Genomic DNA, 186,423 nt, shown 5'->3' with positions numbered 1-186,423 from the left:
TCTTTACTACATGGTGCCCAGATTGCGTACGTATGGACAACTTTATCGGAGATGTAATGGAAGAGTTCAATAAATTTGAATGGTATTCTATTAATAAAGATGAGTTTCCAAGTATCGCTGAAGAATATCAAGTAATGGGTATTCCAAGTTTACTTGTATACCAAAATGGTGAGAAGTTAGGCCACTTACATAGTGCTAACGCAAAAACTGAAGAGCAAGTTACTGAGTTTTTAGAAGCATACTAAAATAAAAGCCCTCTGGAAAATATTTTTCAGAGGGCTTTCATCTATTTTCATACTTATCTTTTGACGTTTTTCATCGTTTAATGAATTACACCTTGTCATTATAAGAATAATACATAGTAAGAAAAGTATTCGTTTCTTCATCCATCTACCCTCCTATCTCTTTAGTAAATAAACTCCAATTCGGTTTACACCCTGACTTTGTACTTTTCAACATATTTTTCCTTCACGAAACTTTGTTATCCCCTTCTTAAAAAGCTATAAAACGTCAACAATGTTTGTATAGACCCACACGACTTTCGTTTGATACTCTATTTATAGAAAGAATTCCTTTAAAGAAAGGTGAGTGATTACAATGGATACTCTTTCTCATAAAGAAGCTGATAAAGGTGCTATTGTCAGCATTATGGCCTACATATTTTTATCCTCTATGAAAATCATCATCAGTTATATTACCCTCTCTAGTGCATTACGTGCTGACGGTTTAAATAACTTAACGGATATCGGTGCTTCTTTAGCAATATTAATTGGTCTAAAAATATCTCGTAAACCTCGTGACCCAGATCATCCGTATGGGCATTCGCGGGCCGAACAAATCGCATCACTTGTTGCGTCCTTCATTATGGCAACAGTCGGATTAGAAGTTGTTATTAGTGCCATTCAATCTTTCTTAAATCCGAAACAAGCAGCACCTAATGTACTCGCTGCATGGGTTGCTCTATTTTCTGCTGTCGTTATGTACTGCGTGTATTTGTATACGAAAAAAATTGCAGCACGAACAAAAAGTAAATCATTAGAAGCCGCTGCAAAGGATAATTTATCAGATGCACTCGTAAGTATTGGTACTGTAGTAGGTATTGTCGGTTCTCAGTTCCAAATGCCTATTTTAGACCCTATTGCCGCTTTAATTGTTGGTCTTATTATTTGTAAAACTGCATGGGAGATTTTCGTAGAATCTTCTCATATGCTAACAGATGGAATTGATCCTGATAAAATGGAGGAATACGCTGATGCTATTGAACATATTGGCGGTGTGGAAAACATTGTAGATATTCGAGCACGTATGTACGGGAATCAAACGTACGTTGATATTACAATTGAGGTAGATGCTCGTATGGATGTTGGAGAAAGTCACTGTATTACTGACAATATCGAGGCTATGCTTCGCAAAAAGTTCGGAATTTACCATGCACACATTCATGTTGAGCCAATGAAAAAAGAACCTATTATGACATAGGTTCTTTTTTTATGAACGTTTTATGAAATATAACACATAAAACGAGCCAGCTACCGCCAGCTGCCCATCCTGCTAATACGTCAGATGGATAGTGCACGCCAAGATATATTCGGCTAACTGAAATAGATAATACAACAAAGCTTGCTATAAGAATAATTAATAATTTTTTATGCAATGAAATACGATCTTCAGTAATTGTGACGTATGCAATAAATCCTAAAAAAGCAGTAGCATTCATCGTATGACCGCTCGGAAAACTATATCCAGTTGCAGTAACAAGCTGCGTGACATCAGGTCTTGCTCGTTCGTACCATAGTTTAAGCATACTGTTTAAATAACGAGATCCGTAGTAATTAATTGTTAGAAGTAACGCACTAAGCAACTTTTTTCTAACGAGAAAATACATTACAAGAATAATGAGTAATGGAAAATATATTCTTTTGGAACCGATAAAAGACACCCAAGTAAAATAGGTCGTCAAATAATCGTTTCGAAAGCTTTGAATAAAATGTGCGACTATATTGTCAAAATTCTCAATACAAGCGGTATGATACGAAAGTGATAATACGACAAAACAAATGAGTAACGTAAAACTTAGCAAATATAAATGTCGATATCGTTTCACATACATAACCTCACTATGCAAAAAAATGGAGCGGTTGTTTTAGTTTTCCTCTCCATTTCTTTTTTATGCATAGTTTATTAAAAAATATAATTATTAATTTTTTGCTTCATTTCAGGGATATCTTCTCTTGTTACGGTAAAACGAATCACCTTCTCATCAAGATCAAGCGCCTCAGCGAATAATCCAGCTAAACCACGGGATTTTCTATCTACTTCCATAATAATTTCTAGTCGGTCGTATGCACGTGGCAAGATTAATAATTCTAATTCATCTAATTTCCCATAATGCTCTCCAGAAACCGGAATAAACTCAAATTCTTGTGCGAATGGAACTTGCTTACGTAATCGATGCGGTAATTCTTCACATTCTATATGACGTGCTTTAAACCCTAATTCATTTACACTATTTAAAACACTACTTAATAATGCATTGGGTAACACTTGAACGTAGTCGCGGTCACTTGGGTCTATACTACGTTTAATATCAAGACCTGTATGAATCCAAACCGTTTTCATACCAAGTGTAAGTGGTGCTTCAATTGGCATTGGAAAAGAAAATGGAATTTCAACTTTTTCATTCGGTTCTACAGAAAAAGGTTCTGTTAAGCGTACTCGCTCTAAATCATATGTTGCTGTTACTTTTTTATCATCCACTTCTCGTACATACGACGTCGATAATGTTAAGTAAATGCTTTCAATTTGTTGGCTAACTGAACCTCCAGTTATATGAACCTTTCCAACTATTTCTTCCCCAACAATATACTCATCTTTTTCAAGAACAGTATCTACCTTTGCACTTCCAATACCAACGCTTGCTAAAAACTTTTGAAACATGGAGTCTCCATCCTCTCTAAAGCAGAAGCTACATCTTGTTTTAAATCTTGTACATTCTCATAGTACGGCGTTTTTATTTGTAACATTCGCATAAGCATTTCGCGATTATAATTTTCCAAAGTTAATTCTTCGTACCATGGTTTTTCCTTTTTTTCATTAGATTCATATCCTGCATATAATAAAAATAATGAGAAATGACCGAGCGCATAAAAGTCACTACGAAAGTGAACTTCTCGCATCAAAGCTTGTTCACCTTCGTAAGTTGTAGCTCGCTCATCATCCTCACCTTTCCATTTAGCCAATCCAAAATCAATAATACTAATTTGATTTTCTTTCATTAGTATGTTTGGAATGCGTAAATCTCGATGAATAATGCCTTCACTATGAAACACCGATACAATTTCTAATATTTTATATAAAATCTCAAAAACTTCACGTTCTGTATATACATACCCATCTATGAAAATATAATCTTCAAAATTTTTACCAGGCATGTACTCCATTACAAAGAAGCTCTTTTTCTCCCATATGAAATGATCATATAGACTAGGAATTGCATGATGATTCAATGTTTGTAAAATCATTTTCTCTTGTTCAAATGATTTTCTACCAGACTCATATCTTTGTTTACTTTGTCTTAATTGTTTTAAGACTTTATATCTATTTATTTGTAAATCATTAACGACATATGTAACCCCATAACTGCCCATTCCAATTACTGATTCAATTTTATAACGTTCTGCAACAATTGTATTTTTTCGCAGTGGTCTATCAAATAAAGCTAGTACACGATGCCATTTCATCAGCTACTTGAAAAGAAGCTACGGCTTTTACGTTTTCTTTTATAATGTTGATGTCCATAACCAGATGAACGTCGTTTATAATCGCTACTTGAATACGAGCGCCCTCTACGACGATAATCACTACTTGAATACGAACGATATTTTTTCTTTCCTAATAAAGAATCAATAATTTTTTTGAACATTCCTTCACCTCTTGAGTAAAATTTCCTTTTCATTATACCAATAATTATTGACTATATTTGTGACAGGTTTGTAAAGAGTAAAAAACGACGAGTTATGCCCGTCGTTACTTTCATTCATCCTCTTCATCAAAAACTTCATCAATCATACATTTCTCTAATAAATACTCAAATGTAATATCTGCGAGATCTTCAATTTCTTCTCGTTTTGGGACGTACCCTCTTTCAATTAGTTGCTCATAAAAAAACTCCGCAATCTCTTCCGTATCAATCACGACTTCAATTTCCTTCATGAGCATCACTCCTTTATTTCTGTTTTATGAAAAAATCTCAAAATTATGTATATGAGATTAGAAAAATAGATTTTATTTTTTTATAGGTCATAAGCTTTGGACGAGATGCATACGATTGTAGTACAAGCTATTCAAAGGGGGAAACAATAATGGAAAATCAATATGAAGTAGGACAAACAAAAGAAGAGTTCATGCATGAAGATCAATGGGCAGACTCTCTTATAAAGTGGCTTTTTATTTTTTTAATAGTTGTAGGCATACCTTATACTGCATATGTTGTTGTTCAATTTATTCTCTCTTTCTAGTTAACTATTTTTTCTCTGTCAATTTAACTAAATAATTATGAACAACATCCATTACAATTTTATATTCTTCATCTTTAAATGTATCGAACAATAATTGATAATCGTTATAAATATCAAGTAACCCATCAATGATTTCTTGACGATTCGTCTTAACACTCACTTTTTTCGAGTTGTTAATTGACTTTAACTTACCTAAATCTAATTTATTCATACCTGCTTTATCTTGTTTCAGTTTCTTCAAAATTGCATTTGCCGTTTGAGCATTCGCAAGTAACGTTAAATCTGACTCATCCGCTTCTAACCATTCACCATCCGTAATCCGTGACAATTCATAAATTGTATCTTCCCATGCGTCATTCTTATATCTCCATACTTCTGTACGAAAACCAACAATACGGAAAACATCTTTATCATATCCAGTTACTTGCACAAGATCACCAAACGTGAAATTATAATTTAATTCAATCCACTCCGTATCGCCCTTTTTCATATCTTGCTCTGTAACGTGCTGCAATGTTTGCTCTACGTAAAATCCATCGTGATTATTGACTTCGTATACATAAACTCCATCTAAAACCTTCATATTTGTGATTTTCCCAACGGTTCCATATAGCGTAATCACGACTATGTCCCCTACGTTGTATTTAGGTTGTTTTTTTCTTGCCATCTCTATCTCTCCTTTTTTTGACGTCGTGATTTTGATATCAGTATATGCAACCTACATAAAAACGCTTATCACAGAAGCTTATATTCATAAATTTTTTCAATAAAAATTATAATCTTATAAAATTTACGTTACACTCAAAAGAAAGCTAGTAACTAGACTAGCTTTAAATCAACAAATTTCATAATAAAAAACATACAGAATACTTCACTTTAAACAAAGTAATGTATTCTGTATGTTTTCAAATAGTTTTTATCTATCTTGTATGTATAAATCCCAGGCTTCATCAAATATAGACATACTTTCTAGCATTCCGCTCAACTCTAAGTATGAACTAATTTCATCATAGTCTTCAGATTGCTTCGGAAAACTTAAATCATCATACATCGCCTCTGCTAAATCTGAAATTTCATTTCTAAATAAAGCTGCACGATGCTTCATCATATAATGGTAAAATGTCTTTTTCAAAAATATTCCCTACCTTTCTAACTTGGGTACATTATACAAGGCAAAAAAGAAAAAAACCAGCATAAAAGCTGGTTAAAAGTCGAAATAATTTCTTTTTAATAGACGCGGTCTTCCCATTAATTCTTCATACGTTAGTTGTTTTGGTAAATCTTTCGTGTAAATTAAAAATAATTGATCTTCAATTTCTTTTACTGTATGGTCTGATTGATAGTCCATCCCGCACGAGGAACAAGAAATACATGGTGTCTTTTGGATTTCAATGGCTTTCGTACCATCTGGTAATTCCCAATATACAGTATTCAAGCTTTCTTTCGCTTCTGTACTGTCACACCACATACAATTCATACTGCATCACCCTCAGTTTTTTTGTCGTTTTCTTCTAATTTAGCCATTTGTGCTTGATATTTTTTATCTTTTAATTGATCACGTTTATCACGTTTATCTTTTAAAGATGCATGAGTATCATTATCTTCATAGTCTTTACGACGGTTCATACGCTGTAAGTCGTCTGGAACGAGGTTAAATTTCTTATCGCTCATAAGACCTGCGATACCAACATCTGAACGTTTTTCTTCGTAGTTCGGATAAATCTCTTTAAAGTATCCTTCCGCTCTTCCTGGAATATAGCTCTCTGGCTCTGGATACGTCGTAATAACACCTTCAAAGTTACGAAGTACAACTTTATCTGCACTTTGTGAGATTAAATAGTTTGGTTGAAGTGCAATTTTACCGCCTCCACCTGGCGCATCAACAACGAATGTCGGAACAGCATAACCAGATGTGTGTCCACGTAAACCTTCAATAATTTCAAGACCTTTAGATACTGGTGCACGGAAGTGACCGATACCTTCAGATAAATCACATTGATAAATGTAATATGGACGTACACGGATTTTTACTAAGTCATGCATAAGTTTTTTCATAATTGGAACGCTGTCGTTAATACCAGCTAAAATTACTGCTTGGTTTCCGACTGGAACACCAGCATTCGCTAACATTTCACATGCCTTTTTCGATTCTTCAGTAATTTCAATAGATGTATTGAAATGTGTATTTAACCATACTGGATGGTATTTTTTAATAATGTTACATAAATTTTCTGTAATACGTTGTGGGAATACTACTGGTGCTCTCGTTCCGATACGAATAATCTCAACATGCGGAATCTCTCGTAAATTTTTTAATACATATTCTAAAATTTTATCGTTAATTAGAAGTCCATCACCACCGGAGATTAATACATCTCGTACTTGTGGTGTTTCACTAATATAAGCAATCGCATCATCTAATTGTTTCTTCGGTACACCCATTCCAATTTGTCCACTAAAACGACGGCGTGTACAGTAACGACAATACATAGAACATTGATTTGTTACTAAGAATAGTACACGGTCCGGATAACGATGTGTTAGCCCTGGAACTGGTGAATCTTCATCTTCGTGAAGCGGATCTTCTAAATCATATTTTGTTTTATATAACTCTTCCGAAATCGGTACTGATTGCATCCGAATCGGACAGCGTGGATCATCAGGATTCATTAGCCAAGCATAGTACGGTGTAATGTTTAACGGGATCGTTTTCGTTGAAATTTTAACGCCCTCTTCTTCTTCAGGTGTTAAATTAATTACTTTTCTTAAGTCATCTAACGTTTTGATCGTATTCGTTAATTGCCAAACCCAATCATTCCATTGCTCTTCAGTAACATCTTTCCATAATTCGATATCCTTCCAGTGACGATTTGGTTTGTATACATCATGTAACATTGCTATTCCCCCTTTTTATACGCTCATCCTTTATATAAGCAATAGTTATGCCAACTTTACATTGTTGATAAGTAAATGTGCGGAGAATCCTATTACATAAGCGAAAAAATATTTTTAAGCGTTGTATGAAATCAATACTTAACATCATATTCATTACTTTTTATATATGTAAACGCTCTTTTATTCGTGCAAACACACAAAAACCGCCGATTATTCGGCGGTTTTGTCGTACTTGCTCAGTTTATATTGAAGCGTTTGACGAGGGATACCTAACATTTTTGCGGCTTGTAATATATTCCCTTCCGTTTCAATCAACGCTTGATCTATTAATTCTTTTTCTGTTTGATGAAGTGCTTCTCTAAGTGGCATTATACCCTTCTTCTTCGAAAAATTCTCTTTCCGAAATGTACGTGGTAAACAATTGGCTGTTAATGTATTCCCTTCTGCAATAATAACAGCATGTTCAATCGTATGTTTTAACTCTCGGACATTTCCAGGCCACTGATAAGCTTGCAGTCTATCTTTCGCTTCCTCATCAATTTGAAGTACACCTTTTTTATAACTTTTATTATATTCTTTCAAAAAATAAGATGCTAATAATAGTACATCCTCAGTTCTTTCACGAAGCGGTGGGATATATAATGAAAATACGTTTAAGCGATAATATAAATCAGTGCGAATTTTATTCTCTCGTAAACATATTTCTGGAGGCTGGTTCATTGCGGTAATAACACGAACATCTACTTTTCTCGTCTTATTATCACCAATTCTTCTAATGACTCCATCTTCTAACACTCGTAACATTTTTGCCTGCAAATCAAGAGGCATTGAATTCAGTTCATCTAAAAATAATGTACCACCATCAACAAGTTCAAATAGCCCAGCTCTTTCAATCGCTCCTGTATAGCTTCCTTTTGTCGTTCCAAACAATAAACTTTCTAATAGCGACTCTGGTAAAGCTGCACAGTTTTGTGCAATAAATGGCTTGTTTTTTCTTTTAGAAGCTTCATGAATTGCTTGTACGAACAGTTCTTTTCCTGTTCCTGTTTCACCATATATTAAAACATTTGCGTCTGTTGGTGCTACTTTTTGTGCTAACTCTTTCGTCTGTTTAAACCGCGTATCATTTGTCACTATCGTCTCAAATGCAGCATGCTTTTTAATCACTTTTTTTCTAGATGATCGCTTTATTTTCGACTGTAAGTCAACAATTGTGTCAGTAAGTTTTTGAATTGTAGAGTAATCCTTTGCAATTTCAACAGCCCCAGCAATATTCCCATCTATAAAAATAGGTAACGTCGTATTTACTGTACAAACATCTTCACCATTTAAATTTTGATAATGCTGTGCTTGATGTACGATAGGTTTTTTTGTATCTAGTACTTTCATCAATGTACTCGTTTCCCTTGATAAAGACGGGAACGCTTCTAACAGATGTTTCCCTAACACTTTTTCAATCTTCGATCCATCGTGTTTTGCAGCTACAGAATTGTAAAATATTGTAATTCCATTCTCATCTACAGCGTGTATAGCCTCATCAATACTGCCCAAAATCGCTTCAATGACTTCTTGTGTCGAAACTGCTAGCAATGTCATCCCCCCTCTTGCCGAAAATCCAGCAATTACATGCCGAATTTTAGGCACACCTATGTGCGATTGTAAGCATGACGATTCCGTTCTATAATTTTGACCAATTTTATTTTTTCATTAGATAACTCGAAACTCTAATTAGTACAGCTTTTCGAACACCCAGCTCCACCTAACTGTTTTGCTTTACAGCCGAATTTTGAGGCGGAAGTTTTACTGCTTTCGAATAGCTAGATAGATCTTTCACCCAAATATTCATATCTTCCAACTTATCGAAAATGTAGCAATTATTCGCCAGTCTTCCTGTATACGTATAACCTAATTGATGAAATGCAGCATTCATTCCGAAAGAAAGCGATCGAGCAATTGTATAGGAGCAGAAAATAGATCTTTCTCGAAGCTCTTCCTCTAATTTAATTAGTAAACTTTTCATAAATCCATGTTTACGATATTCAGGTAAAGTAGCACAATTCGTTAATTCTGCATTCCCTTCTTTTATATTCATTTCTGCAGATGCTGTACTAATAATTTTCCCCTCATATTCATATACGTAGTAAATTGTATCGTCTTCTTTCATCGTCTGTAATACATAACTCGCTTCATTTAAAGGTGTCGGATACACTTCAAATACTTTTCCGAATACAGTTGCTAATTCTTCTGCATCTTCTTCAGTCGCTTTTCTCAGCAAAAATTTCTCTGGAACTACTTTTTCTTTTATTTCTTTTCCTTTTACACCGCTTAATATAGTATCTTCCTCAGTCCAATGCATACTATTTCGTCTTTCATCATTATTATATTTCACAAAAAAGTATGCATCGTGTCCTTGAAAATAATGAGGTATCGTTGCTTCCAACAAAAAACCGAAAGAGAGCCATGTTGAAACATGCTCTCCCTTTCCTTTAATAATACATTTAGTGAAAGAATGTTCCTCTGCTAGTTCGTCAATTGTCTGTATAATACTTTCAACATTTCCTGTATAGTGATCTACCCGAATACGCTTATTAAAATAATCTAAAACGCCTTCTACTGTATAACAATTCGTCTGTTCTCTAAAAGATTCATAGTATTTCATTTTCTCACCTCACACCAATCTAGTAATGTACATGCAATAATTTTTGCGGCAGCTATCATTTTATCAACTTCTATATATTCGTTTGGATAGTGTGCTACTTTCGTCTCTCCTGGACCAAATACTATTGTTGGTACGTTTGCAATTTGTGTAAATAAACCTCCATCAGTCCCCCACGGAGATGCTTCAATAATTGGTTCGTTCCCTTCGATTTCAACAAAGTTGTGATGAAGTGTTGTAATGAGTTCATGATTCTCTTCTAATTCACCAGGAACCCATCTCGCTCCAAACCACTCTACTTCTACTGGATTTTCAACAAACCAATTGTCCACATCATTTAATTCAACAATCCAATTCTCAAACTCTTCTTTTGCCGCCTCTATAGTCTCATTCGGCGCAACACCGCATCTTCCTTCTAAAATTAATTCATCTGGAACAGAACTTGGCCAACTCCCTCCTTCAATTTTCCCAATGTTAATTGGAATTGGAATCGGAATCCCTTTAAATAACGGATCTGTAATTCGACTATTTCTTTTCTCCTCTAGCTTTCTTACATGTTCTATAACAAACATACTTTTTTCAATTGCACTAACCCCTTCATAACGTGTTCCACCGTGTGCAGCTTTCCCTTTTACACGTAAACGAAACCACATGGAACCTTGTTGTTTCGGGAAAAACTTCATATTAGTAGGCTCTGGAATAATGACACCATCTGCCTTATATCCTCGTAATATAGTTGCTAATGTCCCTGCTCCGCCACTTTCCTCTTCTATTACACTTTGAAAATAGATGTCTCCTTTTAATTCAATGCTAGATTCAATAATCGCTTCCATTGCAAGCATGAGTGCGACATTTCCACCTTTCATATCCGTCGTTCCACGGCCATATATACGATTTCCTATTTTCTCACCGCTATAAGGATGATGTTCCCACTGATTCACATCCCCTTCTGGAACTACATCAATATGCCCATTTAATATCATAGATTTCCCGTCGCCACTTCCTTTTAAAGTTGCTACAATATTTGGGCTATCTGAAAAACTTGTACGGGGTGATACAAAATAAGGATGATCTTTCATTTTAGAAAAAGAAGGCTCCCATATATCGAGGTCTAAACCTAATTCACGTAATTTTTCAATCACAATCGCCTGCGCACCGCTTTCATCACCAGATACGCTCTTTTCTTGAATTAATCGTTTTAAAAATTTCACACTTTCCTCTTCATGGCTCTCAATATAATCACAAACTTGCTTTTTTAATTGCTCCATATATTACATCTCCCTTCATTCAATTACTAGTAAGTTAGAACTAATTTGAAAATCAGCTTCTGTATGTCGTTTTATATCTTCTACTGTGTATGGGCTCATTAATTCTTGTAATATAAGTCCACTCGGAGTTACCTCCATGACCGCCATATCAGTAATAATTAAATCTACACATTTCTTTGAAGTTAATGGCAATGTACACTCTGAAATAATTTTTGCACTTCCGTACTTATCAACATGATTCATCACAACAACGACCCGCTTCGCTTTTTGTGCTAAATCCATTGCTCCACCAATACCTGGAACACGTTTTCCAGGTACAATCCAGTTTGCTAAATCACCGTTTTCACTTACTTGTAATGAACCAAGAATCGTTATGTCTAGCAAACCTTTTCGAATCATACCAAACGCTGTACAACTATCGAAATAACTCGCTCCTGTTATAAGAGAAGTTGGTAAACCTGCCGCGTTACACAAATTTTCGTCTTCATTCCCTTTACTTGGCGTTGGTCCCATACCGACGATTCCATTTTCCGCATGAAACATAACATTTATATCGTTAGGCAAATGATTTGGTACAAGCGATGGTATGCCAATACCTAAATTTACAATCATGCCATTTTGTATTTCTTTCGCCGCTCGCCTAGCAATCTTATCCCTCACTTCTACGCCCATACCCATTTCCAGTTCACTCCTTCCGATGGTACAATATAATTTACGAAAACACCTGGAACGACAATTTCCTCTGGATCTAAACTTCCAAGCGGGACTATTTCTTCTGCTTCTACAATTGTTATATCCCCAGCCATCGCTACGTGAGGATTCATATTTCGTGCACTTTTGTCAAATACAAGGTTCCCAAACGGATCTGCCTTTTTCGCATATACAATTGAAACTTCAGCAGTTAATGCTGTTTCAACTAAGTAGGTCTTACCATTCATTTCAACTGTTCGTTTTCCCTCTTCCACAATCGTATCAACACCAACATCAACTAAAACACCACCAAGACCAACGCCACCGGCGCGAATGCGCTCTGCTAATGTTCCCTGCGGAGAAAACTCAATTTGTAATCTTCCCTCGTTTAGTTGCCTTCCTGCATTTGGGTTGGAGCCAATATGAGAAGTAATTAGTGATTTAACTCTTTCATTTGTAACAAGACGACCGATACCTACATCAGGGAATCCAGTGTCATTTCCAATCAAATTTAAATTTGTAACGCCTTTTTCTAAAATTGCCTGTATTAAAGATGGAGGGGATCCAATCCCTCCAAATCCCCCAAACATTAATGTCATATCATCATGGAACAAAGAAATTACTTCCTCAATTTCTTTTAATTTACCGAATGTATTTGTAATAGTTGTCATGCGATACTATGCCCTCCTTTTTGCATCATCTCTTCCACACTTTTAGAGAAAATTGAAAGTAATTCATCTAACTCGGAATATGTAGTTGTCATTGGCGGTGCTACAAGCAGTGCACTATCTTCTTTCCCTGCTTGCCCTGAAACTGCTTGGTATAAAAGTAGGCCATTTTTAGCTGCAACTGAAATAAGCTCCGACGCTTTTGTAAACGGTTGCAATTCTACTCCGATTAGCAACCCTTTTCCGCGCACATCAGCAATGATTGTCGATTGTTGCTGAACTTTCTGTAAGCCTTTTATTAAATACTCTCCCTTTTCTGCTGTTTTTTCAGGGAGATTATGTTTCTCCATATATTCAATAACAGCTAAAGCCGTTGCTGCAGACAATGGATTGGCACTTAACGTATGACCGCTCATTACTGAACGTGACCCACGTAATATTGGTTCCATAACACGATCACTTACAACTGTCGCTGCCATCGGTGTATATCCCGCTCCTAACCCTTTACCAAGTGTCATGATATCCGGTTCTACACCCCAATGCTCCATTGCAAACCATGCTCCAGTACGACCAAGCCCAGTCATCACTTCATCCGCAATAAATAAAATATCGTAATGGTCGCAAATATCTTTAATGACTTTATAATAGTCTTTCGGCGGAACAACCGCACCTCCAGCTGCTCCGATAATCGGCTCAGCAATAAAAGCAGCAATATGCTCTGCACCAATTCTTTCAATTGATCTTTCTAGTTCAGTCGCACATGCCAGCTGACAAGTTGGATATACCTTTTGAACAGGGCATCTGAAACAATATGGAGCTGGTATAGTCGGATAATCTTCCAAAATAGATACGAAACGTTGTCTACGTAGTGGGTGACCAGACATCGATAACGCACCCATCGTAATACCGTGATAACTCATCCATCTTGATAATATTTTATGTTTCCCTTGAATACCTCGCTCTTGAAAATGCTGAATTGCAATTTTCATAGCTGTTTCATTTGCTTCCGTACCACTATTTACAAAGAAACTCCAGTTCAAATCTCCTATACTTAAATCACTTAACTTCTTTGCTAATTTTTCAGCTGGTTCACTCGTAAACTGTGATCTATAAACAAAAGCAATCTCCTCAGCTTGCTTTTTAATAACGTCTGCAATCTCCTTTACGCCATGCCCAATACCTGCCGTAATTGCTCCTGACGAACCATCAAAATATTTATTACCATTTTGATCATACAAATAAACACCTTTTCCATGTGAAATCATTGGATACGGCTGACCAACAAGTGGTTTAATTAAGTAATCGCGCATAGCGCTCCCCCATTTCTCCAATTTGTATATATATATGAAGAAAATTGACGTTTCTTTCATAAAAAAGAATCCTCTGCAAAAGCAGTGAATTTATCAAAAAACTATTATAAAATATACAAATGAGTGCTTAAAAATATTTATAAAACAGAAAATTCAGAACTCAAAGCGAAGACCAATCCTTTTCTATACGCCCAAATAACCCTCCCTTTTATATGAAATGACTACATCACCAAATGTTTTTATAGCATAATGCCAGCTGCCCTTAAATGCCGACATTCTGTACACTTCGACGGAACTCCCGTTAAACTCCTTCCTAATATCCTACTTTAAATTGCATATTTTAAAACAAATTTCGACACCCCACCTTACTAACCAATTCAGATTCATATTTAATATGTAAACTTTTCATTTTTAAACTATAAAAAAAGAACCGATTAACCACACTAATCAGTTCGTCATGACGCTCTCTTATGGGTTAATACTGTCAATTGCTAAAATAAATAGAAAAATCATGTTTACAAATTCATCCTACAGCCTATAAGACAAAACCTTTTCATAACTTCATTCACAATTACTATCGGGATATCCCTATCCCGAAGTGGCACCCCTTTCCTCAGATTCAAACTACCTTTCCTTTATAATTTATGTAGGACAATTATCACTTTGTATGTGTATTTGCCTATAATTAAAAAAAACTCTAGTTTTCTAGCGATTGCTGGACATGTATTCAATATGTTAATTGAAATGCAGTTTCAATTTGGCATTTATTTTACTTTCGTGCAGTCATATGTACTGCTTTACTCTGCCAAATACTCGTAAGCACCAGCAGCTCTTTATGACGACATATTAGTTGTCAATTTTTAATATTCCCTTTATAAAATTATTTTTTTCGCATAACCGCTTTCTTGCTTCGCATATAGTTTTAATGATGACAAAGGAGGAATGTTCATGTCTCAATCTGAAATTGAAAAATATGGACAAGAAGTTACGCAATACGAACAGCTCGCACGTTACTATCAGTTTCGTAATCCTAAAAAATATATAGAATTATATATGAAATATTGCGATGCACTTTCAAAACTTGTACAGGCGCATGAGAAAAGGGATTCACAAGAAGCTGCTTTACCGTCACATATAAGAATTTTTCATGCCGATCCAAATATATCAGCGGTTGATATTTTAGTAAACGGACAAAAGGTTATTAAAAGTATTTCATTTAAGCAATTCAGCCCTTATTTATCATTAGTGCAAGGTAAATACCGTATAGATATTGTCCCTGTCGGAAATGAAACTCCAATCTTTTCAGCATTGGTACCAATAATGGGAAATCATACTTATACTCTTGCTGCAATAAATAGTGATAATCACCTACAATTACAACCTATACTTGATAATACACATTTACCAGCTGGTCAAGCTAAAATACGCTTTGCACATTTCTCTCCAGATACCCCTGTTGTAAATGTAGATTTAAAAGATGGAGATCATTTATTTGAAAATGTACTCTTTAAACAAATAACAGATTTTTTACAAGTTAGCCCTGGTACAGCAGATATTGAAATTTCACTCGCAGATAATAAAAACGTTTTATTGACTATACCGAAATTCAATGTTGAACCAAATGTTATTTATACAATTTCAATAGTAGGTTATTCAACTAAAGATCCTAAATTAGAAGCCGTTATACTTACAAATTAAAACAGTCTACACCATTCATTTGGTGTAGACTGTTTATTTTTGAAATGCAATTTGAAATTCTGTCCAATCGTTATCTGATCGACACATAATGGATCCATTATGTTTTTCCACAATTTGTTTACATACAAATAATCCAATACCAGTTCCTAACTTTTTAGTAGTTACAAATGGTTCAAAAATCGTTTCTACATTTTCAGCTGGAATCATTGGTCCATTATTTTTTATCACAATTCGAATAGCTTGATCTTCTTCAAATACATCAATGATAATTTTTCGTTCTTCTTTCATTGATTCAAGAGCATCAATTGAATTCATTAATATGTTTAAAAATACTTGTCTCACTTCACTTCGATAACCAACAAGCGGAATTGGATACGGTAAATTCTTTTCAATCAAAACATTCGCATTGACCAAACTCGGATATAAGAATTGTATAATATCTTGAAACAAGTCATTAAGCCAAAACCGTTCCGATTCATTCCACATTTCTTTTTTCGATACGAGTAAAAATTGCGAAATGCGAAAATTTAATTGATCTAATTCATGCGAAATAATATCTAAATACGATAAACTCGGATGATCTGCCTTTAATAATTTGACAAACCCCATAATGGAAGTAAGCGGATTACGAAATTCATGTACAAAACTAGCTGACATTTGTCCTAAAATCGTCAGTCTTTCTTTATGTGTTTCGTTAATATATTGCTGTTTTTCCTCTAAATTCTTCGATATAATTTCCGAGTATTTTAAAACAGTATAATAAATTAATTTGTCAAAACAAGTATGTATTTTTGCCATAATTGGTTTCAATTCACGAGCGCTAACATCTAATTCACACATCGCTTCGAAAAGTTCATTTCTTCCCACGTTTGCGTTATAAACAAAATCTCCAATATTCGCATCTGCTCCAGCACGTTCAATAGCAATTTTCTCGCATAACGGTTGAAGATAATTTATATCTTTATCTTCCATAGTAAGTTCGATAATTAACTCTAGTAAATCCTCTCCATTTTGAACTACTTCTAGTTTAAATGGATCTTTTTCGGAAATTATCATTTTGTTTTTCCAGTTCTCTACGAATTGGTGCCTATTGTTTTTCAAGTGTGAACAAAATATTTCTTTAATATCCTTATCGATTGGAAAAACCTCCATTCCCTCCATTTCCATACGACGAATACCCTTTATATTTTGAATATTAACACAAAAAATACGATTCGTTAATAGATTTTTGTCACATTTTGTTAATTTCTGTTGATAAAATTATTTTTTGTTTCTTATTTAACTAATTGTATGCAAATTCCCTTTTTCCTTCACATATTTTCATTATTTCCGTAGTCAAAACGACTTTTTTTTGCATCATTTTTAATTCTTGCGTACAATAGAAAATGAAAGGTGTGAAAAATATGGTAAATAAAAATGTGGAAGATTATCTCCAAGAAGGCATTTACGGCCAAAAGCAAAACAAACCAGAAGAACGTAATATGTATTTAACTACATTACGTGAGCGTGTAGAAATCGCTTTAACGATCGGTCAAGTAATGCAAAGTAATGTATACTCTGAAGTGGCAGGTAGCATGCGCTCTTCTCAATCATTACAACTCCTCCTAAATGGTAGCATTGCTTACCCACATTTATCAAAATACATTAAATTAGCAAACGAAAAAAATGTTCCTTTTACAATTGTTCAAAATAAAGATACAGAAACACCAATCGGTTTAGTATTAACTCATGCTACTGCTGTAGATAAAGAACAAATTTATGTAGAAGATACTATTTTCAAACAAGAACTGAAGTAAAAGTTACACTTAATTAAATAGTTACTAAAAGCGTAAAAAAACGAGTATGGAATCGTAAACATTCCCTACTCGTTTTTTAGCGCAAATTTTAAGTTTTCTATTTTATTTTTTAATACATACTAATTTCATTTCTGTCATTTCTTCTATTGCATATTTAATTCCTTCGCGCCCCGTGCCACTTTCTTTCACACCACCATAAGGCATATGATCTACTCTGAACGTTGGAATATCATTAATCATGACACCACCAACCTCTAGCTCATCAATTGCACGCATTGCTTTAAATAAATTATTTGTAAATACTCCTGCCTGTAAGCCGTAACGCGAATTATTTACTTGCTCAATCGCTTCATCAAATTCTTTAAATGTATTTACTGTCATGAGTGGACCGAATACTTCTTGGCACTGCACAGATACATGATCTGGAACATTTGTTAATACAGTCGGTTCAAAAATTCTTGCATCCCGCTTCTTACCACCGCATAAAACAGTTGCTCCTTCCTTGATTGCTTCTTGAACCCACATATCAATTCGCTCTACATCTTTTTTTGAAATTAAAGCTGATACATCCGTTTCCTCAAGCAGTGGATCACCAACAACAACTGATTCCATCGCTTTCTTTAGCTTCGAGAGAAATTCATGCATTTTCATTTCATGTACAAAAACACGTTGTACGGAAATACAAACTTGCCCATTATTAACAAATGCTCCCCATTTTACACGTTCAATTATTTCATCTGTTAACTCTACATCTTCATCAATAATAACAGCAGCATTTGAACCTAGTTCTAACGTAACTCGTTTTAGCCCAGCCTTTTGTTTTATTCCGATTCCAACTTTTGGACTTCCGGTAAAAGTAATAGAAGCAACGTAATCATTTTTGACGATTGCCTCACCAACCGTGGCGCCAGGGCCAGAAATGATATTTAAAGCTCCATTTGGCAATCCTGCCTCTTCAAATAACTCAACTAATGCATAAGATGATAATGGCGTTTGATCAGCTGGCTTTAATACAACTGTATTTCCAGCAGCAATTGCTGGTCCAACTTTATGCGCTACTAAATTTAACGGGAAATTAAATGGTGTAATAGCCCCTATAACCCCAATCGGCTTTCGGATTGTATATGCAATACGCCCATCCGCACCAGGTGCGGCGTCTAATGGCAATGTCTCACCATATATACGCTTCGCTTCTTCAGCTGCAAATTTGTACGTTTGAACAGTACGATCTACTTCTCCCCTTGCAGCACGTATTGGTTTTGCAGCTTCTTTTGCAATAATCTCTGCAAATTCTTCTCTTCTTTCATCCATTTTTTGTGCAACTTTCTCTAAAATAGTCGCACGATCATATGCAGATAATTTATTCATTTTTATCATTGCATTTTTTGCAGCAGTAACAGCCTCTTTTACATCTTCTTCCGTTCCTTGTGCAATTTCCGCTAATGTTTCTTCAGAATATGGTGCGTATAATGGTTTATACGTGTTTACAGATTTCCAATTTCCGTTTATATATAAATGCTTTTTCATACTTCTTCTCCTTCCAAATATATGTATACAACAATACTTCACCTAGTGAAAGGTTCAACTTATGTCATTGTATCATAGCCCTTATCCCTCAAAAAACATTATGCTCAAAAAAACTCTGCTATATAGCAGAGTTTACGAGCTAATTTGCTCTTGTAACGGAATTTGTTTTTCATCTTCTAAAATAACAATCGATTCTACTATCTTTGTAACTTCTAATCTTTTTATATAATGTCCATCTAATTCTTTCACACAAAACTTATAATTTTCAATTTCAATGGAATCCTCTTCAGCAATCTCTATATTCTTCGTTAAAATCCAACCACCGATTGTATCAACACCATCATCATCAATCCCTAAACCAAATAACGTATTCACTTCACTAACAAGGACTTTTCCCTCTAGTATCGTCTTCGTTTCACTAACCTTTTGAATTTCTGGCTGCTCATCCGTATCAAACTCATCCTGAATATCTCCAACAATTTCTTCCAAAATATCTTCAACAGTAACAAGTCCAGATGTCCCACCATATTCATCTATCAATATAGCAATATGTGTTCTTTCTTTTTGCATTTTTAAAAACAAATCATGAATTGGAATAGAATCGATAACTAAAATAATTGGTCTCATATATTGCTCTACTGTCTTCTTATTAACAGCTTTATGTTGTACAAACTCAGTAAAAATATCTTTAAAATTCACAAAACCTATTACGTGGTCTTTGTCGCCATCAACAACTGGATACCTTGTATATTTTTCGCGAGACATTTTTTGCAAAGCTTCTTCAGCGGGCATTTCTTTACTTATAATATTCATTTCAGTTCGAGGTACCATTATTTCTTTTGCAATCCGATCATCAAATTCAAAAATTTTATTTACATATTTATATTCAGATTGATTAATCTCACCATTTTTATAACTTTCTGAAACTAACAACCGTAATTCTTCTTCTGAATGAACCTCATCATGCCCCTTCGGCGGTTTCAGCCCTAGCAGCTTCGTAATGATTCGAGCTGAACCATTTAATAGCCAAATGAATGGGAATGCAATACGATAAAAGAAAATTAACGGCTTAGAAACAAGCAAACTCACTTGTTCAGATTTTTGAATTGCAAATGTTTTTGGGGCCAATTCCCCTATTACAACATGTAAAAAAGTAATTAACAAAAATACTAAAGTTACAGCAAAAATGTCTGCTAGTTGAGTAGAGATATTCCAATTTGCAAAAAGCGTATCAAACATTTGCTTTAACGCAGGTTTACCAAACCACCCAATTCCTAAAGCTGTAACAGTAATTCCTAACTGACAAGCAGATAAATATTCGTCTAAGTTTGTAATGACTGTTTTGACCGATGTTGCACGATTATTTCCTTCTGCAATTAAATAGTCAATTCGTGAACTTCTCACTTTAACAATTGCAAATTCTGCTGCAACGAAAAATGCCGTTAAGGCAATTAAAACAATCACTATACTTATACTATATATGTCCAAATACTTTTCCTTACTTACATTGTAAGCAAGGAAGCCACCTCCTACTTAATTTTATTCAAGTGAAGTAAGCATTCTAATACTCTAACAAAATTCTACATTAGCAACCACCTTTTTATATATTATATGCATACATAAAAAAGATATTTATCATTATGATAATCTAATTCATTTACACTCGTCAAATTATTCTAAATGTTACGATAAAACATTTTTATTTAAACGAACTATTCTTCTCAACTCAATTTCGTGAAAAAACACTTTCTTTGCCGATTCCACACTTCTTTTGTCGCACTAGAAGGGAACTTACTTCATAGCTCGAAATCATTCAACAGGATATATATAGGAGGGATTATTTTGGAATATAAAACACCATTTATCGCAAAAAAATTAGGTGTTAGCCCAAAGGCTGTTGTCCGGATCGCGCAACAATTAAATCTTACGATAGAAAAAAACAAATATGGCCACTTTATTTTCACACAAGATGATGTCGATCAAATGTTAGAACACCATCTATTTCAAATAGAGCAGTCTCAAAATCCTCAACCTACTCAAAAGACTTCCTCAAATGAGGTTGAAGAATTAAAAACTCAAGTCAATACAATTGTTCAAAACATATCATCGAATGATTTTGAACAATTAGCTGATCAATTAAACACTATGACGAGAAGACTCGATCGAATGGAAGAACAAATGCAAGATAAGGCAAATGATGTCGTCACGTACCAACTTTTACAACACCGTCGTGAAATGGAGGAAATGTTAGAACGAATTCAAAAATTAGAAGCTGCCCTAACGAAAGAAGAACCCATTTATATTACTCCTGATTCAAAACCAACATACGAACGAGAAAAGAAACCAAAGCGCCGCAAAATGATTTTTAGTATATTTGGATTATAATTTTTAGACCCTTATTAAAATAATAAGGGTCTTTTTTAATGAAGAGTTATATCTTATAAAAATATTATTCTCTTTATTATACATATTCACTTCGTTTTATTTCGTTAACATAATATTTTTACTGTATTCTGCAATTAATGCCTGTGCATGAGCATTCCCTTGAATCACATCGCGAAATTCTTTTAAAGAATACAAATGCGTAACCCCTTTTCGAGCATGAATTCTTACTGGTACACCTTGTAAAGTATCATGAAACTGAAATGGATTATCTATCGGTTCAATTGGAAAACCGAGTGTAAGTAAATACATATACATTCTTTTTGTTACTGCTGCAATGTACCATTCAGCTTTTGTTTCTAACGCATGTATAAATAAAATAGCTGTTAGCCTTTTGAAATGTCCTCTCCCACGAGACGTTTTCGAAATACTTAACTTGCCTATTTCATACACATTCTTCAAATCTTTTACTAAATCATTTTTAGAAAACGGATAGAAAAACTCAGAATTTGATTGTTCAGGTACCGTATACTTAATACATTCTACTGTACCAATAGGATGTTCATCTTCTATTAATAAAAATCGTGATGGATTTAAATTACGTTCTACGAACATTAAGTTTCTTTCTTCACAAAAATCTCCCCATAGTTGCTCGAACCCAAAATGTTCTTCCTTTGTTTGAACACGCTGGAACATATTTAACCGCCTTTCCCATCGTCGCTCTGTTTTTTGATAACGCTTTCACTATCTATCATATAAGAACAAATCTTCGTATGCAACTAAAAATATTTATTACTTATTATATTCTGCAAAATGAATTAGATTCCAATTTAATCGACTTTTATCCCGCGCTCACATTCCTTTTAATAACACATTTGTATCACTTTTCAAATCTAACTTACAATATGTTTCTTTCCATACAGCATATAATTCTTCTTAATCTAAAAAAATCCTTTATGAAAAAGGATTTCTTTTACTTCTCAATGCTTTTTAACCACTTTTCAAAAATTTGTACCATCCCATGTTTTCCAGCTAATTTCTCTTCCCCTTGTTTCGTCTTATATGGATATAACTGCAAGAAAACACCGCATCCAGACTCAATTTTTTTACTATGCATATGGCTTCCTGGATATACACAAATGACTTCATAAATTGACCTTCGATAATAGACTCGCTTTCCATCCTGTTCTTCTACATACTTTATAGACCAATACTTATACATTTGCTCAGTTGCTTTCGTATTTCCGACGTGCTGAAAAATATTGTACATTGGACTATACTTCACTTCAATAATAATAGAAGATTTATATACGTATTTCCCATCTTCTTTTACATAACAGTCTAAGCGAATATCTGGCTTCTTCGTATCCTCACCATTGTAAAAATTACTCCCTTTACTTAATGCAATAAGAGGATGTGTTTCAATTAAGTCATTAAATGCGACATGTACCTTTAAATCATCTCGTTGTAAAACTACTGTCGTTCCATCTTGTAATCCATCTACATAAAAATGTTCTTGTATTTGTTCACGAATGGAATTTCTAGCCTCAAAACCAATTTGCTCTAAAATTGAAATAACGATAAAAAAAGCGTAATATTCATACACTAAAAACGTTGGCTTATAAACAAATAATAACGATGGAGATTGATCCGTATATTGCGGGAGTACTTCTAAATGATGTAGTAATTGTTGATGTGGTATCGGTAAATCATGTAAGTTCATGTTACTTGTTTCAGTAACTTCCCTCCAAAACGAGGAGTGCATTAACATTTGAAAGTATTGTACATTTTCATGAACAATGTGCGCCAATATTTTATATTCTTGTATTTTCATTGAGCTCTTTCGTAAATCGGCTTCTTTTAGTAAATGTATATTTTTATATTTTTGCTTCTCTCTATCGGTTACTGATCCATTACGCTCAATTGTTTGTATAATCGTTTTTACGGCTTGAAACTCTTCTGATTTTTTCTTTTTTTCTCTTTCTAATATTTCAATTGTTTGACGTAAAAAACTTTTAGCTTCAATTAAATAATGATAAAATTGCATCGATTTATATTTAAGAAATGCATTTTCCTTACTATTTTTTTGTTCCATAAACTTACGATTATAATGTTTTGCATAAGGTTTTCTTTCTGCCACTATGGTTCCTTTTCTTGTTGGCTTTCTCTCTTTTCCTTCCCATTTATATGCATTTATAAATTTTGAGCTTGATTCTATTTTCTTAAAGATTTGCTTTATCATCTTCATTTTTTGGGGTAACTTTCTAAGCAAAACTAAATAAGAAGAATCCTCAATATCGCTAAGTGCAGAGAAAGTCTTTTTATAATAACCTCTATCCAAAATCAACTCATTTAAAATTGACTTCACATAGTCTTGAATCATTTCAAATTGATCATCAAAAAAATTTTTCGGTACGATTTGAAAAGCACCATAATACGTTGTATCTTCTATGCGCACTTCAAAATGGTATAAACCACAGCGCCATGGATAAAAGAATTCTGTTTTCCCATGTTCATATATTAATACTCTTTGTTTTTTTTCATTTATTTCATATTGAGCCTCTTTTATATTTTTCTGTCCCTCATATACTTTATTCCATATAAAAGTAATATTCATTGGGATTTCATAATTGTACTGCAATCTAATCGGTTTTAATTCTTGTACTTTATAAATGCATTGAACTAATGCTGTAGTAGATGTACAAAGACGATTTAATAAAATATAATCTCCTTTCCCCTCATTTCCAATGATTAACTTTAATACAAAAGGGAGCGTTTCATTCGTATCAACGATTTTTGTTTCGTAACGCCCTTCATTTTGCATATCCATACAACTCCAGTTCCCTACGTTTTTCTCGTATATATGCTAAAGAGTGTTCAAATGTAGATACTCTGTTTGCAAGTGCAGATTGCAAAAGAGGTACTAAGGTCGCTCCCCTTTTTGCTTCTTCAGAAAGTAAAGAACCAACCATCATTTCGGTCCCTCTGATTTTCGTCAATACACGCTGCTTTATTTGTAAATCAAACCCTTCTTCTCTACTGATCATATAGGTATGGTTATTTTGGAACGGTATATTTTGCAAATAAGTCGCAATTGCGTTTGCACATCGGAAAGAAATTCCCTTAGACGCATCATGTGATGACAATACGACATGCAACTTATCTAATAGCTCTAATTCTTCTTCAGAAAACACTTCAATCATCGCTTTATTTCTCATCCAATTTATCCGAAATTCTCCCGCTGTTACTTTCAAAGGTGGGTGTAATACGACTTTCCCCAGTTCCATGCCCATCTCACAAAACGGAATTTTTTGTAACGTTATTAAGTTCGTTCGGTCTAATAATCGATCGGAGAGCTCTTTCGTTGTTTCATCAAAATTCACAGTACCTACAAATATAATATTTTCTCCAATTTCAATTGTTGATGGAATTGAATTCTCAATGTCCTGAACACCCTCATACAAGTTTAAAATACGATTTTTTGTTTCAAGTTGAAGAACAGATAAAAATGGAGTAAACCAATGCTCAATATGTGACATGTTCATTTCATCAAAAACGATTATATACAGTTGATTGGGATTTTCTTTCGCCTTCATTAACGTCCTAACTAACTTCGTTTCACTTTCAATAAAAGTACCATTTGGATGAAGGTAACCAAGTAAATCATGTGGTTCTTGATACGATGGTGAAATTGGAATCCAAACCAATTCTTCCCCATACTGTAATCCTAATGCTTCTGCATAAGTTTGCACAAAACGTGATTTCCCAACGCCCGGTATACCACCAAGAATCGTTAACATATTTGTTTTTACACTTATATGGAAATTATAAATATCCGTTGCATCCAAATATAGCCCTTTATTATGCACCATACTTTGTACATACTGTAAAAAGGACGATTCACGCTCATCCCATTCCCATTCATCTTTTTGCACTTTTATATCCTCTACTTCAACTAGCTTACCTTCTTCATGCATTCGTTTTTTTAATTGCTCATACACATGATCACTTACAAAATATAATTGATCTTCTACCGCTATTTCTACATACTTCGTCCAGTCACTGCAGTTTATATATTTACATTCACGTTTCTGTTCAAAATATGCGATTGAGCTAATTGATGACTTTAAGGATATGTTTCCATACAGTCTTCCATCGTGCCACAATAATTCGGGAGGCTCAAAGTCTTTCGGAAATTTTGGCATAAGAAATGATAAATAACCGTTGCTAAGTTTTCGTTCTAAAGATTCTCTTTTTTTATTATTTGTAACTTTAGGTGCCGGAATCATTTTATAGCTGCTTGCTATTTCTTTCGGTTCTTCTGTACATATTAACTCCACGTATACATTTCCTCTTTCATAATAAAGACGAAACATCACTAATTGCTTTTCTAGTTTTCTTTTCTTTAATTCCAAAAAGATTTTTTCATTCTTTTTATTACTACATAACCCCTCAAATACATATGGTTCATTTGCAAATTGTTCCTGTAAAGTGAATGGTATTGGCGATAAGCATTGTACAAAGAAATTCTCTCCACTCTTCTCTTTTTCAGCTTTTGTAAATTTCCCTAAAAATCTCATATAGTACATTCGTTTTATAAAACTTGGCTGAAGAGCTTTATGTAATTTCACCTTAGTCACCTTCTTTTTTCATACTATTCTTAGTGTATGAAAGAAACGAAAAACTAGAAATAAAAAACCTGACGTTATCCGCCAGGTTCAAAATTAAAACGTATATTAATGAGAAGGAAATGCTTTTTTCTCTTGTAAAATTGCATTATGAGCAATTTTCATTTTAGCAAGTACGTAACGTAATCGATCTTCAGCATTTTCATCTTTACTTTTTTGCAATTCCGCCAAATTTTCAACAGAACTTGCTAAATTCTCAATGACTCCTCTCAGCTCAGGATGATGATTAAAAAAAGATTCTTGCACTAATACTTTCCTTAACTCACTAGCTAAATCAATTATTCTAGACAACTGTTCTTTTTCTTCCATTCTCATCCCTCCTGAATATCTTATGTAGTAAATATTCTCTAAACAAAGAAAAAAGCCCTTTAAATGAAAAGGACTTTTTACATTTTTATATTTCCAGTTAATAACATATACAGTGATGTGATAGCCGCAATAATAATTGCCCACATCACATATTTCTCTGCACCTGCAAAGCAACGGTTCCCTTGTTCTTTTCTTGCAAACGTGTAAACAATAATTCCAATTCCATACACAATTGAAACTAGTAGTAAATTCTTTAAACCAGCTGCATAAAGAAGCCATACAGAGTAAATAGAAGCAATTAGAGCTAACGCTCCGTTTTTTAATTTAGCGTCTTTTAGCTCGTTTGTAATGACTAATTTAAATTGGAATAACGCTGATAATAAATATGGTAATAAAATTGATGTTGATGCAATGAAATACATAATTTGATATGTTGATTCTGAAAACAGAACAATGATAAATATAATTTGAGCAACACCATTTGAAATCCATAATGCCATGTGCGGTGTTTGCTTTTTATTTGTTTTCGTAAAGACTTTCGGAAATACGCCATCTTTTCCGGCTACATGAGAAATTTCAGAAACAAGTAAAAACCAGCCAATTAATGTACCGACAAGTGAAGCAACTAACCCAATGTTAATCGCAACTGCACCCCATGGACCAACAACATGCTCTAATACATGTCCCATTGACGGAGTTTCTAGCACAGAAAGTTCGCTTCTTGTCATCGCTCCCATTGACAGAACAGAAATTAAAATATATATGGACATTACTAAAATAAGTCCCATTACTGTTGCCTTACCAACATCTCGGCTATTCTTCGCTCTTCCGGATAATACAACCGCTCCTTCAACTCCAATGAAAACCCAAAGTGTTACAAGCATTGTATTTTTCACTTGACCAAGTATAGCGGAAAGTGAGAAGGTTCCTTCTCCCCAAAAATCATGTGTAAATGTGTCCCAGCGAAAGGCTGTTACCATTACAACAATAAATAAAACGATTGGAACTAACTTCCCTATTGTTGCGATAACATTCATAATAGAAGCTTCACGGATTCCAAATAAAATTAGAAAATGAAGTGTCCATAATAAAAGTGATGCCCCAACGATAGATGCAACATTATTTCCTCCTTTGAAAATTGGAAAGAAATAACCTAATGTACTAAACAGTAACATAATTGTTGCGACATTACCTAAGATTCCTGCTAGCCAATATCCCCAAGCACTATTAAATCCAATATATTCACCGAAACCAGCACGTGCATAACTATAAATTCCACCTTCAAGTTCCGGTTTTTGTCTTGCTAACGTTTGATATACGAGCGCAAGTGGAATCATTCCCATCGCTGTAATACACCAGCCAATTATTATTGCACCACTGTTTGCTCCTACTGCTAAATCATGCGGTAAACTAAAAACACCGCCACCAACCATTGTTCCAACTACTAATGCGATTAACGGAAAAAATCCTAACTTCTTTTCTATTTGTACCACCCCATCTGTCATTCTAGGTGTTATGTTCGTTCAACTATTAAAGTCACCTTTTTCTCTAATAGACGTTTCTCTTATATTTTTTCAGGAAAACATTACTTATTCTAAAAGAAAATGAACAAAAATGGAATACTTTTTTGAAAAAATGTATAAGTATGCACAAAAAAACCGCTCATTTTGTAATGAACGGTCATTTCAAACATATAAATTTGTATATTTCTTGTAAATTTAACGAAGTAAATTCTCTTTTTCTAAAAATTGTTTTGCGACTTCTTCACTACTTTTACCATTTACGTTAACTTCATAATTCATTTTTCGCATTTCTCCATCTGTAATCTTTCCAGATAATTTATTTAATACCTTTTCAAGTTCAGGATATTTCTGTAACGTTTCTTTTCTTAATAATGGTGCTCCTTGATAAGGTGGGAATAACCCTTTATCATCTTTTAGCACTTTCAGTCCGTATTGCTCCAATTCACTATCTGTTGAATATGCATCAATTACGTTAACATCTCCAGATTGAATTGCGCTATAACGCAGCTTCGGCTCCATCGTTTTAACATTCGAGAACTTATAGTTATATAATTTTTGCATTCCTTTATAACCATCTTCACGATCAGCAAATTCCAATGTAAACCCTACTTTGGCTTCCTGCGCAACATTCCCTAAATCAGAAATTGTATTTATATTCTTTTGATCTGCTATTTTTTTCGGCATGGCTAGTGCATATGTATTGTTATACTCCATTGGCTTCAACATAACCATATTATATTTCTTTTCCATTCCAATGCGAGCCTGATCATATACTTCATCACGATTTGTGCTCTTTGGTTCTTCTTTCACGAAAGTAGATAAAGCTGTTCCTGAAAATTCTGGGTATATATCTACTTCCCCGGATTTCAACGCTTCAAATACAAATGCTGTTTTTCCAAGACCTGGTTTTAATTGTACGTTTAAATCGGTATCTTGTTCAATAAGCTGCTTATACATTTGAATTAAAATTTCAGGTTCTGATCCAAGTTTGCCCGCAATAACAATATCTTTCTTTTCTGTACTCCAAAGAAATGGAGAAGCAATCATTACTACAACTATACATATCGTCAATATAACATGCTTAGAAGAGCGTTTCGGTCGTTCAAGTATGCGAAGTACTATATCAAAGAATAAAGCGAGTAACGCGGCTGGTACGGCCCCTAAAATGATAAGTGCATGATCATTTCGATCTATGCCTAATAATATAAGCTTACCGAGCCCACCAGCACCAATGAGAGCTGCTAATGTAGCCGTTCCAACAATTAATACCATCGCTGTACGAATACCGGCCATAATGATAGGCAATGCAAGCGGAAGCTCTACCTTCCACAGCCTTCTCCAACTATTCATCCCCATAGCTCTCGCGGCTTCTATTAGTGATTCATCTAATTCCCTTATTCCTGTATATGTATTTCGTAAAATAGGTAATAGTGCATACACAACTAATGCAATAATCGCTGGAAGTTTTCCGATTCCTACTAACGGAATTAATAGTCCGAGTAATGCAAGTGACGGCACTGTCTGCATTACTGCAGAAGTTCCTATTATAAATTCAGCCATTCGTTCTTTTCTTGTTAATAAAATGCCAAGTGGCACCGCTATAATTACTGCAAAAAATAATGAAATAAGCGATATTTGTAAGTGCTCACTTAATGCAGTTAGTAATTCTATTTTTCGTTCTTGGAACGTTTGTATAAAATTAGTCACTGTTTAGCCTCTCTCCTTCATTTGTTCAACAATGTAATTGACGATATGACGACTTGTTAACGCTCCAATATATTGACCGTTTTCTTCAACTGGAACGATCTCCTCATCACGCACACGAACTAACGCTTCTTGTAAAGAAGAATGTAATGATAGTGCCTGCCCTTCTAATTGCACACTTTGATCAAGCGGCAATACATCTGCTACACTTTTCTCCTCATACCAAGTTCGTCCACGATTTCCAATGAACTCCTCTACAAATTCATTTTTCGGATTATGTATAATTCCTTCTGGTGTATCTAGTTGAACAACTTTTCCATCTTTCATAATACAAATGCGATCTCCAAGTGATAATGCTTCTTGCATATCATGTGTTACGAACACGATTGTTTTTTGAATCTTTTTTTGCAACTGTACAATATCCTTCTGAAGCTGTTCCCTACTTAATGGATCTAACGCACTAAATGGTTCATCCATAAGAACGATTTTCGGGTTTGCGGCTAATGCTCGCACGACACCGACACGTTGTTTTTGTCCTCCTGACAATTCATCAGGCATACGATCTCGATATATATCCGGATCTAATCCAACCATATGTAACAAGTCATCGACGCGTGCTTTTATTTCCTTTTTGCTCCATTGCCTCATTTCAGGAACAACTGCAATATTTTCAGCGATTGTCATATGAGGAAACAATGCAATCTGTTGCAACACATATCCTATATCCCAACGTAATTCGTTTATATTATATTGTTGAATATCTTTTCCATCGATTAAAATCGATCCTTCAGTCGTTTCGATTAAACGATTAATCATCTTCATTGTCGTTGTTTTCCCGCAACCACTCGGACCGATGAGAACGAAAAATTCTCCCTTTTTAATTTCTAAATGCAATGAATCCACTGCTTTCGTGCCATCTTCATACGATTTTGACACATGATTAAATTGAATCACAAACACAACTCCTTTACTGTTGTTTCCTTTATTTTGATGGAATATGGCATTCATTTCAAATGATACGCTTTTAAATTAAAAAAGAGCTCGCATTTGAGCTCTAACGGTCGAACAATATTGTTTTCATAATAGCAGCATATTCGCGAACATACATTTTTCTCTTAGAACGAATTGGTGTTTCAGCAGCTAGCGCCTCCATCTTCATACCTAAACGCTTTGCAATTATTTTCGTTCGATATAAATGATATGTATTACTTACAACTACCGCATGTTTCACATTATATAAATCCATACTAAATTTTAAGTTTTCATACGTATTTGTAGATTGATCTTCTATTAAAATACGACTCTCATCTATACCGTGTACCATTAAATAATTTCTCATGCTATGAGCTTCCGGTATATCTTCATCTTCTCCTTGACCACCTGAAACAATTACTTTCGCTTCAGGATGGGAAAATAAATACTCCAACGCTACATCCAAACGATTTTGAAGAGATAAAGACGGTCTATCTCCAAATAACTTTGCACCCAGTATAAGAACGTACGGAGAGTGATAGCTCAACTTTTCACGAGCAACTTTGTTCATTCGAAACGTCATATAAATGATGTATAGTGGCGGTAATAATAAAATCATAAGAAAGATCCATTTGTTCATAAATAAGTATTCACTCCCTTTCTTGTTATTATATAGAAAAAGAAAGGGAGGCAGAAGTGTTTTTTCAAACGATTGATTTATTAGAAACATGCGCCGCTACTTTACGTTGTGATAGTACATAATAAATAGCGATTCCTAATGAGAAAATCAATATGCAGCTTAATACGTAAAACGGCAGCATGACTCCGACTTTAGATACACCCGCTGTAAACAACATTAATAATAAAATTCGTATTCCAGTACCAATTAGGCGAAATAAGCTGTCTACACGTCCCATTACTTCGTTTGGAATTTCCTCCATCATCAATACATTTCTCGCCACTCTTGTACCCGCATTTCCAACTGCATGAAAAATTGCAAGTCCATATAAGAAAATTACGGAAGGTTCAATAATCATTGCGGTAATTGAAATTACATAAATAAACATCGTTATAACGATTGAAACTTCTGTTTTTACATATTTCATTATGAGTGGAATACAGATTCCTGCAACAACCGCTCCAACACCGTACATCATCCCCTCTATTGCGTATACAGAGGCATTGGCTTTAAGTATATCCGAAATATAAACTGGTATTAAATAATTTGCCATCATAACACCTATAAACGGCATATAAGTGGCCAGTAAGAACCAAAAGAGCTTAGGACGTTTTTTCATAAAGTGAATTCCTTCAAACAATTGCTTCTTAAATGTTATTTTTCTTTTCACTTCTTTTTTCTTTACGTACGGTATACATAAGAAAAGAAAAAATGCTCCAGCAAAAGTTAACATGTCTACTAACAAAATCCACTTCAAAGATACAATTTCAATTAAGAAGCTCGCGGCCGCTCCAGAAATAACTTGTGTTAACTGTCCTTGTATTTCCATCGTTCCACTTAAACTTTTATAATGTTCTGCTTGAAATATCTCTTGGTTGAACGCAAATATTGTAGGATAAAATAATAAATAGTAGAATGATCCGGCTATATAAATAAGAATATAGTGAATAGAATGATAAGGTTGCCCAGCAAATCCCCAAATAACCATTATTCCGATTACGGCTATTCCGATTCCTTCGTTACATAACAATAAAGATTTTCTTGAAAAACGATCAATACTTTGCCCAATGAATGGTGTTAATAAAAACATAATAAGGGTTGCAATGATAGAAACATAACCAAACGTTGTCTCTCCTCCACTCTCTTTAATTAACAGCCACGGAATCGTTATCATAACAATTCCGGAACCAATAGCAGATAGACTATTGGCCCCTAGAATGTAATACAAGCGAGAATCATGATAAAGTGAGGACATATCACTCCACTCCTAGTTGCTTTTTCACCTCTTTATATACGCTCATATATGCTTTTAATTCTTTAACTACATCATGAATTAATGGTTTGGCATCTTCCCCAAGTTCACCATCTTGCACATGTAATCCATCAAGCACAACTTGTTTTGGAATGGCATTTGCATAAACACCTCTAGAGACCGTTCGCATGCTGTTTAATGCATTTATTCCACCTTTACCGCCACCAGCAACCGCTAACAACGCAACTGGTTTATGAATAAATTCACTACTACTTAAGTAATCTAAAGAGTTTTTCAGCGCACCGCTCATCGCATTATGATATTCTGGTGTACATAATACAACCCCATCCGCAGCTTTCACTAACGTTTTCAATTTTTTTACTGCCTCTAAATCACGTTGTGACTCTTCTCCATTGTATAAAGGTAACTCCTCAATTGCTAAATCATATAATTCCCCTTCAAATTGATCCGCAATATATTTTGCCACCACGCGAGTTCTACCAAATTTTCTTGGTGTACCATTAATAACGACTAGTTTCATGATTATTTCTCCCCTTTGTTTTCAAGTTCTACTTATATATTATCAGAAATTTCTATACAAAACACAATATTAAGAGTTAACTTGTTTCATAAAATAGTATGATAAACAAAAAAGAACTCATACTTTCGTATGAGTTTCGCACAATTACTTCGTTTCATCTCTGAGACTCAATGTACCTAAACTTTCATTTGCTTCAAAATGATTATATGCTTTTTCCGCTAATCTTTTCCGTTCTTCTGGTAATTCTATATATTTCATTACGTTTTCAATTATTTTTTCGTACGGAGTAAACACAATTCCTGGCCACTCTACCTCATCTTCTGGATTACTATTTTCGGAAATAATAAATTTCTTATTTGCGACTGCATAAGACACGCGAGGTGTTTCAAGAATTCCTGATAAATAAAAATGAATATTTAATATAATTTTAGCTCTAGCAATCAATTCATTTCTAACAATTCCCCACGCATTATTTTTAAAAACTATATTTAAATTCGGGGCAATCGCTTTTAGATGATCAAAAATAGCTTGTCGCCTCGGATTAAGAGCACCTATAAACAGAATATCAATATCTTCAATAATCTCATCTTCAAATGCATCTTTTTTTATTTCCAAAGTTGGAGCATAGTTCATTTTTACATGTTTTATTTCTTTTCCTACCCCTTTTTGTTTTAGCCATTCTATATTTTGTTTACTATAATCCCAAATCACTCTATCTTTTAATAATATTAAATAAAGGGGGTGTGCATATGGACTTCCTTCGTATAGCTGTTCTAAATTATAAATAATTGCATCTTTCGGAAGAAGATTCGGGTTATATGCGTATGTATGGGCTCCAAAAACAACTGTATTCTTTACATTTTCCAGTATTGTTTCTGATATAATTACTGTATTTCCCTCCTGCTCCAACCGCCACTTTAAAGCTCGCGCAACATCTATGAAACTACCGTATGTCTTTGGGCATATAAAAAGACAATAATCATATTCTTTATTCAAATAAGCTTCCATTAATTTTAAATTATTTTTATATAAATCTACATCCGGATGTTTAAGTACTAACTCATTTGCATGTTTTCTTGCTACTTTATATAATCCAGCATAATAAGCAGCGATGCATCTTCTTAATTCGATTCTTTCCCGATGTTCATCTAATACATCCATGTTTAAAAGAAGATTTGCGATACAATACGCTTTTAAATGATCACGATCATAATAATAGTCTAGTAGTGGCATCAATTCTTCATACGTATTTCCATGCACCGATTCTCCTAGTTCAATCGCCCATCGCATTAATTCCATGATTACTCCACTACTCCTTTAACCGAAAATGTATTTAATAAAATTTCGCATTATTCTCTACTACATTTGCTATATGAAATGGAATCTCTTCTTTAATCGATTCCAAATACTTTTGCGACACGGCCCCTAAATGTTTTTTATGAGGTATATAGAAAGCACTAATAGAAATTTCATAGTCAAATAAGTAATCATACACATGATAATCTACAAATAAAAGATCATCCTTTGGAAAAGGAATTTCCTTCCCTTGCAGAGCATACATCAAAGCAATATTGTTTTGAGATCGTAATCGATACAACCTTGCAAGTTGGTATAATGGTTCAGCCCGGGTTGGTCTATATTCCCACGCTTTTTGAAAATAAAAAACAGCTAATGCTAAATATTGCTCTTCTTGCCCTTTAACAGTTTCTTTTTCATCAGCATCTGTCACTTCATTTTGTTTATTTGCTGAACGATTTGCTAACTGCTCATAACAAAATCCTATTCGCAATAACGAATAGAATACCTCTTCAACCCACCCCCCTGCTTCCACTCGTTTTTTATACCATTTAATCGAATCTTCAAATTGACTTAAATGAAAATAAGTTTGGGCTAAATAAAATAAATATCTTATATGCAAATCTGGCGTTGTTTCTGGGTCATTTATTCCTTGTAACAACAACCTCTCATCTCTTTCAAATTTATCAGCTTTACTCCCGCCATCTCCGGGATCATTCACGACAAGAGTCTCTAACCGATCTATCCTCGTATTGTAATTCGCTCCAACTTTTGAACGATCTATATCCCAATACTCATGAGTAACACCGACAGATTTCCATGGTAAAGAAGCTTTCAAAAGACGTGTAAGCCAATATTTAATATGAACATCATATTGCAATGTAAGATAATGATCTTCCGTTAAGCTCGTTTTATCGAAATTCGGATCAACCTCTAAAATCATATCCGCATCTAATATTAATAAATAATCTGCTTCTGGATATGTTTTTTGCGCTAATGAAACAGCTAAACTTCTGTTATAACCAAAGTTTTTAAACGGCTCATGATGAACCGTCCCAGGTATCTCATTTTCCTTACACCAATTTTCAATAATTTCAGGCGTATTATCCGTCGATCCAGTATCACAAATAGAAACATAATCTACAATTGATTTTGTTGCATTTAAACATCTTTCCATAATTCTAGACTCATTTTTGACAATCATACAAAGACATAACTTTTTTTCTTCCTTTACAGACTTCACTTGCTCATTTCCCATTTAACCACCTCATATTTTATTAACACGCTCTTCTCATATGTAACAACATTTTTTAGCTATACTGATGACATAAGCACCCTTTTACTATTTATGAAAACTTCATTTTATTTATTCTTACTTTTATGTTGGGACATATTTCATGCTTCGCTTTATATTTGATACAATCAATACAAAAAAACATAATACGGGAATCCGTACATTTCAAAGTCTAAGAGAAGGTTATATTTTGTTGGATTACATTTGGCTAGATGACAAATCACCAATTTTAGAACAACTACCAAATAATTTTAAATCTGCAGCTATATTGCTACATCCATTTGTCCAAATGCCTTTAGGATGGGAAAAGTCTGTGAGAAAAAGACCATATGAGCACATCTATCCTAGCGCTGAAGAAATCATTCACAATGGGAAATCCGTTTCTTGGAAGGAAATGATGTCTTGTAGTGGATTACATTCATACGCAGACCTAGCAATGGCCATGTTGACTTCCATTAGTGCCTTTTCAGAAGAATATAAAAGAGAGGATTTAGCTGAAAAGCTACATTCAAACTTAAAAAAAGATCTTTATTATCCAACAGAAGATTATACGTCTATATTTTTATTACACAAATTACTTAAACTCCTCGGTTCTAAAGGTGCAAAAAATCTATATTTCTCTGAACCAATTCTTGATACAAACGGATTATTACAGGTAAATAATACTACTCCATTAGATATTTGGGACATTAGCAATAATGAGTTAATTATTACTGGAGAAGACAATGAGTATGCGTTTATGAGTATATACGATTCCTTTACAACCTTATTATTAGCTAAAGAAGAAAATATAGAATATATTGTTCAATCAATGAATGTTGAAGCTGTCATTTGTGACAAAAAAACGATGATTGATTGGTATTTTTAAATTAGTAATTTCTTAAACTATAAAAAAGAAACTTGCGCTTATGCACAAGTTTCTTTTCAAAAACATCCTTATTTTTTTACAACTTCATGTCCACCGAACTGATTACGTAGTGCTGAAACTACTTTTCCATGGAATGTATCATCTTCCTGAGAACGATAGCGCATAAATAATGACATCGCGATTACTGGTGCCGCTGCTTGTAACTCAAGCGCAGTTTCAACAGTCCATTTCCCTTCTCCTGAAGAGTTCATTACACCTTTAATGCCATCAAGTTTAGGATCATCTGCAAATGCTTTTTCAGTTAAGTCCATTAACCAACCGCGGATTACTGATCCGTTCGCCCATACTTTTGCAACATCTTCATAATTGAAATCAAAGTCACTCTTATCTAGTACTTCAAATCCTTCAGCAATTGCTTGCATCATGCCGTATTCAATACCGTTATGAACCATTTTTAAGAAATGACCACTACCAACGCGGCCAGCATAAGAATAGCCATTTTCTACTGCTAAATCTTTAAATAAAGGTTCTAATTGGTCGTAAATTTCTTTTTCTCCACCAACCATTAAACAAGCACCGTATCTAGCTCCTTCTACACCGCCAGATGTACCGATATCTACATAATGTAATCCGAAGCTTTTTGCTTCTTCAGCACGGCGTAACGTATCTTTATAGAATGAATTTCCACCTTCAATAACGATATCACCTTCATCTAATAACGAATACACATCTTTTAATACTGACTCTACAACTTCTCCTGCAGGCACCATTACCCAGATCGTACGAGGAGCTTCTAATTCAGCGATCATTTCTTTTAATGTATGACGTGCAGTAATTCCTAGTTTTCCTGCCTTTTCTACAAGCTCTTTATTTACATCGTATACAACTACTTCATGCTTGTCTTCATGTAAGTGTTCAGCTAATGGGAATCCCATTTTTCCTAATCCAATTAATCCTAGTTTCATATTAATCAATCTCCTATTCTATACAAATATATTTAATATCGAAATTAGCCCAAGTGCTACTACAGATAATATAGTCTCCATTGCAGTCCATGTTAATAACGTTTCTTTCACAGTCATTCCGAAATACTCTTTAATCATCCAAAATCCTGAATCATTCACGTGTGATAAAATTAATGACCCTGCACCTGTTGCAAGTGCTAATAATTCAACATTTACACCTGGTGTACTTGCTGCAATCGGCGCAACAATACCAGCTGCTGTCATCATAGAAACAGTTGCCGATCCTGTCGCAACTCGGATAAGTGCAGCAATTCCCCATCCAAGTAATATTGGTGAAATATGTGATTCTTTCGCCATTTCAGCAATTGTAGTACCAATTCCAGAATCTAATAATACCTTATTAAATGCACCACCAGCACCAATTACTAACAGTATGTTTGCAATTGGCCCAAGGCAATCATTTGTAAATTGTAATACTTTATCTTTAGAAAATCCTTTTGCATAACCAAGGCTAAAGAAAGAATAAATCGTTGCAATTAATAAAGCGACTATTGGATCTCCAATAAAGTGTAACACTTGTGCAAGTTGACTCGTTTTATGTAACGCTACTTCAGCAATGGATGCACCAAGCATAAGAAATACTGGAAGTAAAATAGTAAACAATGTATTTCCGAAGCTAGGAAGTCCTTTCTTCTTATCTCTTTCAATAAATTGCTCCGCTATATCTAATGGTACTTCCTTATGTATACGAGCACCAATCCATTTCCCGTAAAGTGGACCTGAAATAATTGCAGTTGGAAGTCCGACAATTAACGCATATAAAATTGTCTTCCCTACATCTGCTTTAAAAATACCCACTGCCGCCATTGCCGCTGGATGCGGTGGGACAAGTCCGTGTACGACTGACAGTCCTGCTACTAGCGGAATACCGATTGTAATAAGTGATACCCCAGTTTCTAACGCAATTGTAAATACTAACGGAATTAATAGGACGAATCCAACTTGGAAAAATACCGGAATCCCTACTAAAAATGCAACGAACATCATCGCCCAGTGAACTCGTTTCTTCCCAAAACGATTAATTAATGTGTTAGCGATACGTTCAGCACCGCCAGATTCGGCCATCATTTTTCCAAGCATCGTTCCTAGTGCTAAAACTATCGCTAAAAAGCCTAACGTATTACCAAGCCCTAGTTTAATAGAATCAATAATCCCTGGATCTTTTGGTGAAGTTCCAATTAAAGGCATTCCCATTGCTAAACCTACACCAATTGCTGTTAAAATTAATGCGACAAATGGATGCCATTTTACTACCGTAATAAGTAAAAGTAGTATGACAACTGCCGCTAGTACGATCCCAACTACCATTTCTCCCAATCCCCCTATTGTTTACGTTGGAAAGCAGCTATACAATCAAATTCTTCTTTCAAGCGATTGTAAAGTCGTTCATACATATAAAACATTTCTAAATATATAGCCGTATTTTCTTTATTCGGTACATGGTGATGGACAATATCAATCCAATCCTTTACCTCTTCAAGAGAATCAATTTTTCCTACAGCATATAAAGCAACTGCCGCTGCCCCAAGCGCAGATGCTTCATGACTTTCAGGTACAAACAATTCTTTTCCCATCATATCGGACAACATTTGTCTCCAAAATGCAGATTTTGCAAACCCTCCTGAAACTCGTATTTCAGTAAGTGGCCCTGTACAATCCCTGATTGCGAGTGCTACTGAATATACACTCATACAAACACCTTCCATCACTGCACGTATAAAATGTTCTCGTTTATGTTGAAGATTGATTCCAAAGAATGTACCACGAGCGTTTGCATTCCAGTAAGGTGCGCGTTCTCCAGATAAGAAAGGTAAGAACAATAGCCCATCCGCTCCAGCTGGTACGCTTTCTGCATATTTAATTAATAAATCATAAGGATCAATGCCGAGCTTTCTTGCTACTTCTTGCTCTGGACTACCAAATTCATCACGTAACCATCTCAGTAATATTCCGCCGTTATTCGTTGGACCACCGATTACCCAGTGCTCATCTGTTAATGCGTAACAAAACGTTCTCCCTTTCTCATCTGTATTTATATTTGATGAGATTGTTCGAACCGCACCACTCGTTCCAATCGTAATTGCAGCCGCACCCGGTGATATCGCACCAACTCCTACATTTGCAAGAACCCCATCACTTGCTCCGATGACAATTGGTGTTTCTGCACTTATCCCCATCTTCTGTGCTAATTCTGGCTTCATACCTGATAAAATATATGTAGTGGGTACAGGGGTTGATAATTGTTCTGGTGACATATGTAACATAGTCAAAACATCTTCATCCCAGTTTAATGTTTCTAAATTAAATAACCCTGTAGCAGAAGCAATCGAATAATCAACTACGTAGCGTGAAAATAATTGGTAAATCACATACTCTTTAATGGAAATGAATTTATAGGCACTTGTATATAACTCTGGTTCCTCTTCTTTCATCCATAACAATTTAGAAAGTGGTGACATCGGATGAATCGGTGTACCTGTACGTCTATAAATTTCATGCCCATTCATTTGTTGTAATAATTTTTCTGATTGCTTCGTACTTCGATTATCTGCCCAAATGATAGAACGCGTTAATGGCGCACCATTTTCATCTACTGCAATTAATGCGTGCATAGCTGTACTAATACCGATTGAAGAAATATCTTCTGGTAATACATTACCTTTTTCAATGGCAACGCTTACACTTTTGTATACAGCGGCACATATTACATCAGGATCTTGCTCAGCCCATCCTACATTCGGTTGAATAATTGGGTAATCGATTGCATGTGATGCAATGACTTTTCCTTTTTCTGTGAACACAACCGTTTTTGTACTTGTGGTACCGATATCAATCCCGATTACTCTCCCCCTTGTTTCCATGCGAATCTTCCCTTCATTTCTAGCAAAATAAGATTTAGTAAACCGTTTACATGAATTAGTATATAAAATATTTTTTCATTTATCAAGTTATAAAAAGAAAATTTTTTTCACAACAAAAAGTAAATCCCCTCATTCCATTTCACTTATATACTAAATTTAGCTTTTCCGTGCGGTAAAATTACGTTATCTTCTTTACGCAATACACTCTTTCCTCTCATTAACAACACATACATAGTCCTCCATACGTTCTACTCATTTGCATGAAAAAGCGTTGAAAAGCAATATTCATTTTTAGGGATCACGTTACATAACCATCAAGCCAAGAAAAGTAACTACCCGCAGAATGAGAATTCTGTGCATTTTGCTCTTGTTTATTGTTTTAGATTCACTAGTCCTTTTATCTTGATAAACATAGAGCGCGGCCCCCCTGCTATCACTTTTTTATCTTGTAAATATATCTTACATACTATAAAATTTAATAGTATTTTTATTTTTCAGAAAAATAAAACAATAATATAGAATTTATTGTATAATGTTGTAAAAAGATGTCGGAGGGATTTAATGTTAAATAAAATATCTCAATTCACAATTAAGCTTTCATCAATTCTTTTATCACTCTTACTATTATTAAATTTACCTTATTTATTTATCACTCAACAAGGGTTTACCTTTCAACCAATTTATTTTTTTAATCAGATCGTTACCATGTTAAAACAGGTCTTCTCCCCTGAATCATTAGTGATTATAGGATCAGACCCGAAGTTTGGCCATTTCAAAAAAACACCATTATTTCCAACTGTCTTAGAACCTTACCTATATTCATTTACTATATTATTTTTAGCCTTTTTTCTTGCTCTCTTTCTATCATCTAGCATGGCATTTTTTTATTTTTTAGCGAAAGATTATATAAAAAAATGGATAAACCGAATTGTGTTCATATTAGAAGCTGTCCCTGATATGATGATGATGATTTGTTTGCAAATATTCTTCATATGGGTACTTCAAAAATTCGGGGAATCTCCTGTCACTATTATTTCTTTTAATGAAAATCGAGCTTATTTACTCCCTATTTTATCATTAGCTGTCTTACCTACATTACAAATGTTTCGGATGATGGTGTTATACATAAAAGAAGAAGAAGGAAAACATTACGTAGAGGTTGCATATGGAAAAGGCCTTTCATCAAGTTATATACTCTGCATTCATTTATTCAAAAATATATCTATCCACTTCTTTCACCATTTAAAAACGATTTTTGTTTTCTTACTTTCTAATTTATTCATTTTAGAATTTGTTTTTAATATGGAAGGCATTATTCAATTTCTATTTAATAAGGCGTTTGTTTCACCTCCCGCTGCATTTATCATACTTGTTATGATTATTTTACCGTTTTATGCCATTTTCCAAATAGTCTCATTCATGATGAATAGATGGAAAAAGCAATTGAAAGGAGTATCATTATGAAATCTATTTGGAAATCAAAACGCTTTTTAATCGGCTTTACTTATCTATTCATACTTATTTCAGCTAGTTTTATTTATAGTTGGTTCTTTAAAGATAACATCCCAAAACCTCCTCAGTTACTTTACAATGACAATAACGAATTACTTGGAAAGGCCCCCTTTCCGCCATCGTTAATTCCACCTTTTGGATCTGATCGTTTTGGAGAGTCTGTTTTCTTACAAATTGTAGAAGGAGCAAAATTCACTATTTTATTAGCCGTAGCAATTAGCTTCTTTCGAATTTTATGCGGAACATGTATAGGAATCCTCTTAAGTTTATATGCTCCAAAACTCAAGAGATTTTTCCAGTCATGCTCAGAAGTTTTTTATTATATTCCAACTCTATTTATCGCATTCATACTCATCACGCCCGTTAATATTATAATCACATCAAATGCTGATGGGGTAGATCCAAATATTTCATTTACGTTTTATCAAGTACTCGTACTTATTTTCGTCGCTCTGCCTACACTTTCTTTATACATATCCTCAGAGGTTGATGAATTTATGAAACAAGATTACATCTTAAGTTCACAATTACTGGGGGCTAGTCGTTTTCATATTATTAAAAAACACTTACGAGTCTTATTACTTGACCGCTTATTTGTATTATTTATGGAACATATCGTCCAAACACTCATACTCGTTATCCATTTAGCGTTGCTTAACATTGTAATTGGCGGCATACAAATGCGTGAACTCTATGACGGAGTGCTCAAACCTGTTTCTCTATCTAATGATTGGGCAGGTCTTATTGGATTAAATCGTAATGAAATGAATCTTTCATGGTGGATTATTTTTTATACTCTCGCTTCATTCTTTATTACGATTCTATTTATTAAGCTTATGACCATCGGGATTCAAGATGCACTGAAAGCAAGAGATTCGCAAATTGTAGCAATTCAAAACGTTCCAGATCATAAAAAATTTGTTAAACATAAAGATTCCTTTTCGTTTGCAAATAAAGTAAACCTTTAATCATTTCTCATTAATCAAGTATTAATTGGCATCGATATTAGTAGAAAATAAAGAAGATGATCCCTATTAAATACAGGGATCATCTTCTTATGCTGTCTAACTTTTTTACATGTCCTTTGCTAGACTCATGCTTTTTATATTTAAAGTGAATTATTTGCAATCACAATTATGTTTTTTAAAATCAATTACCATACGCCCTTGAATTCTACCTTGTTCCATTTCTTCGAATACATTTTGTACTTTATCTAGCGAACAAGTTTGAACAACCGGCACTACTTTTCCTTCTGCCCCAAACATAAACGCCTCTTCCAAATCTTTACGAGTACCCACTAGAGAACCAACTACTTCAATTCCATCCAGTACAAGTCGCGGGATGTTTAAGTCCATTGTTTCTACTGGTAGCCCTACTGCAACTACTTTACCGCAAGCACGTACTGCATCAACTGCTGAGTTAAAGGCTACTTTAGAGACTGCTGTTACTACCGCAGCATAAGCGCCACCAAGCTCCTCTTGAACAATTTTATCAGCAGGACCTTGAGAAATTGGATTGATAGTCATATCAGCACCAACTTCTTTCGCTAAGGCTAATTTGTCGTCATTAATGTCTACTGCGATTACCTTTGCACCAAATACATTTTTAGCATATTGGATAGCTAAGTTACCTAATCCACCGCAGCCATAGATTACAATAGGTTGACCAGGTTTAATATCTGATACTTTAATAGCTTTATATGTAGTTACACCAGCACATGTAATTGATGATGCTTGAGCAGGATCTAATCCTTCTGGTACTTTTACCGCATAATCAGCAGTAACGATACATTGTTCAGCCATACCACCATCTACTGAATAACCTGCGTTTTTAACTTCACGGCAAAATGTTTCTCTACCAGTTACGCAATATTCACAACGTCCACAAGATTGGAACATCCATGCAATACTTACACGGTCACCTATCTTTAGCGAATTAACATCATCAGCTATTTTCGTAACAATACCTACACCCTCATGACCAAGAATACGGCCATCAGTGTTACCAAAATCATGATTCGCAACGTGTAAATCAGTGTGGCAAACTCCACAATACTCTACATCTACTAACGCTTCGCCTGAGCGTAACGGACGTAATTCTTTTTCAATCACTTCGATGTTTGCTTTGCTGTTTTTATTAACCACTACTGCTTTCATATGTGATCTCCCCTTTAGTGTTTTAGCGTTTTAATGAGTTTATCTCACAACTACTTTCCTCACTACTTTGGCTAGTTATTGTACCAAATTTAAGTGTTCAATCATCATTACATCTTCATCATAACATGACACTTCATAAACAGCTTGTGAAATTATGAACAATATTTGAATTATTACACAAATCGGTCTTTATTTTAAATTTTTAAAAATGAGAGTTTATCACTGACTATAAGTAAGTCATACATTTCTAAAAGAAAATAAAGTAACAAACTTCTCATCGATAAAAAAGCTCTTCACTCAATATTTTCTATATTTAAACACTTAGTTTCACAGTAATAGCCTTTACCGCCAACATAAACTTTTTCTATTTTATTTTTGCTATTGGTTGCTAATTTAACTAATATTTCAGAAGGCAAGTGTAATGAATAACCTTGTTCAAATACATAGACTTCTTTTTGCAAGTAGTGCTGTTCATAAAGGTAGCAAGCTAATGCACCGTTTGAAGTTCCAGTCGCTGCTTCTTCATTAATGTCGTATAGTGGAGCAAAATTTCTGCATATAATTCGATTGTCATTAAAAGTATATAGATGCATCCCGACAACATTATAATACTTGCTGATTTCTTTAATTTTTTCAAAATTAGGTTGTAGCGCATGTAATTGTGTTTCGCTTTTTATAGGAATTAAAATATCTTTTAAGCCCGTGGAGACAATTTGAATTGGGTAATTATTGTCTATATCTTTAATGTCAAAACAGTCGATGAACTCGTTTGGAGATACAACATCATAGAATATCGGTTTGTTTTGTTCCATGAATATGATGTCATCTTTTATAGTAATAGTAAGAACACCGCTGTTCGTTTCAATCGTATAGCGATTCTTGAAATTTTCATTTAAATGCATCAGTATCGTGAAAGATCCGATTGTGGCATGACCACATAAATCAACTTCTTCTTTTGGTGTAAAATACTCAAATTTATAATCAGCAATTTCAGATTCTGATATAAATGCGGTTTCCGCATAGCCCAGTTGTTTCGCTATTTCCATTTTTTGAGTAGTGGTCAATGTATTCTCAATAAATACCACTCCCGCTTTATTTCCGCCTTTATGATCCTTGCTAAATGCACTTGCAACATAAACAGATATTTTCATAAGACACCTTCCTCGCCTATAGCAAATTTCAATATAATAATCCTATATATAAATATAATTGGATAAATTATCAATATAACAAGAGACAAACTATTTTTTTTAGCATTTGAACTCTCCAAAAATAGTTTGTCTACAGTCTGAAAGCACTTCATTTGAAGAGCTTTTTTTATATTCGCTTCATCGAAATCGTTTCACGTATACTTTGTAAATTTTTTAGCGTTTCCTCTTGTCGCTGCAACGACAACCCTACATACAAAGTATCTAATAAGCTTAACTGTGCTAATCGTGATGAACTTGCTTCTGTGCGGAACTCAGTCTCACGTGTTGATGTATATAACGTAATATCAGCAAGTTGACTTAATGCTGATTTCTTATAGCTCGTAATCGCAATAATTTTGGCCCCTCTTGCTTTCGCTACTTCTAACGCTTCAAGTAATCCTTTATTGCTACCAGAATGAGAAATGCCAATAACAACTGAATTTTCCGAGAGTAAACCTGCTCCCATAATTTGAAAATGCGAATCAGTATGAGCGATACAAGAAATACCCGTTCTCATAAACTTATGATACGCATCCATCGCAATAATACCAGAGCCACCATTTCCATAAAACTCAATTCGACTTGCTTCTTGCAAAGCTCGTACAGCCTGCTCAAGTGCTGTTTCATTTAGCAAATGTAAAGTATCTTGCAGTCCTGTAATATGCGAATGAAAAACTTTTTTAGCAACAGTTACCATACTATCTTCTGCTGATACCTCTTCATGAATATTTTGCATCGGTGTATGTACAATTTCACGAGCTAATGTAATCTTTAAATCTTGAAAACCTTGCAAACCAAGGTGTTTACATAAGCGGAATATCGTCGCTTCGGAACTACTCGTAACTTCAGCTAATTCTGTAATAGATTTATGTACAACATCTTGTGGATGTTTCAAAATATGTTCGGCAATACTTCGCAATTTCGGTGATAAACCATTTAACGAAGCCTGAATCTTTCCAATCCCACTCCTTGTACCAGGCATAGCATATCCTCCTCTTCTATCGTAGCTTTATCCTGTAAAAACCGATTAGTTTAACTTTATTGTACCTAATTATTGAAAGAAGAAAAACCTATATTAGGGATTACTATAAATTTTAATTGCTCCTATGTATTCTGTCATACGATATAACAGAATTATTCATGCTTATGAATAATCCTCCCCATGTTTCACTGCGTATAATGCGGCTTGCGTACGATCATCCACTTCCAATTTAGCTAAAACGTTTGAAACGTGTGTTTTCACAGTTTGTTCTGTAATATGAAGTTCTGCTGCAATCTCCTTGTTGCTTCTTCCTTTCGCAATTTCGCGAAGTACCTCTTGCTCTCTTTTCGTTAACATTGAAAAAGGATTTTCTATTTCCTTCTTTACTGCGGTACGCCCCATTAATGCAGGTGTTACTTTCGGGTGAAAATTCGCATTTCCTTGATGTACTGCAATAATAGAAGCGACAAGTTGCTCAGGTTGTACTTCTTTTAATTGATAACCATCTGCTCCAGCTTCAAGTGCTGGTATAACATAATCTTGCTCTGAAAAACTACTTAATATAAGTACCTTTATCGTCTCATCGTATTGCTTTAGACGTTTTGTTGCCTCAATTCCATCCATTTTCGGCATCGATACATCCATTAGTACGACATCCGGTCTTTCTTTTTGCACGAAATGTAATGCCTCTTCGCCATTTTCCGCTTCCCCAATAATTTCAAATTCTTCTCTCGTTTTCAAAAAGAATACAAGTCCTCTTCGAACGATATGATGATCCTCAACTAGTAGCAATTTAATCTTCAATCTTATTCTCCCCTTCAAATCGGCAATTGAATTTCTATTTTTGTACCCTTTCTTAGCTCTGTTATAATTTGAAACGACCCCTTCATTAACTGAATACGTTCCTTCATACTTTTCAGGCCAAGTGCTGACTCCCTTACTTGCTCTTGTATAAATCCTATTCCATTATCTTCTATGTAAAAATGTAACTGGTTATTTTCTATTTTCAAAAGAACATGTACCTTTTCACACGAAGCATGCTTTTTACAATTATGTAGCGCCTCTTGGCTAATACGCCATAAAACTTCTTCTATTTCATCCCCAATTGAAACCATCCCATCAATTCGAACTTCCACTTGAACTCCTAATAACTTCCCGTAATTTTGAATTGCTTCTGCTAACCCTTTCTCTAATCCTTCAGGTCTTAATTGCCAAATTAATAGAGTCATCTCTTGTAATGCTTCTTGTGATAATTCTCCAATATAACTTAACATCTCTTGCAATTCTCTATCTTGCGTCATATTCAAAGTACCTTTCGCTGTTAGCATAATAGAAAATAACAATTGTTTTACTGAATCATGTAAATCACGTGCAAGTCGATTTCTTTCCGCTACCACTACATATTTACGTTCTTTCTCAACTAACTGAATACGTTGTATTGTTGTTCCAATTTGAAATGCAATTGATTCTAATAATGCTAACTCTTCCTCTGAAAAATGAGTCTTATGAGGCGCAGCCACATTTAGTAGACCAAATTTTTCTGATCCAGACCTAAGCGGAATTGTCGCATGATGTGTAACATCTTCTGTCTCTCCCCAATTACATTCAATTGCATCTTCTATTCGCTTACATTCAATAATATTAGTCGCTTTTTCTAATCTCCCATTCACAAAACGTTCTACACACCAACAGTTTCCTTCACACATCGGCTTCTTCTCTTGCCACGTAAGAGCCTCTGGTAAATTTTCGTCTACAAGCATGCTATGCTTTCCACTTTCATCAATAAAGAATATCCACCCTGTTTGTAAATTCATTACTTGTAACAATGTATGCAACACTTTTTCTAACATATCCTGTAAGTTTGTTGCTTCATTTAATAATTCAGCAATTTCTTTTAATGCTTCTAAACGATGCATCTCTTTTTCTTCAAAGTTCATTCTCATCACCAACTACAATTATAACATTAAGAAATTTCTAAATTCTATAAATAAAAAAAGAACCGAATCCCTTCAGCCCTTTCTTTATATCAATCATTTTATTATTGTTATTCTATCCAATGTTGGAATCAGAATTTTTGTTAACAAACGATTCTACTTTAGCTTTCCGATAAAGATTGTCCACCATGGATATGCTGTAAACCTTCAGTAGTAACAACCATATTCGCTGCTGGCATTTGCACTTGATTCTTATGAAACATAGACATTAATTCAAATCTTACTTGTCTAGAAGTTTCAAAATAATCTTCTGGCTTTATTAAACCTGTAATACAAAATTCATAGCCAACATATTTCAAGTTAGGATTTAAGTCTGTAACACCGACGTATTTAAATGGTTCAACAGCGTCATCCTCTACTCTATAAAGAGTTTGATTCAATTTTTCATTGCATATAACACATACTTCTTCTAACAATTCCTTCACTCTTGTTGGATCTTCCTGATAACTTACCGTGATGCGTTCAATTACACGCATCCATCCTTTATTAAAATTTTGTATCGTTCTAATCTCTCCGTGCGGGATGGTAAGTAGTTTTCCTGACCATTCACGTATTTGCATAAAACGAATACTAATCTCTTCAATAGTTCCTGAATTTGTTCCGTTAAAAGTTACAAAATCACCAACTCGGAACTCTTTGTCCGCTAATCTTGCAAAGCCTAATATAACATCTTTTAGCATCTGTTGTGCTGCAAAACCGATGACAACTCCAGCTATCCCTGCACCTGCAATAATACTTTTTATATCTACAAATTGGCTAATTAAATATATGATAAGACTGATGATAATGATATATCTAAAAATAGATCGAATTACACTTTGAATCGTCTGCTCTACCTCTTCATCAAAAAAGCTTGATTTCCTAAAAAACCAATCAATAATACGATTTATTACAAATGAAATAATGATTAAAACTAAAGCAAATAGTAAAAATCTTAAAAGTAAAAACTCCCTTACATAATTAAAAAATTCTTCAGTATACGTTAATAAGCTCATTCATCCACTTCCTTAACTAATAAAAATTCTATACAAAGCTGCTATATTTTTAAAATTCATTAGACATTCTTCTATAAATATACCCTTTTTCATAACCTAAAGGGAGCTGACAATTGAATTTTTTTATGACTTTACTTTAAGACTACACTACCCATCCAAATAAAAGGAAAACATTTACATAATATCGAATAGTTCATTTGAAAATATTATTACTCACGGAGGTTGCAAGCAATGGGATATATTGAAGAACTAAGAGACGTTGTTGGATCAAGACCGCTTAATTTAGCAGGCGTTGCGGTAGCTGTTTTCAATGAACAAGGACAAATACTACTACAACAAAGGCGAAATGGCATGTGGGGCGTTCCAGGAGGTTTTGTAGAACTTGGTGAATCTATAGAAGCAGCTGGAAAACGAGAAGTACTTGAAGAAACCGGAATCGAAATTGGTACACTTCAGCTAGCAACTGTATTTTCAGGTAAAGAATGTTTTGTGAAATTACCGAACGGAGATGAATTTTACCCTATAACAATTGCTTACCTTTGCAAAGATATTACAGGTGGCTTGCTAAAAGCTGATGGAGTCGAATCATTACATGTACAATTTTTTAATTTAAATGAGCTACCACAAAATATTAGCCCATTCATAAAAAAATTAATTGAACAAAATGTCGTCTCAGTTTAAACGCAAAAAAGAGACCTTTTTAAAGGCCTCTTTTTCATTTCACTTCTGCATGTAAACAAGATTTAAAATGTCCAAGTGCAAATTCATGCCCTTGCGCATTAAAAGATGCAACTGCCTTTTCATAAACAACAATTTTAAATCCTTTATTATAAGCGTCTACTGCTGTGTGAAGAACACAAATATCAGTACAAACACCTACAAGATGAACTTCTTCTATTCCTCTTTCTCTTAACTTCATTTCTAAGTCGGTTCCTGCAAATGCACTATATCGTGTTTTATCCATGTAATATACATTTTCAGCATTTTTATATGTTTCGTATACATCTTGTAATTCCCCAAACAAATCTCTTCCACTTGTACCAGCTATATTATGGGGTGGGAATAATTTTGATTCTGGATGATATACATCATTTTTTTCATGTTTATCAATCGCAAAGACAACGTAATCTCCATTTTCAATATATTGCGTCGTTATATGTACAATTTCCTTCTCAATTTCTTGACCTGGTTTTCCGCAAGTTAAAGCACCTTTTTCCGCTACAAAATCATATGTATAATCAATATTAATAAGAGCTCGTTTCATAACTACTATCTCTCCTTCTTCTGTTTCACAGTAAACAATAGAAAATTTGTTATTACGACATCGTATGTACTATTCGACATTTCAAATGAAATACCTACATTTTTCTTGTAAAACTTACCTTAATTCGAGTTTATCATAAAGTGAAACTTTAATCATTGGAGAGTTTGTTCATCTCCAATGATTATTAGTTAAACCAATCGGACAGTTGATCTCCCACCTAATCTCCTCACATATACCGATTTTTAAGGCGAGGTCTTACTGCCCATTAATGCGGGATATAATAGATACACAATGGTAAAACAACTAGCTCCTATTACTAAGTCATGAATTTGGTAATTAAACGTAATTTGAATCACCTCTTGTATCGTAAACCAAATTACTGCCATCATTATACTAATCAAGACGATACGAATACACCGATTCACATCTTCAACCTCTTTATCTGTCATAGTAGTAGCAAGTGATTTCTTCCTATTTAATCGTATTAGAAAACGAAACAAGTTATTCACTCTTGCACACTCTAGTCCAAATAAAAAAGCACACTACTTTTTTGAGTAATGTACTTTTTATTCTTATTAAGACGCAGGCTTTGTCTCAAATGTTGCTTGATTAAAACTAATAACCTTTCCTTTCGGGTCATTGTTTTCATACTGAACTGCAGTAATCGTATGACTACCTGTTTCAAGCGTCTTTTCTTTTAATTGTACTGTTGTCTGCGTTGTACTAGTTACTTGATGTCTATCTGTATACATTTGATCTACAAATATGAAGGTTTCTTTATCACTTTGAAAATTAGAAAGTTCTAATTCAACTTGCTGAATTAAAGTATCCTTTTTAATGAATACAGTCGGTATATTGCCATTTTCAGAAGTACCATCTGGAGTAATAACTTTTACTTTCCCTTCTCCAATTGACATTGCACCTTCAGGAAATACAACCATATTCTCATCACTTGCGTTTACAACTTGTTCTTCCTGTTTTGATTGCGCGTCCTCTTTTTCCTGTGGAGCACCGCAACCTACTAATAACAATACAGACAATCCAGTGATTATGAATTTTTTCAAAATTCATCCCCCCTGTCATTTGATTATAATTTATTATACAAAAATAACTTTTAAATTTTAAGACAACTTTTAAAACTTTTATGAACATATAGAAGCTTGCTCACGATTAATGTATCATACTTTCCTTAATAGAACATTAATTTTTTTTATGAAATAAATAGTAATTCCTTCTTATTTATCATTTTAGCCCAACAAATCGATATAATACCCCCTCAAAAATAAAAAGACATTGATATGTCCAATGTCTTTTCTATGTAGCACTTTAAAAAACAAATGTTGTGATTTCTTCTACTTCTTTTCTTGGAAGTTTTTTTGGCTTATCTTTCGGAAATCCTAGTGAAATAACCATATTTATTTGTTTTTCAGGCTCAATTTGTAAATATTGGCGCAGTTCATCTTGAGCTAGCAATACTGGCCCTGTCATTGGACAAGTACCAAGTCCCTTTGCATGTGCAGCTAACATTAAGTTTTGTGCCGCTAAACAGCTACTCTTAATCCCTTCTTCTTCCCAAACTGAATCTGGAACAAACGCAATTGGATCAAATATCTTTTCACGAAACTTTGATTCATATGGTGTTGCCAAACATACGATTAATACTGGTGCCTCAGAGAAAGCTGTCGCATATGGTCCGAAAGAACGTGTAAGTAATTTCCCTGCTTTCTCTTCTCCATTTTCTGCTGCTTTTGCCGCAAATTTATGTAATGCATCCCATGTCATTTTTTCAATTTCTTTAATCTTCTCTCGGTTCATAATAACCAAGAATTCCCACGTTTGTGAATTCGTATCACTCGGTGCGTAACGAGCACAATCAATTATTTCTTTTATATCATTAGTAGATACTTCTTGATCTGTAAATTTTCTAACACTTCGTCTTCCGTGAATTACTTCTTTAAAATCTTCATAATTCATATATTAAATCCCCTTTTTACAGCGTTTTCAAAACTTGTCCTATGCTTGAATTATATCATGAAAAAAAGCCGGAAGAATACCAGCTTTTTTCTTCATGATTAATTTGTCACTTTAAACAAACGAATACTCTCTTCATATGCAGCTTGTAATTTTTTCGTAATTGGTCCTCTTTCACCAGCTCCAAACTGTTCATCACCAATTTGAATGACTGGGAATATTTCAAGTGGCGTCGCTGTAAAGAAGCACTCATCAGCTTCATATACTTCTTGTAATGAAAACTCTCGTTCTTCTACTTCGATATGTAACTCTGTCGCTAATGTAATCACGTAGTGACGTGTAATACCATGTAAAATGAAATGATCCGCTGGATGTGTAATTAACTTATTATTTTTCACAATAAAGAAATTGGAATGACACCCTTCAGTCACAATGCCATCCCGTACTAATATTGCTTCTTGATATCCTTGTTCATTTATTTTGTTTTTGATCATAATATTAGGAAGCAAATTTAAAGATTTTATATGGCAAAACTTCCACCTGATGTCCTCTTCTACTGTTACCTTAATCCCTGCCTCCATTGAAGCAACTGGTCTTGGGAACGAAACAAGATTTGCAAAATATGTCGGTTGTAAATCTGATTCATATACATGATTGCGCGGTTGTGCACCTCTTGATATTTGTAAATATACATTCCCATCTTCTTGAAATTGATTTTTTTCAATCATTTGATATAACTCTTCTACTAATTCTTCCTTCGTAAATGGTGGAATTAGTTTTATTTCTGCCATAGAGTTAAAGAATCGTTCTAAATGTAAATCTAATAAATGAGGCTTGCCATCGTATAGTCTAAATACTTCATAAATACCATCACCAAATTGGAAACCGCGCTCTTCTAATGCGACCATCGGCTGTTCTTCCTTCGTATTAATCATTCTCCCATTAAACAAGATCCAATCTTTATGAGTAGCTTTCATTCTTCCCCACTCCTTTATCACATGATTGATTTTATTGTACAACTTATGTCACCTCGAAAGAAGGAATTTTCTGTATTTTCACAAACAAAAAATACATCACTTCGTAAAAGTGATGTATTTTATCATTTATTTAAGGAAATATTTTTCAATATCATCTAACATAAGGTTCGCAGCTTTAATACCGCCTGCTGTATTCCAGATTACCTCATCTACTTGGAATACTTTATTATTTTTAGAAGCCTGTAGTTGCTTAAAGAGTGGATCTTCTGTCCATTCCTTTGCTAACGAATTTCCTTCATTATTCTTATCTGCATCTTTATCAGACGTGAAATAGAATAAGTAGTCTCCGTCCATATTTGGAATTTGCTCTTTTGTAATTCCTTTTATCGCAAAATCATCTTTATCTTGTAATGGTGGTCGTTTAAATCCAATATCATTTAAAACAACTCCCGAGAATGAGTTTTTTTGATAAATACGAACATCACCTGGCACGAAACGAATAATAGAAACTTTAGAATTCAATTTATCGCCTAACTTCTCTTTCATTCCTTCAATACGTTTTTTATAATCATCAAGAGCTTTTTGCCCTTCTTTTTCTTTATTTACAGCTTTTGTATAAAGCGTAAAGTTTTCTTTCCAATCACCGCGTAATGTTTCTGCATAAACAGTTGGTGCGATTTCTTTTAGCTGATTATATATTTTTTCGTGACGCATTTTATTTCCGATAATTAAATCTGGCTTAAGCTTCATTACTGCTTCTAAATTAATATCACGTTCAGTTCCTACAACTTCCGTATTTTTTAACTCTTTCGCTACATGAGGATACCATTCATCACCAGCACGTGGTTTCGTAGTCCCCACTGGCGTTACGCCCACAGCTAGAAGAGCCTCTGCACCTTCATTTGTTAAAACAACAACTTTTTTAGGTGTACCATTTACTGTCGTTTCGCCCATTGCATGCTTTACCGTATATGAATCTTTTGCTTTCTCTGATATATCATTTTCCTTTTTCTCTTCTTTACTACATCCTGCAATTACAACCATGAGTATCATAATGCAGAACATAATTAGTTTTTTAGTATGTATCATATGTCCTCCCTAGATGAAATCGATTATCATTAACAATTAAAGATTAATGTATCCTACATACATTGTCAATGTATATCAGAAAACTTTTTTAATATATACTGTTTAGATTCTATCCGCTTTTCTAATGTTTCTTTTTAAAACATAGTGCATAAGTATGAAAATAAATGTTGTTATTAAAATGCGTATCTTTGTTATACATAACAAAGATACGCATCCATATTGCATTATCATTTTAATTGCTAATATTGAGTATACTTAATATACGATGGATCATTATATACCCACTGATTTCCACCAAGGTTTAACCAACCATTTTCATTTATATATACTAAATAAGATTCTGGAGAATTTAATTGGCGGATAACTGCAGATGTAGTCGATGGACCACTTCTTAAATTTACATTCATCCCTTGTATATATGCAACCCCAATCGGACTTCCATCACTATTACTTGTCTTTACAAAATTAATGTAAGAAGGATCATTATACACCCATTGTCCATTCCCCAAATCTAACCATCCGTTACTTTCCTGATATACAACGTAAGATTCTGGAGAATTTAATTGACGAATAACTGAGGAAGAAGTTGATGGACCATTTCTTAAATTTACATTTTTCCCAAGGATATAAGCGATTCCCTTCGTTTGAGGTGTCGGTTGTGGGTTAGGAGGTTGTGGATTTGGAGCTACTCCAAAAATAGCCGCTATTCCATTCGCATACGCTTGACTTAGATCTTCAATAAATTGTGGATTTTTTAATAAATTTGCATCAAACGTTGTATCAATAAAGGCAGTCTCAGTTAAAATTGCATCCATTGCGGTTTCTCTTAATACCGCATAATTTTCTTTTTTTGCTCCTCGATCACGAAGACCGTATTTTGTTAATATAGGATTTACTGCTGTATGCATCTTTTGTTGCTTTGCATATGCAGTGCTGCTGTTGGATAACGCATTATAAATATAGCTTTCAAAACCTGTACCCCCGCCGCTATTAATATGAAATGAAATAAAATAATCCGCACCAAAAGCATTGGCAATATTAGCACGTTCCGATAAAGAAATAAACACATCACTATCACGTGTCATTTTAATTGTAATTGGGTAATTTACCGTTAAAATGTCTCGAACGCGTCTAGCAATTTGAAGTGTTAAGTTTTTTTCTACTAAACCATTACCAACAGCACCAGAATCATATCCACCGTGCCCTGCGTCTATAACAAGTTTCATTTTATTGCCCCGCCCCTTTCTTGTAATATGTTTGCATTGCTACTCGTCCTATTTTATGTGAAATGTACAAGTTCTGTTACAATTACAAATAAAAAAACGCCTTATGTAAGGCGTTTTCTATCATCTTGCTTTAACCAATTTAAAATAAATATATACGATTGATAGTGAACATAACGTATGCAAAATAAAATAAATAAAAGTGTTATTCCAGCACCACTATAAAGTAAACCGAACTTAAAAAAAACATTCACAAGTGGTGGAAAGTTCATTAGATTTTGTAATGTACTAAGCATACAAAACATAATGAAAAAGACAGGGACGTATTGTAATTCATACGGCTTTTTTTTCTTACTCATTCTTTTCCGAATGAGTATATGACATAATTCTGCTACTATAAAGCACCCTCCAATTAATACAAGACCAGAAGTCATCGTCATACATCCACCTGCCTTATATTTATTTTATCTCATAAATAATCATCGTTATATTTTCTTTACATACTCTTCATCTTCTGAAGTAAAACCAAAACTCTCTATGAAAGACTTCGCCTTTTCTGTTAATTCCTCTTGTAGCACTTTTATTTCTTTCACATTTCTTTGTTTCATCATTTCTTCAAATGTAAAATACGTATTTGCACCATAACCGTAACCTTGGTAATCAAAATGAATAATTAGCTGTGATAAAACAGCTCGTTCCTCTTGAACACTATAATCTATTACACCAATATATGTATCATCAACTTTCACACAGTACTGTACCTTTTTCTCACCTAAACTATGCGATTTAAACATTTCTTTAACAACGCTTTCATTTTCTACGGTAACTTTCTCAAACGTAATCATATGTTGTCCATCCTTTTACTATTATTGTATCAATAATACTTCCTATTTATGAAAAAAACCTTAAGACCGTATGCGATCTTAAGGTTTTTCTAATTAAACTAAGCTATACGCACGTTTTGTTTCTTCATGGAACTTATTCGTATCGTATTTATGCTCAACATAAATTTGGTGCCATACCATAAACGCAAGGACAGTCCAAATTTTACGGCTATAATCGCCTTTATCTGCACAATGTGCTTCCAGTAAGTTTAATACATACTGTTTGTCGATTAAATGCTCTGTTTTACTCTCGTTTATAATATTGATAGCCCAATCATGCATTTCGTCTTTTAACCAGTGACGAATTGGTACTGGGAATCCAAGTTTTTTACGATCTAATACGTGATCTGGAACGATTCCGCGTGCTGCTTCACGTAAAATAGCTTTCGTAGTTCCGTTAGCAATCTTAAATTCAGTTGGAATTTTAGATGCAACATCGAATACTTCTTTATCTAAGAACGGTACACGAAGTTCTAATGAGTTTGCCATTGTCATTTTATCAGCTTTTAATAAAATGTCACCACGTAACCATGTGAACATGTCAATGTACTGCATTTTGCTTACATCATCATAATCTTTAATCTCGTTATACAATGGTTTCGTGATATCCATATAGTTAACACTTTCATTGTAATACTTCATTAATTCAACTTTTTCTTCTTCACGGAAGATTTTCGCGTTTCCATAGTAACGCTCTTCAATTGGCGTACATCCACGCTCTAGGAAGCTCTTACCTTTAAATCCTTCTTTAAGAGCACCACTTAATGCTTTTAGAACGCTCTTACCTGGGCTAGGAATGTAAGAGAACATTTTTAGTGAGTTTGGCTCACGATAAATGTTATAACCACCAAATAACTCGTCTGCACCTTCACCTGAAAGAACAACTGTTACATGCTTACGTGCTTCTTTTGCAACGAAGTACAATGGTACAGCTGCTGGATCTGCTAAAGGATCATCCATATGCCAAATGATTTTTGGGAACTCATCCATAAACTCTTTCGCTGAAATGAATACGTTATGGTTTTTAACGCCTAATTTCTCAGCAGTTTCTTTGGCAACATCAACTTCACTGAAACCACGTTGTTCAAAACCAATAGAGAATGTTAAAAGATTTGGATTCATTTCTCTTGCGATAGAAGCGATAATAGATGAATCGATACCACCAGATAAGAATGAACCTACTGGTACATCACTGCGCATATGCACTTTTACTGAATCGTATAACACATCACGAATTGCTTGGATATGCTCCTCTTTCGTTGCGCTTGAAGCATTGAAATAAGGTTTCCAGTAGCGATGGATCTCCATCTCTTTACCGATTTCTTTTACGAAATAATGACCAGGCTCAATTTTATTAACATCAATTGTTAATGTTTCTGGCTCTGGACCATATTGGTACGTAAAGTAATGTTGTAGTGACGTTGGATTAACTCCTTTATCTTCCATCACATGCATAATACTTTTCTTCTCAGATGCGAAGAATGTAGTATCACCTTGTTGTGCGACGTATAAAGGTTTAATACCGAAGTGGTCACGTGCACCGAAAAGTTTCTTCTCTTCACGATCCCAAATCATAAATGCAAACATACCACGAAGATAGTCTACACATTTTTCTTTCATATGTGCATACAATGCAATGATAACTTCTGTATCAGATTGTGTTGCAAACGTTGCACCTTTTTCAAGTAACATTTCACGTAATTCTACATAGTTGTAAATTTCACCATTAAAAATAATTACATATCGATCATTTTCATAAGTTAGCGGCTGATGTCCTGCCTCTAAGTCAATGATACTTAAACGGCGGAAGCCAAATTGTACATGTTCATCACGAAAATATCCTTCGTCATCTGGACCACGGTGGAAAATCATCGTGTTCATATTTTCAAATTGATGTTTTTCTGTTTCTGAAAACTCTCTAGGGTTTTCACATAAACATCCTACAAAACCACACATACTTCTTACCCTCTTTCGGTTTTCATTCTGTTTCTATACTACTATATCAACCCTATTTATACTAGCATAATCAACTGAATATGGCGACCAAAAACTATAAAAAAATCACTCCATTTCACATTTTTAACAATTTTTTATGAAAACATGAAAACTAGGCACTCACCTTTCTCCGCTTTTGTCATATGATATTGCAAATTGATTTCTAGGAGGGAATACCATGAGTGAAGAAAAAAAAGATTCTTCTCGCCCACCGGTTCGTAATTACTTAAAGCAAATTGATGATTTCTTCGAGCAAACACCTCTTCGCAATGTAATCGCTGATTTAAATCATTTTTTCCAAAAAGGAAACCGTTTATTAACATTCCCTGTAGATTTATATGAAGTTGGTGAAGAACTCGTTGTTACAGCTGAACTACCAGGTATACAAAAAGAGCAAATTCAAATTGAAATACAAAGTGAATACTTAAAAGTCTCTGTAAAAGAAGAGATACTCGAAGAAGAAGAAGAAACATCCCATAACTATTATCGCCGGGAACGTTCCATTTCAGAAGCATCAAGATTGATTAAGTTGCCGTATTCAATTAATAAAAAAGCAGCAAAAGCTTCTTATCAAAACGGCGTATTAGAAATTCGGGCGCCGAAACTTCCCCAACAACATGACATTTTATCCATAGACTAATGCAAAAAAAATAAGGGTGCATAGCACCCTTATTTTTAATCCACTAATCGCTTCATATCACGTATAATGTCTTCATATGGCGTATTACTAATTCCACTATACTTTTTCATTACTTTTCCGTTTTGATCAATTAAATAAAATGATGTGCCATGCATGACCTGACCATTCTCCGGCTTATCTACAAGTGATTGGAAATTATCTTTTGAAAACTTCGTAATATCTTCTAACGAATATCCCGTTAATAAATTCCAGTTACTAGTATCCTCTGTAAACTTTTGAATAAAAGCTTTCAGATTTTCCGGCTTATCAAGGTCTGGATCTACACTAAATGAAACAAACTGAACGTCTATCTTCTCTTCTTTTGCCATCTTTTGCAGCTTGGCCATATTTGCAGTCATTGGTGGACAAACTGTTTGACAATTTGTGAACATAAAATCTGCAACCCAAACTTTCCCTTTTAAATCTTTTGTACCAAATTGCTTTCCATCTTGATTTGTAAATTGGAAAGTTTCTAAATCCCAATTTAATGGTTTACGAAGCTTTGAACCTGATTCACCACATCCAGCAAGTACAAAGAGACAAAATACAACCATAAGACCAATTATTTTTTGATAACGCTTCATTTATAAACCTCTTTTCTCTATCCTAAATTTAAATAGGTTATGTTTATAATAACAAAAGTTAACACTACGAGAAAATTGTTTACTACATTTGTTCACGAAATCGTACGAATTTACGTATGTTACTTCTTTATTTCAAGCGAATTACTAGACAAAATATATTTTTTTACTATTATTTCTATAAATAGAATTGATAAAACTAATTTTATTGTTACTTTTGTAAATACCTCTCCCTATTTTTTAACAATTCCTTAAACATTAATCCATGTTTTACACTGTATTCCTTAACAACATTTCGGTACAATACAAATACAACGATTGTAAATGAGGTGATGTTCATGGCAAAGCGCTATGAAAATATGGATAATGTTAGTACAAAAAAATCAATTCGCTCTTTTTTACGCTGGCGTAAAGAACGAAAGCAAAACAAAAAAGATTTTTCTTTCTTAGTAGAACAATCACCCGTTAAACAAAGTGCATTTTTGCAAAGTAATGTAAAAAAAACGACTGTCACATGGATTGGGCATTCTACTTTTCTTATCCAAACGAATGGACTTAATATATTAACAGATCCAGTATGGGCCAATAAATTAAAGCTAGTTACAAGACTTACAGAACCTGGACTCTCTATAGAAGCACTGCCTAAAATTGATATTGTCCTTATTTCACATGGTCATTATGATCATTTAGATTTTTCAACTCTTCGTCAGTTGAATGATGATGTTCTATATCTTGTACCTATCGGATTAAAAAAATTATTTACTCGTAAGAAATTTAAACATGTAGAAGAGTATAAATGGTGGGAAAGTACGATAATTAACGAAGTTTCTTTTCACTTCGTACCTGCTCAGCACTGGACGAGAAGATTCTTATTTGATATGAATACGTCTCACTGGGGCGGATGGATTATTGATAATGAAACGACTATGGAAACCATATATTTTTGTGGCGACAGTGGCTATTTCCAAGGTTTCAAAGAAATCGGTGAACGCTTTTTAATTGATATTGCTCTTATGCCCATTGGCGCTTATGAACCAGAATGGTTTATGAAAGTATCTCATGTTTCACCTGAAGAAGCTGTGCAAGCTTATTTAGATTTAAACGCTACGCATTTTATACCGATGCATTACGGAGCTTTTGCACTCGCCGATGAAACACCTCGTGAAGCAATAACTAGACTTCGAAATAATTGGAATTTGCGCATGTTACCATGGGAACAACTGCATGTACTCTTTTTAGGCCAAACTTTTATTTATAGTAACGCAACAAATGATAAGCAAGTAAATGAAAAAATTGAAACTTTACATGTGTAACGTAACGACTGATTTTCTATATCCAACATATAATATAGAAAATCCTATAATGAAATTTTAATCAGTGGGAGTTTCTTTATCCCCACTGATTATTAACCTTCACCAATCGGGCTTTTACGGACAGCCCGCCACCTAACCTCTTTGCTCCAGCTAAATTTTGAGGTGGGAGTTTTACTGTCCGCAAATAGCAGGATAAAGGGTGTTATCTATGAATGAATATTTACAGACTCGCTATATCATTAGCGGTAGTGCCTGTATAGCTCTTCTTATTTCTTACTTTCTATTTACATAAAAAAGCTACTTGAAATATATTTTCAAGTAGCTTTTTTATTACTCTGCTAAATACATAAATCCGATTGCACCTGGACCTGTATGAGTACTAATTATAGGCGTTGTATAGAAAATTTCTGATTGAGCAAACCCACTCACTTTTTCAACCGCCGCTTTCATACTTTCAGCTAAAGGAATTGCTTTCGCATGCGGAATTGCAACAGCCTTTACAACTTTTCCAGCTGTATCTTGCTCAAATAACTTAGCTAATGTTTTTACAATTTGGCCTTGGCTACGAACTTTCGTTACAGGATTATAAACACCATCTTCAAGACTAGCAATTGGCTTTATATTAAGCAGCGAACCGATAAACGCCTTTCCTTTACCGATACGTCCACCCTTCACTAAGTTTTCTAATGTATCTACTACTACATATAAACGAGTATTCTTTCTTACTTCATCTACACGTTTTAAAATTTCTTCTAGTGAGCGTCCTTCATTTGCCATTTTTGCAGCTTCAATCACTTGATATGCTAAAGCATGTGTAATAAATTGAGAATCAACAACTGTTACTTTTGTATCAGTCATTGATGCAGCACTATTTGCAGTTGCTACAGTACCACTCATTCCACTTGTCATATGAATGGAAAGTACTTCACTTCCATCTTCACCTAACTTGTCGTACATTTCTACAAATGTACCCATTGCAGGTTGTGATGTTTTTGGTAGTTCCTCTGATTTAATCATTTCTTCAATAAATTCATCTGGTTGTAGATCAACGCGATCTAAATATGTTTGTCCATTTACAGAGATTGATAATGGTAGAACATGAATGTCATACTTCTCGATTACCTCTTGTGATAAATCTGCCGTTGAATCTGTTACAATTTTAATTTTTTGCATATTATATTCTTCCCTTTCCAATACGCTCTCCTTGTTATTATACTAGTATTCCCACTGCTTTCAACAATTTGGAACGAAATTTCATCAAATTAATTATATTTTTATATCTAAAATGAAAAAGACAGAGCTCCTAACCCTGTCTCTACTCTATATCATGCATTTTTTTCAAGAGTATTTGTTTTATATACATTTAAATAATCATTCCACTTCAAACAATTTTGTAAATATTCACGGAAAGAATATGAAAATCTTGGATGTTTTTGTTTTTGAATTTTTGCAATAAATAATTGAAGACGAGACTGAATTAGAAACGATAATGGATGCTGTGCCTGTAGGACAGGGATTTCGAATATTTTAATACAATCCCCTGTTGAATGAGTGAAATAAAAACTTTTCGTAATCACAATATCAATCCTCTTTTTCATTGGATTTTTGAACTTCCTCTACTTTGCGCTGTAAGACGTTGTTTAAAGTGGAGTAAAATCAGACTTATATGATTTCTGTAGTCCTTATGGCTAGAAGATTTATACTCTATTCATCTCCACCTAATCCATCTTCCCGTCCTAAATATCCCTGAGACGGGAATCTCATTATCCATCAATTGTTTAATACATTTAGTATAAGCTTATAAAAGCGCAAAGTTTGTCTAAATTTTGGAGATTCTATAATTTTTTTCTTCTATATATTGTATACGTTTATAGCTATAGTATAACAAATAAATAAAAAAGTGCCTTTATAACGAGGCACTTTTCGACTGCATTTCTTCTCTTTTCTTTTTCCTCTTACTTACAACCTTTGATAAAGCAATACTTACTTCATAAATACAAATAAGCGGCACCGCAACTAAACTATGAGATAAAAAGTCAGGCGGTGATATACAAGATGCAATGATAATCAATGCTACGTAAGCGTACCTTCTTATTTTTATTAAAAATTCCGCCGTAAGTATTCCAATACTAGTTAAAAACATTACAACAACTGGCAATTCAAAAATCACCGCAAATGGAACTGTTAAATTAAGTACAAAATGAAAATACTTTTCTGTCGTAAACATCGTATTAAACATTTCATTACCTATCGTAGTTAAAAAGTGAAATAGAAACGGCATTACAATAAAGTATCCAAAACATAAACCTGCGATAAATAATATAGACAATACCGGTATATACATTATTGTCATCTTTTGTTCATTTGGATGTAAACCCGGTTTTACAAATAACCAAATTTGTATAGCAGCAAAAGGAATTGTACAAACGATAGCAAATACTGTAGCAATCGAGAAAAAAATCCACAATACATCACTTGGACCGAGAACAGTTAATTTCATTGGTAAATCTTTTACAAGCCAAAAATAAATATCCTTTGTAAAAGTAAATCCAATAATTAAAAATAGTACAAAGGATAACACCGTATATATTACTCTTTTTCGAAGCTCAACAATATGTTCTACTACGCTCATTTCCCGATCTTCCATCTCGTTCACCACACTTTATTTATCCATTACAAGGAAAATACATTACAGTTTTTCTTTCTTTTCCTTTTCTTGAAATGCGTCATCTGTCAATTCTTTCGTTGATTTTTTAAACTCTTTTAACGTTTCCCCTAAAGCCTTCCCGATTTCCGGCAATTTTTTAGGTCCAAATAAAATGAGTACTGCTACTAAAATTAAAATTAACCCTGGAAAGCCAATATTTGAAAACATTTCCCCATCCCCTTTATTAGTAGTTTCCTTGTCCTACTATTACATAATTTTATTTTGTCAAAAAAGTTTGAAAACGTCAACAAATCCATTACCTTTTGTCAAAAAAATTCAAAAATATAATCAATTATACAAATTTCATTTTCTATTGCTCTTGTGTATGATATGGTAAGGGAAATGACATATTATTTTATGATAGTAGAAAGGATTTGCATTATGACTGAAAAAATGACACGAATGACCCAATTTGTAAAAGAAGAAATTGCAAATGCAATTACACATGGTATCGGTGCCATTTTAAGCATCCCTGCCTTAATCATATTGATTATTCATGCTTCTAAGCACGGTACCGCATCAGCTGTAGTCGCATTTACTGTTTATGGTGTAAGCATGTTCTTACTGTACTTGTTTTCAACATTGCTACATAGCATTCATCATCCTAAAGTAGAAAAAATATTTACTATTTTAGATCATTCAGCCATTTACTTATTGATTGCTGGCACGTATACTCCTTTTCTACTTATTACACTTCGTGGCCCATTAGGATGGACGTTGCTTGCTATAATTTGGACACTTGCAATCGGAGGTATCGTCTTCAAAATCTTCTTTGTACGTCGCTTTATAAAGGCATCAACTTTATGTTACATCATTATGGGCTGGCTCATAATCGTTGCCATTAAACCACTTTATGAAAATCTAACTGGACATGGTTTTTCACTACTTTTAGCCGGTGGAATTTTATATTCTGTCGGAGCTATATTCTTCCTTTGGGAAAAGCTACCTTTCAACCATGCCATATGGCACCTGTTCGTTTTAGGTGGTAGTACGATGATGTTCTTCTGTGTACTCTTTTATGTCTTACCTACAGCATAATAAAAAAGGTTTCAGCTTACTATAAGCTGAAACCTTTTTTATTACTTATGTAATTGTGATGCGATAACTTCCTGTGTATGCTTCGTTAATTCTTTAATATCCATATTCGCATACTCTTCAGGTGTAATCGGCTTAGAAATTGTTACTGTTGCATGAGCTGACTTCATACGATTTCCATTCGCTTCAAACATCTTATATGTACCATCTAACGTTACAGGTAAAATTGCTACACCTGATTTTACTGCAAGATGGAAACTACCAGCCTTAAACTCTCCAACTTCGCCACCTTTACTTCTCGTTCCTTCTGGGAAAATTACGATAGAATGTCCATTCTTTAATAGTTCGATTCCATCTTTAATTGCTTTAAGAGATTGACGACGATCGCTACGATCCATAAATACACAATTCATAAGTTCCATCCAAGTTGGTACAACTGGGAACTTTTTAATCTCTGCCTTTGACACGAATCCAATTGGTTTATTTAAGTAACCTAGTAAAACAGGGATATCCATATTACTTTGGTGATTACTTACAACTAGTACCGGCTTATCTTTCGGAACATTTTCAAGCCCTTTCACTTCTACTGTCCCTCCAGCTACACGTACCATTTTCTTACCAAACCAATTTGTCGTTTTATACACAGCATTATCTTTTTCTTTTGGCGCCATCGTATTTACTTGTCTTTTAAGACGCCACATTCTCGGTGTAATCGCAATTACAATTAAAATTAAATAAAAGATTTTAAAAAACGTTTGAATCATACAGAACCCCCACCTATTATCATTCCGACCTTCATTATACTAGACAAACGAAGGAAAAAGAAGAAAAAAAGTCCAAACAGCAAGTGTTTGGACTTTTTAAGCATTCTATATTAGAAACGTTTTGCTAATTCACGAGCATTAGCAATTGCCGCTTCTTTAATTTCTTGTGCTTTTTCAGGGTTTGCATTCATACCCTCAACTGCAATATAATCAGTATCATTTACACCGACAAATCCTAATACAGTTTTTAAATGATTGCGTCCGAAGTCTACAGCTGCGTATGCTCCTTCAGAATATACGCCACCTGTTGCTTGAATGTGAAGTGCTTTTTTACCTTCTAATAAGCCGACTGGACCATTTTCAGTATATTTGAATGTTTTACCTGCGATTGCTACGTTATCTAAGTATGCTTTTACTACTGGTGGATAGCTAAAGTTCCACATTGGAGTTACGAATACATAACGATCTGCATGCATAAATGTTTCTAAGTTTGTGTTCATTGCTGCTACTTTTTGTTGTTGAGCTTCCGTTAAAGTTTCAAAGCCTTCACCTGCTGCAAATTTACCCCAAGCAGCAAATACATCTGCATCGATTGCTGGTACAGTAGTATTGAATAGATCAATTGTTACAACTTCGTCTTGTGGATGCTCGTTTTTATAAGCCTCGATGAAAGCTTCCCCTACTGCCATTCCGAAAGAACCTTCTGCTGAATTTGGATTTGCTGTGATAAATAGTACTTTTGTCATTGTATTCTCTCCCTTTTTTCTCTTTATCTTCAATTCAAGATTTGTTTTTTAAAAGTTAATAACTTACCTTATGTAAGTATAATACAAAAAGTTTTATTCAATGTCAATAAAAAATAGCTACTTTTTTTTCGTAAGTTAATGATTTATTTTGTTTCTCTAAAATTTAGTATACAGATATTAAGACTTCTCATACAAAAAGGCTACCTCTATAAATTATAGAGATAGCCTTTTATTACATATTATTTTTGAAAAACATGTTTTACTTTTTCAGCTGGAATGTTACTTCCACCTCTACCTTTTACATCTTCAATCATCATTGTAATGACCATATCTGGCGAATTCAAATCAAATGCAGCGAACCAGCCTAGTTCTTTTCCTTCGGCTTCTTTAGATACTTTTAATTCCGCTGTACCTGTTTTTCCAGCAAGAGTCATTCCATCAATCTTAGCAATTTTCCCTGTACCATCCGGATCATTAATTACTTTCGTCATAGCAGTTTTTAATATATCCTGATTTCCTTTAGAAATTACATTTTCTTTCCAAGCTTTTGGTTGTTTATCTGTTTTAATAATATACGGTGATGGAATCGTTCCATCATTTACAATTGGCGCATACGTTAAAGCTAAATGAAGAGGAGTCATTAATACTTGTCCTTGTCCATATCCTGTATCTGCCATTTGAATATCATTTTTAATACCGTCATTTGCAATTTTAGAAGCAGGGAATCCATATTCAATTGGTAGTTTCTCATCGAATCCGAATTTTTTCGCTTCACTCATAAACTTGTCTTTTCCGATTTTCAAAGCTTCTTGTGCGAAGTAAATATTATCCGAGTATTTCATCGCCTTATCAAAATCAATCGGATTTGCATCTTTCACACGCGTTACATAATAATTACCCCAAGAAGAATCTTTTGTCCATTTTAATCCTTCAATTTTCAACGCTTCTTTTGGATCGATTGTTTTCGTTTCAAGACCAATTGCAGCTGTAATTGGTTTAAATACAGAACCTGGTACCGATAATTGTGTAAAGCGATTCGTCATCGGTTTTTTCGGATCATTATTCCAAGCTTCGCGTTGCGCTTTCGATGTTCCTCGTGCAATTAAATTAGGATCATATGCTGGACTACTTACTAGTGCAATTGTTTCTCCACTTTTCGGATTGATTGCTGCACTTGAACCAGCTTCGCCCTTCATTTCATTATACGTTTTTTCTTGAACAGCACTATCAATAGTTAAAGTTACATTTTCTCCATCAACAGCGTCTGTTTTTGCCAAGTTTTTAATTTCTTTTCCTTGCGCATCTTCTATAAAGACACGGCCACCTTTTTTACCGCGTAGCTTTTCCTCTAATACTTGCTCTAAACCAGCTTTACCAACTGGGTCATCAGCTTGATAGCCTTTCTTTTGTAGCGTTTTTAAATCTTCAGCATTTACCTTTCCAATATAACCAGTCAGATGAGCTGCTGCTTCCCCTAACGGATATGTACGAACATTTACAGGTTTTGTTGAAACACCTGGTAAATCAATGTACGTATTTTGCGTTGCCCCTTCAGGCAAAATTCCAATTGGTACGAGATACCCTGGTTTTACCCATTTAGCAGCTAATTTTTGATCAATTTCTTCTACAGACATATTTAATAACTTCGCTACTGTTTCTTTCGTTTGCGGAGCAGTATCGCCTAACTTTTCAGGAATCAATCCGATTTCAGAAGCTTTCCCATTTGTTGCAAGACCTTTTCCATTACGATCGTATATTTCACCACGTTTTGGCTGTGTTGTCTGCATACGCACTTTACTATCTTTCGTCATGCCAGGGAAAATAAAATCAGGAGTCCAATCTATTTTCCAAGATTCTTTATCTCCATCTTTTTCTTTCACCATTTTTGCTTCATGGCCAAAAGTAATTTTACCACCAACTGTATCCATGCTTACTTTAAAAGGAACAGGGCCTTCATCTTTTTTATCTTCTTTTACTTCCCCTGTTTCTACCTTTAATTCTTTCACTTCGATACCAGAATAAATTTTTTCATATTTCTCAGTAAATTCTTTCTTTGAAATATCTTTTTTTGCATTTTTTGATAGTTGATCATACATATCTGCAAATTTTTGTTTATTCCACGCTTTTACATATGTATCAAACGCTTCTTGTGGTTTTTCTTCTTTACCACATCCAACTAACATGAATGTTAAGCAAAGAAAAAGAATCCCCCATATCTTTCTCAATCGATTCTCCTCCTCTTTCTATATTAGTACTTTTGAAAATTTTAGCATTTTTACATGCTACCTATCATTATAGCACTATCGAATCTCATCTATAAACTTATATTGGTGAATATAAATAAAAAGATTGATGCGAATTCTCACATCAATCTTCTTTATTATTGTTGTTTCTCATATACGTGGTAATAATACGTATACGGGTTTTTTTCATCTGTTAAACCTTTTTCTACAAAAATCTCTTTCCAATTTGTCATATCCATTTCTGGGAAGAATGTATCTCCTTCAAATGCATAATGAATTTTTGTTATATACAACTTGTCTACGTATGGTAAAAAGAGATCGTAAATTTGCGCTCCGCCAAAAATAAAAATCTCTTCTTCATTTTTACATAGTTCGAATACTTCTTCTACAGAATGAACAACTTCACATCCTTCAACGTGATATCCTTCATTACGAGTTACAATAATATTACGTCTTCCAGGCAGCGGTCTACCAATCGCTTCATAGTTCTTTCTTCCCATAATAAGCGGGTGACCCATCGTTGTTTTCTTCACGTATTGTAATTCACTCGGTAAACGCCAAGGTAAATTATTATCTTTACCAATTACTCTATTTTCGTCCATTGCGACCATAAATGAAACAATCATTTTTTCATCTCCTCTACAATTATACTGCAACCGGTGCTTTAATTGCTGGATGCGGATCGTATCCTTCAATCGTTAAATCTTCCATTTCAAAATCGAAAACAGATTTCACATCTGGATTTAATGTAAGTTTCGGGAACGGACGTGGTTCACGTGCCAATTGCTTTTCTACTTGTTCAAAATGATTTGTATAAATGTGTGCATCACCAATTGTATGAACAAATTCCCCTACTTCAAGACCACATTCGTGTGCAATTAAATGTGTTAGTAGTGAATAACTTGCGATGTTAAATGGTATTCCAAGGAATATGTCACCACTTCTTTGATATAGCTGACAAGAAAGCTTTCCGTCCGCTACATAAAACTGGAATAATGTATGACAAGGGGGTAATGCCATACTTGGTACGTCTTCAGGATTCCAAGCAGAAACGATTAAACGACGTGAGTCTGGTGTTTTTTTAATCATTTCAATTACATCTTTTAATTGATCAAGTGTCTCACCAGCTGTCGTTTTCCAAGCTCGCCACTGTTTACCGTAAACGTCTCCTAAATAACCATATTTATTTGAGAAATCATCATCTTCTAAAACGTTCTTTTTAAACAATTCCATCTGCTCATCGTACTGTACTTTAAATTCTTCATCTTGTTGTGAGCGAAGACCAAAATCCGTCATGTCAGGACCAGTATACTCATCACTTTCTACCCAGCTCTTAAACGCCCATTCATTCCAAATATTATTATTATGCTGCAATAAATAGCGAATATTTGTATCACCTTTCATAAACCAAAGTAGTTCACTTGCTACAAGGCGAAATGGTACTCTTTTTGTCGTTAATAAAGGAAATCCTTTACTCAAATCAAAACGCATTTGATATCCAAATACAGATACAGTTCCTGTCCCTGTACGATCTTCTTTCTTCGTACCATGTTCCATTACATGGCGGCATAAATTTAAGTATTCATTTTCAGCATGTTTCATATGTAGGAAAACCTTCTTTCAATCGTATATGCAATTTATCATAACATGAAAAATGGTAAATTTAATAATCCTAATTAATAAAATTTCTTCCGCTAATTCTTACAAAATTATTAACTTTCCAAATTTAAAAAGGTTTTCATTTTCTATTACCGAAAGTATAGTGCGGTAGAACAAAATTTATATTTGGAGGTTAGAAGTATGTCTAAAATTGAAACGCCTGTTATGACTTCTTTACAAACAGCGGTTGAAAAAATGATGAAGGATTTAAATGTTCCTGGTGCTGCTGTCGCTGTTATAAAAGACGGTGAAGTTATTATTTCAGAAGGTTTCGGCTATCGTAATATAGAAACAAAAGAGGCTGTTACACCGAATACTCGATTCGCAATCGGTTCCTCAACGAAAGCATTTGGCACACTTTCATTAAGCTTGTTAGCACAGCAAAAAAAGTTTAATTGGGATACCCCTATCCAGTCTTATATACCTAACTTTACTTTATCTGAACTACTTGCTAGCTCACAAGTTACAGGACGGGATTTAGCTTCTCATCGAACTGGAGTGAGTCGTCATGAGGCTCTTTGGTATAGTTCTTCCTTATCTCGAAAAGATCTCGTTGAAAAACTAAAACATTTACCACTTGATGCACCGTTCCGGACTGCATTTCTATATAACAACTTAATGTATGCAACAATTAGCTACATTGTTGAAAACATTACAAATCAAACGTGGGAGCAATACACTACAGAACATATTTTAGAACCTTTAAATATGAGACATACAAACTTCTCTGTTAACGATTCACAAACTACAGATGATTATGCTTTACCTTACATTGAAAATGACGGTGAAATAAAAGCAGTTCCATTCCGTAACATCGATACAGTTGGCGCTGCTGGGTGTATTAATTCCACAATTGAAGATATGGCAAATTGGGTACTTCTCCACTTAAATGAAGGAAAATTTGGAGATCATGAATTAATCTCCTCTGAATTATTACAAAAAATGTATACACCACACAATTCAATTCCAGACCAACCGGTTTTATCACTCCCTGAATCTCCATTAAATAGTTACGGTCTTGGTTGGTTTATTAGCGCTTATCGTGGTAAAAAAGTGATTCATCATGGCGGTAATATCGATGGATTTTCAGCGCTTGTTTCATTTATACCAACAGAAAACATAGGCCTTGTCATTTTAACGAATGCTGGAGGAACATTACTTCCTACTTATCTCGCTAATCAAATTTATGACGAACTACTTGAATTAGAATCCATTGATTGGCATAAACGTGCTGTAGAAGATACTAAAATAATGAAGGAAATGATGAAAGAAGCAACTGAATCCCTCCCTGAACAAATTAAAGGGACTACACCTTCGCACAAGTTAGAGGACTATACTGGTACTTTTGAACATCCTGCATATGGAACATTACAAGTATACAAACGCGATGATTCGTTATATGTACAATTTATGGAAATGGATATTCAATTAGGGCATCATCATTACGACATCTTCTCTGCAAAAGTTGACTTATTCCAAATGAAAATGAGTTTATTATTCGCTTATGAAATGAATATAAGAGGTGAATTCCCATCCCTTCAGTTACATGTACCAGCCACATTAAGTACTCAGCCACTTACATTTAAGAAAATTAAATAAGTATTTTGATGGTAAAAAATAAAGGTAGGTGCGAATCACACCTACCTTTTCTATTTCATATCAATCTTATCTGGTTGAAACCAACTTGGTTTTGATAACTCAAAGTTTTTATGATCTTCCAATACAATATGAAGACGCTCTAACATATCATCCAACATATGTGGTGCTGCTCTTAATGTCCAGACAACTGATGAGAAAACTGTCATGCCAACGTACACCGCATATAATTTCCAGAACTCCTCTGGTATTCTCCTATTAAAGTATCCTTCTATTTGTCCGATTGAATACGGAATACTAATGTCCCTTGCAAATAGTGCAATTTTCACGAAATCATGCAGTGGATCGCCCCAGTCATAACCATTAAAATCAACTACACCTACATATTTCCCATCCCGTACAATTATATTTTCTAAATGAAAATCATCGTGTTGAAATCGATTTGGGCGATCCTTTACATACATTTCATTTTCATCTATAAACTTAATAATCTTATCATCATTTTTTATTTTTATTCCGCATGTTTTGTATGCTTCTACATATTTACTATGTTTTTTCATTGCTCTTTCATGCCATGGAAGTATATCATTAGGAGCTTCATATGTATGCATTTTTGCTAAATCTTTTCCTGCCTCTATGCCAATATCATATTGTTCTTTTGGTGAATACGTAGGCAATAGCTTCTTCGCATCTTCCCCTTCTAAATATGAAAAAATACTATAGCATACACCTTCTTCCAATATACCTATTTCAATTGGCCTTTGTACCTGTACGTTACGTTTTACCATTTCATTTAAAATTTGAAACTCTATTTTCTTTCTTTCATACTCTTTTATATCTCCTGTCCGAAATAAATATTTTTCATTATTTGCATTCGTAATTACATATTTCTTATCTGGAGAGAAACCTTTAGAAACTTCTTCAATATTCGCTGCATCTTTTACAATTTGTATATTGTTTTGCCGTGCTGTAATTATCTTCATATCTATTCCCCTTATATTTCTGCATTTGGTGTATAGGCTACTTCTACAATAAATCCATTCGGATCGTAAAAATCAATCGTATAGTACCCTTCTGAATAATGATTCATTTCAATTAGACTACGTATTACCTTCACTTTCGTACTAGAAAGAAAATCTACTACTTCATCAACTACTTCTCTATGAATAGCTTGATAACAAATATGTCTAGGACCTAACGTCCTTACGATTTCCTCATCTACTTCTTTAAATTATATTTCACTTTCTCCCGTGCTATATGCTACTTCATTTAATCTTCTCCATCCAATTATTGAAAACAGCTTACTATAAAAAGAAATGGATTCCTCTAAATTTGCTACTCAAAATTCAATATGATGAATACACTCCTTGTACTACTTGCACAATTTCCATCGGCTTATGAACCATATAATCGGGTGCGTCTTTTTTCACTGTTTCAATAACATCATATCCCCAAGATACCCAAATTACATTCACCCCAGCCTTTTTACAAGCTGCTACATCTCGCTGTTCATCACCAATGTATAACATATCTTGCTCTGTTATCTTTTTCGATTTTAAAAATCTTTTTATCATTTTATCTTTACCAAACAAATTTTTAGAACAATACACTTCTTGAATATTTTCGATACCATTATTGTGCAAAAACGCCCGAATATGCTCTTCTGAGTTAGATGATATGACCGCAATACCGTATCCTGTTTTATGTAGTTCATCTAATACATCCTTCATCCCATGAAATAAAACAAGATTTTTTATAGCAGGCTGATACAATTTATAAAATTCCAAAGCTAATATCGGTAATTTATACAGTGGTACATCGAGTTGTTTACATCTCTCTGTCATCGTTAATTTACGTAAATGTTCAATTTCGTCTTCCTTTACTGCTTTATACCCATGTTTTTCAGCAAGTTGATTATAAATCGGTACAAATATATTTTGTGAATCTACTAATGTGCCATCAAAGTCAAAAACAATATATTTTTGCATCTCCATACTCCTTTTGCTTCTTTTTTCTAAACCTATGTTATTCAACAACATAGTTGTCTGTCCCTTCTATAAAAATAAAAAAGAACAAGATTTTCTCTTGTTCTTTTTAAGACAACCATTTCGGCGGTACATTCGTATTCCAATAAATATTTCCTAACTCATGATGTCCAGAGTATCCATCATCAAAACGGTGATAATGGAAATTAAAATAATAACCATCTTGCGGCGGATGATCTCTTCTTACATGGAAACGCAATAAATCATTTCCTGATTTCGTATCGTAGACGTGAAAAATCTTTTCATTATTTCCACCAGCTGGTTTTTGAGAAATCGCTAATGATTGTAGTGAATCTTCTGGTACATCACTAGCAAGCTCAGCAATTGCCTCTTCAATTTTCGGTAATATTACATCTTTAAACTCATCTTCAATTACTGGACCAATTTTAGTACCAAACTTTTGCATCGACTGCTTTTCTGCTTCTTGCATTGCATAAGTAATAAAAGTATCGGTGGTTAACCTGTCATTCGTTTCTTCATATGTATAGGACGTGCTCTCCAAACTTTGTTGCCCAGCTGTGCTCGTAGGCTTGTCCGCAGCTTTGGCATTATCAAGTAATATGGAAGGAGGCGTCACTAAACCAAATGTAAATACGGTAATTAATGCGACTAAGGTTTTTCTAAACCAATTTGGCATTTATGTTCACTCCCCTTTCACTCATTATTTTTTTATATAACGGTGGTTTCTTCTATTATACAAAATGATTGTAATTTTTGCACTTTACAATTTTGTTAACGTTCACATATTTTTCACTTGAATATGAAATTGTAAGGTTTCATACAATAAAAATACAACAATAATAAGGAGGCGATCAGATGACTTTAGATGTCATGTATTCCGCCGTAAGCATACTCGTTTTAGTATATTTTATTTATCAATGTGTTACAGACTAGAAAAAGAGCCGTCAATGGCTCTTTTTTAATGGTAAAAATACAATCCATACAATTAATAAAATAAAAATAATGCCACCAATCACAGCTGGCAATAAATAAAACTGGGCAAGTATAACTATTCCATACAAAAGTATTGCTGGTAGTAGTAAATAACGATTTGCCTTCCATCTTAACAAAAGTAAGTTCCCTTCATCACAATATAAATGAAGAAACATCTTATTCGTAAATTCATTCCAATAATCACGTGCATAGCGAGAAATTGCAACTACAGCAAATACGAGAACAATAGCTGCAATCCACCTAGGAGTCATAATTATACTTGCAGTACTGATACATACAATTTGAATATAAAATATTCGTGCAGTACTTGTACGGAAAAATTCTTTCAAAAAAGATTCGACAATACGAGAATCAGCTTTTTTTCCTAAAAGTCTTTTAGAGTACGGAAACATCCACGGTTTTTTATTCGAACTACTCGGTTTAGCCGCATGACCACCAACTTGCATAATTCCGCTCGTCCAGCGCATGCTTTCCTCCTTTTCTTTCTCAATTTCTTTAAAAAAGAACTTTTTATAATTCATTTTCGCTTTTACTAATACACTACTTAAGAAAATTACTAAACCGATAAATAGAATTGAATAAAATGGATTTTTATAAATAAAAAATAAACTAATTCCAAAAAAGGACACACTCATAGAAAATACTACATTTTTTACAATCCATAAAACCCATCGTTTCTCCGCATGTACATGAATAAATCTCGTTAACAACGACATCATAAATCGAAATATAGTAAAGAATACCCAAAATAATAGGACTTGTATCTCTGTTACTCCGATACTTTTCATCAACACCGGTAACATAATAACGACTAATATTATATTCGTTATCGCTATTCGAACAAATGTGTACATCATGCCATACTGGACTAATTTTTGCATATGTGTTGCATACGAAATTAAAAATAAACTATCCGCTTGCTCAAAAAATGAACGAACTCCTCTCGGATATGTTACTAGATAAAATGCGAGTAATCCTAATCCGAAATAAATCGTCTCTTCCGTTGATAATTCATTTATCCATAGTGACCTATAATAGATTCCCATAAATATAAGTGCTGGTATAATAATATATAATGCGACTGTCCAATCTGTTACCGAACGTATAGACTTCCACTTCCGCTGAAGCTCATGGCGTAATCTTTTATAAAATTGTTGTTTAATCATGTTGTTCACGCCTTACGATTACATCAAAGCAGTCTAGTAATGAGCTACCCGGCATTTCCGCTAACATTTGAATAGATTCTAAATGTCCATCTGCGACTAATGTACCTTGTGAAATGAGTAAAAATCTTTCACAAATTTTTTCAGCAGTATCCAATACGTGCGTACAAAGTAAAATTCCTGCTCCGCGCTCTTTTTCTTTATATAAATAACTTAAAAACTCTTTCGTAGCTACTGGATCTAAACCGATAAAGGGTTCATCAATGATATAAAAATCTGGCTCAGTTAAAAACGCCAATATTAGCATCGATTTTTGTTTCATACCTTTTGAAAACTTTGATAAATACTCATGTTTATGCTTATCCATTCGAAAAGTATGTAATAATTGTTCCGCTCGTTCTTCCCAGCTTCCCATTTCACTTCCACGAGCAGCCATTAATAATTCAATATGTTCCCAGAGCGTCAAGTAATCATAGTATGTTGGATGTTCTGGCACGTATGCATACGGATTTTTCTTTTCACCGAATGATATTTCACCGTCCATATTTACAAGTAATCCGAGCATCGTTTTTATCGTCGTACTCTTCCCAGCACCATTTGCTCCAATAAGAGCAACTAGTTCACCTTTTTCGATAGAAAAAGCTATATCATGAATTGTTTTTTCGCCTATTTCATATCCGGCTGAGCGGATATTTACTTCTAACATGCATTTCCCCTCTTTCCATTTCCAATACAATCAAGGAAAAGAATAACATATAACTATCTATATATCATTATAAAATATTTATTTTCATAGCAGGAAAAAACATTTTTTAACAGAATATTAAATGTTTGATTACATTTTATTGGGGTGGATAATATGTCTTTTCAAATTCGTGAAGCAACGATAGATGATATAGACGCACTTTGTTCTTTAACGAAAGAATTAAAAGGTTCCTCTATTTCCTATGAAGATATGAACAATCGATTACAATTCGTACAAATGAGTCCGTTTGATTTTTTATATGTTTACGAGGAAGAAGAAGCTATATTTGGATTACTTGGATTTCGTATACGTGAAAATTTAGAAGATGTAACACGTTATGGAGAGATTTCAATTATTAGCGTCGATTCTAACATACGACGGAAAGGCATTGGACAAGTATTGATGGATTATGCAGAGCAATTAGCAAAGAAACATAATTGCATTGGCACATGGCTAGTTAGTGGAACAAAAAGAGTAGAAGCTCATCCTTTTTACAAAAAATTAGGATATGCAGTAAATGGCTACCGATTTGTAAAACATTTTTAAACTACTTATAATTGAAGGGACTATAACTATGACAAACATTAAAGCAATTTTCATTGATCGTGACGGTACAATTGGTGGTGACACTACAATACATTATCCAGGATCTTTTACATTATTTCCATTCACAAAAACATCCTTGCAAAAACTAAAAGCTAAAAATATAAAAATTTTCTCTTTCACAAATCAACCTGGTATCGCAGATGGAATAGCAACTGTAGCCGATTTTGTACAAGAATTAGAAGGCTTCGGTTTTGATGATATTTATGTATGTCCTCATAAACACGGTGATGGTTGTGAATGCCGTAAACCAAGTACAGGCATGCTGCTTAAAGCAGCAAAAAAACATGGGCTTGATTTAACACAATGTGCTGTAGTTGGTGATCGCTGGACTGATATTGTTGCAGGAGCAAAAGTAAATGCAACTACGATTCTAGTCCGAACAGGCGCTGGGTATGATGCTTTGCATACGTACCGAGACAAATGGGCACATATTGAACCAAACTACATTGCAGATAACTTTGAAGATGCAACAAACTGGGTTTTAAATCAACTATAATACAAATGAAGATTTTGATGCACTCAAAATAATTTAAAACATAGTTAAAATAGCCTTTTTGGCAAATAATTGTCTTCCACAAAACGGATTACCTCAAAAGGTAGCAAGTTCCCTTTTGATAAGCAAACATTGCAATTCAAATTTTATTTTTTATTAGTAACAGCAATTAACGTAAAGAAGGAATAGCTTAGTGGCTATCCCTTCTTTATTGACTTCTATTATTTACATTTGTTATCTTTTTTTATTGAGTATTCTCATCGTTTTTATACTCCAAAATATCCCCTGGCTGACACTCCAAAGCTTTACATATCGCTTCTAATGTTGAAAAACGAACCGCTTTTGCTTTCCCATTTTTCAAAATAGAAAGATTCGCCATCGTAATTCCAACCTTCTCCGAAAGTTCCGTTACACTCATCTTTCGTTTTGCTAACATGACGTCAATATTAATAATAATTGTCATATCCGCCACCTCAGACCGTCAAATCATTTTCTGATTTTATGTTAATTGCTTCTTGTAGAAGGCGTTGAAGAATAGCAGCAAAAACAGCGATAACGAGCGAAGCAAAAACGATAATAAGTCCCACTAACCCAATAGGAGGGTCCATTTTTTTCGCTATAAAATGAAAAAGTGGCAAACTTAATACATACAAACCACTGATTGTAATTGCACAGCGCTTTATATTCTTTAACGCCTTTACAGATAATTCCGAGAACGCTGTGTTCTCATCAATGTACTGTAAAAGATTGAAAGCCTGATAAAGAGCAACGTAAAAAGGCACAGCTGCTCCATACATCACAATGAAAACAAGATATTTCATCGGAGCAATATTAGGATACAAATTTGCTGCGAAATTCGCCATTTCCGGCACTAAAAATATGCATAAAGCAAGTACTGCAATTCCAACAAGAAAAATAATTACTTTTAAGAACGTTGTTGAACTTCGTTTAAGATTCATTTACAATACCTCATTTTTTTAATGATAACATAATTTTATCATATTGTTTATCGTTTAACAATAAATAAATATCGTTTTCGTCATGTTTAATTTAGGCAAAAATAAAAAAGAATTTCTCATTACAAAGAAATTCTTTTTCTTGAAAATGTCTCTTTCAACTTAATTTTTTAAAACGTTAATTCGTAATGGAAATAACGATTATCTCTCAAATAACCATTTTCAGCATATAATCGTTGTGCTGATAAATTATCAATCTCTGTTTGCAATTTTACACCTTTTGCTCCATTCTCTAATGCGTATTCTTTAGCAGCTTCTAATAATTTTTTACCTGTTCCGGCTCCACGCTTCGCCGCTTGTACAAATAAATCATTTAAAATCCATAATTCTTTCATTGAAATGGAAGAAAATGATGGATATAGTTGTGTGAACCCAATATATTCGCCGTCTTCAACTGCTACGAAAATAACGGACTCTTTTCTCTCAATTCGATTTCGTAAAAATACTTTTGCACCTTCTAAATCAGAATCCTGCCTATAAAACATGCGATAGTTATTAAAAACTGATGCTAGTCCATCTAAATCTGCAATTGTTGCCTCATATATTCTCATTTTACTCCATTCCCCTTCCAATACTGTCTCATTATATCCGTTGCCCATTTAGGCTGGTGTATTTCTTCTTTCGGCATAAACTCTTTCATTATTGGTTTTATATCCAATATAGGAGTACCATTAATAGCATCTAATCCCTCAACAATAATTGATTTACCTTCTCTTTTGATCACCTTTACAATTGTTACACCTATGCGATTCGGGCGATTTTTTCCGCGCTGTGCAAAAATACCTACTTCAGGATAATCTTTATTATTTCTAGGATGTCTAGCAAAATACTGAATTTGCTCGTCAGTTACTTTATGAAAATAAAAAACAACTTCAATATGGGAAAAATCTTCAATCCCTTGTATACTTTCTTCTGCATACATTTCAGTTAAAGTTATACGGGATCTTACTTCTCCCCACTCATCATCTTTTATTTCCTTTCTTTCATTATGTACAAATGCGATTGGTTGAACTGAAAACATACGCATTCCCCCTTAAATGTAACCACTTACATTATAAAATATTTTCTGAATGTTTTCCAGATATATGAATTAAGTTTACATAATATAATTATAATCTATTTATCTAGAGCTATCTTGACTGCTTCAATTGCATGTATATGAGTCGTATCAAATATCGGGACAGATACGTTTTCTTGCTTTATTAATAACCCTATTTCTGTACAACCTAATATGATTCCCTGTGCTCCTTTTTGCACTAACTCTTCGATGACTCTTTTATAATATTCTCTAGATTGAGATACTATTTTTCCTAAACATAATTCTGTATATATTACTTTATTTATTTCTTTTCTATTTTTTTCTGATGGTACTATTACTTTTATATCATGCTCTTCAATACGTGACTTATAGAAATCTTGCTCCATTGTATATTTAGTTCCAAGCAGACCAACCTTTTGAATGTCTTTTCTTTTAATTTCTTTTGCAGTTGCATCGGCAATATGTAAGACTGGAATATCAATTTTCTCCTTTATTTTTCCAACTACCTTATGCATTGTATTTGTACAAATGATTATAAAGTCTGCTCCTCCCTTCTGTAATGAATACGCCGCATTCGCTAAAACTTCACCTGCTCCATTCCAATCTCCTCTAGACTGGAATCTTTCAATCTCTTCAAAGTCCACACTATTAATCAAACATTTTGCTGAATGTAGCCCTCCTAATCTCTCTTTTATTTCTTCATTAATAATTCGATAATATTCAGAAGTTGATTCCCAACTCATACCACCTATAAGACCTATCGTTTTCATACAAACACCTACCTAAACTATTTTTATAAAACTAATAACAATGTTTTATTATGTATATTATACATAATAAAACAAGACTTTAAGTTTGGAATATAAAGTCTTGTTTTAACGGAAAATACGGAAAATACGGAAATAATAAAGAATAATTCTACTTTCATTTCCAAGGAAATTTTTATAGAATATTCTGAAATTAATAATCTGATTTTTTTATGAATTCTTTATACTTATAATTAAAACACTCTCGATACAGCTCTTTGATTTCATCATATGATGGAACACGTGGGTTATTAGCTGGGCTACCACTTTCAATTGCATCTGATGCCATTTTAGAAATAGCATTTTCAAATTCAATTTCATCGATTCCGTATTCTTTTAAATTTGGAATACGAAGATCAAAGCAAAGTTTTTTTATTTCACCAAGCGTGTAGTCTGCTACTTCCTCATCAGAATTCGAATACAAATCCTTATTTAAACTACGTCCAATTTTTGCTAACCTTTTCATTGCACTTGTTTTTGTAAACTCTAACACTGTAGGTAATAGTATGGCATTTGATATTCCATGCGGTACATGAAATAATGCTCCCACTGGCCTTGACATTCCATGAACTAATGTAACTGATGCATTAGAAAATGCAATTCCAGCTTGTAAGGAAGCAATCATCATCGCTTCTCTTGCCTCCATATTACGTCCATCTTCATATGCTATACGTAAATATTTCATAATACTTTCAATAGCTGAAAGAGCAAGTACATCTGTAAGTGGTTGTGAAACTTTAGAAATATACGCTTCAATCGCATGACATAATGCATCTATTCCTGTTGCTGCCGTAATTTGTGTTGGTAATGAACTTGTCAAAACTGGATCTATAATTGCTACTTTCGGTATAAAACTAGGATGCTTCATCATCATTTTTACATCTGTTTTTTTATTCGTTATTACTGCTACACTTGTAACTTCCGATCCAGTACCAGAAGTTGTTGGAATTGCAATAAGTGGTAGTGGATTGTTTTCTATTTCAATATCCTTTTGGACATAATCCTCAACTTCTCCACCATTTGTATATAAAACCGCTACTGCTTTCGCAGCATCAATACAACTTCCACCACCAATACCGATAATAAAATCACACTTTTCCTCTTTACAAAGAGATAACGCTTCTAACACGTGTATATTTGTAGGCTCAGCATCTACTTTATTATATGTACTAACAGTAATACTTTTCTTATTTAGTTGTTGTATACACTTTTCAACATATCCTAATTTCTCCATAATTGTATCAGTAACTATAAAAGCTCTTTTCCCTAACTTTTTTGATTGTTCCCCCAGTTTTTCAAGCGAATTCCTTCCATATAATACCGACTTTGGCATACGAAACTCAGAAACTTCTTGCAAGTACTCCACCCCTTCTTATCCTAATTAATATTTTATGATATAAATTATCGATTTGATGAATCTTTACGATTCGAATTTTTAATAGAGTCCTGTTAAAGTATAGAACGCGATAACTAAAAATACAGCAACCGTTTTCAAAATTGTGATAGCAAATATATCTTTATAGGACTGTTTATGTGTTAATCCTGTTACTGTAAGAATAGTAATAATAGCCCCGTTATGCGGTAGTGTATCCATTCCTCCTGATGCCATTGATACGATACGGTGCATAACTTCTAATGGAATATCAAATTGATTGGCCGCTGCAATAAATTTATCTCCCATTGCGCTTAATACTATTCCCATACCTCCTGATGCAGAGCCTGTAATTCCAGCTAAAATATTCGTCGTTACTGCACCATTCACTAACGGATTTGTGAAAGTAGCAGAGATACCATCTCTCATAATTGCGAAGCCTGGAAGTGCTGCAATGACACCACCGAATCCAAACTCAGCTCCTGTATTCATCGTTGCAAGTAGCGCTCCACCAATACTTGTATTCAATCCAGCTTGGAAACCTGTTACTACTCGCTTCCAATATAATAATAACGTTGTTAAGATCCCTATAATAAGTGCCAATTCTACAGACCAAATTCCTACTACTGCACTTAATTCTACTTTTCCAAATGCTTTCATTCCAATTGCAGAAAAATCAAAACCGCTTGGATACCACTTCGGTATCATAATAGTAAACACTTTATTCATTACACCTACTAAAATAAGTGGTATAAATGCAATAAGTTGTTGTGCTCTTGTGATTTCAATGTTATTAATTAATGGCATATTTTTTTGTTCTAATTGCAAAGATGCTGCCATTTCAGTATTTCCGTCATTAAAATCAAAATATCCTTCACCTGCCGCTTTTGCCTTCTTACGTCTACTCTCTAAATATAGTAAACCTAATGTAAGAACAAAAATTGCTCCTACAATCCCAAGTATCGGTGCAGCATAAATATCCGTTTTAAAAAATGTTGTAGGTATTACATTTTGAATTTGTGGTGATCCAGGTAGTGCATCCATTGTAAACGTTACTGCTCCAAGAACAATCGTTCCAGGGATTAAACGTTTTGGAATATTAGCTTGTCGAAACAACTTAGCTGCGAACGGATAAACAGCAAACACTACTACATACACACTAACACCACTATACGTTAAAATAGCCCCCATTAATACAATCGCTAATATAGTACGTTTTTCACCGACTAACTCAATAATCGTTTTTGCAATAGAATCCGCAATTCCTGACATTTCCACTACTTTTCCAAATATTGCTCCTAATAAAAACACAGGAAAATATAGCTTTATAAAACCAACCATTTTCTCCATAAAGATATTAGAAAAGAAAGGTAATACATAACTAGGTTCTGTCAAAAATACTGCAAATAATGCAAATATCGGTGCGAATAAAATAACAGAAAAGCCTCTGTATGCTACGAACATAAGTAAACTTAGTGCTAATAATATAATAACTAACTCCAATTTTACCCCTCCATTAAACAGAATATTCTAAAATTTATTGATAAACTTCTACTAATCTTTTAATTCTGACATCCCTCCTCTTATTCATACAATTTTTTCATGCTAAAAATGTCTAATTATAAATATTCGATTACATATGAAAAATCCCTTTAAACAGAAACGAATTCCTCATCATACGTTATAAAGGGATTGCTAGTATCTATATTTACTAATTTATTAAACTTTTTTCTACACAAAAATGATACAGTTCTTCAACATCTTTCACTATGTAAGTCGCACTAACTTCAGTCAGTTCTTTCTCACAGCCATAGCCATATAAAACACCAATTGAAGCAATTCCATTTTGATTCGCACCTATTATATCGTGCTTTCTATCACCGATCATTATCATTTCTTCTTTATTTAGTTCTTCATTTGTTTGTAAAATATGAGCAATTATTTCATCTTTTTTTATTCTTGTACCATCTAAATTACTTCCAATGATATCTTCGAAATAATTCGTCAATTGAAAATGCTCTATAACTTGTTTCGCAAATACAGTGGGCTTTGAAGTTGCTACAAATATGCGATTCCCTGAACTTTTTAATTGTTGCAAGAGCTTCAGAATCCCCTCATATACATTATTTTCAAACAATCCACGCTGCTTTAAATACTCACGGAAGTAAAAAACAGCACGTTCAAGCTCTCCTTCACTCATATTATATCTCTCTATGAATGATTGCTGAATAGGAGGACCTATAAATGAATCTAACTCACTTACATGTACTTCTTCAATTCCTACTTTTTTTAATGCATATAAAACCGAGTTTACAATCCCTTCTTTCGGATCCGTTAAAGTTCCATCTAAATCAAATAGAAATGTTTTATACATGTTTCATTCCTCCACTTAATTTGCTGTATAAATAACTGCTAACATCTCTTCCACTTCTCCCTATTATACTATCATTATCTATTTTTTCGAAAAATCAATTTCCATATGTCACATACTTTCAGTTACAAAATACGATAGATATGATACAGTAAAAAAGTTACAATTATTTTAATAGAAACTGGTGAAACAAATGTCAATTACGTTAATTTTTATAATGGCTTTCACAATTGTGATCCACGCAGTTGAAACAAGCTCTTATAGTATTCGATTAGCCGGGGTTCGTTTAAAGAAGATTGCTGTCGCATTATCCGTCGTAGGAATCGTATTACTCATTTCAAGAACATCAAACTTACTACAAGCCTTTTTACTTGGCGGGATTGTTGACGAAGCAAAACTAGATCCTTCTATTGATTTAGAGCATATTATACGTCTTGTACTATTATCTGCTTCTATCGGTACATTGCTTGCGATTATACTGTATCCAACTTTGACAAAACTATTTGGATATGTCATTCAAAACTTTGAAACAGACGGTTCTTTCATTCGAATGATGAAAATGAATAACATTCAAAAATTAAAGTACACAAAAAAATATGTCCGCTTTCCAAAGTTAGAAATGATTCATAGATTGCGTATCGGCGGTATTCCAAAGCGTATAATGCTTATTAACATGTTCGCTACTGCAATTTATACAGCGGGGGTTCTTTCCGCACTATATGCTTCTTTTTTAATTCCAGCTTTCGCAACAAAAGCCACTACAGCTTCTGGTCTTATTAATGGTTTTGCTACTATTTTATTAACAGTGCTACTAGATCCACGTATTGCTCTTTTAACAGAGCGAGCTCTTCAATCAGAAGAAGGTGCTGAAGCAATGAGTAAAATGTATGCTTGGCTAATGATTTCTAGACTTTTTGGTACATTACTAGCTCAACTGTTATTCATACCAGGTGCTTACTGGATCACATGGATTATAAAGCTTATGAATTAAATCCACACTCTAAAAAAAGCAGGTGAGATAACAAATGACTATACAAACAGAACAAGATATCATTCGCTTAATAGAAAACGACGAATGGATGATGACTGTATTACAAATGGCAAAATCACTAGAGCTACCTGATTGGTGGGTTTGTGCCGGCTTTGTTCGTTCTAAAATTTGGGATACTTTACACGACTACGAAATAAGAACAGATACGCCTGATGTAGATGTTATTTATTACGATTGTCTACATAAAGACGAAACATATGAAAAGTTATTAGAAACGAAACTAATGAATATGGATGCCACTATCCCTTGGTCAATAAAAAATCAAGCTCGTATGCATGTAATGAATAACATGCCGCCATATTCTTCTTCTGTTGATGCTATTTCTAAATTTCCTGAAACAGCAACGGCATTAGGAGTTACATTAGATGACCAAAACAATATTATATTAGCATCTCCATGCGGAATCGAAGATGTACTTTCACTACAAGTGAAACCAACAGCTCATTTTCTTGAAACAAAAGAACGTATACATATGTACAAAAATAGAGTTATAAAAAAGAATTGGCAAATTAAATGGCCTAACATAACAATCGCTTATCCAGAAATATAAAAAGGGTGCCCCTCATTTATAGAAGCACCCTTTTCTTCATTTCAAAAAATGAATAATTGTTTCTGCGAATCTATCTGCTTCCTCATAGTGAGGTGAATGACCACTCTCTTCAAATACGATACACTTACCGTTTTGAGCATCTTTATTAAATGTTTCAATTTGTTTTTCACACGTTACTACATCATGTTTTCCTACAATTAATAACATTGGATTCTGTACTTCTTTTATTTTATATAATAATGATTTATGACATGCACCCTCTAATTTTAATCTATTAAAATGAATTTGAGAACGATTTGAAAATATTTCCCACTCTTCATCACTGTATAAACTCTCATCTGTCCTATCTTCCTTATTATTGTAAATCTCCATTCTTTTTTCTTCTAATTCATTGCTTAGTCTTATATAAGCTTCTAACAACTCTTTTGAACTAGCATTGCTAGATGAATAAGCAAGAGACTCTTCTACTACTTCTTCTTTTCCATATTTTTTTAATAAATGCCCTGTCTTTTGCAACAAAGCTCTACTTGTTAATGCAAAATCAAAAGTTGGTCCTTCAAATATTATTTTCTCTATTGAACTTGGATATATCGACGCATAAAGCAATGCTACATATCCACCGAAAGAATGTCCAATTATAGACCACTTCTCAATTTGTAATACTTTTTTTAATTCCTCACAGTCTTCAATCAAATCATTTAATCCAAAAGCTTCGTCCTCAGTAATTTTTTCTGAACGACAAACACCTCTTTGATCTATCATAATTACATATAGAGAATCTTTTAAACGTTCCGCTTGATGAAATGAAAAATCATAACAACTCTCTCCTGGTCCACCATGCAAATATAAGACTGGTTTATCTTTAGGATTTCCATGCGTTTCAACGTATAGCTTTTTCCCTCTAATATTCATGTATCTCCCTGCTTCTATCAAATTTGCCTTTATGATCATCACCTCCCCTTTTTTACTGAATATTATAACATTTAATGTTAAATAATCCCTATTACATTTAAGAAGACGATAATTATTGCAAGTGGTGCTACAAATCGAAGTAAAAATGCCCAACAAGTAAATACTTTCTTTCCATAATTACCACCTACAAAAAACTCTGCTTCTAGTACCTTCTTCTCCATTTTGAATGAAACGAAAATACTAATAAATAGTGCTCCAAGTGGCATTAATATATTACTAGATAAAAAGTCTACCGCATCAAAAATATTCTTTCCAAAAATCGTAATATCACTCCATACTCCAAATGATAACGCAGATGGTATACCTACTAAGAAAATACAGAAACCAATGATCCATGATAGTTTCGTTCTTCTTTCTTGTTCACCATTTGCTAATGCTGAAACAACAGTTTCTAGTAGAGAAAATGCCGATGTTAATGTCGCAAATGTAAATAGTGCAAGGAATACTGTTAAGAAAAATCCACCGAATGGGATTTGACTAAATACAGATGGTAATACGATAAATAGTAATCCAGGTCCTTCTGTCGGCTCCATTCCTAATGAAAATACGGCCGGAAAAATGGCAAGACCCGCAAATAAAGAAACAAATAAATTCAATCCAACAATTGTTATTGCTGATTTTGGTAAACTTTCTTTTTTATTTAAATAGGAACTATACGTAACCATAATTGAAATCCCGATACTAATTGCAAAGAATGATTGCCCCATTGCGAACAAAATACTTTCCGAAGTAATCTTTGAGAAATCTGGTTGTAAGAAAAACTTCACACCTTTCATTGCATCATCAAGTGTTAACGAACGAATAATAAGAGCGACAAATAAAACGAACAATGCTGGCAACATATATTTACTTGCTTTTTCAATTCCGTTTTGTACACCCTTTGATACAACCCATATCGTAATGAACATAAAAGCGAAATGTCCCATAATAGCCCAAGTGGGATTCCCAATTGTTTCAGTAAATAACGCACCGTAATTTTGTCCTGGAGTAATCAGTTGTCCAGTTATTCCTCTGAATAAATAAATTAATACCCATCCACCTACAACACTATAAAACGAAAGTAGTATAAAACACGTTCCAACGCCAAGGCGTCCGATCCAGTGCCATCCTGTATTTGGTGCGATGCTTTTAAATGCTCCAACTGCTTGTTTCTGCGTACTGCGTCCAATCATAAATTCAGCTATAAGTAGCGGTAGTCCAATTAAAACAGTAAATAATATAAAGATTAAAAAGAACGCTCCTCCCCCACTCTTCCCAGCGATATAAGGAAACTTCCATATCGCACCAAGTCCAATTGCTGATCCGGCTGCTGCCATTATAAAACCTAATTTCGAAGTCCATTGCTCCGTCTGTTTCATCTCATTTTCCTCCTAATTAAATCTTTTTATATAAATAAATAAATTTTATAGACCTATCCAAATAAACCCTCCATTTCTTCTTCCATATAATAAAAAAATGGCCTAGCATCTCTATTTAAAGAGACGCTAAGCCATTTACTTAACGCGGTACCACCCTTATTGATTCCATTATGAATCCACCTTAGTAGTAATCGTTTGATTACAAACCTAATATCGAAGGTTAACCGTTAAGATTTACTAAGAATGTGATTCCGTTCCACCTTACTGCTCCTAGGCGAGTTCAGGATGTCATTTGACTATGTCGCACCAACCCATAGCTCTCTGTACAAATACATGACCTTACTACTCCTATTCAACACATTTAAATATTTAGAATATATTTTCTTTTGAAATTAATATGAAGTATATCGGTTATATTTGTAACTGTCAAGGGATATATTATTTTTTTGTCGAAAAAGATTTCTCAAGACGTTAATATTGGTCTAATAGCTCTAACATGCCATTCACCAAAAAGTCATTTGGATCATGTGTAAATACTATAGATTGTTCAATCGCCTTCACATCTACTTCATATTTCTTTAGTTCTCGTTGTATTAATACTTTCGCCATATCGGACAATAGCGCTTGTAGTCCATCACGTACTTGTCCTTCCGTTAAAACGTACTTTACGATGACTTCAAAAAATAATACAACCCTTTATTTTTTCTTCCACTCTCGTTATACACTGTACAACGCCACTACAATCTATAAAAATTTAATACTTCGTGCACTTATAAAATTATAATGTGTCTACCTATTTCTATCCTAAAACGCAAAAAAGCACTTGTTTCCTTTAGTTGACAATCAAGTGCTTTAAGTTCAAATGTTTTTAAGTAACATGTATTTGTAAGTTTTGCAGTAAACAGTATGGCACCTTTTATATGCCGTGACAACTACTATGTAAAAACTTACGAGTTTGTACGATTTTGTTAGTTTAGTATACATACCGTGTGTTTATATTCATTGCCCAGTAAAATGTCATCTCGCCTAAGCTCATACTTCCTTTTCTATTCTATCATTGCACACAGTACTCCATGATGGTACAACCATCATGGAGTACGTATTCTCAAACACCCTATTATTTTTTCTATCCACTTCACATGTACTTTATTTTCCATTCGTATATGTGCTAATGTATATTTAAACTTTAACACCACGAGCTTTTTTATTTTCTTATGTAAAGTATATATCAAGTAGTAAGTGTAGTTGCAATACTTATAAAGTCATTGTAACCAATCCCATGCACTTTTCTTTTTACTATAAGCTTTTGATTTTAACATAAAATTATAAAAACCTTGAGAGGCATATAGCCCATCAAGGTTTCAAATTAATATAAGATTAACGCTCTTCACTATTCAGCAGTTTATTCAAATTTCAATCAAAAAATTACTATTGTAAGTAACTAGTAGAAGTAATATAATCAAAATCCTCAAAAGAGTTAACTAGGTTCTCGTACTCAAAATTGTAAATTAAAATAACAGCGTTATATAACTTATTTACGTTAACATATCCTCTAATTTTAGGTAGTATAATTTCCTCATATGAACACCCCTCTAATAAAGCAGAGATATTATCACTCTTTTCTTCTAATACCGCTTTTTCAATAAAATCCTCATCTGTTTCATCCATATCAATATTGAAATCTACAAAAAATTTAGAAGGTACAGACTCTCCGTCTTCATCGTATGTTAAATTGACGTATTTCTCTAACTGGTTTTGTGTTTTAATATTACCTAACCATATTGAAACCATTCCTTGCTTTTCCATAAATAACACACCCCTATTTTAATCTTAATCCTTCTGGCAATGATGAAATTCCACCCTCTAATCTATAGTAAGCCCAATTATTAAGTCTTCTAATAAATGTGTTATAGTCATTTGATGTATCAATAATTGCCAATAATTCATTATGTGCTTTTGTAGAACCTAATCCCCCATGAACGCCTTTAGGATTTACAAATTTAACATCAGATATTGCTGTTCTTAAATCTTTAATTTTTTCAGCACTTATATCCCAAAACTTGAATTGTGGAGCCCTCGATACTAAATGCCATTCATGTAAACCACCAGGTTCTCTAAGCTGACGTTCAATTTTCTTTCTAATCTTTTTATCTTTCCATAATCCATCCAATTCTGCACTAGAAAGAGAATTAAAGAAATCATTAAATTTGCCACTTTTTGCAGTCGGGATATCTTCTGTAGTTAATTTAGATATATTCTCTATCTTACTACCTTCACCCGTACCCTATGTTGTAATCTTAAACCCTCACAATAAAAAAGCAAACCATGTAAACCTTATTAAACTACTTCTTTTTCTTCTACTATCGGCAATTCATATGCCGTTTTATATTTCATCATGCCATATACAATGTTTACAAGCCTTCTCATAATACATACCAATGCTTGTCCTTTTGTTTTTCCTTCTTTAAGCTTCTTTTGATAGTACGTATGAAACACTGGATTTCGTGGCATCTTACTGCCTTTTGCTACTTGCACTTGCTGTACTGCTAAATTATAAAATACAGCGTGTAGCGCCCTGTTTCCTTGTTTGCTTTTGTGTGTCTTACCTTTCCCACCAGAACCAAAGTAAACAGGCGCAATCCCCGCAAATCGTGCTAATTTGTTGGCATTTGGAAATCGTCTTACATCTCCAATTTCTGCAATTAATGCTGATGCCGTCACAAATTCTATTCCCGGCATCGTTTCTAATTGATAATCTAGTAGTTTTACTAGCTGTTTTAATTCTCTCTCGATGTATTTCATTTCTGTCTTTTTAAACTCAATATCCCGTACAATACTTCTTACTAAAAAGTCTCGTGTTTCTTGATATTCCTTCATTGTATGTCCATCTTCTTTTACAAGTTTTAATATTTCGCTTGCTTTCTTTACTGAACATGTATTGTTGCTAACATCTAATAAAAATGCTGTTAATTGCTTTATATTTGCCCCCTCTAAACAAGAGGGTGACGGATATTGCTGCCAAAACGCTAATGCTGTTTTTCCATCTAATTCTGAAAAAAACTTTTTATAACTTGGATAATGGTGGTTTAATTGAATATGTAATTGGTTCTTTAATGCACTTTGTGCTTTTACTAATGCATTCCGTCTTGAAACCAGTTGTTGTATCGACCAAAATAAATCGTTTGGCTTTGCATCTGGCAATTGATTAAATTTGTTTACCAGTATGCGTGCTACACATTCCGCATCCCAACTATCATTTTTTTGTATCATCACTTGGCTTTTTCGTTCTAAAAATGATAAAGCCGGATTTACTTCTTTCACTATTCGTTCATGATCTACTAAATATTTCGCTAACGCTCTTCCGTAACCACCAACATCCTCTAAACCAAATACAACAGTTATCCCATCACACACATATGTCTCTACTTCTAATAAAAACTTCGAAAATGCAGATGGTTTATTATCAAATTGTATTTCTCCTAATTTCTCTTGCCAACAATTAATTATAACAGCCGTATGATGCTCCTTATGTAAATCTACTCCTACATACAAATAGTTCTGTCTATTATGCATAACTCATCCCTCTATTCAATTATTTAGTCATATATAAAAATGTCGGCAACCTTAGTTCGAGCGTTCATCTTCCGATGCGCATAGGTACGCAAGCCTATCCATTTTCATAATTTCATAAGTACTTATAGTAAAATGAGCGATTTTTTTAAGTACGACTGTTATATAATTTATGCATGTTGTCCTTTTGTTTGTATTTTCCCGTATTTATACATGCCACGATAAAAATTCTCTCTATCTAACATGCGTTTCACTTGTACTTTCGTAAACAGCTTTCCTTTCTTTGTACGATACCCTTCCCTATTTAGTCGTTCTGCCAATTTAGTTAGCGACCAATGTTTAAAAAAGTGTCTTAATTCAAATAGTCTACGTACAACTACCGCTTTCTCCGCATCTACTTCTAACACTTTTTGTCCTTTCTTTACTCTATAACCAAACATCACACCGCCCCCCGCATATCCACCTTGTTCTGCTTTCTTCTTTCTGCCTCGACTTAGTTTTAATGCAATTTCAAGTCGTTGATATTGGTCTAATAGCTCTAACATACCATTTACTAAAAAGTCATTTGGGTCATGTGCATATATACTGTAGTTTGGTTGTTCAATTGCTTTCACATCAACCACATGTTTCTTTAGTTCTCGTTGTATTAACACTTTTGCCATATCAGAGCGCCATAACCGAGATGTATTTAGTACAATAACTTTGCTTACTTGATGATATGCAATATCCGACAATAGCTCTTGTAGTCCATCCCGTTCAACTGTTAATCCCTCTTCATCAACAGTCGCTCCGCTTAATCCTCTATCTTCATACACACGAAGTAGTTCTAAATTATTTTCGTTACAGTAACGTTCAATCTCTTCTACTTGATACGCTAAACTATACCCATCACGTACTTGTCCTTCCGTTGAAACTCGTATGTAACCAACTACTTTCTCTTCCATATTGAGTCCCTTCCCGTTACAGCAATTACAATCCATGTAACGTTTACCCGTTTTTTGCGGATAACATGTGCATAACGTTCATCCGTTAAAACGTACTTTACGATGACTTCAAAAAATAATACAACCCTTTATTTTTCCCTCTACTATCGTCGTACACTGTTCACAGCCACTACAATCTATAAAACAACAATAAAAATTTAACACTTAATGTACTTATAAAATTATAGTGCTCTTTTAAATTTCTACGCTAAAACGCAAAAAGCACTCGTTGCCTTTAGTCGACAATCAAGTGCTTTAAGTTCATCTATTTTTAAGTAGTATAAATTTGTACATTTTGTAGTAACAGTATGACACCTTTTATATGTCGTGACAACTACTACGCTAAAACTTACGAGCTTGTACGAGTTCTTTAGTTTAATATATATTCCATGTGATTATATTCATCGCCTAGTAAAATGTCATATCGCCTAAGCTCGTACTTCGTTTTCTATTCTATCATTGCACACAGTACTCCATGATGGTACAACCATCATGAAGTGCGTACTTCAAAATGACCTTTTCTTTTTTGTACACTTCAACTATCCCTTAATTCTATCAGCCCATATATTCCGAATGAATAAAAAAAACAATTTTATTGTCTCTATAAAAATAAACTTCGAAGTTTAAAGTACAACGTCCTGATAACCTACCTCAGTTACTTCACCTTTCACAAAACAAAGGCCTAATCCATTTTCCATATCCCATGTACAGTCAAACGTAAGTCCGATATCAAGAAAGTCGATAAGGTCATTATCTGGAACAAAAATTCCAACTAAGGTTATTTTTTCAAGAATTTGAGTAGCTGTTTCTATTAAAGGATAATTTTCGTTAAATTCAACATCGTAACCAAGTTCATATCTTTTTTGTTTATAATAATCTAATATAGGCTCCAAAATACTTTGTTGTAATTGTTGCCATCTTTCTATTAAAAAATTATATGCCATATATTGTTCTTCCTCAAACTGACCATCATCTTCTCCCCTGACTATTAATGCCACCTTAACTTCGTTCCCAAAAAACTCAATGTTTTTATATCCAATCCAATCATAATTATTAAACTCAAGTTCGCCAAAAACTGCATCATTTATTTTCATTATATATCTCTCCTTTATTGTTTACTAGCAAATCCACCTGGCATAAACGCTCCTGCATTGATATCACCTACTCCACCAAGATGTCCAAATTTACTGTTTATCTCTGTCGGTACAAGTTGCACTGTCTTTACATCATTCAATTCATGCCAAGTTAACTTGTGTGCACGTCGATATTTCTCTATTTGCTTCCATGTAATTTCACCAGATTCCATCCCAAACTTACGTGCTAATTCAGGAGAATTATTCAATTGCTCAGCCAATTTTTCATCTGCTTGAGTGAAATTAAGACGTCTTGCTGCGGATCCATTTCCACCAGTGCCGCCTACCATATGATTGATTTCTACCTGTGCTTTTGATACTGGTGAAAAATCAGGAACTCCATTTTTATATTGAATACCCTTTATACCAGCCTCATCTAATATGCTTTTCAATTTAGGGTCTGGTGGCGGCTTAAGCGTACTTAAAGATTCTCCCCTAATTCCTTCAAATTCAATCTTTGGATTAATCTGTGCAGGTGTTTGATTAATCCTTGATTCATACGAACTAGCAAAATCAGTTTGTCTAAAAGCAGGTGGAACTTCAACCTCTCTATTACCCGTACCCTTAACACCCTTCTCTCCAACACTTTTCATATACTGATAAGCATCTTTCAGAGAATGCTGTCCCATCTCTCGGACCATTCCTACTCCAGGCATGACATAGGCTTTTCCCAAACCTGGGATCCATTTGTACTCCAGTAATGTTTTTACTGCGTGCTGGATCTTTTCATTCCCCTGCAAGAAGGTTGTTTTTACAGTTGTAGCACCTTTGTTCCATAGACTTCCGATTTTGTCGGCAAATCCTTTTGCTGTCGAGGCTACAAAGTTTACACCTTCTGTTACTTTGTGGCTGGCTGTTTTTATGCCATCAACAGCTGCTTTTCCAGCTTTTCCGGCTACCATTGTTACGCCTTCGCCTAGTCTTTTTCCGGCTTTTACAATCGTCTTCCCAAAGCTAGAAGCGACATACTTTATTCCTTTTCCAACAAGACTTGCCACTTTTCCAACAGGAACAAAGTTTAGGAGTGTCCAACCTGCGGCGATGAGTCTTTCTTTTGTTGATAATTCTTTTCCTGTAATAGGGTCTTTACCGGTAACTGCACGAATTGCATCATTTACTCCGATGAATTCAGCTGCTCCTTCTAATCCCTTTTGCCACCATGATTTTTCATGTTTCTCCTCTTTTTTAGGAGTTTCTTTCAATTTTTCGGTTTGTTTCTTTTGATATTCCTCATCTGCTTGACGAAACTTTTGAGCAATGCGCCGTAATTCTTTTTCTGTAACTTGTAAGTTACGTATGTAAGATTCCATGAGTCTCATTGATCTCATATATTCCCCATAAAAATGCTGACTCGTTGCTCCTTGCCATTGCATTTGAATACTAAACATAGATTGATTGAGATTTTGTTGTATATTCTGGCTGTGTGTTTGCATCTCTGATATGTTTTTGGCAATTTGTTCGAGTTGTTCAGGTTTGACTTTAATCTCCAAACCTTCTCCCACCTTCCTCTACTTTATACCAAAAAGAAATAGAACTGCATTAATTTTTACTTATTCTCTTTAGAGAAAACATCAAAAATACTGTTATCACAAATCGCTTCAATTTCTTCCTTTACAAATAATTTTTGAAATTTTGTTCCTGGGTTCAATATGACATTTGCCTCTAAATCTATTGTTTTTAATAATTCAACTGCATTCATAGAAACATATGGACATTCTTCTGGAATAACCATTTCTAGATGCTTTAAATCCGAATACAGTGGTAACATTAATCCTTCTTCCATTTCAAAATAATGAATTTGCAATTGTGTATTATTAGTAGAAATCAAATTTCCTTCTTCATCTACACTTGTATCCCCTTCGACAGAAGCAACAACGAATAAATTTGATTTCTGTAATATCTCATAAAAATAGCCTCTTTTCTCTTCGTTTTGTAACGCTTCCACTAACGCCTCATCTAACGGACTAATTTCTAGTAAACTCATTAACTTTCACTCCTATTTGGAATAATTTCGCCACCTTACCTAGGGTAAGATGGCGAAATTTATTCCTTTATTTTTTAGTAGTATTTTTTATCGCTTGTAGTCCATCATTTGCTTGGCTACGAACATCCTGCGGAACATGTTTATAATCTGCACGACTTACAAATTCAAAATACTGATATGCAGTATTTAAATCATTTCCCTTTAATGCATTTTTCCCCACTTTAACCATTTCCTCTGCAATTTGTCTTATTTTCGCTTTACTTTGTTCATTTGCATATCCATTTTCAATAGCTGTATTTGCATAAGCTAATGCTGTTGCAATATCTTTCACATTTGAGCTATTACCATATTTCGCAAACGATTGACTTGCTACATTGAAATCATTTAAGTAATCAATAGAATTTCTAATTACGTCTTGGAAGCCAAGTCCTTGCGCACCAGGCGTTGTATACATTAATCGGTATAAATTCATAGCCCTTGCTGGATCAGATACTTCAAATCCACGTGCTTTATTTAATAACTTATTAAAAATGTTACTCATATCTCCTGCGTCAGCTATACCACGTTCATAAGCTTGTCCATAATAATATAATGCATTCAATTGACTAGCTTCATCACTCTTACTATTTTCATAACTTGCTAAATTCAACAATTGAATACCTTCTAATTTCTTCGTTGCTTCCTTTATTTTCTCATTGAATCTTGCATCATCCACTATAGCTGATGAAATATCTTTTAAATATACAATTAATTCAAGGGATGGTTGAACAGATTTTTTAACTTCACTTTGCCATCCAGAATTACTCTTTAAATTATTCCATTGCTCCATAGTTTGATTCCAAAGGAAGTTTGTATTATTTTGTAATTTTTCAAATGCACGAGCATGTTTATTTCCATTACGAATAGAATTCGCCATATATAATACAGCGTTATAATAATCTTTCTCTACTAATGCCTGATCTGCCTTTACTTCTAACATTACAGGTAAAGATAACGATTTTGCCTTTTCTCTCTGCTCAACAACTACATTTTTAACATTTAAGATAAAGTGATAATTTTGTAATGCTACTTCTGCAGATGTCTCTTCTGCTTTTGATTTTGTTAATAAGTTCTCAATTGCATTTTTCAATTGATCCCGCAATGTGTTTTGTTCTTCACCTTTTGTCTGATCAATGTATTGATCTGCTAGTACAATTGCTTCTTTCCACTTCGCTTCGTTCATATACGCTGTTACCTGTTCAATCGCCCATTGTCCAGGTGTTTTTACTTCATCTTGCTTTGTACCATCTTTATTATCTTTTTGTTCCTCATTCTTTTTATCTTCTTTATTATTTTGTGCTTCTTCTTGTTTTGCATTTTCTTTATTCGTTTGTGCTTCTTCTTGTTTTACATCTTCTTTATTTGTTTTCGATTCTTCTGGCTTCGAATTTTCTTTATTCTCTTGTTTTTCTTCACCTTTTGATTGTTGTACTTCCTTTTCAGTCATTGCTTTTTCTTCTACATTTTTCTTTTGTTCTTTTCCTTGATTTAAAACTGGTACAGTTGGAACATCAACTTTCCCTTGTACCATTTGTTTCAATTCTTTTTCAAGCATTTGATTAAAAATATCTTGCACTCGATCGTAAGCTTGTTTTTGTAAGTCTTCATCAACGCCTTGTAATACAGAAGTTAATAAATAATATTTACTTAAAGCTGCATTTACATCTCGTTCTTCTTCTCTAAGCGCCGCATTAAAAATGTCTTTAGACAACTTTTCTATAACATATTTCTTATTTTCTTTAAAGCGTTCAAATTCTTGGTCATTAAACGCTGGATCTTGATATAAAGTTAATTGATTTCGAATATAAAATAGTTGCTCATATTTTGAACTAGCTACTTTTTCAAATTGAGCAGAATCCTGTGCTGCTAACAATAATGCTGCTTTATTTGCTTCTGTTGGTGAAGAACTAACTTGAGAAATAAGTTGTAAATCATTCCGATTCCCTGTATTTGTCATACTATCAATTAGGTTCAAATGTTTTTGCGCCTTATAAAACTCCCCAAAAAACACCGCACTAGATTTCTCCCCATTTGCTGTATACCATTCTACAAGAATATCACCCGTTTTTGGTGATACTGTAATTGTTGGACGTATTGGATCCACTGGTGGTTTTGGGTCTACCGGTGGTTTTGGATCCACTGGTGTGTTCGGATCTACAGGTGGCTTGGGATCCACTGGTGTGTTCGGATCTACAGGTGGCTTGGGATCCACTGGTGTGTTCGGATCTACAGGTGGCTTGGGATCCACTGGTGTGTTCGGATCTACAGGTGACTTGGGATCCACTGGTGTGTTCGGATCTACAGGTGACTTGGGATCCACTGGTGTGTTCGGATCTACAGGTGACTTGGGATTCACTGGCATACTTGGATCTACAGGTAACTTGGGATCCACTGGTGTATTTGAATCTGCTGGTAGCTTTGGATTATCTACCACCGGCCCACCCATATTAGTTGGCAGTTCCGGCTTTTGTGGCGCTGGTGCATCTGATAATTTGATTTGTGGATCTTTCTTTTCTACCGACACATCATCTGGCTTATACGTCACTGGTGTAATTGGTGATTTATTATTTCCGATTAGGTCTGCTAAATTAACGTTTGGTTTTTCGCCAGGTTTGTCATCTTTTTTTGCAGGATCAGCAACTAAATTTGGGAACATAGATTGTAAATTGCTTCCTGTAATACGATCATCTTTTTTCTCTTCTGTATTACTTGCTAGTTTTACGGTTTCTCTTCCTGCTGTGCTAAATCCTTTGTCATACACAAGATATCCTGATGTTCCAAGTAAAGCTGCTGACATTACTGATATAGCAACTTTTTTCCCTAAATTATTATTGTTCTCTTCCATGCATTTTCCCCTTTTCCCATCTTTATTGAATCCAGCCGTTTGTTTTCATTTCTGTTAGTTTTTCTTGTGCTGCTCTTACTTCAGCTTCATTTTCATTTGCTTGTACTGTTTTTCTTAAGAAGCGGTTCGCTTCTTCATATTTTTTTTGTTTAATTTTGAACATCCCAAATGCAAAATTCACATGTGGATCTTCATCATTTTGCGAATATGCTTCTGCGAAAAATTTCTCGGCTTCATTTCCTTGTCCCACTTTATCGTATAAAATCCCTATATTCACAAGTGTATTTGTATCTCGGGTCCCACTGTTGACAACTCGATTATAAGCTTCTAATGCTTGTTGATACGCAGCATTACTTTTTCCACCATCTCGCGATTCGTAAAATTGACCAGCTTCATAATATACAATTCCTAGTTGATTTAGTAACTCTATATTTTTCATATCCTTTTGGATTGCAGCTTGTAATACTTGAGATGCTTGTTGATAATTCGCCTCTTTTTTCGCACTATCAATTAAATTTGTTTTATTCCAAAGCACATATAAGTTTGAAAGTTCAATTGTATATATAGCGTTCTTTGAATCTTGTGTAATAGCTTCTTTAAAGAACGATTCAGCTTTGTCTAACTGCACAGTTGCCGTAGCTAGTTGTCCTTTTAAATACGAAACAATCGCCTTATCTTCATTTGTTTTCGTGCTCATTTTGACGATAACGTCTTCCGCCTTTTCAAATTCTTTCATCTTCATATGACTTACAGCTAAATCTCTCATTGCATCTTTTTTATACGGTTCAATTCCTTTTGCATTATTCGCTAATGCTTGTTCGAAATTCGGAACTGCTTCTTGATATTTTCCAATGCGGAAATTTGCTGAAGCTAATAAATAGGCAGCTTCATTATTTTCTTTATCAATTTCTCTATCCTTTATTAATTTGGTAATATAGTCGATTGCAATTTTATTCTTTCCTTCAGCAACGTAAATTGTTGCTAATTGAAGATGCGCTTCGTCTTTTCCTTTCACTGCAATTGCATGACCAACAGCCTCTTCTGCAAGTTTATATTTTTTATCATGATAGGCTTGCCTTGCTTGTTCCATAAAGTGTTGATATTTAGCATTCGTTGTATAGAAGTAATACGCCGTAGCACCACCTATAACGACAATTGTAATTGAACCAATGATCAAAATACGTTTTTTATTTTTGCTCCACCATTTTGAAAAGGCAGACGGTTCTTTTTGTTCATGCGTTAATGTAAGAGGTTGATTCGATGCTTTTGCATTTAAAATTTCATCATCTATATCATATTCAACTTGTTTTTTTGTTTGTTTTCGGCTCTGTAGAATGCTATTTGGAACTGTAATTGTAGCTGCTGCTTCCGTAAATGATGTTTCTTGTTCTTCTTTTATCTCCTCAATAATGCTTTCAATTTCCTTTTTTAACGCATGATCAATGTTTGGAAATTGTACGATTCGTGAATAGACGAAACAAGCAAATTCTGCATTGTTTTCTCTCTCCAATTCAGTAGCTAGTTCCAAATAACTTTGTAGCACCTTTTTTGAGTTTATTCCAGGCTCTTGACTCTCTATTGTTTGAATGATATATGCGAGTTCTTGTTTTAGAGCAGTTGATGGATTAAGTGAATTGAAAATTGTTTTATATTCATATAATGCCGCTTGCTTAAATCCTCTCTCTTCTAATAATCTTGCAATTTCCAAACATTTCGATACAAAAAGAGACTGTTCTTGTTCTGACTGCTTTTCTGTATCAATTTTTATTATCTCTCTTGCACTATTAAATGCATCGTGCCATTGTGCAAAGCTTGGACATTCTGCAAAAGTTTTACTATTCCATGCCTGCTTAAATAACTGTGCAATTTCCCCATTCCATTGATTATGTAATACTTGCTGAAGTAATGCATATCTTTCACATTCTGTCTGCATTTCTTCCGTTTTAAAGTAACTTGCATCAGTCCATTTTTTATTTCGAACTTCTTCACTACACCAACTTAATATTTCTCCTAATAATATAGCACCAGCAAATCGATCGGCTTCTTTTTGCCATACTCCACTTGTCAAATACTTTGGTGCGTAACCCGCTGAACCTGCTGGCAATAATGAAGGTCTTTTCGTTTTTGGGCCATACATTTGCTCAACATCAACAAGCTCAATACGGTGTTGACCTTCAATAGGATTTTCACTTAGAAAAGGTATTAGTACGTTACTAGATGACAAGTCATTATGAGCAATCTCATTTTCTTCCATTATCTTAAGTGTTGTTAGAAATGCCTCTGCAATAAAAAAACATTGTTGCTTTGATAGCATTCGTTGCTCTTGTAAAATATCAGCCCAAGTTGGCCCTTCAATCCAAGGCATCACAATACTATTCGCAAGATCTTCTGACTTTTCAATTACAGATGTATGTTCTTCTTTTGTAACAATGTAGCGTGAACATACTTTAAGACCCGCTAAGGAAGAAAGTGGTTTCAAAAATACTAATTGATGTTTTTCATCACGATAGCGTTCCTTAAAAACTTTTAATGCTATTCGTTCTACACTATTTTCATGTTGTAGCTGATATACCGTTCCTTGTCTACCTTCTTGCCCATATGGCATATCAATTCCCATAACTGCTGGATGCTTTGAAAAATGATACGCATCTTTATTTAAAATAATTTTTTCTCCTACTTCTGGCCTGAATCCCATTTTATCCCCTTGCTCTCATATGACGATTTTTAAAGAAAAGACCAGGAACAATAGCTCCTGGTCTTTTGCAATTGTTCTGCTATTAATATGAGCTATCCGCGTTACGGAAGTTAGTAGCAATGTTTTTCAAATCAGTAGAAATATGTTCTAGAATCGGAATGTATTTTTGCATTTCTTGTCTAGCACTTTCAAAGTTCGCTCTGAACTTATCTTGTGTTGCCCCAGACCATTGTCCCTCTAAACTCTGAATTTCATTTCCTAGGTTATTGATTTGTTGTTGAGCTTCAGCTGCTGCGTTTGTAAAGCGTCCAGCGATTTGATCAAGTTGTTCAGGTGTAATTTTAATTTCTGCCATTCTGCTTTTCCCCTTTCAATCTATTAATATCATAACAATTAGATTATAAACTATATTCACACTATTTTTAAAGGGTTAGTTTACAAAAAAATAGTATTTTTTTGCAAATTACCCCAGTTTTATATTTTTTCTGTCGATTCTAACCATTTTCTAGCAATCTTTTTTGTTAAATCATGTAGTAAATGTAGTGGTGTAAAAGCACATTTTACTTTCATAGGTTTCCTGCGTACAAAATATCCTTCCCCACTCTGGAATTCTTGATCCATTTCCGTATGCTTGAGCTTTATATTAAAGAAATACACATCATTATTTTGCGTAGTGCCTAATAAATAACTACAGCTTCGTTTTCTGATTTCCGCAAACCATTTTTCATGTGAATAATTAGTTACACTTGAAGTTGTAGCAGCTGCAACAAAATGGATCCCTTTATTTCTTCCATTTTGAACAATTTGCTCTATTTTATTTTTCGCATCAAAATCAGTAGATAATAACGCCAGCATTTGATCAATATCATCAATAACAATAATAATCCTTGAATATGGAAATTTCATTTTTTCATTTGGATTTAAAGACGGCATGACCACTTCTCTGTTATTTATTACTTCTAGCAGCTCATCTAACATTTCTTTTAATTGCATTCCATCTGTAATTCGCTTTTTAACATGTGGTAATTCTCCAAGAGCCAAAATACCCGTTGTTTTTTCACTTAAATCAATCATGAATAATTCAATTTCTTCAGGTGCATGTTGATAGGTAAGAGAAAAAATTAGTGTTTGTAATAAAGATGTCTTACCACCTTCAATTCTTCCTCCAATGAAAATATTTGTCATTTCCTCCAATGAAAAGTTTTGCAAGCGAATATCTTCTGTTTCGATACCTACACAAATTTGTGACGATTCTGATTGCTCTAGCATGTCTTCAATAAACAACTGTTTCGGAACCATTGGAATTGATTTTGCTTTCTCTCCAGTCCATGCTCCATTCATTTTTTGAATAATTGTTTTTAATTGCTTAGAATATTCCAATTCATTTTCTCCAATGAAAGGCAATGCTGCTTGGAATAGTTCTGGGGGCTGCCCTTTCGCTAAACCACGTCCAGATGGTACATCAATTAATGGGAAGTTTGGTCTTCCAACTAAACTATAATATTCTGTTCTATCTTGTAATTCAAACGAAATTGCCATCGGAATATTGTTACGAACACGGTCAAACATATCAGTTGTTTGGTTGAGTGATAAATGAAAAGAAATACCGTACGTACTTGATTCACGTAATAATTGCTCTAAAATTTCATTTTCCTTCTCATACTCACTACGGAACCTAATATAACCATCTATCATTACGACAATAGCTGGAATCTTTGTTTCTACCATTCGGTTATACATCGCGAAAGATTTTGCTCCCCTATCAGAAAAACATTCTTTTCGATATGTGACTTCCTTCTTCAAAAAGCTAAACAACCGTTTCATTTTTTCAACTTCGTCTTCTTGTACAATTCCACCCACATGTGGTAAATCTCTAAAGTCTAAAAACATGCGACCAAAATCAACTACATAGAAGTTTACTTCCTCTGGTGTATGAGACAATGCCAGAGACATAATAATTGTTTGTAATAGAGTCGTTTTTCCTGTACCTGGCATACCGTAAATATTTAAATGCCCCTCTTGAACATCTAATTTCAAAGGATACTGCGCTTGATTTGCCACATCGTCGATTAGTCCTACCGTTAACTGCAATTTATCTTCTCTTTGCTTCCATACATCCGCATTCCAATTCTCTATTTCATAGAATTGATTTAATAATAGTTTCTCTGGTAAAGGTGCTAACCAAGGTCCTGGCAACGCTGTAATATTTTCTTTTTCGGATACGTTCTGTACATATTGAATAAAAGCTTGTAATTGCTTTGGACTATTTGTCATTGGTTTTGGACGCTTTTTCACTTTTATTCTTTCACCCGAGAGCTTAACTTCTGTAAAATCAACAATATCAAGAACTTTCTCTTCATCTGGATTATAAGGTGCTCCGCTCCATGCTGATTGGAATAATTCCAATACTTCATTGCTACCAACTTGGAGATACCCTCGTCCTGGTACATTGATTTTTGATGCATCTGGAATCTTTAACATTTCACGACTATCCGCATCATCTTGGACACGTAAACAAATTCGAAAACGCGAGTTACTCCAAATCTTGTCATTTACAACCCCCGAAGGTTTTTGGGTTGCTAATAATAAGTGAACTCCTAATGTCCTTCCTATTGCAGCGACACTAATTAGCTCGTCCATAAATTCTGGTTGTTCCTTTTTCATTTGAGCAAACTCATCAATGACAATAAATAAATGTGGCAAAGGTTCTTTTTCACGCCAGCTTGTTTCATAATATTCATCTAAATGTTGAACATTCCCAGCCTGAATAAACAATTTTTGTCTTCTCTCTAATTCCGCCTTTAATGATATTCTTGCACGCTCAATTAAGTTCGGATCTTCTAAGTTTGTAATAGATGCGATAATATGTGGTAATCCTGCAAATGTGTTTGACATTCCGCCACCCTTATAATCGATAAGCATAAATGCCATCTCATGAGGGTGATAGGTAGCCGCTAATGCGGCTATAATAGACTGAATCACTTCACTTTTCCCTGAACCTGTTGTACCAGCCATTAAACCATGCGGACCATGTCCTTTCTTCTCAATTTTATCGTGAATATTTAGAAACACAGGTTTACTTCCTTCTCTTACACCGATTGGAACCGGCAATGAAGTCGGATATCGATTTTTATCCCATCTCTCTAGCACTTGTAACTCTTCCATTTTTTTCACTTGAAACAAATCTAAAAAAGTTAATACTTTCGGTATGTTAGCCGCTGTAGAACTTTTCATTCGAATAGGAGCAATACTTCGCGCACCTGATTCACATCGTTCGAATGAAAGTCGGTCTACTTTAAAACTAGCACGCGTTGTCCCGCTATTTTCAGCTGAGCTTGAAAATGTTTCTACTAACTCACCATTTTCTCCGTTTAAGCTAATAACAAGATCACATTCCATCGGCAATCGTTCTCTCTGTTCTGCAAATATAAACGTAGATGCTCCGACACTTTCTCCTTCTCTAAGTAACATTGGAATTAGAGGATCATCCTCTAAAAACTCTCTCGCAGATAAGAAAAATACATAAATTGGGATTAAAGGTATTTTCGCATCCGCCTGTGCAGAGGAATTATAAATTCTACGCATATTAAGTGGTGTGAACAACGCTTCAGCTAATTTCTGAGCGTCTTGTTGATTTTCAGATAGAAAACGCATACTCCTCTGCTCATCCCATACATGAGGAAGCCATCTCATCCAATCCCATTGTTTTTTCTCCTTCTCATGATAAAAGGCTGCTATTTTCACTTCATTTGGCGCATGATGTGTCATAATTTGCGTCGTTACAATTCGAATAAAGTTCAACCTATCCTCTTTATTTCCAACTACACCAATTACATCATTTTTTTTCAAAGATATTGAAATATGTCCATTAGGAATTGTAGTAAAATCCCTTTTGACATTTTGTGCTTCTGTAACTAATGGATTTTCTTCGTAGCCTTTCTGCTCAGGCACTTTCAACTCTACAAGGAATGGCCTTTCCCCCGTTCCAATACGAATATCTAAAAAATCTGGGCTTTCGGGTGTTCGCTCCCATAAGTTACTTTCTTGATTTTCAATTCTTTGCACACTTTTTAATGGACTTGGATTTTGTGTAATTAAATACTTTGCTTGTTCAACCTTTAACGTATCTAATTCCACTCGACGCTTTTGAATTTGCTCTAAGTATCTTGTTTGTAATTGTTCAACCATTTGACGATGTTCTTTCTTTCTACGTAAATGCCCCATCGATGTAAATATATATGACCCTAACATAGGAATACTAGAAACCATCATAAGAGGCATATAGCTTGAATTCATTTTCATAACCTTCATCATCACAAAGTATAATACTAGCGTCAAAATTGTCATCGCCGCTGGCAATATCATCGTTTCAATTGAAAATTTCGGCTCCTCCGGTATATTCGGTGGATCATGAATAATAACATTCCCTGTTGGTATATCTACTTTCACACGCGGAGAGCGTTGAAAATACGGTGATTTTTGCACAAAACATTTCTCCTTCCCCATCCAAAAACTATTACTCAATGATTTTCCATACATAATCTTCTTCACTAGAAGACATATCTTGTTTAACAGGTTCATTATAAACTTCTTCTGCTGGCATCATTTCAAAAGAAGGGATAATTGCTCCTTTTTTATGTAGCATTACATATTGTCCGTCCCACACATCATTATCGCGTAACGTTTCATCATTTCGAATAGAATGCCACTCTTCTTTATCTTTTGCCACTCTAATTTCATAGATCTCGCTTAATGCTTCATCTATTTTTTCATGATGTAAAATCGCTTCAATAATTTGCACCACTTTTACGTCATTTGGAATTGCAATATCAATTTCTTCATTTGACTGTTTTATGTATGTCACAATAATCTCTTCCACATTTATTCACCTTTTTCTCCATCATGTTTGTTACCAAGAAACATCTAAAAATGAAATATCATCGCTTGTCGGAGAGTTCTGTGCCCTCTCAATTTCTTTTAACACTTCCTCAAAATTATACTGCATAAGCGGCACAAGTCCGTCTGAGTGAATAACTATCCGATTAGCTTCTTGCCTAGATAATGCCTTTGAAAAAACCGCCAATTCCCCACCAATAATGCCTCGCTGTGTAGACCATCTTTTCTCTATATTTCTATTAAACTTCATTATATTCGAACAATTCTCCTTATCTTGAAACAATTGTACAAATGAATCACCATGTGTAACTATCGTTATTTGTACTTTATCTTGATTTGGAATGAGTTCTATTTTCCCGCCAATAAACATCGTTTCACTACCTTTTGTTCGCTTTTCTTCCAAAACATCAAGTAGTAACCACGGTGTTTCTTCTGGCAAGCGAAATGCACTCACTTCCTCTGAAGCTTCTTCTATCCAATTATTTAACTGTTCATTTAATAATGTAGCAATATCCAGTCCACTTTCTTGACATGTATCAAACAAGTTTACTAACTTCATACCAAGAAATTTCGCAGCGATTTCACCATGAAAAGACATTCCTACACCATCACATAATGCAAAGGTAACACTAGTCCCATTATCTTGAAATATAAGAAAATCTTGTCCACTCTCATTTAAGTCTTGCGTTTCTTTAGCTCTTACGTAACTATATCGATATGTAAAATTTTCACCTTTCTTCTCTTGTAATACTGTTTCTTTTTCTTGCGACAGGATATACTTCACTATTTTTCTCCCTCCTATCGAACCGGCGTTGCAGCAGACATTTGAAATCCAAGTGATACTAAATCTGCATTTGTACCTGGAAACATCATCACTGCACCATCCCCAATATGAAAACCATACTCAGTCATCATCTCACGATAACTTTGAGGGATAGGAGAGGAAAGTCGTTGCAACTTTGCACCATATTCATCCGTAATTTCTGTATGTGGCATAATCCCTTCCCACTTCTTTATACTAGTAATTTGTTCTTGCATAATTTCATCCGAAATAAAGATATTTTCAATTAGTACATTTCCATCAGGTACAGACATATTCATAATTCTTCGCACAATTAATTCTGGATCTTCGCCAGTTGAAGCACCATCTGTCATATGACAAACAACAGGAGCTGGCCCATCTTGTAAATTCGGTAATTCCTTTTGCAATAACTTCTCCACTACAGAGAAAGCCTTTGCTGTATCAGTTAAACGATGCGTTTGAATTTTTTCTAGTGGACGTAGTCTTGCTACTTCATCTATTGTTTTCACCCCACCCAAAAGATCAAAAACTTGATCGCTATAAGCTAAAATAGATAACTTATATCTTGGAAGCAATCGACTACCTTTTGTCGAACGAAATACCATTTGGCGAATTGCTAAAGAAAGAGCATCCGTTACAATGTCAATTCTCCTTTTTTCTTCTCCCTCTACATCCATCATTTGATTCATTGATGCGCTTACATCAAGAAGATAGATTATATAAGCTGGTGTTTGTTGTGTTGCTTGAGTTTGATATAACATGTTTCATACCCTTCCATACATTATTATATGAACTTTTTTTATATTCACATTTCATTATAACTTATGAATTTTCTTTTTCTCAATTTATTATAAAATGTTCTCGATATAATTTACATATTTTCACACAAAAAGACATTTTTCTTCTCTTTAACTTATGTTTAAATATACAAAACCCTTCTATATTCATAGAAGGGTTTTGTATATTATGGTATAAGACGAGTACAATCTCTCGGAAAAGCACTCGCCTCTCGTACATTTGTTAATTCTAATAGTTTATATACAATCCTTTCTAACCCAATTCCGAAACCTCCATGCGGGGGACAACCGTATCGGAATGTATTTAAATAAGATTGAAATTTCTCTGGGTGTAATCCTTTTTCTTTAAACGAAGCGAGTAACATTTCATAATTATGAATTCGCTGTGCCCCTGACGTTATTTCTAACCCTTTATATAATAAGTCGAATGAATCAGTAATAGCTGGATTCTCTTTATTTTGCATCGTATACATCGGTCTCGCTTCTTTCGGATAATGTGTAATGAAAACAAATTCACTATTATATGTTTCCTTTACATATTTCCCTAGTAACTTTTCACCTTCTGTATCTAAATCCCCTACAGGAGATTCTTTACGATACTTACTTTTCAAAATTTCTTGTGCTTCTAACAATGTAATTTTAGGTATTTCAGTAATAACAGGTACTTCTATTTGTAATAGTTGTAGTTCTATTTCACATTTTTTCGCTACTTGTTGAAACATATATCGTAAAACATCCGTTTCTAGTTGCATCACTTCATAAAAATCATGAATAAAACCAAGCTCTACGTCTAACGATATATATTCATTCAAATGACGGGAAGAATTATGATGTTCCGCTCTATATACAGGTGCAATTTCAAAAACACGTTCTAGTCCCCCAGCCACCATCATTTGCTTGTAGAACTGTGGTGATTGTGCTAAATAAGCTTCTTTTTGGAAGTATGGAAGCTTAAAAACATTTGCTCCTCCTTCTGCCCCTTGTGAAACAATTTTCGGAGTAAATATACGTGTGAAATCGTTCTCTATTAGAAATTCACTAAAGCTCTGAACGAGTGTAGATTTCACTTTAAAAATCGCTGCAGTTCGCTCATGCCTTAATGATATTACCCGCTCATTAAGTAGTTGATCTAAGCCAACTTGTAACTTCTTTTTATTTATTTCAAATGGAAGTGGCTCTGCACCGTTTATTACTTTCACTTCATGAGCAAGTACTTCAATACCCAATTCCGTTTTCGACGTCTCGACTATCTCACCGATTACATGGACAACACTTTCTACATCAACTTTATATCCGGCCAATTCATTTTCTAATACACATTGAATTACTCCTGTTCTGTCCCGTAATAATAAAAAACTAACATTTCCAAGGTGCCGAATTTTTTTTACCCATCCTTGAAGTAATACAACCTTTCCACTTTGCTTTGTACATTCTTTTGTGAGTGAACGCTTCATTATTGAATCCATTATTTTTCCCTCCAGTAATTTTATATTTATTTACGTTATTGTTGTCATCGTCATCATCCACGGTCACTCACCCCCTTTCAAAGAATACAAAAATCCGCCCCTATAAATAGGGACGGATTTTTTTCCGCGGTACCACCCAAATTGTCATACTGACCATCTTAGCCCTGATAACGGTAGGTACCGTTTGCTTTTACTAATAATCACGTTCAAAGCAACACTCACAGGTGTCTTTCCATCATGCGGTATCGCAACCTTCCCAGCAACCGGCTGCTCTCTGTAGACCTTTGCACCATGTACTTTTCCTGATCATCACTTTTTATATTTACAGAGTATTCTAACTCTTCATTTTATAAAATGCAAGCCTTTTTTGAAACATTCTGACTTTCTTACTCCTAACTTCTTCTAAAGTGTGAAAGTTAATTTTGTAATACATATTCTTATGTATCAAATTCGAAATTACACCTCTAATGTTTTTCCAATTTTTACATAAAACCCAATTCATTTACGCATATTAATAAAAAATTTTATAGCGAGGTGTGTATATGCAAAAAGCAATTAGTTTCTTTCTCCTATTGTTTTGCCTAATTGTAGTAAACGAAACATACGCCTATTCACCAAAATCTTTACCAATCTCTCAAAACTCTGATCAATGGCAAGTGAATATTGATAAACCGAAAAAAACAAACAAGAATATGCTTCAAGCTAAAAAAGATGAATTTCAAACATATCATTTTTCAGTAAAGAATGTCGGGAATAGTGAGGTATATAACGTAAACGTCGAAGTATTCCGCAACGAACCAAATAAGAAAACGAAATATGAACTCTTTTCCCTAAAGGAAAGTCGTTTAGCAAGTGGAAAAACTGGATTTGAACACGCTAATTTACCTGTTGCTACAAAAGCGGATGAGGTTGATGTTATTATTACATGGCAAGAACACCCTTTCCGTTCGATGCGGAATGGTCAAAAAGTTGAATCTAGAAAATTTAAAGAGCATTTTGTTTTTAAAGAAGCTAAAAAGTAAAGGGAATACGGATATATTCACACTATCATTGATATAGCTTTATTTACTAGTACCAGTTCATAAGCAAATTAAAAAGTCGTGGCTTATAAATGCCACGACTTTTTATATTAATTCGTACTAATGCCTCTCGCTGCCCAAATGCGATCGATATCAGCAGCATGTTGTCCGCCATATAAAAGAGCATCCGCTTGCTTAATCGCTTTTGCTCCATCACTGAATTTAGAGTTTGGTGTTAATGACCAGTGTGATTGTAAAATGATTTTTGTTGCTACATCACGGCCAAAAGCGTTTGCCATTTCGTATTGACCTTGAGCCCAAATTTCACCATCATCATGCACTTCATTCGTTATATCTTTCGGATATACTTTATTCGTATCTAATCGGCGTAAGCATGTTGGATCTGAACTAGAATAAGCTGTCGCATCCCATTCTCCAACACATGCTTTTCCGTATCCTGTAGTCGATACTGCATCTTCATATGTAGCACCTAAGAAGTCGCCAAATCCTTCTCCCATCGCTCCGCCTTCTGCTGAACTACCAAAGCCAGGAACTTGGTTATCTTGAATCGAATGCCCATACTCATGTGCGATAATACCAGCATCTTCTGCATCATCAACACCGCCAGTACCGAAAGTTAAAGCTTTTGTTGATGGAGAATAGAATGAGTTATCATCAGTTGTACCATTAACATTCACTTTTATCGAACGGTTATTAATATTTTTAAAACCTAACCCTTGAATGTAACGCTGTAATGTATCGATATGATAATACGACATCACGTCTTCAAAGCTATCATTTGCACGTGTATAGTTGAATTGTAAGTTTGTAGATTTTGTTTTTGCTTTTGAAGAAATCGTTACATACTCTCCAATTAAAAATCCTGTTCCATCTAAGCCTTTTAACGTAACAGTTTTCAGTTGGTTCGTTAGAGCTGTTGAATCTGCATCGTTATTATCTTTTAAGCCTACTTTACTACCGCTAGATACGACTGGGTTAGGTAAAAATACTTTTCCTGACCCTTCAGCTTTTCGGTTTATATCAACCTTTTTAATTAACTTTCCATTTTCTGCATCAATAAATGTTTCCCATGCACCAAATGGATTATTAGAATGAACTACAACTTTATATACTGGACGAGCCATTCCTTCTTCAACAATATATCCGAATTCTTTCTCTGTAGGAGCCCATAAGTTTTGCTCACTTGCTTCTCCAACATACGCCATTGATTTTTGTATTGCATCTTTTTCACTAATTTTTGTCGTTACTTCCTTCACACCTGTAACAGGCTGATAATCAGAAACAGCGAGTACTCCCTTTCCCTCTCCGTTAAGAGTAACTGTAATTTGTTTTGAAAATACAGGCGCACCGTTAACAACTTGTTGGAACCTAACATATGAAGCTACTGACGTTTCTGTTGTAGAAATATATTGCAAGTCTGAAAGGTCTGTTTTCAATCCATACTGCGCAGCATTTTCTTTTAAATATTCAATTGCTTTTTTCTGTGGCGAATAAGCTTCTAACTTTACTTGCTGTTGTTTTTCCAATGCCGAAACCGTAGAAATTGTCCCCATTACTAACGGCACAGTCATTGCCATTGCCACCATTTTTTTATTAAACATAGAACCACTCCCCCTAATAAAGTAGCTCAACCTTATCCCATTACCACTAGGCAATCATTCCCCGCAAAACGGATGGATAAAAATTGAATCTACGAGTAATTCTCTATGGACACTTCTATTACCTTTCCATTTAGGGTAAGTGAAATTTTCTCAATATTTATGTGTAAAGTGAACACAATATTTTAGAAATATATTTCTAAAGAAATTCCTTAACTCTTAAACTTTTTAAATGACTTTGTAAAAACAGGCCACTTTTTACCTAACGGTAGGTTGAAAAAAATATTAATGAATGATACGATTTATATAACCTTTTTTTAGGAGGCTTTATTATGAGCAAAAGTGCAGAAACACTCTCTTCAATTATGGAAGCAAGCTATCGACTGTTTGCCGGACATGGTATTATCAAAACGACTTATTCAATGATTGCTGAAGAAGTCGGAATTGCTAAACCGTCCATTTATTATTACTTTAAATCTAAAGATGCATTAATCGAATGTATTTTCACAGGATTATGTGCTGCGATGCAGTTTTCTTCCTTCTTCCATACAGAAGAGTTTACGAAAGAAAATTTTATTGACAAATGCATTGAAATTGGATTCAAAATAATTGATGAACAGCAGAACGATCCTTATTTTAATCGTGTGTTGCAAGAATATGTATTACTATCTTCAAGAAATGATATGTACAAAGATCGATTACTAACTGTGCAAACAGAATATTTACAAGGATTTGAATCCCTCCTTACAAAAGCAAATGAGCTTCAATTGATTGAAAATAAAAATCTAGTTTCAAAAGCTCATATGTTAGCATTAGTGCTTGATAATGTCGGGAATTTTATGATGTTACATGTGGATATAGATTATAGACAAATATGGATGGAAGCTGTAAACAGTATTTTTGAAAGAAGGGATTGAATTGAATACTAAAAAACGAATTATCGGCTTAGACTTTGCTAGAGCTTTGGCGATGTTTGGTATGCTGCTTGTTAATTTTATGGTGATAACAGGTGCAGAAGGAAATGGTCCCCCATTTTTAATAACTTTCATGTCACTTTTTGAAGGTAGAGCTTCTGCCTTGTTTGTTATACTTGCTGGAATTGGCATATCTTTAATGACTAGATCATCTGTTGCTAGAAATGAAAAAATAAAAATTTCTAATAGCCGAAAAATCATCTGGAAACGGGCACTATTCTTATTTATTTTAGGATTATTTTTATACGTAATGGAGTGGACTGGGGATATATTACACTACTACGGTGTTTACCTTTTCGTTGCTGCATTACTCATTACAGTCCGAAAAAAAGCATTACTCTTGTTATCTATTATTATCCTACTCTTGGCACAATCTCTTCAGCTTACTTTCAATACTTTCGAAGGTTGGGGAGGCCCTACTCCATTTATAAACTATGTAGACTTCTGGACAATAAACGGTTTTCTTCGCAATTTATTCTTTAATGGTTATCACCCTTTTTTCCCATGGTTTTCGTTCTTCTTAATCGGTATGATAATTGGAAGATTAGATCTTCATAATAAAAAGATTAGAGATAGGTTGCTCTTGCTCGGTATTACATTCACCATACTGATAGAACTTTTATCAAAAGGGCTCACATACTACTTCATTCCACACATTGGCAAAGAAGCTGCTACATTTTTGTTTAATACAGGACCCATTTTACCAAATATATTATATATTTTATCTGCTACAGGATCCGCTATTGCTATATTAATAATTTGTCTCTATTCCGCTGAAAAATATGAAAATAATTGGTTTGTTACTTCCATTATACAAACAGGTCAATTAACATTAACTCATTATGTAAGTCATGTATTTATCGGTATTGGAGCATTAATTCTATTCGATAGAATGGAACATCAAACACTACTTTTCGTTTTATTATTTGCTACTATATTTTTCATTTTCAGTATTTTGTTTAGCGTATTATGGAGAAAGAAATTTTCTAGAGGACCTATTGAATGGATTATGAGGAAATTAGCTAGTTAATTTACCTCCATACGAAAAAGGAAGTTGGAATCATTCCAACTTCCTTTTTTCTTTAATTAGCTGCACTTAATTTAATTCTAAGTTTTGTTTCACCTAAAGAAAGTTCATCGTCTTCGTTCGTTAAGTGACCAAATGTAAATTGTTTAACGAGTAAGTTTTCTTCCAATAAATCTTTATGGTTCGTTAACGTTCGTTGTAGCTCTACTTCTGTATCAAGAATAACATCGACTCGTAAATTAACTGGTAAATTCAACTGTTTACGATATTCTTGAACCGCACGAATGAATTCACGCGCTACTCCTTCTTGTAACAATTCTTCCGTTACATTCGTATCTAACATAACCGTATATTGTCCGTTAGTCGTGTTAGAGAATCCTGATTTTGCAACTTTCTCAACTAACACATCTTCAGCAGTTACAACTACTTCTTCTCCTGGTGTTGCTTCGTAAACTGCTCTTTCTGTTGATACAAAGTTTTGTACTTCTTCTTGTGATAATTGTTTTAGCCAACCATTCACTGCATTCACATTTTTACCGAATTTCGGCCCCGCTGTTTTAAAATTGAGCTTCAATTGATATGATGTGTATTTTGTTTCATCGAGTTCAACATGGAACGCTTTTACATTTAACTCATCCATAACGATATCACGATAAGATTCCCAATCCATATCATTCTCGTTATGCTCAAGTAATACAAGTTCTGCTAGCGGCTGTTTTACTTTTAAAGAATGCTGATTACGGTTACTTCTTCCAAGTTCAACAACTTGTAAAACAGCATCCATTTCCGCTTCTAATTTCGGCTGAAGTAGTGATTCATTTACAACTGGATAATCAGCTAAATGAACGCTACTTCCTTCTAAATTAAGATGAATGTCTTCCGCGACAAACGGTGTGAATGGTGCAATTAATTTACTAATTGTTACAAGTACTTCATGAAGTGTCTCATACGCAGCAGCTTTTTCAGCGTTCATACCAGATTCCCAGAAACGATTACGTGAGCGTCTTACATACCAGTTACTCACTTCATCTACAAGTACTGCAATTTCACGAGCTGCATTCGTAAATTGATAATCATCAAGTGCTGTTCTCACTTTTTTCGTTGTACTATGCAATCTTGATAATACCCATTCGTCTAATTTCGTACGCTTTACATCATACGTTTCTTTCGGGTTATACTCATCTAAATTTGCATATAAAACGTAGAAGCTATACACATTGACTAATGTATCTACAAATTTAGATTTCGCTTCCAGTACGGTTCTTTCAGAAAAACGCTTCGCATTCCACGGAGCACTATCAACAAGTAAAGCCCATCTTAGCGCATCTGCACCAAACTTATCTACTAAATCAACTGGATCTAGTGCATTTCCTTTGCTTTTAGACATTTTCTGCCCTTCTTCATCTAAAACATGCCCTAGTGATAACACTCGTTTATACGGTACTTTTCCTGTATATAGTGCTGATACTGCTAATAAACTATAAAACCAGCCGCGTGTTTGATCAATTCCTTCTGCAATAACATCAGCTGGAAACTGCTCTTCAAATAACTCTTTATTTTCAAATGGGTAATGATATTGTGCAAATGGCATGGAACCACTATCAAACCAAACATCAATCACTTCTGGTGTACGATTCATTGTTCCTCCGCATTTCCCGCAGCAGACTTGCACTTCATCTACATACGGCTTATGCAATTCCAAATCTTCTGGTGTTTCGTTCGTACTATGCTTTCTTAATTCAGCAATGCTCTTCGGTGCGAACTGATGATTACAACTTTCACATTCCCATACGTTTAATGGCGTTCCCCAATATCTATTTCGGCTAATATTCCAGTCCACCATATTTTCTAAAAACTTACCAAAACGTCCATGTTTCATATGATCCGGATACCAAGTAACAGAATCATTATTTTGTAAAAAGGTATCTTTAATTGCAGTTGTTCGAATTAACCAACTTTCTCCTGCATAATAAAGTAGTGGTGAATCACAACGCCAGCAATGCGGATAGCTATGTTCATATTTTTCTTTATGATACAGTAAACCTTCCTTAGCTAAATAACGAACGATATCCACGTCACAATCTTTTACAAATTTCCCTTTCAAAAATGGTACTGCTTCTGTATACTCACCTTTTTCATCTACAACGTGCAAGAATGACAATCCTTCACTTTGAACGACTCTATAATCGTCTTCTCCATATGCTGGAGCAATATGAACAAGTCCTGTACCACTATCCGCTGTTACAAAATCTGCTGCGATAACACGGTAACCATTTGTAACTTCTTTCATCGGAAATGGCGCTGTATAAGATGTGTTTAATAATTCTTCGCCTTTATGAACAGATAATACTTCATAGTTTTCTTTTAATACTTCTTGTACACGTTCTTTCGCAACAATGTATACATGACTTTCTTGTTTTGCTTTAACGTATTCCATATTTGGATGGACAGCAAGCGCTACGTTTGCTGGAAGTGTCCAAGGCGTTGTTGTCCAACCTAAGAAATACTCATTTTCACTATCTTTCACTTTAAACTTCACAGTTGCACTTAAATCTTTTACTGTTTTATACCCTTGTGCAACCTCATGTGAGCTCAATGAGGTTTGGCAGCTTGGGCAGTATGGTGAAACTCTATGTCCTTTATATAACAATCCTTTTTCATGGATCGTCCCCAAAATATGCCATACACTTTCGATATATGGATTCTCTAAAGTTACATATGGATCATCCATATCTACCCAATAACCAATACTTTCAGTGAATTCACGCCACTGCTTTTCATATGTGAAAACACTCTCTTTACACTTTTGAATAAATGGTTCAATACCATATTCTTCGATCTCATGTTTACCAGAAATACCAAGTTGCTTCTCAACACCTAGTTCTACAGGTAAACCGTGTGTATCCCATCCTGCTTTTCTTACTACTTTATAACCAGCCATCGTTTTATATCTTGCTACTAAATCTTTAATTGCCCGACCAAGTGCATGGCCGACGTGTGGTAAACCGTTCGCCGTTGGTGGTCCTTCATAAAACACAAACGATTGCGCGCCTTCTCGATTCTGAATTGATTGTTCAAAAATGCTTTGTTCGTTCCACTGCTTACGAATACGTGTTTCTCTCCCTACAGCTGACTCTTTTACATCTACTTTCTTCATCTACAATCACTCCTTTGAATGTTTTAAAAGCACACAAAAAACCCGTCCCTATGAAGTAGGGACGGGTTTACCCGCGTTACCACCCTAATTCTATTAGCTTTTTCACTAATAGCGCTTAGCAACGTACTATCATACGTGTTCTTTGTAACGGTAGACATCCGTCCGGGCTTACTTACTTTCAGCCTCGGCTCCTCGGAGATGATTTTCAAATAACGTCTGCCCACCGGCTTTCAGCAATATACCGGCTCTCTGGAGAACAGTTCACTATTTTACTCTTTCTCGTCTTCAGATTTGTATACTTTATTAAAAGTTATTTTATGCCATTTGACAACTAATTGTCAACTAATTCAAAATATATGCTTATCCTTATCCCCTATTCTTATACAATTACTTTTCAAATTCTCGCAATGCTGCTAAATTTTCATCATCCTCAATAAGTTCAGCAAAGAATCCCGATTCATCCTCACGAAGGACAATTTCAAGCTCTTCCTTCGCCTCTTCATTTCTATTTAACTGTGCTAAATAACAAGCACGATCATATCTTGCTAACAAATCATTTGCATCCATTGTTAATACTTCATTTGCTATTTTTTCTGCCTTTAGTGTTTGGCCGGCACCATGATATGAAGACGCTAAAGAAAGGAGAATTGCTGTTTCATTTGGATGATGTATAGAAGCATTTTCTAATACATGAATTGCCTCTTCAAACCTTTCTTGACTTTGATACATTTCTCCTAAAGCAAGAAATGCTCTACTTACGAACGGTGTTTGCTCCGTTAATTGTAAGGTAATCTTTTCTGCTTTTCTTTCTTCCCCTGCTTTAAAGAATACTTGTGCTTGCAGAAGAAGAGTATCATAATCATCTGGTAGTTCTCGAACCATTTGCTTCGTTAATTCCAAAGCATCTCTTAACATATCTTCTTCCTCGCACTCAACGAAAAGATTTACAAGTTGCTTCGCTACTTCATAATCCCATCTATTTTCTAGTGACGTGTGCAGAATCTCTATTGCTTCTTTATTCATCTCTACATTCTCATAAAATAGCGCAAATCGCTGTGCTGCCATACTATTTTTCGGATTTAACTTTAAAGAGATTTCATATAAATCAATTATCATAGTAACCATTGAAATTTCTTTGGCACGATTTTTCATACGATAAAAAGCTCTCGTAATGATAGATCGTTTTGGTTGTTCATGCAGCTGGCGTTCAATCCATATTTCCGTAACCGCAGCTGCAGCATACATGAATGCTGTACTTCTTTTTGCTTTTTTCACCTTTAACGTATGAAGAAAATCTCGTATGTTAGACAATTTTTTATGCTGCTCTACTGCTTTTACATAAACATCAAATATACGTTCATTATCAAAATCTTTTTGTATTACTTTCATTGCAACTTCAATTGCTTTTACATTTCTTTTTTTCACTAATACTTTTGCATAATGATATAGAACTTCTATATGCTCACCATCTAATTGTAGCGCGTATTCAATCTGTTCTTGTTCTTTATCTATTTCATTCATCGCTCCGTACACATATGCAATCGCATCTAAACGCCATATTTCAGGTACTTCTTCCTCTAATTGTTCTAGTTCCGTCAGCAATTCTTCCTGAAGATTCATATCTACTGAAAGCTGTGCCAAATATTCCATATTAATATGCAACGGCTCTTCCTTCATCGCCTGAACCATATGACTTTGTTCTTTAGAACGGTTTTCTTCTTTTTCGTATATTTCCGCAAGCTGTAAATGTACACCTACGAAATTCCCATCAAGCTCTAAACATGTTTCATACGCTTGTTTTGCTTCCGTCAATTGCCCTAATGCCATAAGTATTTCACCAATTCGGTAATACGGTAATGCCGTTTCCTTTTGTTCTATCGCCTTATTATATCTTTTCATCGCTTGGCCGTACTGTCCAATAGATTCATATAAAATACCTGCATAACAACCGCACTCACTTACTTCATTACTTTCTTTGTGTAACGTTCTTAAAAACGCTATACCTCGTTGTACAAATTCCGTTCCTTTAATTCGATTCACATATTCATCTAACGCACTTGCTACATTATAATCGCTTTTCTTTATACCATTTTCTAACTTAGATAGCGCTACTTTAAACCCTTCTTCATTTCCACCAAGTTCAAGTTCAGCATCCCATAAAACCATTCCTGAATTCATGAGGAAATCTTGGCTCTTTTCAATTTGCTTCTCAAGACCAAGAATGTATTCTTTTGCTTCCTTGTATTGTTCTCTTGCCATATACACTTGTGTAAGTCCGAAGTGAGAATAAACATCCTCATCGTTTTCTTCTAAAGCACGCTTATACAATACTTCTGCTTCTTCCAAGCTATCATTTTGAAAATGATAGTCACCTAATTTTACGTAAAGAGGTGCTTTATCATCACAATTCTCAATACCGTTTAATAAAATTTCTTTCGTACTTTCCTCATCCTTCAAATCAGATTCGTATATTTCCGAAAGTTTCGTATAAATGTAAGGTGCATTACTATCCAAATGAATCGCTACTTTAAGCCCTTTTATTGCTAAATATAATTTTCCTAGTTGATGTGCACATCTCGCTCGTTCATACCATACATGTGCTTCATATTTATACTCTTTTAACAAGTCATTAAAGATTTCATATGCTTCTTCATATCTTTCTAAATCTATTAATATTAAACCGTGATTCGTTAAAGTGAACCTTTCAGGACTGCGCTCTAACGCAACTTGAGAGTATTGCAATGCTTTTTCAGATTGATCAATATACATATAGGATAAAGCGAGAAAACTCCAAGCAATAGGCTGATCTGCGTCTAATTGTAACGATGAACGAAAGCTTGAAATCGCTTCTATATAACTTTCCTGCTCAAAAGCATATCTTCCGTTTATTAAATGATATAAAGCACGATTATTTTTCCTCTCAACGCTTGTCAGCATTTGCTCCGCTTTCTCTACTTCTTGAAGACGAATAAAACACTGTGCACCATGCAATTTAACAAAGTCCGAGTTCGGAAACTCTTCCATTAACTTATCGATACAATATAAAATAAATTCTTTATCTACTTCAACATCTAAGTGCTTTATCGTATATAACCACGTATTTGGATTATCACTCGTTTCTTTTAAAAATTGTACTAAGTTACTAATTCCCTCTTTGTCATGTTCATCTAAATGATCCGTAAGAGAAAAAATAGATTTAAAATAACGATTTTCTTCCTCACTTAGAAACGCTAGTTGCGCCTTCTTTTCTTTCGGAACAAACGTGATTGCTAAACAGCCTGTATAACGATATTTTTCTTGTAATTTACTATATTCTACAAGAACTGGTTCTATAAAGTTTGGATCTTGAACATAGAAAGCTTGCAATGTATCATCATATCCAGATAGAACTTGTACGTGTGAAGCATGCTCAATATCTATACTTAATAAAACAGGAATTCCTTCATCAATCAGTCTCTTATAATTCTCTTCATTCCCTTTAAAATAACGATATTCATAACCTAATTCTTCCAAATAAGAAACAGTATCTGAAAACTTCGATCCTGTCATATCAAAAATAAACTCTGCTATTTCATCTTGTGTACGTGTCTCTCCCCATATACGCAACATCATCTCTAAACTTGTCGGAACACAATAATTATCCTTTTGTACAATAGGAACTATCGGCAAGTGAACCTTTTTTCCATCCGGATTTTTTTCTAAATTATGATATAAAGATTCTTTTAAACTCTTTTCTTTTTTTAATAGCTTTTGTAAATCTGCAAATTTATTCATTTTGTACAGCGCTTCTGCACGTAAATGTACAAAGTAAGTGTTATAAGCATGATATGGCAGCTGAGTATTTATGTTATCTATTACCGCTAACATCTCTTCATATTGCTCTAAATCTAATAAATACTTTACCTTCTCAAAATGAAAATATGGTACTTGTGGGAACTTTACAATCGCATCATCAATTAACTGTATCGCACGTTTTTGTTCTCCTTTATTCGCATACAATTGTGATAATAAATAGGTAGATAACTCTTCACAATCTTCATGCTGCATGCCAGCAATAAATTGTTCTTCCGCTTTCTCCCATTCGCCTGTGTGCATATAAACGTAGCCCCATTTATCAAACACTACGCGCGTACTGTACTCCTCTGCTTTTTGCATATACATTAGCGCTTCTTCATTTCTTTTCATTTCTAAAAGACATCGTACTAACGTAAAATATGTTTTCGCTAAAAAATCTGCATCTATTTCTTCTTTATTACTCTCTTCTAAAGTTTCTTTTAACAGCTGCTCTGCTTCAAGAATTTTTCGCTCATCAATTAGCTCATCACAATATAAAGAGAGCGTTCTCATATTTGGGAATTTCTTATAAGCGTAGCGAATGAGGAATGAACTGTATTGGTGCATAAGCCCTTCATCAGTAAGGCGAATTAATATGTCAAACTCCTTATGCGAAGGAATATTAGCAAGCCAATTCTTCACATAGGATAAAGTATTCGTTTCTTTTATATATGCAATTTCATTATTTATTTCCTGTAATCCGTCTACAAATCTCTTATCTTTCAAACACGCTTCTAACTGCTTAAAATCTAGCATGCATTCACCTCGAATTTATATTTAAACTGCTACTTGCTTAGATTTTACACACCATATAGTATGTATTCAACTAAAATCTCTTATAATGGATGGTATTAATTAATATTATTCAAATTTATAACAAAATATAGTAAAAATGATTGTTTTTCTCCGTATTTTGTTTAATTATATGGAATAACGTAACATGCGGTTTTTTATCTTGTAGAAGCTGAAATCAGTACATAAAATTATATCGGCGATAATTCAAATATATCAGCGATTCTTTCATTTTATCGGCGATTTTCAAATTATATCGACCGATTCTTAACATTTATCAGCGATTATATGTCGAATATCGACTTATCGACATTAAACGACAATCCTTATATATCATATCTTTTAACATACTATATCACCAAATGTAATTTTCATATTCGGAGCGTACACTAAAGAAGAATGCACATGAAATATTTTAAAAAATCGTAGTTCAGCTTCATATTGAGCTAGCGCATTATCATATGTTAATCCTCTGTCTATTAAACGTTTTATAAATTGCTGCTTATCACCCGGATTACCTGCAATCCCCTCTTCTTTTAATGAATGATACAAACTTTGTTTATCATTATGGTGGATATTAGAATCTAAAAAGTTCACTTTATCACTTACTCTACACTCAATATTTTTCACACCTAATTCACTTAAATACATCGGTATTTTCATACCAATATTTCCATCTTTTCCACTCCTCTGCGTGTCACTTTCAAATAAATTCTGCAAAATGCCTAGCTGGATAATTTCCGATTGGTTCTCTCCATCCAAAGTGTATGAAGACATATTTGATATCCAATGTGGTTCAAAACAGATTATTTTCTCGCCACTTTTAACTGAATGAATCATTTTTTGTAGCATCGTTTTTGGTGAACTCATATGTAATAAGAAGGCATGACAAATTGCTATATCGTATGTATCGTTCAATTCAATTTCTATAGCATCTCCCTCCAGAAATTCTGACTCGTACGGAAGTGAACGAAACAACTCTCTCGCTTCAGCTAATAATGTTTCTCCACTATCAATGCCTGTATACTTTGATCCTTCTGGAAGTAAAGGCATTAATAATAAGCCTAAATAACCATATCCACAACCATAATCAACAACATGGACTGGCTCAGAAATCTTCCAAACTGAATTCACTAGAAAACTTACATAATCGCTATTGTAATATAAATCTCTCGTATTTTTTAAATACGCTAGTTTACTGTTCCAATCGTATGTTTCCAACCTCTAACGCCTCCTTTTATATACACCCCTTACAATTCTCCATTTAACAAAAACATTCCTACATTTTTAACAATTCCCCAAGAAATTGGTTTTAATAAGGTGAGATTACTGCTTACATGACTCCTATACCAAATAAAAAGGCATACATATCTGTAATGATACATACACCTTTTATGCTACATCTCCTCAGGAGCCTCCACCCCAAGTAAACGTAATCCTTCTTTTAATACAACCGTCACAGCATAAACCAATGCGAGTCTGCTGTCTTTTTCTTCACTCTCTTCTAATATACGAACATTACCGTAATATTTATTGAACGATTGTGCTACATCTAATACATATTTCGAAATAATCGATGGCTCATTTTTATTGAAAGCTGCTTCAATTACTTGTGGGAATTTGTTTAGTAATTTTACGACACTCCAGCTATGATCGTCTTTTACAGCAAACGTACATGTTTCAAATTCTACACTTTCTTTTCTTAAAATAGAGCAAGCACGTGCATGTGTGTACTGTACGTACGGGCCTGTTTCTCCTTCAAATTTCAGCATGTTTTCTAATGAGAATTCAATATTGTGCATACGCTCATTTTTTAAATCGTGGAAAATAACTGCCCCTACACCGACTTGCTTTGCTACTACTTCTTTTTGTTTTAAGTTTGGATTTTTCTCTTCAATATTTTGTTTTGCAAGGTCGATTGCTTCCTCAAGTACTTCTTCAAGTAAAATAACTCTTCCTTTACGTGTCGACATTTTCTTACCATCTTTTAAAATGAAGCCAAACGGTACATGTTCCATACCATCAACCCAAGTGTAGCCAAGTTTTTTTAATACAGTGAAAAATTGATTGAAATGTAAGCTTTGTTCTGGACCAACAACATATAGCGCTTTATCAAACCCATAAGTGTTTTGACGATATAAAGCAGCCGTTAAGTCACGCGTTGCATAAATCGTCGCACCATCTGACTTTCTAATTAAACATGGCGGCATACCTTCTTCTTCTAAATTAACGACTAATGCGCCTTCTGATTCTTCCAGTAAGTCGTGCTCTTCTAAAATCCCAATAAAGTCTTCCATTTTATCATTATAGAAAGCTTCGCCTTGAAAATTAGTAAATTCCACACCGAGAAGTTCATAAATACGAGAAAATTCTTTTAATGATTCGTAACGGAACCAATTCCAAAGTTCAACAGCTTCTTCATCGCCTTCTTCTAGCTTTTTAAACCAAGCACGTCCTTCTTCTTCTAATTCTTCATTCTCTTTTACTTCTACATGAAACTGAACATATAACTTAAATAACTCACGTATTGGATCCTCTTTCACTACTTCTTCATTTCCCCATTTTCTATATGCGGTAATTAACTTTCCAAACTGTGTTCCCCAATCACCAATATAATTGATTCCTACAACTTCATATCCACATTTTTCTGCGATATGCTTCAATGAATTTCCAATCATTGTAGAACGTAAATGTCCCATTGAAAAAGGTTTCGCGATATTAGGAGAAGAATAATCGATAACTACTGTTTTTTCACATCCAAAGTGATTTTGACCGTACTCTTCTTTCTCAGCTAAAATTTTCTTTAATACTTCATCACTTACAGTTTCACGATTATAAAATACATTTACATAAGGACCAACGGCTTCTACTTTTGTAAAGAACGGATCATTTAACTTCTCCGCCACTTCCTTTGCGATAATAGCTGGTGCTTTTTTATATTGCTTCGCTAATGAAAAGCATGGGAACGCTGCATCTCCAAATTCATCTTGTTTCGGTGTTTCAATTAAATCTAAAATTTGTTTTTGCGTTAATTCATTCGTGAAAATATTAGATAAACTTTCCGCAAACTGCATTTTATAATCCATGATACAACCTCCTTATTTTTTTAACACAAAAAACTCGTCTCTAAAAAAGAGACGAGTTTTAACCCGTGGTACCACCCTTGTTGTTCGTTAAGAACCACTTTCCCGTTTATAACGAGGACAGGGGGCCTCGGCTTTCTCTACTATTCGTTCAAGAAGCATCTCCGAAGTGCGCTTCATCTTTTTCTTCCGTACTAGGCTCACACCATCCCTAGCTCGCTTTCCTTCTAAAAAAGACTACTCTCTTCATCACAGACAGTATATTTAATTAATTATTGCTTATTATACATCTTTTCAAACAATTAGCAAGGGTCAATTACACCAAAGTGAAACTTAGCACTTTTTCTTTTGTATACATGAAAATTGTGTTTTTCAAATCTAGAACTACGAAAATGATCTTTTAAAACGACACGTTTTCTCGCCACTCGTTTTGCCTCCGCAATTGTTTCGTCAGTAATATCATGATACAAAGCGAAGTGTTTTAATCCTTTAATTCCGTCAGATTCTATGACAGTTTCTTCAAACATCGGATCAAGGTAAACGACATCATAACTATTGTCTTCACATTGCGCTAAAAATGAAAAATGCTCCGTTTGCTTTACTTGGATTCTTTGCATTGCTTCATCAATTTCAGAAACAGATGAAGACCATGTTTTCAAACCATTTCTCATGATATAAGCCATATATTCATTGCCTTCAAGTCCTGTTACTTTTCCACTTTCACCAACAACATAACTAGCTACAATACTATCTGATGCCATCCCGAGCGTACAATCTAACACTGTCATTCCGCTCTCTAATTTAGCAGCTTGTACAAACGGATCGTGTTCTCCACGCATTAACCTTTTCACACGAAACATCGCTGAGTTCGGATGAAAGAAAAATGATTCTTCCGTACCTTTCGGATAAATAGCTAATCGGTTCTTTCCTACGACAAGTATATCTTGTTCATACTGCTCATGTAATTTATGCACTGGTATATCATTACGTAAAATGAAAGAACGATTTAATTCTTCTGCTACCTTTTTTGCATATGCTGTCATTTCTTTGTTTGTTCTTCCTGCTGTTGTTACTATCATTGTTTCACCTCTATATAAAGAAAAGAGGGAGATTTACTCTCCCCCTTCTTTAGCAATTCTTTTCGAAAGCTTGCTCTAAGTTCGTAATAATTTCGTCCATAGTTGCACCTTCAATTTCATGACGGTGAATGAAGTGAACAACTTCTTTTCCTTTTAATAATGCCATAGATGGTGAAGATGGAGGAATTTCTCCGAAATATTCACGCATTTTTGCAGTAGCATCTTTATCTTGACCTGCGAATACAGTTACAAGATGATCAGGTTGTTTTTCAGCACGAACAACCGCTTGACCTGCTGATGGACGTGCTAAACCAGCTGCACAACCACAAACAGAGTTTACAACTACTAAAGTTGTACCTGATGTATTTTCCATAAATTCTGTTACAGCTTCTTCTGTAGTTAACTCTTCAAACCCAGAACGCACTAACTCTTGGCGCATTGGGATTACCATTTGGCGCATGTATTCTTCATAAGCATTTGACATCTTGTAATCTCTCCTTCAACTTTCATTCCAAATTCATCATATCACGCTCTATTAATAGGTGCAAAAGAAAGATAACGATGATTTCATTTTTTTGTAGGGATTTCACAAACCCCACCGCGGCAATGTCCCACTGGAACAAGTTTTCTATTATTAGCGATATAATCGTATACTTTACTTCCAAAACCAAGTACGATAGATAGCTTTATAAAAGGAACTGCAAACCAATAAGATGGAACGGCCTTTGCTAATACATTTATGCTCTGAATGCCGTCATACCACTTATTATTTTTAAAAATATACAGTCTTTGTTCCATTTTACTTTGTAGTTCTTGAGAAAGCTTATATTTCTCAACTACATCTTCATTTCGAAATGAAACAAATTTCATCTTACCCTTTTTATCTAATTTTTTCGTACGTTCTGCAACGGCCGTACACATCGGACACCAACTATCATAGAAAACAATCATACATTATTCCCCTTTACGAGACTCCGTCATTTGTTTCCATACAGAACCTTTTGCTTCTTCTCCGCCTTCAATACGCTCTAATGCTAGACGTGCTTGCATCGCTACTTCAAACTCTGAATCATCTTGCGCTGCTTTTAATGCTGGAATCGCACTTTCATCTCCAAGTTCAAATAAGAACATCGCTGCACGCCAGCGTACTAATTTACTTGGATCTTTCAGAGATTTAATCATAACGAACATCGCTGCCGGATCACCTACATCTGATAAACAATCTCCTGCAGTACGACGAACACTTACAGAGCGATCTAACAACGCTTTATATAATAACGGTAATACTTCATCACCTTTTACCATACCTAAATACGCTGTTGCTAAACGGCGTATTGAAACTTTTTCATCATCTAACGCCATCTTCAACACTGGAATATCTTCTTCAGTAGGATCCATTTGTTCTAATGCTGCAAAACGGTTTTTCCAGTCAGAATCTTTCATCATCTCTTCTGTTACTTTATATGGCTCACGCTTTTGAATCGTTACTTCAACAGCACCTGCTTGATTTAATAATTCTTTAACCGTTTCATTTACACGTTCTTCTGAATAAGCAGCAACAATCTCTTCTACTACTTCTTTCCCGATTTCTTCAAAATTACCGTAACGTGTACTTTGTTCTACCCATTTACGCTCTTTTACAACGTTTGGTGCAGACATTTGTACTTTCATAATTGATTCTTTGAAACGATCTGGTAAGCCAACGCGTTCTTCCGATGTTCCATCTGTTAACTTTACTTGCATTGGAATTGTAAAGAACATTTGAACAAACACTTTCACTTCTCCAAAATGAGACAGTTGTTGTTCTTCACTTTCTTCCACTACTTCTTCGCCAAAAACAGCACGAACTTGTTGTAATAATACTTTCCAGTCATACTTTGCATTTCGCTCGACTGCTAAAAAGTCAGCTACATGATACACACCTTTAATGCCTTCAATTTTCAAAATTTCTTGCACTTGCATTGGTGCTTGTTCTTTATTTTCATTTGTATAATTATTACGCGCTCCTGATGGTAATACTTCATTCAAAATAACTTTCATTGTATTTGGACTTGGCGTCGGTTCAATTGCTTTAATCTTCACGTAAAAAACTCTCCTTTATTGCGTGTTCTTAGCTGTATTGTAACATGTTATCACTCTATACTCCTACTCGGATGCTTAATTTTACTACTTTCTTCCCGCTACCATACTATTTCATTCTTTTTACATTTCAAATTAGGAATGAGGTTTTAAAAGCTTTCGTTTCCGATGCTTTTTATTTTTTATCCATTTCTTGAGGTACCGCCAGTATTAAAAAAAACACACGCTAAGCAAAAATATGTAAATAAGCTGTCCATATAGACAGCTTATTTACATATTTTTCGTTCTCGGAAGTTGATCTTGTAGCGCTCTTTCTCGTAATTCACTATGTTTTCCAAAGAAAATAGTGAAAGACAAGGCGATGAATACATTTGCAAAATGACAAAACTGTAAGAATACACGAGTATTTGTAAGAAAGTTCGATGTTTTCCTTTTTCTTTTTTTATTATAGTGAAAAAGAAGAACGAAATATTCTCTTATGTAGGAAAGGAAGATAATAATGATTGATTTATTAAATAAATGGATGTTAGAAAGTACAGGAAATTTCAATATCGTTGTAGGACTTACAGCACTTCTATTTTTGGGTTCAGTAATTACACTTATTATTATTTACAAAAAAATTGGTAAACCAGATGAAAGAACAACTCCTATTCATTTTAAAATTATTTCTTGTATGTTTACTACTCAAATTCTAATGAATTGCATATTTATTTCTTTAGTTGGTAAAGATATTGAGAATTCCCGTCAAATCTTTATATTATTTGAAGCCTTTGTATTCTTCGTTGGAGCTATTTATTCGTTTAAATTATATAGACAAGAATTTAAATAATTCACTTGCAAGAAACAATAAAAAGGGGGATTCCTTACTCTCAGAAAGGATCCCCTTTTTTATTTTCTATCACTCGATTCTTCTTTTTATACATTCCTATCCTCGCATGGGTTTTACGGTTCTCGATTGTTACTGGATTAGCCGAAAAACGTAATAAAATTTTGTATACTCTTTACTTGTTTTCCAAAAAAAGCTGGCGGTACTCCTTCTTTAAGTTTATTAAAATACTTTCCACAATTTTTTCCGTAGCTATTACTTAAAATCACCTTTTATTACGATGCCCCCTCCCGCCTTCTCTCCAAAAAGGTAATACTCTCAATCACAACTTCAGTTCTATATATTCTCTTGCCTTGTTCATCATCGTAATTACTCGTCTGAATACGCCCTGTAATCCCAACAAGTGATCCCTTCTTACAATATTCAGTTACATTCTCAGCCGATTTTCGCCAAACGACACAATTAATAAAATCGACTTGTTGTTCACCTAAACTATTTCGAAATCCTCTATTCACCGCAATACATATTCTTGCATAAGCAACGCCTTGTTTTGTGTAGTATAATTCTGGCTCCTTTGTCAATCTACCGATTAATACAACTCTATTCATCATAAGTTATACCACCTCACATATTTTTCTCCATTGTAAGGAGAAATGGATGAATGGTAAAAAGCACAAAATGATGTATCCGTAAGTAAAAAGTATTAATTTAGACCTTACAAAACAAAAAAAGAAACCATACATAGTTCAAACATGTATGGTTTCAAAATTTATTACACTTCAGTACAAGATATGTAATATCCTCCGCGAGCCATCTTTATTTCAACACGGTACAATACACTTCCTAAGTAAAAAGTAATCGGTTTAACTTTACTCTCAAATTTTAGTCTTTCATTGCATTCAGTTGCATATCCTTCAATCGCTGAAGTAATAACTTCAGATGATGGATACGTTAAAGCTTCATCTAGTTCTATGAAAAAACTTTTAGAAAATAGTTTTTTCATAATCCCCTTCTTCTCTTTCATCATATTCCATCTCCTTCAATTCAAGTTGTTAACATCCATATTATACCATACGTTCAATATATCTTTGAAAATAAAAAAAACCTGCATTTTTCATGCAGGTTTTTTTATTAGTCATTTTTCGTAAAGTAAGAAACGAAACGAAGAATTTCTAAGTATAACCAAACTAATGTAAGCATTAGTCCCATTGCAGTGTACCATTCCATATATTTCGGAGCTTGACTACGTACACCATTTTCGATTAAATCGAAATCTAGTAATAAGTTTAATGCAGCAACTACAATAACAACTGCACTAATAATAATACCGATTGTACCACCTTGGTGAATGTATGGAACAGTTACACCAAACATATTTAGTAGGAATACGACTAAATACATAACCAGAATTCCGAGTGTTGCTGCCATAACGCCTGTACGGAATTTATCCGTTACTTTTACTACGCGTGTTGCATATAACACTAACATTGCAAATAGAATTGAGATTGTTAGTAATACAGCATTTAAAACGATAGAATCGCCAAATTTCATTGTATAAACTGCTGAAATACTTCCTAACACAACCCCTTCTACCGCTGCATAGATTGGTGCACCAAAAGGTGAAATACGCGGGAAGAACATAGACGCAAATGCGATGATTGCCGCAACGATTAAAGCACCAATTAATACTGGCATCTTCATCGTCCCCTGCATCATCTGTATGTATGAATAGACAGACGTTGCAAGTAGCAAGATAAGCATAATGAACGTTTTGCCTACTGTTCCGCCAATTGTCATCGCAGAAGCGCTTGCTCCCTCTTTACGGAATGCCTCTTTTTTCAACATTGGATTAGATGTTCTCATTTTTTCCCTCCTAAAATAGGTTCTACCAATAGTGTAAAGTTTTTCTCTTTACTTTTCAATATATGCAGCTTGTTTTTATTTTAATCCTTCAACCATGTCTGATAGTTCACTCCATCTTTCCATCTTTTTTTCTAGCTCTTCTTCTGTTTTCTGCTGTGCTTCAGATAATTCTTGTGCCTTTGTGAAGTCAGATCCAACTTTCGCAAGTTCTTCTCCAATTGACTCAATTTTTTCTTCAAGTTCGGCAATTGTATCTTCAATCGTTTCCCATTCACGCTGCTCATTGTATGAAAGTTTACGTTTACGTTGTTGTTTTGGAGCTTCTTCTACTACTTTTTTCTCTTTTTGAACTTCCGCTTTCTCCATAAGTTCTCTCGTTTTTTCCATTTCTAAATAATCTGTATAACTACCTAGGAACTCACGCACTTCGCCTCCGCCAGTAAAGATGAACAGTTCATCTACTACTTTATCTAAGAAGTAACGGTCATGCGATACAGTTAAAACGACACCTGGGAAATCTTCTAAATAATCTTCTAGTACTGTTAATGTTTGTGTATCTAGATCATTCGTAGGTTCATCAAGTAAAAGTACGTTTGGTTCTCCCATTAAAATACGTAATAAATATAAACGTCTTCTTTCACCACCAGATAGTTTACCAAGCGGTGTACCATGTGAATGAGTCGGGAATAAGAAACGTTCTAACATTTGAGATGCACCAATTACTTTTCCATCTGTTGTATGAATAACTTCTGCAATCTCTTTAATGTATTCAATCATACGCTGATTTAAATTCATCTCTTCATTTTCTTGCGTATAATAAGCAACTTTTACAGTTTGCCCAACTTCAATTTCACCACTATCAGGAGATAACTTACCTGCAAGCATATTTAATAGCGAAGATTTCCCGCTTCCATTCGCTCCAATAATTCCGATGCGATCGCCTGGTTTCACGATATGATTAAAGTTGTTTAATACCGTTTTATCACCAAATTTTTTCGTCACATCTTTTAACTCAAGTACTTTTTTCCCAAGACGGCTACCGCTAAGTGCAATATCAACTGACTGTTTTGCAGCTGTCCCTTCTTGGCCCTTTAGCTCATCAAATCGTTGAATACGTGCCTTTTGCTTTGTTGAACGGGCTTTTGCACCGCGGCGGATCCATGCTAGTTCGCGGCGATATAAGTTTTGACGTTTTGATTCTTGCGCAATTTCTTGTTCTTCACGAAGTGCTTTCGCTTCTAAAAACGTACTGTAATTCCCTTCATAACTATACAGTTTTCCATTATCTAATTCGAAAATACGATTCGTCACACGATCTAAGAAATAACGATCATGGGTTACAAGTAATACTGCGCCATTATATCGAGCTAAATATTCCTCTAACCATTCCACTGTCTCATGATCAAGATGGTTCGTAGGCTCATCTAAAATTAATAGATCCGGTGTTTCAATAAAACATTGCGCCATCGCAATACGTTTTTTCTGTCCACCAGATAAATTTCCAACAGTTGCAGTGAAGTCCGTAATTCCTAATTTCGTTAAAAGAGATTTCGCATTTGCATTTGCTTCCCATGCACTCATTGCATCCATACGTTGCTGCACTGCAAATAATTGTTCCTGTACTTTTTCATTACTTGGATCTTTTTCGATATGTAATAGCGCCTTTTCATACTCACGAAGAAGACGAATTAAAGGAGTATCACCATGGAAGACTTGCTCTAGCACTGTTAGTTGTTCATCAAACTCTGGTTGCTGTGATAAATAACTAATTGTATACCCACGAGAATGAGTCATATCACCTGTATCAGGAATTTCTGCCCCTGCAATAATTTTTAATAACGTCGATTTACCAGTTCCGTTTACACCGATAATTCCGGCACGGTGTCCTTCTGCAATACTAAATGATAATCCATCAAATAACGGTTTTTCTCCATATGATTTTGATAAGTTTTCCACAGTTAACATTTTCATATTTGTGCATTCCACTCTTTCATAAATTGTTCAATAAACTGTTCCATATAACGATGACGAACTTCCGCCTCTTGTTTTGCTGCGTTCGTGTTCATTAAGTCTTTTAATTTCAAAAGTTTTTCATAAAAATGATTTAAAGATGGATCGTTATTTTTTCTATATTCATCTTTCGTCATCACTTCACGCGGAGGAATAGTTGGATCATACATTAATCTCCCTTTCGCTCCACCATACGCAAATGTGCGAGCTATTCCAATTGCTCCAAGGGCGTCTAAGCGATCCGCATCTTGAACAAGCTTCCCTTCAAGTGAATCCACTTTACCGCCATGACCACCTTTATAAGACATATTGGCGATAATATGAAGAACATGTTTACTTTCCTCTTCTTCCACATGTAACTCTTCTAACCAATCAGAAACTTTTTTCATTCCTTCTTCTTCACTTTCATTTAACTTCTCATCTGCCACATCGTGAAGTAATGCTGCCATTTCAATTATAAAACGATTTCCCCCTTCTTGCTCGGATAAAGAAATCGCCAGTTTATGTACGCGTTCAATATGATACCAATCATGCCCACTCGCATCTTTTTCTAAAATATGTTTTACAAAAGTAATTGTTTTTTGAATCTTTTCTTGTTTTGTCATTTTATCTTCACCCAGTTACTTATTGTAACACGCCCGCATTTTTTCATCACATATTTTCTTGTCCGCCCATACACTGAGTGGTAAGCATCATCATGAAGGAGGAATAAATATGTTCTATAATAATCAACCGCCTTATCCAAGGCAACCATTTTACCCTCAACAACAAGAACAAAGATACACAGAACAATACGAAGAACAAGAGTTACAACAGCAAGAACAACAATATGACGAAAACCCATATGCAACAACGCAAAATCAAGAAACTGAATTTCAACAAAATCCATATGAAACACGTCCAAATTATGAATATCCTCAAAATCCATATGCGGTACCACAAAACCAAGAACAACCATATCAGCAAAATCCATATGCAGCACCACAAAACCAAGAACAACCATATCAACAAAATCCATATGCAGCACCACAAAACCCATACACAACTCAACCACAACAACCGCAATACCAACAACAAATGTATCAACCAAACTACGACGCACGTGTCTCACCACCTAAACCACCAACAATAGATCCAACGCAGCCACAAATTTTACCGCCAGGACCAACATTAGACATTACACAACCACAAATCTTACCACCTGGACCAATTACTGAACCAACACAACAACAAATTCAACAAGTTGTCGGTACACAGTTTTTACCTTTCAAGAAACCCGTACTAGATTTCGTAAAACCATGGGTAGATTACGGTTTAAATGAAGCAAAACATACATCACACGAACACGCATTAACAGAAGTTGCTGCGATTATGTTTTTAGTTGGTAAAGGCTTCAATCCGACGATTGCTCATTATATTGTAGAATCTTGGGAGAAGAATGAACAGTTTTAGGGTTGTTTATTTTATGTTCAGAAAAACTATAAAAGCGTCGCAAATGCCTGTTATACAAGCATTTGCGACGCTTTTTATTTGTTATATTATATTCTACTTCAAAAGGGTATTTCATATTTTTTCACATGTTTTTATATTATTTGTGAGCAAATAATAACCTTTTAATTAAACTGTATTAGATCCCCTTGATAAATAAACATTCCCCTTCCATTTGTTGAACTTTTGTTCTAAATATATCCTCTTAATTCATCAAGTTTTAAAGTGCGCTAAAAACGTTGATTTATCAAGCTTTTATAAAAATGATATTTCATAGTGATTCATCACTTTTTATATTTTGTGGGTAAATTGCGGGTGGGGTTGTGGGTGCCCCCACAAAATATAAAACTAAATGAATTAGGCCTGTTTTATTTTTCCATCTGTTCTTTCCTATATCAAAGGCATTATCTAAAAGATAATTTAAAATATCGTAGCAAAAAAGATGACTCAGTAGAGTGGGCTTTGAATTTATTCATATGATTAAAATTATCCTCTTAAAGTCCCTTAATACAGTAATACGAATTTTCTATATTTACATTTTTTTCTTCTTGTCTCATAATTTTAATCGGGAGAGTGAGGAAGAAAATGGTTCAAATAAAAATTACACCTGAAGAACTAGAACAAGTTGCAAAACGGGCTAATGATACTAAGCATGCATTAGAATCCATACATAATAATTTGTGCAATCAAATTGATTACATGTGTTTTCAATGGACAGGTGCATCGAATCAAAACTTCGTTCAAATGTTTAACAATGCAAGACCATCCGCATTCACAGCTATCAATGCACTTGTGCATGTTGAAGAAGAATTAAAAAGGATTGCTGAGAAATTCCGCGTTGCAGATAACGAAGGTGTAGCGCCTCAAAAAGAAACTACACCTAGTAAAGTACCTGAAAAATCTTTCTTAGGAAAAGTTTGGGCTGGTATAGTAGATGGTGCGGGAGATGCTGTAGGAGATACAATCGACGGTATAAAGGCATTAGGTGACTGGGAAACTTGGAAAGGTATGGGCTACACTGTTACCCATTTAGATGAAGCTTTACCTGCTATGTGGGATGCGTTATCAGATTCTTTTAAGAAAGATGTGATAAATGGAGATGCAGAAACCCGCGCAAGATGGGGATCGTATGCTTTAACACAAATTGGATTAGGTCTTATTGGGGATAAAGGAGTCAGTAAAGCTGCAAAGCTAGCGCAAGGTGCTAAATTCTCTCAAGGTATCTCAAAAGCTGGACAAATATTGAGCAAAGGCGATAATTTGGCTTTCTCAGGTGGTAGTAATGGTATAAACTCCACATTTGACAATGCTTTATTTAAACAAGCTAAGGAGGAACTATCAACCTATCAGTTTGCTAAAGGTGAAAATACTACTACTGTGAAACCTGGTGATAGCAGTTCACTTGTCCCCGGAGGAGGCCTAGCTGCACACGAGGCTAGAGGTGGACATTTACTAGAAAGGCATGTAGGAAAAACGGATGAAGAACTATTGCAAAGATTAGAAAGTGATACTAGAATAACAGGTGCATCCACCTTTACAGATAGAGCGACAGCTGAAAATATAGCTAACAACGTTTTAAATAACCCTAGAAACCAAGAACTTATTCAAAACTGGTTAAATAATTCACGTAATAATCGGCCCTTAGCCTTACCCTATAGTGGTAATGAAATAATTGGTAGAGGAATTCAAAGAGGTTCTACGACAATTGAGGAAATGACCAATGCTAAAATTATTTTAAAGAAAGATGCAAACGGAAAATTTATTTTAACTGGCTATCCAAATTAATAAATAGGAGGATAAATATGTTATTAAAACACAATCCAGAAGATGAAATTTATCAATTCCTAGCAGGAAACTTTCATCAAGATTCTTTCTATGAAGAGGTAATTCAAGAACTAATAGAAGAGGAAAATAAAGAATATATACAAGATGCTATTATTTTCTTAACTAAATTTATTCAAAGTGATTACAGTAAGGAAGAAAAAAATAGATATATAAAAGAAGCTGCAGATGGAATATATTTTGAGGGATTAAAAGTAACACCTTTAGAATGGTTAGAACACACCGTTGATTTATTAAAAAAAGGATAAAAAATACAATGTATGAAAATGTTGACAAATCAGAATATGAAATGTCTGTAAACTTAAAAAATGTTAAGTTAATTGAAGAAAAAAACTATATAGGGATTTACACTAGATAGCGATAATTAATTACAACAAATAAAAGCAGAACCTTAGGAGAGTTCTGCTTTTATAATTTTCATTTTGCATACACATAAGCAGGATTAGCAGTTACATAGTATGCTTTGCTTTTACTGTTGTGAACTTTGTATTGATACGAACCATTCACAATTACTTTTAAGACCTTTTCTTTCTAGGGCCTACAATTAATTTAATCGCTGTTCTTTCTTCATTATTGATAGAAATCTCTTGAAACGCTGGAACAAAAGCTAAGTCAATACCACTTGGAGCGACGAACCCTCTTGCAATCGCAATTGCTTTAATCGCTTGATTTATAGCTCCAGCCCCAATCGCTTGAATTTCCACATTACCACTTGTTCTTAGTACACCCGCTATTGCACCCGCGACTGAATTTGGGCTTGATTTTGAAGATACCTTTAATATATTTTCCATGTAAGTTGCTCCTTCTATTATTTAATCTCTCTTTCGTTACAATTTTAAATATTTTAGCGTATCTTTAATTACTATTCACACCAAAAACAAACGATGCTTCATATGTACATTTATTCTATATTTTCTGACTTCTTCCTGCCCAGCTACACAAATAAAAAAATAAACTAAATAATCTAATATACATACGATTAAATATCATAACTTCACCAAACGATAACATCCATACAGCAAAAGATAATATTGCTGTTTTGTCAGACGAAATTAATATAGTAAATTGAAACTTTACTCAGTGGGGGTTTTGTTCATCCCCCAACTAACTTCTTTGCTTTCACTGAATTTTGAGGTGGGGTCTTACTGCTCGGAAAATAGCGTGATAAACGTTCCCTCGTTACTTCAATTTATTTAGAAATTCCATTCATTTTTCTATCAAATTATGAATCTTATCACCTTCAAAAAATGTTACAGATGATAACCAAATACTATATTTCATCATTTGAGCACTTTCTATTCCAAATCTATCTCCTTCTATAGTACAAGCATACACGCCAATTGTGATTCATTTTCATAAACTATTATGTGTTTTACATTTATTAAGAATAGGAGGTAATATATTGGGTTCATACTATCATTCTTCAAACTCGTATAAAAAATGCTCATGCAAATCTTCTTCCAGTTCAAATAAAAAATGTTCATGTGACCATTCACATAAACGAAGCTGTCCTGCATACGGAACTTTTTGGCAAACTGAATTTATAACTGTTCCTTTTGGCAACCCTTTTCCATTTAATCACGTTGGACCTTTAGCAGGAGGCGTTTCCTTACTAAACCCTACTACTATACAATTTAGACAAGCTGGTGATTATAGAGTTTCGTTCATTTCCAGTATTAATACTACTTTAAATCCTGTATTTCCACATATCCCAGTCATAACTATATTTTTAAATAACAATCCACTTGCTAATAGTCAAGGTGACTTCGCTATTCAAATGAATACTTCATCAAATAACGAATGTCTTCAACTTGTTGGCGAAACGATTGTTACAGTGCCAGCTAATTCAACTCTTCAACTTAGAAATAATAGTGGCTTTAATCGTCAAAGTATTGTAACTTGTGACAATGGTATAAATTCAGTTGAATTAACAGTTACAAAACTAAGTTAATATTATTTCTTCACATTCAGATGCTATTTCAGCATCTTTTTTTATTGAATAACAGTTTTCTTCGACTTTTATTATCTCTCATCACGCAAAAAAAGTGCAGAATTCTTTCTAACACAAGATTTCTGCACTTCTATATTATGCTTATTTATTCTTCCCTATTTCTCTACATAAACCGACTTAACAATCGTACGATTATATGGTTTTCCTTCTTTATTCATCCCTTTTATATCCATCGTAACGTTATATACTCCCGGTTGTTTTATATCTTTCAAAGCACCTGTAAATGTATTCGTATTAACATTTTGTAATTCATTAAATTCAGAGACTAACTTACCTTCTTTATTAACGACTCTTACTGTTATGGAAAGATCCCCTTTCATTTCAGGTGCCACTGGTGATTTTTTCAGTTTATACTCAGGTTTATTTACTTTAACCTTTGTAGGCATTTGAAGAACAAATGGCGCGTCATTCTTGTAATCGCTTACAACTAAATATGCATCTTTCGACTGCTTCGCCATCATTTTGATTTTCCATTCGCCTACTTCCAATTTATCAAACTTGAATGTTCTAATTGTCGCCCCATTAAAGAAAGATTCGCCTTCACCAGTAGTTATAGCGCTATCTTTGTTTGCATAGATTTTTCCTTTTGGAGATACCATTTGCACTTCTACATCAGAAGAAGCAGTTAGTACAGAAACTATTCCTTCAGCCTTTTTATCAACAGAAATACTTTGCTCTATCCACTGATTTTGTGGTAATTCGCCTCCTAAAATATTTTGATTTGAAGTTGTATTTAATTGTTCTAGATTTTCATTTGAACTAGTGCTGGATGCTACTAAAGCTGGTAACCCCACATTTGTCGTACGTAAATATGGTTCAATTCGTGCAAAAACAGCTGATCCTTTTCTTATATTGTCATGATCAAATCTTGAATCTGTAAATAAATGTGTACCGTACGATAGCTTCGCACTCCATTCATTTACTAGTCCATCATTTGAACCGTACGACGATAAATATAACCCGCCCATAGATAATGCAGAAAATGTTGGCCCCCAGCTAGTCCCAGTAGCCGTATAGTAACGGTTTAATTTAGCTGCTGGGTTGTTATCTATTGTTGAACGAAACTTTGCCATTTCACCTATTTGTAACGAATACGTACCATCATCTTTTTGACCTAATATAGAAGCAAGCCACCCTGCCCACCAACTATATGATAAATCTGCTAAATTTGAGCCGTGATGCGGTGTAGCAAGTGTAATAACATTTCCGACAAATCGATTCGCACCATATTCGACTAATGCGGCCTGTGTATCAATACCACCTTTACTATGTGCTACAATATTAACTTTTTTACCGAAATGATTATATATTTCTTCAAGTTTTTGTGCTAACAGTTTTCCGTTATCCCACTGACTAGCCGAACCTTTCCCCGCAGCATCATATAATTGTATAAACACTGTTTGATAGCCTGCTTTCAAAGCAAAATCATACATATCATTTATATCATGATATACTGTCTTTCCATACCAACTATCCGCATTACCATTTCTTCCTTGCACAAAGAGAATTGGTGGTTTATTCTCATTATAATTAGCAGGTTTTTGGCCTAAAAACCATTCCCCAGGTGTAAATACTTCTGTGTCAGGAAACCCCTTTCCAAGCTCTTTTACAACTTCTGCCTTTACATGCGTGCTAATCGTTGGAGCCATGATAAAAAATACAATTAGTAAGGCCACACATCTTCTCATCAGTCGCATATTACTCCCCCTATTTTTTTGAAAGAAGGTGTTCTTTATAATATTTTATATTTTCCCTTCCTTAATAATAGCTAACCTTTTATTAAAAAAGATGTTAACCCTATTTTCAGAAGGTTACTAATAATGCCTCCCTCTTCCTTAACTCTCGTTATTCTCTTTGTTTCCCACTCTTCCTTTTGATAGAATATGACAAAAAAGTTTCTCAATAATTGTTAACTTCACAACATCCAGATATTTTTTAAATCATTATTGTTTATATAAAGCATACAAATCTTGAAAAAATTTTAGTAAAAAAACATTTTATTACTAATTAGTTATTTAAAAACATAATAAAGATATGTACTTTCTTTTCATTAAATACAAAATAATTTTAAAGGACCCTATATTATAAGACTTTCCTATAATTAGGAATTAAACTGAAATTTCCGAATAAACAATCATATTTCCAGAAACATATATTATGATAATTTCCGCGCACTTGAATTAACCTTGTAGAAGTACTAACCTATCGGTGAGCAGAAGAAAATTCTGTAAAAAGAAAGGAGAATGCTTTATGATGACCAATTTACAAAAGGAGTTTTTTAAACGATTAAAAATTCCTGCAAAAGAAATAACATTTGATGATTTAGATGAAATCTTATTAAAAATGGGAATGATTCTCCCCTATGAAAATCTTGATATTATGGCGGGTACTATTAAAAATATCTCAAAAGATAACTTAATAGAAAAGTTACTTATTCAAAAACGAGGTGGACTGTGTTATGAATTAAACTCCTTATTGTATTATTTTTTAATTGATTGTGGATTTCAAGTATACAAAGTAGCCGGTACTGTTTATGATCTGTACGATAATAAATGGAAACCCGATGATGGTCATGTCATTATCATATTAAGTCATGAGGAAAAAGATTATGTTGTGGATGCAGGTTTTGCATCTCATCTCCCTTTACATCCAGTCCCTTTTAACGGAGAAGTCATCTCCTCTCAAACAGGAGAATATCGAATTCGTAAGCGAAATACTCGAAAAGGTACGCATATTTTAGAAATGAGAAAAGGAGCTAACGGAGAATCTACAAGTTTCTTACAATCTGAACCTTCAACTGAATGGAAAATAGGTTATGCTTTCACTGTAGATCCAATAGATGAGAAAAAAGTGAATAACATTCAAAAAGTGATTGTAGAGCATAAAGAATCTCCTTTTAATAAAGGAGCTATCACTTGTAAATTAACTACTTATGGTCACATATCATTAACAAATAAAAATTATACAGAAACCTTTAAAGGCACCAAAAATAAACTACCAATAGAATCTAAAGATTATGCTCGCATTCTTCGTGACTCTTTTGGAATAACGCAAGAGAAATATGTAGGAAAAACACTAGAAAGAGGCTAGTTGACTACAAGTATTTCATAATAAAGCAGATTCTATATTTAGAATCTGCTTTATTTTATATTTTGTTATAAATTAATTTAATTTTCAATTATATACTCATCATCATATTTATCGTATTGTAATCCTTTCCCTATCTTTGATTCCGTAACTTGATCTCTTAAAAACGGTGCAGCATCCATTTTGCTAGTTGCAATTTCAATTCCATATTTTTTCGTTAAATGAGCTAACTCTATTAAAAACCACTCTCTTCGCAATGTAACTGGAATATCCAATGTTTTTCTTTTCATATATAATAGCACCTCTTTTATTTTCATAGCTTAAAAATATCACTGGATGCACTTATTAAAACTACCTTTCACCGCTAACATCCAATGAAACATTATAGTATATGCATGTCCATTTCAAACGTGCTATCACAAATATGACATTTAAGTTTACATAATTATATTATGTAATAGTAGAAAAGGAAGGCATGTCCCTTCCCCTTCTACTATAAAGATTTAAATTAAGAACATCTTGGTACACCTAAAGCTAAAAATAAACCTGCTACTCCCGCAGTAATCGGCACTTTTAACGTAATAACATCGTCTACCTTCGTTACTAAAAAGTAAGCATTACCTTCTTGTAATATACAAGTTACCAACAATTGAAATTCCATTCAAATCTCCTCCTTTCAATCGATATACTATAATTTATGAAATCTCTTTCAAAACGTAATAGGATATATATCTATTTTTCCATATATACAAAATAAATGTTTAAAAGTCTAGTAAAAATATTAACTTTCTAAATTTATATAAAACGTGTAATATCCAATAAGTTCCTATATAATCAATAAGAAGAATCTTACAAATGGAGGTATGAAAATGTCGATTTTAAGTAATATTGGTGCAGCTTTATTTTTTATTGCTTTTATTCTTTTAATCTTATGTATTATTTCATTCTTTAAGAAAAATGGAAAAGCAAAACAATATGGACGTCCTACCGTTATTCTTTTTATGATTTCTATTGTATTAATAACGGCCGGTACAACAAAATCGGAACACCCCGTCGTCGAGTTTTTTTCTACTTTAAGTTTCATTCTATTTATATTCTTCCTTGTTCTAGCAATCTTATCTGTAATTAAGAAAACAGGTGTAGCGAAAAAACAATTTATTATTACAGCCTTATTATTTGTCATTTTTGTTGCGCTATCAGGTATTTCAGCTCCTTCTTCTGAAAAAACGACAGCAACTAGTACAAAAGTGGCATCTAACAATGAAGAACAAAAAGATAGTGAACAGAAAAAAGAGCTAGAAAAGAAAGAGGCGGACGAAAAAACTCAAAAGCAAGAAGATGAGAAGCGTCAAGCCGAGGAACAAGCTCGTAAGCAAGAAGATGAAAAACGTCAGGCTGAGGAACAAGCTCGTAAACAACAAGAAGAACAAAAACGTCTAGCTGATGAACAGGCTCGTAAGCAACAAGAAGAACAAAAACGACAAGCTGAGGAACAAGCTCGTAAACAACAAGGAGAACAAAAACGTCAGGCTGACGAACAAGCTCGTAAACAACAACAAGAAGAGCAAAAAGCACAGCAAACTCAAACACAACCCGCTTCAGGAAATACTAGTAGTGCATACTACAAAAATTGTGCTGCAGTTAGAGCGGCTGGGAAAGCCCCTTTACATAAAGGACAACCAGGTTATGACTCACATCTTGATCGTGATGGCGATGGAGTTGCATGCGAAAAATAGTAATAAAAAAGAAGCTTCTAGTAAGCTTCTTTTTTATTATCAGAAACTATTACGACGAATTCCCCTCCCACTTCCTTTTATAAAATTCATTTTATTATCCTTAAAACTGACACATAATAAGTGATTTCAATCACCACATTGATTTTCATTTATCGCTATTCTTAATTTAGTTATTACATTCAAACTTTATGGAGGCGTTCATATGAAACATGCATTTACTGAAACTTCTATTGTCGGTGAGATCGTTACACAATTTCCGAAAGCTAGCGATCTTTTTAAATCATATAGAATAGACTTTTGTTGTGGTGGTAATAAACCACTTATTGATGCAATTCATGAAAGAAATTTATCAGCAACAGAAGTACTTACAGAATTAAATACACTTTATAATAATACGAAACGATTAAATGAATCTGAAATTGATTGGAAAAATGCTTCTTATCGTGAATTGATTGATTATGTTATAAATAAGCATCATCGCTATTTAAATGAAGAATTACCACAATTAAGTCCGTATGTGACGAAAGTATTACGCGTCCACGGAGCAAGTCAGCCTCACTTAGCTCAAATTCATAAGCTATTTCACGAATTAAAGATGGAATTAGAACAACATTTAATTAAAGAAGAAACAGAAGATTTTCCATTAATTTTAGAATTTGAACAAAATCCAAATGAAGAAAACTATGTGAATTTACGTAAAGTAGTAGATAAGTTGGAAAATGAACATAACCACGCAGGCAACATTATTAAAGAGCTTCGTAAAGTTACAAATGACTTTACTCCTCCAGAAGGAGCTTGCGGCACTTATCGACTTGTTTACCAACGCCTTGAAGCACTAGAGTCTGATTTATTTGAGCATATTCATTTAGAAAATAACATTTTATTTCCACGTGCAATTACGAGAGTATAAATCAAGTGCAGGACATGAGTATACATACTTATGTCCTGTTTTTTCATTTGGTAAAGAATATACACATCCCTCTCGAATAAATCCGAATTTTAACAATTTGTGAATCATTATAAAAATGTGATAAATATCACATCTCCCCTTTTTTGGATTTTCTATAATAGAAATATAATCCTTTGTTCAACATTTCACAGAAAAAGGGGAAACGAAAATGAAAAAACGTTTAGTTATGATCGGAAATGGTATGGCTGGAATACGCTGTATGGAAGAAATATTAAAACATAATAGTGATTCATATGAGATTACTATTTTGGGAGATGAACCGCATCCAAACTACAATCGCATTATGCTCTCTCACGTTTTACAAGGCAAAACAAATATGCAAGATATCATTATGAATGAATACAGTTGGTATGAAGAAAACGAAATAACTTTATATACAAACGAAAGAGTTCAAAGTATTAACCGAGAAGCAAAAATCATTATCACAGAAAAAAATCGTACTCTTACATATGACAAACTCATTATCGCAACAGGTTCTAGTGCTTTTATTTTACCTGTTGAAGGTTCTACTCTTCCTGGTGTAACAGGATTTCGAACAATTGAAGATACACAATTTATGATAGACACCGCTAAAGAAAAGAAAAAGGCCGTTGTTATTGGTGGTGGGTTACTTGGTTTAGAAGCCGCAAGAGGTCTTATTGACTTAGAGATGGACGTACATGTTGTTCATTTAATGCCAAACTTAATGGAGCAGCAACTAGATACGAAAGCAGCTTCTCTATTACGCGAAGATTTGGAAGCGCAAGGCATGCAATTTCTAATGGAAAAGAAAACTGTAAAAATTCTTGGTACAGACCATGTTGAGGGCATTCAATTTGAAGATGGTGAAGTTGTAGATTGTGATTTAGTCGTAATGGCTGTCGGAATACGCCCAAATACGCAAATAGCAAAAGATGCTGGTTTAATTGTAAATCGCGGTATTGTAGTCAATGACTATATGCTAACAAATGACGAGTCCATTTATGCAGTTGGAGAATGTGCAGAGCATGACGGTATCGCATATGGACTTGTTGCTCCTCTTTATGAACAAGGTGCGATATTAGCAAAACATATAACAAATTTACAAACTGATGGATATTCGGGCAGTATCGTCGGTACGCAATTAAAAGTTGCAGGTTGTGATTTATTCTCTGCTGGTCAAATTTATGAAGATGCTCAAACGAAAGCAATATCAATCTTTGATGAATGTAAACGTTCCTATAAAAAAGTATTAATTCGTGACAATAAAGTCATCGGTATCGTTTTATATGGTGACACAGCTGACGGAACACGCCTCTTTAGCATGTTAAAGAAAGAAGAAGATATACAAGAATATACAGCCGCTTCTCTTCTTCACAAAGCTGGTGAAGAAAGTGAACTTAACGTTGCTACTATGAGTGCTGATGACACGATTTGCGGATGTAATGGTGTTACGAAAGGTACAATCGTTCACGCCATTTTAGAACAAGAGTTAACGACTTTTGAAGAAGTTAAAGGCTGTACGAAAGCCGCAGGGTCTTGTGGTAAATGTCGTCCGCTTGTGGAACAAGTTTTATCTCATACACTTGGAGATGCTTTTGATGCCTCAGCGCAATCTGCCGGTATGTGTGGATGTACACCTTTATCCCGTGATGAAGTCGTAGCGGCCATTTACGAGAAAGGCTTAAAATCTCCAAAAGAAGTACGAAATGTTCTTGGTTTTGCACATGAAGACGGCTGTTCGAAATGCCGCCCTGCTTTAAACTACTATTTACGTATGGCGATTCCAGAAGAATATGAAGATGATAAATCGTCCCGTTTTGTTAATGAAAGAATGAATGGTAACATCCAGCACGATGGTACATTCTCTGTTATTCCACGTATGTACGGAGGCGTTACAACAGCAGATGATTTAATGAAAATTGCTGAAGTTGCGAAGAAGTATGATGTTCCACTTGTGAAAATTACCGGTGCAAGCCGAATTGGCTTATACGGTGTCAAGAAACAAGATTTACCTAACGTATGGGCTGACTTAAATATGACTTCTGGATATGCGTATTCAAAATCTCTTCGTAATGTAAAATCATGTGTTGGCTCTCGTTTTTGCCGTTTCGGTACGAAAGATTCATTAGGACTTGGTATGTTGCTTGAACAATCATTAGAAATGGTAGATACACCTCATAAAATGAAAATGGGTGTAACTGGTTGTCCGCGTAACTGTGCGGAAGTACTGACGAAAGATTTTGGCGTTGTTTGTGTCGAAAATGGATATCAACTTTATATTGGCGGAAATGGTGGTACAGAAGTACGTGAAGCTGATTTTGTAATGATTGTCCCTACTGAAGATGATGTCCTTCGCATCGCTACAGCTTACATGCAATATTATCGTGAAACTGGTATTTACGGAGAGCGTACTGCCTACTGGACAGAACGTTTAGGCTTCGATCACATAAAAGAAATACTGCAAGATGCAAATATGATTACTACGTTAAATGAACGTTTCCAAAAAACTCGTGGCACATATAAAGAAGCATGGGGACAAGCACTAGAAACGAAATCATTAAAAGCGATGTATGAAGTAGAAACTGTGAAATAAGGAGCTGTGACCTATATGATACAAACGAAAGAAAAAATAAAAGTTATGCGTGCAGAAGACCTTCCTATTCAAATCGGTAAAGAGGTGCAAATGAAAGGTATGTCTTTCGCCCTATTCCGCCTTTCAAATGGCGATATTCGAGCTGTAGAAAATCGTTGTCCTCATAAAAACGGGCCATTAGCGGAAGGTATTGTATCTGGAGAATTCGTCTTTTGTCCACTACATGATTGGAAAATTTCACTACTAACAGGTGAAGTTCAAAAACCTGATGACGGTTGTATTCAAACGTATGAAGTAGAAGTTATTGACGGAGATATTTATATATACATGTAATTTACAAAAGGAAGCCTCCCCTGGCTTCCTTTTAAATAAAAATAGACGAGGTGCGAATATGAACGGATATGTATATTTAGTTGGTGCAGGACCAGGTGATGAAGGGCTTATTACAAAAAAAGCGATAGAGTGCTTAAATCGTGCAGATATCGTCTTATATGACCGCTTATTAAACCCTTCCTTTCTTAATTATACAAAAGAAACATGTGAACTTATTTATTGCGGAAAAATGCCAAAGAATCATACTATGCGTCAAGAAATGATTAACTCACACCTCCTTCAATTTGCGAAAGAAGGAAAAATCGTAGTCCGCTTAAAAGGCGGAGATCCATCTATTTTTGGCCGTGTTGGTGAAGAAGCAGAAACTTTAGCATCAGCAAATATTCCATATGAAATTGTACCAGGTATTACATCTAGCATCGCCGCTAGTATCTATGCAGGTATTCCCCTCACCCACCGTGACTACAGTAATAGTGTCACTTTATTAACTGGACATGCAAAAGGTCCTTTAAGCGATCATGGAAAATATAATTCATCTTACAATAGCGACACGATTGCCTACTACATGGGTATAAAAAACTTACCTACAATTTGTGAAAACTTACTACAAGCAGGAAAAAAAGAAGATACGCCAGTAGCAGTCATTGAATGGGGTACAACTGGTAAACAGCGCGTTGTCACAGGGACACTGTCTACCATTGTTTCTATTGTCAAAAACGAAAATATTTCTAATCCTTCTATGACAATTGTTGGTGATGTCGTTTCCTTACGTAATCAAATCTCTTGGAAAGAACGCAAGCCATTGCACAGCAAGAAAGTTTTATTTGCATCTGCAACAAATAAAAAAAGCGCAATAAAGCAAATGTTACAAGAGTCCGGTGCAGAAATATATCAAATTCCAACTTTCAAAAAGAAAGAATACACATTAACCTCTGAACAAATCAATAAGATTTTTAACGTTGATCGTCTTGTATTTTGTTCCGCTGACAGTGTAGACATCTTAATGCAATCATGCAGTAAATATCATAAAGATATTCGTTCCTTACAGGCAGAACTTCACTATATGAACCTTTCTATTCAAGAAAAGCTCATGCAATATGGATTGTTCAGTAAACCTGCGCAATTTTCTTCGAATTCAACGATTTATTTAGGACGAAACATTAACCGAATTGCTGTTATTCAAGAAAAAATTGGTGCTGGTTCCTATATGATGACTCATGAGTACACAATTGATCATCGCTTCGATGAAATTCATTCACGTATTCTTTCTGAATTCTCATGGGATAGCATTGTATTTGAAGGTCGTGCTTCTATTGATACGTTTCTAGCAGAAATAAAACGCCTTGGCTTTATCAATATTCTTACTCTCCCATTCTCGTATACCGACGTTCCAACTTTACACTATGCAAATAAAGTTGGGTTTCATAACGTAGATCATCAATTACAAGAAACTCTTATGAAGAAAGACATGGTGAGACAATGAAAGGAATTGTATATGTTGGACATGGGAGCCGGCTACAAGAAGGTAATGAACAATTCATTCAATTTATTCAATCTGTTATGAAAGAGCGAAACGAAAGAATTCAAAAAATAGCTTTTCTAGAACTAACGACACCTACTATTTCGGATGCAGTTACAGAAACGATAATAGAGGGAGTAACTGAAATAATGATTGTACCTGTTTTATTATTTGCAGCAGCTCACTATAAACGTGATATTCCTTTTGAAATAGAGCAACTACAAAAGAAATATCCACAAATAACATTTTCAGTTGTACCTCCTTTTAGTACACATCCACATATGGTGGAACTTGTAGTGAAAAGAATACGTGAAGCTATGTCAATGCAAAATAGTAGTATTTTACTCGTAGGACGAGGCAGTAGTGATCCACAACCGATACATGAATTACAACAAATCAGAGCAGCTGTCGAACGAAAACTTGGTATGCCAGTATCCTGTTCCTTTTTAACGAAAGGAACTCCCTCTTTTGCTGCTGAGCTCAAGGCTATAACATCGACTGCGTCCCATGTATATGTCATGCCGTACCTTCTCTTTACCGGATTATTACTTCAAAAAATTAAATTGCATACAAAAAAATATGATCACGTTACGACTTGTAACTGTCTTCAGTTTGATACATACATGAAGTTAACATTATTAGAACGAATGGAGGAATGCATATATGTATAACATGTACCCTCTTATGTTTAATCTACAAAATAAAGTGGTCGTTATCATTGGTGGAGGTAAAATTGCATATCGAAAAGCGTCTGGATTAAAAAATACAGGTGCTTTCGTCACTGTTGTCAGCCCAGAAATTTGCGAGGAAATGAAGGAACTTTCTTATATTACTTGGAAGCAAAAAACTTTTAGTAATGATGATATTAAAGATGCTCATCTTATTTATGCAGCTACAAATCAACATGCTGTAAATATGATGGTCAAACAGGCCGCTCATGATTTCCAGTGGGTTAACGTTGTAAGTGGTAGTACAGCATCATCTTTTCACACACCTGGTGTCATTCGAAATGATGAATATGTTGTCACTATTTCAACTTCAGGTAAGGACCCATCGTTTACGAAGCGCATGAAGCAAGAATTAACATCTATACTTCCTAAACTTATAAAAAAACTTTCTCATACTCGCAAATTGTAATCTATCACTCAGCTAAAATAGTAATTAACTTTGAACAAACGTTTTTAGAGGCGTTTGTTCTTTTTGCTTTAGTTTCGTTTTTTAGGCTCAGACAAGCAATTGGATAAGAATCTGTGAAGAAAAATAACGGCAACAATTACGGACATAAAAAACAGTTGCTTGAGAGCAACTGCTTCAATACAGGTTTTATATTGGATATTCATTCAACCAAATTAGCGCATATTCATACTCATCAAAAAATCTCACAGATTCTTTCGTATTAGATTGTTGTAAATAATCCATTATCTCCCCCTCTTCAAGGAGAAATGCAATTGCCTTACTGTGATTCAAAATGGTTTCATTGAAAAACTTCTCTTTCCATACTTTTTGAACAGAAAAATGATTTGGCGTGTATCCTTTTCTATCCACCAACAATTTGTATTTCCGCCCTTCGGAAATGAATTGCTGACAAACCTGCTCGAAACCATTAAACCATTCATACACATCATCTGTTTTTATATTACCAACTAGATGGGTAACAATTATATCTCCCGAAACCGTTGTGCTAATATTCTGTTTACTCAACTTAGAATCATCCCCCTTATTTACAATAATACGGAAAAACTACATGGAATCAATAAAGATAAAATTCTTACTTGACGCTCCCCCATCACTATCAACCTAAGCTCATGTAACGTCAATTATAAGCGAGATTGTGTCTTTTTTCGCAAATCTATATGTAGATGCTTTAAAGATTTACATACGAAATAACCCCTAATGAGTTTCCTTTTTTTGAATTAAGCCACTTGATTATCAGACATAGTACAATTGTAAACGGCACTCAATATATTTAAGACTGTTTTCTTCTCATATCGATGGGATTTCCGTCCATCATTTACCACCTCAAATCTATTCGTTTTTTGCACGTACATTCAAAACAAAATATATGACAAATAAATAACGACAGTTACTGTAATAATGCTGAAAAGTGTTGAAAATAAAACGATTTGTGCATGTAATTCAGGTTCTATTTGATACTCCATAGCAATGGTTGATGTATTTCTTGAAGTAGGAAAAGAACTTGCAATAAATAATGATTGTGCAACAATACCATCCATGTTTAGTAGATATATCATAGCAAGTGCTAATAATGGTCCCATCAGTAACCTTCCAATTAAAGCCCATGTTATGACTCGATGGAAAAAATTAAGCTTAATGTTGGATAATTGTGCCCCTAGCAATATGAGTGCTATTGCAACAAAACCATTCGCAAGCTGATTAAGAGGAATAAAGATAGAATTAGGTATTTGAATTGTAAAAGATTGAAAGAAAACCCCTAATACGAGTGCATGAAATACAGGCAGTCTTAGAAATGATTGAATAATACCTCCGATTGTTTTTGTTGCTGATAGTAAGTTATATATCCCATATGAATAAGTTAAAAGATTCTGGAAAATAACAATAAAAATTTGAATGGAAACCCCCACTGGATTGTGACTGAAAATCAATTGACTTACTGGTAACCCATAATTACCGGAATTCATTAACGAAATGCTATTTTTTAGAGCTGCACTTTCTCCTTTTTCTAACTTTAATATTTTTGAAATGAAATGACTTACTATGATCAGACTCAGACTATAAAGCATTAAATAGTATATTATCTGGAGCAACAAACCTGTTTCTATACGAATATCATATATATTCACAAATACAGCCGCTGGCATCAAGCAATAAGTAATAAGTGTAGATAGCTGCTTTAAGTTAAATTGAAACTTTCTTTGTAAGATTGCACCAATTAGCATCAATATTAATATTGGTAATATCACGTCTAATATAATAAAAACAAACATGTAAAACCTCATTCCAAATATATTATAGTTGGATTAAACTCTTTACTAAATATGGACCACATTTTATTCATCGGAAAACACCCTCAGTTCTTAATAATCAGAAAACTGAAATCAATAATATGAAAATGCTCATCAAAAATTCTTATTTCATTTCCCTCCCCTCTCTTTTCTTTAACATATCAAATATAACTCATAAAGAAAATTATGGATTGTTTATACAAATTCATAATTTTATCTTATCAACCTAAACGGTATTTTTTATTTTAAGTATTCTTTTTCACAATATCCATTAGCCTTACCAAAAAATCTGGCCCTAGAAAAATCTGATACTGCAGTTACTATGCGAAGAATACTTACATCAATTCCATACTTGTCGCTTAAAACACCTAACATACTTGATACTTGTTTATCTTGAGTGGACTTATATTTTTTCATCTAAACATCCCGATTCAATTAAATATTTGCATTCTAAAAATGAGTTCGATCTTTAGAATAGATTTAAGATTTCCTTCACTAATCTACCCTTTAATTGAATAACTTTTGACTTCTATATTTTAAAATAAAATTCCATAAACCTTCTGTTTTTCATTTTAAAAACACACTCTTTTAGAAAACGAGCGTTTGTTGAGATAGCAATAAAAACATGTTGAAGCCTATTACAAAAAGAACCATCCCAAAATACTTTGGGACAGTTCTTTTTCCTTATTAATGATTCTTTAACATCACTAACAATTTCTCTTGGCTATACATCCATACTGTAATGATTAAACAAGCAAGTGCGACTTCTGATAACGCCATAAATCCAATTGCATAATGACCTGTTAATTGGAATAGTAACGTTAAAATTAGCGGTGGGAAGAATCCTCCTAGTCCACCTAAAGCTGATACGAGACCATTTACAATACCAGCTTGTTCTGAGAAATACATTGGAACGAGTTTAAAGATTGTACCATTACCTATACCTGCACAAAATGCGACTAGTAGGCAACCAAATGTATACACGTTCATGCTAGGCATAAATGATAAAATAATACCTGAAAGTGTTAAACCGATAAATACAAAGATTAATATTTTAAATGGATTAAACTTATCACCGAGCCAACCACCAATTGGGCGCATAATTGTTGCGAGTACGATGAATCCAGCTGTCCGCATACCTGCATCTACTTTCTCTAATCCGAAGTGAGATACTAAAAAGTTTGGTAAGTATACGGTAAATGCGACAAATGATCCGAATGTTAAAAAGTAAAAGATACATAAAAACCAAAGTTTTTCATTTTTATATACACCTTTTATTTGTTCCATTAATGGTGTATTCACCTTTTTCTCTTTACGATCGCCTAATAAAAAATTCATAAGTGCAAATGCTGCAAGTAAAACCAAATAACATTGTACTGTCGCTCTCCAGCCAACTGAAGTTGCGATAACAGGCGCTAAAAATGAAGTAATGGCTGTTCCGGCATTACCTACACCGTAAATACCATTTACAAAACCGTGACTCTCTTTCGGAAAGTATTTTGGTAAAGAAGTTACCCCTACAGAGAATACAGCACCACCGATTCCGACAAATAATCCACCAATAATTAAATCCATCATAGAATTGGCAACACTAATATAAAAGACAGGAAATAATAATAAAATAAAACTAATAAAGAATAATTTTCTTGCTCCGAAACGATTTGTCCAATAACCAATTGGAATGCGAAGAACAGAACCTAAAATAACCGGTACTGCTGTTACTATAGAAATTTGTCCCGCAGTTAATGGAATATCCGCTTTAATATAAGGCATTAATGATGATAAAATGACCCATACCATAAAACCGATAACTAGATTAGAAGTTTGTAAACTTAATTGAAAATTAGGACTTTTCATCCTGTTCCCTCCTATGTATGCATAGTTATATTCATTCTCTCCAGCCTAATCACGTCCTAACATGATTAGGCTGAAAAGAATCAACCACCACTTACTGGCGGAATCATTGCTACGACATCGCCAACTTGAATGATGTCATCCTCATTTGCATACTCTTCATTTATCGCGACCATAATTTCGTTTGAAATTGCTACATTATATTCCTTAATCAGAACTTCCTTCAGCTTCGCAACTGTAATATTTTCACAATCTATGTGTAATGCCGGCTTACTTACTTCTTCTTGTAAATGTGCAAATAATAGTACTTCAATCATATACTCCTCTCCTTTCCAGGCTCACCATTTGCATATGTTACCTTCTCTAACTGATCACCTATCCATGACTCACCATCTTCCCAAAACTCTTTCTTCCAAATTGGAACAATTTGTTTAATACGCTCCATAATATATTCGTTCGCCTCATATGCAGCTTTCCGGTGTGGTGTAGAAACAGCGACAACAACAGCAAGATCAGAAATTTGTAATGTACCAATGCGATGTGTAATAGCAACATATGTCCCTGGCCACTTCTCTCCTACTTCAGTGCCAATTCTCTCAAGCTGGTTCTCCGCCATTGTCTTATAAGCTACATACTCTAAACAAAGTGTACGTCGACCTTTCGTAAATTCTCTAACAGTACCAATAAAAGTAGTAACCGCACCACACTCACGACGAATTACTTTGTTTGTAACTTCTTCAATTGAAATAGGTGTATCAATTACTTCATAATACGTATGTGTCATCTTGCACCTCTGATCCTTATATAAGTTAGCAATCTCTTTCTCTATTACTTGTATGATCGAAGCGGCTCTTCCCACGGCCACTCACTTCCGACGTTCGATTCTAATAACAGTACCGAAACGGTTATTCCTGTTTCAAATCCTCTCGTTCCTCCCGGCAGAACGATAAATGCATTCGCTTCTGCAAGTGAAGAAATTGCGCTAGATTTATCTAAACCGACTGGTGTAACTTGCAATTGCCCATCTACAATTTCTACTCTCCCTCTTACAAAACGAGTAAACGGATTTGCTTTCGAAATGTCTTTCTGTAAAATTGCCTCTGCACGATATATGTGCGGATCTTTCCTATGCAAGTATGTTCCAATGACAGGTCGAACATACAATTCACATCCGACATAACAAGCAGAAGGATTACCAGATAGACCAAATAATAGTTTTCCCTCTAACTCAGCTACAGTTGTCACACTTCCTGGTCGCATCGCTATTTTGTTAAAAAGTACATTAGCTTGTAATCTCTCATAAATAGCCGGTAAATAATCATAGTCTCCTACTGAAACGCCACCAGTTGTAATTAATATATCAACTTCTTTTATCGCTTTTTTTACAGTGTTATAACACGTCTCAAAATCGTCAACGAATTGTCCATAATACCGTACAACTCCGCCCGCTCGTTCAATTTGCGCAGCTATCATATAAGAGTTACTATTTCGAATCTTCCCTGGCTTTAATTGTTCATGTACTTCGAGCAGTTCACTTCCTGTCGTTACAATTCCAATGACTGGCTGTTTTACAACATATACCGTACTATAACCAAACGTAGCAAGAAGTGCTGCAACTCCAGGATTAATAACAGTCCCTTTTTTCACCAGAATGCTATTTTGTTTTACATCTTCTCCTTTAAAAGAAATGTTATCCCCAGCAACAAAGGAGCGTTTCAATTTCATATAAGTCTTTTCGTTTTCTTCAAATCCTTCCGTTAGCTCTAACATAACTACTGTATTACACCCCGCAGGAATTGCCGCACCTGTCATAATACGGACAGCTTGAAATGCTTTCACATCTTCTGTAAAAACAAAACCTGCTCCAATTTCACCAATCACTTCAAACAGAATGGGATTACTGCTACTTGCTTCTTTTGTGTCTTCTGCTCGAATCGCAAATCCGTCGTATGGAGAACGATTGAAATGCGGGACATCATGATCTGCAATAACATCTTCTCCAAGTGTTCTACCGTAGCTTTCTATAAAAGAAACCTTTTCTATTTCACCTTGGTAAGCATATTCCATTACACGTGCAACTGCTTCTGCCACTGGAATTGGTATACGTTTTTCTAACATTCTTTTTCACCTCGTTTTAATAAGGGACAACTCTCTTTCTGTTCATCCTATATATTTTGCGTATAAACGTTTTGCTATTTTCACATCATTTGTTCCATGAATAAATGCCCTACCGTCTGTAAATAAAACGAAACGATATTCATCAATTAGAAATGATAGTAAGTAAGGCGTTTTTTGGACAAGTACACTTTTTTGTAATCGTTTTTGAACTTCCTCTAAATGAAGAACACGTTTTACCCCTGAACGGATTTGAACCGTATTCCGTCCGCATAGCACTTCCATTTTCATCTGTGCTTCAAATGTTAAACTTGGGTACGTGCGTGTATTTCCACAAGATGGACATGTATTTTTCTTCTGTCTATTTACTTTTAATGAGAGATATTGATTGTTCCAAATATCAAATGATAACATTGTTCCTCTTAGCGCCTCGAAATCATCCACCAATATTTTCATCGCCTCTGTTACTTGATGAGCAACGACCATTTGTACAGCTGGTTGAATGATTCCTGCTGTATCGCATGTTGCACTGCCCATAGGATGATCCATTAAGCAGCGAAAACATGGTGTTTTCCCTGGAAGAATTGTATACGTTACACCGTAACTTCCAATACATCCACCGTATATCCAAGGTATATTTTCTTTTTGTGAAATGTCATTTATAAGTAGGCGCGTATCAAAATTGTCAGTCGCATCTAATATGAGATCCACTTCTTTTGTTAACTCTTTTATTTCTTGCAGTGTGACATCCGATACTACTGGTACAATTTCCACTTCAGAATTAATCTTTCTTAAATGCTCTGCCGCTGCAATTGCTTTCGGTTTGCACTGCTGTGCATCTTCTTCTGTATATAACTGTTGCCGTTGTAAATTACTCCATTCGACGTAGTCACGGTCAGCAATTGTCAATTTCCCAATTCCCATTCTAACAAGAGCTTCTGCATTTGCAGCTCCTAGTGCACCCGCACCGATTAGGAGCACATGCTTTTCTCTTATTTTTCTTTGTCCCATTTCACCAATTCTAGAAAACAATACTTGTCTTGCATAACGCTCTTGCATAAGAACTCCGCCTTTCACTATCCACCAATGTAAGACATTTCAACTTTTGGACGTTTACTTGTACTTTCAACTGTTCTTTCATCTGAATATCGATCTGTTCTATATCGCCATGTATGTTGTAAAATTTTTAATAATGAGGCGTCAGAAATATTTTCTCGAAGAAGCGTTCGCAAATCCGTTCCTTTTGTTCCAAATAAACATGTAAAAAACTTACCGTCTGCCGAAATACGGGCTCTCGTACAAGAAGAACAAAATGACTCAGAAACAGAAGTAATAAATCCAACTTCTGCATCGCTCCCTACATATCGATACATTTTCGCAACCTCTCCAAAGTAACGAGGTTTAACAGGCTCAATCGGATATACACGATTAATCTTCTCTATTAATTGTTCCTTCGTAATAACTTGTTCAAAGTTCCAGCCGTTTGTACTGCCCACATCCATAAACTCTATAAAACGGAGCTGAATTTCTTTTTCTTTAAAGTAACGAGCCATATGAAGAGTTTGACTATCATTCATTCCTTTTTTTACGACCATATTTACCTTTACTTCTAACCCTGCGTTCTTCGCTTCTTCAATTCCTTTTAATACAGGTTTTGTGCTTACATTTCGTCCATTAATTTTTTTGAAGACATAATCCTCTATCGCATCTAAACTAATATTTACACGTTTTAATCCCGCTTCTTTTAACGCCTTTGCTTGTTTTGCTAAATGAATACCGTTTGTTGTGAGTCCAATATCTTTTAAGCCTTCTAGCTTTGCAAGTCTTGCAATTAACGTCGGTAAGTCTTTACGCAATAAAGGTTCACCGCCAGTAAGCCTAATTTTATTGACTCCCATACTTATAAATAATCTCGCTAATCTTTCTATTTCATCGAACGTTAATAAAAGCTCTTCCTTTAAAAAAGCGTAATCAGGTCCGAACACTTCAGCAGGCATACAGTATGTACACCTAAAATTACAACGATCAATAACTGAAATACGTAAATCTTGAAGTGGCCGTTCTAAAGAATCTTTCATGTTCTCATGCATCTATATCCCTTCTTTTCTGCTGCAATCCTTAGTAAGCTTTCAATTTTTTTATTTGCCTTCATTATAAAAAAGAAGCTACATATTCAATGTGACTTTTCTCACATTACTTTCCCCATTCAAAAATTCTTCACAAATCCGTTCGAATTTTGTTCACATCTTTAATCTCATCCACTTTGTCTATTGAATTTTTCAAACTAAAAACTGAAGATTTCTTCCCCTTACGGTCATTGAAATTTCAATTTATTTTTAAAATAGCTCTTGCATTTTCATCATACTTACACTCAAAATAGGAAATGTATTGCTTATAAGAAGAAAGGTGATCACTGTGGCAAACAGTATGACATTATCTCAAGATTTAAAAGAATTACTTGCATCTGTTGAATATAAAATGCAAATTAAAAAAGGTAGTTTTATTTTTCAAGAAGGTATGGAGGCAACAGAGCTCTATATCATCCACTCAGGAAAAGTACAAATTAGTAAATTAAGTGCTGACGGACAAGAATTGACACTTCGAATTTGTTCGGAATATGACATTATTGGAGAACTAACATTATTCACGGACAATGCGAAATACTTATTAAATTCAAAATGCCTTGAAGATGTTGAAGTAGGAGTTATAAAGCGTGAAGCGTTAGAAAAAGCATTACTCCAAAAACCAGCACTTGTATTTGAATTTATGAAATGGATTAGTGAACATTTAAGAAGAATGCAAACGAAGTTCCGAGATTTAGTATTACACGGCAAAAAAGGTGCCCTGTACTCTACTCTTATACGAATGACAAATAGTTACGGTGTATTAAAAGAAAATGGGATTCTCATCGATTTACCATTAACAAATCAAGAACTTGCTAATTTCTGTGCAACTTCACGTGAAAGTGTAAATCGAATGTTAAATGAATTAAAAAAGCAAGGTACAATTTCGATTCATAAAGGAAAGATTACAATCCACGATTTACAATTTTTAAAATGTGAAATTGCTTGTGAAGATTGCTCTGCTTCTGTTTGTAGCATTGATTAGCATCTTATTTAGATGCTAATCTTTTTTCAATTTAAACTACTTATTAACGGCTATTCCCTATATAAACAAAAACGAGGCCTTCCATATTAGACCTCGTTTCGTTTTAGCTGCTAACTCCTATCTGTTTACAGCAGTATTATTTTTTCAACTCATTAGGAATACGTCTTCTGTAAATTACATAACTACGGCTTACATATTTAATTGGGGCACTAAATACATGTACTAGTCTTGTAAATGGCCACACTGCGAATAAACCCATCCCTGCAAGAATATGAATTTTAAACCATACTGGTACTTCCGTCATATATTCAACTTTCGGTTGGAAAATAAAGAGACCTCGGAACCAAGGGCCAATTGTTGTACGATAATCAAATCCTTTTGAATCGATATTTAAAAATGTTGAAGAAAGTCCTGCTAACATTACGATAAGTAATAAAATAAGCGCAATATAATCTCCCTTTGTACTCGTTGCAATGATACGTTTTACAGTTACGCGGCGGTACGTTAATATAATTAAACCGATGATAGAAGCAACACCTGCCGGAAGCCCGAAACTAATTGCCATTATGTGATACGTATGCTCAGAAATACCTATCGAACGGTATACAGCTTCTGGAATTAATATCCCCATAACATGACCGCCAATTACGAACATAATCCCAAAGTGGAATAATAGACTTCCGATTCGGAGCATTTTCTTTTCTAATAGTTCACTAGATTTTGATGTCCATCCAAATTGATCATAGTTGTATCTAAAAATATGTCCACCGATAAAGATTGCAAAAATGATATAGGGAAACAATACCCATAGAAATTGATTCATCATTTTAACAACTCTCCTTTCTAATTTGTCTGTACATCCCATGCTTCGATAGCGAGTAGAACAGCCGCAAGAATTGGTTCATACATACTACCTGCTTCTTTTAACTGAACGTGTAATGCTTGTATATTCTCCTTGTATTTATTCATAATTGGTTCACTGTCTTGCTCATTTGCATTTGCAAAAAACTCAAGAAAAAGTGGTAAATAATCAGGTAGTTCTTTATCCGTTACTTCAAAACCAGATTTTTTATAATGCTGCTTTAACTCTAATAATTCAATACCTCTTTCTCTTTGTTCACCAGTGTTCATATAAGTAAGATACATATTTGTTTTCTTACCAAAATCGAATGTATATACGTAACTATCAATGAGTTGATCATTCGTTTTATGTAGCGCTTGCTTTATAAAGGCTGTAAGTGATGCTTTAACTTCTTCCTTTTCTATCGTTTCAATCTCTTCTTGCAATTCAGTTACAGCTTCTCTCCACCCTAGTTCAGGATAGGAGAGAAGAAAAGAAGAACAAGAAAAAGCAGTTTGTAAACTTTGTTTCATCATTTTCTGCCCCCTTTATTTAAGAAATTGTCATACAAGAGCCTGGACCACCTGCGAATGCTAAACCACAGCTTCCTTGTTCGCTATATAAATCTGCCACTTGTTCACGGTGAGTGCCCGGAATGACGAAGCGATCTTTATATTTCGCAATAGCAAGAAGACGATACATATCTTCTACATCCTGTTTCGTTAAACCAAGTTCTTTTAATACAGCTTCATTTGGCTCTTTATTAATTTGCAGCGCTCTCATATGCGTTCGCATAACAGCCATTTTCTTCAATGTAAGACGAATGTGTGATTCATCTCCTGCAGTGAGTAAATTCGCTAGATATTGAATTGGAATACGCATATTATCGATAGCAGGGAAAATCTCTTCTGCTTGCCAGTTACTGCCTTTCCCTTCCACCATATTCATAATTGGGCTAAGCGGCGGAATATACCAAACCATCGGCATTGTACGGTACTCCGGATGAAGAGGCAGAGCAATTTTCCAATCGATAATCATTTTATAGATTGGTGACTCTTGTGCTGCTTTAATCCATTCTTCAGGAATGCCTTGTTTTTTCGCTTCAGCTGCTACTTCTGGATCATTTGGATCTAGGAAAACAGTAAGCTGAGATTCATATAAATCTTTTTCGTCTTCAACAGAAGCTGCTTCTTTTACTTTGTCAGCGTCATATAGCATTACCCCAATATACCTGATACGTCCCACACATGTTTCTGAACAAATTGTTGGCATACCAGCCTCAATACGTGGGAAACACATTGTACATTTTTCAGCTTTATTCGTTTGCCAGTTAAAATACACTTTTTTATATGGACAAGATGATACGCAGAACCTCCAAGCACGACATGCATTTTGATCTACAAGAACAATGCCGTCTTCTTCACGTTTATACATCGCACCAGATGGACAAGATGATACGCAAGACGGATTCATACAATGTTCACATATGCGTGGTAAATACATCATAAAGACGTTTTCAAAATCTGTTTTAATTTCTTCTTCCATTTTCTTTACGTTCGGATCTTGTAATCCTGTTATATGTCCACCAGCTAAATCATCTTCCCAGTTCGGACCCCATTCAATTTTGTCGATAAATTCGCCTGTAATTGCTGATTTCGGACGAGCAACTGGTTGATGCTTACGCTGCGGGCTATTTGTTAATGTTTCATAATCATAATTCCAAGGTTCAAAGTAATCATCAATTGTTGGTTGATCTGGATTGTGGAAAATGTTCATAAGACGTTTCATTTTCGAACCAGATTTCAGCTGAATTTCACCATTTTTCAATTCCCATCCGCCTTTATATTTCTCCTGATCTTCCCATTGTTTCGGATAACCAATTCCAGGCTTCGTTTCTACGTTATTGAAGTACATATATTCCGCACCTGGACGATTTGTCCAGGTGTTTTTGCACGTTACGCTACAAGTATGACAGCCGATGCATTTATCTAGGTTCATTACCATTCCGACTTGCGCTTTAATCTTCAAGCCAATCTACCTCCTTCAGTTTACGGATTACAACATTTAAATCACGCTGGTTCCCAGTCGGACCATAATAGTTAAATCCATAGCTTAATTGGCCATATCCACCAATCATATGTGTTGGTTTAACATGAATACGGGTTGGACTATTATGCGTTCCCCCACGGGTGCTTGTTAATTTCGTACCAGGCACGTTAATGTGGCGATCTTGCGCATGGTGCATAAATGCCATTCCCCTCGGTATACGGTGCGTTACAACAGCACGCGCTACGACAACACCGTTACGGTTAAAGCACTCGATCCAATCATTATCAGCAACGCCAGCTTCTGCAGCGTCCTCTTTATTCATCCAAACAGTTGGACCACCTCTAAACAGCGTTAACATCGGTAATGAATCGAAATACATACTATGAATCGACCACTTATTATGCGGTGTTAAATAGTTTAGTGTAATCTCTTTCCCCTCTACTTCAGGGCGTGACTTACGGAACGGTTTATGTTGCAGAATTGGTTTAAATGTTGCCATCGTTTCACCAAATTCTTTCATCATGTCATGGTCTAAGTAGAAAGATTGTCGACCAGTTATCGTTCTCCAAGGAATAAGACGTTCCACATTTGTTGTAAACGGTGAGTAACGTCGTCCACCTTTTTCTGAACCTGTAAAGGCCGGAGAAGTAATTACTGTTTTCGGTTGTGCTGTAATTTGTTCGAATGTAAAGCATTCTTCTTCACGTTCTTCTGCTAAATCACGTAATTTTAGATCTGTTTGTTTTTCAAGTGCTTCCCATGCTTTTACTGCCATATGACCGTTTGTTGTAGAAGAAAGCGTTAATACCGCTTCAGCAGCATTGATTGCTTCTTTTATGTCTGGGCAACCTTTCGCAATAGTATCCGTTCGAACAACTCCTAATTTGCTCTTTAATTGCTCATACTCTTTTTCAGCTGACCAAGAGATCCCTTTCGTACCAATCGGTTGTTTTCCGGCATTTGGTCCAAGTGCTGTCATTTTGTCATAAATCGTTTTATAATCCCTTTCAACAACATGAATTTGTGGCATCGTTTTACCCGGGATTGGTTCACATTCACCTTTACTCCAATCTTTAACCTTGCCAAGTGGTTGCGCTAATTCTTGCGGTGTATCATGAAGAAGTGGTGTTGCAACAACTTCTTTCATTGGTTCAAGATCTATTTTCTTCGCTAAATCTGACACAGCTTTAGAAAGTGAAGTGAAAATATCCCAGTCAGAGCGTGCTTCCCACGGTGAACCGATTGCTGGATTAAATGGATGCACAAATGGATGCATATCTGTACTACTTAAATCATGTTTTTCGTACCAAGTTGAAGCAGGTAAGACGATATCAGAATACAGCGCTGTTCCAGCCATACGGAAATCTAAATTAATGAGTAAATCAAGCTTCCCTTCTGGTGCCTCTTCATGCCACTTAATTTCTTCTGGTCGTAATGAATCACTATCGTCATTCATTAATCCGTTTGTTGTACCTAATAAATGTTTTAAGAAATATTCATGCCCTTTACCAGAACTTGAAATTAAATTCGCACGCCAAACGAATAAGTTGCGCGGGAAGTTGTTTTTATTATCAGGATCTTCAATCGCAAATTTCAGTTCTTTTTCTTTTAATTTTTGTGCAACATATTTTCCGATTTCTTCTTGCGTTGTTGCACCAGCAGCAACAGCTTCTTTATATAATTCAATTCCATTTTTCTCGAATGTTGGATAAGAAGGTAACCAGCCGAGTCGTGCTGCTAATACATTGTAATCACCGTGATGTTGATAACGTGAGTTACCTTCAATTGGTGATGCTAAATGTCCAACAGGTGTATCTTCATAGCGCCATTGATCTGTTACGAAATAGAAGAAAGACGTACCATTTTGTAATTTTGGTGGCCCTTGCCAATCTTTTGCCATCGCGATTGTTTGCCATCCTTCTGCAGGTCGTAACTTTTCTTGACCAACATAATGCGCCCATCCCCCGCCGTTTACTCCTTGTGCCCCAACTAGAAGAACAAGATTTAAAACTGCGCGATAAATCGTATCAGAATTAAACCAATGGTTAATACCAGCTCCAACAATAATCATCGAGCGACCATTTGTATCAGCGGCATTTTGTGCGAACTCACGAGCGATTTGAATAATTAGTTCTCGTTTCACTCCTGTCATTTTCTCTTGCCATGCAGGTGTAAACGGTACATCATCATTGAAGTCTTTCGGCTCTTGTCCGCCAAACCCTCGGTTCACCCCGTAATTTGCTAACGTTAAGTCGTATACAGTTGTAACGAACACTTCGCCTTCTTCTGTCATAACCTTTTTCACTGGAATTGTACGTTCTAATACTTTGTTTCCATCATCAGAGAAGTACGGAATTTGTACCGTTCCAATCGTTTCTTCCATTCCAAGTAAAGAAAGACGTGGATCAATCTTTTCACCTGTTTCTTCATCTTCTAAACGCAAGTTCCATTTCTTTTCGTTATCCCAACGTGAGCCCATTGTGCCTTGAGGTGTTGCAAAATCATTCGTGTTCTCGTTCCAAAGAACAGGTTTCCATTCTCCTAACTTCGTTTCGCGTCCAATATCAGCAGCGTTTAAGAAACGATCAGCAACGAATTGATCTCCTTTTTGTTTCAATGTGACAAAGAAAGGAAAATCAGTATATTGCTTCGCATACTTTGTGAAATATTCCACTTGATTATCTACGTAAAATTCTTGTAAGATCACATGCCCCATTGCCATCGCAAGTGCACCATCTGTACCTTGTTTCACACTAATCCAATCATCCGCAAACTTTGTAGATTCAGCGAAGTCAGGACTGACAGAAACGACTTTCGTTCCTTTATATCGAACCTCTGCTAAAAAGTGAGCATCGGGTGTTCTCGTCATCGGTACATTTGAACCCCATGTCATAATGTAACCAGAGTTATACCAGTCACTACTTTCTGGTACATCTGTTTGATCGCCCCAAATTTGCGGAGAAGCTGGTGGTAAATCTGCGTACCAATCATAGAAACTAAGCATCGGCCCACCCATAAGTTGCATAAAACGACTACCAGCAGCATGACTTAACATCGACATAGCTGGAATTGGTGAAAAGCCAACATTTCGATCTGGCCCGTATTTAATTACTGTATAAAGTAGAGAAGCTGAAACGAGTTGTAATACTTCATCCCAATTCGCACGAATAAATCCACCTTTACCACGCGCCTGCTTATACTTACGTGCTTTTTCAGGGTTTTCCACAATACTTTTCCAAGCATCTAGTGGTGACTCGTTATTTTGTAGTTCCTCTTGCCACATACTCCAAAGAACACCACGTACATACGGATATTTCACACGAAGTGGACTATAAATGTACCAAGAAAAACTTGCTCCACGTGGGCATCCTCGCGGTTCAAAATCTGGCATATCAGGACCTGTCGTTGGATAGTTAAGCTCCTGCCCTTCCCACGTCACAATTCCATCTTTCACATATATATTCCAGCTACATGAACCAGTACAGTTCACGCCGTGTGTAGAACGAATTACTTTATCATGCTGCCAACGCTTTCTGTACACATTTTCCCATTCGCGATCTTCATATGTTTCTTGTGTATGATTATCGTTATAACGATCTATTGGTGAAAAATATTTTAAACGTCTCATTAGTGCTGAAGTTTTTTTCTTCATACTGTTCACTCCTTTAATACGTCTCTCTTACATACCCTTACTATAAGAGAGGTTGTAAAATACAGATGTGACATTTCGCACAGTTCAAGAGATTGTCAAAAATTCAGTAGAAAATAAGTTTGTGAGAAAATCTTGTGTTCCGTTGTGAAGATTATGGTTAATCTTAATTATTAGGAGAATGGTATTTTGAGGTATCGACTATTTTGCAAAAGAAAAAGAGTTTTGATATTATTTCAAAACTGCCATAAGGAAAAGAGTATAAATTGTATGTAAAAAATTTTTTCCAAATGTTATTATTTTATATCGAGTCTGATTTTACATAAAACTACAAATCATTATTTACTGTATTGCCCTTAGTTACGGAAACAATTATACTAGATGTAATCGAAATAAATAATCTGAATATTCTCAGAATTTAAGGTAAAAGTTTTACTATCTACAAATAGAATTAGAAATATGTCCACTAAATAGATTAGAAAACGATAATAACATTAGGAGGATTACGATGCCCCAGCTTGATTCATTACATCCCACTGTAGAAAAAATAATCAATAATATTGAAAAAATAATGGTCGGAAAACGAAAAGAAACGATCTTAGCTTTGACAGCTCTCTTAGCTGACGGTCATGTGCTATTAGAAGATGTTCCTGGTGTCGGGAAAACAATGCTAGTACGTGCTCTTTCTAAATCCATTGATGCTGATTATAAGCGAATTCAATTTACACCTGATTTATTGCCGTCAGATGTAACAGGAGTTTCTATTTATAATCCGAAAGAGCTCCAATTTGAGTTCAAGCCTGGACCAATTATGGGGAATTTTGTACTTGCTGATGAAATTAATCGTACATCTCCAAAGACACAATCTGCTTTACTTGAATGTATGGAAGAAGGCAATATTACAATCGATGGCATTACAAGGCCTTTACCAAAGCCGTTCTTTGTCATGGCTACACAAAATCCGGTCGAACATGAAGGAACATATTCTCTACCAGAAGCTCAGCTCGATCGTTTCTTATTGAAACTAAAAATGGGATATCCTACACCAGAAGAAGAATTTGAAATTTTAAACCGGATGGAAAAAACAAATCCACTCTCTCAATTACAGACCATTACTACAATAGAAGAATTAATTTATTTACAACAAAGCGTACGGGTAGTAAGTATGGACAAAGCAATTAAGCATTACATTGTAAAACTTGTTAATCAGACTCGTACGTACAGTTCTATACAGCTAGGTGCAAGTCCACGTGGCTCAATTGCTTTAATGAAAGCTTCACAAGCTTATGCATTTATCCATGGCAGAAATTATGTTATTCCAGACGATGTTAAATTTTTAGCTCCTTACGTTTTAGCACATAGACTCATTTTAAAAATGGAAGCAAAATTTGAAGGAATAACTGGAGAACAAGTTATCGCAAAAATCGTTGCACGAACTACTGTGCCGACTCAAAGGACGATGAACCCTTGATGAAACGAATACTGCGAGCGCTATATCACGTTACGAAGTTATTGCTACTCCCTTTATGTCTAGTCTTAACATTTGTGTACGCTATGTTTCAAGGAGGGTTTGTAAGTTGGTTTTTGTTTTACAGCACAATTCCCATTGCTCTTTATTCACTACTACTCCCCTTTTACGCTTTATGGGACGCTGAAGTAAGACGAATAACAAACCAAAATGGATATGTAGTAGGAGAACAATTTATAAGCACGATTACAATAAAAAGAAAATTTCCTTTTCCCTTACTTTATTTAGTTATAGAAGATGAACTGCCACCACAATTTATAAGTTGTAAACAAACAAAGATGAATAAGGTAGTACTCTTCCCAGGATTGAAACGAAATATTTCGTTTCAATATGTTATTGACACAATCTCTAGAGGCGAGCACACTTTTTCAAGCGTTCGTGTAAAAACTGGCGATTTATTCGGCATGATAGAGAAAGAAGTAACTTTTTCAGTTCCAGATACATTTTTAGTCTATCCCCAGTATGTAGATATAGCATATCGACAATTGGAAAATCATTTCGAACAAGGAGCGCTTTCAGCAAATATAAATTCAGCAAAAGACTCTACAATCTCTGTCGGTGTCAGAGACTATAAACCTGGTGATCGCTTTTCATGGATTGATTGGAAAGCAACTGCACGAACAAACACTATTATGACAAAAGAGTTTGAACAACAGCGCAGCCATAATGTCATGATATTCATAGACAGAACCGAGTCTCCTCTATTCGAATCAGTCGTCACATTTACTGCCTCTATCGTAAGGACTGTCTTGAAACAAAATTCACCAGCATCATTCGTGTCTATCGGAAAAGAACAAACTATTTTCCCTTTAGACAATGGAGATACGCAGTTACAACAAATCCTTTGTCATTTAGCAAAAGTGCAAGCAGACAGTGTATTCCCGCTCTCCCAGAGTGTAGACATGGAACTAAGAAAAATTTATGAGCCCGTCACGGTTATACTCGTGACCAGTAATCTTTCTCCCGATATTCAAAAGGCGGCTGATTGTGCTGCTATAAGAAATAGAAAATGTATGGTTTTTGTCGTGAAAGAAAAAGCGAATCAACTTTCACACCGAGAAATCAGTATAATAGAAACTCTAAAAAAACGACAAATATTTGTAAACACGGTTTATGAAAACCGGTATACAAACGTGTTTTTTGAGGTGAGCAAATGATAACATTACAAACAAAATACAAGTGGGATACGAACAGATTCTTTATGCATGCATGTGTATTTCTGCTTTTACTAGAATGGCTAAGACCTCTTATAGGTATTACAAATGTAGGTAGATTAGATATTTTCGTAACATTTATAGGAATTTGCTTCGCTCTCTCTTTTTTTCAAACGAGGTGGCAGATTCCAATAAAAATTGTCACAGTCCTATTTATCATTCATTCCCTATATTATAAAAATGCTTTTATAAATCCATCTTGGCTAACAACATTCTTTTCTGATATGTTTCGAAATTCCTCCCTGTTTTTCCAAGGGAATTTACTAGATATTTCTCCAGTTTTTCCGACGGTTTTATTTTTTCTCTCATTTTGGTTTTTGAGTTCTTTTACTTCATTTTGGATTATTCATAAAAAACGTGGGTTTCTATTTCTTGTATTGACTATTATTTATATCGCAACTTTTCATAACTTACATTTATACAATGCAAACTACGCTATTATTCGTACTGTTGTCATCGGCTTTTTTATGCTTAGTCTTCTTCAAGTAGAACGAATAAAAGAACGTGAACACTTACAAAATTATGCTCGGGAAATCTCAAAATTACTTAGACCACTTACAATATTTATTGTATTATTAGCAACCATCGCATACTTTGCTCCAAAATTTGGCCCTCAATGGCCAAACCCAATGGATTTTTTAAAATTCAACACATCTGAAGCAAGTAAAGAAAAAAAAGTTTCTACAATTGGGTATGGTTTAGATGACTCACGATTAGGTGGTCCTTTTAAGGCGGATCCTACAATTGTTTTCACAGCACGAACGCAAAACAAACAATATTGGAGAGTCGAAACGAAAGATTTTTATACCGGAAAAGGCTGGGATGTTTCTGAAAATCCGAAAAAGGTTTCTTTTAAAAATAAAAACGACGTCGTAAGCTGGTACGAACAAAATACAAAAACGAAAACTACAGAGGCAACAATTACCATGCAAAAAAGTTACCCTCACCTTACCTATCCAGCAGGATTAGTAACAGTTGAAGCTTCTTCTGATGTATCATACAGTGTTGACCCGTTTTCAGAAAAAATTTATACAATGAATGGCGACTCTTCTACTACTTTACATTCGTATAAAGTAACATATGAGATCCCTGAGTTTTCCATAAAAAACTTGAAAGCTGTAAAAACAAATGAAGGTCAAGAAACAAATCCTTATTTTATGACAAAGTACACACAACTTCCCGAGTCATTACCACAGCGCGTAAAAGACTTGGCTATCAATCTTACAAATGATAAAGACAACCGATATGATAAAGTATTAGCTATTGAAAATTACTTCACAGACAACTCTTTTACATACGAATCAACGAATGTCTCATTCCCTGCCAAAAGCCAAGATTATGTAGATCAATTCCTTTTCGATACAAAAAGCGGCTACTGTAATAATTTTTCGACGTCTATGATTGTACTACTTCGTTCTGCCGGGATTCCAGCTCGCTGGGTGAAAGGCTATACAGAAGGAACTCTTGACAATACACTTGCCTCTGCAGAAGGTGAGGATGTTTATACAATCACGAACGATAACGCACACTCTTGGGTCGAAGTATATTTCCCAGAATACGGATGGATTCCATTCGAACCGACAAAAGGATTTACTAATCCCTATAATTTTATAAATAATACGCCTGCTCCTATTTCACAAAATAGCGAAGCAAATAATTCTAATATCGAGCAAATACAACAACGAAATAATGAAGCAAAACTTAAAAGTTTAATTGAAAATACAGAAGAAGCTTCTACTAAAAAGGTCACAAATTCTAAAACTAGTTTTTCTTGGTGGTACGTATTCCTCTCTACGATACTAATTAGTATTATAGGATACATTCTCTTCACCACTAGAATGAAATGGATGACATTTCTTATTATTCATTTCTATAAATACCGAAAAGAGGATGCTGTTTATCAAAAAGCTTACGGTGCACTTTTAAAACAATTTGCGAGAATTGGCATACCACGTGGTGAAAGTCAAACATTCCGAGAATACGCTCTCCATATCGATACACTTTACAACTCGGCCGATATGCAACAACTTACTGCCAGTTATGAGAACGCTATGTATCAACAGGGGCAGGCTACGGTAGAATGGAAGAAATCCGTACACTTATGGGAAGTGCTTATGAAAAAAGCAGCTTCTCCACCTAAATCAGATGGCTTTGATACAGTTATTTAATCTTGAAAATTTGAGTTTAAAGAAAACGTCTCAAAGAACTACATTGTTCTTTGAGACGTTTTTTAATAAAGTGAAACTCCTACTTATTCCCCAAGCACCTTCTCAATCTCAACCTCTAAATCTACCGGCTTCGTCTGCGGAGCAAAACGCCCTACTACTTTCCCGTCTTTTCCGATTAAAAACTTCGTAAAATTCCATTTCACTGCTTTCATACCAAGTAAACCTGGTGCTTGTTCTGTCATGTATGTATATAGAGGGTGAGCCTTATCACCTTTCACATCAACCTTTGCAAACATCGGGAAGTTTACACCGTAGTTTAATTCACAAAAACTAGTAATGTCCGCTTCTGTACCTGGTTCTTGTCCCCCGAATTGGTTACAAGGAAATCCGAGTATTTCGAGTCCTTGGTCTTTATATTTATCATATACCTCTTGTAATCCTTTATATTGTGGTGTGAAACCACATTTGCTAGCTACATTGACAATAAGAAGTGCTTTTCCTTTGTAATCTTTTAACGATTTTTCTTCACCTGTAATTGTTTTAGCTGAAAAATCATAAACTGTCATTGTCTTTGCCCCTCTCTTCACTATCATTCTATGTTTATACTATACTACATTCGTGAATATACAGCTCTTATTACGTACTTATAAGTTGTAATGATAGCGCTTTATTTCTGTTCGAAAATTCGACACAAACTACTAGACTTTTATGATGGAAAGTTTTACAATTGAAATGTGAACAAAATGTGACAGTTTATATTCCATTATAAAAGAAAAGGATGGTGTTCATTATGAAAACTGCACAACATGAAACGATTTCAAATCGCGAGTTTTATTTCGTACTATATATGATGTTATTGTATGTTACTGGCTGGGTAATCGATGTAAATGGTTTATTCTTAAGCTCCTACTTTAATTTAGCAGGAGAGATTATGCTTCCATTAGTAGGCGGGATTGTTGGACTGTTCATTATGTCTATTAATAAACAACAAACGAAATAATAATATTACAAAAAGGCAGAAGACGAGCTTCGTTTTCTGCCTTTTTTCTATTTTAGCGTATAATAAAAACATGCAGTATATAAGGAGTGGTAACTATGAAAAAAGTAGAGCAATTATCTTCTCACCTATATCTTATTGATGATTTCGATTTACAGCATAATGAACGAACAGGTACGTACGTTTTATTAGGTGACGATATTACTTTAATTGAAACTTGTGCAGCCCCTTCTCTTCCGTATATTTTAGACGGCTTACAACAATTACATATTGATTTAAACGATGTTAAAAACATTATCGTTACACATGTGCATTTAGATCACGCTGGCGCAGCTGGTTTAATGATGGAAAAGTGCCCAAATGCTACGTTATATGTGCATTCTCGTGGTGCTCGTCATATGATTGATCCAACAAAACTTATTTTAGGTGCAAAAGCTGTCTACAAAGAAGATTTCGATAAACTCTTTGATCCAATTCTTCCAATTGAAGAAGAACGTGTTCATATTGTACAACATGGTGATACGTTAAAAATTGCAAAAGACCGCACCCTTACATTTTATGATACACCAGGACATGCGAAGCACCATATTAGCATTCATGATTCATTAACAAACGGGATTTTTACTGGCGATACAATTGGAATTTATTATAGAGAACTCGCAGACGTTGATGTAGAGTTATATCTACCATCAACGTCCCCTTCACAATTCCAACCAGATGCGATGATTACTTCTAAAAATCACATTCAAAGTATGAATGTAGATACTATTTATTTCGGTCATTACGGCGCATCCTCTCATGTTACAGAAGTATATAATCAACTGGAATATTGGCTACCTATTTTCGTTCATACTGGTAAGGAAGTCTTTGAAAAGTATAATGATTTCGATGAAGCAACTAAAGCTTTACAAACTTTGTTAATGGATAAAATCTCTTCTCATCTTACAAAGTTAAACGTTCCATCAGATCATTCCGTTTATAATATTTTACATCTAGATATAGAAATTAGCGCAATGGGCATTATTGATTATTTCACGAAGCAAGAAAAAGCAAACTCCACTATTAACTAACAGTAAAAGAAGAGATATACAACAGTAGTTATTGTATATCTCTTCTTTTTTTGAATATATTTTGAGTAAAGGATGGTGGAATATAATGCAAAAAGTGATGCTATACCTCTGCTTCACATTATTTATCGTCTTATTATTATTTGTAGGAGTAAAAATTCAATTTTATTTAGATACAGATGCACAAGTGAACTTTAACGTTTATCCAAGATTATTCTACTTTACACTCTTCCCTCTTATAGTTGGCATTTTATTACGATTCCTTCAATCTATTAATCGCGAAACGAGTAAACAAAACTGGAGCTTTCAACCGGATAAATTTATTGCTATTACAGTGCCTACACTATTCATTTCCTTTTCCCCAGCACTACTCTTTTCACCACTTGCCGAATACCTACCTTATTTAGTTAATATTATTCTAATAAATACAACTTTTGTTACGATTATTAGTTTAATAGCTGGTTATTCCCTTTTAGATTGTTTTATACAAAAGGACAATGCAACGATGAAAAAATATAATTGAATGCTCTATTTTCTTTTAATAAAGAAAGCTCAAAACTAAAGCTTTGAGCTTTTTTACTTATCTCACCTTTTCATCTACATACTCCATAAACTGCTCCGCTTTAATAAATCTTTCTTTGTACGCCTCAGGTACTTCTTCTATTTTTATTGCACCAGTTGATTTTGTCTTCACTCGTACTATTTCATGTGTCATTAAAGCTTCCATATAGCGATCAAACTCTTCTTGCGTTAATACTTCTTTACTAGATTTATGACCATTTAATTTATCAAAGTATGGTTGAAGGCCCATACTTACCTTTTTCATTTCTTCTCTTTTTGCTGGTGATAATCCATCATAATCTATATTACCATTCGAATCTCCGTACGCAAGCTTTGCATTTGTTAATTTTTTTAGTTCTTTTGTAAACTCCTCATATTCCTTCGTGCCCATTTCATCTTTCGCTTCTGATAACTTTGCATTAAAACGCATATACGCTGCTAACGTCATCGCTCCGGCGTGTTTTTTTAAATTCTCAAAAGATCCGTATATACCATCCGCCATAATAGATTGATATGCAAAACCGGTCGTAGGGATTAAAAATGCTGCTGCAAGCACTCCGGCGATAAAACGTTTCTTCACCTTATTTCCCCCGCGATTCATTTTGATTTGAACAATTACTTTTTCTTTTAACTCCGGCGGGGCAACAATCCCCTTCGCTTCTTCTCGTATAGATTCTCTAACTCTACAATCTAAACTCATTTCACATTCCCTACCTCTCCTAAAAAGATTTCTTCTACTTGCTCTTTTTGACGTAGTTTCTTTAATGCCGCATGAATTCTAGACTTCACTGTACCAATTGGAATATGTAATATTTGTGCTACTTCTTCTTGTGAATATTCGTATAAGTATCTTAAGATAATAACTTGTTTCAATTTATACGGTAATTTATGAATGAGTTCGATTAGTTTTTGGTTTGATATTTTACTTACAACATCGTTAGAAAAATCAATTTGCACTGGCTTTCTTTGCTCTTCTGCTTTTTTCATAATTCGTAGTCGCATCCACCTCTTTCTTCTATAAGAATGAATTTGTTTAATCGCAAGCCCAATTAGCCAAGGGCGAAATGGCTTCTCGCTATCATATTTACGAAGCGATTCATATAGCTGTATGTATACTTCTTGAACGACATCATCTACATCCGTTTTATCTTCAATTAAAAAATGTGCTGTTTTATATACTTCTTGAATCGTTACATCATACAATTCGCTATACGCTTCTTTATTTCCTGATAAAGTTAATCGAATTAAATGTGCGTAATCTATTTCAGCCTTCATATTCCAGCCCTCCTTTGTCTTACACTATATATTGGCAAGTAATTCATATTTCGTTCGATTTTTCCGAAAAAATTTTTTATATAAATTAATATTATGATCCGATGAGTTCATAAGCTTCACTTATAACCACGCATAACTATTATATAATTTTCCAATTTCTGATAAAGATTTAAAATGATTTATATAGTCAAATTTAGGAGGATATATGATGAAAGCTATCGTTGTAACGTCGTTCGGTGGTCCTGAAGGGATGAAATATACAGATTTGGATATACCGGCTATTTCAGAAGATCAAGTTTTAATTCGCGTTGTTGCTACTAGTGTAAATTTCGCTGATATTAAATCACGTTATGGCAAAAAAGGAAATAAAGCACTACCTTTTATTCCAGGAATAGATGCAACTGGTATTGTAGAACGCGTCGGTTCTCATGTGAAAAATATTCAACCTGGACAGCGTGTCATTGCTTTTCCTCAAAATGGATCTTACGCAGAGTACGTTGTTTCAAATGAAAATCTCACTTTCGTTTTACCCCATGAAGTCGACTTTCAAACCGCAGCTGCTTGTCCGATCGTATCTTTCACAAGCTATAATTTACTCGTGAATGTTGCAAGGCTTCAACAAAATGAATCCGTGCTGATTCATGCAGCTGCTGGCGGAATTGGTACTACCGCGATTCAACTTGCAAAACGATTAGGGGCTGGAACAGTTATCGGTACTGTCGGAAGTGAAACGAAAAAAGAAATCGCTTTAGATGCTGGAGCTGATTATGTTATTTGTCATCAAGATGAAGATTTTGTAGAGAAAGTCAATGAGCTGACAAACGGAGAAGGAGTGAATATAATTTTGGACTCTATTTCTGGAACTGTCTCTGAAAGAAGTTTAAACTGCCTAGCTTATTACGGTCGCCTCGTTCATTTCGGTAATGCAAGCGGTAAAATTGGCAATTTCAAAACGAAAGATTTACACGCAAGTTGCCGCTCTATACTAGGCTTTAGCTTTGGCACTACACGGAAAAAACGTTCTGAACTACTCCAAGAAACGGCAAATGAAGTTTTCCGTTATTTGCGTGACGGAAGTTTGCAAATGAAAGCTACAAAATCTTTTCCCCTTCAAGATGCAGGGAAAGCACATGAATGGGTCGAAAGTAGAAAAAGTACAGGGAAAGTAATACTAACTGTTCAGTCTTCTTCCTGAAATGAATACTTGAAACAGAGGTGGCATTCATGGGATCACGAATTATGCATGTTATTATCGCTAACGGTATTGCTGAGAAACTATGTATTCAAGATAAAACTTCTTTCTTACTTGGAGGGGTAGCCCCTGATGCGGTTCATTCAGCAGAAGAAAAAGGTACTTCACACTTTTACGCTGGTACAACGAAGAACTATACGAGAAGAATAGATTATGATTCATTCTTTCATAAATACGAAGCACATATAGATTCCCCCTTTATTTTAGGCTATTATACCCACCTCATTGCCGATGATAATTGGCTAAGTGGCTTTTTTCTACCATGGCTAAAAAATAGAATAGAGAATGACGAAACCATCGCACCCCTGTACTATAACGATTTTAAACTGTTAAATGCAAAGTTGCTTCATCATTACGATCAAGAACAACAGCTCTTCTCTCTTCTCAATCAAGAGGCTCACATTGTGGATATTGAAGAGGTTTCTAAAGAAAACGTTTTAGCTTTTCGAAAGTATCTTTTTGAAGATATGTTGTATCCTGAGCAACATTTGCATGAAGACTTACAGGTGTTTACGTTTAATCAAATTGTCGGTTACATTGAAACCGCTATTGAAAAAGGTGCATTTTTTATTAAACAACTCTCTCATGAAAAATCCACTTCAAAGATTTAATCCCCCTCAATATATTTGAGGGGGATTTTCACATAGCAATATTATTATTGGTTCTTCTCCATAACCGCAAAATAATTCCCTTCACTATCAGCAAAGTTAAACACTTTACCAGAAGGCATAGTTACCATTTCTCCAACAGTAACATTTTTATTTTTTAAACCTGCATATAATTGATCCAGATTTTCTGAGAAGAACATTAAGGACGGTGTACCAAGATTTAATTCTGGGCTCATTTTCGAAATAACTTCTTTATTATGTAATATAATGCTCGTTTCAGCACCGTTAGTTGGAGCAATTTCAATCCATCTCATTCCTTGCTTGTTATCTTCCTCTGCAACTACATGAAACCCTACCTTTTCCGTCCAAAAATTTACTGCCTCATCTTGATTATTTACATATAACATAATTTGTCCTACTTTATGAATCATTTGTATTCCTCCTATTGTTTTTTTACATTCTATGTAGCTTTCTACAGCTGGTATCGTTATTCCTTTTGAGTTGGTATGTACTTCTTTGCAAAATTTATCGACTGACTCATCCCATCCAGTTCGTCAAAATAATTGTTTCTTTCAATCATGTTATATCCGTCGAATCCAATTTCATCTAATACTTTGAAGAATATATCGAAATCCACTTCACCATTTCCTACTGCTACTTCTATATACTTACTTGAACTATTACTTTTCACTTCTTTACAATCTTTAATATGAGTTTGTACTATATAATCTTTTAATAGTAATAAACCTTCTAACGGATTTTCATTTACATCACTTATTAAATTTGCTGGGTCAAAGTTAACAGCTAGTCCTTTCGAGTTTGCATTTTCTAAAAATCGTTTTAATACTATTGCTTTTTCAGATCCTGTCTCAATAGCAAAGACTCCCCCAAATTTGAATGCTAATTCTCCTATCTCATAACAAACCCGTATCATTTTATCATAGCACTCACTTTTTTCATCATCTGGAACTTTCCCAATATGAGCTGTTATGATCTTTGCTCCCAGCTCCAAACCTCTGTCAGTAATATATTTAATCTGATCTATTGCACTGTCAACTTCTGTTCCTGTAATTCCATTTTCTCCAAAACTAATTGCTAATGATGGAATCTTTATTCCATTAAAAGATAAGCTTTTCTTTAAAGCAGTCCATTCTACCACTGGAATATTAGCTAAGTTGAAGTTTTTATTCATAGCATATAATTGAATATATTCTAAATCCCATTCCCTTGCTTTTTGTATTCCTTCGTTTACTTCAATATGTTTCGTATTCAAAAACATTCCTAATTTCCTATCCATATATGAACCTTCTTTTTATCATTTCGCATCAGTTTAATATTCGACTTTTTTTATATTACTTCCTTGTACATATGTTGATTAAAAAAGTGATAATAGATACATTTCAATAATCATTAATAAAACTCCTTGTATTATTCAATTGCAAATAAAAAAAGACGTAACTACAAATAGTTACGCCTTCTCCATCATTTATCTAGGCTTTTTCTTCCCAGTAAATGCTGGTTTCTTTTTCTTTGGTGCTGGTGGCTTCGATTCTACAAATGTTCCTTTGAACATTTCTTGCTTCGTAAATACGATGCCTAGTTTTTTCGCAAATTGTAGTAATTTGCGCTCTTCTTGTGGAGTTACAAGAGATACGACAGTTCCTTCTTTACCCATACGTCCAGTACGTCCTGAGCGGTGAATGTATTGGTCTACTGTGTCTGGTAATTCTAAGTGAATTACATGTGTTAAATCGTCAATATCGATTCCACGTGCTGCAATATCAGTAGCAAGTAGGATTTCTAATTTTCCACCGCGGAAAGCACGCATCGTTGCTTCACGCTCTTGTTTACTTGCTTCTGCATGAAGAGCCGCTGCTTTCATTTTACGGAATTTCAATTTCTGAGTAATTTCATCTAAACGGAATGGATCGTTTAAGAAAGCAACTGCTTTTACATCGCCCATATGCATAATTCTTCTTACGTAATCATTTTTTTCGCGTCGCTCACAAATGATATACGTATGCTCAACTAAGCTTTTTGATTCTGCACGTGTTACACGTACTAATTGTGGTTCAACTGCTAAATCACGTGCCGCATCTTCTGCCGCTTTTGTCATTGTCGCCGAGAAGAATACTAATTGACGATCGCGCATCGTTGATTTAATTACATCTTGCACTGCACCCATCATTTTTTGCTTTACAATTTGATCAAACTCATCAAATACAATTGTTTTTACTTCATGCATTTTTAGCTTTTTCATACGAATTAATTCTAAAATACGGCCTGGTGAACCGACAATTACTCTTGGGTGTTTCTTTAATTTTTCAACTTGGCGCTTAATATCTGCACCACCAATTAAAGATGCACCTGAAATTTCAGTTCCTGCTGTAAATTTTTGAACCTCTTCATGAATTTGCATTACAAGTTCACGCGTTGGAGCTAAAATAACAACTTGTGGCTGTTTTACTTCAGGATTAATTTTATGTAAAAGGGGTAATAAGTACGCTAATGTTTTTCCTGTTCCAGTTGGAGATTCAGCTATAACGTCTTGTCCTTCTAAAATAGTTGGAATCGCTTGTTTTTGAATTTCAGTTAATTCTTTAAAACCAGCCTTCTCCCAAGCTTCTTGTAAAAATGGTTGCATATCTTTTATCATTTGTTTTTCTCCTTTATCTCTATTTTTGAAGAAAATGCTGTATTGTTCGCACCGTTTCTATCATGTGTGAAATAACAGCTATTAAATCATCAACATGGTCTTCTGTAATCGCTTTTTGAAATAGAACCTCTACCTTATTATGATATGAAATCGCTTGCTTATTATATTCGTATGAAACTTTCTGCATAATCATTCTTTCTTTTCCCCATATAGAACGCATTAAAGTTTCAATTTCTTCGCATCCTACTTCTGGTTGTTCTAACGGGAATGAAAATGCTAGCTTCATTTCACAACCTGGTGTAAACTGAGGCACTTCTAGTATTTCACCAGACAAGTTCTTTGCATCCACAGATAATGAAAATGTTGCTTCTACTAATGGTTCGAACGGTTCTGTTAATTGAAATGAGATATGATATATACGACTTAATGAGGCAAGGTCCATCATATCTTTTCGATCTGTTACAAGAATATCTCCATGTAGATCAAAATCATACACAGCACCTTCTACGATTACTTTTAAATTGTCAAAAGCAGTTGGATCAAACATAATTTCCTCCAAAAAACAGGCGCCTTTCGATGGAAAGGCGCCACTTGATGTATATATAGTTTACAGATAAACGAGATGAATTACAACCTTTTAGAATAAACCTACTGCTTTTCCATCTTCATTTACATCCATTTGAAGTGCTGCTGGTTGTTTTGGAAGACCTGGCATTGTTAACATTGTACCTGTTAACGCAACGATAAAGCCTGCACCGATAGATGGTTTTAACTCACGAATTGTAACGATAAAGTCAGATGGACGACCTAATTTTGTTGCATCGTCAGAAAGAGAGTATTGTGTTTTCGCCATACAAACTGGTAGGTTACTCCAACCTTCTCCTTCATATTGAGCTAATTGCTTACGTGCTTTCGGAGCAAATTCAATATCTTTTGCGCCATACACTTTTTGAGCAATTGTACGAATTTTTTCTTCTAATGGTAATTCTAATTCATAAAGTGGTGCGTAGTTGTTTTCACCTTTTTCGATTTCTTTTAGTACTTTTTCAGCAAGGTCAACTCCGCCTTGGCCACCCTTCTCCCAAACTTCTGTTAAGGATACTGCATAGCCACGCTCATTACACCACTCTTGTAAGTATGTAACTTCTGCATCTGTATCTGTAATGAATTTATTAATTGCAATTACGAAAGGCACACCAAAGCTTTGAATTGTTTCAACATGCTTCTGTAAGTTTTCCATACCTTTTGCTAATGCATCTACATTTTCTTCTTTTAATTGATCTTTTGCTACGCCACCATGCATTTTAAGCGCACGAATCGTCGCAACAATAACAACTGCTTCTGGTTTAATGCCAGCTGCACGAGCTTTAATATCTAAAAACTTCTCAGCGCCTAAATCAGCACCAAATCCAGCTTCTGTAATAACATAATCACCTAATTTTGCTGCCATTGTCGTAGCGATAACACTGTTACAACCGTGAGCAATATTCGCAAATGGTCCGCCATGAATAATAGCTGGTGTATTTTCTAATGTTTGTACTAAGTTTGGTTTTAATGCGTCTTTTAATAATAGCGTTAACGCACCTTCTACACCTAAATCTTTAACCGTTACAGGTTGATTTGCAAAGTTATAAGCAACTACGATGCGAGATAGACGCGCTTTTAAGTCTTGAATATCTGTTGCAAGGCAGAATACGGCCATAATTTCAGATGCGACTGTAATGTCAAAACCGTCTTCACGTGGTACACCTTGTACAGGTCCACCAAGACCAATTACTACGTTACGAAGGGCACGATCATTTAAGTCAACACAGCGTTTCCAAACAATTTTACGCGTATCAATTCCAAGTGTGTTTCCTTGTTGGATATGATTATCAATAAACGCTGCTAATGCGTTATTGGCAGTTGTGATCGCATGGATATCTCCAGTAAAGTGAAGGTTAATGTCTTCCATTGGTACGACTTGTGAAAAACCGCCACCTGCTGCTCCACCCTTTAATCCCATCGTCGGTCCAAGAGATGGTTCACGAAGTGCAATTACTGTTTTCTTACCAATTTTGTTAAAAGCTTGACCTAAACCAACTGTTACTGTTGATTTACCTTCTCCAGCTGGAGTTGGGTTAATTGCTGTTACTAAAACAACTTTACCGTCTTTCTCATCTTGTAAGCGCTTAAAAATATCAAGAGATAACTTACCTTTATAATGCCCGTATGGCTCTAATTCATCTTCTAAAATATTTAAATCAGCTGCAATTTCTTGAATCTTCTTCATACTCGCTTCTTGTGCGATTTCAATATCGGATTTCACTGTTGTAGTAGTTGTCATATACCCTAGTCCCCCTTTAATTGGTTCTGATGATATTGTATCAGTTTTTTGTATTTTCTGCACTTATTTACCTCCTAAAAATTCTTTCATTTCTTTATACGTTTTTTAACATAAATACCCATAAGAATGTTAACGATTGTTGTAACTCTGTAGGTAGTTGACCTAACATCTTCTCATTTACTCCGCGCTTATATACGCCGATGCCATCTATAACTTTAAAACCTTGTTCTTTCGCTAACTGTTCAAATTCCCAAGGCATCATCGTATTACAAACAACGTCTTTTCCATACAAGCGAGGATAACTGTTCTCTCGTGGCTTTGCTGTCGGTCCTAAAATTGCAATACATGCATATCCATCTTTCTTTAACACACGCTTTATTTCATTTAACGCTCGTAATGGCTCTTCCGTCCATTCTAAAGAATTAATTGCCATAATTGATTCAAATTGCTCATTTTCAAATGGTAATGCAGAAAAATCTCCTTTTATAAAAGATAAATTTGGTCCTTCTCCGCGCTCCTTACCTTTTTGAATCATCACTTCCGATAAATCTACTCCCACTGCTTTATAGCCTGCGCTACTTAATTTATATGTACCGTACCCATCACCACAACCAACATCGAGCACTTGTGCTTCTTTCTTTACGTATTGTTCAAAAAACGGAATAATTGTGCTCCTACTCCCGCTATCCCACATTTCCTGACTATTTTTATTCCAAAACTCCGCACTACTATCCCATTTCTTCTCTGCTGATTCATGCCAATTAAATGTTGTCATACATTCCCCTACCTTCACGTATTATCATTCATTTCATTCTACATCATTTTCCAAAATTCCTGTTTTATCCCGCTTGCAGTAAGACACCTACCTCAGAATTCAATGGATGCGGACCAGTTAATGGAAGAGAACTGCTTATAAAAATCCAATTGTTGCTGGCTGATAATCAGTCGTGATGGAAAAAATCCCGCACTTTATCTTCAATAGGAAATGGATATGTTAACGATGGAATACGTATTCTCCAATTTTTGCTTTACTTGGGTTTAACTCATACTCATGTTCTTCTCTTTATGAAAGATACTATAGGTACACCCAATTGAAAGAGAGGGATGTACATGCGAAGAAAGAGAAATCATCATTTTAAAAGTGGTGAAAAAAACGAAGAGTATGCTGCTGAAATATCACCAGCTGGCATTCCAATTAGACATAAGCGTAAAGAAATTGCAAATGAGATAGAAGGTACAAATACCGGCGCAATGGTAGGCTATGTCGCTTTATTTCTTTCGTTATTCTCCATTGCTTTTTATCCAGTTACGCTCGGCTCCCTAGCAATTTTAGTTGGCCTATTAGCTGTCAATTTCGGAGCAAGAACACTTGGATATACAGCAATTGGTTTTGGTAGTTTTTCTGTTTTATTTACTTTACTTTATCCGCTTGCTTTGTCAGCGTTTTAAAAAAACACACCAAGTTATACTTGGTGTGTTCATTCATGATACAACATAATATGACCGCATCCACAACAATGTTTCGCTGTAATTTCTTGAAACACTGGATAATTTTCTTCATCCCTATGCTCAATAAATACTTTTTCAAACCGATACATGTTTGGTGCATATGCCCAATCTTGTTTCGTACGTGCATATAATGTTGAGGAAAAAAACTCCTCACCACCGCAAACGATACATGTGTTCTTCATCGCTATCCCTCCTATGGTTGTCTTACTTCATCTATATGAACATAAGCATAAAAAAAAGACCTTCTATTACTAGAAAGTCTTCTCTGAAACAAAAAGAAATGTACCAAACATTCCTACTCCGCTATATTCTTTTGAAACACCAGCTTCTGTTTTAAATGTTTGCTTTACAGTCATAAAGAATACACCATTTCGTGCATCTGTACTTTCAAATTGTAGTTTTTCTTTTTTACCATCTACATTTTGCGTGCATTCAAAACTACTCTCATTACAATTCAACGCATACTTATCCTCTACATACACTTTAAAATCTGATTCTTTCGGACAAGTTATAAGTAATATTGCCACGAGAATAATACTTACAATACCCACAATTGTATAATATTTCTTCATTTGTACTCCTTTCAAATGACAAGAAAACTTGACTTCATGCGCCAAGTTTTCTTAGTCAACAACCCATTGCCACTCTTGTTCTTTCTTATCAAAAATGAGCCAACCTGTTTCTGTTGCTTCCTCTTTCAATTCATCGATATTATCTAGCACCTCATCCGTACTTTCATACGAACCAACTACATATACCGGAATTTCAAGACCTCTTCTTGACTCAATCTTCCCTGCTAGATCTATGTAAAGACCATCTTCCATTAGTGGAATAAGTCCCATAATCAATTCTTTTGAAATTGCTGGGAAAATTTTTGATTTTTGGAAGAAAGAAAAACGTTTCTTACCGAAAGCACCGAGTTTATACGGAATGACTTTACTTAACATTCCTACAAAATCGGCAATTCTACGATAATACACTTTGTTGTACCATCCGTCATCATGTGAAAAATAAACAAATCTATTTTTCAGTAACGGAAAGAATGTTCTTGCAAGTGGTTCTTTTTTGTGAGCCAAATATAATAATTCTGCAATTTCTTTCGGCTCTAATTCATCTAAATCGCTTGCATCATCAAAATCTACCCAACAAAATTCATCAAATTCATCAATCTCTGCTTGAATTAACTTATGTATATTTTCTTCCTCAACATATTCAAATAAAGTATGATAATGAAAATCCGTCCATTCAAAGTTGTGCTTCAAAAGCAACACTTGATGAAGCGGTGAAGGGATGTTACTCGCAAACTCTTTAAACGTAATTCCTGATGTAATAAAACAATGACCTCGACGATTACCATTAATATATATCATATTCTTTACTTGGTCAGATCCTCCAGACAAAGCACCTAGCCACCTTCGTTTTATATGTTTCAATTCTATAGCATATTTTAACATGAAAAATTTTAGAAACATAGAAAAAACTTCAAAAACTATTTACAATTTCATGTGTTTTATTACATAGTGATTACAAGAAAAAACGCCTGCTCATAAGCAGGCGTTTTTAAAGGATTTCATCAGGGTTTTGAGGATGATGATTTCCCTCTTTCTTTTCTTCTTTTTGGAACATCGATTGAATTTTATCAATTGTTTGTGGAGCTAATTCAATCATTTTTTCTGCTAAATGTGTCGCATTTTGTAAATGAAGAATATTTACTCCATCTTTATTCACCACAAGAAATGCTACTGGTGTAATCGAAACACCACCCGCGCTACCGCCACCAAATGCAGGGTTACCGTTCGCTCTTTGTCCATCATTCGTTTGGAAATCAGAACCTCCTGCTCCAAAACCGAACGCTACTTTAGAAACCGTTAACACCACACCACCGTCAGCCGTTTGAACAGGCTCTCCAACAATCGTATTTACATCAACCATTTCTTTTAAATTTTCCATTGCTGCTTTCATTAACCCTTGAATTGGATGATCCACCGTTCATAACCTCCTTTGTCATATCTTTCCTAGTTTTTCCGAAAGTTTGTGAACTAAACATAAAATTTTATATTGATTTCAAAAAACTTAAGTTGTAATATTTAGAAAAATAAAAAAAGAGGTCGATTCTTTATGATGCGAAAATTAACAAAGAAAGATCATGAACAAGTATTCGCTTACCTAAAAGAAGAAGCAGCCATTAACTTGTTTATTATTGGAGATATTGAAGCTTTCGGTTATGACACAGATTTCCAAGAATTATGGGGAGTATTTAAAGAGAATGGGACATTAAAATCAATTCTACTCCGATTCCACGATTCATTTATACCATATAGTAAAGAAGACTTTGTTACCCTTGATTATGAGGCACTTCTTTCCGCATATAAACCGCTTAAACTCTCTGGCAAGTCAACTATTGTAGAAAGGTTTGAAACTTCTCCAAGTCTACAATTAGGCGCCAAAAATGAAATGTATTTTTGCGAATGTCTAAATGACAACAACTTACCTAGCACGCCTATCCAAGAAACAATTAAACTTGCCACACTAGATGATGTAGAGCGAATTATGCAATTGCGAGGTAACATTGCTGAATTTCCAGTTGCTAATGAATCAGAGAAAATATTAAGACAAGCTCTCAAAACAAATACAGGACGCACATATTATATTGAAAAAGACGGTGCTATTATTGCATCCGCCTCTACTTCCGCTGAAAATTCATTATCCGCTATGGTAGTTGGCGTATGTACACATCCGAATTATCGCGGAAGCGGATACGCTTCGCTCATATTACAAAAAATGATTCAAGACTTTACGAATGAAGGCCGAACGCTTTGTTTGTTTTATAACAATCCAGCTGCTGGACGTATTTATAAACGACTAGGGTTTAAAGACATTGGGATGTGGACGATGTATCGATAATAATGCATAATACACGCAGGAGAGGCTGCCTATTATAAGTAGCCTCTTCTTAACTAATATCTATTCACATGTACTCCGCTTGCCGTTACTATATGATATACTACGTATTTACTTGTTAACGCTTGTTAATTTCTATAACATAAAAAAACAATTTAAATCTTTTATCTTTTCAACTAAACCAATTAGGAACGCTTTATCGTTATTCTCTTTTCTTATTTAGATATATTTTTCGACTTGCTACTGAAATTTTCTAATAAATAGGAAATTCCAATACCTACTCCACCAATAATTAGAGCAACAATAGCTGTTAAAACCTTTTTCCCCATTGGCTGTGGAAAGAAGAAGGAAGAAAAAATAGCACTGCGGTAAAAGTACACATTAAAATATGCCCTTGTTTAAACATGCTTGATTGCTCCTTTTTTCTTTTTCAGATAAAACTATAAGCATAACGTTAAAAGAGGCAACCAGTAGGTCACCTCCCAAGTAAAACGATTAATAATACATGTTACATATTTTCAGCTGTTATTCCATACAATCTATCTCTATTTTGCCCTCTTCTTTTTTCGATTTTTAAATATAATCTCTAACGCTACTACTGTGGTGAATCCTACAGTTAGTTGTAAACCTGTAAACAGCAGTTTATCATTTAAAGGAATACCAGGTGCACTCCACAGCAGCACTGGAGGAACAAGTATGCCAATGATTACTATAGTTCTCATTATCTTTCCCATTTTGTTTCCCCTATCGTATTTTTAAAATCAATATGTATTTTTCAATATTTTTACAATTCTACTAATCTCTCACGTAAAATTAATTCACTCTCATTCAAATACCCTCTATGTATTTCCTCTACAATCTTATCATGATTAAAGCATAACACTTTTTCATCGCCTAAATAACCAACCGGATAAAGAACCCCTACGTAATCAAAATCAAGTTTATCTGCTGAAATGACCATTCTTCCAATAATCATAACAGGTTGGTTTAGATCTTTTAGCTTCACAACTGAACCAATCGGGAAAAGCTCCATCGTCATTCTCCGTTCTTTTTAGATATATTCGACTTGTTACTCAAAATTTCTAATAGATAGGAAATTCCAATACCTATTCCACCAATAATCAATGCTGCAAT

General features: G+C 34.5%; 181 protein-coding genes, 4 pseudogenes and 4 other annotated features (1 of these 189 only partly in view). Of the genes and pseudogenes, 45 read left to right on the top strand and 140 right to left on the bottom strand.

Translation table 11 applies throughout. The annotated features are described in order from the left end of the window. A partial coding sequence (locus H6481_RS09560) for a thioredoxin family protein (RefSeq protein ID WP_182811543.1) occupies positions 1–245 on the top strand: 245 nt, incomplete at its 5' end. 352 nt (positions 246–597) lie between these two features. Next, the gene (locus tag H6481_RS09555; RefSeq protein WP_000380385.1) at positions 598–1,479 is read left to right on the top strand and encodes a cation diffusion facilitator family transporter; all 882 of its coding nucleotides are present in this window, start codon (positions 598–600) and stop codon (positions 1,477–1,479) included. On the opposite strand, the gene H6481_RS09550 is transcribed toward H6481_RS09555, so the two are convergent. The 5 genes from H6481_RS09550 to H6481_RS09530 all read right to left on the bottom strand — a co-directional run bounded on the left by H6481_RS09550 (position 1,469) and on the right by H6481_RS09530 (position 4,212). Then, the gene (locus H6481_RS09550) at positions 1,469–2,104 is read right to left on the bottom strand and encodes a phosphatase PAP2 family protein (protein WP_000833369.1); all 636 of its coding nucleotides are present in this window, start codon (positions 2,102–2,104) and stop codon (positions 1,469–1,471) included. The genes H6481_RS09555 and H6481_RS09550 overlap by 11 nt on opposite strands. A 77-nt stretch (positions 2,105–2,181) precedes the next feature. After that, entirely contained in the window at positions 2,182–2,937 is a 756-nt protein-coding gene (locus H6481_RS09545; protein WP_000486630.1) for a sporulation protein, read from the bottom strand. Beyond that, positions 2,919–3,740 carry a protein kinase gene (locus H6481_RS09540; protein WP_182811541.1) on the bottom strand — a complete coding sequence of 274 codons (822 nt, stop codon included), beginning with the start codon at positions 3,738–3,740 and terminating at the stop codon, positions 2,919–2,921. The genes H6481_RS09545 and H6481_RS09540 overlap by 19 nt, the downstream gene beginning before the upstream one ends. Next, entirely contained in the window at positions 3,740–3,922 is a 183-nt protein-coding gene (locus tag H6481_RS09535) for a hypothetical protein (RefSeq protein WP_000473371.1), read from the bottom strand. The genes H6481_RS09540 and H6481_RS09535 overlap by 1 nt, the downstream gene beginning before the upstream one ends. Positions 3,923–4,032: 110 nt before the next feature. Continuing rightward, complete coding sequence (locus H6481_RS09530; protein ID WP_000658451.1) at positions 4,033–4,212, bottom strand: YozD family protein; 180 nt, start codon at positions 4,210–4,212, stop codon at positions 4,033–4,035. Between the two features lie 149 nt (positions 4,213–4,361). Between H6481_RS09530 and H6481_RS09525 the strand changes: the two genes are divergently transcribed. Continuing rightward, positions 4,362–4,517 (top strand): DUF3930 family protein, encoded by a 156-nt coding sequence (locus H6481_RS09525; RefSeq protein WP_000431486.1) that lies wholly within the window; start codon positions 4,362–4,364, stop codon positions 4,515–4,517. A gap of 4 nt (positions 4,518–4,521) precedes the next feature. Here H6481_RS09525 and H6481_RS09520 read toward each other — a convergent pair whose 3' ends face one another. The 10 genes from H6481_RS09520 to H6481_RS09475 all read right to left on the bottom strand — a co-directional run bounded on the left by H6481_RS09520 (position 4,522) and on the right by H6481_RS09475 (position 14,004). Further along, positions 4,522–5,184: a hypothetical protein gene (locus tag H6481_RS09520; protein WP_000101498.1), complete on the bottom strand. Its 663-nt coding sequence runs from the start codon at positions 5,182–5,184 to the stop codon at positions 4,522–4,524. A gap of 249 nt (positions 5,185–5,433) precedes the next feature. Beyond that, complete coding sequence (locus H6481_RS09515) at positions 5,434–5,649, bottom strand: YozE family protein (protein WP_000750717.1); 216 nt, start codon at positions 5,647–5,649, stop codon at positions 5,434–5,436. Positions 5,650–5,721: 72 nt separating this feature from the next. Continuing rightward, positions 5,722–5,994 carry a YokU family protein gene (locus H6481_RS09510; RefSeq protein WP_000995766.1) on the bottom strand — a complete coding sequence of 91 codons (273 nt, stop codon included), beginning with the start codon at positions 5,992–5,994 and terminating at the stop codon, positions 5,722–5,724. Continuing rightward, positions 5,991–7,412, bottom strand: coding sequence for a lysine 2,3-aminomutase (gene ablA / locus H6481_RS09505; protein ID WP_000902145.1), 1,422 nt, complete (start codon positions 7,410–7,412; stop codon positions 5,991–5,993). Before ablA ends, H6481_RS09510 begins: the two co-directional genes overlap by 4 nt. Positions 7,413–7,622: 210 nt before the next feature. Then, positions 7,623–9,008, bottom strand: a complete 1,386-nt coding sequence (gene rocR, locus H6481_RS09500) for an arginine utilization transcriptional regulator RocR (RefSeq protein WP_023521852.1) — start codon at positions 9,006–9,008, stop codon at positions 7,623–7,625. A 163-nt stretch (positions 9,009–9,171) separates the two neighbouring features. Then, positions 9,172–10,071 carry a putative beta-lysine N-acetyltransferase gene (gene ablB / locus H6481_RS09495; RefSeq protein ID WP_000878589.1) on the bottom strand — a complete coding sequence of 300 codons (900 nt, stop codon included), beginning with the start codon at positions 10,069–10,071 and terminating at the stop codon, positions 9,172–9,174. After that, complete coding sequence (locus H6481_RS09490; RefSeq protein ID WP_000436692.1) at positions 10,068–11,336, bottom strand: peptidase; 1,269 nt, start codon at positions 11,334–11,336, stop codon at positions 10,068–10,070. Before H6481_RS09490 ends, ablB begins: the two co-directional genes overlap by 4 nt. A gap of 15 nt (positions 11,337–11,351) precedes the next feature. After that, positions 11,352–12,014: a CoA transferase subunit B gene (locus H6481_RS09485; protein ID WP_000525294.1), complete on the bottom strand. Its 663-nt coding sequence runs from the start codon at positions 12,012–12,014 to the stop codon at positions 11,352–11,354. Then, complete coding sequence (atoD, locus tag H6481_RS09480; protein WP_000208107.1) at positions 11,999–12,697, bottom strand: acetate CoA-transferase subunit alpha; 699 nt, start codon at positions 12,695–12,697, stop codon at positions 11,999–12,001. The genes H6481_RS09485 and atoD overlap by 16 nt, the downstream gene beginning before the upstream one ends. Continuing rightward, on the bottom strand, positions 12,694–14,004 hold the full coding sequence (locus tag H6481_RS09475; RefSeq protein WP_023521850.1) for an aspartate aminotransferase family protein: 1,311 nt from the start codon (positions 14,002–14,004) through the stop codon (positions 12,694–12,696). The genes atoD and H6481_RS09475 overlap by 4 nt, the downstream gene beginning before the upstream one ends. Before the next feature lie 948 nt (positions 14,005–14,952). Between H6481_RS09475 and H6481_RS09470 the strand changes: the two genes are divergently transcribed. Next, positions 14,953–15,702, top strand: a complete 750-nt coding sequence (locus H6481_RS09470) for a DUF4397 domain-containing protein (protein WP_000083276.1) — start codon at positions 14,953–14,955, stop codon at positions 15,700–15,702. 33 nt (positions 15,703–15,735) lie between these two features. Here H6481_RS09470 and H6481_RS09465 read toward each other — a convergent pair whose 3' ends face one another. Next, positions 15,736–16,869 carry a BA2291 family sporulation histidine kinase gene (locus tag H6481_RS09465; protein ID WP_000425086.1) on the bottom strand — a complete coding sequence of 378 codons (1,134 nt, stop codon included), beginning with the start codon at positions 16,867–16,869 and terminating at the stop codon, positions 15,736–15,738. Positions 16,870–17,105: 236 nt separating this feature from the next. Here H6481_RS09465 and H6481_RS09460 point away from each other — a divergent pair, with 236 nt between their 5' ends. Then, entirely contained in the window at positions 17,106–17,498 is a 393-nt protein-coding gene (locus tag H6481_RS09460) for a YueI family protein (protein ID WP_000247561.1), read from the top strand. A gap of 102 nt (positions 17,499–17,600) precedes the next feature. On the opposite strand, the gene H6481_RS09455 is transcribed toward H6481_RS09460, so the two are convergent. Together H6481_RS09455 and H6481_RS09450 are read right to left on the bottom strand one after the other, a co-directional pair. Continuing rightward, entirely contained in the window at positions 17,601–19,025 is a 1,425-nt protein-coding gene (locus H6481_RS09455) for an aldehyde dehydrogenase family protein (RefSeq protein WP_182811538.1), read from the bottom strand. 132 nt (positions 19,026–19,157) lie between these two features. After that, positions 19,158–20,513 carry a hemolysin family protein gene (locus H6481_RS09450; RefSeq protein WP_015055122.1) on the bottom strand — a complete coding sequence of 452 codons (1,356 nt, stop codon included), beginning with the start codon at positions 20,511–20,513 and terminating at the stop codon, positions 19,158–19,160. 354 nt (positions 20,514–20,867) lie between these two features. On the opposite strand from H6481_RS09450, the gene racA reads away from it, so the two are divergent. Then, positions 20,868–21,410 carry a chromosome-anchoring protein RacA gene (racA, locus tag H6481_RS09445; RefSeq protein ID WP_000456014.1) on the top strand — a complete coding sequence of 181 codons (543 nt, stop codon included), beginning with the start codon at positions 20,868–20,870 and terminating at the stop codon, positions 21,408–21,410. A 96-nt stretch (positions 21,411–21,506) separates the two neighbouring features. Here racA and H6481_RS09440 read toward each other — a convergent pair whose 3' ends face one another. The 12 genes from H6481_RS09440 to H6481_RS09385 all read right to left on the bottom strand — a co-directional run bounded on the left by H6481_RS09440 (position 21,507) and on the right by H6481_RS09385 (position 35,629). After that, positions 21,507–22,103, bottom strand: coding sequence for a hypothetical protein (locus H6481_RS09440; RefSeq protein WP_000487795.1), 597 nt, complete (start codon positions 22,101–22,103; stop codon positions 21,507–21,509). A gap of 277 nt (positions 22,104–22,380) precedes the next feature. After that, positions 22,381–24,231 (bottom strand): hypothetical protein, encoded by a 1,851-nt coding sequence (locus H6481_RS09435; RefSeq protein WP_001178725.1) that lies wholly within the window; start codon positions 24,229–24,231, stop codon positions 22,381–22,383. Further along, positions 24,221–26,038 (bottom strand): AAA family ATPase, encoded by a 1,818-nt coding sequence (locus tag H6481_RS09430; RefSeq protein ID WP_000766193.1) that lies wholly within the window; start codon positions 26,036–26,038, stop codon positions 24,221–24,223. The genes H6481_RS09435 and H6481_RS09430 overlap by 11 nt, the downstream gene beginning before the upstream one ends. A gap of 105 nt (positions 26,039–26,143) precedes the next feature. Next, entirely contained in the window at positions 26,144–26,404 is a 261-nt protein-coding gene (locus tag H6481_RS09425; RefSeq protein ID WP_000391447.1) for a hypothetical protein, read from the bottom strand. A gap of 77 nt (positions 26,405–26,481) precedes the next feature. Continuing rightward, complete coding sequence (locus H6481_RS09420) at positions 26,482–27,909, bottom strand: basic amino acid/polyamine antiporter (protein WP_000129441.1); 1,428 nt, start codon at positions 27,907–27,909, stop codon at positions 26,482–26,484. Between the two features lie 213 nt (positions 27,910–28,122). Further along, on the bottom strand, positions 28,123–29,634 hold the full coding sequence (locus tag H6481_RS09415) for an ABC transporter permease/substrate-binding protein (RefSeq protein ID WP_065483436.1): 1,512 nt from the start codon (positions 29,632–29,634) through the stop codon (positions 28,123–28,125). A 3-nt stretch (positions 29,635–29,637) separates the two neighbouring features. Continuing rightward, on the bottom strand, positions 29,638–30,585 hold the full coding sequence (locus H6481_RS09410) for an ABC transporter ATP-binding protein (RefSeq protein ID WP_000614073.1): 948 nt from the start codon (positions 30,583–30,585) through the stop codon (positions 29,638–29,640). 100 nt (positions 30,586–30,685) lie between these two features. Continuing rightward, the gene (locus tag H6481_RS09405) at positions 30,686–31,243 is read right to left on the bottom strand and encodes a YdcF family protein (protein ID WP_001045718.1); all 558 of its coding nucleotides are present in this window, start codon (positions 31,241–31,243) and stop codon (positions 30,686–30,688) included. Between the two features lie 64 nt (positions 31,244–31,307). Further along, positions 31,308–32,537 (bottom strand): MFS transporter, encoded by a 1,230-nt coding sequence (locus H6481_RS09400; protein ID WP_000097160.1) that lies wholly within the window; start codon positions 32,535–32,537, stop codon positions 31,308–31,310. Position 32,538: 1 nt separating this feature from the next. Continuing rightward, entirely contained in the window at positions 32,539–33,075 is a 537-nt protein-coding gene (locus tag H6481_RS09395; protein WP_000780357.1) for an NADPH-dependent FMN reductase, read from the bottom strand. Positions 33,076–33,219: 144 nt separating this feature from the next. Continuing rightward, on the bottom strand, positions 33,220–34,374 hold the full coding sequence (locus tag H6481_RS09390) for a hypothetical protein (protein WP_000422335.1): 1,155 nt from the start codon (positions 34,372–34,374) through the stop codon (positions 33,220–33,222). Between the two features lie 34 nt (positions 34,375–34,408). Further along, positions 34,409–35,629: a glycosyltransferase gene (locus tag H6481_RS09385; protein WP_182811535.1), complete on the bottom strand. Its 1,221-nt coding sequence runs from the start codon at positions 35,627–35,629 to the stop codon at positions 34,409–34,411. Positions 35,630–35,768: 139 nt separating this feature from the next. Here H6481_RS09385 and H6481_RS09380 point away from each other — a divergent pair, with 139 nt between their 5' ends. Continuing rightward, positions 35,769–36,533 (top strand): DUF2711 domain-containing protein, encoded by a 765-nt coding sequence (locus H6481_RS09380; protein ID WP_182811533.1) that lies wholly within the window; start codon positions 35,769–35,771, stop codon positions 36,531–36,533. A 68-nt stretch (positions 36,534–36,601) separates the two neighbouring features. Here the strand turns inward: H6481_RS09380 and gnd are convergent, their stop codons facing one another. Genes gnd through gntK form a run of 3 tightly spaced genes read right to left on the bottom strand, consistent with a single transcriptional unit; the run spans position 36,602 to position 40,419 of the window. Then, complete coding sequence (gnd, locus tag H6481_RS09375) at positions 36,602–37,498, bottom strand: phosphogluconate dehydrogenase (NAD(+)-dependent, decarboxylating) (RefSeq protein ID WP_153591569.1); 897 nt, start codon at positions 37,496–37,498, stop codon at positions 36,602–36,604. A gap of 18 nt (positions 37,499–37,516) precedes the next feature. Further along, on the bottom strand, positions 37,517–38,866 hold the full coding sequence (locus tag H6481_RS09370; RefSeq protein WP_182811530.1) for a GntP family permease: 1,350 nt from the start codon (positions 38,864–38,866) through the stop codon (positions 37,517–37,519). 14 nt (positions 38,867–38,880) lie between these two features. Beyond that, positions 38,881–40,419 carry a gluconokinase gene (gene gntK, locus H6481_RS09365; RefSeq protein ID WP_000449997.1) on the bottom strand — a complete coding sequence of 513 codons (1,539 nt, stop codon included), beginning with the start codon at positions 40,417–40,419 and terminating at the stop codon, positions 38,881–38,883. Positions 40,420–40,980: 561 nt separating this feature from the next. On the opposite strand from gntK, the gene H6481_RS09360 reads away from it, so the two are divergent. Further along, on the top strand, positions 40,981–41,883 hold the full coding sequence (locus tag H6481_RS09360; RefSeq protein ID WP_000932680.1) for an ABC transporter permease subunit: 903 nt from the start codon (positions 40,981–40,983) through the stop codon (positions 41,881–41,883). Next, entirely contained in the window at positions 41,880–42,899 is a 1,020-nt protein-coding gene (locus tag H6481_RS09355) for an ABC transporter permease subunit (protein ID WP_000836572.1), read from the top strand. The genes H6481_RS09360 and H6481_RS09355 overlap by 4 nt, the downstream gene beginning before the upstream one ends. Positions 42,900–43,049: 150 nt before the next feature. Here the strand turns inward: H6481_RS09355 and adhP are convergent, their stop codons facing one another. The 6 genes from adhP to H6481_RS09325 all read right to left on the bottom strand — a co-directional run bounded on the left by adhP (position 43,050) and on the right by H6481_RS09325 (position 49,248). Further along, entirely contained in the window at positions 43,050–44,087 is a 1,038-nt protein-coding gene (gene adhP / locus H6481_RS09350; protein ID WP_000649129.1) for an alcohol dehydrogenase AdhP, read from the bottom strand. A 293-nt stretch (positions 44,088–44,380) separates the two neighbouring features. Beyond that, positions 44,381–45,238, bottom strand: coding sequence for a PhzF family phenazine biosynthesis protein (locus H6481_RS09345; RefSeq protein ID WP_023521839.1), 858 nt, complete (start codon positions 45,236–45,238; stop codon positions 44,381–44,383). Positions 45,239–45,404: 166 nt separating this feature from the next. Further along, complete coding sequence (locus tag H6481_RS09340; protein WP_001119652.1) at positions 45,405–46,259, bottom strand: MurR/RpiR family transcriptional regulator; 855 nt, start codon at positions 46,257–46,259, stop codon at positions 45,405–45,407. A 162-nt stretch (positions 46,260–46,421) separates the two neighbouring features. Further along, positions 46,422–47,063 carry a two-component system response regulator CasR gene (gene casR, locus H6481_RS09335; protein WP_000694630.1) on the bottom strand — a complete coding sequence of 214 codons (642 nt, stop codon included), beginning with the start codon at positions 47,061–47,063 and terminating at the stop codon, positions 46,422–46,424. A gap of 14 nt (positions 47,064–47,077) precedes the next feature. Further along, a complete protein-coding gene (casK, locus tag H6481_RS09330) occupies positions 47,078–48,175 on the bottom strand; it encodes a two-component system sensor histidine kinase CasK (RefSeq protein WP_170925745.1) in 1,098 nt (365 codons plus the stop codon). Between the two features lie 179 nt (positions 48,176–48,354). After that, positions 48,355–49,248: a mechanosensitive ion channel family protein gene (locus H6481_RS09325; RefSeq protein ID WP_000055430.1), complete on the bottom strand. Its 894-nt coding sequence runs from the start codon at positions 49,246–49,248 to the stop codon at positions 48,355–48,357. 231 nt (positions 49,249–49,479) lie between these two features. Here H6481_RS09325 and H6481_RS09320 point away from each other — a divergent pair, with 231 nt between their 5' ends. Further along, complete coding sequence (locus H6481_RS09320; RefSeq protein WP_000540497.1) at positions 49,480–49,929, top strand: NUDIX hydrolase; 450 nt, start codon at positions 49,480–49,482, stop codon at positions 49,927–49,929. Between the two features lie 34 nt (positions 49,930–49,963). On the opposite strand, the gene H6481_RS09315 is transcribed toward H6481_RS09320, so the two are convergent. The 10 genes from H6481_RS09315 to asnB all read right to left on the bottom strand — a co-directional run bounded on the left by H6481_RS09315 (position 49,964) and on the right by asnB (position 58,612). Further along, a complete protein-coding gene (locus H6481_RS09315) occupies positions 49,964–50,512 on the bottom strand; it encodes an isochorismatase family cysteine hydrolase (RefSeq protein ID WP_000816771.1) in 549 nt (182 codons plus the stop codon). A 242-nt stretch (positions 50,513–50,754) separates the two neighbouring features. Continuing rightward, positions 50,755–51,021 (bottom strand): hypothetical protein, encoded by a 267-nt coding sequence (locus H6481_RS09310; protein WP_259347364.1) that lies wholly within the window; start codon positions 51,019–51,021, stop codon positions 50,755–50,757. A gap of 66 nt (positions 51,022–51,087) precedes the next feature. Next, positions 51,088–51,576 (bottom strand): hypothetical protein, encoded by a 489-nt coding sequence (locus tag H6481_RS09305; RefSeq protein ID WP_000713495.1) that lies wholly within the window; start codon positions 51,574–51,576, stop codon positions 51,088–51,090. Between the two features lie 262 nt (positions 51,577–51,838). Then, complete coding sequence (locus tag H6481_RS09300; protein ID WP_153591573.1) at positions 51,839–52,486, bottom strand: nitroreductase family protein; 648 nt, start codon at positions 52,484–52,486, stop codon at positions 51,839–51,841. Between the two features lie 98 nt (positions 52,487–52,584). After that, entirely contained in the window at positions 52,585–53,460 is an 876-nt protein-coding gene (dat, locus tag H6481_RS09295) for a D-amino-acid transaminase (protein ID WP_153591574.1), read from the bottom strand. A 126-nt stretch (positions 53,461–53,586) separates the two neighbouring features. Next, positions 53,587–54,549 carry an iron-siderophore ABC transporter substrate-binding protein gene (locus H6481_RS09290; RefSeq protein ID WP_182811527.1) on the bottom strand — a complete coding sequence of 321 codons (963 nt, stop codon included), beginning with the start codon at positions 54,547–54,549 and terminating at the stop codon, positions 53,587–53,589. Positions 54,550–54,788: 239 nt separating this feature from the next. Next, positions 54,789–55,775, bottom strand: a complete 987-nt coding sequence (locus tag H6481_RS09285; RefSeq protein WP_182811524.1) for an N-acetylmuramoyl-L-alanine amidase — start codon at positions 55,773–55,775, stop codon at positions 54,789–54,791. 101 nt (positions 55,776–55,876) lie between these two features. Next, on the bottom strand, positions 55,877–56,206 hold the full coding sequence (locus H6481_RS09280) for a hypothetical protein (protein WP_000200464.1): 330 nt from the start codon (positions 56,204–56,206) through the stop codon (positions 55,877–55,879). Between the two features lie 51 nt (positions 56,207–56,257). Continuing rightward, the gene (locus H6481_RS09275; protein WP_000627519.1) at positions 56,258–56,617 is read right to left on the bottom strand and encodes a GNAT family N-acetyltransferase; all 360 of its coding nucleotides are present in this window, start codon (positions 56,615–56,617) and stop codon (positions 56,258–56,260) included. Positions 56,618–56,710: 93 nt separating this feature from the next. After that, positions 56,711–58,612, bottom strand: coding sequence for an asparagine synthase (glutamine-hydrolyzing) (gene asnB / locus H6481_RS09270; RefSeq protein WP_000333826.1), 1,902 nt, complete (start codon positions 58,610–58,612; stop codon positions 56,711–56,713). A gap of 217 nt (positions 58,613–58,829) precedes the next feature. Here asnB and H6481_RS09265 point away from each other — a divergent pair, with 217 nt between their 5' ends. Beyond that, the gene (locus tag H6481_RS09265) at positions 58,830–59,291 is read left to right on the top strand and encodes an Hsp20/alpha crystallin family protein (RefSeq protein WP_001288086.1); all 462 of its coding nucleotides are present in this window, start codon (positions 58,830–58,832) and stop codon (positions 59,289–59,291) included. A gap of 35 nt (positions 59,292–59,326) precedes the next feature. Here H6481_RS09265 and H6481_RS09260 read toward each other — a convergent pair whose 3' ends face one another. Next, the gene (locus H6481_RS09260) at positions 59,327–59,914 is read right to left on the bottom strand and encodes an SCO family protein (protein ID WP_182811521.1); all 588 of its coding nucleotides are present in this window, start codon (positions 59,912–59,914) and stop codon (positions 59,327–59,329) included. 335 nt (positions 59,915–60,249) lie between these two features. Between H6481_RS09260 and H6481_RS09255 the strand changes: the two genes are divergently transcribed. After that, the gene (locus tag H6481_RS09255; protein WP_001129640.1) at positions 60,250–61,224 is read left to right on the top strand and encodes an MBL fold metallo-hydrolase; all 975 of its coding nucleotides are present in this window, start codon (positions 60,250–60,252) and stop codon (positions 61,222–61,224) included. Between the two features lie 330 nt (positions 61,225–61,554). On the opposite strand, the gene H6481_RS09250 is transcribed toward H6481_RS09255, so the two are convergent. The 4 genes from H6481_RS09250 to H6481_RS09235 all read right to left on the bottom strand — a co-directional run bounded on the left by H6481_RS09250 (position 61,555) and on the right by H6481_RS09235 (position 64,099). Further along, entirely contained in the window at positions 61,555–62,397 is an 843-nt protein-coding gene (locus H6481_RS09250) for a DegV family protein (RefSeq protein WP_029948540.1), read from the bottom strand. 152 nt (positions 62,398–62,549) lie between these two features. After that, positions 62,550–62,801 carry a DUF2535 family protein gene (locus H6481_RS09245; protein WP_000629012.1) on the bottom strand — a complete coding sequence of 84 codons (252 nt, stop codon included), beginning with the start codon at positions 62,799–62,801 and terminating at the stop codon, positions 62,550–62,552. 329 nt (positions 62,802–63,130) lie between these two features. After that, the gene (tatC, locus tag H6481_RS09240; protein WP_000390119.1) at positions 63,131–63,871 is read right to left on the bottom strand and encodes a twin-arginine translocase subunit TatC; all 741 of its coding nucleotides are present in this window, start codon (positions 63,869–63,871) and stop codon (positions 63,131–63,133) included. A 42-nt stretch (positions 63,872–63,913) separates the two neighbouring features. Next, on the bottom strand, positions 63,914–64,099 hold the full coding sequence (locus H6481_RS09235) for a twin-arginine translocase TatA/TatE family subunit (RefSeq protein WP_000492442.1): 186 nt from the start codon (positions 64,097–64,099) through the stop codon (positions 63,914–63,916). 213 nt (positions 64,100–64,312) lie between these two features. Between H6481_RS09235 and H6481_RS09230 the strand changes: the two genes are divergently transcribed. Next, on the top strand, positions 64,313–64,969 hold the full coding sequence (locus H6481_RS09230; protein ID WP_000136890.1) for a hemolysin III family protein: 657 nt from the start codon (positions 64,313–64,315) through the stop codon (positions 64,967–64,969). A 41-nt stretch (positions 64,970–65,010) separates the two neighbouring features. On the opposite strand, the gene H6481_RS09225 is transcribed toward H6481_RS09230, so the two are convergent. The 5 genes from H6481_RS09225 to H6481_RS09205 all read right to left on the bottom strand — a co-directional run bounded on the left by H6481_RS09225 (position 65,011) and on the right by H6481_RS09205 (position 70,321). Beyond that, a complete protein-coding gene (locus H6481_RS09225; protein ID WP_000616582.1) occupies positions 65,011–65,730 on the bottom strand; it encodes a lysophospholipid acyltransferase family protein in 720 nt (239 codons plus the stop codon). A gap of 110 nt (positions 65,731–65,840) precedes the next feature. Next, positions 65,841–66,476, bottom strand: coding sequence for an FMN-dependent NADH-azoreductase (locus H6481_RS09220; protein ID WP_000170028.1), 636 nt, complete (start codon positions 66,474–66,476; stop codon positions 65,841–65,843). Positions 66,477–66,715: 239 nt separating this feature from the next. Continuing rightward, complete coding sequence (gene pbpC / locus H6481_RS09215; RefSeq protein ID WP_182811518.1) at positions 66,716–68,701, bottom strand: penicillin-binding protein 3; 1,986 nt, start codon at positions 68,699–68,701, stop codon at positions 66,716–66,718. A gap of 155 nt (positions 68,702–68,856) precedes the next feature. After that, the gene (locus H6481_RS09210; RefSeq protein ID WP_000637207.1) at positions 68,857–69,345 is read right to left on the bottom strand and encodes a dihydrofolate reductase; all 489 of its coding nucleotides are present in this window, start codon (positions 69,343–69,345) and stop codon (positions 68,857–68,859) included. 19 nt (positions 69,346–69,364) lie between these two features. After that, positions 69,365–70,321, bottom strand: a complete 957-nt coding sequence (locus tag H6481_RS09205) for a thymidylate synthase (protein WP_000679600.1) — start codon at positions 70,319–70,321, stop codon at positions 69,365–69,367. 198 nt (positions 70,322–70,519) lie between these two features. On the opposite strand from H6481_RS09205, the gene H6481_RS09200 reads away from it, so the two are divergent. Then, positions 70,520–71,977 (top strand): serine hydrolase, encoded by a 1,458-nt coding sequence (locus H6481_RS09200; RefSeq protein ID WP_182811515.1) that lies wholly within the window; start codon positions 70,520–70,522, stop codon positions 71,975–71,977. 50 nt (positions 71,978–72,027) lie between these two features. Here the strand turns inward: H6481_RS09200 and H6481_RS09195 are convergent, their stop codons facing one another. The 6 genes and pseudogenes from H6481_RS09195 to H6481_RS09170 form a co-directional block, all read right to left on the bottom strand. After that, a complete protein-coding gene (locus H6481_RS09195) occupies positions 72,028–72,957 on the bottom strand; it encodes a phosphotransferase (protein ID WP_182811512.1) in 930 nt (309 codons plus the stop codon). An 11-nt stretch (positions 72,958–72,968) separates the two neighbouring features. After that, positions 72,969–73,292, bottom strand: a pseudogene (locus H6481_RS09190) (topoisomerase IV). A gap of 28 nt (positions 73,293–73,320) precedes the next feature. After that, complete coding sequence (locus H6481_RS09185; protein WP_001174995.1) at positions 73,321–73,962, bottom strand: HAD family hydrolase; 642 nt, start codon at positions 73,960–73,962, stop codon at positions 73,321–73,323. A gap of 106 nt (positions 73,963–74,068) precedes the next feature. Continuing rightward, positions 74,069–74,656 (bottom strand): YpjP family protein, encoded by a 588-nt coding sequence (locus H6481_RS09180; protein WP_001134421.1) that lies wholly within the window; start codon positions 74,654–74,656, stop codon positions 74,069–74,071. Positions 74,657–74,924: 268 nt separating this feature from the next. Beyond that, on the bottom strand, positions 74,925–76,139 hold the full coding sequence (locus H6481_RS09175; RefSeq protein ID WP_000595455.1) for an ABC transporter permease: 1,215 nt from the start codon (positions 76,137–76,139) through the stop codon (positions 74,925–74,927). Then, the gene (locus tag H6481_RS09170; RefSeq protein WP_000895234.1) at positions 76,132–76,842 is read right to left on the bottom strand and encodes an ABC transporter ATP-binding protein; all 711 of its coding nucleotides are present in this window, start codon (positions 76,840–76,842) and stop codon (positions 76,132–76,134) included. The genes H6481_RS09175 and H6481_RS09170 overlap by 8 nt, the downstream gene beginning before the upstream one ends. Before the next feature lie 153 nt (positions 76,843–76,995). Between H6481_RS09170 and H6481_RS09165 the strand changes: the two genes are divergently transcribed. Both H6481_RS09165 and H6481_RS09160 read left to right on the top strand, forming a co-directional pair. Further along, complete coding sequence (locus H6481_RS09165; protein WP_000009775.1) at positions 76,996–77,427, top strand: GNAT family N-acetyltransferase; 432 nt, start codon at positions 76,996–76,998, stop codon at positions 77,425–77,427. 28 nt (positions 77,428–77,455) lie between these two features. Then, positions 77,456–77,983, top strand: a complete 528-nt coding sequence (locus H6481_RS09160) for an HAD-IIIA family hydrolase (protein WP_000181782.1) — start codon at positions 77,456–77,458, stop codon at positions 77,981–77,983. 241 nt (positions 77,984–78,224) lie between these two features. Here H6481_RS09160 and H6481_RS09155 read toward each other — a convergent pair whose 3' ends face one another. The 8 genes from H6481_RS09155 to H6481_RS09120 all read right to left on the bottom strand — a co-directional run bounded on the left by H6481_RS09155 (position 78,225) and on the right by H6481_RS09120 (position 84,587). Beyond that, positions 78,225–78,443: a helix-turn-helix transcriptional regulator gene (locus tag H6481_RS09155; protein WP_000152534.1), complete on the bottom strand. Its 219-nt coding sequence runs from the start codon at positions 78,441–78,443 to the stop codon at positions 78,225–78,227. Positions 78,444–78,453: 10 nt separating this feature from the next. Next, a complete protein-coding gene (locus H6481_RS09150) occupies positions 78,454–78,939 on the bottom strand; it encodes a DUF2975 domain-containing protein (RefSeq protein WP_023521825.1) in 486 nt (161 codons plus the stop codon). 167 nt (positions 78,940–79,106) lie between these two features. Continuing rightward, positions 79,107–79,547, bottom strand: a complete 441-nt coding sequence (locus H6481_RS09145) for a GNAT family N-acetyltransferase (protein WP_023521824.1) — start codon at positions 79,545–79,547, stop codon at positions 79,107–79,109. Further along, complete coding sequence (locus tag H6481_RS09140) at positions 79,544–80,017, bottom strand: SAM-dependent methyltransferase (protein ID WP_000493252.1); 474 nt, start codon at positions 80,015–80,017, stop codon at positions 79,544–79,546. The genes H6481_RS09145 and H6481_RS09140 overlap by 4 nt, the downstream gene beginning before the upstream one ends. 95 nt (positions 80,018–80,112) lie before the next feature. Further along, positions 80,113–80,805 carry an aspartate/glutamate racemase family protein gene (locus H6481_RS09135; protein WP_000848576.1) on the bottom strand — a complete coding sequence of 231 codons (693 nt, stop codon included), beginning with the start codon at positions 80,803–80,805 and terminating at the stop codon, positions 80,113–80,115. Between the two features lie 190 nt (positions 80,806–80,995). Continuing rightward, positions 80,996–82,198, bottom strand: a complete 1,203-nt coding sequence (locus tag H6481_RS09130) for an iron-containing alcohol dehydrogenase (RefSeq protein ID WP_001158667.1) — start codon at positions 82,196–82,198, stop codon at positions 80,996–80,998. Between the two features lie 78 nt (positions 82,199–82,276). Beyond that, positions 82,277–83,716: a GntP family permease gene (locus tag H6481_RS09125; protein WP_109736897.1), complete on the bottom strand. Its 1,440-nt coding sequence runs from the start codon at positions 83,714–83,716 to the stop codon at positions 82,277–82,279. A gap of 208 nt (positions 83,717–83,924) precedes the next feature. Further along, a complete protein-coding gene (locus tag H6481_RS09120) occupies positions 83,925–84,587 on the bottom strand; it encodes an HAD family hydrolase (protein ID WP_000278491.1) in 663 nt (220 codons plus the stop codon). Between the two features lie 190 nt (positions 84,588–84,777). Here H6481_RS09120 and H6481_RS09115 point away from each other — a divergent pair, with 190 nt between their 5' ends. Together H6481_RS09115 and H6481_RS09110 are read left to right on the top strand one after the other, a co-directional pair. Continuing rightward, positions 84,778–85,575, top strand: coding sequence for a lipid II flippase Amj family protein (locus H6481_RS09115; RefSeq protein ID WP_182811509.1), 798 nt, complete (start codon positions 84,778–84,780; stop codon positions 85,573–85,575). Positions 85,576–85,609: 34 nt separating this feature from the next. Beyond that, a complete protein-coding gene (locus tag H6481_RS09110) occupies positions 85,610–86,185 on the top strand; it encodes a nucleotidyltransferase family protein (protein ID WP_065483400.1) in 576 nt (191 codons plus the stop codon). Positions 86,186–86,221: 36 nt separating this feature from the next. Here H6481_RS09110 and H6481_RS09105 read toward each other — a convergent pair whose 3' ends face one another. The 18 genes and pseudogenes from H6481_RS09105 to aspS all read right to left on the bottom strand — a co-directional run bounded on the left by H6481_RS09105 (position 86,222) and on the right by aspS (position 109,725). Next, on the bottom strand, positions 86,222–87,136 hold the full coding sequence (locus H6481_RS09105) for an alpha/beta hydrolase (RefSeq protein WP_182811506.1): 915 nt from the start codon (positions 87,134–87,136) through the stop codon (positions 86,222–86,224). A 38-nt stretch (positions 87,137–87,174) separates the two neighbouring features. Further along, the gene (locus H6481_RS09100) at positions 87,175–88,515 is read right to left on the bottom strand and encodes a sodium-dependent transporter (RefSeq protein WP_023521821.1); all 1,341 of its coding nucleotides are present in this window, start codon (positions 88,513–88,515) and stop codon (positions 87,175–87,177) included. A 116-nt stretch (positions 88,516–88,631) separates the two neighbouring features. Then, positions 88,632–88,880, bottom strand: a binding site (T-box leader). A 109-nt stretch (positions 88,881–88,989) separates the two neighbouring features. After that, positions 88,990–89,130 (bottom strand): annotated as a pseudogene (locus H6481_RS09095) (DNA recombinase); the annotation flags it as partial. A gap of 813 nt (positions 89,131–89,943) precedes the next feature. Continuing rightward, positions 89,944–90,321 carry an immunity 22 family protein gene (locus tag H6481_RS09090; protein ID WP_000414798.1) on the bottom strand — a complete coding sequence of 126 codons (378 nt, stop codon included), beginning with the start codon at positions 90,319–90,321 and terminating at the stop codon, positions 89,944–89,946. A gap of 13 nt (positions 90,322–90,334) precedes the next feature. Next, complete coding sequence (locus H6481_RS09085; RefSeq protein WP_232357449.1) at positions 90,335–90,685, bottom strand: hypothetical protein; 351 nt, start codon at positions 90,683–90,685, stop codon at positions 90,335–90,337. Between the two features lie 167 nt (positions 90,686–90,852). Continuing rightward, complete coding sequence (locus H6481_RS09080) at positions 90,853–92,088, bottom strand: IS110 family transposase (RefSeq protein WP_182811503.1); 1,236 nt, start codon at positions 92,086–92,088, stop codon at positions 90,853–90,855. Between the two features lie 167 nt (positions 92,089–92,255). Next, positions 92,256–93,029 carry a recombinase family protein gene (locus H6481_RS09075; protein ID WP_182811499.1) on the bottom strand — a complete coding sequence of 258 codons (774 nt, stop codon included), beginning with the start codon at positions 93,027–93,029 and terminating at the stop codon, positions 92,256–92,258. Between the two features lie 662 nt (positions 93,030–93,691). Continuing rightward, positions 93,692–94,162, bottom strand: coding sequence for a DUF2004 domain-containing protein (locus H6481_RS09070; protein WP_071759431.1), 471 nt, complete (start codon positions 94,160–94,162; stop codon positions 93,692–93,694). 14 nt (positions 94,163–94,176) lie between these two features. Further along, complete coding sequence (locus H6481_RS09065; protein ID WP_120460415.1) at positions 94,177–95,691, bottom strand: WXG100 family type VII secretion target; 1,515 nt, start codon at positions 95,689–95,691, stop codon at positions 94,177–94,179. Positions 95,692–95,747: 56 nt separating this feature from the next. Next, the gene (locus H6481_RS09060; RefSeq protein ID WP_053564628.1) at positions 95,748–96,185 is read right to left on the bottom strand and encodes an SseB family protein; all 438 of its coding nucleotides are present in this window, start codon (positions 96,183–96,185) and stop codon (positions 95,748–95,750) included. Between the two features lie 67 nt (positions 96,186–96,252). Beyond that, complete coding sequence (locus H6481_RS09055) at positions 96,253–99,069, bottom strand: hypothetical protein (RefSeq protein ID WP_182811495.1); 2,817 nt, start codon at positions 99,067–99,069, stop codon at positions 96,253–96,255. Positions 99,070–99,091: 22 nt separating this feature from the next. Beyond that, positions 99,092–101,764, bottom strand: coding sequence for a tetratricopeptide repeat protein (locus H6481_RS09050; RefSeq protein ID WP_000506911.1), 2,673 nt, complete (start codon positions 101,762–101,764; stop codon positions 99,092–99,094). Positions 101,765–101,846: 82 nt separating this feature from the next. Next, positions 101,847–102,119 (bottom strand): WXG100 family type VII secretion target, encoded by a 273-nt coding sequence (locus H6481_RS09045; RefSeq protein WP_000807833.1) that lies wholly within the window; start codon positions 102,117–102,119, stop codon positions 101,847–101,849. A gap of 119 nt (positions 102,120–102,238) precedes the next feature. Continuing rightward, a complete protein-coding gene (essC, locus tag H6481_RS09040; protein WP_001172772.1) occupies positions 102,239–106,249 on the bottom strand; it encodes a type VII secretion protein EssC in 4,011 nt (1,336 codons plus the stop codon). Positions 106,250–106,280: 31 nt separating this feature from the next. Then, a complete protein-coding gene (locus tag H6481_RS09035) occupies positions 106,281–106,643 on the bottom strand; it encodes an EsaB/YukD family protein (RefSeq protein ID WP_000391139.1) in 363 nt (120 codons plus the stop codon). 30 nt (positions 106,644–106,673) lie between these two features. Then, a complete protein-coding gene (locus H6481_RS09030; RefSeq protein WP_024927870.1) occupies positions 106,674–107,447 on the bottom strand; it encodes a hypothetical protein in 774 nt (257 codons plus the stop codon). An 11-nt stretch (positions 107,448–107,458) separates the two neighbouring features. After that, positions 107,459–108,223: a vWA domain-containing protein gene (locus H6481_RS09025; RefSeq protein ID WP_000966848.1), complete on the bottom strand. Its 765-nt coding sequence runs from the start codon at positions 108,221–108,223 to the stop codon at positions 107,459–107,461. A gap of 203 nt (positions 108,224–108,426) precedes the next feature. Beyond that, positions 108,427–109,725: an aspartate--tRNA(Asn) ligase gene (gene aspS / locus H6481_RS09020; RefSeq protein ID WP_097961541.1), complete on the bottom strand. Its 1,299-nt coding sequence runs from the start codon at positions 109,723–109,725 to the stop codon at positions 108,427–108,429. A 105-nt stretch (positions 109,726–109,830) separates the two neighbouring features. Then, positions 109,831–110,044 (bottom strand) — a binding site (T-box leader). Positions 110,045–110,267: 223 nt separating this feature from the next. Here aspS and H6481_RS09015 point away from each other — a divergent pair. Continuing rightward, positions 110,268–110,747 (top strand): hypothetical protein, encoded by a 480-nt coding sequence (locus H6481_RS09015; RefSeq protein WP_001167912.1) that lies wholly within the window; start codon positions 110,268–110,270, stop codon positions 110,745–110,747. 107 nt (positions 110,748–110,854) lie between these two features. Here the strand turns inward: H6481_RS09015 and H6481_RS09010 are convergent, their stop codons facing one another. Next, a complete protein-coding gene (locus H6481_RS09010) occupies positions 110,855–112,366 on the bottom strand; it encodes a M36 family metallopeptidase (protein WP_120460380.1) in 1,512 nt (503 codons plus the stop codon). A 329-nt stretch (positions 112,367–112,695) separates the two neighbouring features. Here H6481_RS09010 and H6481_RS09005 point away from each other — a divergent pair, with 329 nt between their 5' ends. Together H6481_RS09005 and H6481_RS09000 are read left to right on the top strand one after the other, a co-directional pair. After that, entirely contained in the window at positions 112,696–113,280 is a 585-nt protein-coding gene (locus H6481_RS09005) for a TetR/AcrR family transcriptional regulator (protein WP_182811493.1), read from the top strand. 1 nt (position 113,281) lies between these two features. Then, positions 113,282–114,367, top strand: coding sequence for a heparan-alpha-glucosaminide N-acetyltransferase domain-containing protein (locus H6481_RS09000; RefSeq protein ID WP_141538301.1), 1,086 nt, complete (start codon positions 113,282–113,284; stop codon positions 114,365–114,367). 52 nt (positions 114,368–114,419) lie between these two features. Here H6481_RS09000 and ileS read toward each other — a convergent pair whose 3' ends face one another. The 8 genes from ileS to H6481_RS08960 form a co-directional block, all read right to left on the bottom strand. Continuing rightward, on the bottom strand, positions 114,420–117,521 hold the full coding sequence (gene ileS, locus H6481_RS08995; protein WP_023521808.1) for an isoleucine--tRNA ligase: 3,102 nt from the start codon (positions 117,519–117,521) through the stop codon (positions 114,420–114,422). Positions 117,522–117,575: 54 nt separating this feature from the next. Continuing rightward, positions 117,576–117,816, bottom strand: a binding site (T-box leader). A 92-nt stretch (positions 117,817–117,908) separates the two neighbouring features. Then, on the bottom strand, positions 117,909–122,111 hold the full coding sequence (locus tag H6481_RS08990; RefSeq protein WP_182811490.1) for a bacteriocin-processing peptidase family protein: 4,203 nt from the start codon (positions 122,109–122,111) through the stop codon (positions 117,909–117,911). Between the two features lie 378 nt (positions 122,112–122,489). Beyond that, positions 122,490–123,368, bottom strand: a complete 879-nt coding sequence (locus tag H6481_RS08985; protein WP_097920542.1) for a class I SAM-dependent methyltransferase — start codon at positions 123,366–123,368, stop codon at positions 122,490–122,492. 176 nt (positions 123,369–123,544) lie between these two features. Beyond that, a complete protein-coding gene (argS, locus tag H6481_RS08980) occupies positions 123,545–125,233 on the bottom strand; it encodes an arginine--tRNA ligase (RefSeq protein WP_097920543.1) in 1,689 nt (562 codons plus the stop codon). A 44-nt stretch (positions 125,234–125,277) separates the two neighbouring features. Next, positions 125,278–125,492: a binding site (T-box leader), on the bottom strand. A 40-nt stretch (positions 125,493–125,532) separates the two neighbouring features. Then, a complete protein-coding gene (locus tag H6481_RS08975) occupies positions 125,533–126,309 on the bottom strand; it encodes a class I SAM-dependent methyltransferase (RefSeq protein WP_063547140.1) in 777 nt (258 codons plus the stop codon). Between the two features lie 49 nt (positions 126,310–126,358). Beyond that, complete coding sequence (locus H6481_RS08970; RefSeq protein ID WP_000063706.1) at positions 126,359–126,793, bottom strand: BrxA/BrxB family bacilliredoxin; 435 nt, start codon at positions 126,791–126,793, stop codon at positions 126,359–126,361. 83 nt (positions 126,794–126,876) lie between these two features. Continuing rightward, a complete protein-coding gene (locus H6481_RS08965) occupies positions 126,877–127,260 on the bottom strand; it encodes a DCC1-like thiol-disulfide oxidoreductase family protein (protein WP_120460390.1) in 384 nt (127 codons plus the stop codon). Positions 127,261–127,263: 3 nt separating this feature from the next. Continuing rightward, positions 127,264–128,391, bottom strand: coding sequence for a conserved virulence factor C family protein (locus tag H6481_RS08960; protein WP_000692587.1), 1,128 nt, complete (start codon positions 128,389–128,391; stop codon positions 127,264–127,266). Positions 128,392–128,887: 496 nt separating this feature from the next. Between H6481_RS08960 and H6481_RS08955 the strand changes: the two genes are divergently transcribed. Next, on the top strand, positions 128,888–129,217 hold the full coding sequence (locus H6481_RS08955) for a hypothetical protein (protein ID WP_000566293.1): 330 nt from the start codon (positions 128,888–128,890) through the stop codon (positions 129,215–129,217). Between the two features lie 272 nt (positions 129,218–129,489). Here the strand turns inward: H6481_RS08955 and H6481_RS08950 are convergent, their stop codons facing one another. The 5 genes from H6481_RS08950 to H6481_RS08930 form a co-directional block, all read right to left on the bottom strand. After that, complete coding sequence (locus tag H6481_RS08950; protein ID WP_000982013.1) at positions 129,490–129,825, bottom strand: single-stranded DNA-binding protein; 336 nt, start codon at positions 129,823–129,825, stop codon at positions 129,490–129,492. Between the two features lie 161 nt (positions 129,826–129,986). After that, entirely contained in the window at positions 129,987–130,241 is a 255-nt protein-coding gene (locus H6481_RS08945) for a DUF4318 domain-containing protein (RefSeq protein ID WP_000975134.1), read from the bottom strand. 104 nt (positions 130,242–130,345) lie between these two features. Next, the gene (locus H6481_RS08940) at positions 130,346–131,077 is read right to left on the bottom strand and encodes a Bax inhibitor-1/YccA family protein (RefSeq protein ID WP_023521797.1); all 732 of its coding nucleotides are present in this window, start codon (positions 131,075–131,077) and stop codon (positions 130,346–130,348) included. Between the two features lie 75 nt (positions 131,078–131,152). Continuing rightward, on the bottom strand, positions 131,153–133,048 hold the full coding sequence (locus tag H6481_RS08935; RefSeq protein ID WP_078993371.1) for an ABC-F family ATP-binding cassette domain-containing protein: 1,896 nt from the start codon (positions 133,046–133,048) through the stop codon (positions 131,153–131,155). Further along, a complete protein-coding gene (locus H6481_RS08930) occupies positions 133,045–133,692 on the bottom strand; it encodes an HD domain-containing protein (protein ID WP_000165961.1) in 648 nt (215 codons plus the stop codon). The genes H6481_RS08935 and H6481_RS08930 overlap by 4 nt, the downstream gene beginning before the upstream one ends. A 109-nt stretch (positions 133,693–133,801) precedes the next feature. Here H6481_RS08930 and H6481_RS08925 point away from each other — a divergent pair, with 109 nt between their 5' ends. The 3 genes from H6481_RS08925 (at position 133,802) to H6481_RS08915 (ending at position 136,665) form a co-directional block, all read left to right on the top strand. After that, complete coding sequence (locus tag H6481_RS08925) at positions 133,802–134,539, top strand: hypothetical protein (RefSeq protein WP_061660812.1); 738 nt, start codon at positions 133,802–133,804, stop codon at positions 134,537–134,539. Between the two features lie 621 nt (positions 134,540–135,160). Next, positions 135,161–136,360 (top strand): WXG100 family type VII secretion target, encoded by a 1,200-nt coding sequence (locus H6481_RS08920; RefSeq protein WP_088022233.1) that lies wholly within the window; start codon positions 135,161–135,163, stop codon positions 136,358–136,360. Between the two features lie 17 nt (positions 136,361–136,377). Continuing rightward, entirely contained in the window at positions 136,378–136,665 is a 288-nt protein-coding gene (locus tag H6481_RS08915; protein ID WP_000924765.1) for a contact-dependent growth inhibition system immunity protein, read from the top strand. Between the two features lie 169 nt (positions 136,666–136,834). Here the strand turns inward: H6481_RS08915 and H6481_RS28785 are convergent. Continuing rightward, positions 136,835–136,936: pseudogene (locus H6481_RS28785) on the bottom strand (N-acetylmuramoyl-L-alanine amidase); the annotation flags it as partial. Continuing rightward, on the bottom strand, positions 136,933–137,208 hold the full coding sequence (locus tag H6481_RS08910) for a stage V sporulation protein S (RefSeq protein WP_000427801.1): 276 nt from the start codon (positions 137,206–137,208) through the stop codon (positions 136,933–136,935). The gene H6481_RS08910 and the pseudogene H6481_RS28785, both read right to left, overlap by 4 nt. Positions 137,209–137,819: 611 nt before the next feature. On the opposite strand from H6481_RS08910, the gene H6481_RS08905 reads away from it, so the two are divergent. Beyond that, positions 137,820–138,368, top strand: a complete 549-nt coding sequence (locus H6481_RS08905; RefSeq protein WP_000536156.1) for a hypothetical protein — start codon at positions 137,820–137,822, stop codon at positions 138,366–138,368. A 155-nt stretch (positions 138,369–138,523) separates the two neighbouring features. On the opposite strand, the gene H6481_RS08900 is transcribed toward H6481_RS08905, so the two are convergent. After that, positions 138,524–140,125: a hypothetical protein gene (locus H6481_RS08900; protein WP_182811487.1), complete on the bottom strand. Its 1,602-nt coding sequence runs from the start codon at positions 140,123–140,125 to the stop codon at positions 138,524–138,526. 553 nt (positions 140,126–140,678) lie between these two features. On the opposite strand from H6481_RS08900, the gene H6481_RS08895 reads away from it, so the two are divergent. Continuing rightward, positions 140,679–141,518, top strand: coding sequence for an arylamine N-acetyltransferase (locus H6481_RS08895; protein WP_182811484.1), 840 nt, complete (start codon positions 140,679–140,681; stop codon positions 141,516–141,518). A 77-nt stretch (positions 141,519–141,595) separates the two neighbouring features. Here the strand turns inward: H6481_RS08895 and H6481_RS08890 are convergent, their stop codons facing one another. After that, positions 141,596–141,805, bottom strand: a complete 210-nt coding sequence (locus H6481_RS08890) for a hypothetical protein (protein WP_000824207.1) — start codon at positions 141,803–141,805, stop codon at positions 141,596–141,598. Positions 141,806–142,023: 218 nt separating this feature from the next. Continuing rightward, positions 142,024–142,176: an exosporium protein ExsG gene (exsG, locus tag H6481_RS08885; RefSeq protein ID WP_000395679.1), complete on the bottom strand. Its 153-nt coding sequence runs from the start codon at positions 142,174–142,176 to the stop codon at positions 142,024–142,026. 208 nt (positions 142,177–142,384) lie between these two features. Between exsG and H6481_RS08880 the strand changes: the two genes are divergently transcribed. The 7 genes from H6481_RS08880 to H6481_RS08850 all read left to right on the top strand — a co-directional run bounded on the left by H6481_RS08880 (position 142,385) and on the right by H6481_RS08850 (position 149,764). Beyond that, positions 142,385–143,251: an excalibur calcium-binding domain-containing protein gene (locus H6481_RS08880; RefSeq protein WP_182811481.1), complete on the top strand. Its 867-nt coding sequence runs from the start codon at positions 142,385–142,387 to the stop codon at positions 143,249–143,251. Between the two features lie 202 nt (positions 143,252–143,453). Then, a complete protein-coding gene (gene ric / locus H6481_RS08875; RefSeq protein ID WP_000679632.1) occupies positions 143,454–144,161 on the top strand; it encodes an iron-sulfur cluster repair di-iron protein in 708 nt (235 codons plus the stop codon). A 208-nt stretch (positions 144,162–144,369) separates the two neighbouring features. Continuing rightward, a complete protein-coding gene (gene nirB, locus H6481_RS08870) occupies positions 144,370–146,775 on the top strand; it encodes an NADPH-nitrite reductase large subunit (protein WP_023521787.1) in 2,406 nt (801 codons plus the stop codon). Positions 146,776–146,790: 15 nt separating this feature from the next. Further along, positions 146,791–147,108, top strand: coding sequence for a nitrite reductase small subunit NirD (gene nirD, locus H6481_RS08865; RefSeq protein WP_000616683.1), 318 nt, complete (start codon positions 146,791–146,793; stop codon positions 147,106–147,108). A gap of 58 nt (positions 147,109–147,166) precedes the next feature. Beyond that, the gene (locus H6481_RS08860) at positions 147,167–148,591 is read left to right on the top strand and encodes a uroporphyrin-III C-methyltransferase (protein ID WP_023521786.1); all 1,425 of its coding nucleotides are present in this window, start codon (positions 147,167–147,169) and stop codon (positions 148,589–148,591) included. Continuing rightward, positions 148,588–149,298, top strand: coding sequence for a sirohydrochlorin chelatase (locus tag H6481_RS08855; RefSeq protein ID WP_000676477.1), 711 nt, complete (start codon positions 148,588–148,590; stop codon positions 149,296–149,298). Before H6481_RS08860 ends, H6481_RS08855 begins: the two co-directional genes overlap by 4 nt. Continuing rightward, positions 149,291–149,764, top strand: coding sequence for a precorrin-2 dehydrogenase (locus tag H6481_RS08850; RefSeq protein WP_000282601.1), 474 nt, complete (start codon positions 149,291–149,293; stop codon positions 149,762–149,764). Before H6481_RS08855 ends, H6481_RS08850 begins: the two co-directional genes overlap by 8 nt. 186 nt (positions 149,765–149,950) lie before the next feature. Here H6481_RS08850 and H6481_RS08845 read toward each other — a convergent pair whose 3' ends face one another. From H6481_RS08845 to moaA, 9 genes are all read right to left on the bottom strand, one after another. Next, positions 149,951–150,358: an STAS/SEC14 domain-containing protein gene (locus H6481_RS08845; RefSeq protein WP_232357456.1), complete on the bottom strand. Its 408-nt coding sequence runs from the start codon at positions 150,356–150,358 to the stop codon at positions 149,951–149,953. Positions 150,359–150,675: 317 nt separating this feature from the next. Then, positions 150,676–151,593: an AEC family transporter gene (locus tag H6481_RS08840; protein WP_000497496.1), complete on the bottom strand. Its 918-nt coding sequence runs from the start codon at positions 151,591–151,593 to the stop codon at positions 150,676–150,678. 258 nt (positions 151,594–151,851) lie between these two features. Further along, entirely contained in the window at positions 151,852–152,028 is a 177-nt protein-coding gene (locus H6481_RS08835) for a hypothetical protein (protein ID WP_182811478.1), read from the bottom strand. A 270-nt stretch (positions 152,029–152,298) separates the two neighbouring features. Beyond that, entirely contained in the window at positions 152,299–153,468 is a 1,170-nt protein-coding gene (gene narK / locus H6481_RS08830; protein ID WP_000841859.1) for a nitrate transporter NarK, read from the bottom strand. Positions 153,469–153,548: 80 nt separating this feature from the next. Then, positions 153,549–153,782: a molybdopterin converting factor subunit 1 gene (moaD, locus tag H6481_RS08825; protein ID WP_000573676.1), complete on the bottom strand. Its 234-nt coding sequence runs from the start codon at positions 153,780–153,782 to the stop codon at positions 153,549–153,551. After that, complete coding sequence (locus H6481_RS08820; RefSeq protein WP_000149965.1) at positions 153,779–154,249, bottom strand: molybdenum cofactor biosynthesis protein MoaE; 471 nt, start codon at positions 154,247–154,249, stop codon at positions 153,779–153,781. The genes moaD and H6481_RS08820 overlap by 4 nt, the downstream gene beginning before the upstream one ends. 44 nt (positions 154,250–154,293) lie before the next feature. Continuing rightward, entirely contained in the window at positions 154,294–155,583 is a 1,290-nt protein-coding gene (gene glp, locus H6481_RS08815) for a gephyrin-like molybdotransferase Glp (protein ID WP_182811476.1), read from the bottom strand. Positions 155,584–155,625: 42 nt separating this feature from the next. Continuing rightward, on the bottom strand, positions 155,626–156,639 hold the full coding sequence (locus tag H6481_RS08810; RefSeq protein ID WP_001158064.1) for a molybdopterin-synthase adenylyltransferase MoeB: 1,014 nt from the start codon (positions 156,637–156,639) through the stop codon (positions 155,626–155,628). 17 nt (positions 156,640–156,656) lie between these two features. Continuing rightward, positions 156,657–157,670: a GTP 3',8-cyclase MoaA gene (moaA, locus tag H6481_RS08805; protein WP_182811473.1), complete on the bottom strand. Its 1,014-nt coding sequence runs from the start codon at positions 157,668–157,670 to the stop codon at positions 156,657–156,659. A 325-nt stretch (positions 157,671–157,995) separates the two neighbouring features. Between moaA and H6481_RS08800 the strand changes: the two genes are divergently transcribed. Next, positions 157,996–158,688: a Crp/Fnr family transcriptional regulator gene (locus H6481_RS08800; protein ID WP_000013866.1), complete on the top strand. Its 693-nt coding sequence runs from the start codon at positions 157,996–157,998 to the stop codon at positions 158,686–158,688. Positions 158,689–158,824: 136 nt separating this feature from the next. Here H6481_RS08800 and narI read toward each other — a convergent pair whose 3' ends face one another. From narI to H6481_RS08780, 4 genes are read right to left on the bottom strand one after another with little or no spacing between them, the layout of a single operon-like run. Beyond that, positions 158,825–159,514, bottom strand: a complete 690-nt coding sequence (narI, locus tag H6481_RS08795) for a respiratory nitrate reductase subunit gamma (protein ID WP_182811470.1) — start codon at positions 159,512–159,514, stop codon at positions 158,825–158,827. A 17-nt stretch (positions 159,515–159,531) separates the two neighbouring features. After that, complete coding sequence (gene narJ / locus H6481_RS08790) at positions 159,532–160,062, bottom strand: nitrate reductase molybdenum cofactor assembly chaperone (RefSeq protein ID WP_063220184.1); 531 nt, start codon at positions 160,060–160,062, stop codon at positions 159,532–159,534. Positions 160,063–160,081: 19 nt separating this feature from the next. Continuing rightward, positions 160,082–161,557, bottom strand: coding sequence for a nitrate reductase subunit beta (narH, locus tag H6481_RS08785; RefSeq protein WP_016512952.1), 1,476 nt, complete (start codon positions 161,555–161,557; stop codon positions 160,082–160,084). Next, positions 161,547–165,230: a nitrate reductase subunit alpha gene (locus H6481_RS08780; RefSeq protein WP_078993376.1), complete on the bottom strand. Its 3,684-nt coding sequence runs from the start codon at positions 165,228–165,230 to the stop codon at positions 161,547–161,549. Before H6481_RS08780 ends, narH begins: the two co-directional genes overlap by 11 nt. Positions 165,231–165,735: 505 nt before the next feature. On the opposite strand from H6481_RS08780, the gene H6481_RS08775 reads away from it, so the two are divergent. The 3 genes from H6481_RS08775 to H6481_RS08765 are packed head-to-tail and all read left to right on the top strand — an operon-like array spanning position 165,736 to position 170,137. After that, positions 165,736–166,698, top strand: coding sequence for a MoxR family ATPase (locus tag H6481_RS08775; protein WP_001135797.1), 963 nt, complete (start codon positions 165,736–165,738; stop codon positions 166,696–166,698). Further along, entirely contained in the window at positions 166,698–167,912 is a 1,215-nt protein-coding gene (locus tag H6481_RS08770) for a DUF58 domain-containing protein (protein ID WP_000821909.1), read from the top strand. The genes H6481_RS08775 and H6481_RS08770 overlap by 1 nt, the downstream gene beginning before the upstream one ends. Then, positions 167,909–170,137 carry a transglutaminaseTgpA domain-containing protein gene (locus H6481_RS08765; protein ID WP_182811467.1) on the top strand — a complete coding sequence of 743 codons (2,229 nt, stop codon included), beginning with the start codon at positions 167,909–167,911 and terminating at the stop codon, positions 170,135–170,137. Before H6481_RS08770 ends, H6481_RS08765 begins: the two co-directional genes overlap by 4 nt. An 83-nt stretch (positions 170,138–170,220) precedes the next feature. Here the strand turns inward: H6481_RS08765 and bsaA are convergent, their stop codons facing one another. Further along, positions 170,221–170,703 (bottom strand): glutathione peroxidase, encoded by a 483-nt coding sequence (gene bsaA, locus H6481_RS08760; protein ID WP_000219440.1) that lies wholly within the window; start codon positions 170,701–170,703, stop codon positions 170,221–170,223. Between the two features lie 224 nt (positions 170,704–170,927). On the opposite strand from bsaA, the gene H6481_RS08755 reads away from it, so the two are divergent. The 3 genes from H6481_RS08755 to H6481_RS08745 all read left to right on the top strand — a co-directional run bounded on the left by H6481_RS08755 (position 170,928) and on the right by H6481_RS08745 (position 172,724). Further along, positions 170,928–171,137, top strand: coding sequence for a DUF3925 domain-containing protein (locus H6481_RS08755; protein WP_000844984.1), 210 nt, complete (start codon positions 170,928–170,930; stop codon positions 171,135–171,137). A 95-nt stretch (positions 171,138–171,232) separates the two neighbouring features. Further along, positions 171,233–172,204 carry an MBL fold metallo-hydrolase gene (locus H6481_RS08750; protein WP_000754965.1) on the top strand — a complete coding sequence of 324 codons (972 nt, stop codon included), beginning with the start codon at positions 171,233–171,235 and terminating at the stop codon, positions 172,202–172,204. Between the two features lie 85 nt (positions 172,205–172,289). Beyond that, on the top strand, positions 172,290–172,724 hold the full coding sequence (locus H6481_RS08745; RefSeq protein ID WP_001174535.1) for a hypothetical protein: 435 nt from the start codon (positions 172,290–172,292) through the stop codon (positions 172,722–172,724). Between the two features lie 57 nt (positions 172,725–172,781). Here H6481_RS08745 and H6481_RS08740 read toward each other — a convergent pair whose 3' ends face one another. Both H6481_RS08740 and H6481_RS08735 read right to left on the bottom strand, forming a co-directional pair. After that, positions 172,782–173,462: a DUF3600 domain-containing protein gene (locus H6481_RS08740; RefSeq protein ID WP_023521772.1), complete on the bottom strand. Its 681-nt coding sequence runs from the start codon at positions 173,460–173,462 to the stop codon at positions 172,782–172,784. Next, positions 173,459–174,037, bottom strand: coding sequence for a sigma-70 family RNA polymerase sigma factor (locus H6481_RS08735; RefSeq protein ID WP_000642664.1), 579 nt, complete (start codon positions 174,035–174,037; stop codon positions 173,459–173,461). Before H6481_RS08735 ends, H6481_RS08740 begins: the two co-directional genes overlap by 4 nt. Before the next feature lie 208 nt (positions 174,038–174,245). Here H6481_RS08735 and H6481_RS08730 point away from each other — a divergent pair, with 208 nt between their 5' ends. Further along, on the top strand, positions 174,246–175,232 hold the full coding sequence (locus tag H6481_RS08730; RefSeq protein WP_182811465.1) for a quinone oxidoreductase: 987 nt from the start codon (positions 174,246–174,248) through the stop codon (positions 175,230–175,232). Positions 175,233–175,261: 29 nt separating this feature from the next. Continuing rightward, positions 175,262–175,900, top strand: coding sequence for a hypothetical protein (locus H6481_RS08725; RefSeq protein WP_023521770.1), 639 nt, complete (start codon positions 175,262–175,264; stop codon positions 175,898–175,900). A 44-nt stretch (positions 175,901–175,944) separates the two neighbouring features. Here the strand turns inward: H6481_RS08725 and H6481_RS08720 are convergent, their stop codons facing one another. The 6 genes from H6481_RS08720 to H6481_RS08695 all read right to left on the bottom strand — a co-directional run bounded on the left by H6481_RS08720 (position 175,945) and on the right by H6481_RS08695 (position 181,654). Further along, entirely contained in the window at positions 175,945–176,328 is a 384-nt protein-coding gene (locus H6481_RS08720; protein ID WP_000581475.1) for a VOC family protein, read from the bottom strand. Between the two features lie 56 nt (positions 176,329–176,384). Beyond that, positions 176,385–177,194, bottom strand: a complete 810-nt coding sequence (locus H6481_RS08715) for a sugar phosphate isomerase/epimerase family protein (RefSeq protein WP_000375200.1) — start codon at positions 177,192–177,194, stop codon at positions 176,385–176,387. A 189-nt stretch (positions 177,195–177,383) separates the two neighbouring features. Next, positions 177,384–178,553, bottom strand: coding sequence for a DEAD/DEAH box helicase (locus H6481_RS08710; RefSeq protein WP_000588597.1), 1,170 nt, complete (start codon positions 178,551–178,553; stop codon positions 177,384–177,386). Between the two features lie 19 nt (positions 178,554–178,572). Further along, positions 178,573–179,100: a hypothetical protein gene (locus tag H6481_RS08705; protein WP_000460216.1), complete on the bottom strand. Its 528-nt coding sequence runs from the start codon at positions 179,098–179,100 to the stop codon at positions 178,573–178,575. 90 nt (positions 179,101–179,190) lie between these two features. Next, complete coding sequence (locus tag H6481_RS08700; RefSeq protein WP_014482011.1) at positions 179,191–180,879, bottom strand: formate--tetrahydrofolate ligase; 1,689 nt, start codon at positions 180,877–180,879, stop codon at positions 179,191–179,193. 94 nt (positions 180,880–180,973) lie between these two features. Further along, positions 180,974–181,654: a class I SAM-dependent methyltransferase gene (locus H6481_RS08695; protein ID WP_000206576.1), complete on the bottom strand. Its 681-nt coding sequence runs from the start codon at positions 181,652–181,654 to the stop codon at positions 180,974–180,976. Positions 181,655–181,989: 335 nt separating this feature from the next. Between H6481_RS08695 and H6481_RS08690 the strand changes: the two genes are divergently transcribed. Beyond that, the gene (locus H6481_RS08690; RefSeq protein ID WP_001253201.1) at positions 181,990–182,328 is read left to right on the top strand and encodes a hypothetical protein; all 339 of its coding nucleotides are present in this window, start codon (positions 181,990–181,992) and stop codon (positions 182,326–182,328) included. 29 nt (positions 182,329–182,357) lie between these two features. On the opposite strand, the gene H6481_RS08685 is transcribed toward H6481_RS08690, so the two are convergent. The 4 genes from H6481_RS08685 to ytfJ all read right to left on the bottom strand — a co-directional run bounded on the left by H6481_RS08685 (position 182,358) and on the right by ytfJ (position 184,374). Further along, a complete protein-coding gene (locus tag H6481_RS08685; RefSeq protein ID WP_000798747.1) occupies positions 182,358–182,570 on the bottom strand; it encodes a hypothetical protein in 213 nt (70 codons plus the stop codon). Between the two features lie 69 nt (positions 182,571–182,639). Continuing rightward, positions 182,640–182,960 carry a hypothetical protein gene (locus tag H6481_RS08680; protein ID WP_000761184.1) on the bottom strand — a complete coding sequence of 107 codons (321 nt, stop codon included), beginning with the start codon at positions 182,958–182,960 and terminating at the stop codon, positions 182,640–182,642. Between the two features lie 51 nt (positions 182,961–183,011). Continuing rightward, positions 183,012–183,788, bottom strand: a complete 777-nt coding sequence (locus tag H6481_RS08675; protein ID WP_000014087.1) for an oxalate:formate antiporter — start codon at positions 183,786–183,788, stop codon at positions 183,012–183,014. 160 nt (positions 183,789–183,948) lie between these two features. Beyond that, positions 183,949–184,374 carry a GerW family sporulation protein gene (gene ytfJ / locus H6481_RS08670; RefSeq protein ID WP_000349991.1) on the bottom strand — a complete coding sequence of 142 codons (426 nt, stop codon included), beginning with the start codon at positions 184,372–184,374 and terminating at the stop codon, positions 183,949–183,951. Between the two features lie 132 nt (positions 184,375–184,506). Here ytfJ and H6481_RS08665 point away from each other — a divergent pair, with 132 nt between their 5' ends. Continuing rightward, entirely contained in the window at positions 184,507–185,292 is a 786-nt protein-coding gene (locus H6481_RS08665; RefSeq protein WP_000984746.1) for a GNAT family N-acetyltransferase, read from the top strand. A gap of 212 nt (positions 185,293–185,504) precedes the next feature. On the opposite strand, the pseudogene H6481_RS29100 reads toward H6481_RS08665, so the two are convergent. The 4 genes and pseudogenes from H6481_RS29100 to H6481_RS08650 all read right to left on the bottom strand — a co-directional run. Then, positions 185,505–185,695, bottom strand: a pseudogene (locus H6481_RS29100) (hypothetical protein). A 139-nt stretch (positions 185,696–185,834) separates the two neighbouring features. Then, on the bottom strand, positions 185,835–186,023 hold the full coding sequence (locus H6481_RS08660) for a hypothetical protein (RefSeq protein ID WP_000516417.1): 189 nt from the start codon (positions 186,021–186,023) through the stop codon (positions 185,835–185,837). Between the two features lie 50 nt (positions 186,024–186,073). Beyond that, on the bottom strand, positions 186,074–186,322 hold the full coding sequence (locus H6481_RS08655; protein ID WP_000418713.1) for a DUF4176 domain-containing protein: 249 nt from the start codon (positions 186,320–186,322) through the stop codon (positions 186,074–186,076). Positions 186,323–186,324: 2 nt separating this feature from the next. After that, positions 186,325–186,423 carry the end of a hypothetical protein gene (locus H6481_RS08650; RefSeq protein WP_000476183.1) on the bottom strand. It continues 102 nt past the right edge of the window, so 99 of the gene's 201 nt are visible here — the last part of the coding sequence; its start codon lies off the right edge, out of view; it ends in the stop codon at positions 186,325–186,327.

The sequence above is a fragment of the Bacillus sp. ME78 genome, from assembly GCF_903970865.1.
In the GTDB taxonomy this organism is placed as follows: domain Bacteria; phylum Bacillota; class Bacilli; order Bacillales; family Bacillaceae_G; genus Bacillus_A; species Bacillus_A cereus.
This window is presented reverse-complemented; position numbering and strand designations above follow the sequence as displayed.

Excerpts from the sequence above, each read along its gene's own strand:
- H6481_RS09555 (WP_000380385.1), top strand. The coding sequence starts at position 598 with ATGGATACTCTTTCTCATAAAGAAGCTGATAAAGGTGCTATTGTCAGC.
- H6481_RS09545 (WP_000486630.1), bottom strand. The coding sequence starts at position 2,937 with ATGTTTCAAAAGTTTTTAGCAAGCGTTGGTATTGGAAGTGCAAAGGTA.
- H6481_RS09540 (WP_182811541.1), bottom strand. The coding sequence starts at position 3,740 with ATGAAATGGCATCGTGTACTAGCTTTATTTGATAGACCACTGCGAAAA.
- H6481_RS09535 (WP_000473371.1), bottom strand. The coding sequence starts at position 3,922 with ATGTTCAAAAAAATTATTGATTCTTTATTAGGAAAGAAAAAATATCGT.
- H6481_RS09530 (WP_000658451.1), bottom strand. The coding sequence starts at position 4,212 with ATGAAGGAAATTGAAGTCGTGATTGATACGGAAGAGATTGCGGAGTTT.
- H6481_RS09525 (WP_000431486.1), top strand. The coding sequence starts at position 4,362 with ATGGAAAATCAATATGAAGTAGGACAAACAAAAGAAGAGTTCATGCAT.
- H6481_RS09520 (WP_000101498.1), bottom strand. The coding sequence starts at position 5,184 with ATGGCAAGAAAAAAACAACCTAAATACAACGTAGGGGACATAGTCGTG.
- H6481_RS09510 (WP_000995766.1), bottom strand. The coding sequence starts at position 5,994 with ATGAATTGTATGTGGTGTGACAGTACAGAAGCGAAAGAAAGCTTGAAT.
- ablA (WP_000902145.1), bottom strand. The coding sequence starts at position 7,412 with ATGTTACATGATGTATACAAACCAAATCGTCACTGGAAGGATATCGAA.
- rocR (WP_023521852.1), bottom strand. The coding sequence starts at position 9,008 with ATGACATTGCTAGCAGTTTCGACACAAGAAGTCATTGAAGCGATTTTG.
- ablB (WP_000878589.1), bottom strand. The coding sequence starts at position 10,071 with ATGAAATACTATGAATCTTTTAGAGAACAGACGAATTGTTATACAGTA.
- H6481_RS09490 (WP_000436692.1), bottom strand. The coding sequence starts at position 11,336 with ATGGAGCAATTAAAAAAGCAAGTTTGTGATTATATTGAGAGCCATGAA.
- H6481_RS09485 (WP_000525294.1), bottom strand. The coding sequence starts at position 12,014 with ATGGGTATGGGCGTAGAAGTGAGGGATAAGATTGCTAGGCGAGCGGCG.
- atoD (WP_000208107.1), bottom strand. The coding sequence starts at position 12,697 with ATGACAACTATTACAAATACATTCGGTAAATTAAAAGAAATTGAGGAA.
- H6481_RS09475 (WP_023521850.1), bottom strand. The coding sequence starts at position 14,004 with ATGCGCGATTACTTAATTAAACCACTTGTTGGTCAGCCGTATCCAATG.
- H6481_RS09470 (WP_000083276.1), top strand. The coding sequence starts at position 14,953 with ATGTCTCAATCTGAAATTGAAAAATATGGACAAGAAGTTACGCAATAC.
- H6481_RS09465 (WP_000425086.1), bottom strand. The coding sequence starts at position 16,869 with ATGGAAATGGAGGGAATGGAGGTTTTTCCAATCGATAAGGATATTAAA.
- H6481_RS09460 (WP_000247561.1), top strand. The coding sequence starts at position 17,106 with ATGGTAAATAAAAATGTGGAAGATTATCTCCAAGAAGGCATTTACGGC.
- H6481_RS09455 (WP_182811538.1), bottom strand. The coding sequence starts at position 19,025 with ATGAAAAAGCATTTATATATAAACGGAAATTGGAAATCTGTAAACACG.
- H6481_RS09440 (WP_000487795.1), bottom strand. The coding sequence starts at position 22,103 with ATGTTCCAGCGTGTTCAAACAAAGGAAGAACATTTTGGGTTCGAGCAA.
- H6481_RS09435 (WP_001178725.1), bottom strand. The coding sequence starts at position 24,231 with ATGCAAAATGAAGGGCGTTACGAAACAAAAATCGTTGATACGAATGAA.
- H6481_RS09425 (WP_000391447.1), bottom strand. The coding sequence starts at position 26,404 with ATGGAAGAAAAAGAACAGTTGTCTAGAATAATTGATTTAGCTAGTGAG.
- H6481_RS09420 (WP_000129441.1), bottom strand. The coding sequence starts at position 27,909 with ATGACAGATGGGGTGGTACAAATAGAAAAGAAGTTAGGATTTTTTCCG.
- H6481_RS09405 (WP_001045718.1), bottom strand. The coding sequence starts at position 31,243 with ATGAACAAATGGATCTTTCTTATGATTTTATTATTACCGCCACTATAC.
- H6481_RS09400 (WP_000097160.1), bottom strand. The coding sequence starts at position 32,537 with ATGTCCTCACTTTATCATGATTCTCGCTTGTATTACATTCTAGGGGCC.
- H6481_RS09395 (WP_000780357.1), bottom strand. The coding sequence starts at position 33,075 with ATGAAACTAGTCGTTATTAATGGTACACCAAGAAAATTTGGTAGAACT.
- H6481_RS09390 (WP_000422335.1), bottom strand. The coding sequence starts at position 34,374 with ATGGAATTAATGCGATGGGCGATTGAACTAGGAGAATCGGTGCATGGA.
- H6481_RS09385 (WP_182811535.1), bottom strand. The coding sequence starts at position 35,629 with ATGGGAAATGAGCAAGTGAAGTCTGTAAAGGAAGAAAAAAAGTTATGT.
- H6481_RS09380 (WP_182811533.1), top strand. The coding sequence starts at position 35,769 with ATGCTTCGCTTTATATTTGATACAATCAATACAAAAAAACATAATACG.
- gnd (WP_153591569.1), bottom strand. The coding sequence starts at position 37,498 with ATGAAACTAGGATTAATTGGATTAGGAAAAATGGGATTCCCATTAGCT.
- H6481_RS09370 (WP_182811530.1), bottom strand. The coding sequence starts at position 38,866 with ATGGTAGTTGGGATCGTACTAGCGGCAGTTGTCATACTACTTTTACTT.
- gntK (WP_000449997.1), bottom strand. The coding sequence starts at position 40,419 with ATGGAAACAAGGGGGAGAGTAATCGGGATTGATATCGGTACCACAAGT.
- H6481_RS09360 (WP_000932680.1), top strand. The coding sequence starts at position 40,981 with ATGTTAAATAAAATATCTCAATTCACAATTAAGCTTTCATCAATTCTT.
- H6481_RS09355 (WP_000836572.1), top strand. The coding sequence starts at position 41,880 with ATGAAATCTATTTGGAAATCAAAACGCTTTTTAATCGGCTTTACTTAT.
- adhP (WP_000649129.1), bottom strand. The coding sequence starts at position 44,087 with ATGAAAGCAGTAGTGGTTAATAAAAACAGCAAAGCAAACATCGAAGTG.
- H6481_RS09345 (WP_023521839.1), bottom strand. The coding sequence starts at position 45,238 with ATGAAAATATCTGTTTATGTTGCAAGTGCATTTAGCAAGGATCATAAA.
- H6481_RS09340 (WP_001119652.1), bottom strand. The coding sequence starts at position 46,259 with ATGCCTGGTACAAGGAGTGGGATTGGAAAGATTCAGGCTTCGTTAAAT.
- casK (WP_170925745.1), bottom strand. The coding sequence starts at position 48,175 with ATGCATCGTTTAGAAGCATTAAAAGAAATTGCTGAATTATTAAATGAA.
- H6481_RS09325 (WP_000055430.1), bottom strand. The coding sequence starts at position 49,248 with ATGAGCTTATTAACGTATACTGAAGAATTTTTTAATTATGTAAGGGAG.
- H6481_RS09320 (WP_000540497.1), top strand. The coding sequence starts at position 49,480 with ATGGGATATATTGAAGAACTAAGAGACGTTGTTGGATCAAGACCGCTT.
- H6481_RS09315 (WP_000816771.1), bottom strand. The coding sequence starts at position 50,512 with ATGAAACGAGCTCTTATTAATATTGATTATACATATGATTTTGTAGCG.
- H6481_RS09300 (WP_153591573.1), bottom strand. The coding sequence starts at position 52,486 with ATGAATTATGAAGATTTTAAAGAAGTAATTCACGGAAGACGAAGTGTT.
- dat (WP_153591574.1), bottom strand. The coding sequence starts at position 53,460 with ATGAAAGCTACTCATAAAGATTGGATCTTGTTTAATGGGAGAATGATT.
- H6481_RS09290 (WP_182811527.1), bottom strand. The coding sequence starts at position 54,549 with ATGATACATACTAAAAAACTAATTATGTTCTGCATTATGATACTCATG.
- H6481_RS09285 (WP_182811524.1), bottom strand. The coding sequence starts at position 55,775 with ATGAAACTTGTTATAGACGCAGGGCACGGTGGATATGATTCTGGTGCT.
- H6481_RS09280 (WP_000200464.1), bottom strand. The coding sequence starts at position 56,206 with ATGACTTCTGGTCTTGTATTAATTGGAGGGTGCTTTATAGTAGCAGAA.
- H6481_RS09275 (WP_000627519.1), bottom strand. The coding sequence starts at position 56,617 with ATGATTACGTTTGAGAAAGTTACCGTAGAAAATGAAAGCGTTGTTAAA.
- asnB (WP_000333826.1), bottom strand. The coding sequence starts at position 58,612 with ATGTGTGGTTTTGTAGGATGTTTATGTGAAAACCCTAGAGAGTTTTCA.
- H6481_RS09265 (WP_001288086.1), top strand. The coding sequence starts at position 58,830 with ATGAGTGAAGAAAAAAAAGATTCTTCTCGCCCACCGGTTCGTAATTAC.
- H6481_RS09260 (WP_182811521.1), bottom strand. The coding sequence starts at position 59,914 with ATGAAGCGTTATCAAAAAATAATTGGTCTTATGGTTGTATTTTGTCTC.
- H6481_RS09255 (WP_001129640.1), top strand. The coding sequence starts at position 60,250 with ATGGCAAAGCGCTATGAAAATATGGATAATGTTAGTACAAAAAAATCA.
- H6481_RS09250 (WP_029948540.1), bottom strand. The coding sequence starts at position 62,397 with ATGCAAAAAATTAAAATTGTAACAGATTCAACGGCAGATTTATCACAA.
- tatC (WP_000390119.1), bottom strand. The coding sequence starts at position 63,871 with ATGGAAGATCGGGAAATGAGCGTAGTAGAACATATTGTTGAGCTTCGA.
- H6481_RS09235 (WP_000492442.1), bottom strand. The coding sequence starts at position 64,099 with ATGTTTTCAAATATTGGCTTTCCAGGGTTAATTTTAATTTTAGTAGCA.
- H6481_RS09230 (WP_000136890.1), top strand. The coding sequence starts at position 64,313 with ATGACTGAAAAAATGACACGAATGACCCAATTTGTAAAAGAAGAAATT.
- H6481_RS09225 (WP_000616582.1), bottom strand. The coding sequence starts at position 65,730 with ATGATTCAAACGTTTTTTAAAATCTTTTATTTAATTTTAATTGTAATT.
- H6481_RS09220 (WP_000170028.1), bottom strand. The coding sequence starts at position 66,476 with ATGACAAAAGTACTATTTATCACAGCAAATCCAAATTCAGCAGAAGGT.
- H6481_RS09210 (WP_000637207.1), bottom strand. The coding sequence starts at position 69,345 with ATGATTGTTTCATTTATGGTCGCAATGGACGAAAATAGAGTAATTGGT.
- H6481_RS09205 (WP_000679600.1), bottom strand. The coding sequence starts at position 70,321 with ATGAAACATGCTGAAAATGAATACTTAAATTTATGCCGCCATGTAATG.
- H6481_RS09200 (WP_182811515.1), top strand. The coding sequence starts at position 70,520 with ATGTCTAAAATTGAAACGCCTGTTATGACTTCTTTACAAACAGCGGTT.
- H6481_RS09195 (WP_182811512.1), bottom strand. The coding sequence starts at position 72,957 with ATGAAGATAATTACAGCACGGCAAAACAATATACAAATTGTAAAAGAT.
- H6481_RS09185 (WP_001174995.1), bottom strand. The coding sequence starts at position 73,962 with ATGCAAAAATATATTGTTTTTGACTTTGATGGCACATTAGTAGATTCA.
- H6481_RS09180 (WP_001134421.1), bottom strand. The coding sequence starts at position 74,656 with ATGCCAAATTGGTTTAGAAAAACCTTAGTCGCATTAATTACCGTATTT.
- H6481_RS09175 (WP_000595455.1), bottom strand. The coding sequence starts at position 76,139 with ATGATTAAACAACAATTTTATAAAAGATTACGCCATGAGCTTCAGCGG.
- H6481_RS09170 (WP_000895234.1), bottom strand. The coding sequence starts at position 76,842 with ATGTTAGAAGTAAATATCCGCTCAGCCGGATATGAAATAGGCGAAAAA.
- H6481_RS09165 (WP_000009775.1), top strand. The coding sequence starts at position 76,996 with ATGTCTTTTCAAATTCGTGAAGCAACGATAGATGATATAGACGCACTT.
- H6481_RS09160 (WP_000181782.1), top strand. The coding sequence starts at position 77,456 with ATGACAAACATTAAAGCAATTTTCATTGATCGTGACGGTACAATTGGT.
- H6481_RS09155 (WP_000152534.1), bottom strand. The coding sequence starts at position 78,443 with ATGACAATTATTATTAATATTGACGTCATGTTAGCAAAACGAAAGATG.
- H6481_RS09150 (WP_023521825.1), bottom strand. The coding sequence starts at position 78,939 with ATGAATCTTAAACGAAGTTCAACAACGTTCTTAAAAGTAATTATTTTT.
- H6481_RS09145 (WP_023521824.1), bottom strand. The coding sequence starts at position 79,547 with ATGAGAATATATGAGGCAACAATTGCAGATTTAGATGGACTAGCATCA.
- H6481_RS09140 (WP_000493252.1), bottom strand. The coding sequence starts at position 80,017 with ATGTTTTCAGTTCAACCAATCGCATTTGTACATAATGAAAGAAAGGAA.
- H6481_RS09135 (WP_000848576.1), bottom strand. The coding sequence starts at position 80,805 with ATGAAAACGATAGGTCTTATAGGTGGTATGAGTTGGGAATCAACTTCT.
- H6481_RS09120 (WP_000278491.1), bottom strand. The coding sequence starts at position 84,587 with ATGTATAAAACATTTCTATTTGATTTAGATGGAACTTTAACGGATCCG.
- H6481_RS09115 (WP_182811509.1), top strand. The coding sequence starts at position 84,778 with ATGTCAATTACGTTAATTTTTATAATGGCTTTCACAATTGTGATCCAC.
- H6481_RS09110 (WP_065483400.1), top strand. The coding sequence starts at position 85,610 with ATGACTATACAAACAGAACAAGATATCATTCGCTTAATAGAAAACGAC.
- H6481_RS09105 (WP_182811506.1), bottom strand. The coding sequence starts at position 87,136 with ATGATCATAAAGGCAAATTTGATAGAAGCAGGGAGATACATGAATATT.
- H6481_RS09100 (WP_023521821.1), bottom strand. The coding sequence starts at position 88,515 with ATGAAACAGACGGAGCAATGGACTTCGAAATTAGGTTTTATAATGGCA.
- H6481_RS09090 (WP_000414798.1), bottom strand. The coding sequence starts at position 90,321 with ATGGAAAAGCAAGGAATGGTTTCAATATGGTTAGGTAATATTAAAACA.
- H6481_RS09080 (WP_182811503.1), bottom strand. The coding sequence starts at position 92,088 with ATGCATAATAGACAGAACTATTTGTATGTAGGAGTAGATTTACATAAG.
- H6481_RS09075 (WP_182811499.1), bottom strand. The coding sequence starts at position 93,029 with ATGGAAGAGAAAGTAGTTGGTTACATACGAGTTTCAACGGAAGGACAA.
- H6481_RS09070 (WP_071759431.1), bottom strand. The coding sequence starts at position 94,162 with ATGAAAATAAATGATGCAGTTTTTGGCGAACTTGAGTTTAATAATTAT.
- H6481_RS09060 (WP_053564628.1), bottom strand. The coding sequence starts at position 96,185 with ATGAGTTTACTAGAAATTAGTCCGTTAGATGAGGCGTTAGTGGAAGCG.
- H6481_RS09055 (WP_182811495.1), bottom strand. The coding sequence starts at position 99,069 with ATGGAAGAGAACAATAATAATTTAGGGAAAAAAGTTGCTATATCAGTA.
- H6481_RS09050 (WP_000506911.1), bottom strand. The coding sequence starts at position 101,764 with ATGGGATTCAGGCCAGAAGTAGGAGAAAAAATTATTTTAAATAAAGAT.
- H6481_RS09045 (WP_000807833.1), bottom strand. The coding sequence starts at position 102,119 with ATGGCAGAAATTAAAATTACACCTGAACAACTTGATCAAATCGCTGGA.
- H6481_RS09025 (WP_000966848.1), bottom strand. The coding sequence starts at position 108,223 with ATGTTATATCAAACTCAAGCAACACAACAAACACCAGCTTATATAATC.
- aspS (WP_097961541.1), bottom strand. The coding sequence starts at position 109,725 with ATGGATTCAATAATGAAGCGTTCACTCACAAAAGAATGTACAAAGCAA.
- H6481_RS09015 (WP_001167912.1), top strand. The coding sequence starts at position 110,268 with ATGCAAAAAGCAATTAGTTTCTTTCTCCTATTGTTTTGCCTAATTGTA.
- H6481_RS09010 (WP_120460380.1), bottom strand. The coding sequence starts at position 112,366 with ATGTTTAATAAAAAAATGGTGGCAATGGCAATGACTGTGCCGTTAGTA.
- H6481_RS09005 (WP_182811493.1), top strand. The coding sequence starts at position 112,696 with ATGAGCAAAAGTGCAGAAACACTCTCTTCAATTATGGAAGCAAGCTAT.
- ileS (WP_023521808.1), bottom strand. The coding sequence starts at position 117,521 with ATGAAGAAAGTAGATGTAAAAGAGTCAGCTGTAGGGAGAGAAACACGT.
- H6481_RS08990 (WP_182811490.1), bottom strand. The coding sequence starts at position 122,111 with ATGCTAGATTTTAAGCAGTTAGAAGCGTGTTTGAAAGATAAGAGATTT.
- argS (WP_097920543.1), bottom strand. The coding sequence starts at position 125,233 with ATGGATTATAAAATGCAGTTTGCGGAAAGTTTATCTAATATTTTCACG.
- H6481_RS08975 (WP_063547140.1), bottom strand. The coding sequence starts at position 126,309 with ATGATAGTAACAACAGCAGGAAGAACAAACAAAGAAATGACAGCATAT.
- H6481_RS08970 (WP_000063706.1), bottom strand. The coding sequence starts at position 126,793 with ATGTCAAATGCTTATGAAGAATACATGCGCCAAATGGTAATCCCAATG.
- H6481_RS08965 (WP_120460390.1), bottom strand. The coding sequence starts at position 127,260 with ATGATTGTTTTCTATGATAGTTGGTGTCCGATGTGTACGGCCGTTGCA.
- H6481_RS08955 (WP_000566293.1), top strand. The coding sequence starts at position 128,888 with ATGATTGATTTATTAAATAAATGGATGTTAGAAAGTACAGGAAATTTC.
- H6481_RS08950 (WP_000982013.1), bottom strand. The coding sequence starts at position 129,825 with ATGATGAATAGAGTTGTATTAATCGGTAGATTGACAAAGGAGCCAGAA.
- H6481_RS08945 (WP_000975134.1), bottom strand. The coding sequence starts at position 130,241 with ATGATGAAAGAGAAGAAGGGGATTATGAAAAAACTATTTTCTAAAAGT.
- H6481_RS08940 (WP_023521797.1), bottom strand. The coding sequence starts at position 131,077 with ATGAGAACATCTAATCCAATGTTGAAAAAAGAGGCATTCCGTAAAGAG.
- H6481_RS08935 (WP_078993371.1), bottom strand. The coding sequence starts at position 133,048 with ATGAAAATGTTAACTGTGGAAAACTTATCAAAATCATATGGAGAAAAA.
- H6481_RS08930 (WP_000165961.1), bottom strand. The coding sequence starts at position 133,692 with ATGACAAAACAAGAAAAGATTCAAAAAACAATTACTTTTGTAAAACAT.
- H6481_RS08925 (WP_061660812.1), top strand. The coding sequence starts at position 133,802 with ATGTTCTATAATAATCAACCGCCTTATCCAAGGCAACCATTTTACCCT.
- H6481_RS08920 (WP_088022233.1), top strand. The coding sequence starts at position 135,161 with ATGGTTCAAATAAAAATTACACCTGAAGAACTAGAACAAGTTGCAAAA.
- H6481_RS08915 (WP_000924765.1), top strand. The coding sequence starts at position 136,378 with ATGTTATTAAAACACAATCCAGAAGATGAAATTTATCAATTCCTAGCA.
- H6481_RS08910 (WP_000427801.1), bottom strand. The coding sequence starts at position 137,208 with ATGGAAAATATATTAAAGGTATCTTCAAAATCAAGCCCAAATTCAGTC.
- H6481_RS08900 (WP_182811487.1), bottom strand. The coding sequence starts at position 140,125 with ATGCGACTGATGAGAAGATGTGTGGCCTTACTAATTGTATTTTTTATC.
- H6481_RS08895 (WP_182811484.1), top strand. The coding sequence starts at position 140,679 with ATGATGACCAATTTACAAAAGGAGTTTTTTAAACGATTAAAAATTCCT.
- H6481_RS08890 (WP_000824207.1), bottom strand. The coding sequence starts at position 141,805 with ATGAAAAGAAAAACATTGGATATTCCAGTTACATTGCGAAGAGAGTGG.
- exsG (WP_000395679.1), bottom strand. The coding sequence starts at position 142,176 with ATGGAATTTCAATTGTTGGTAACTTGTATATTACAAGAAGGTAATGCT.
- H6481_RS08880 (WP_182811481.1), top strand. The coding sequence starts at position 142,385 with ATGTCGATTTTAAGTAATATTGGTGCAGCTTTATTTTTTATTGCTTTT.
- ric (WP_000679632.1), top strand. The coding sequence starts at position 143,454 with ATGAAACATGCATTTACTGAAACTTCTATTGTCGGTGAGATCGTTACA.
- nirB (WP_023521787.1), top strand. The coding sequence starts at position 144,370 with ATGAAAAAACGTTTAGTTATGATCGGAAATGGTATGGCTGGAATACGC.
- nirD (WP_000616683.1), top strand. The coding sequence starts at position 146,791 with ATGATACAAACGAAAGAAAAAATAAAAGTTATGCGTGCAGAAGACCTT.
- H6481_RS08860 (WP_023521786.1), top strand. The coding sequence starts at position 147,167 with ATGAACGGATATGTATATTTAGTTGGTGCAGGACCAGGTGATGAAGGG.
- H6481_RS08855 (WP_000676477.1), top strand. The coding sequence starts at position 148,588 with ATGAAAGGAATTGTATATGTTGGACATGGGAGCCGGCTACAAGAAGGT.
- H6481_RS08850 (WP_000282601.1), top strand. The coding sequence starts at position 149,291 with ATGTATAACATGTACCCTCTTATGTTTAATCTACAAAATAAAGTGGTC.
- H6481_RS08840 (WP_000497496.1), bottom strand. The coding sequence starts at position 151,593 with ATGTTTGTTTTTATTATATTAGACGTGATATTACCAATATTAATATTG.
- H6481_RS08835 (WP_182811478.1), bottom strand. The coding sequence starts at position 152,028 with ATGAAAAAATATAAGTCCACTCAAGATAAACAAGTATCAAGTATGTTA.
- narK (WP_000841859.1), bottom strand. The coding sequence starts at position 153,468 with ATGAAAAGTCCTAATTTTCAATTAAGTTTACAAACTTCTAATCTAGTT.
- moaD (WP_000573676.1), bottom strand. The coding sequence starts at position 153,782 with ATGATTGAAGTACTATTATTTGCACATTTACAAGAAGAAGTAAGTAAG.
- H6481_RS08820 (WP_000149965.1), bottom strand. The coding sequence starts at position 154,249 with ATGACACATACGTATTATGAAGTAATTGATACACCTATTTCAATTGAA.
- glp (WP_182811476.1), bottom strand. The coding sequence starts at position 155,583 with ATGTTAGAAAAACGTATACCAATTCCAGTGGCAGAAGCAGTTGCACGT.
- H6481_RS08810 (WP_001158064.1), bottom strand. The coding sequence starts at position 156,639 with ATGCAAGAGCGTTATGCAAGACAAGTATTGTTTTCTAGAATTGGTGAA.
- moaA (WP_182811473.1), bottom strand. The coding sequence starts at position 157,670 with ATGCATGAGAACATGAAAGATTCTTTAGAACGGCCACTTCAAGATTTA.
- narI (WP_182811470.1), bottom strand. The coding sequence starts at position 159,514 with ATGATGAATCAATTTCTATGGGTATTGTTTCCCTATATCATTTTTGCA.
- narJ (WP_063220184.1), bottom strand. The coding sequence starts at position 160,062 with ATGAAACAAAGTTTACAAACTGCTTTTTCTTGTTCTTCTTTTCTTCTC.
- H6481_RS08780 (WP_078993376.1), bottom strand. The coding sequence starts at position 165,230 with ATGAAGAAAAAAACTTCAGCACTAATGAGACGTTTAAAATATTTTTCA.
- H6481_RS08775 (WP_001135797.1), top strand. The coding sequence starts at position 165,736 with ATGCCCCAGCTTGATTCATTACATCCCACTGTAGAAAAAATAATCAAT.
- H6481_RS08770 (WP_000821909.1), top strand. The coding sequence starts at position 166,698 with ATGAAACGAATACTGCGAGCGCTATATCACGTTACGAAGTTATTGCTA.
- H6481_RS08765 (WP_182811467.1), top strand. The coding sequence starts at position 167,909 with ATGATAACATTACAAACAAAATACAAGTGGGATACGAACAGATTCTTT.
- bsaA (WP_000219440.1), bottom strand. The coding sequence starts at position 170,703 with ATGACAGTTTATGATTTTTCAGCTAAAACAATTACAGGTGAAGAAAAA.
- H6481_RS08755 (WP_000844984.1), top strand. The coding sequence starts at position 170,928 with ATGAAAACTGCACAACATGAAACGATTTCAAATCGCGAGTTTTATTTC.
- H6481_RS08750 (WP_000754965.1), top strand. The coding sequence starts at position 171,233 with ATGAAAAAAGTAGAGCAATTATCTTCTCACCTATATCTTATTGATGAT.
- H6481_RS08745 (WP_001174535.1), top strand. The coding sequence starts at position 172,290 with ATGCAAAAAGTGATGCTATACCTCTGCTTCACATTATTTATCGTCTTA.
- H6481_RS08740 (WP_023521772.1), bottom strand. The coding sequence starts at position 173,462 with ATGAGTTTAGATTGTAGAGTTAGAGAATCTATACGAGAAGAAGCGAAG.
- H6481_RS08735 (WP_000642664.1), bottom strand. The coding sequence starts at position 174,037 with ATGAAGGCTGAAATAGATTACGCACATTTAATTCGATTAACTTTATCA.
- H6481_RS08730 (WP_182811465.1), top strand. The coding sequence starts at position 174,246 with ATGAAAGCTATCGTTGTAACGTCGTTCGGTGGTCCTGAAGGGATGAAA.
- H6481_RS08725 (WP_023521770.1), top strand. The coding sequence starts at position 175,262 with ATGGGATCACGAATTATGCATGTTATTATCGCTAACGGTATTGCTGAG.
- H6481_RS08720 (WP_000581475.1), bottom strand. The coding sequence starts at position 176,328 with ATGATTCATAAAGTAGGACAAATTATGTTATATGTAAATAATCAAGAT.
- H6481_RS08715 (WP_000375200.1), bottom strand. The coding sequence starts at position 177,194 with ATGGATAGGAAATTAGGAATGTTTTTGAATACGAAACATATTGAAGTA.
- H6481_RS08710 (WP_000588597.1), bottom strand. The coding sequence starts at position 178,553 with ATGATAAAAGATATGCAACCATTTTTACAAGAAGCTTGGGAGAAGGCT.
- H6481_RS08705 (WP_000460216.1), bottom strand. The coding sequence starts at position 179,100 with ATGTTTGATCCAACTGCTTTTGACAATTTAAAAGTAATCGTAGAAGGT.
- H6481_RS08700 (WP_014482011.1), bottom strand. The coding sequence starts at position 180,879 with ATGACAACTACTACAACAGTGAAATCCGATATTGAAATCGCACAAGAA.
- H6481_RS08695 (WP_000206576.1), bottom strand. The coding sequence starts at position 181,654 with ATGACAACATTTAATTGGCATGAATCAGCAGAGAAGAAATGGGATAGT.
- H6481_RS08690 (WP_001253201.1), top strand. The coding sequence starts at position 181,990 with ATGCGAAGAAAGAGAAATCATCATTTTAAAAGTGGTGAAAAAAACGAA.
- H6481_RS08685 (WP_000798747.1), bottom strand. The coding sequence starts at position 182,570 with ATGAAGAACACATGTATCGTTTGCGGTGGTGAGGAGTTTTTTTCCTCA.
- H6481_RS08680 (WP_000761184.1), bottom strand. The coding sequence starts at position 182,960 with ATGAAGAAATATTATACAATTGTGGGTATTGTAAGTATTATTCTCGTG.
- H6481_RS08665 (WP_000984746.1), top strand. The coding sequence starts at position 184,507 with ATGATGCGAAAATTAACAAAGAAAGATCATGAACAAGTATTCGCTTAC.
- H6481_RS08660 (WP_000516417.1), bottom strand. The coding sequence starts at position 186,023 with ATGGGAAAGATAATGAGAACTATAGTAATCATTGGCATACTTGTTCCT.
- H6481_RS08655 (WP_000418713.1), bottom strand. The coding sequence starts at position 186,322 with ATGGAGCTTTTCCCGATTGGTTCAGTTGTGAAGCTAAAAGATCTAAAC.